Source organism: Gordonia sp. CPCC 205515 (assembly GCF_048537925.1).
GTDB lineage: Bacteria > Actinomycetota > Actinomycetes > Mycobacteriales > Mycobacteriaceae > Gordonia.
Map to the genome: position 1 here is coordinate 1 of NZ_JBCLVJ010000013.1, position 215986 is coordinate 215986.

The window sequence follows — 215986 nt, forward strand, 5'->3', positions numbered from 1 at the left end:
CCCAGCCCTGCGGCGGCATGACCCCGGGGGCTGCGACCCCCATCTCGGCGGCGCCCGCTGGTGTGTTTGGCCGGCCGTTCTTGGTGGCTTAGGACTCTTCGGAGTCGGTTCCCGAGGAGGAGGTGCCGGAGCTGCTCGACGACTTGGTGGTGTTGCCCGTCGTCGCCCCGCTGCCGTCACCGGCGGTTCCCGTGGACCCGCTGGACGCTCCCCCGGAGTCTCCCGTCGTTCCTGCGGCGTCCTCCGTCGTCCCTGTGGGGTCGCCGGTCCCCGTGCCCTCGGCCGTCCCCGTGCCATCGGTCCCCGAGTCGTCGGTCGTCCCAGTGTCCCCGGTTGTTCCGCTGGTGTCGCCGGTTGACCCCGGCGAAGCAGTCTCCGGGCCCGTGGCAGTGCCTGTCGTGCTGCCCGGCGTGGCGGTCGCGGTGTCGCCGGTCCCCGACCCCTCGGTCGTCGCGCCGGCATAGTTGTCGGTGGACTCGGGCGTGACGGCGGCGGCGGTCGACGGTTCGACGCCGGAACCATCGCCGACCGACCCCGAATCCGATTCGGCGACAACGCTTTCCGCAGGTTCGTCAGCGATGGACGATTCGGCCGCGACCGCCGCCCGGGAGGCCGGGGCGGCCGGGGCGGCCGCGAGCGTTCCGGTCGACGCCTGCGGGTCGAGCGAGGAGAACCAGTCCTTGAGGGCTTCCCAGGACGGGCGGTACGCGGGTCCGGCGAAGGGGTTCGGGTCGACGCCGACCACGCGATAGAGCCAGTACCCACCAAAGTTGACCGGCATCAGCACAACGCTCTTGGCACTGGCTGCGAGCACGGTGACGCCGTTGCGGAAGAGTTCCGGATCCAAGGTCAGCACGCCACGCGCAACGTCCTCAAAGGCACGGAAATCAGGCAGCACGCCGCCATACCCGAGGTTCGGTAGCTGGGGGAACCATCCCATCGCCCAACTGATCGGCGGCTGGAAATCGGCCAGGGTGATGCCGAGGATGTCGGGCACGGTGAACCGGTACTGCATCAGATCGGGGACCGTCCAATTCAGACCGATTGCGTCGACGAACCGCTGGGTGAGGATCGCCGTCGACGACGGGGAATCCACGACACAGGTGGTGACGTTGCCCGCCGGAGTGCAGGTCAACGTGCGGTCGGCGCCGTACATGTTCCAGCTCTCCACCGATGACGACAGGTACATGTAGAAGGGGTAGAGCCCGTGCTTGACCCAGTAGCCGAGCAGTCCGTCGACCGCGCCGACCGGATCGTGCAGCAGGTCCGGCAGATCGCAGATCGGATCACCGGCAATGCAGTAGGTCGTGACCGGGATACCGCCGAAATCGGCGTCGGTCCGTGCGCCGGCCATCGTCAGGCCCGGGATGACGCCGACGAGAACGAGTTCGACGCCGCGCCCCCACAGGGTTCCGGCCTGGCGCGGATCGGAGTACAGCTCGCCGGAGACGTTGGTCGGGTCGATCCGGTATTCGCCGGTGGTGCCGTTACCGATGTCGGTCAGGGCGTCGCCGACGACACCTGCACCCTGCGAGTACCCGGCGATGACGACCTCCTTATCGGTGCCGCACGTCGACTGGTACGAGGAGACCGCCGCGAGGATGGCCTCGTCCCCCTGCGATTGGCTGTCATCGAAGCCGAAGGCGCCGAGCGGCCAGATCGACGCCGGGTAGTCGATGACCTCGGTGGTGTAGGCGCCTTCCGGGGGTGGACTGGCACCGGGCGGAAACGTCCCCTGGTACCGCTGACCGATCCCGACGACCGACGCGCCGGAGGTGTCCCAGGTCCCGCCGACCAAAAACACCCGGCCAGGCCCTTCGCATCCGGTTGGCAATGAATCATCGGCACGGGCCACGCCCGATCCGAAGGTCTGGCCCACGGCGAGCGCGACGGTCAGCACCGCGCCGCTCAGTAGCAGCATCACTGCCTGGGTTCGTCCGCGAAACCGGTGCGCCATCGTCCGTGCCTCCCACTCAGGGGTCGGGTGTGAGCCGCGTCTCGCACCCGTGGAACGCATCGAATACTAGCCCGAATTCAGGAAAGGCAATGCGAACTTGGGCACTTGCGATGTGCTTAGGATCGCTAAGCTATCCCTTATCGCGCAACACAATTGGAGGAGACAGTCCGATGAGTGAGGTCCTACTGGTCACCAACCACGACACCGTGGCGCTGGTGACGCTCAACCGTCCCGACGCGCGCAACTCGTTGAGCCCCGAGTTGATCACCGCGTTGAGCACCACGCTGCGATCCCTGGACGCCGACCCGCAGGTGCGCGCGATCGTGCTGACCGGTACCGACCCGGCGTTCTGCGCCGGCCTGGACCTGCGTGCGCTGGCCGCCGACGGTCCCGACTATCTGCAACTGTTCGCCGACGACGACTGCATTCGGCTGGTCGGTGAACTCGCGACGCCGGTGATCGGTGCGATCAATGGTCCGGCCATCACGGGCGGCCTCGAGATCGCACTCGGCTGCGACTTCCTGATCGCCGGGGACCGCGCGCTGTTCGGCGACACCCACGCCCGCGTCGGCGTGCTCCCCGGCGGCGGCCTGACCGCGCGGCTCCCCGATCGGGTGGGTACCGCGTGGGCGCGCCGGATGTCCTTCGCCAGTGAGATCGTCGACGCCGAGCTGGCCCTGCGGATCGGGCTGGTGACCGAGGTCGTCGAGCACGACCGGTTGATCCCGCACGCACTCGACCTCGCCGCACGGGTGTCCGATGCACCGGGAGACGTGACGGCCTCGCTCAAACACATGTACACCGCGGGGTGGGATACCGGCCCGGGCCGAATCCTCGATGTCGAGGCCCGGCTGTCCGCGGCCCGCCGGCCGGAGTGGGACAAGCTCGAAGCGAATCGGCAAAAGGTGATGGACCGCAACCGCTCTCAGTTGCGCTGACCGGCAGCGTCACGGGTTCGAATCAGTGCGCGCGAGACCATTCCCAGTCCGTTTCGAGCGTGTTATATCCTTGACGCCAGGTCATGAGCATCAGCGTGAAGCCCCGGCTTGCTGATCGGCAACCCTCCAACCGCGGTGGGGTGCTCCGGGTGATGACCGGGTTGAGAAACACTGTCGTGTTTCCCGGCAAGCGCGGGTCCGAAGGTCGGACCCCACCAGGGTCAATGCATCCTGCCGACCGTAGAAAGTGATCAACATAGTCATGTCCGACGCCACCGACGTCACCAATCCCGCCGACAGCTGGAGCTTCGAAACCAAGCAGATCCATGCGGGCCAGACCGCCGACGCCTCCACCAATGCGCGGGCCCTGCCGATCTACCAGACCACGTCGTACACCTTCAACGACACCCAGCACGCGGCCAACCTGTTCGGCCTCGCCGAGCCGGGCAACATCTACACCCGCATCATGAACCCGACCCAGGACGCGGTCGAGCAACGCCTCGCGGCTCTCGAGGGCGGCGTCGCCGCGCTGCTGGTCGCGTCCGGGCAGGCGGCCGAGACGTACGCGATCCTCAACATCGTCGAGGCCGGCGGGCATGTGGTGTCCAGCCCGCGCCTCTATGGCGGCACGTTCAACCTGTTCCACTACACGCTGCCCAAGCTCGGCGTCGAGGTCAGCTTCGTCGACGATCCGGAGGATCCGGCGTCGTGGCAGGCCGCCATCCGCGACAACACCCGCGCGCTCTACGGCGAGTCGATCTCCAACCCCAACAACGAGATCCTCGACATCCCCGGCATCGCCGAGGTCGCCCACCGCAACGGACTGCCGCTGATCGTCGACAACACCGTCGCCACGCCGTACCTGCTGAACCCGCTGGCCCACGGCGCCGACATCGTCGTGCACTCGGCGACCAAGTACATCGGCGGCCACGGCACTGCGATCGGTGGTGCGATCGTCGACGGCGGCACCTTCGACTGGCGTGGACAGCGCGACGGCAAGGATCTCTTCCCCGGTTTCACCACCCCGGACCCGAGCTATCACGGAGCTGTGTTCGCAGATCTCGGCGCGCCGGCATACGCACTCAAGGCCCGGGTGCAGTGGCTGCGCGACACCGGTGCCGCGATCTCTCCGTTCAACGCCTTCCTGCTGGCACAGGGTCTCGAGACGCTGAGCCTGCGGGTCGAACGACACGTCGCGAACGCACAGCGCGTCGCGGCGTACCTGAACGATCACGCCCAGGTGGAGTCGGTCGCCTACGCGGGACTGACCAGCTCGCCGTGGTATGACCGCGGACAGCAACTGCTGCCCAAGGGGCAGGGCGCGATCATCGGCTTCGAGATCGCGGGCGGCGTCGACGCCGGCAAGCGCTTCGTCGAGGGGCTCACCTTGCACAGCCACGTTGCCAACATCGGTGACGTGCGGTCGCTGGTGATCCACCCGGCGTCGACCACACACAGCCAGCTGACCCCCGAGGAGCAGGTCGCCGCCGGGGTCAGCCCGGGTCTGGTCCGCCTGGCCGTCGGAATCGAGGGCATCGACGACATTCTGGCCGACCTCGACCAGGGCTTCGCCGCGGCCCGATGACCAACGACGCAGAGTCCACGACAGTCCGGTAACCCCCAAGCACGGTGAATGAGGTGCATCGCAGAGTGAGTGAATTGTGTCAGTGAGTATCGAAACGAGGATCCAGACCGCTGATCGTCCCGACTGGGAGCAACTCCCGGATGGGGAGATGATGCGCGTCGACATCGGCTCGGTCTCACTCGACAACGGCGAGGTGATCGACGACGTGACGCTGGCGTTCCAACGCTGGGGCGCCTTGTCGCCGACGCGGGACAACGTCATGCTGACTCTGCATGCGCTCACCGGCGATTCCCACGTGACCGGCCCGGCCGGCGACGGCTATCCGTCGGCCGGGTGGTGGGACGGGCTGATCGGTCCCGGCTGCGCCATCGACACCGATGAGTGGTGTGTCATCTCGGCCAACGTGCTCGGCGGCTGCCGCGGCTCCACCGGGCCCGGTTCGCCCCACCCCGACGGCCGATCCTGGGGTTCACGATTCCCGCAGATCACCGTGCTCGATCAGGTGCGTGCCGAGCGCGCACTGATCGAGCGGCTCGGCATCGCCGAAGTGGCGGCCGTCCTCGGCGGTTCGATGGGTGGTGCCCGCGCCCTGGAATGGGCCATCGAGTATCCCGAAATGGTGCGCAGCTCACTGGTTCTCGCGGTCGGTGCACGCGCAACCGCGGATCAGATCGGCACGCAGACCACGCAGATCGCCGCGATCAAGGCCGACCCGGACTGGCAGGGCGGCGACTATTTCGGCACCGGACGGGTGCCGTCGACCGGCATGGGTGTCGCCCGACGCATTGCTCATCTGACCTACCGCGGTGAGGTCGAACTCGATCAGCGCTTCGCCAACGAGCCACAGGGCGAGGAGCAACCGCTGCGTGACGGCCGCTACGCCATCGACAGCTACCTACAGCACCAGGCCGACAAGCTGATCACCCGCTTCGACCCGGCGAGCTACGTCGTGCTCAGTGAGGTGCTCAATCATCACGACGTCGGTCGTGGCCGCGGCGGGGTGCGGGCCGCGTTGAATGCCTGCCAGGTGCCGACAGTCGTCGGCGGTATCGTGTCGGACCGGTTGTATCCGTTGCGGTTACAGATCGAACTCGCCGAACAGCTCGGCAATTGTGTGGGTGGTCTGCAGGTCATCCACTCCGACAACGGCCACGACGGCTTCCTCACCGAGTTCGATGCGATCGGTGATCTACTCAAGCGCACCGTCGAGATCGCCCGCGGCTGAAAGCCTTTCCCTCCACGACCCGGATAGCTCAGCCGGCCGCGTCGGGGGTCGGCGTCGTGGTGGTGGGCGCCGTGGGCCGCGGCGGCTGATTCGGCACTCCCCGCTGCTGCGGCGGCACCGGCAACGTCGTGGGCGGCGTGAAACCCGGCGGCAGGAGCTCCGGCGGAATGGTCGGAGTGGTGCCTTGCGGCCACGGCACCGACGGCAGCGGATACGGCGACAGCGTTCGCGTCGAGGTGGTCGGCTGCTGCGGCGTCGGCGGTAGTTCCGTTGTCGCCCAACCGGGTCCGTCATCCCACCGAGGCTGCAGGGTGGGTTGGGCCGGCTCGGTCGGCGCGACCGGTTCGGGCGCCACGGGCGGGAGCGGCACGACCGCGGTCGGCGAGTACGTGGTGGTGGCCCGGTCGGTCTGCGGTGTCGACGACGACGTCGTCGTAGAGTCCGCCACCGGCGAGGACACCGGCCGCACCTGCGATGGTGACGCCGGAGACGAATGCCCGGTCAGCGCCGAACTGACCGCATAGACGGCCATCAGCGTGGCCGCGAGAATGGCGGCGATGACCGCCAACGGCATGGCCGACAACCACTCTCGTTGTCGTCGACCGCCGATGAAGGCCAGCCGGGTCGTCGTCTCCGAGGTGGTCTTGGCCCGCGCGATCAGGGCGGCACCCACCGACGCGGCCAGTTCCGGGTTCGGCGGAACCACGGTCTCCACCGATTCGTCATCGACGATATGTTGTACCGCAGACAGATTCGCCAGCCCCCCGACGAAGGCCACCGCATCGGCGGGCTTGTCCCGCGCAGCATTCTCGGAAATGTAGCGCGCCAATACCTTTCGCGCTTCGTCAACCATCGGGGCGGCCGCCGAGGCGATCACCTCCGCGGTCAGCACGACGGTGCCACCACCACCCGACAAACCGACGGGAGACTCCCCCGCACCCGTAATCGCGGCGGTGACTTCCTCTTTGGCGGTTCGGCAGGCACTGAGCAGGGCACGACGGCCGGGCCGGCGGGCGACGGTGCCCGCGCCGTCGACGAGCGCGTCCACGATCGCCCGATCCAGCGCCCGTCCGGACAGTGCACGCGACCGTTGCGACGCGGTGATCTCCCGGGTGGATGGATCGACGGTGTAGAGCGACATCCCGGTATCGCCACAATCGACGACGACCACCGATCCGAATCTGCTGATCTCACCGGTCGCCGACAGGTACTCGACGACCGCCTCATCCTCGGCGACGAGTTGGATCTGACGGCGCGGTCCGGCGCCGCGCGAACCCAACTCGCGGCGTTGCTTGTCGGTGCGCGCAGCCACTCCGATCGGCCCGACGCGAACATCCGCGTCGCGGGCGGCGGTCAGCATCAGATCGATTCCGGCATTGACCCGGCCGGCGGCCTCGAGGCCGTCCTGCGGGTCGACGTCGATGACTCGGGAATCGATCACACTGCGCCCCACGTCGTCGCGCGTCAGCAGTACGTAGTGGATCATCCCCTCGCCTGCCGACACACCCAACGACGTGAAGTCGTCAGGAATTGCCGAATCGTCGGTGCCGAACGTCGAAGTGATGCGCAGTCCCCCAGGGTGTCGTAGCGGTCGGTTACGCGACGATTCGAGCCCGAAAGGTCACGCGTTGGTCTCTATTGTAATCAATCTGTGCCCAAAGGATCGATCGAGGTTGCCAACCACAGGATCAGAGCACCTACCGACGCCATCGCCGCGACGTCGAAGAACTTGCCTCTGACCTGCAATAACCCCGCTCTCGACGTGGGGATCAGGGCACGCAGGAGCGCACCCAGAATCAGCGCGGTGCCAAACACGAATGCGCCGCGCCGCCAGCGATCGAACAACACGAGGACGGCCGCGATCAGCAGGCCGAGCAGCACCAGGAAGTACGGGATCTGCACAGCGACGGTTCGGAAGCGCCGAACGCGATGCAGTTGCGCGGCCCGACCGGAGGTCGTCGCACGGCCCCGCGCGTCTCCCGAGGGTGGAGTCACCCCGCGGTTCCTGTCCCGGAGCGTGCCACGAGCTGGGCTTCGGCCCGTTCCACCACATTGACGAGCAGGAAGGCCCGGGTGAGTGGGCCGACCCCGCCGGGATTCGGTGACACATGCCCGGCGACGTCCCAGACGTCGGGGGCGACATCGCCGACGAGTCCGGCTTCGGTGCGGCTGACGCCGACGTCGATGACCGCCGCGCCCGGCTTGACCATGTCGGCGGTGATGAGGTGCGGCACGCCGGCGGCCCCGATGACGATGTCGGCCCGCGACACCTCGGCCGCGAGGTCGGCGGTGCCGGTGTGGCAGAGCGTCACGGTCGCGTTCTCGCTGCGCCGCGTCAGCAGCAGGCCGATGGGACGACCGATCGTGACGCCACGGCCGACGACCGTCACTCGGGCGCCGGCGATCGGGATGTCGTAGCGGCGGAGCAGATGGATGACGCCGCGCGGGGTGCACGGCAACGTCGACTCCTTGCCCAGCACGAGACGCCCGAGATTGATGGGATGCAGACCGTCGGCGTCCTTCTCGGGGTCGATCCGCTCCAGAGCCGCGTTCTCGTCGAGATGCTTGGGCAGCGGAAGCTGCACGATGTATCCGGTGCACTCCGGGTCGGCGTTGAGTTCGTCGATGGCGGCGTTGAGTTCCTCGGTGGTCGCGTCCGCCGGCAGATCCTTGCGGATCGACGCAACACCGATCCGCGCGCAATCGGCGTGCTTGCCCTTGACGTAGCTGTGCGAACCGGGGTCGTCGCCCACGAGAATCGTCCCGAGGCCGGGGAGGATGCCTTCGGCGCGAAGCTTGTCCACGCGCGTGGACAGATCGGCGAAGATCTCGTCGCGGGTCACCTTGCCGTCAAGTCGAATTGCGCTCACGGTGCACCATTGTTCCATGTTCCGCATCATGTTCTACCAACCGTGTATCCCGCCCAACACCGGCAACGCCATTCGCCTGGCCGCCAACACCGGATGCGAGTTGCACCTCATCGAGCCGCTCGGATTCTCCATGTCCGACGCCCAGGTCAAGCGCGCAGGTCTGGACTACCACGAAATGGCCACGGTCACAGTGCATCCCAATTTGGCGACCGCGTGGTCGACCGTGCAGCCCCAGCGGGTGTTCGCATTCACCGCGCACACCTCGCGCTATCACACCGACGTCGACTATCAGCCTGGCGACGTGCTGCTGTTCGGGCCGGAGCCGACGGGATTGCCGGCGGACGTGCTCGCCGATCCGCAGGTCACCGACCGCATCCGGATTCCCATGCTGGCCGGACGGCGCTCGCACAACCTCGCGAACGCGGCGAGCATCGTCGTCTACGAGGCGTGGCGACAGAACGGCTTCGACGGGGCGGTGTAGCTCAGGAATCCACCCGGAAACGCTTGGTGCGCGCGGTCGCCCCACCGACGAGGGCGACCTTCGACTTCGGTACCCCGAGATGCTTGGCCAGGATCTCGGCGACCGCCTTGTTGGCCCGGCCCTCGGCCGCCGGCTCGCGCACGTAGATCGTCACCGATCCGTCCGGACCGGTCTCCACGAGCGGCCCCTTGCGGCTGCTGGGTTTCACCGTCACCACGACTTGTTTCGGCATGCGCCGCTCCGCCTCCCTAGTGCCAATCCCGCGAACGTGTCCCGACCCGAAGATCCAAGCGCTGCAAACGCTCTGCCACCACGGTCACCGCCCCCTCGGCGTTCTGCACGGTGCCCCGGATCAGCAATGCCGATGCCGAGTGTGCCAGATTTCGGTAACGGTTCCACAACCCGACCGAACACACCACATTGACCATGCCGGTTTCATCCTCCAAGTTGACGAACGTCACACCAGACGCGGTCGCCGGACGCTGCCGATGGGTCACCGCCCCGGCCACCGTGACCCGCGAACCGTCGGCCACCGAGAGCAGTCCGTCGGCCGGTACCACCCCCATCGCGGTCAGTCGGGGTCGCAGGAATTCCGTCGGATACGACGTCGGGGTGATCCCGGTCGCCCAGGCGTCGGTGGCCGCCAACTCGATGTCGGACAGTCCGGGCAGCGTCGGGGTCGGCGCCGACGATCCCAGCGGCAACTGGTCGGCGCGGACGGTCGCGGCCGCACCGGCCTCCCAGAGTGCCTGCCGTCGGCTCACCCCGAACCCGTCGAAGGCGCCGGCACCGGCGAGTCCCTCGAGTTGCCGGGCGGTCAGCTCGGCCCGGCGCGACAGATCGGTCACATCGACGAAGTCGCCGTCGCGTTCGCGGCAGTCGACGATCCGCTCGGCGACGTCGTCCCCGACGCCGCGCACCCCACCGAGCCCCAACCGCACCTCGGTACCCGCGTTCTCCAGCGTGGCGTGCGGCAGGGAACGGTTGATGTCCGGCCGATGCACGACGACACCGTGCCGGCGCGCATCGGCCACCAACGACTGCGGCGAGTAGAAGCCCATCGGCTGCGCCCGCAGCAGCGCCGCACAGAACGCGGCCGGGTGATGCAGCTTGAACCACGACGAATAGAACACCAGGGACGCGAAACTCTGCGAATGGCTTTCCGGGAAACCGAAATTGGCGAACGCGGCCATCTTCTCGAAGATCCGGTCGGCGGCGTCGCCGGTGATGCCGTGCAGTCGTTGCATGCCGTCGTAGAAGCGACGACGCAACCGTTCCATCTTCTCCGTCGACCGTTTGGAACCCATGGCGCGACGCAATTGGTCGGCCTCGGACGCGTCGAAGCCGGCCACGTCGACCGCGAGTTGCATGAGTTGCTCCTGGAACAGCGGGATGCCGAGGGTGCGGTCGAGGGCCTTGCGCATCGACGGGTGTTCGACGGTGGGTTCTTCCACCCCGTTACGGCGCCGGATGTAGGGGTGCACCGAGCCACCCTGGATGGGTCCGGGCCGGATGAGTGCCACCTCCACCACCAGGTCGTAGAACGTCCGCGGTTTGAGCCGGGGCAGGGTCGCCATCTGGGCGCGGGACTCCACCTGGAAGACCCCGACCGAGTCGGCGCGGCACAGCATGTCGTAGACCGCGGGTTCGGTGAGATCCAGCATGGCCAGATCCACCTCGATCCCCTTGTGCTCGGCGACCAGATCGATGGCGTAGTGCAGCGCCGAGAGCATACCCAGCCCGAGCAGATCGAACTTGACGAGACCTATTGCCGCACAGTCATCTTTGTCCCACTGCAGCACACTACGGTTCGCCATCCGCGCCCATTCCGTCGGGCAGACGTCGGCGATGGGCCGGTCACAGATGACCATGCCGCCCGAATGGATACCGAGATGTCTTGGCATACCCAGGATTTCGCTCGCCAGGTCGGTGACGTCGACGGGCGCCTCGTCGGGCGTCTTGCTCCAGGCATCCTGTTGTCCGGTGGCATATCCCAACGCGCGCGCCATGTCCCGGATGGCGGATTTGCCGCGGTAGGTGATGACGTTGGCGACCTGGGCGCTGTAGTCACGACCATAGCGCTGGTAGACGTACTGGATCGCCTCCTCCCGGCGATCGGATTCGATGTCCACGTCGATGTCGGGTGGGCCGTCCCGTTCGGGCGCCAGAAACCGTTCGAACAGCAGCTTGTTGGCGACCGGGTCGACGTTGGTGATGCCCAGCGCGTAACAGACCGCGGAGTTGGCCGCACTCCCCCGGCCCTGGCACAGGATGTCGTTGGCTTTGCAGAAGTTCACGATGTCGGCGACCACGAGGAAGTAGCCGGGAAAGGTCAGCGTCTCGATGATGGCGAGTTCGTGCTCGATCTGTCGGTAGGCCTGCGGGTGCGCCCCCGGCGTTCCGTAACGCCGCAGGGCACCGGCCATCGTCTGTTCGCGCAGCCACGTGTTCTCGGTGTGGCCGTCGGGCACGTCGAACGGCGGCAGTTTCGGGGCTATCAGTCCGAGGGCGAACGCGCAGTCGGCGGCCAGCCCGACGGCATTGTCGATGGCCTCGGGATGACCCGGCAGCAGCCGGAGCATCTCGTCGCCGCTGCGCAGGTGCGCGCCGCCCACACCGGGGAGCCAGCCGTCGATGGTCTCGATGTCGGTGCGGGCACGGACCGCGGCGACCGCCTGAGCCAACCTCCGGCGCCGGGGCGCGGCGAAGTGCGCACCGGTGGTGGCCACCGTCGTCAGCCCGAACTCGCCGGCCAGGCCGGACAGGATCGCGTTGCGTTCGTCGTCGTCGGGTAAGCCCCCGGCGGTGAGTTCGACGGCGACGTCATTCGGGCCATACCGCTCGACCAGTCCGGTCAGGGCACCACGCGCAGCGCCCGGCCCGCCCCGATCGAGGGCTCGCCGCACCGCACCTTTGCGACAGCCGGTCAGGATCAGCCAGTGTCCGCAGGCGTCGTCGGGCAACCGATCCCGGTCATAGCGCAGCAGGCCTTTCTCCCCGGCGGCAATGTGCGCGTCGGCGATGGTCCGCGAAAGGCGCCGATAGCCCTCACTGTCGCGGGCGAGCACCAGCAGATGTTCGCCCGGCGGATCCGGCACCCCGGTGCGGGTGACGTCGGGTTCGAGCGACAACTCCGCCCCGAAGACGGTGGGCAGGCCGAACTCCTTCGCCGCCTCGGCAAATCGAACGATGCCGTAGAACCCGTCGTGGTCGGTCAGCGCGAGCGCCCGCAGATCGAGGCGATGCGCCTCGGTGACCATCTCCTCGGGCATCGACGCGCCGTCGAGAAAGCTGTAGGAGCTGTGGGCATGCAGCTCGGCGAACGGCACCGCCGAGGCTCGGCGCTCGACATCGTCGGCCTGGTAGGCGCCGCGCTTGCGCGACCAGGCGGGGCTGTCACCGCCGTCACCCGGTCCGAATGCCTCCCCCGGTCGGCCACCGTCCGACGGACGACCGGAGAGCACGCGCTCCATCTCCGACCACGTCGGTGGTCCCTGATCCCATCCCACCCCGACAGTCTATCGAACTAATGTTCGAGAAACGAGTGAGAGATCCCCCTGTAGTTGTTGCAGTCACCCGACGGAAATGACACGCTGTGACCAACAGCTTCTTACCGATCGGTAAGAAGCGCGGACGGCAGCACACGGCGGCGCGCCGAGGGAGAATCGACCCACCACCATGACCACATACTTCATCACCGGCGGCACCGGCTTCATCGGTAGTCGGGTCGTCGAACGTCTGCGCATCGTCGAGCCCGATGCGCAGATCTTCGTGCTGGTCCGACCGACATCGTCGGAGCGATTCGACGCCCTCTATCCGGACACCGAACGTCTCGGGATGATCGTTCCGGTCAGCGGCGATCTCACCACACCGGGACTCGGCATCCGCCCCGACGAACTGCCCCGCATCGACCACGTCATCCATCTCGGCGCGATCTACGACCTGACCGCCGACGCCGAAGCCCAGCAGGCAGCGAATGTGGAGGGCACGTCGCACGTCGCCGACTTCGCGCTCACCCGCGGTGCGATGCTGCATCATGTGTCGTCGATCGCGGTCGCCGGCGATCACCGGGGGACCTACACCGAGCACGATTTCGACACCGGACAGGGCTTTCCGACGCCGTATCACCGGACCAAGTTCGAAGCGGAGAAGGTGATCCGAGCGCGCATCGGTCTGCGCTGGCGTATCTACCGTCCGTCGGTGGTCGTCGGCGATTCGCGGACCGGTGAGATGGACAAGATCGACGGACCCTACTACTTCTTCGGCCATCTGCGACTGCTCGGCCATGTGCCGTCCGCCCTCCCGCTGCTGATGCCCGATCTCGGCACGGTCAACATCGTGCCGGTCGACTTCGTGGCGACCTCGCTCGTCGCGTTGCTGGCGGTCGACCCGGATCGGGGCGGACGGGTGTATCACCTGAGCGACCCGCGCCGACGCACTGTCACCGCGATGTACAACGCGATCGCCCCCGGATTCCGCGGACCACGCGGACATGACGTGGTGCCCAACGGCATCGTCGAACCGTTCCTGCGGCTCGCGGGTACCGGACCGTTGCGGGTGGGCCGCGATCTCGTTGCCGCCCAACAGGGTATCCCGCCGACGTTGCTCGACACACTGTCCCTGCCGGTCGACTTCCGATCCGACGACACCATCGCCGAACTCCACGAGCACGGGATCGCGTTGCCCGAACTCGAGGAGTACGGACCTCGTCTGTTCACCTACTGGGCCGATCACCTCGATCCGGATCGGCACCGGCGGCTCGACCCGCGGGGACCGCTGGTCGGCAAGAACATCCTGATCACTGGCGGGTCGAGCGGCATCGGGAAGGCCACCGCACGGATGTGTGTGGCCCGGGGTGCGACGGTGTTCATCGTCGCGCGCGACGCCGAGCGTCTCGATGCCGCGGTCGCCGAGTTGTCCGCCACCCCGAGCAAAGCGGGCATCCCGCCCGGCCGGGCCTATGCCTACCCGTGCGACATCGCCGACGAGAGCGAGGTCGCCACGTTGGTCAAAACCATTCTGGCCGAACATGATCACGTCGATGTACTGGTCAACAATGCCGGCCGGTCGATCCGGCGGGCGACGATCAACGCGACCGATCGCGCGCACGACTACCAGCGGGTGATGGCGGTGAACTACTTCGGGGCGGTCAATCTCGTGCTGGGGTTGCTGCCGCACATGGTGCGCCGGCAGTCCGGGCATATCGTCAACGTGACGTCCATGGCGGTGCAGTCCCGGGTGCCGCGGTTCGGTGCCTACACCGCGTCGAAGGCGGCGATCGAGGCGTTCAGCGATGTCGTGCGCACCGAAAGTCTGAGCGATCACGTGACATTCACCAACGTGCGGCTGCCGCTGGTGCGGACCCGGATGATCGCACCGACCGAGGCATACGACCACCAGACCGGTGTCTGGGACGTGGACAAGGCCGCAGCGCGCGTACTGCACGGCATCATCGACCGGCCGGAACGGGTCGGGTCACTGCTCGGTGATCTCACCGAGCTCGGGCACCGCATCGCCCCGCGGATCACCACGCGCATCCTGCACCAGGACTATCTGGTCTTCGGGGAATCCGCGGCGGCGCTGGGCAAATCATCGACGCCGGACGATTCCGAGTGAAGCTGCCCGACACCCCGTTCCTGGCCGTCGACACTGCGCGTCTCGACCGCAACCTGGCCACCGTCGCCGAGCGGGTGCGCGCAGCGGGGCTCGACCTGCGGCCGCATGCCAAGACGCACAAGTGCGCCGAGATCGCCGCACGTCAAATCGACTCCGGTGCCACGGGTTTGACGGTCGCGACGATCGGCGAGGCCGAGGCCTTCGCGGCCGCGAGTCCCGGGCGCGCCGACCTGTTCATCGCGTATCCGCTGTGGGTGACACCCGGCAAGGGTGCCCGGTTGCGTGCGCTGGCCGAGCGGGCAGCGCTCCGGGTGGCGGTGGACTCGGCGGCCGGTGCGCGACAGCTCGCCGCCGAACTGCACGACACCGGCGTGACAGTGCTCGTGGAGGTCGATTCCGGGCAGCACCGGACCGGTGTGGCGCCGGCGGCGGCCGGTGAGATCGCCGCTGCCGCTGCCGAACTGGGCCTCGAGGTGATCGGCGTTTTCACCTTCCCGGGCCACGGCTACGGCCTCGGCGACGCGCGGCGCACCGCCGCCGAGCAGGAGGTCACCGCACTGACGGAGGCAGCCGAATCGTTGCGGGACAACGGGATCGAGCCACGAGTGCGCAGCGGCGGGTCGACACCGACCATCGCGTTCGCCGAGGCCGGGGTGCTCACCGAGGTGCGGCCGGGAGTGTATCCGTTCAACGACGCCCAGCAGGTGGAACTCGGCTCGGGCGACTTCGCCGATGTCGCGCTGACCGCCGTGAGCACGGTGGTGCACCGCACCGGTTCCCGGGTGGTCGTCGACGCGGGCAGCAAGGTCATCGGCGCCGACCGTCCGGCCTGGGTGACGGGTTTCGGACGACTGCTCGACCATCCGCGGGCGCGGATAGTCGGGCTGTCGGAGCATCACGCGGTCATCGAGTTCGGCGATGATGCACCCGCCCAATCGATTCCCGATCCCGGATCGGTGCTGCGGGTGGTGCCCAATCATGTGTGCACCGCGGTCAACCTGGTCGATGACCTGATCGCCGAGTATCCGGACGGCTCGACGCAACGCTGGCCGGTGATCGCGCGCGGCGCCAACAGCTGAACGGCTCACTCGTACACCCCCTCCACCAACCACCCCTGCTCCTGATAACTCAGCAGCAGGGCGCGGGAATCGTCGAGCAGGACCTGGGCTCGCGCGGTGATGCCGTCGCCACGTTTGTCGAAGCCGGTCGGCCAGGGACCGGCCCACCACCGCAGTTCCCACGAGTCTCGTTGTCTGCCGGACTGTTCCATCCGGATGGTGGTCGGTTCGGCGGAGAAGGCGCCGCGACCGGTGACCGACACCGGCGTGCCGGCGAGATCCAGCATCCGCACCGGTGCACGCAGCAGCACCGTCGGCGCCGGACGCGGCAGTCGGCCCGGCCACGGGGCATCCGGGGAGCGCTCCGCGATGCGTTCGTCGCCGAAGGCGATCATCGTGATCCGCTCCCCCGGCCCGCGACCACCGCTGGGGACGGGTAGTTGTACCGCGTCGCCGCCGAGCAACCCCTGCACCCGCACCAGCGAGCGCCGGGCACGCTCCCCTACCTCCGGATTCTCGGGTAAACCATTGCCACTCAACGAGTACTGCAGCGATCCTGCCCGGACCACCTCGACCGGCTCGAGGCGCAGCCGACCGATCGGCGAGTCCGGCCGAGCCTCGGCGCCGGGCCGTCCGCCGGTCAGCCAGCCCTCGAGTTGCCAGCGGATCCGGTCGGCGGTGGCCTCCGGGGTCAGTGGGGTTGCGCAGCGCCAGGTACGGGAGTGTCGTTGGCCGCGTTCGGTGATCGCCTCCACGGTGAGCCGGGTGCACGCCACCGATGCGGCGGCCAATCGGTGCGCCAGCTCGTCGGCGAGGCGGCGGCCGAGGAAGGCCGCGGCGTCGACACGGTCGATCGGCGGATCACAGACATGCTCGATGACCAGATCCACCGGCAGCGGCGCACCGGCCGGCGGTCGGGCCGGGTGGGCGTTGGCCAGCCGATGTGCGACGACGGCATCGGTGGAGAACCGGGTGGCGACATCGGTGATCGAGAGCGCCGCGAACGCGCCGATGGTGGAAATGCCCAGCCGCCGTAGCAGTTCCACCAGCTCATCACGGCTCGGATCACTCAGGCTGGGTTCGACGGCGAGGTCGGCGACCGGCCGTCTCGACAGGTAGGCGGCGTCCCCGCCGGGCTCGACATGCGTCCCGTGTCGAGCCGCGAGTACCGCGGTGAATACTTCGTCGGCCACCCCCACCTGGCATTCCACCCCGATGGCGGCAACCGCGTCGATCAGTTTCTCGGCGACCGTCTCCTCCCCACCGAAATAGCGGGTGGCGTTGCCCGAAGGCACCACCAGTACTCCCGGGCGCAGCACCTCGACGACGGGCACCAGATCGGTCACCACCGTCACCACCGGTTCGAAGATCCGGCCGTCCCGGTTGTCGTCGGCGGTGAGCACCGTCATCTCCGGGCAGGTGGCCTGCGCCTGCCGCTTCCGCATCCCCCGACGCACTCCCGTCCGCCGGGCCGCCGCCGAACACGCGACGACCCGGTTGGCGTGGAGCACTGCGATCGGGTGCTGCGGCGGGAGATCGGCGTCGATCGCGGCTGCGGTGGCCGGCCAGTCCGGGCACCACAGGGCCAGCACACGTCCGGCACCCATCAGTTCGCCACCGCCCATCCCAGTTCCGGCCGAGGCGGCGCGGCAACCAGTTGCAGCCGCGTCCGGCCACCGAAATCGCCTGCCACCACATCTATGTCACCGGTGCGTCGGCGCTGCCCCCGGTCAATGGCGGTCACCTGCAACGACATTCCGCCGATCCGCCCGTACCCGGGCCGCGCAACCGCCAGATCGGCGTCGTCGGGTGCACCGGGCACATGCCGGTAGGACAGCACCTCGGCGTCGACCCGCAGTTGCGCGCCCGGCCAGCGCGCGTCGGTGAGCAGGGTCGAGCACTGCTTGCGCACCCGCCCCATCACCACCCGCGCGCGGGAAGGCGGCACGGTGATCCCGGCCATGCCGAGTACCACCAGATCCATCCCGTCGAGCAGAACCGTCGCCACCTCGATCGGGTCGACACCCGGTTCGGGCACGGTGGCGATCCGCGACAGATCCCCGCCCCACTCCACGATCGCCTCGAGATTGAGGTTGCCCATCCCCACGATGCCGACATGCGCGCCGGCGGAACTGACCGTCGCGATCATCGCCAGCAGCACCGACCGGGCGCCGGACACCGTGGTCACCCCACCGCGGGTGATCCCGCGTCGCGGCAACACATCGGCCAACGCCGACGGCACCGCCAGCACGTCCTCGGATCGATCCCGCACATCGACCGACCGGTGATCGGGCCGGCCCGACAGGACCGCGATCTGCCGCCGAAGCCGGTCCAGCTCATCTTGCTCCACTGCACCCACAACATCCTCCTGACCTGCGTGTATCCGCAATCAGCACGCCGGGAAGATGCAAGCTGTTCGAACGCTTATTCGACTCTTTTCGATAGTAGGACCACCCACCGACAACCGTCAATCGGCAGTGGCGACACGCGCCGCGACACGCTCAGAACAGGGTCAGCGCCTGCTGCAACTCAGGCCGTGCCACGGTGTCGACGGCCGCCGAGTCCACCGTCGCCGTCGACTCCGCCACTCGTGCCGACGACCCGGCCAGCCCGTGCCGCTCGACCAGTGGGCGCAGCCGATCGCGCAGCCACGACGAGTACTCCGGTGAGACATACGCGCCGCGTCCGTAGAGCCCGCGATAGCGACGCACCAGCGCCGGATGGGTCTGTGCCACCCATTCCAGGAACCACGGCTTCGTCGCGCCGCGCAGGTGCATCGGGAACGCGGTCACCCCGGACGCGCCCGCCGCGGCGAGGTCGGCCAACAACTCGTCGAGATGAGCGGTGGCATCGGTCAGATACGGGATCACCGGCGCGACCATCACATGCGGCGCGAAGCCCGCATCGGCGACCGCGCGGATCAGGTCCAACCGGGCCCGCGGCGACGGCGTACCCGGTTCGATCGCCTTCTGCAGTTCCGCATCGCCGATGGCCAACGAGATGGAGATGCTCACCGGCACCTGCCGCGCCGCCTGCCGTAGCAACGGCAGGTCCCGACGTAGCAACGTGCCCTTGGTGAGGATGGAGAACGGGGTGGCCGATTCCGTCAGCGCCGAGATCACCCCGGGCATCAGCCGATACCGCCCCTCGGCCCGCTGATACGGGTCGGTGTTGGTGCCCAGCGCAACCGTCTCCCGCGCCCACGATCGTCGGCGCAACTCCTTGCGCAGCACCGCCGCCACGTTGAGTTTCACCACCACCTGAGTGTCGAAGTCCTTGCCCGCATCCAGGTCCAGATACTCGTGCGTCGGTCGCGCAAAACAGTATCGGCACGCGTGCGTGCACCCACGAAAGGTGTTGACAGTGAAGCGGAATGGCAGCTGGGACGCCTCGGGCACCTCGTTGAGGGCACTCTTGGCGAGTACCTCGTGGAAGGTGATGCCCTCGAACTCGGGAGTCTGAACCGACCGCACCAGCCCGGCCTTCCCCAACCCGGGCAGTGCGCCGTCGTCGGCCTCGATACTCTGGTCGGACCACCGCATACCACGATTCGAACACGTGTGCGATAACTTGTCAACCGTGGGTGTCAGTCCGGTCCCGACTATCATGCTGCCTATGTCGCCCACCGTTCCCGAGGGAACTCCGCGCCGCGAGAGTTACCGGACACCAGGACCGCAGTACCTGGTCGCCGGCCGCTATCGTCTGCGCTCGCGGATCGGTGGCGGCGGCATGGGTACCGTCTGGCTGGCCCGCGATCAACTTCTCAGTCGTGATGTCGCCGTCAAACAGGTGGTGTCCACCGAAGGGCTGTCCGACGACTCCGCGGACAGTGTGCGCACGCGGGCGATGCGGGAGGGACGGATCGCCGCCAAGCTGGCCCACCGCCACGCGATCGCGATGCACGACGTCGCCCTCGACGGCAGTGAGCCGTGGCTGGTGATGGAGTACATGCCGTCCCGCAGTGTCGCCCAGATCCTGCACACCACAAGAACTCTCGACGTTGCACAGGCCGCGCAGATCGGCGCCCAGGTGGCCGACGCGATGGCGGCGGCACATGCCGCGGGGATCATCCACCGCGACATCAAGCCCGGCAACATCCTCGTCGCCACCACGCGCGAGAGCGCCGGTCTGGTCAAGATCACCGACTTCGGTATCTCCCGCGCCAAAGACGACGTCGTGGCGACCCAGACCGGTGTGATCACCGGCACCCCGGCCTACTTCGCACCCGAGGTGGCGCGGGGTGCCGAACCCACCGAGCTCTCCGACGTCTATTCCCTCGGCGCCACCGTCTACACCATCGTGGAGGGACAACCGCCCTTCGGCGTCGACGACGACTCCCTGGCCCTGCTGCACAAAGTCGCACGCGCACAGATCAATCCGATGACCAAGGCGGGCGATCTCAAGCCGGTGCTGCTGCGCATGCTCGAACCCCATCCGGCGCGCCGCCCCACCATGGCGCAGGCCCGTGATCTGCTCGCCGAGGTCGCGGCCGGCCCGCGACGCTCACCGCAGCAGGTACTCGCCACACCACTGACCCGCCCCGACGGCGGGGTGCCGATCTGGGCGCAGCGTTCGCCGCGACCACCCCGATCCCACCCGACCGGAACACATCTCGCCGTCGGCGTTCCGTCCGACTCGGCGTCGACATCCGCTACATCATCGGAACCCGTTGGTGCCGAGCCATTGTCGACCACCGTCGTGGCGGGCCGGGCGTCGGCACCGGTGGCCGCGCACATCGACCGCCGATCGGCAGCGCACTCCCCGAAACCACCGGTGACCGGCAAAGTCGCGGTGGCCGTTGCGGTTCTGCTGATCGCGCTGATCATCGTGATCGTGCTGGCGCTGTAGGCTCAGCCGATGTGCCGGGTGGCCGCCCAGCGGGTCAGCGCGTTGCGGTTTGACTGCTGGGTCTTGCGCAGCACATTGGATGCGTGGGTTTCCACCGTCTTGATCGAGATGAACAGTTCGTCGGCGATCTCCCGGTAGGTGTAGCCGCGGGCCAGCAGCCGCAGCACCTCGAGTTCCCGTTTGGTCAGTGAGTCGAGTTCGGGATCCAGCGGCGGTTCCGGGGCCGTCGATTTGCCGGTGAACGAGTCGAGGACGAATCCGGCGAGTCGTGGGCTGAAGACCGCATCCCCGTCGGCGACGCGCCGGACCGCGTCGGCGAGATCCTTGCCGTCGATGGTCTTGGTGACATACCCGCGGGCACCCGCCCGGATGGTGGCGATGACGTCTTCGGCCGCATCCGAGACCGACAGGGCCAGGAACACCGGTGCGCTCTCCCCCATCGCGTCGGACACGCCGCGCAGTACGGCCACCCCGCCGCCGGCGGGCATGTGGACGTCGAGGAGCACCACGTCGGGGCGCAGTGCCACGATGCCCTCGACAGCCTGGGCGACCGTGCCCGCCTCACCTACGACGGTGAGCCCGGATTCCCCGGAGAGTTCGGCGCGGACGCCGGAACGGAACACCGCGTGATCGTCGACGAGGAACAGTCGGCAGATGGCGGGTTCGGTCATCGATGACCTTCCTTTTGCTGGTTGTTGTCGCTCGGAAGCTCTTCTGCTGCAGCGTGTTCGACGTCGGATTCGGTGCGGGTGCCGGCGGCTCGCGGCATGATGAGCCGCACGTTGGTACCCCGTCCGGGCACCGAGTCGACGGTTGCCTCGCCGCCGGCGCGCTGCATCCGCGCCCGGATCGACCGGGCGATACCCTGCCGGTCGTCCTCGACGTCACCGGGATCGAATCCGACGCCGCGGTCGCGGACGAAGACCTCCACCTGCTCGTCGGTGACCTCCCCGTACACGTCGACCTTCCGTTCGCCGGAATGCTTGGCGGCGTTGACCAATGCCTCCCGGGTCGCGCCGACCAGCGCACTCCAGCGGCGACGCTGCGCGGCCGGTTCGTCGTCGGGTCGCAGATCGCCGACGGTGACCACCTCGACCTCGATGCCGTAATCGTCCTCCACCTCGGCACCCACCCCGGTGAGACCGGCCGACAACGATCCGGCGCGCTGCGCGGGGTCGCCGAACAACCAGCCGCGCAGTTCCCGCTCCTGGCTACGGGCAAGGCGCGCAACCACGTCCGGCTTACCGGCCTGTTTCTGGATCAGGGCGAGGGTCTGCAGCACCGAGTCGTGCAGATGCGAGGCGATCTCCTCGCGCTCGGCGTTACGGATGCGTGCGGCACGTTCTTCGTTGAGCGAGCGCCACATCCGCATCCACAGCGGCACGGTGAGCAGGACCACGCCGATCAGCGTCGCCGCCACCGCCAGCAGTGTCGTGGGCAGGCCGCCGAACTTCTGGTTCCCGGCGAGCACGATGACCACCAGCCCGCCGATCACCAGCAGCGCGCCGCCGATCAGCCGGGTCCAGGTCAGCAGCGGGGTGCGTGGTGAGGCACGCGACGTGTCGAACTCGCGCCACACCAGGCTGGCGCCGACGACGATGAACACGAACGGCACCAGGTACGCCGCCGGGGTGCCGGACGCGGCGAACCCGACCACCGACATCGCCACCAGCCCGACCAACGCCAGCCCGTACGCCTGCCGTCGTTCACCCGGACGGGGCGGCTCGGTATCGGTGCCGGGCGGGCAGAAGAACCAGAGCAACCCGTAGGCCAGGACACCTGCCCCGGCCAGCGCGGCGAGCACCATGAACACCACCCGCACCCGGAAGGCGTCGACACCGAGATGATCGGCGAGGCCACCGGCGACCCCCGCGATGACCCGGCCGCCATCCCGGCGGACCAACCGCGGGGCGGTCGCCACCGCGGGTCCGGCGACCTCCGGCCGTCCGGCGGCAGTGCCGGATACGGCGGCACGCGATCGGGATACCGGCACACCACTGCTCACCCTTCGATAGTGGCACGGTCTCGGGCTGCCGCACATCAGGGACAGTCTCAGGGTGATCCCCCGATGCGCTCGGCGCCCCTGCGGAGCCAGGATGTGAAACATGGACACCAAACAGCTCGAATCGATGTGGGCGACGCGGCCGATCCGGCCGACGGATGGGCGGATGGCCGCCGGCGTCTGCGCCGGGATCGGCGCGCGGTATCGGGTGGACCCGACGCTGGTTCGGGTGGCGTTCGTGGTCGCCACGCTGTTCGGTGGCAGCGGTGTGCTGCTGTACATCGCGGCGTGGCTCACCCTGCCGGCCGCCGACCACACCGATGAACTCGGGCAGATGTTCAACGGGGGTCCGGCCGGGCGGCCGCGCGGACATCGCGATCACATGCCGCACCGCAACGGAAAGTTCGTGCTCCTGGTCGTCCTGGCGATCATCCTGGTGACCTCGTTCGGACCGAACACCACTTGGAGCTCCGGGGGTCTCGTCGGCGCCGCCCTGATGCTGCTCGGCTGGTGGTTGCTCTATCAGCGCACCCCGGAACCACCGATCGGGACGAGTGCCGACCAGGTCCGGCGCACGTCGCCGGCCGTGACTCCCCGCGACACCGACCTGCAGCGGTGGACCCCGCGCAACATGACGTGGCCAGCACCCCCGGTGACGCCCCACCGGGCAGCTGCCACGACTACCGAACAGGCTGCACCACAGTACTTTTCCGCGAATCCGGCGCCTGCCGCGAGCGCCGCGCCGCAGGCTGCCGAGTCCGCGACCGACGAGCTGCACCGCACTCCCCCCGCCTGGGATCCGCTGGGGGCAGCGCAATTCGCGTGGGATCTCCCCGAACCGACGCCGACGGTCCCACCGGCCGAGCGGGAACGACGCTCACCGCTGACGCTGATCGTGCTGGGGGTGGCCGTGGTGGTGGCCGCCGCCGGGGCTGCGGCGCATCAGGCCGGCGTCGACTGGTTCACCCCGGCGCGCATCCTGTCCCTGGCGCTCGGCGTGGTCGCGGTCGGTCTGGTCCACGCGGGACTACGACGCCGGGCCACCGGCCGACACAGCGCGGGTCTGGTGCCGGTGGCACTGATCCTGGCCGCGGCGGTGGTCGCGACGACCCTGGCCGGACGCTTCGACGGCCCACCCGCCGGCGGTGCGGGTGAGCGGGTGTGGGCACCGGTGAGCGAGAACGACATCAAACCCGAGTACACGCTGACGATGGGCAAGATCACGCTTGATCTGCGCGAGGTCGACCTGACCGCCGATCGCACCGTCGAGGTGCGCAACGGACTCGGCGAGATCCACGTACTGGTTCCGGAGAACATGAATGTCCGCGCCCACTGCGAGACCAACGTCGGCGACTACACCTGCCCGGAGGGTCTGTCGGGCGGCAACGACGGCACCGAGGGGCCGGTCCTGACGATCAACGCCCACAGCAGTGTCGGCAATGTAGAGGTGACGCGATGAGCTCGAAGTCGACCACCGAACCGCGTCACCGGGCGCCCGGGTTGGTACTCCTCGGGGTTGCCGGACTACTGGTCGCCGGCTGGGGTCTGGCCGGCGGACCGGATCTACCCGACGCCGCCAACCTCGGCTGGATCGCCGTTGCGGCCGGATTGGTCGTCGGACTGATCCTCATCCTGACTGGCGCACGCTCGTCCCGCCGCTGACCCGGGGGGGGGTGGGGGTCACTCCCACTCGATGGTGCCCGGCGGCTTGCTCGTCACGTCGAGCACCACGCGGTTCACCTCGGGTACCTCGTTGGTGATGCGGGTGGAGATCACTTCGAGCACCTCGTAGGGCACGCGTGTCCAGTCGGCGGTCATCGCGTCCTCGCTGGACACCGGTCGCAGCACGATGGGATGTCCGTAGGTGCGGCCGTCGCCCTGCACCCCGACGCTGCGGACGTCGGCGAGCAGTACCACCGGGCACTGCCAGATCTGGTTGTCGAGTCCGGCGGCGGTCAGTTCCTCGCGGGCGATCAGGTCGGCCTTGCGCAGCAGTTCGAGGCGGTCCGCGGTGACCTCGCCGACGATCCGGATGGCCAGGCCCGGACCCGGGAACGGTTGGCGTCCAACGATTTCCTCGGGCAGACCGAGCTCACGCCCGACCGCGCGGACCTCGTCCTTGAACAGCAGCCGCAGTGGTTCGACGAGGGAGAACTCGAGGTCGTCGGGCAGCCCGCCGACGTTGTGGTGGCTCTTGATGTTGGCGGTGCCGCTGCCGCCGCCGGATTCCACGACGTCCGGGTACAGCGTGCCCTGCACCAGGAACTCGACCTTTTCTCCGTCGGTGGCGTGGTCGCCGAGGACATCGGTCACCGCTCCCTCGAAGGAGCGGATGAACTCGCGGCCGATGATCTTGCGTTTGGTCTCCGGGTCGCTGACCCCGGCCAGCTCGGAGAGGAAGGTGTCGGCGGCGTCGACGGTGACGAGTTTCGCGCCGGTGGCGGCGACGAAGTCGTGCTGCACCTGTTCGCGTTCACCGGCCCGCAGCAGACCGTGGTCGACGAACACGCACGTCAGCCGGTCGCCGATGGCCCGCTGGACCAGCGCGCCGGCCACCGCGGAGTCCACACCCCCGGACAGGCCGCAGATCGCCAGTCCGTCCCCGATCTGGTCGGCGACGGCGTCGATGAGTTGGTCGGCGATGTTCGCCGGGGTCCAGTCGGCCTCGAGCCCGGCGATTTCGTAGAGGAAGCGGGTGAGCACCTGCTGGCCGTGCGGGGTGTGCAGCACCTCGGGGTGATACTGCACGCCGGCCATCTGCCGATCGACGCACTCGAAGGCGGCCACCGGTGCGCCGGGCGTGGAGCCGGTCACGGTGAATCCCTCAGGGGCGCGCTGCACGGCGTCGTTGTGGCTCATCCACACCGGCTGGGTGTCGGTGAGTCCCGAGTGCAAGAGGCCGTCGCCGGTGACCGACAGGGTGGTGCGGCCGAACTCGCGCCCACCGGTGTTGGCCACCTCTCCGCCGAGCGCTCGAGCCATCGCCTGGAAGCCATAGCAGATGCCGAAGACCGGGACATCGAGGTCGAAGATGCCGGCGTCGAGGGCCGGGGCGTCGTCGGCGTAGACCGACGCCGGACCGCCGGACAGGATCAGCGCCACCGGGTTCTTCGCGCGGAACTCCGCGAGCGGTGCGTCGTGGGCGATGACCTCGGAGTAGATGCGGGCCTCACGCACTCGTCGGGCGATGAGCTGGGCGTACTGCGCACCGAAGTCGATCACCAGAACCGGACGCGGCGCACCTGCAGCAGAATCTGTCACTTGAGCGAGTCTAGGCCATACCGTCAGGTCAACCCGCCCCGCCGATCGGCACACATGCCCAGGCCAGACATAATGCCTTTCATGACCTCGAACACCGACACTCCCTCGTCGTCGCGGCGATTCTCGCTGTCGGTGACCGACCTGACCCAGGCCGCGGTGTTCGCGGCGCTCATCGCGGCGCTCGGTCTGCCCGGCACCATCACCATCGGCAGCTCGGGTGTCCCCATCACGTTGCAGACCCTCGGGGTGATGTTGGCCGGCTGCATCCTGGGTCCGCGGAAGGGCACCCTGGCGGTGATCATCTTCGCGGTCCTGGCGATCGCCGGACTGCCGATCCTGGCGGGTGGACGCAGCGGTCTGGTCGCTCTGGCCTCGCCGACCGCCGGATTCTTCGTCGGCTTCCTGCCCGCGGTCATCGTCATCGGGGCGCTGACCGCGCTGATGATGCCGAAGTACCGGATTCTGCCAGGTATCGGCATCAACATTCTCGGCGGCATGGTGGTGATCTACGCCTGCGGCATCATCGGGCTGCTGCTGCGCACCGACCTGTCGCTGTGGGCGGCGATCTCCACCAACGGCACCTACATCCCCGGCGATATCGCGAAGGCGGTCATCGCGGCGCTGGTCGCATCGCAGGTGCACCGTGCCTATCCCGGCCTGATCACCCCGATGCGCCTGGGCCGGGCCGCCTGACCCGACTCGACTCCCGCCGATGATCGAATTCCAGTCAGTCGGACATGCCTACGGTGAGCGCGTCGTGCTGCACGACGTCACCCTGGACCTGCCCGAACAGCGGATCGGCATCATCGGCGCCAACGGCAGCGGCAAATCGACGCTGGCGCGGATGATCAATGCGCTGGTCGTCCCCGACCGCGGCTCGGTGCGCGTGAACGGGATCGACGCGCGCCGCGAGAAACGCAAGGTCCGCCGCGACGTCGGATTCATCTTCAGCGATCCGGACCGGCAGATCATCATGCCGACGGTGGCCGAGGACATCGATCTCTCGTTGCGGCGCACGGTGTCCGACAAGGCCGATCGCGCCCGACAGGTGACCGCGGTGCTCGAACAGTTCGGCCTGGCAGGTCACGCCGACCATCCCGCGCATCGACTCTCCGGCGGGCAAAAGCAGTTGCTGGCGTTGGCGTCGGTACTGGTGACCGGCCCGCGGGTGCTGGTGGCCGACGAGCCGACGACGCTACTGGACCTGCGCAACGCCTCGATGCTGCGCGACGTGTTCGCCACCCTCCACGAGCAACTCGTGGTCCTCACCCACGACCTCGACATGGTGGCCGACTACGACCGCGTGCTGGTGCTCGACGAGGGACGGGTGGTCGCCGACGACTCCCCCGGCCCCGCCGTCGCCGCCTATCGGAAGCTGATGTCGTGACGACGCTGGGTGTTTACCGGCCGGGTTCCTCGCCGCTGCACCGTCTTCCGGCCGGTCTCAAGCTCGGCGCGCTGGCGGTGGCGATTCTGGTGATCGGTCTGTTCGTGCGGACTCCGCTGACGCTGGCCGCTACGATCGTCGGCGTTGTCGCGGTGTACGCGATCGCCCGGATCCGGCCGCGAGAGGCGTGGCAGCAGCTGCGGCCGATGCTGTGGGTGCTGGCGTTCATAGCCACGTTCCAGGTGATCTTCACCGACTGGCGCCGGGCGCTGGTGGTGTGCGGGGTGCTCGCCGCGTCGGTCGCGCTCGCGGCCGTCGTCTCCCTGACCACCCGCACCACCGACATGCTCGATGCTCTGGTCGGCGCGATGAAACCGTTGCAGCGCCGGGGTATTCGGGTCGACCGCATCGCCCTGACACTGGCGCTGGCGATCCGGTCGATCCCGCTGATGGTGGAGGTCGTCGGCCAGGTCGACGAGGCCCGCAAGGCGCGCGGATTACGGCCAGGCGCACGCATTCTGGTGGCCCCGGTGGTCATCGAGGCACTGCGGATGGCCGACGGATTCGCCGACACGATGATCGCGCGCGGGCTCGACTGAACCCGCGGGACTCACACCCGCAGTGACAGGCCGACCCGCTGGAACTCCTTGAGGTCGCTGTATCCGGCCTTGGCCATCGACCGACGCAGCGCACCAACGAGATTGAGTTCGCCGAACGGGTCCTGAGACGGGCCGTTCAGCACACACTCGAGGCTCGGCCGGTCTTCTTCCATGGCCACCTGCAGCAGCGCGCCGCGCGGTGTGTCGGGATGGGCGGCCGCCGACGGCCAGTACCAGCCGCGTCCGGGTGCCTCCGCCGACGCGGCCAGCGGCGTGCCGAGGACCGCGGCATCGGCACCGCACGCGATCGCCTTGGCGAGATCGCCGGAGCCGTGGATGTCGCCGTCGGCGATCACGTGCACGTAGCGGCCGCCGGTCTCGTCGAGGTAATCGCGTCGCGCGGCTGCGGCGTCGGCGATGGCGGTGGCCATCGGGACACCGATGCCGAGCACCTCGCCGGTGGTGGTGGCGCCGCTGGCCGAGCCGTAACCGACGATGACCCCGGCCGCCCCGGTGCGCATGAGGTGCAGTGCGGTGCGGTGGTCGTGCACACCGCCGGCGATCACCGGGATGTCCAGGTCGGCGATGAAGGTCTTGAGGTTCAACGGTTCCCGCGTGCCCCCGCCGGCGGGATCGGCTCGTTCCACGTGCTCGGCGGAGATGATGGTGCCGTGCACCACCAGGATCTCCACTCCTGCCTCGAGCAGCGCGGGTGTGAGTTCGAGCGCGTGCTGCGGGCTGACCCGGACCGCGGTGGTCACGCCGGCGTCGCGCACACTCGCCACCGCCTCGCGCAGCAGCCCGGTGTCCAGCGGCGCCGAATGCAGTTGCTGCAGATGACGAATCGGTGCCATCGGGTCGAGGCTCTCGGTCGCGATGGCGACGAGTTCGGCAATCTTGTCGTCGACGTCGCGGTGCCGCGCCCACAGGCCCTCACCGTTGATGACGCCGAGCGCCCCGAGCTTGCCCAGTTCGATGGCCATCGCCGGCGACACCAGCGCATCGGTCGGGTGGCTCAGGATCGGTGAGGTGAACCGATACGCGTCGATCTGCCAGTCCGTCGAGACGTCCTTGGACGACCGGGTCCGCCGAGAGGGGACGATACTGATGTCTTGGAGTTCGTAGGTCCGGCGGGCGATTCTGCCCATCCCGATTTCCACGTCGTCACGCACCGTTGCGCCTTTCTGCTACGCGAGCCGGTGCCGGACGGATACGTCCGGCACCGTTGAGTGTTCAGCGGGAATAGTAGTTGGGCGCTTCGGCGGTGAGGGTGATGTCGTGCGGATGCGATTCCTTGAGACCGGCCGCGGTGATCTGCACGAAGCGCGCGTCCTGCAGGTCCGCGATCGTCGACGACCCGGTGTAGCCCATCGCCGCGCGCAGTCCGCCGACGAGTTGATGGATCACCTGGTTGAGCGGACCGCGGAACGGCACGCGCCCCTCGATGCCCTCGGGCACCAGCTTCTCTTCCTTGAGGACGTCGTCCTGGAAGTAGCGGTCCTTGGAGTAGGACTTGGCCTGCCCGCGACCCTGCATCGCACCCAGCGACCCCATACCGCGGTAGCTCTTGAACTGCTTGCCGTTCACCAGGATCAGCTCACCGGGAGCCTCGGCGGTGCCGGCGAGCAGGGAGCCGAGCATCGCGGTCGACGCGCCCGCGGCCAGTGCCTTGGCGATGTCGCCGGAGTACTGGAGTCCGCCGTCGGCGATGACCGGTACGTCGTGCGCCTTGCACACGGCCACGGCCTCCATGATCGCGGTGATCTGCGGTGCGCCGACACCGGCGACGACCCGCGTCGTACAGATGGAACCCGGCCCGACACCGACCTTGACCGCGTCGGCACCCGCCTCCACCAGCGCCAGTGCCGCCTCACGGGTGGCGACGTTGCCGCCGACAACCTGAACTCGTTCGCCCACTTCGGCTTTCACCTTGGCGACCATGTCGAGCACGAGGCGATTGTGCGCGTGCGCGGTGTCGACGATGATCACGTCGGCGCCCGCGTCGGCCAGCGCCATGGCCCGATCCCATTGCGGGTCACCGGTACCCACAGCCGCACCGACCAACAAGCGGCCGTCGGCGTCCTTGGTGGCGAACGGATGCTGTTCGGTCTTGACGAAGTCCTTGACCGTGATCAGGCCGGTCAGCTTGCCGTTGCCGTCGACGATCGGCAGCTTCTCGATCTTGTTGCGCCGCAGCAGTCCGAGTGCGGCCTCTGCCGACACCCCTTCCTGGGCGGTGATCAGCGGGGCCTTGGTCATGACCTCCGACACCGGGCGGGACTGGTCGACCTCGAAGCGCATGTCGCGGTTGGTGATGATGCCGACGAGTTCCCCGCGGTCGTCGACGACGGGCAGACCCGAGATCCGGTAGCGGGCGCACATGGCGTCGACCTCGGCGAGGGTGGCGGTCGGCGAGCAGGTGACGGGATCGGTGACCATCCCCGCCTCGGACCGCTTGACCGTCTCCACCTGCCCGGCCTGATCCTCGATCGACAGATTGCGATGCAGGACACCCATGCCACCGGCCCGCGCCATGGCGATGGCCATGCGTGCCTCGGTGACGGTGTCCATCGCGGAACTGACGAGCGGGACCCGCAGGCTGATGTTCTTGGTGACCCGCGAAGACGTATCCGCGTCGCTCGGAATGACGTCGGAGGCCGACGGAAGCAACAGGACGTCGTCGAAAGTGAGGCCGAGCATTGCGACCTTGCCGGGGTCGTCTCCACCGGTGCGAACGTGCGTCATCAGTCCATGGTATCGGGACCACGTCAGTGGCGAGCCTCACCCTCCGTGCCGACGCGAGGGACGCTTCGCGCGGCGCCGAGTTGACTGTGACATCGACCACGACACCTGTGGAGAGGTCGGCGCATCGCGGTCGGAACATCGGTTACCGTGGACGTGTGCGTGACCACCTCCCACCCGGCCTGCCGCCCGACCCGTTCGCCGACGATCCCGGCGGCGACCCGGCGGCGGCGCTCGACTCGGTGGAACCCGGCATCCCGCTCGACGAGAACGAGCGGGTGGCCGTCGAAGAGGACCTTGCCGACCTCGCGGTCTACGAGGCACTGCTGGCCCACCGCGGTGTCCGTGGCCTCGTCGTCGTCTGCGACGACTGTCACGAAGACCATTACCACGACTGGGATATGTTGCGCGCCAACCTGCTTCAGCTACTGATCGACGGATCGGTGCGGCCGCACGAGCCCGCGGTGGATCCGCGGCCGGAAGCCTATGTCACGTGGGATTACTGCCGCGGGTACGCCGACGCCCACGCCCATCTCGACGACGAGCGCTGACGCGGGGGTAATCCGGCCGCGTCAGCGCCTTCGAAACGCCTTGCCGTAGTCGCGCCTCAAGGTTGGAAGCGCGGCCACGGAATCGGCGTCGTGGTCGTCGGAAGGTACGGATACTCATAAGTCGTCGGCGGCGCCTGGTACGTCGGCGTCGGCTGAACGACCGACGGCGCATCCTGCGTCGGCACCATGGTGGTCGCCGGCTGCGGCGTGGTCGTCACCGGCGGTTGGGGTTGCTGGGTCTGCGGCGGCGGCTCGGGGCTCTGCCGATCCACCGGCGGTGGAGGCGCCGGCCGGTCGGAACGACGATCGTTTCGGCGATCGTCCCCGCCACGCCCGGGTCCACTCGGCACCGTCACCGTCGTCGACCGGTCCTCACCGCGCGAACGCCGCAGATCCCGCGGCGGGGTGGTGGGTCCGGGGATGGCCGGGTTCGTCCGCTGGTCGGCGGTCGTCTTGTCCGACGTCGTGGTCGTGTTCTCGTCGGGGGTCGTCGACCCGCTCGCCGACGTCTTCGGCGGCGTGGTGCCGGCGTCGGCCTGCAGTCGGGTGATCCAGTCCTTCATCCGGTTCTTGGTGTCGGCGTCGCGCACCGGTGACAGGTCTTTCTGCGCCCGTGCGATCAGCTCTGCCGCCTCGGTGGTATTGCCCGCGGCGACGGCCGCTTCGGCCTTCTCCAGGTTCGACTGCACGTCGACCGATGCCTGCGTCTGCGTGGCCGCCTCGGCGAACACGACCTTCTTGACGCCCCACAGCGGGTCACCCGGGGAGGAACCCTGCGCGAGCACGGTGAGGCCGGCTCCGGCGACGATCACGACCGCTGCGGCGCCGGAGATGATCCGCAGATGCCGCACGACACTCTTGCCACGCTGCGCCCGCTCGGTGGCGGCGATCGCCGCTTCGATCTCGTCGATGCTGGGCAGTTCCGGTGCCGGTGTACCGACCACGTCGTGACGCCAGCCGGACAACAGTTCCGCCAGTTGGTACTCGGTGTCGTCAAGGGTGGGGACCGGACGATCGGCCGCGAGTGCGTCGAGGAACTGGTCGTCGGCATGGACCTGGGTCATGTCGATCGGCTGGGTGGTGTCCCAGTTCGTGGCGGCGGGATCACGCTCGTCGTTCATCGACCTCACCTGCCTTTCGCAGTTGGTCTTTCAGTTTCGCCAATGCCCGGTGCTGTGCCACCCGAACCGCACCCGCCGTACTGCCGATGGCATCGGCGGTCTCCTCGGCGGACAGTCCGACGACCAGTCGCAAGACCAGTACTTCACGTTGTTTCTCGGGGAGGATCGTCAGCAGCTGCTTCATCCGACGACTCGCGTCGGCGTCGAGCGCCATCTGTTCGGGTCCGCCGGTGACCACGGTGGTCTCGGGGAGGACCTCGACCGGGTCGGCTTTCACCCGCCCTGCCACGCGCATGGCGTCGGCGACCTTGTGAGCTGCGATGCCGTACACGAATGCCATGAACGGCTTGCCCTGGTCTTCGTACCGGGGCACAGCGGTCATCACCGCCATCAACACCTCCTGCGCAATGTCATCCGCGGAGAACAGATGTCGTTCTCCGATGCCGATCCGCCCTCGGCAGTAGCGCAGAATGGGATCCTGCACACTTTCGAGAACCGACGTGAGAGCATCGCGATCGCCCCGCCTTGCGGCTTGGACGGCCTCATCGAGCTCAGCACCCGTCAGTTTCATCGTCAGTTGAGATCCCTGTGTTACATGTGTGCGTACCGTTTCGATCGTGCTTACCCCCTTGGCCACCTTACTGATGGGTTACCCCACCCTGACGAACCGACCCGCGAGGTCACAGATCGGTGAACGGAACGCCGCGGCGGATGAGTTCGGTGCGCGTCCGCAACAACTGCCGACCCAGGTCCGGATCGTCCGGATCCAAGCCCTGACGTAGGGCGTACGACGCCCATTCCAGCGGCAACAGGCCCGCCGCTCTGGCGCGCGCCGTCACTTCGCCGGCCCGCGCGCGGGCTGAGCGGGGATCACCGGCGGTCGCGTCGGCGGCCGCCGCGATCAGCAGCGTCTTGACGCGATGACGTTCGGGCGTGCCCTCGCCACGACTCAGGTGCAGCGCGGCGTCACTGTGCTTCCTCGCGCCCGGCGCGTCACCGGAGTACATCGCCAGTTCCGCCGACACCCACTCGGTACGCAACCGGGGACGGCGGCCGCCGAACCAGTCGGCGTCGTCGGCGAGCTCGAGGTCGGCCAGGGTGCGGGCACGGTCGAGCAGTCGGCGGGCGGCATCGAACCGGTATCGGCCGAGATTGTCGGCGGCCAGCCCGACCACCGCGTCGAGGGTGGCCGCCCGGTGCCACTGCCCGGTCCGACCGATCCCGGCGAGCAACAGAGCCCGCCCGTCGAGGGTGGCCGCGGCCCGATGCCGGCCGGCCTGCCGCACCAGGGAGGCATGCGTGGAGAGCGCCAAAGAGTGCAGTGCGGCATCGTCGGCGGAGCGTGCCAGCCGAAGCACAACCTCCAATCGGGCGATGGCGGCGGCGGTGTGACCGACGCCTCCCTGTTCCACGGCCCGTTCCCAGAGCACCCGCCCAGCAACGCATATTCCCATTTCAGACCCTATTTCTGCGACCATTCTTGCGAGCTCGAAGCACGGTGACGGGTTCGCGTTAGCATGAATTTAACGTGCCGCCACAAAGGTTAATCAGCCCGGATGATCACCAATAAATAATCAAAACATTTCCAGCAGGTTACATACCGATCGCTCGCTCGCGAATCGGATTCTGCGTCGACTGACTTCCCAAAGCCACTGTCCACCAAGAGAATTACGAGGTCAACGCGATTGTCCGAACATAATCAGGGGCTGGATCAACCTGTCCGAAAGGACATGGTATGCCACCCCCGCCACACAACCCAAAGTTAACAACAGTGGAATTTTCACCATGCTTGAACGGCTATTTGACGGTATTGACGCCCTTTCTCGCGCTTGCCTACTGTGTGCTTGCACCGAAGAAAACGAGTGGTCCTGCAGACAAGGAGTTGCTGTCATGCCTCAGCCCAATCACCTTCCTGGCCCGAACGCCGATATCTGGGATTGGCAAATGGATGGCCTGTGCCGCGGAGTCGACTCGTCGATGTTCTTCCACCCGGACGGTGAACGTGGCCGCGCCCGCGCACAGCGTGAGCGACGGGCCAAGGAAATGTGCCATCAGTGCCCGGTGATCGCGCAGTGCCGTGAGCACGCTCTCGCGGTCGCCGAACCCTACGGCATCTGGGGTGGCCTCTCGGAGTCCGAGCGAAGCATGCTGATGAAGCGCGGCGTCGGACGACGCATGGCCGGCTGACGGGCCGTCGCCCGCAACCTTTGCGCTGCTTCTCTTCGCAGTCCACATACGCCATCGGGGGCATCGATCCGTTGCGGATCGATCCCCCCGATGTGCTGTCGCGGAGCTGTGACGCTACGTCAGTGCGCGTGCCCGTGGCCCGTGTCCACCGGCGGCCGGAGCCTCTTCCGGCTTGTCGGTCACGGCGGTTTCGGTGGTGAGCACCATGCGGGCCACCGATGCCGCGTTCACCACGGCCGACCGGGTCACCTTGACCGGGTCGATGATGCCGTCGGCGAGCAGATCGCCGTAGGTCAGCGTGGCGGCGTTGTAGCCGTGTCCCGACTTCGCCTCGGCGACCTTGTTCACCACGACCGCACCGTCGACGCCGGCGTTGGTGGCGATCCAGTAGAGCGGCGCGTTCATCGCGTCCCGCACCACGCGGACACCGAGTGCCTCGTCGTCGGTCAGCTCGGCGGCGAGCTTGTCGAGCACCTTCGCGGCCTGCACGATCGCTGATCCTCCGCCGGGGATGATGCCTTCCTCGACCGCGGCCTTGGCTGCGGCAACCGCGTCCTCGACGCGATGCTTGCGCTCCTTGAGCGCGGTCTCGGTGGCGGCGCCGACGCGGATGACAGCGACGCCACCGGCCAGCTTGGCCAGCCGCTCGGCGAGCTTTTCGCGGTCCCAATCGGAATCGCTCTGCTCGATCTCTCGACGCAACTGCTCGGCGCGGTCGGCCGTCGCTTCCTTGGTGCCGCCGCCCTCGACGAGGGTGGTGGCGTCCTTGCTGACGACGGCGCGGCGTACGGTGCCGAGCTGATCGAGCTCGACGGTGGCCAGCGACAGACCGATGTCGGAGGTGATGACGGTGCCGCCGGTGACCACGGCGAGGTCCTCGAGGAACGCCTTGCGGCGGTCACCGAAGAACGGCGCCTTGACCGCGACGGCCTTGAGTGTCTTGCGGATCGAGTTCACCACGATGGTCGAGAGCGGCTCACCCTCGACGTCTTCGGCGATGATGAGCAGCGACTTGCCGGCACCGGCAACCTTCTCCAGCAGCGGCAGGAAATCGGGCAGCGAGCTGATCTTGTCCCGGTAGAGCAGCACGAGCGCGTCGTCGAGGACGGCTTCCTGGCTGTCGGCGTCGGTGATGAAGTACGGCGACAGGTAGCCCTTGTCGAACTGCACGCCCTCGGTGATCTCGAGGTCGGTGCTCAGGCCGGAGCCTTCTTCGATGGTGACGACGCCGTCGGTGCCGACGGTGATCATCGCCTTGCCGACCATGGTGCCGACCTCTTCGTCGCGCGAGGAGACGGTCGCGACCTGCGCAATGGCCTTCTCACCATCGACCGGGGTCGCCACGCGCAGCAGTTCCTCGCTGATCGCGTCGGCGGCCTTGCCGATGCCGATACCCAGCGCGATCGGGTTGGCGCCGGCGGTCACGTTGCGCAGACCGGTGGTGACCATGGCCTGGGCCAGCACGGTGGCGGTGGTGGTGCCGTCGCCGGCCACATCGTTGGTCTTGGTGGCGACCGACTTGACCAGCTGGGCGCCGAGGTTCTCGGACGGGTCCTCGAGGTCGATGTCACGGGCGATGGTCACGCCGTCGTTGGTGACGTTGGGTCCGCCGAAGGACTTCGCCAGCACCACGTGCCGGCCGCGGGGGCCGAGGGTGACCTTGACGGTGTCGGCGAGTTTGTTGATGCCACGCTCGAGCGCGCGCCGCGCGACGTCGTCGTATTCAATGTTCTTGGGCATGGGTCTCTTTCACGCTGGTGGGAAAAAGCAACCGCCCCGGCGCCCACTGGGCTCCGGGGCGGCAACTGCGTAGAGTTTCGCGCTTACTTGCCGATAACGGCGAGCACGTCGCGGGCCGAGAGGATGAGGTACTCCTCGCCGGCGTACTTGATCTCGGTGCCGCCGTACTTGCTGTAGATGACGGTGTCACCTTCCTTGACGTCGACCGGGACGCGGTTGCCCTGCTCGGTCACGCGGCCCTCGCCAACGGCGATGACGGTGCCTTCCTGCGGCTTTTCCTTGGCGGTGTCCGGGATGACCAGACCAGAAGCGGTGGTGGTCTCTGCTTCGACAGCCTGCACCAGGATCTTGTCCTCAAGCGGCTTGATGTTCACGCTCGCCACGATGTGGGTCCTCAACTTTCGTACTGAGTAGTTGAACGGTGTGTCTATTTGCACGTTCGTGACGCTGGGCCAAGGTCTTGTCGTCGCGGGTGAACAAGCCCTCAGACAGTGTCACTAGCACTCTATACATGAGAGTGCCAGCACTCAAGGGCGGAGGCTGCAAAAGTTGCGGTTCGCTGATCGCTGCTGGCGAACACCGCTCACAACTGCGAGACCTGCACGCTCATCCCGGGATCGGTGGCGACCGTCAGCGGCGACGGTTCCGCTCCCCCACCGATGACGTGCGCGCCGAGCGTCGCGATCATCACCCCGTTGTCGGTGCACAGTCGTGGTTTGGGCACGCGCAGGGTGATCCCGGCGGCCGCGCAGCGTTCCTGCGCCAGCGACCGGATGCGGGAGTTGGCGGTCGCGCCGCCGCCGAGGACGAGGGTGTCCACGTCGAGGTCGGTGCAGGCGCGGATCGCCTTCATGGTCAGCACGTCGGCCGCCGCCTCCTGGAAGGAGGCGGCCACGTCCGGGATGGAGACCTCGACGCCGTCGCGGGTGCACTTCTCGACGTAGCGGGCGACGGCGGTCTTGAGTCCACTGAAGGAGAAGTCGTAGCGGGCGTCGCGGGGGCCGGTCATGCCGCGCGGGAACGCGATCGCCGTCGGATCGCCCTGCGCGGCCGCGCGATCGAGTGCCGGCCCACCGGGAAATCCCAGGTCGAGCAGGCGCGCGACCTTGTCGAAGGCTTCCCCCGCCGCGTCGTCGACGGTGGTGCCGAGTTCGACGATCGGGTCGGCGAGGTCGGTGACGTGCAGCAGATGGGTGTGCCCGCCGGAGACCAGCAAAGCGACGCATTCGGGCATCGGGCCATGTTCGAGGGTGTCGACCGCGACGTGGCCGCCGAGGTGATTCATCGCGTACAGCGGCACATCCCAGGCCAGCGCATAGGCTTTCGCCGCCGACACGCCGACCAGCAGCGCTCCGGCGAGGCCGGGTCCGATGGTCACGGCGATCGCGTCGGGCCGGTCGATGCCCGCGGTCTCCCGCGCGCGTTGCATCGTCGGCACGATCGCCTCGAGGTGGGCGCGCGAGGCGATCTCCGGGACGACACCGCCGAAGCGGGCGTGCTCGTCGACGCTGGAGGCGACCTCGTCGGCGAGCAGGGTGGCGGTGCCGCGACCGCCGTCGCCGATGCCCTCGGGTTCCCAGCGGACGATCCCGACTCCGGTTTCGTCGCAGGAACTCTCGATACCCATGACGATCATTGCGATTCCCCCGCTCCCTGCTCTCCCGACTGGTCGGCGACCGATTTCGCCGCGGGACGGATCATCGTGTACGCGTCGGCCCCTGACGGCTGATAATAGTTGTGCCGAATCCCGGCCTGTACGAAGCCGTTTCGCTCATAGAGGGCGATGGCGGTGTCGTTGTCGGTACGCACCTCGAGGAACACGGCGGCGCCGCAGGTGTCGGCGACCTCGATCAACGCGCTGAGTAACGCTCGGCCGTAACCCCGGCCGCGGTGTGATCGGGCGACCGCGATGGTGTGGATCTCACACTCGTAGGAGTCCGGTGAGCCCAGGATGGAGATCCCCGCATAGCCCATCACCTCGCCGCCCGGGTGTTCCCTGGCGGCGAAGTAGCGGTTGTAAGGTGCGTTGAGTTCGGCGCGGAAAGCCGATGCGGGCCACGGGGAATCCTCGGCGAACATCTCCTTCTCCAGCGCCGCGCACCGGCCGACGTCGGAGAGTTCGAGCGCATCGATCAGCAACCCCGAGGTGGTCATCGAACCACCCCGAGACGCTTGCGCTTGGCCGATTCGACCGCATCCGGGCGCCGCAGATAGAGCGGAACGAGGGGCCGTGGCGTTGCGCCGGAACGTAGGTCGTCGGCAGCACTGGCCACCAACCCGGCCACCGACGGCGTACTCGCGTCGCCGACGGCACGATCGAACATCGCGGCGTGGACCGGGGAACCGACGACGAGATCGATCGACTCCGCGGACATCTCGTCGACCACCTGGGCCGGCGCGGTCACCTGGGGTTCCCCGAGGCGGCGGCCGTCGACGTAACGGGCCCAATAGATCTCGCGTCGTCGCGCATCGGTGACCACCAGCACCGAACGCACCGTCGGACGCTCGGAAAATACCTGCCACGCAACGGCATCGAGCGAGCACACCCCGTACACCGGCAGTCCGAGCGCGTCCCCGAATGCCGCACCCGTGGCCATGCCGACGCGCAGACCGGTGAACGGACCCGGTCCGCAGCCGACGACCACCGCATCGAGATCGGCACGCGCCGTGCCGGATTCGGTCAGCACCTCGCCGATCAGCGTCGTCAGGATCTCGGCGTGCCGACGGCCGTCGGCGACCCTGCGCTCGGCACGGGTGTCGATCCCTGCGCCCTCCGCACCGAGGGTCGCCACCCCGGCGACCACCGCGTCGGTCGCCGTGTCGATGGCCAGTATCCGCTTCACAATTCCACCCATTCCCATTCGGCGCGACGCACTTCCGAGTCCTCGGCACGCCGCAGCCGCACGCGCAGATGCCGGTCGACGAGATGTTCGGCCACGCCTTCGCCCCACTCCACCACGACCACCGAGCCGTCGAGATCGCTGTCGAGGTCCAGTGCATCGAGTTCGTCGAGTCCCCCGAGTCGGTACGCGTCGACGTGCACCATGCCCGGACGGTCGGCGCTGCCGGGGCGGTGTTCGCGCGCGATGATGAACGTCGGCGACGACACTCGTCCGACGACGCCCAGACCCGCGGCGATGCCGCGCGCCATCGCCGTCTTGCCTGCGCCCAGCGGACCGTCGAGGATCACCAGGTCACCGGCAGTCAGGGTGCCGGCGAGTTCCCGACCGAGGGCTTCGGTGTCGGCCACCTCGGGCAGCGTGCGCGACCCGTTGTTGCGTGGTTCGGTCATGCGCGCACCCGCATCTTCTGCCACCACCGACGACGCGGTTGGGGCGCCGCCGCGCGAGCCCGTTCGACGAGATCGACGATCGCGTCGGTCACCATCTCGGGCTGCTCCATCTGCACCATGTGTCCGGCTCCGTCGACCACGACGAGCCGCGAATCGTCACCCAGTTCGGCATATATGCGAACGGATTTCGGCAGCGGGGTCAGCCGGTCGCGGTTACCGCACACCACCACCGACGGCACCTGCGCGAGCACCGGCAGCGCCGTGGACTCGTCGTGGTCCTCGAGGGCGTGCAGGAAGTTGACGATGGTCTGGATGGGCGTGTTCTGGATCATCTTCTCCACCGCCCGGCCGGCGGTCGGGCTGTGGAAGTCCGGGCCGAAACTCGCTGCGACGAGCACGGGTTCGAGGATCTGCCGAGTGATCCCGCGACCGGCCTGCACCAACGACGGCACGTGTCGGACCGACAACCGGAAGGCGTCGAGCACCGGGTTGGAGAGGCCTTCACCCAGGCCGGCCTCGGTCAGTCCGCGACTGGCCGTCGCCACCAATGCCACACCGGTGACCCGGCCGTCGGCGCCGAAGAGCGCTGGACGGCGTCGAGCCAGACCCATCAGCGCCATGCCACCCATCGAATGCCCCACCAGCACAAGCGGACCCGTCGGCGCCGCGGTCCGGATGACGGCGGCGATGTCGTCCGCGAGTTGGGTGATGGTGCAGGTGTCGTCGGGTGCGTGATCGCTGCGACCATGTCCGCGGTGATCGAAGAAGACCATCCGGATGCGTCGATCGGCCCACGCGTCGGCGAGGGCATACCGCTGGAAATGCCACGCCGCCATGCGAAGACTGAAACCGTGGATGAAGAGAATGGTCAGTTCGGGTTCGTTGACTTCGTCGTCGCCATCGGAGGTCCAGGTGTCGACCGTGCGCACCGCCAGCGACAACCCGTCGTCGGTCCGCGCGGTGGTGCCGGAGTCGTCGTAGATTGTCGTGAAGTCTTCGCCGGCAAAGGGATCGGCGTGTCCGTTGGTTCGGCGGCGGGTCACGTTGCGGGCGACGCCGCCGGCCGCGACCGCGCCGAGCGCGGCCACCCCGGTGATACCGGCGAGCCAGCCGGCGCGTTCAGAGGTCTCCATTGCCACCACCGGTGTACCGGCGGGTCGCACGGGACCCGATGCCGGAGACGATCTCGTAGTCGATGGTGCCGATCTGGTCGGCCCAGTCCCTGGCCGTCGGACCGCCGTCACGGCCGGTGCCGAACAGTTCCGCGATGTCGCCTTCACGCACCCCACCCCCGTCGGGACCGAGATCGATGACGAACTGGTCCATACAGATTCGGCCGACGCCCGGGAAGGTCTCCTCGCCGATGCGGGCGACGATCGCCCCGGACAGCAGCCTTGGTACCCCGTCGGCATAGCCGGCCGGGATCACCGCGATTGTGGTGTCCGACGACGACACCCACGTGTGACTGTAGGAAACACCTTGTCCGGCAGCGAGTTTCTTCACCAGGGACACCTCGGCGGTCAGAGTCATCGCCGGGATCAGCCCGAACTCGCCACGCTCGGGGATGGGTGTGCGGCCGTACAGCGCGATCCCGGGACGCACCAGATCCCGAGTGAGATCGGGACGGGTCAGCGCGGCAGGCGAATTCGCAATGTGCATCACCTCCGCCGGAGCACCGAGACGACGCAGATCGGCCGCGGCGGAGTCGAGCCGCTGCGCCTGCGCCGAGTTCAGCGGATGCTCGGGTTCGTCGCCGCGGGCGAGATGACACATGATGCCGCGCACCACCACCGCACCCGAGGCTCGGGCTTTGGCGAGATCGTCGGCGAAGTCGGCCCATTCGTCGACGGCGACGCCGCTGCGATTCAGTCCGGTGTCCACCTTGACGGTGATCGTGGCCGCCGTCCCGCGGGCGGTTGCGGCCGCGACCACCGACTCGAGTTGCCGCCTCGACGACAGTGCGATGTCGATGTCGTCGTCGATCGCGACACCGAAGTCCGCGCTCGGATGGTGCAGCCACGCGGTGATGTGTGCGTCGATGCCGGCCGCGCGCAACGCCGACGCCTCACCGATGTGGGCCACGCCGAGTTCGGCGGCACCTGCGGCGAGCAGCGCGCGGGCCACCGGTACGGCGCCGTGACCATAGGCGTCGGCCTTGACCACGGCGAGGACCTCGCCACCGGACGTCTCCCGCACCACGCCCAGGTTGTGCGCGATCGCGTCGAGGTCGACGGTTGCGGTCAGGGCTGAAGTGCTCATCACCGACGATTGTCCCAGATTCCCGCCGCCGACCCGGCATCCGTGTGCGCCGAGCGGCTCACATCACGACCTGGGTCGGTTCGCTGCGTCGCGCACACAGCACGCCGCCGATGACCAGCACCCCACCGACGATCTGCGTCCAGGTAGGGATTTGTCCGAGTAGCGCGGCCGCCCAGATGATCGCGGCGAGCACCTCGAGGAGTGCCACCAGCGAGGCGAGCCGCGCCCCGAGCCGCCGCGCCGCGGCAATTCCGGTGAGGTAGGCCAGGCCGCCGGTGATGAACGCCAGCGCCAGCAACGTCAGCCAGGCCGGGGCATCGAATCCGGCGAACCGCGCGGTGGCCGCACCGATCTGCACCGGGACCAGGCCCACCGCGGCCAGCAGCGACAGCAGCACGGTGGCGACGATCATGCCACCCGCGGCGAGCACCGATGCCGGTAACCCGTCGTGATGGGACGCGGAGACGACGAAATACGTGGCCAGGCCCAGCATCGCGCCCACGGCCCACAACACTCCGCCCAGGTTGACCGGCGCACCGAACACATCGAGCACCAGGATCAGACCGACCACGCAGAGCGCGATGCCGCCGTAGATCCAGCGGTTGGGACGCTGGCCGTGCACCGCCCACATCCACAGCACCACGACGATGACCCCGCCGTATTCGATGAGCAGGGCCGGGCCGACCGGGATGGTCCGCACGGCCGAGAAGTAGCAGAACTGCGCGACCGCCACTCCCATCACGCCGTAGACGACGATGGTGGTGGGATTCCGCAGGATCATCCGCCAGGCGCCGGTGCCGCGAAGTGCGGCCATGTCCCGGATCGCGAACGGCAGGAGTACCACGGCACCGACGCCGATGCGGATGATCACCACCGCACCCGGCGACCAGCCGGTGTCCATGAGCGGACGCGCCAACGGGCCGGAGAGTCCGAAGCTGATCGCCGACACGAGCGCGAACACCATTCCCGACGCTGCGGCGCGAGAAGCCTGCGGGACAGAGTCGCGGAACAGTGGGTCCGTGTCGGTCAAGACAGGAGTTCGCGGATCGTCGGCCGCACCGCGGCGAGCAGGTTCGACGCACCGATCGGGGCACCGCGACTGGCGAGTTCGGCAGCCTGCGCATGCACCCGGGCAGCGGCGGCGCCGGCGAGTTGCGGGGTGAGTCCGGCGGCCAGCAGTGCGCCGGCGATCCCGGACAGCACGTCGCCGGCGCCGGCCGTGGCCGCCCACGACGAGCCGGCATCGTTGCCCAGGACGCCGCCGTCCGGGTCGGCGATCAGCGTGATCCGCCCCTTGAGCAGCACGGTCACCCCCCACTGGGTCGCCAGTTCGCGGACCGCGGCGAGCCGGTCCGCGCCGACCTCGGCACCGGCCAGGCGCGCGAACTCCCCGGCGTGCGGTGTCAGTAGCGTCGGCGCACCGCGATCGGTCGCCAGGTCCGGATGTCGGGCGAGCAGGGTGAGTCCGTCGGCGTCGACGAGCACCGGGAGGTCGGTGGCCAGGATCTGCCGCAGTCGGTGGAGCGCGTCGTCGTCGACGCCCATCCCGGGGCCGACCACCCAGGCCTGCACGCGTCCCGCGTCCTCGATTGACGGGGCGGCGACCACCTCGGGCCACTGGCCGACCACATCGGCGGCGGCGGTGCCGACGTAGCGGGTCATGCCCGACGTCGCGGCGACCGCGGCACCGCTGGCCAGGATGGCCGCGCCGGGATACTTCGCCGAACCGGCGATGACCCCGACCACGCCCTGGGTGTATTTGTCGTCGTCCGGGCCCGGCAGCGGCCACAGCGATGCGACCTCGGTGTCGGTCAGCGCGAGCAGCGACGGGTCGACCTCGGGGGTGGCGATGCCGATGTCGATGAGTTCGACGCGGCCGCAGCGGGGCGCGGCCAGCAGGTGCGCGTGCCTGCGCACCCCGAAGGTGACGGTGATGTCGGCATGCACCGACGGCTCGTGCACCTCGCCGGTGTCGGCGTCGACGCCGGACGGCAGATCGACGGCCACGACCGTCGGCCCGCCCGCGTCCGACGGGACCAGTGCCCCGAACACCGCCGCCGCATTCGGCCGCAGCGGTCCGTGACCGCCGATGCCGACGACCCCATCGATCACCACATCGAGGTCGGACGGCAGTTCGGCGACCACACGTCCCCCGGACCGGCGGAAGGCCGCGAGGCCGCCCGCATGGGCCTTGTCCGGCGCGAGCAGCACCGCGCTGCAGGAGACACCGCGCCGCGCGAGGATCGCACCGGCGTAGAGGGCGTCGCCGCCGTTGTCGCCGGCGCCGATGACCAGTCCGACACGTCGGCCGTAGCAGCCGCCCGTGCGGGACAAGTGCACCGACACCGCGTGGGCGGCGCCCGCGGATGCCCGGGCCATCAGGGTGCCGTTGACCAGCAGGTCACCGGCGGCGTGTTCGGCGTCCCGGACGGCGTCGGCGCTGACGTAGTGGACCGGCATGGGTGAAGGGTGACTACTCGACGGTGACGGACTTGGCCAGGTTGCGGGGCTTGTCGACGTCGTAGCCGCGGGTCTGGGCGACGGTGGCCGCGAACACCTGCAGCGGCACGGTCGACACCATCGGCTGCAAGAGCGTCGGCACCTTCGGGATCGGGATGAAGTGGTCGGCAACCGATCGCGCGGAGAGGTCGTCCTCTTCGCAGATCACGATGGTGCGTGCGCCGCGGGCCTGGATCTCGCGGATGTTGCTGACCATCTTGGAGTGCAACACGGCACGGCCGTCGGCCGACGGCATGACGATGATGACCGGCAGGCCGTCTTCGATCAGGGCGATCGGCCCGTGCTTGAGCTCGCCGGCGGCGAAGCCCTCGGCGTGCATGTACGCGAGTTCCTTGAGCTTGAGGGCACCCTCGAGCGCGACCGGGTACCCCACGTGGCGGCCGATGAACAGGACGGTGTTGTGGTGGGCGAGGGACCGCGCGAGTTCACGAACCGGTTCCACGGTGCCCAGCACCTCGGTGACGGCCTGCGACATCAGTTCCATCGCCGCGAACTCGCGGGACACCTCGTCGGCGTACTTCGTGCCACGCGCCTGCGCCAGGGCGAGACCGACCAGGTAGGCGGCCGCGATCTGGGCCAGGAAACACTTCGTGGACGCGACCCCGATCTCGGGTCCGGCGTGGGTGTAGAGGACCGCGTCGGATTCGCGCGGGATCTGTGCCCCGTTGGTGTTGCAGATCGCCAGGACACGGGCCTTCTGATCCTTGGCGTGGCGCACGGCCTCCAGCGTGTCGGCGGTCTCGCCGGACTGCGAGATCGCCACCACCAGCGTCGACCGGTCCAGCACCGGGTCGCGGTAGCGGAACTCGCTGGCCAATTCGACCTCGACGGGCAGCCGGGTCCAGTGCTCGATGGCGTACTTCGCGAGGAGTCCGGCGTGATAGGCGGTGCCGCAGGCGACGACGAACACCTTGTCGACGTCGCGGAGGTCCTGATCGGTGAGGCGCTGCTCGTCGAGGACGATGCGGCCGTCCTGCAGGTGGCCGAGCAGGGTGTCGGCGATCGCCGCGGGCTGCTCGGCGATCTCCTTGAGCATGAAGAAGTCGTAGCCGCCCTTTTCGGCAGCCGCGAGATCCCAGTCGATGTGGAAGGGCTTGCCGGCGCGGGCTTCCCCGTCGAAGTCGGTGATCGTGTAGCTGTCGGCGGTGATCACCACCACCTCGTCCTGACCGAGTTCGACGGCGTCGCGGGTGTGTTCGATGAACGCGGTGACGTCCGAGCTGACGAACATCTCGCCGTCGCCGACTCCGACGACCAGCGGCGTCGAGCGGCGTGCGGCGACGATCGTGTCCGGGTGATCGGAGTGGGTGAACACCAGGGTGAAGGCGCCCTCGAGGCGACGCAGGGCCGCGTACGCGCTGGCCACGAAGTCACCGGCGGTCGGTCCGACGGTGTACTCCCGCTCGACGAGGTGCACCGCGGTTTCGGTGTCGGTGTCGGAGGTGAACTCGATGCCGGTCTCTTCGAGTTCGGTTCGCAGCGCCGCGTAGTTCTCGATGATGCCGTTGTGGACGACGGCGATCTTGCTGTCGGTGCTCACGTGCGGGTGTGCGTTGCGATCGGTCGGTTTACCGTGCGTCGCCCACCGGGTGTGTCCCATACCGGTGGTGCCGGTCAGTCGCTCGCGACCGACCGTGGCGATCTGCTTGTCCAGGTTCTCCAGGCGTCCGGCCTTCTTCTGGACAGCGGTGGTGCCGTGCCCGTCCAGGATGGCGACGCCCGCCGAGTCATACCCCCGGTACTCCATCCGCCGAAGTGCCTCGACCACGATGTCCAGAGCATCGCGCTGGCCCACATATCCGACGATTCCACACATAGGTAGTCAGGATACCGGTGAACTCACCCGGTCTTGGTGCGACGCTTCTTTGGTTTCGCCCCAAGCAGGCGGGAGATCGGGTCGATCTCGATGGCCGGCGGGTCGTCGAGATCGACGAGGTGCAGTTTCCCGATCTCCTCGGCCGGATCGGCGAAGCCCGCGAAGTCGGCTTCTCCGGCCACAGTGTGCAGCAGAAATCCGGTGCAGACTGCGCGGATCAGTCCGTGCAGCGCGCGATCCGAGCCATTGCGCCCCAGGAAGACCTTGGCCGTACGCCGTTCCAGCAGATCGCGGGCATTTCCCAGCGGGATCGTGCGCAACGCCACATCGCCGCCGTAGGCCTGGGCCAGCGCCAACGCGTTGGAATCGACGGTCTCGAACTCCCCCGCACCACACACGATCAGCCCGGGCGCCTCCACGAGTGCGGCGGCCGGCAGCAACACCGACGTCGTCGGCGCGGGTAGCAGTGCCGCCACTCCGGCGACGTCGGGTGCCAGGTGGCCGCCCAGTGACTGATCAGAGGCCGCGATCACGGCCGCCGATGCACCGAAGCCGTGGCCGACCAGACCGAGGCGGTCGGCGTCGACGGTCACCGCACCGAAGCCCAGCGGGATGTTGGTCACCACGTCGAGTGCGGCGCGCAGATCGATGGCGAGCCCGGTGTCCGACGCCATCAGTCCGCTGTTGGAATCGGGTGCGACCGTCACGAAGCCCCAGGACGCCAGGTGATAGAGCAGATCGCGGTAGCGGGAGCTATCGGCCAGCCAGGTGTGGGCGACGGCGACCGCGGGTAACTTGCGTCCCGTCGCGGGGGTGAAGATCTGTCCCGGCATGCCGACCACCCCGAGATCGCCGCGCATCACCGGGTATGGCCCGCGGCGGGCCAACTCGCCCATCAGTTTGTCGGGCGATCCGGACGGCAGCGGCGGAATGTCGGATTGCGCAGACTTCGCACGTCCTCGTTTGGTTCCCGGCACCTGGACAGCCTATTCGCCGATGCGCGTTTCGTGCGGACTGCCCTCGGCCATGTCGGCGGGCAGCAGGATCCGCGGGGTCACCGAATCCGCCCGGTCGGCCTCATCGTCGAGTCGGGAGCGGAGATCGTCGAGGTCGTCGGGCTGGTCGGCGGGGCGCTCGCCCGCCTGATGTTCGGCCAATTCCTGGGCCAGCCGACGCTGGGTGGTCGAGAACTCGTTGGAGGCGTCGACGACCTGGGTGGTCGCGGCTCGGGCGATCGCCTCGATCTGGTCGGCCAGGTTCATCGGGGCCTCATTCCTCGCCGGCCAGGGCCAGGTCACCGGCCGACGTCGCGGGCGCATCGGGCGCCGACGGCGCCGAGTTCCCCAGCCGCAGTGGGACATCGAGGTCACGGCCGACATCGGTGGGTGCATTGTCGACGGCGTCGGGTGTCGGGGTTGCGGTGGCCGCGCCGGCATCGGGGGTCGGCTCCGTGATCGCTCCGGCCGGAGCGATGTTCGGCGTCGTCGGCGCGGCATCGGCATCGAGGGGCCGTTCCGTCGGGGTCACCCGACCGGTCGCGGCCATCAGGTCGCTGTGCGGCGGGTCGGGGGGCTGGGGATTCGGGGGCTGCGGGTTCGGGGGCTGCGGGTTCGGGGGCTGCGGATCGTCCGGCGCCGCGGTCGCGCCGGGCCGGGGGCGCAGATCGGTCGGATAGGGTTCGACGTCCATACCGTCGGTGGCTCGGGTGAGCTGTTCGAGGATCTCGTCGATACCGTCGATGGTGGTTTTGGCCGAGGTGAAGTAGAGCCGCGTCCGGGCGGTGATGTCCTCCCCGACGATGCGCAGCGGTATCTGGCCGGTGGCGATCGCTTCCGGGACGGCCTCGATCGGCACACCGGCGACCAGCGGTGCGGTCAGCCGGACGACGGTGACGTACCAGGTACGCAGGAGCTGATCGATGCCCGACGACGCCGCCCCGGTCGCCTCGGACAACGTACGCAGCGTGTGCAGGTCGGATTCGGCGCGCCGCTGATGTTCGACGACGGCGCTGACCGCCTGTTCCCCGGTCGCGCCCGTCCAACCGCGGTCCAGACGGATCTGCTGTTCGGGGAGGCGATGCAGGTGCTCGGCGACCGCACGATAGGCCGCGGTGAGTCGGCGACTGTCGGCCGCGAAGCCGGTGGCGTCGAAGGCACCCACCTTGCGGAACGGTGGCTCGATGGCGGCCGGATCGGCGGTGGCAACCCCCAGTCGCGCTCCCAGATGCAGGATCGCGATCAGCTCATCGATCCCCGATGTGGCCTGATCACGCAGCGCCGCAAGCGAATTCGATCGCGCCGTCACTGCGCCGGTCCGTCCGCTGCGCGCTCTGACCGGATACGTAGCAGGTCGTCGCGCAGGTCCGCATCGCTCTCGGTGAGCGCGGTCAGTCCTTGTTCGAGCGCCATGGACAGGCGGTCGGCGGCCACGGACTGCTCCGCGAGCCGCGCCGCGATCACCCGGCCCATCTCCCGGTAGCGGTCACCGAGCTCACGGTATTGGTCATCGAGTGCCCAGTCCCCGAGGTCGCCCGCACCCAGGTCGGACGCCGCAGCCCCGACGACTTCGGCCGCGCAGCGGTAGAAGGAGACCACCTCGGTGACCTCGTCGACGTCGATGAACAGCCGCGATTCGGACATCGCTCCCCCTTCCGCACACGTCCCCTCGAAGTTTAGACGCGCACGGAGGCCGGGCGGTTCCGCAGGTTTTCGGATCGGCGGGCGAGCCGTCAGCCCGCGATCTCGACTCCGTGCGCCCGCACGGCGTCGAGCAGCGCGGTCGGCCGTTGATCGACCGCCACGTCGTGCACGAGTTCGAACGCGCAACCGAGTTGTCGCGCACCGCCGTCGGCGGTCTCGCTGTCCCCCACCATCAACGCATCCGCGGGGGCGACGCCGAGCGCGTCGAGGGCGGTACGGAAGATCTCCGGGCTGGGTTTGACCGCCCCGATCTCGTAGGACAGGGCGTAGGTGTCGACGAGATCCTGTACGCCGAACCGCGCGAGTACCGCACGCACGTCGAAGGCGATGTTGCTGACAACCCCCACCGGTATACCGGCGGCCCGCAGACCGCGCAGTACCGACTCGGTATCGGCGAAGATCTGCCAGGACAGCGGGTCGAGCACGCGGCCGTAGAGGCTCTCGGCTTGGCCGGGCGCGGTCAGACCGGATGCCCGCAACATCGCCAGATACGCGCGGCGGTGTAACGCGGGGTCGAGATCCCGGTCCTCCCATGCGGTTCGGTCATAGCCCTCGACCTGGGCGGGGATGCCGACGGGTTGGGTCATGCGGCGGATCAGTTCGGCCTGGTGGTCGAGGTGCAGCGCGTTACCCGCGTCGTCGTGCAGCCCGGCGAACCAGTCGTCGCGTGCCTCGAACCGGAACAGCGTCCCCGAGAAGTCGAACAGTACTGCCTTGACCGCGTTCACGATCCGACTCCTGCCACGACGTCGGCGATCCTTCGGGCCACCGATTGCGCGGCGTCGGCGGTGGGCGCCTCGACCATCACTCGCACCAACTGCTCGGTGCCCGACGGGCGCAGCAGCACCCGGCCGGTGTCGCCGAGTTCGGCCTCTGCCGCGGTGACCGACTGCTTGACCGAATCCGATTGCGCCACAGCATGCTTGTCCGCGACACGAACATTGATGAGTTCCTGCGGCAGTACCGTCATGATGCCGGCGAGCTCGGCGAGGCGGGTTCCGGTCGCTGCGATCTGCTCCATCAGCAGCAGACCGGTGAGAATGCCGTCGCCGGTGGTGCCGTAGTCGGGAACGACGATGTGACCGGACTGTTCGCCGCCGAGCGAATAGCCTCCGCGTCGGAGTTCTTCGAGGACATACCGGTCACCGACGGCTGCGGTGACCAGGTTGATGCCCGCGTCGCGCATCGCGATGTGCAACCCGAGGTTGCTCATGACGGTGGCGACGAGAACGTTGTCGTGCAGTGCCTTTCGCCGCGACATCGCGGTCGCGAGGATCGCCATGATGGCGTCGCCGTCGACGATCTGGCCGGTGGAATCCACGGCGAGGCACCGGTCGGCGTCACCGTCGTGGGCGAGTCCGAGATCGGCGCCGTGTTCAAGCACCGCGGCCTGCAGCTTGCCCATGTGAGTGGAGCCGCAGTCGTCGTTGATGTTCAGGCCGTCGGGCTCCGCGTGGATCGCGATGACCGTGGCACCCGCATCCGAATATGCCTGCGGCGCAAGGGTCGACGCGGCACCATGGGCGCAGTCGACCACCACGGTCAGCCCGTCGAGACGATGCTCGAGCGCGGTGGCCAGATGCGCGCGGTAACGCTCACCGGCATCCGGGGCGTCGAGCACACGACCGACGGCAGCACCGATCGGGCGCAGGAGATCGTCGGCCATCGCGGCCTCGATCCGATCCTCGACCGCGTCCTCGAGCTTGTGCCCACCACCGGAGAAGAATTTGATGCCGTTGTCCGGCATGGGATTATGCGACGCCGAGATCATCACGCCGAAGTCGGCGCCATAGTCTGCGGTCAGGAAGGCGACCGCGGGCGTGGGGACCACACCGACACGGATCGCGTCGACGCCGGTCGCGGCCAGTCCGGCGCACACCGCAGCTTCCAGCATCTCGCCGGACGCGCGGGGATCCCGACCGACCACGGCACGGGGCCGGGTGTGGTTCTGTGAATTTTGTTCGAATACGACCGCGGCGGCCGAGGCCAGGCGCAACGCGAGCTCGGGTGTGAGCTCGTCGTTGGCCAGGCCCCGGACGCCGTCGGTACCGAAAAGGCGTGCCAAGGTCAGCGCTTGGAGTACTGCGACGCCTTGCGGGCCTTCTTCAGGCCGTACTTCTTGCGCTCGACCGCACGCGGGTCACGGGTGAGGAATCCGGCCTTCTTGAGGGCGGGGCGATCCTCCGGGGTGACCTCGATGAGCGCGCGGGCGATGCCCAGGCGCAGCGCACCGGCCTGGCCCGAGGGGCCGCCGCCGACGAGCTTGGCGTGGATGTCGAACGACTCGGTGCGCTCGACGGTGACCAGCGGTGCCTTGATGAGCTGCTGGTGCACCTTGTTCGGGAAGTAGTCCTCGATGGTGCGACCGTTCAGGGTGAACTGGCCGGTGCCCGGGACGAGACGCACGCGGACGACGGCCTCCTTGCGGCGACCGACGGTCTGGATCGGGCGGTCGATGACGACCGGTCCACGATCGACGGCGACATCGGCCGCGACGGCCTCGGTGTCGTAGTCGTCGGCACCTTCGACGGCTTCCACAGCCTCGACGGCCTGCTCAACCGCGGTCTCGGCGGCTTCGGTGTCGTCACCGGCTGCGGCCTGGGCGGTAGCGGCGTCTTCCACGGCTGCCTCGACAGCCGCGTCGCTGATGTTCTCGTTGCTCACTGGGCCACCTGCTTGATCTCGAAGGACACGGGGCTCTGGGCGCCGTGGGGATGGTTCGGGCCTGCGTAGACCTTCAGCTTGGACGCCATCGCGCGACCCAGCTTGGTGTGGGGCAGCATGCCCTTGATGGCCTTCTCGACGACGCGCTCGGGGTGGCTCTCGAGGAGCTCGGCGGTGGTCTGGACCTTGAGCCCACCCGGATGCCCGGAGTGGCGGTAGTTCAGCTTGCGCTCGGCCTTGTTGCTGGTCAGCACAACCTTTTCGGCGTTGATGATGATGACGTAGTCACCACCGTCCATGTGGGGTGCATAGGTCGGCTTGTGCTTGCCGCGGAGCAGGTTCGCGCTCTGCACGGCGAGGCGGCCGAGCACCACGTCTTGGGCGTCGATGACGTACCACGCGTGCGTGATGTCACCGGCCTTCGGGGTGTAAGTGGGCACAGTTGTCCTCAGCTCTGTTCGTTTCGGGCACTGGTCAGGCGGCGTGACAGAGGCGAATCCGGCGACCAGCAGGGACCCGGGCCTCGGTGACCTCGACGCACGACAGTACGACGAGGTGACACGCACCAGCGATCCAGGTTACGCGACAGCCCAGGTCAGGGTCAAAACGCGGACGGAAGTCCATCGCCGACCTCACTTGCCGGGTACGATCCGGACCGATTCGACGGCCGTCGCGCACTCGGCGTCGACGGACTCCCCCTCGTCGCCGTTCTGACAGCCGATGGAGACCTGCAGACCGTCCTCGACGAGCACGTACCAGCGGATCGCGCTGCCGGAGGCCGGCGCTTCCCGATAGCTGATCACGTCTCGACCCATGAATCTCGTTGATGGCGAGAACTCGGTGACGACGTCGTCGCCACGCTGCCTGATCCGATTGTTCAAGCTGGTGGCGACGCTGGCCAGCGACGAGTCGGCGCGCACCTGGCTCTGCACCACCAGGATGCGCCGACCGGTGGCCGGGTCGGCGAACACGGTGCGCGACGACGCCGACGACGCTTGCCCGGAGCCGAGTTCACTGCGCCGCCAGTCGGCCGGCACCTCCAGGCTTGTCCGGCCGACCGCAACGCGCTGCGTGTGCTCGGCCGGGTCGTCGTCGCGTTGCAGGAATCCCACCACCCCCGCGACGACCGCGATGAGCACCGCGATCGCACCGGCGGCCGGAATCCAGTAGCGGGCGAAGCGGCGTGGCGGCGCCGGTGGTGCGGCCACCGGAGGCGGCGCACCGTGGTCGTCGGAGCCCTCGGGACGTCCGGTCCGCCATCCGTAGCGCCGCACGATGGCCCGGTCGACCGGCAGGACCCGCCCGGCCAGTGCGTGGGTCGTCAGCACGTCGACTGCGTGCGTGTTCTGCGCGGGATCGGTTCCATCGACGAGCACCATCTCCACCGAGTCCGCGATGACCTCTTCGACGCGGTCACCGAGGTCGGTCGCATCGGGTTCGAGGATGTCGGAGTCCTCGACCTCCCATCCGGCCGACGTGCGGCGCAGGCGGGTCACATCCCACCAGGTCTGCGGCGGACGGGCCGGATCGCTCGGGGGTTCGGGCCGGTGAGTGGTCTCGACGACGGCGCAGCGCTGCACCGCGAGGTCGGTGTGGCTGCGCGCGATCAGCAGTGCGCGCGGCACCACTGTGGTCGGTACCCCCAGATCAGCAGTGGAGCGGGCCAGCACCGCGGTCCGGGGCCGTCCCCACGTGCTGGGGTGACCGATGATCACCGGATGCGGACCGTGTTCGTCGGTCTCGGGCAGCCCGAGGTCGCGCCACACGTCCCGCCACGCATGATCGGTGTGTCGAACGACGCCGTCGAGCTGGACCGTCGTCGCATCGGCGGCGTTGAGCAGATCGGTGACGTCGACCGCTGCGCCGTCGCGATCCATCCGTCCGTAGGCGAGGTCGATCACCGTCGGGCGGGTGATCATGGCGCCATCCTTACATCTCCGCTTCGGAGTAACCCACCTGGATCAACTCCTGTGGACGGTTCCGCGAGACCAGTTCGCCGCGACCGGGGACGCGTTGCGACATCCGGGTCCGTCCGGTGATGTAGCCCTCGTCGCGGTCGCCGCTCATCAGCAGCAGGTCGCACGACAGGTCTTTGAGGTGACCGATGAGCGGGTCGAACATGGCGCGCCCGACACCACCCGACCGGCGGGCGAGGATCAGGTGCAGACCGATGTCACGGGCGTGGGCGGCCAGCTCGACCAACGGCAGCAGCGGGTTGCCCGACGCCGCGGCCACCATGTCATAGTCGTCGACGATCACGTAGACATCCGGACCGGTCCACCACGACCGATCCCGAAGTTGTTGCGCAGTGACACTTTCCGTCGGGAGTCGGCCGGCGAAGTACTGAGCGAGTTCGATCATCATCGGCGCAGCGGTCACCGCCGAGCTCGCGTATCCGGCAAGATGCTCACCCTCGATCACGCCGAGCAGTGTGCGCCGATAGTCCACCAGCACGATCTTGATCTCGTCCGGAGTCCGGACGGTCAGACCGCGAATGATGGTGCGCAGCAAGGTGGTCTTGCCGTGTTCCGGGTCGGCGAAGGCCATCAGGTGCGGTTGCGCGCCGAAGTCCAGTACCACCGGCTCCAATGCGAGTTCACCGATGCCGATCGCGACCTGGTTGCGCGCCAGTGCGATTCCGGTGTCGACGATCAGTTCGTCGATCTGCGACTGCGGAATCAGCGGAGCCAACGTGCGGACGGCCATGGCGTGACGGTCGGGGTAGGCCCGCGTGAGCACATCGATCGCGTGGGCCGCTCCGGCCGGTAGCGACTCCACCGACGACACCCCGTCGAGGCGCGGCAGGGCGGTGAGCATGTGCAGACCGTCCGGGGAGAGTCCGCGTCCGGGGCGGTTGTGCGGTACCAAGGCCGCGGTGCGGCGCCCCGATTCGGAGTCCATGGCGTCGCCGAGCTTGAGTTCGATCCGGCTGCCCAGCAGATCCTTGATCGCCGGCCGGATCTCGGCCCACCGCGACGCCGACACGATGACATGTACACCGTAGGACAGGCCCTGCGCGACGATCGTGTGGATCTGTTCTTCGAGGAACTCCAGTTCCTGGCCCAGCGCGGCGATACCATCGAGGACCAGGCAGACATCACCGTGCCGGTCCTGCTCCAGCGGATCATCTTGGGTCACAACACCGGTGGCGAACCACCGAGTCCGCCGTGCGCGGAAGTCCCGCATCGACTCGATTCCGAGGCGCGCGAAGAGTCGTTCCCGGTCGCGGATCAGCGCGGTGAGTTCGGCGATGGTCCGCCGCACGGTATCCAGGTCGCCGCGCGCGGCGACCGAACCGACATGCGGCAGTCCGGCGACCGCACTCAGCGAGCCGCCGCCGAAATCCAGGCAGTAGAACTGCAGTTGCTCGGGTGTGTGGGTCGCCGCCGCCGACAGGATGATGGTGCGCAGCGCGGTCGACTTGCCCGACTGCGGCCCACCGACGACCGCGACGTTGCCGGCCGCTCCGCCCAGATCGATCCGGTAGAGGTCGCGGCGTTGGTCGTAGGGACGGTCGATGAGACCGATCGCCGGGCGCAGGTCACCTGGAGCGGCGGTCACGACGGCGTCAGGGCCGCCAACCAATCCGTCGACGGTCGGTGAATCATCCAGCGGCGCAAGCCACACTTCGTGTGCGGGCGGGCCGTAACCGGTCATTCTGCCGACCAGCACGTCGAGCAGGCTCGGTGCCGAGGCCGCGATCGGGTCATCGTCGGTGGGCGGCACGTCGGGCAGCGGATATGGCGCGGTTGCCTGCTCGTCGACGGGGGTCGGCAGGGCGGTGAACATCACCATCCGCCCGTGCGGCCCGACCGGGATCGGCTCACCCGCCACACTCTGCGGCGATGCCACCGGCCGGTACGGACCGGACACATACGAGGTGTGGAAGCGAACGGGGTCCGACGACGCATGCTTGAGGAACGCCGAGCCGGGCGAGCTGGGCAGGTGGTACGCGTCGGGCACCCCGAGTACCGATCGGGATTCGTTGGCCGAGAATGTCTTCAAGCCGATTCGGTAGGACAGGTGGCTGTCCAGTCCACGCAGTTTCCCTTCCTCGAGACGCTGCGAGGCGAGCAACAAGTGAATGTGCAGTGAGCGGCCGAGTCGTCCGATCGCCACGAACAGCTCGGCGAAATCGGGCTTCTGCGCCAGCAATTCAGAGAATTCGTCGACGACGATGAACAGCGCGGGTAACGGCTGCAGACGTGCGCCCGAGGTCCGCGCCCGTTCGTAGTCGGTGACGTTCGCGAAGTTGCCTGCGGCCCGGAGCAATTCCTGCCGGCGATTCATCTCGCCGGCCAGCGCGTCGCGCATGCGGTCTACCATCGCGAGCTCTTGTTCGAGGTTGGTGATCACCGCGGCCACATGCGGTGCCGACTCCAGACCGAGAAAGGTTGCGCCACCCTTGAAATCGACGAGGACGACGTTGAGCTCGGTCGGCGAGTGCGTGGCCAGCAGCGCCAGTACCAGTGTCCGAAGGAATTCCGATTTGCCGGATCCGGTGGCACCGATGCAGAGACCATGCGGTCCCATGCCGCCGTGGGCGGCCTCCTTGATGTCGAGATCGACCGGGGCACCGGTCGGGGTCTGCCCGATCGGCACCCGCAAGCGCTCACGTCCCACCCGACCACGCCAGCCCACGACCGGATCGAATCGGGTCGCATCACCGATACCGAGCAGCGCCGGCAGCCCCCGGTCGACCGGCTGATCCTCGGACTCCACGTCCACCAGGGTCGCCGCGGTGGCCAACCGGTAGCGGGCCAGCCGCCGCGCCAAACTCTCGCACTCCGGGATACTCAGCGAGTCCATATCGGCGAACTCCTCGACGCCAACCGCGCTGCGGGCAGCCACTTTTCGATCCCGAACCACCAGATGCAGGCCACGCCGGGCGGCGAGACCGTCGGCGGGCGCGTTGAGGTCGATCAGCGTCACACCTTCGGTACCGGCGTCGTCGAGCAGTCGCTCATCGCCACGGACGTATCCGTCGTCGACGATCACCACGAGGTGCGTGCGGCCGGGAGCCGTTGGCGCCGAACGGCTGAACCGGGCACGCTCGGCGAGTTCGGCGGTCAACGATCCCTCACAGTCGGCCAGCGTCGGGTACACCATCCGGGTCGGACCAAGACCGTCGCCGTGCGTCGGATGACCCACGTGCGGCAACCATTTCACCCAGTCCCAGGCCTCGCCGGCCGGATCACCGGTGACGACGGCAACCCGCAGGTGATCCGGCCCGTGGCAGGCGCACAGCCCGACGAGCATGGCCCGCAGCAGTTCCCGCGTCTCCTGCCGCGCTCCTTCGACGGTGATCGCCGGGAACCCGCGCAGCGAGATCGCGGTCGGCAGTCGGTGCACCACCGAATGCGTTCGCACGAAGCGACGCAACGCGACCATGGACACCGGCTCGATGTCCTCGAGCGGTGCGGTTTCCGGCGGCATCAGTCGGGTCGCGAGTCGCTGCGATCCCACCCCGACCCGCACGTGCGCAAAATCGGCGTCGGCGGGCCGCCTTTCCCACATCCGGCGGGTCCCGATGATGTCGAGCAGCGCCGCCGGGTCGGGATGACTCCACGTCAACGCGGTCCGCTGGGCGGCCACCGTGTCGAGCACCTGCAGCCGCGTCTGGCCGAGATAGCGGAAATAGTCCTTGCGTTCCTCGTTGAGTTCGGCCGCGCGTTTGCCGCCGCCGTTGCGACCACCGGCCGCGAACATGCCGACCATCGACATCAGCATCATCACCGGAAACATCATGAACAGCGGGTTGGAGAGCATGTTGCGCCCGCCGGTGACCACCATCATCGCGATCATGCCGACGACGGCAACGACCATGACCACCGGCAGCAGTTTGAGCAGGATGTTGCCCGGTACCACCCGCGGCACGTCCGGCGGCGGCTGGATGGTCAGCTCACCGCCCGGCGCCCGCGGCGGCGTGATCCGCGGACGCCGAACGAAGCCCTCGGTGGTCGTGACCACGTGATGTCCCCCGAAACGTCGGTGCCGACGGTGAGCCGAACTCCCCGAAGGCACTGGTACCGATGTGTCCGATTCGCTATGTTAACCGCCAAACGGGGCGGGGAGGTCCATGCAGATGAGCATTGTGGATACACGAATGACACCGGCGGAAACGGGGTTGTCCGCGCCGCCGCGACCGCGTAGCGACACCTCGCTCGAACCGCATCTCGTGCGGGTGTCGGTGCTCGGCGGGAACACCCAACTGGACGTGGGTTTACCTGCGGCATCACCGATTGCGGCAGTGATGCCTGACCTGGTCGCACAGATCCAATCGCGCACTCCACCGCGGCGCGACCCGGACGACGCCGACCCCGCAGAACCCACGAGGTACCCGCGTGCCCAGCGCTGGACGCTGGGCCTTGTTGGCCAGGAACAGATCTCGCCCAACAGGTCGTTGGCCGAGGCTGGTATCCGCGACGGCGATCTGCTGATTCTGCGTGCGGTGTGCACCGATGAGGCCCCGCCACTGTTCGACGACGTGGTCGATGCCGTCGCGCGTTTGAATGAATCTCGCTTCCCGAATTGGTCGCCGCGTGCCGCGCGGACCGTGGGTCAGGTCGTCGCAGTCGTGGCCGCAGGTGCCGCTGCCGTCGGCCTCGGCGCCACACGCACCGCCGGGGCCGGCGCCTGGGTGGCCGGGCTCGGCGCGCTCGCGGTGATCGGCCTGCTCACCGCGGCGACCATCACCGCCCGGCACGTCCGCGACGACGCCACCGCGACCGTGCTCTGTGGGGCGACGCTGCCCTTGGCGTTGGTCACCGGGATGCTGTTGGTGCCGAAGGGGTTCGGCGCGGCTCACCTGACGCTCGGGTGCGCCCTGACCCTGGTCACGGTGACCATCTCCTATCGGTTGACCGCGGCCGGCCCGGTGACCCACAGCGCGGCGAGCACCGCCGCGTTACTCGGCGGACTCGGGGCCGGAGCCGCAACCCTGTTCGGTGCGGCGGCGCCGTCGGTGGCCGCGGTACTGGCGGCGGTCGGCGTCCTGGTGATCACGCTCGCCCCGCGAGCCACCATCGTGCTCGCGAAACTGCCTCTGCCCCCGGTACCCACCGCCGGTACGACCTTCGGACCCGAGGACACCGATCCGCTCCCCGCGATCGACGGTATCGGTGCGATCAGCGCCATCGCGCTCCCCAAAGCCGAAGCACTGCAGCGTCGTTCATTTCTCTCGAACTCGTATCTGACCGGCATCGTCGGGGGCGCCGCGGTTCTCACCGCCGCCTGCGCGGTCGGTGCCGCGCCACTCACCGAGTCGTCGCCGATCGCCCTCGCCTACGGTGCGGTGGTCTGCGCAGTGCTCTGCCTGCGCGGCCGATCGCACAGCGACCGGGCGCAGGCCATCGTACTGATCGGCTCCGGATCGCTGGGCATCCTCGCGTTGATCACCGGACTCGCGGTCGGTTCCGCGGGCTGGCCGCTGGCGACCTTCGGCCTGGGGATCGTCATGGTCGCTGCCGCACTGGTTTTCGGCGTACTCGCGCCGACTGTCGAGTTCTCGCCGGTGATGCGCCGGGCGGCGGAGATCGGCGAGTATCTGCTGATCGCGGTGATCGTACCGCTGCTGGTGTGGCTGCTCGATCTCTATCGCATGGTCCGGGAGATCTGACATGCGTTCGGGTCCGGCAGGTCGCCGGATCAGAGCGCTGGGTGCTGTGGCCGCCACGATCTGCCTCGGCGTTTTCTCCGGGGTCACACCGGCATCCGCGGTGAGCCCACCGCGCGTCGAGTCCGCTGTCCCGGTCCGCTCGTCGCCCGTGGGTCCTCCCGAACCGACCGAACAACGCACCTATTGCGCCACCCCGTCCGCGGCGGAACACCGCGATCGGACGAAACCCTCGGCAGCACAATCGATGATGAACCTTCCCGAGGCGTGGCGCTTCAGTCGCGGGGCGGGGCAAACCGTCGCGGTGATCGACACCGGCGTCACGCCGCATCCCCGACTACTGCGGCTCCGTGCCGGCGGCGACTATGTGTCCACCGGTGACGGACTGCGCGACTGCGACGCCCACGGCACCCTGGTCGCGGGCATCATCGCCGCCCAACCGGGTCCACGGGATGCGTTCGCGGGTATCGCACCGGACGCCGGACTCATCTCCATCCGACAATCCAGTAGCGCGTATTCGGCCAAGAACCACGCCGATTCGGCGGATACCGCGACGGCGGTCGGCTCCGGATACGGTTCCGTGCGCACTCTCGCGTCGGCGGTGGTGCGCGCGGTGGAACTCGGTGCGACGGTGATCAACATCTCCGAAGTCGCCTGCGCCCCAGCCGGTTCGCGGCCCGACGACAGAGCGCTCGGCGCTGCGGTCCGCTACGCCTATGAGCGAGACGTCGTCGTGGTGGTCGCGGCAGGCAACCTGACGCAGAACTCGGGGTGCCGCAACCAGAATCCCACGCCACCACCGGACGACGTCGATGGCTGGAACGCGGTGACCACCGTCGCGAGTCCGGCCTGGTTCGTGCCGTATGTACTGACCGTCGGATCGGTGAATGCCGATGCGGGAACACCGAGTTCGTTCAGTCTGCACGGGCCGTGGGTGTCGGTGGCCGCACCCGGCACCGCCATCGTGAGCCTCGATGCCACGCCGGGATCGTCGAAACTCAGTGACGCACAACCAGGTCCCCATGGTCCGGTACCGATCGCGGGCACCAGTTTCGCGACACCGTATGTGTCCGGGACCGTCGCCCTGGTGCGCGCCCGCTTCCCCACACTGAGCGCCGGCGAGGTGATGGAACGCGTCACCAGGACGGCCCATGCACCGGGTACCGGACGCGACACCGAGATCGGGTACGGCGTCATTGATCCGGTCGCCGCACTCACCCACGAGATCCCGGTCGAGCCCACGGAACCCTATGCGACACAACGCATCGCCGCTCCGGCACCACCTGCGTCACCCGATCACGCTGCCCGCAACGTGGCGATTGTCGGGGTCGTGGTGTGCATCGCGGTGCTGGCCGCGACGGTCGGCGTCGCACTGCCCCACCGTCGGATGCGGCGGCTCGATCCCGACGAGTACTGATCAGCCCCGAGCCGGGACTACTTGGCGGTGCGTGCCGGACGGAGCTCGCGCGGGAGCGCGAAGGTCAGCGTCTCCTCGGCGGTGGTAACCGTTTCCACGGTGTCGAAGTCGTAGTCGGCGAGGAAATCGATCACCCCGCGCACCAGCACCTCGGGCACCGACGCACCGGAGGTCACGCCCACCGTGGTGACGCCCTCGAGCCAAGCGGGATCGATCTCGCGCGCGTAGTCGACGAGGTAGGACGCCGCGGCACCGTTCTGCAACGCCACCTCGACCAGCCGTACCGAGTTCGACGAATTCTGTGATCCCACGACGATGACCAGGTCGCACTGCGGAGCCATCGCCTTCACCGCCACCTGTCGGTTCTGGGTGGCGTAGCAGATGTCATCGCTCGGCGGATCGGACAGCTGTGGGAAGCGTTCCCGCAACCGTCGGACCGTCTCCATCGTCTCGTCCACCGACAGCGTGGTCTGCGAGAGCCAGATCACCTTGGATTCGTCGCGCACTTCGACGTCGCCCACGTGGTCGGGGCCGTCGACCAGCTGAATGTGTTCGGGCGCCTCACCGGCGGTGCCCTCCACCTCTTCGTGGCCCTCATGACCGATGAGCAGGATGTCGTAGTCGTCCCGGGCGAACCGCTTGGCCTCCTGGTGCACCTTGGTGACCAGGGGGCAGGTGGCGTCGATGGTCTTCAGGCTGCGTTGCGCGGCGGTCCGATGCACCTCCGGCGACACCCCATGCGCGGAGAACACCACCAGCGCACCTTCCGGCACCTCGTCGGTCTCGCCGACAAAGATCGCGCCGCGCTCGGTCAACGTGTCGACCACGTGCCGGTTGTGCACGATCTCCTTGCGCACGTAAACAGGCGCACCATGCTTGTCCAGAGCCCGCTCGACGGTCTCGACGGCACGATCCACCCCGGCGCAGTAGCCGCGGGGTTCGGCCAGCAGGACTCGCTTGCGTTCAACCATGGTGTCCAGGGTACGGAAAACCGGCGAATGTCTGGAATCGTCGGAGTCAGCTCACACCGTCGACACTTCTCGACGCCTCGCTACCACACTGTCGGTAGGGAATGGCAAAGTGTTGGCATGGTTCGCGCACCTTATCCCGCCCGCATCGCGGCCGGCCTCGTCGTCACCGCGATCGAGGAGACCAAGAAGATCCCTGCGCTGGTGATCACCTTCCCGATGACGGCGGTCAGTCAGACGCTGCAGGCCGGCATGCGGATGCAGCAGAGCATCGCGGAACTGGCCATCAAGGGTGATGCCGCGCTCGGGGCCCTGTTCGACAAGCCCACCGAGCAACCCGAATGGGCACGATTCGACGAGGACGACGACACCCTCGACGCCGAGGCCGACCGCACCCCGATCGAGAGCCGCCCCACGCCGGTGCGGCCGCCTGCCGCGAAGGCGCCCGCACCCGCGAAGAAGGCGCCGGCCAAGAAGGCTGCGCCGAAGAAGTCTTCGCCGGCCGAGCACTCGGTGACCAAACACACAGACTCCGCTGCGGCGCCCGACGCATCGGCCGGGCGATTCGCGCTCTACAGCACACCGCCCGAGGCGCTGGTGGGCAGCGAGGGATCGACCGACAAGCCGGCCGCCCCGGTCAACGGGTCGGTGCCGGAGATCGTCGAGTACCTCGAATACGACAACCTCACCCTGGCTCAGCTGCGTGCCAAGCTGCGCACCGTGAGTCTGCCCGAGCTGGAAGACCTCGCCGGCTACGAGAAGGCCACCAAGGCGCGAGCCCCGTTCGTCACGATGATCGACAACCGCATCGCCTCACACACCAAGCGCCCGTCGTCCACGTGACGCCCGCGGCTCCCTCCACCCCGCAACCCCAGGCGAACTCCGCCGAGCAACCGTGGCCGGTGCGCTCGGTCAACCAGAAGATCCAGAATTGGATCAGCCGGCTGGGCCAGATCTGGGTCGAAGGGCAGCTCACCCAGATCAATCCGCGGTACGGCACCCGCGTCGCGTTCTTGACGCTGCGCGATCCCGCCGCTGACATGTCGATCTCGGTGACCTGCAACCCGGATCTACTGCAACGCAGCGAGGTCCCACTCACCGAGGGCAGTCGTGTCGTCGTCCTCGGGCGGCCCGAGTTCTATCCGGGTCGCGGCACGATCTCGTTGCGCGTCACCGAGATTCGACCCGTCGGTATCGGCGAGCTGTTGCTACGCATCGAGCGGCTACGCCAACTGCTCGCTGCCGAGGGTCTCTTCGATGCGCGACGCAAGGCACAAATTCCGTTCCTACCCAGGTCGATCGGCCTCATCAGCGGACGGGCGAGCGCCGCCGCCCGCGATGTCGTTGCCGTGGCGCAGAACCGATGGTCGGCGGTGCGGTTCGAGATCCGCGACGCACCCGTCCAGGGTCCCACTGCGGTCCCGCGCATCCTGGCACACCTGGGCGAACTCGACGCACACCCCGAGGTGGAGGTCATCATCATCGCCCGCGGCGGCGGCAGCGTCGAGGATCTGCTGCCATTTTCTGACGAGGCGCTGCTGCGTGCGGTGTCCGCGTGCCGCACGCCGGTCGTGAGCGCCATCGGCCACGAGCCCGACACTCCGCTACTCGACCTGGTCGCCGACCTGCGTGCGGCGACCCCGACCGATGCCGCCAAGCAGACGGTGCCCGACGTCGACGCCGAACGGGCCGGCATCGCCGCGCTCCGTCACCGCAACGCGCAAGCGCTGCGCAACTGGGTTCAGCGCGAAGAGCACCGCCTCGACGGCATCCGGCATCGCCCGGTGCTGGCCAACCCGATGTCGATGATCGACGCGCGCGCGGACGGCGTCGCCCGCATGCGCGCCGACATCCGCCGCGATGTCACCCGTCTGATCGATGGGGAACAACGACGACACGACCACCTGGCGGCCCGCCTCGACACCCTCGGCCCCGCCCAGACACTCGCCCGCGGATACGCAGTCGTGCAGCGTCTGGACGGTGATCGGCACGTGGTGTCGGCCACCGACGACATGCCCACAGGGACGCAGGTACGGATCAGGGTGTCCGACGGCGCGGTACGCGCCACGGTGACCGAAGGAGAGAACACGTGAACACCGACGACCTGACACCGGTGGCCGATCTGGGTTACGAACAGGCCCGCGATGAACTGGTGAACGTGGTGTCCACCCTCGAGCGAGGCGGACTGGACCTCGACCACTCGTTGGCCCTGTGGGAGCGCGGCGAAGCACTGGCCGCTCGGTGCGAAGAACACCTCGACGGTGCCCGCGCACGCATCGAGGCGGTCATCTCCGAGCACGATCCGGACGCCGACGAACTCGACGACGAGGACGACTCCGACGCGGAGTGATCAGGTGCGACTGGGTAACGGTTGCTGGGCCAACACCGCGTTGGCAAGTTCTTCCATGTCGTCGTCGGGACCCCGGGAGAGAACCGCGATCCGCACGTCGCCGAGGTCGGTGATCCAGAACTTCTTGTCCTCGGGTGTGGTGTACATGACCCACTCACGCCCGCCGACCTGACGAGTTCCCGCACCGAGCGCATCCGTGCCACCGAGCGCGACGACCAGGTCGTCTTCCTTGGCGTCGGTCTGGCTGAGCTGAATGTATGCCCCGACGTCGGTGATCCACCCGACGTTGCTGACCCGCGTGCCGCCGACGGGTTCGGTTGATCCCGAGTTGGGTTTCCAGCTCTCCGGGACGACGGGTCGGCGGATCGGGAACGGGAGGTCGCGGGCGTCCGCGGCGAGCGCGGCCTGCACGTTGAAGGGCGGCGTCCGGTCGTCGGAGGCCTGGCCGGTGAGGCCGACCGAACAGTTACCCGAAGCGATGGCCACCACCGCGCAAATGATCAGCAACGGCACCAGGGACCAGATCATGTCCTTGCTGCTGTGCAGAATCCGTGGTTTACCCGCCATGGCCGACAGTATTCCAGTCCGGGTTGCCGCCGGATCGATCGGTGTGACATGCAAGGATGGACAGCGACGCAGGCCACACGGCCACCTTTGTCACCGCTGCCACGCCGAGGAGTCGCATATGTCCCCAACCCAGCAGGCCCCCGATCGCAACCTCGCGATGGAACTCGTGCGAGTCACCGAGGCCGCAGCACTCGCGGCCGGGCGCTGGGTCGGACGCGGCGACAAGAAGGGCGGTGACGGCGCCGCGGTGGACGCGATGCGCGAACTGCTCTCCACCGTGTCCATGCGCGGCGTGGTGGTGATCGGCGAGGGCGAGAAGGACGAAGCCCCCATGCTGTTCAACGGCGAAGAAGTCGGCGACGGCACCGGACCGGAGTGCGACGTCGCGGTCGACCCGATCGACGGCACCACCCTGATGGCCGAGGGCCGACCCAACTCGATCGCGGTCATCGCCGTCTCCGAACGCGGCACCATGTACGACCCATCCGCCGTGTTCTACATGGACAAGATCGCCGTGGGCCCAGAGGCCAAGGGCGCGATCAACATCGACGAGTCGGTGGCGTGGAACGTCAACTCGGTCGCCAAGGCCAAGGGCATCGACATCGCCGACCTGACCGTCGTGGTCCTCGACCGTCCCCGGCACGCCGACCTGATCGGCGAGATCCGCGAGGCAGGCGCCAAGATCCGCCTCATCTCCGACGGCGACGTCGCCGGGTCGATCGCCGCGGCCGGCGAATACAGCTCCGTCGACATGCTGATGGGCGTCGGCGGCACCCCCGAGGGCATCATCACCGCGGTCGCGATGAAATGCATGGGCGGCGAGATCCAGGGCAAGTTGTGGCCCCGCAACGACGAAGAGCGGAAGAAGGCCCTCGACGCCGGCCACGACCTCAACCGCGTGCTGAGCACCGAGGACCTCGTCGCCGGTGAGAACTCTTTCTTCTGCGCGACCGGCGTCACCAACGGCGACATGCTCCGCGGTGTCACCTACCGACCGAACGGCGCCACCACCCGGTCGCTGGTCATGCGCTCCAAGTCGGGCACCATCCGCCGTATCGAGGCGGTACACCAGACCACCAAGCTCCGCGAGTACGCGCGCCTCGACCTCTGAGCGAGTCGCTGGCAGTCGAACCGTCTGCGCCGTAGATCCGAGTCGCTATCTGACTCGGATCCACGGCGCAGAACTCGTTGCTGACTACCGTGGCCCATATCACGCGGCGGCAGGTGGGCGATACAACACACTGACCGGCCACGATACGATCCATCGGTGAGCGAAACAGCCCCCGCTCCGGAGTTCCGCTATGCCGATTTGCTGCCCTCCGGCGCCGATGAGACCCCGTACCGACTGATCACCACCGAGGGTGTGTCGACCTTTGAGGTCGACGGCCAGACCTTCCTGAAGGTCGCACCCGAGGCGCTGCAGAAACTGACCGCGGAGGCGATGCACGACATCAGCCACTATCTGCGGCCCGCGCACCTGCGGCAGCTGCGCAAGATCATCGACGACCCCGAGTCGTCGGGCAACGACCGCTTCGTCGCGCTCGACCTGCTCAAGAACGTCAACATCTCCGCCGGTGGCGTACTGCCGATGTGCCAGGACACCGGCACAGCGATCATCATGGGCAAGAAGTCCGAAGGCGTCCTCACCGGCACCGACGACGGCGAGTGGATCTCCCGCGGTGTCTACGACGCGTACACCAAGCTGAACCTGCGGTACTCGCAGCTGGCTCCGCTGACGACCTACGACGAGAAGAACACGGGCACCAATCTGCCTGCGCAGGTGGAGATCTACGCAACCGAGCAGGGACCGAAGGGGCCGGAGTACAAGTTCCTGTTCATGGCCAAGGGCGGCGGTTCGGCCAACAAGTCGTTCCTCTTCCAGGAGACCAAGGCGATCCTGAATCCCAAGCGGCTCTTGGAGTTTCTCGATGAGAAGATCCGTTCACTGGGCACCGCCGCCTGCCCGCCATATCACCTGGCGGTGGTCATCGGTGGCACGTCGGCCGAATTCGCTTTGAAGACAGCCAAATACGCGTCGGCGCACTATCTCGACACGCTGCCCACCGAGGGGTCGATGGCCGCGCACGGCTTCCGGGACACCGAGCTCGAGGACGAGGTCTTCAAGCTGACCCAGTCCTTCGGCATCGGGGCACAGTTCGGCGGCAAGTACTTCTGCCACGACGTCCGCGTCGTCCGCCTCCCCCGCCACGGTGCATCGTGCCCGGTCGCCATTGCGGTCTCGTGTTCGGCCGACCGGCAGGCGCTCGGCAAGATCACCGCCGACGGCGTCTTTCTCGAGCAACTGGAAACCGATCCGGCGCAGTACATGCCGGATGCCGGTGTCGCCGAGGACATCGAGGGCGGTGCGGTCGTCGACATCGACCTCAACCGGCCCATGTCGGAGATCCTCGCCGAACTGTCCAAGCACCCGGTCAAGACCAGGCTGTCGCTCACCGGTCCGCTGGTCGTGGCGCGGGACATCGCGCACGCCAAGATCCAGGAACGTCTCGACGCCGGCGAACCGATGCCCGACTACCTGCGCGATCACCCGGTCTACTACGCCGGACCCGCCAAAACCCCCGAGGGCATGGCGTCCGGCTCCTTCGGGCCGACCACCGCGGGCCGGATGGACAGCTACGTCGAACAGTTCCAGGCGGCCGGCGGATCGATGGTCATGCTCGCCAAAGGCAACCGGTCCAAGCAGGTCACCACCGCCTGCGACGCGCACGGCGGCTTCTACCTCGGCTCCATCGGTGGTCCGGCCGCGCGCCTGGCGCTCGACTGCATCAAGAGCCAAGAGGTCATCGAATACCCCGAGCTCGGGATGGAAGCGGTCTGGAAGATCGAGGTGGAGAACTTCCCCGCGTTCATCGTCGTCGACGACAAGGGCAACGACTTCTTCACCGATCCCGGAGGCGCCGTCACGGTTCCGCTGGGTGGCGTCCGGATCCGGTCGAAGGAACGCTGACCGCCACGTCCCTACTCGGGTAACCGCCAGGTGAGGCGCTCGAACCGCGCAAAGTCGCGGTCGAGCGTCACCCAGGTCGCCCCATGCTCGATCGCGGTCGCCGCGTGGTGCGCGTCGGCGACGAGATCGCCGCGCGCATCGGACTCCCGGCACAGCGCGGAGAAGATCGCCCAGTGCCGGCGGCCGGGCGCGACATCGAGCACCGACGCATTCTCCCGCAGGACATCGATGTGCCCCAACGCCGTGGGTACGGGGGTCGGGTCGGCGAAGATACGCGGATTCGTCACCACGCGAACGTATCCGGACACCACCGCCGGGGTCAGCGCGAGCGGTTCGTCGGCACCGAGCACCGACTCGAGCCACGAATACAGCTGCGGATGGCGCGGATCCTCACCCCGGAACGCCCCCACCAGGATGTTCACATCCGGCATCAACACGTCAGCGACGCTTCTCGATCGGCAAACCGTCCTCCATCGCCGCCAAGATGGCTTGACCGTGGGCGATATCGAGGTCGGCGCGGATCCCGCTCCGGCCGGTGTACGGCGGCGGCAGCGTCGCTGCCGGCTGGTCACGACGAACATCGGCTCGCCGATCGAGTTCTCTGCGCAACGCATCCTCCAAGAGCGATGTCACAGTCTGATCGGCTTCCCTCGCCGAGCGCTTGACCTGCTCATAGAGCTCGTCGGGCAGGATCACCGTAGTACGCATATGGTGAAGCATATTCACTGCTATGTGTGTATGCAATGCCCTGACAATCGGCATGCATGCGGACGCCGGTACGGTGAAGTAAGGATTACCTATCTCCATCGACGGAGCCGGAGGCGCAGCGCACATGACCGAACAGCAGTACCGCATCGAGCACGACACCATGGGCGAGGTCAAAGTCCCCGTCGACGCACTCTGGCGGGCCCAGACCCAGCGCGCGGTGGAGAACTTCCCGATCTCCCACCGCCCGCTCGAACGCACCCAGATCCGCGCGATGGGGCTGTTGAAAGCCGCCTGCGCGCAGGTGAACTCCGATCTCGGGCTCCTCGACGCCGACAAGGCCGACGCGATCATCGTCGCCGCCAAGGAGATCGCCGACGGCAAGCATGACGATCAGTTCCCGATCGACGTGTTCCAGACCGGGTCGGGCACCAGCTCCAACATGAACGCCAACGAGGTCATCGCGTCGATCGCCAAGGCCAACGGCGTCGACGTCCACCCCAACGATCACGTCAACATGTCGCAGTCGTCGAACGACACCTTCCCCACCGCGACGCACGTCGCGGCCACCGAGGCCGTCGTGACCGACCTGGTGCCGGCCCTCGACCACCTGCGACTTGCCCTGCTGGACAAGGCAACACAGTGGCGCGAGGTGGTCAAGAGCGGCCGCACCCACTTGATGGACGCGGTGCCGGTGACACTGGGCCAGGAGTTCGGCGGTTACGCCCGACAGGTCCAGGCCGGCATCGAGCGGGTCACCGCCACGCTGCCTCGCGTCGGCGAACTGCCGATCGGTGGCACCGCCGTCGGCACCGGACTCAACGCACCCGATCATTTCGGCACCAAGGTCGTCGCCGAACTCGTGAAGCTGACCGACGTCGACGCGTTGACGTTGGCGGAGAACAACTTCGAGGCGCAGGCCGCACGCGACGGACTCGTCGAACTGTCCGGGCAGTTGAAGACCATCGCGGTCTCGCTGACCAAGATCGCCAACGACGTGCGCTGGATGGGATCGGGCCCGCTCACCGGACTCGGCGAACTGCACCTGCCCGATCTGCAGCCGGGTAGCTCCATCATGCCGGGCAAAGTGAATCCTGTTCTGCCCGAGGCGGTCACGCAGGTCGCGGCGCAGGTCATCGGCAACGACGCCGCGGTCACCTGGGGTGGCGGCAACGGCGCGTTCGAGCTCAACGTGTACATCCCGATGATGGCGCGCAACGTCCTCGAGTCCCTCAAGCTGCTGGCCAACGTGTCCCGACTGTTCGCCGACCGCTGCATTTCGGGACTCATCGCGAACGAGGACCGGCTGCGCACCCTGGCCGAGAGTTCCCCGTCGATCGTCACGCCGCTCAACAGCGCGATCGGCTACGAGGAGGCCGCGGCGGTCGCCAAGCAGGCACTCAAGGAGGGCAAGACGATTCGGCAGACGGTCATCGACCGCGGACTCATCGGCGACAAGCTGTCCGAGGCCGAACTCGACAAACGCCTCGACGTGCTGAAGATGGCCAACCTGGATCATCAGCGGTAGAGACCCGTGCGCACGTAGGGTCACCCTATGAGCGACCTCACACCCTTTCCCACCGACTGGCAGACCGCACTCGCGCTCGTCGCCCATCCCGACGATCCGGAGTACGGCATGGCCGCCGCCGTCGCCCGCTGGACCGGCGAGGGTAAACGCGTCGTGTATGCCCTCGCATCCAGTGGCGAGGCGGGTATCGAGGGCATGGAACCCGCGGAGGCCGGGCCGCTGCGCGAGGCCGAGCAGCGGGCGTCGGCGAAGATCGTCGGGGTCGACGACGTCGAGTTCTGGGGCTTCCCGGACAGCGACATCCGCAACACCCCGCAGTTGCGGGAGCGGATCGTCGAAGCGATCAACCGCGTTGCGCCGCAGGTGATCCTATCGCTCTACGGTGGTCCGGAGTGGGCGCCGGGATTCCCCAATCAGCGCGACCACATGGAGTTCGCGGCCGCCGTGCTCGAGGCGTACGACACCCTCGAGCCCGCGGCCCGCCCCCGATGGTTGTTCGAGAACGGGCCGGCCGCGACGCACGCCGTGGACGTCACCGACGAGATCGAGTCGGCGGTGCGCTCATTGGCCGCGCACGAGCGCTACCTCGCCGTACTCGATCCCCAGACCCCGGTCGTCGACCAGGCCCGTGCGCAGGTGGATCGGATGACTGCGCCACGCGACGACTTCGGTGGTGTGCGTGCGGCGTGCTTCGAACTCAAACGAACCACTTAGTCTCAGCGTGCTGCGCCGAACAGCAGAAACGGGGACCGGCGCAATCGCACGATCCCCGTTCCTTTCGGTGAAGGTCAGCTACCGTTGCCGGCCCCGAACAGCGCCGGCACCAGGCCCACCAGCTGCGACAGCAGCTGCGTCAGTGAGTCCGCGCCCGGAAGGCTCGAGAGGCCAGACCCGCCCGGTGTGGTCGAGGTCGGCGGGGTGCCCGATGGCGGCGTCGAGGTTCCCGGGGTCGTTGTGCCCGGCTTGGACGGCGTCGGGCTCGATGGCGTCGTGCCGGACTGTGGCGTAGACGCGGGCGCAGCCTGGTTGACGCCGATCGTGATCTTGGGGTGCTTGGCCGGATCGAGCCAGACGAGCACCTTGCGCATCGACTCCTTGTCGATCGCCACGCAGCCCAGGGTCGGCTGGTTGTTGGTCACGTGCAGGAACATCGCCGATGCCTTGCCCGGCGTCCGCTGCGGGTTGTGCGCGATGTTGACCGCGTAGTCGTAGACCGGACCCGAGTCGTACAGGTTCTCGCTGTCGCCACCGGGACTCTTGGGCTGCCGCACCATCGTGTTGTAGGTGGGCGACTTCATGTTCGAGTCCCACCAGTCCTGCCGGTCCACCTTGGTGTACGGCATCTTGGTACCCGGATTGGCCAGGCGCCCGAACGCCTTGTCGAGCGCGAAGGTGCCCTGCGGCGTGCGCGGGACATTGTCCTTCGGCTCCCCCATCCCCTGCGACCCCAGGAACGCCTTGGTCGGACCGATGACCGGCTTCCACGTCCCATCGGCACCACGCTCGAACGCGGTCAGCGTCGCCGTTGTGTCGCTCGCCTTGGGCGCGGTCACCACGATCATCTGGCTGGTGTCACCGCCGGTCGAACCCGACGACCCGCCGGGCGAGTTTCCCGCCAACGTGTTCAGCAGGTTGTCGACCAGCGGAATACCGGTTCCCGTCGAGGTCGCACCCGGTTTTGTGGTCGGCGACGATGGGGTGGTCGGGGTCGTTGTTCCGGGAGCGGCAAGCGCCGTCCCGGCACCACCGGCGAACGCGGCCAACACCGCAATCACCAGTAGTCCCAATAACCTCATTCGCCTCATCAGTAACTTCAGCACCACACCAGTGTGCCAAAGGGCAAGAGCGCATGAATCACAGGGTGATCACGGACCGGTCAGGATCGAGTCACCAACGCCCGAAACTCGCGTCAGTAGGCGCTCGGCGCGAACTCCTCGAGCATGTCGGTCACCAGCGCCGCGATCGGGCTTCGCTCGCTGCGGGTGAGGGTCACGTGCGCGAAGAGCGGATGCCCCTTGAGCTTCTCGATGACAGCGGCCACGCCGTCGTGCCGTCCGACCCGCAGGTTGTCGCGCTGCGCGACGTCGTGGGTGAGGACCACCCGCGATCCGGAGCCGAGGCGGGACAGCACCGTCAGCAGCACGTTGCGTTCCAGCGACTGCGCCTCGTCGACGATCACGAAGGAGTCGTGCAGCGAGCGACCGCGAATGTGCGTGAGCGGCAACACTTCCAGCATTCCGCGACTGAGCACCTCTTCGATCACCTCAGGTGACGCGAGTCCTTCGAGGGTGTCGAAGACGGCCTGGGCCCACGGGCCCATCTTGTCGGCCTCACTGCCCGGGAGGTAGCCGAGTTGTTGTCCGCCAACGGCATACAGCGGGCGAAACACGACAACCTTACGCTGCGTGCGTCGTTCGAGTACCGCCTCGAGACCCGCGCACAGGGCCAGCGCCGACTTACCGGTGCCTGCCTTGCCGCCGAGGGAAACGATGCCGACTGTGTCGTCGAGCAGAAGATCAAGTGCCACACGCTGTTCCGCGGAGCGGCCATGTAGACCGAAGGCCTCGCGGTCGCCACGGACCAACTGGACGCGTTTGTCCTCGTTGACCCGGCCCAGCGCACTGGACCCGTGACCGAGCAACCGAATACCGGTGTGGCACGGCAGTTCTCGCGCTGAATCGAGATCGACGACACCTTCGGCGAACAGCTTGTCGATGGCCGCGGATTCGACGTCGAGTTCGGTCATGCCCGACCAACCGGAGACGACGACATCCTGGGCGTGGTACTCGTCGGCGGCTAATCCGACCGCGCCCGCCTTCACTCGCAACGGCGTGTCCTTGGACACGAGTGTCACGTCGAGGCCCTCGGCGCGAAGATTCAACGCGCAGGCGAGGATTCGTGAATCGTTGGTGTCGGTACGGAAGCCTGCGGGCAGTACCGCCGGGTCCGTGTGGTTCAACTCGACCTGCAGGGTACCGCCCTCGTCACCGATGGGCAGCGGTACATCGAGTCGGCCGTGCTCGAGGCGCAGATCGTCGAGCATCCGCAACGCCTCACGCGCGAACCAACCGAGTTCATGGTGATGGCGTTTGCCCTCGAGTTCACTGATGACCACCAGCGGTAAGACCACATGATGCTCAGCGAAACGTGTGGCCGCCCAAGGATCAGACAGCAGCACGGAGGTGTCGAGGACGTAGGTGCGTGTGGTCACGTAGGGCTCCTACGTTTGTGCGGCGCCCGCACAAACCAGTTGGACGACCGGCGGGTTCTTGCTCGTCTCGGCGATCAGCCGAGATGAACGAGGACCGGGGCCGGTCCCCTCGCGTTGCTGGTACACACCACGATTTGAACCTCCCGGACGAACCGCTTCCCCGCGGCCCGTCACTGGTCAAAGTACGCCGACACACCCCTCCCGGCGCGTCGGAAAGGGGTGTGTCGGCGTGAATTATGCGTTAACGCAGGTTGCCGGGAGGTATGCGGCTCAGCGACCGGCGGCGGCCAGTATCCGCAGGCGCGCTGCCTCGGCGTCGTCACCGAGCCCCTGCACGGTGTCGAGTTTCAGCTGGTCGGCGAGCGTCGCGGCGATACCGGCGCGGGTCTCGTCGTTCTCGTACCCCGCGATCAGCGCCCGTTCGGGGTCGAAGTCGGCGACATCGAAACCGAATTCTTCTGTGGCCAGTCGCACAAGCGCGCGATCGACCGCGAGCACGGTTCCCTCGGGATCTGCGACGAGGCCGGCGTTGAGGAATGCCGCGAACGTGGTGGCCTGCAGCGCGTCGTCGGCGGAGATCTTGGCCAGGATCTGACTGAACACGTCGTCGGTGACCGCGCCACGCAATTTCTCGATGAATCCCACGCACTGGTTCTCGTGGACGGCCATCAGCGCCAGTACGTCGAGCGGCCCGAGTTCGGCGACCGCGGCCTCGTGCTGCCGGTATCCGGCGGTCACGTGGATGCGACGACGCTCTTCGGCGTCCACCGGGTCGATGGCACGGGTGACCACGAGGTAGTCACGCAGCACGATGGCATGTCGGTTGTCCTCGGCCGTCCACACGCCGACCAGCTGCCGCCAGTCGGAGAACGCCGGGAAGTGTTTGGCCAGCACCCGGTGATACGACGGCAGATTGTCCTTGGTGAGCAGCAGCACCAGCAGCCCGGCGCGCACCTCGTCGGAGAGCGTCTGCTGCGAGGAATCCCAGTCCTGGCCACCGAGGAAGGCGAAGTTGCGACCCAGATCCCACGGCACCCAGTCATGTGGATTCCAGGCGAGCGCCGCGGCCTGGTGGTCCTCGGCGATCTCCGGCAGCGCCTTCTCCAGCGCGATGATCAGCTCGTCCTCGGTCAATGCGTTCATCGGAAAGAGGATAGAGAACGAGGCAAGGGTGTGGGAAATCCGGGTCGTCAGGCCCGGCTCATCAGTCCCCACTGCTCGAGACCCTCGTACAGCGGGAAGTCCAGGGCCAGTGCCGACACCCGTCCGCGCAGTGCGGATACGTCGGCGTCGGCGCCGGCCGCCAGCGCGGTACCGATGATGTCGGCGACCTCGGTGAACTGCTCGTCGCCGAAACCGCGGGTGGCCAGCGCCGGGGTGCCGATCCGCAGACCGGAGGTGACCATCGGCGGGCGCGGGTCGAACGGCACGGCGTTGCGGTTGACGGTGATGCCGATCTGATGCAGCAGGTCTTCGGCCTGCTGCCCGTCGAGCTTGCTGTTGCGCAGGTCGACGAGCACCAGGTGTACGTCGGTGCCGCCGGTGAGCACCGAGACACCGGCCTTCTCCACGTCGGCGCCGGTGAGGCGGTCCGCGAGGAGCTTGGCGCCCGAGAGGGTGCGGCGCTGTCGGTCGGCGAATTCGTCGGTGCCGGCGATCTTGAGGGCGACGGCCTTGCCGGCGATGGCGTGCATGAGCGGTCCGCCCTGCTGGCCGGGGAAGACAGCCGAGTTGAGCTTCTTGGCCCATTCCTGCTTGGCCAGGATGAGGCCCGAACGCGGTCCGCCCAGCGTCTTGTGCACGGTGGTGGAGACGACGTCGGAGTGCGGCACCGGCGACGGGTGCAGGTCGGCGGCGACCAGGCCGGCGAAGTGCGCCATGTCGGTCCACAGGTAGGCGCCGACCTCGTCGGCGATGGAGCGGAACGCCTCGAAGTCAAGGGTGCGGGGGTAGGCCGACCAGCCGGCGCAGATCACCTTCGGCTTGGCCGCAAGCGCGATCTTGCGCACCTCGTCCATGTCGACGCGGAAGTCCTCTTTGCTGACCCCGTAGGACTCGATCTCGTAGAGCTTGCCGGAGAAGTTGAGCCGCATGCCGTGGGTGAGGTGACCACCGTGCGCGAGGTCCAGGCCGAGCAACTTCTCGCCCGGGTTCATCAGCGCCATCAGCACCGCGGCGTTGGCCTGCGCACCCGAGTGCGGCTGCACGTTGGCGAAGTCGGCACCGAAGAGCGCCTTGGCCCGGTCACGGGCGATGTCCTCGACGACGTCGACGTATTCGCAGCCGCCGTAGTACCGGCGCCCGGGATAGCCCTCGGCGTACTTGTTGGTCAGGACGCTGCCCTGGGCCTGCAGCACGGCGCGCGGCACGAAGTTCTCCGACGCGATCATCTCGAGGGTGTCGCGCTGCCGACTCAGCTCACCGTTCATCGCCGCGGCGACATCCGGGTCGAGGTCAGCAAGGGACATCGAGTTGACGGACTCCGAATTCTGGCTCATGGGTGCACAGTCTAAGAGGAGCGTCAGACAGCGGCGATCTCGGCTCTCAACTGGGCCGGAGTGAGTGGCTCGTCGAGCAATCGGCCGAACCGGGCGAGCCGCTCATGGCCCGGAGTCAGGTCGAGCCATTCCCCCAGCAACCGGTACCCCTCGACGTAGGTGGAGATGTAGGCCCGCCACAGCGGCGAGGTGAGGAAGCGCAGCATCTGCCGTGCCCGCTCCGGTGGTGCCAGCAGCCAGCGCTGCAAGAACTGCGCCACCGAATCCTGGTCTGCCCCACGGTCGTGCAGCAACAGCGCCGCGTCCTGCCGCACGCCGAGCAGCCCGGCCGACGCCCGCGACATCCGCTGCGCCCGCTCCCCGTCGAACCGCAGGCCGAGGTCGGCGTAGATCTCCTGCGCCCACCGCCCCCAGTCGTCCCCCATCGCCGCGACCAGCGCATGATCGGCGAGGCCCTCGGCCATCAGGCACTGCGGGGTGTTGACCAGGAAGATGGTCTGCTCGGCCTGACCACCACCGACCAGGATCTGCTCCTTGCGGCAGTGCTCGGTGTGGTGCCCGGGGTAGGCCTCGTGGGCGATCAGATGCGGCAGTGACGACATGTACTGCGTCAGATCGGTATTGATCGCCACCTTCGAGCGGTACCCGCCGAGGTAGTAGTTGAAGCCCGACCACGGTTTGTCGCCGACGACCTCGAACTCGACGATCTCGTTGTCCGGCAACGGATACGTGTCACGCACCCGGTCGCGCAACGCGCTGCTGAACGCGCGGACGCAGTCGTCGACGCGGTCGGCGGGGATCTCGTCGGCCCGTTTGTGCGCGGCATACGCGTCGGCCAATGCGTCACCGGTGGCACCGGGGACCCCGAGTTCGACGGCCATCGCCGCATGCGCTTCCCGATACGACTGCTCGTCGCTCATGGCGATGTCGACGTCGAAGTAGGCCTGCACTTCGTCGACGAAACCGATCTGCTCCCCGGCGAACTTCCGCGCCGAGCATTCGAGCGCGGCCAGATGCGAGTCGATGAACGCCGCCCGCGGGGACGGAAGGTCGGCGGGCAGTTCACCGCGCAGACCGCGGGCCCGGTCGGCGAGCGCCGCCGGTTCCGGCGTCGGGCCGTTGACCACTTCGGCGTGCAACTGCGGATCGCCGGTGAAGGCGTCGACAAAACCCTCCTCGAGGCGATCAAACGCCAGCCCCAGGCGGAGGTACTCGGTGACGACGGGAGACGTTCGAGGCGCGCTCATGCCTGTGCACGCTACCCACCGGTGACCGATCGTGCGTGGGGCGATGCTTAAGCTGTAGGCCATGGCACGCGACACGACCGGGCGCGACCCCAGTCTGTACCTGGAACTCGACCGGCGACAGTGGCGTGATCTGCGTGAATCCATGCCAATGGTGCTCAACGAGAGCGAACTCGATCAGCTCGTGGGTCTCGGCGAGCAGGTCGACCTCGACGAGGTCGCCGACGTCTATCTCCCCCTGTCGCGTCTGATTCATCTGCAAGTCGCTGCGCGGCAACGGCTGTTCGCGGCGACCTCGACCTTCCTCGGTGAGCGACAGACGAATCGGCAGGTGCCGTTCGTCATCGGTATCGCCGGCAGCGTCGCCGTCGGCAAATCCACGACGGCCCGCGTGCTCGCCGCGCTGCTCGCGCGCTGGGATTCCCACCCCAAGGTCGACCTGGTCACCACCGACGGCTTCCTGCTGCCGACACGTGAACTGGAACGTCGAGGCATCATGCACCGCAAGGGGTTTCCGGAGTCGTATGATCGTCGGGCCCTGCTCCGGTTCGTCACCGAGGTGAAGTCGGGGGCGCGGGAGGTCACCGCACCGGTCTATTCGCACATCGCCTACGACATCGTGCCCGACGTCAAACACTATGTGCGCCAGCCCGACATCTTGATCCTCGAGGGACTCAACGTGCTGCAGACCGGGCGCACCCTGATGGTGTCGGACCTGTTCGACTTCTCGATCTACGTCGACGGTAAGACCGCCGATATCGAGCAGTGGTACATCTCCCGGTTCCTGAAGATGCGGACCACGTCGTTCGCCAACCCGGATTCCCACTTCCACTACTACTCGACGCTCACCGACGAGCAGGCCACGATCGCCGCTCGCGATCTGTGGACGTCGATCAACCTGCCCAACCTGAACGAGAACATCCTGCCGACCCGGCCGCGCGCCACCCTGGTGTTGCGCAAGGACCCGGATCACTCCATCAACCGGGTTCGCTTGCGCAAGCTGTGATCTCCGGTCGTCTCACGAACGCAGCTGCCGTTCGTCGAGGCCGGCCGGATAGCTACCGGCGATCGCGATCCGGTTCCACGCGTTGATCATCACGATCGACGCCAGCACCCGACCGAGCTCCGCCTCGTCGAACTGCGTTCGCGCTCGGGCGAACACGTCGTCGGGGACGCCCCGCTCGCCGAGCCGGGTGACGTGGTCGGTGAGTTCGAGGGCCGCGCATTGTCGCTCGGTGAACAGGTGCGTCGCCTCGCGCCACACCGCGACCATCGAGAGCAGCAGCGGGTCCACGCCCAGCGCTACCGCGTCGGAGACGTGCATGTGCAGGCAGTACGCGCAGTGATTGAGTTGCGAGGCACGGATCTTGATGAGCTCACCGAGTTCGGGCTCCACGTCCTCCGACGACGCGCGCTGCAGCGCGACGAGGGCCTTGTAGACGCCAGGATTGGTACGCGGCAGCCACATTCGCCGCGTGTCGGGCAGTCCGTCGGGCAATTCGGGGCGATCTGTCGTCGTTGTGCTCATGCCGGGTACACCTTCTCGATCCATTCGGCCAGGGTGGTGGGTGCGATCACGTCCGGACGTTCCGGCACCAGTCCGCCGTTGCGGATGGCAGCACCGCCGAAGTTGACGCCGAAAACCTTTCGCGGAGAACCGGTGCGCGCGGCGATGGCCCGCGCCACCTCGGTCAGGTCGCAGACCTCGGGTCCCGCCACGGCGATATCGCCGGCCGGGGGCGAGGTGACCGCGTCGGCCAGCGCGGTCGCCGCGTCCGCCACCGACAGCGGTTGACACCGCATGTGCGGCACCACCGCGACCGGACCGAGGCGCATCATGCCCATCATCTGCTGTGCGAGTTCGTACCATTGTGCGGACCGCACGAGGGTGAGCCGGTCCCCGATCGCGTCCTGATAGACGCGTTCGGCTGCCGCTTTGCCTTGGTAGTACCCGAATTTGGCATTCACCGCGGGATTCGCGGCGTTGATGATGGACAAGCAGATCACCCGGTCGACCTTCGCGTCGGCCGCTGCCCCGGCGATATTGCCCGCGACTGTTCCGAAGAAGTCGATGGCCGTCTTGGCCCGCTGCGTCGTCACGTTGACGCAATCCACCACGACGTCCGCACCACTGAGCGCATCGGCCAGGCCGTCGCCGGTGTAGGCGTCGACGCCCGCGGCCCGGTGCGCCGCGACCACGTCGACCGCACGCTCTCTCAGTCGGGCCGCCACGTCGCCGCCGATCTGGCCACTGGCGCCGACAATCGCCACTCTCATCTCGTTCCCCCTTCGATTCAGCAGGTTCAGGTTCCACCGTAGAGACAAATTGCATCAAGAAACTGGTTCAATCGAGACGTGATCAAGCAGGCCAATTCCGATCCGTGGGCGCAGGTCGCCCGACGACTCGGCACCGACCTGTTCCTCGACCTGCAGCCGGACCCCACCGAGAGCGCCCGGGGCCGCGGCGCCCGCCGACGCCACACCCTCGCCGAGGCGCTGCGCACCGCCATCGCCGACGGACGGCTGACACCCGGCACCACCTTGCCGCCGTACCGGTCCCTCGCCGCTGACGTGGGGCTCGCTCGCGGCACGGTCGCCGCGGTCTACCAGGAACTGATCGCCGAGGGCTGGCTCGTCGCGAGGCAGGGATCGGGGACGACCGTCGCCGACATCGGGCACACACCGGATCCCGCACCTGCCGGCCCCCGGACCGAGACCAGTCCTCCAACACTCCGTCCGACGCACGACTTCTCACTGGGCCAACCCAATTCGTCACTGTTTCCCCGCCGCGACTGGATCACCGCGACCCGCCGGGCGCTCACCCACGCACCCGACGACGTGTTCGGACCGGGCGACCCGCAGGGCAGTATGCAACTGCGACAATCCTTGTCGGGTTATCTCGCCCGGGTACGCGGGGTCCGTGTCGATCCCGAGCGGATCGTGCTGACGACCTCGGTCATGTTCGCGCTGGAACTGTTGTCGCGCACCGTGTTCGGCGGCACCCTCGCCGTCGAGAGCCATGGGTTGGGCTTCCACCGGGACGTGATCGAGCGAGGCGGCACCGCCACGACGCCGATCCCGATCGACGGCGGCGGTGCCGATATCGATACGCTCCCCGACCACGTCGACGGCGTCCTGCTGACACCGAGCCATCAGTACCCGACGGGCGTGCCACTGTTGCCCGCGCGACGATGGGCGGTCGTCGAGTGGGCGCGGACGACCGGCAGCCTGATCGTCGAGGACGACTACGACGGCGAACTCCGCTACGACCGCGAACCGGTCGGCGCCCTGCAGTCGCTCGGCCCCGATGCGGTGATCTATGCCGGGTCGGTGAGTAAGACACTGTCTCCGGCGGTGCGGATCGCCTGGCTGGTGCTGCCTCCCCAGTTGGTCGGTACCGTGGTGGCGGCCAAGGGGATTCGAGAACCCAACGCCAGCGTGCTGGACCAGCTGGTGCTTGCCGACATGATCGACTCGGGCGCCTACGACCGGCACATCCGCCGGAGCCGGCAGTACTACCGACGACGCCGTGATCTGCTGGCCGGGCGGCTGGCCGAGGTGGGCATCGAGGTGCCCGGGGTGGCGGCCGGCCTGCATGCGCTCATTCCGGTGGACCCGGAGGTGGAGACGCAGATCCTGATCGAAGCGGGGCGGCGCGGATTCTCGATTGCCGGGTTGTCCTGGTTTCGGCACCCGGATGCTCGCGATGCGCCGCGCGGCGGGATCGTCGTCGGATTCGGCACGCCCCGGGCGTCGGCCTTCTCCGCGGACGTCGACGCGCTGGTGGAACTGTTCGCGGACTACTTGCCGAAACGCCGGCTGCGGGCACCGTAGTCGCGCAGCGCGCGCAAGAAGTCGACGCGCCGGAACTCCGGCCAGTAGGCGTCGGTGAACCAGATCTCCGAGTAGGCGCTCTGCCACAGCAGGAAGCCGGACAGCCGTTGTTCACCGGAGGTCCGGATGACCAGATCGGGGTCGGGTTGCCCCTGGGTGTAGAGGTTGCGGTCGATCGCCTCGACGGTCACCGCGTCGATCATCTGCTCCGGCGTATCACCGGCAGCCAGACGTTCGACCAACAGCGACTGCACCGCCTCGACTATTTCCTGGCGGCCGCCGTAGCCGACCGCCACGTTGACGTTCATGCCCGACCGCCCGGCAGTGCGCTCCGAGGCCAGCCGCAGCCGCTTGGCGGCCACGTCGGGCAGGGGGTCGAGGTTGCCCACGATGCGGACCCGCCAGTCGCCGATGCTCGAGATCTCGTCGACGATGTCGGGCACGATTTCCATCAGGGCATCAAGCTCGTCGGATGCCCGCTGGAGGTTCTCGGTCGACAGCAGATAGATGGTGACCGTCGAGATCCCCAGCTCCGCGCACCACGTGAGCATGTCGGCAACGCGCTGGGCCCCCACCCGATGCCCGTGGCTGATGTCCTCGAATCCGGCCTCCCGCGCCCATCGACGATTGCCGTCGCAGATGATGGCAACGTGGCGCGGCAGTTGCGCAGGTTCGAGGGTTGCGACGATGCGACGCTCGTACACGCTGAGCATCGGACGCCGGAGCCGATCGGGAAGAAGTTTCATCGGTGCTCGATCCTATCGCCGCGCGGCCCCGCTTTCCGGCGGGCTCGGCCAAGTTCGGACCGCCGAGTTCGACTCGCGCGTAACTTACGCTACCGTAGGTTCCGTGAGCATCCTGACCGACGCCCTGCCGGTTCCTTTGCGCCCGCGCCTACGCGGTGTCATCCACCACTACTCCGCCATGGTGGCGACCCTCGCCGGGGTCGCGGTCGTCGTCGGCGCCGCGATCCTCGACGGAACCGGCGCGGCACTGGCGTGCGCCATCTACGCGGTGACCGTCGTCGGCCTGTTCACGGTGAGCGCCACCTATCATCGCATCGCCTGGAAGACACCCCGCGCCTACGTGCGGATGAAACGGGCCGATCACTCGATGATCTTCGTGTTCATCGCGGGCTCCTACACGCCGTTCTGCGTGCTCGCCCTGCCGGTGCCGGAACGGTGGTGGGTCCTCGGCATCGTGTGGGCGGGCGCGGCGGCCGGTGTGGCACTGAAACTCATGTGGCCGGCCGGACCGCGCTGGCTCAGCGTGGCGCTCTACGTCACGCTCGGATGGGTGATCGTCGTCGTCGCGCCGACCCTGGTCGCCCACTCCGGCCTCGACGTGGCGATCCTGCTGGCGCTCGGCGGACTTTTCTACAGCATCGGCGCGATCGCCTACGCGCTGCGCTGGCCCAACCCCTGGCCGACGACCTTCGGCCACCACGAGATCTTCCACGCGTGCACGGTGATCGCCGCGCTCCTGCACTACATCGCGGTGTGGCTGGTCGTTGTCGGCTGAGCCGTCAGTGTGACCGTCGGCTGAGCAGTCAGTGTGACCGTCGGCTGAGCAGTCAACTCCGTGCCAGCGCCTCCAGTACCGCAGCACTGGTGTCCCAGCCCATGCACTTGTCGGTGACCGACTGTCCGTAGACCAGCGGCCGGGCATCGGTCGACTGCGCACCGGGCTCGAGGAAGCTCTCCAGCATCACGCCGGAGATCGTTGCTGCACCACCGGCTTTCCGGGTCGCGCGGATGGTCGCGGCGATCTCCTCGGCGACCGCGGCCTGCCGCACGTGGTCCTTGCCCGAGTTGGCGTGACTGCAATCGATCATGACCCGCTGCGGCAGCGTTGCCTTCGCCAGAGCAGTGACCGCCGTGGCGATCGAGTCGGCGTCGTAGTTGGGGCCGGCGGTGCCGCCCCGCAGGATCACGTGGCAATCCGCATTGCCGGCGGTCTCCACCACAGCACCGTGCCCGAAGTCATCGACCCCGAAGAACACATGTTGCGCCGCAGCCGCATTCACACCGTCGATGGCGACCTGGATGTTGCCGTCGGTGCCGTTCTTGAACCCGATCGGCATCGACAGCCCCGACGCCAGCTGACGATGCACCTGGGACTCGGTGGTGCGGGCACCGATGGCACCCCACGCGACCGCGTCGGCAATGTACTGCGGGCTGGTCGGCTCGAGGAACTCACACCCGACCGGCAGGCCGAGATCGATGATGTCGAGCAGCAGGGAGCGTGCCGTGCGGAGTCCGCGCTCGACGTCGAAGGTGCCGTCCATGCCGGGATCGTTGATGAGTCCCTTCCACCCGACCGTGGTGCGCGGCTTCTCGAAGTAGACCCGCATGACGATCTTGAGACGGTCGGCGTGCTGCGTCGCCAGCGGCGCGAGACGGCGTGCGTAGTCGATGGCCGCGATCGGGTCGTGCACCGAGCACGGTCCGACGACGACGAGCAGCCGGTCGTCGCGGCCGGCGAGGATCTCGGCGATCTCGTCACGATCGGCCTGGACGGCCAGGGCGCGACGTGCGGTGAGCGGGAGTTCGGCGCGGATGGTGTCCGGCGACGGAATCGAGCGGAAGGACTTGATCCGGCGATCCGAGGTGGATGCGGCGGCGATCAGGTCTGGCGTGGTGGTCACTGGGAGTGCCTTTCGGGGTCTGGCCCTGTCGTATCCGGGGGCGCCCCTGGTTGCTACGCGGAAACCGGCGCCCTTGAAATGACAAGAGCAGCGACCTTCTTGGTCGCTGCTCGGGGCTCCGGGTGGTGTACGCGCGCGTCTGTTAACGCTTCATCGCAGGCTCGCCCGGAGCCTCGATAAAGCGCCAATAGGCGCGTGCGGTCTTGATCACGTCCGACAGGCTAGCACAGGCCTCACGGGTGCCCACGATCGATGAGCTGGCTGAGCACGATGATCGACTCCGAGTGGTCGACGGGACCGGCGCGGCGAATCCGTTCGAGCGCCTGCTCGAGGTGCCGGACGTCGCGGGCGCGCACCCGCAGGATGGCGTCGGCCTGACCGGTGATGGTTGCCGCACTGACCACCTCGGGAATCGGCTCCCAGGCTGCCTTGAGTGCCTCCGGCGAGATGTTGCCGCGGCACGACACCTGCACATAGGCCTCGGTATTCCACTCCATCGCACGCGGATCGACGACGGCGGTGAAACCGGTGATCACCCCGTCGTCGAGCAGTCTGTCGACCCGTCGCTTGACCGCGGGCGCGGACAACCCGACCTCGTCGCCGATCTGCGCGTAGGTCGCACGGGCATCACGTGTCAGGCACGCGAGCACCTTTTCGTCCAGATCGTCGAAGCCGCGCAACCGATCCCCACCAATCCTTCAACTGCACCCGATTCATTGCGCATATGAGCAATGAACGACGATTGTTTGCGTCCCAATCCGAGAATAGCCTCGATCTATGACGATCACGAGTCCTTCCGTGTCCGCACGCCCTGCGCCTCGTGTCGCCCGCACCCGGACTTATGCGATGACGCCACCCACCCACTTCACCGTCGAGTACGCGATCAATCCGTGGATGGATCCGTCGACTCCGGTCGACACGACGCGGGCGGTCGACCAGTGGCGCACGCTGCGCGACCTCTATGAGTCCCTCGGGCATGCGGTGCACGTCGTCGACCCGCAACCGGGTCTGCCGGACATGGTGTACGCCGCAAACGGAGGACTGAGTGCGGCCGGGGCCACCATCGCTGCACGCTTCGCCTTCCCCGAACGCGCCGCCGAGGGCGACCACTACGCGGACTGGTTCGCCGGCCACGGCCACGGACCCGTTCACCGCACCCGCGGAATCCAAGAGGGCGAGGGCGATTTCCTCATCGTCGGCGGACGCATCCTCGCCGGCACCGGATTCCGCACCGACCGCGCCGCCCATGCCGAAATCGCCACCCTCACCGGACTTCCGGTGATCACCCTGGAACTGGTCGACCCACGCTACTATCACCTCGACACCGCGCTCGGCGTCCTCGACGACGAGAACATCGCCTACTACCCGCCTGCGTTTTCCCCTGCGTCGCAAGCCGTTCTCGCCGAACTGTTTCCGCATGCGATCATCGCCACCGACGACGACGCGGCCGTTCTCGGACTCAACCTCGTCTCCGACGGCAGGCACATCGTGATGACCGACGCCGCACCCCGTCTGGCCTCGGCGCTGCGCGACGCCGGTTACGAGCCGATCGGGATCAACTTGTCCGAGCTCCTCAAGGGTGGCGGTGGAGTCAAGTGCTGCACCCTAGAATTGAGGACAGTGCACGACGACCCCGACGATGTGGCCGTCGGAACGGAGTCCACCATGCCGACGACCGCAGAACCACATGTGACACACAACTATTCACCCCTGCCGGTCACGGCCGCGAGCGCCGAGGGCGCGTGGATCACCGATGTGGACGGGCGCCGCTACCTCGACTGCCTGGGCGCCTATTCGGCGGTGAACTTCGGGCACCGCAATCCGCGGATCGTCGCGGCCGCGCTCGACCAGCTCACCCGGGTCACCTTGACCAGCCGCGCATTTCGCTCCGATCGCCTCGAACCCTTTTGTGCCGCACTGGCCGCACTGTGCGGCAAGGACATGGTGCTCCCGATGAACACCGGGGCCGAAGCGGTCGAGTCCGCCATCAAGGTGGCCCGCAAATGGGGGTACGACGTCAAGGGCGTGCCCGACGGGCAAGCGAGGGTGATCGTCGCGGGCGGCAACTTCCACGGCCGCACCATCAGCATCGTCAGCTTCAGCGACGATCCCGACGCCCGCAACGGATTCGGGCCGTTCACGCCGGGATTCGTCACCGTACCGTACGGGGATGCCGACGCCATCGCCGACGTGATTGACGCGAACACGGTGGCTGTGCTCGTCGAACCCATCCAGGGCGAGGCCGGGATCATCGTGCCGCCCGACGACTACCTCCCGCGGGTGCGGGCACTGTGTACCGATCACAACGTGTTGATGATCGCCGACGAGATCCAGTCCGGACTCGGGCGGACCGGAAAGACCTTCGCCGTACAACATTGGGACGTGCAGCCCGATGTGTACACACTCGGCAAGGCGCTCGGCGGCGGCATCCTGCCGGTGTCGGCGGTGGTCGCCAACAGCGACATCCTCGGCGTCCTGCATCCGGGTGAACACGGCTCCACGTTCGGCGGTAACCCGTTGGCCGCCGCGGTGGGCCACACCGTGGTCGACATGCTCGCCGAAGGCACCTGGCAGGCTCGTGCCGCCGCGCTCGGCGACCGCATGCACGCGCGCCTGCGCGAACTCATCGGGCACGGCGTGATGACCGTGCGTGGGTTGGGGTTGTGGGCGGGCATCGACGTCGATCCCGCGCTGGGTACCGGGAAGGAGGTCTGCCTCCGACTGGCCGAGCGCGGCGTCCTCGCGAAGGACACACACGGCTCCACCCTGCGACTGGCGCCGCCGCTGGTGATCACCGAGGATGAGATCGATTGGGCGGTGGCGCAACTCGCGCTGACGCTCACCACCTGAGCTACGTCCGCAGCTCCGCGACCCGGCGTTGCAGATGGCGCCGTTCAGCCGGATTACGCACGCGGGCAAGTGCCTCACCGAACGCCGCACGCGCGTCGGCATCGCGGCCCAGGCGCACGAGCATCTCGGCGCGGGCCGCGTGCCAGAGATGCTGGCCGGTCAATCCCTCGATGCCATCGAGATCGTCGAGACCTCGCTGCGGACCGTGCGCCATCCCGACCGCGATCGCACGATTGAGCTGCACCACCGGACTCGAGCTCATGCGTTCGAGAATGACGTACAGCTCCACAATGGTCTGCCAGTCGGTGGCATCCGAACTCGGTGCGCGAGCATGAATTCCGGCGATCAACGCCTGAATCCGGTACGGCCCCACACCAGGTCGCGCTACGGCCGAGGACAGCGCGTCCTGGGCGCGGGCGACCAGAGCTGCGTCCCAACGGGTACGGTCTTGCTGGTCGAGTGTCACCAGCTCGCCGGACGGATCGACGCGCGCGGCGAAGCGCGAGCGGTGGAACAACTCCAGAGCGAGCAGCCCGAAGGTTTCCCCGGTGTCCACCAGCGAGCTGAGCAGGTCGGTGAGCCGGATCGCCTCCTCGGCCAGGTCGACGCGCATCAGGTCGGCAGCGTCGGGATCGCTGGCGAGATACCCCTCGTTGAAGATCAGGTACAGCACTGAGTGCAAGGCATCGAGACGTGAGTCGAGGTCGTCGGGAACCGCGAGTGGGATTCGGGCCTCCCGGATCTTCCGTTTGGCCCGCACGATCCGTTGCGCCAGAGTCTTTTCGGGTATCAGGAAGCCGGCGGCGATCTCCGTCGTCGTCAGCCCACCGACCAACCGCAGCGTGAGCGCGGTCTGCGCGGTGACGTCGAGTGCGGGATGACAGCACAGCAGCATCAACCGCAGGCGTTCATCGCCCACCTCCCCCTCGCCCTGGATCATCGACTCTCCCGCATCGGACTCCGACACCTCGTCGGCGGCCAGATCTCGCGCAGCAGAAGCCAATCGGCGGCGGGCGGTGTCGCGTCGTCGTAGCTGATCGACGATCCGGTTGCGCGACACCGTATAGAGCCAGCCCGCCCGGTTCGCCGGAATCCCCTGGGCACGCCAGGTTTCCATGGCCTGCAGCAAGGCGTCCTGGACGCAGTCGTCGGCGAGGTCGAGATCGTCGTAGCGGGCGGCGAGGAGAGCGAGCACACGCCCGCTCTCCTCGCGCGCCAACGCCGCGACGGCGTCGTCGACGTCGTCACCCATGGGCACAGGGTTCAGGGATTCGCCCGATCAGGATTCGCGACGGTCGGCGTGCCGTCGGACGCCGCGAACAGCCGCACGGGACGCACCTCGACGACCCCGAACGGCAGCGGGATCTTGCCCGCCCACGCGAGCGCCGCATCGAGATCGTCCACCTCGATCCGGTAGTAGCCGGCCAGCTGTTCCTTCGCTTCGACATAGGGTCCATCGGTGATGGTCGGCGAGGTGCCGAGCGCGATCCGCATCGTCGTCGCCGAGGAACTCGGGGTCAGACTTGCCCCGTCGATGAGCACGCCGGCCGCGGCCAGCGCGCGGCCATAGGTCGCCCACGCCTCGCGTCCCTCGTCGAAACCGGGATCACCCGGCGCCGGTGCGGGAACGGACTCGTCGACGGTGATTGCCAACAGGTACTGCATGATCAGATCCTTTCGGTCGGCGGAACCACGGGGTTCATGGGTCCGATGATGACAGCCCGGGTGACCATTCCTGATCGCTTCGCTCGGGCCGGTGCCGCCATCACCGCTATGACGCAGCGCCCGCCTCCGATCGACACCCGACTTCTGGGCATATTCTCGAGAGGTGTCCGAACCTCGCACCCATCACCGCGTCCTGCTCATCCGCCACGGTCAGACGGAGTGGTCGCTGTCGGATCGGCACACCGGCCGGACCGACATCGGACTCACCGCCCGCGGTGAACGTGATGCGCAGAATCTGCACGGCATCGCCGAGCGACTGCAGATCCGCGACCCATATGTGTTCGCCTCCCCGCGGCACCGGGCGCAGCGCACCGCCGAGCTCGCCGGCCTGACCGTCGACGAGATCGACGACCGGTTCGCGGAGTGGGACTACGGCGACTACGAGGGCCTGACCCGCCCACAGATCCACGCCGACCACGACCCGGACTGGGCGATCTGGACCAAGGGCGCACCGAACGGCGAATCGGTGGAACAGATGACGCAACGCGTGGACGGCGCGGTCGCCGTCGTCGAACAACGCCTGGAGATCTCCGATGTGATCGTGGTGTCACACGGCCACTTCTCCCGCTCGTTCGTGTGCCGATTCCTCGGGTGGCCGATAGCCCAGGGCGCCAACATCGACCTGCGTCCGGCCGGCGCCGCACTACTCATCGAGGTCGGCGACGACCGCCGATTGTCCGGGCTCGTCGGACCCGAAGGCGCGGCGGCGACGCGCTACGCACTCTGAGCGCGAGAGCTATCGCGGACCGAGCGGCACCCGCATCCCCGCGTCCGACCGGTGATCCTTGAGTTCGACGAACAGCGCGTGCGTCGGTGTGGCACCGATGTTCTCACCGCGGTGATGCTGCGCGTCGAGCCATCGCACCGCCAGCGGTTCGAGAGTCACCTCAGCGTGCCGGTCGTCGACGGTGAGGCGTCTGGTGAAGTGCGCGAGCGGGATCATCACGCTATCCGGATGGTGATGAGTGTGGGTGGCGTCGCCGGGTTTGTCACGGTATTCGAGGACGCGCACGTGCTCATTCTCGAGCACCACACGGTACAAGTCGGGATCGGTGACGATCGGATCGTCCGCGAGCGTGTCAGGGCCGGACATCGCAGTCCTCCTTTTATGGGATCGGAGTCCCATCACGGGATAATGGTACCGTAATGCCGTGGTCACGTCGAGAGGCCTGGCGGCCGGAAGGCCGGTCCCCTACGAGGCCGGTGGTCGGGCACGGCAGAAACAACGCACGCGGGAAGCGTTGGTCGCGGCGTTGCACGAACTCATGGAAACGACGCCGTCGCCGACGGTCGACGAGGTCGCCCACCTGGCGGGAATCTCCCGCACCACCGCGTATCGATATTTCCCGGACCAGAACTCGCTCATCGCCGCCGGCTATCCGGAGGTCGCCGAGAAGCCCGAGTTCATCGGCGACCGCGCCGAGGATGTGGCGGCGCGGGTGCGTGTCGTCGTGGATCTGCAACTCGATCTGATCGCGAAGTGGGAGCCGCAGCTACGCGCTGCGCTGCGGAACGCACTCGACGATCACGACCGGACTCCGCTGCGCGGCGGTCGGGCCATCGGCTGGTTTGCCGATGCACTGACGGTGCTGAGTCCACCGTGGTCGCGCGATCGGGTGCAGCGCACCGCGATCCGGTTGCGGGCAACGGCGGGTATCGAGGCGTGGATCTGGCTGCTCGACGTCGCCGGCGTCTCCACCGGCGTGGCCCGCAGCATCATCCGCGACAACGCCGACGCCGTGCTGCAATCGGCACTCGACACTAATCGCTGAGCACCAACCCCATCTCCACCACGTCCCACAGGTCGCCGTTGCGTCGGCGATAGTGCTTGGGCCGCAGACCTTCCCGGACGAATCCGTGGGCGGTGTAGAGCGCGATGGCCGCCTCGTTGTGCGGCCACACCTCGAGGATCACCTTGTGCGCACCGCGATCCCGGCTCCACGCCAACACGGCCGACACCAGCGCCGACCCGACACCGCGTCGTCGCTGCTCCCGCACGACCCACATGCCGAACGTCGTCACCCCCGGCAGCACGGTGAACATCGAGATCGATCCGATCACCGATCCCGAATCATCCACCGCGACAACGGTGTGCGACGACTCATCGGCGAGCACCTCCAAGTATGCCTGCATCGACCGATCGATGTCGACCGGCGGCTCGGTCCCGAGCCACCGACCTTCGGCAGCGACGTCGGAGCGCACTTCACTCACGGCGCGGGCATCGTCGGCGACGCCGTCGCGAATCGTGAACTGTCCCCGCCCGGTCATCCGACCAGCGAGGCGTCAAGCGCTTCGGTGTCGACGACGGGCAACCCGCAGACGGTTCCCCGGCACACATACGCGGCATCGACCCCGTTCACCGTGCCTCGACCGTCCAGAAGTGGGACCGAATTCCGCTCCCCCGCAATGAGAATGGTGCCGCCCGGCGCCACAGCCCAGGCGTGAGCGGCCAACTCGCCTACACTGTCCGGGGTCTGTGCCACCGCAATCTGCAGCGGCCCGGACACCCGCGCCTGCGCGACGGCGAGCCAATGTCCCGCCGAGCGTGGCAGTTTCGCCAGCAGCACGGCGGATCGCGCGAGCGTCCGATCGAGTAACTCGGCGTAGCGGGTGGCCGGCCCGAGCGGCGCGAGCGCCGAGGCGATCAGGAGCGCTTCTGCGACGAGGGATGCACCCGCGGGGGTCGCGCCGTCGACGGGATCGCGCGGTCGGGTGATCAGCCCGTCGCCGACCGCGTCGAACCACGCGCCCGGCTCATCCTGGTCGGCGAAGTGGGCGATGGTGGTGTCGAGCAATGCCAATCCCTGCGCACACCAGGATTGCTCACCGGTGACCTGATGCAGCGTGAGCAGTGCGGTGACGAGAGCGGCGTGGTCGTCGAGGGCGGCCGCCGGCTGTCCGACCTTTCCGCCCAGCGATGATCGCCGCAACGCTCCGTCGACGAGGTGGGTATCCAGCAGACGAGTTGCACACCAGGCGGCCAGCTCGATCCAGTCCGACCGGCCAAGTCCCGCACCGGCTTCGGCCAAGGCGGTCACGGTCATCGCGTTCCAGCCGGTCACGACCTTGTCGTCGCGGGCGGGTTGTGGACGCGTTGCGCGTGCGGTCAACAGGCGTTCCCGGACCGACTCGAATCGCCGTGTGTCGTCGGGGTCGGCGCGGAGTTGCAGTGTGGAACTGCCGTGCTCAAAGGTGCCGGCATCGGTGACCGTGAACAGCGTTGCAGCCCAGTGCCCGTCGTCCTCGCCGAGAACCTCGACCAGCGACGCCGGCGTCCACACGTAGGTCGAGCCCTCGACGCCCGCGGCATCGGCATCGAGCGACGAGGCGAATCCGCCGTCCACGCGGAGATCCCGGTCCAGAAAAGCGATGGTCTCCTCGGTGATGCGTCGGGCCAGCGGGTCCCCCGTGCGGCGCGCGAGGTGGGCGTAGGCCCGCAGTAGTTGCACGTTGTCGTACAGCATCTTCTCGAAATGCGGTACCACCGAGTCGTTGTCGACGGTGTAGCGGGCGAAGCCGCCGGCAAGTTGGTCGTAGAGACCGCCGCGCGCCATGACCTCACAGGTGCGTTGCGCGGCCTCCATCCCGGCCGGATCGCCGGTTCGTTCGGTCGCTCGGATGAGTCCTTCGACGAGCGCCGACGGCGGGAACTTCGGTGCCCCGCCGAAACCACCCGCGGTGCGGTCCTCATCCTCCAAGACGGCCGTCACCGCAAAGGAGAGCAGCCGGTCGTCGAGGGCGAGGTCGGTCACCGGGAGCGCGGCGGCGTTGGCCTGCAACTGTTCCCGCACTTTGGCGCCCATGGCGTCGATCTGATCGCGACGCTGGGTCCATGCCTCGGTGACCGCGGCCATCAACTGCGCAAACGTCGGCATCTGACCCCGCGGCGTCGACGGAAAGTAGGTGCCGCAGTAGAACGGATCGCCGTCGGGGGTGAGGAAGCAGGTCATCGGCCAACCGCCCTGGCCGGTCATGGCGACGGTGGCGTTCATGTAGATGGCGTCGATGTCCGGACGTTCTTCGCGATCGACCTTGATACACACGAAGTCTCGGTTCATCATCGCGGCAGTGGCGGCATCCTCGAAGGACTCATGTGCCATGACGTGACACCAGTGGCACGCGGCGTAGCCGATCGAGAGCAGGACCGGGACGTCCCGGCGACGGGCCTGCGCCAGCGCCTCGTCGGTCCACTCCTGCCAGTGGACCGGATTGTCCGCGTGCTGCCGCAGATAGGGACTGGTCGCGTCCCCTAAAGCGTTGCGTGACAACCGGTCAGGTTCCGGCTGACTTTCGCTCATCGGCCTGCACCTCGCTGTTCGGGTTCGACCCCGCATCGCCATCGGACGCCGCACCCGATTCGGCGCCAAACGAATCGGTGCCCTCGTCGAAGGCCTGGTCGGCTTCGGGGTGCTCGGTGTCGAAGGTCTTCGGCAGCTTCTTGAGTTGCGTGTTCATCGACCGGATCAGCAACGCGGTGGCCACCAGCAGGACGAGGATGATCAACAGGCCGAAGGGTGAGGCCTTGCCGAACTCCGGGCCCTCCGGTTCTTGCGCGGCGAGCACGGTGACGATCGTCATCGGATTCATGGTTCCTCGATTCCGGCGAACAGATCGGTCTCCGGGATCGACGTCTTCACCCGGGTCTTGGCGAGTTCGAACTCTTCGGTGGGCCAGAGACGTTGCTGCCATTCCGACGGCACCGCGAAAAATACTCCGTTGGGGTCGATCTGGGTGGCGTGCGCGCGCAGCGCCTCGTCACGCTGTGGGAAGTACTTTCCGCACTCGATCTGGGTGGTGACCCGGCCCATCAGGTCTCCGCGGCTGGGATCGCGCTCCCAACGTTCGAGCCACTCCTTGAACGGACTTTCCTGGCCGTGCTTCTCGAATTCGTCGGAGAACAGCACCATGCGGTCCTTGATGAACCCGTGCGTGTAGTAGAGCTTTGAGACCGTCCACGGTTCACCGGTGCCCGGGTACGCGTCGGGATCGCCGGCCCGCTCGAAGGCGGCCACCGAGACCTCGTGATCGCGGATGTGGTCGGGGTGCGGATAGCCACCGTGCTCGTCGTAGGTGATCATCACGTGCGGACGGAACTCGCGGACCACCTTGACCAGGGCCTCGATGGGTTCCTCGATGTCGATCGCGGCGAAGGAGCCCTCGGGCACCGGCGGTAATGGGTCACCCTCGGGCAGCCCCGAGTCGACGAAACCCAGCCACATCTGCTGCACGCCGAGCGCCTCGGCGGCCTTGGCCATCTCTTCCTTGCGGATCTCGCTCATCCGGTCTTTGACGCCGGGCCGATCCATCGCCGGGTTGAGGATGTCGCCGCGTTCGCCGCCGGTGAGAGTGACCACGAGGACGTCGTGGCCTTCGGCCGCGTATTTGGCCATCGTCCCGGCGCCCTTGCTCGACTCGTCGTCGGGGTGGGCATGGACCGCCATCAGACGCAGACCGGCGTGGGGTCCTCCAGCACGGGTTTCGGTCACGCTTCCTCACCTTCGGATCGGTACTCCTCCCATGGTAGGTATTGACGCGTGAACAGTTCAGACGGGGGGACCGCGACACCCGCCGCCTCGGGCGCCCCGCGCAGCGGTCCGCGCGCGTCCTACCCCGCGGAACAGTCGGCGGGCAGCCGGCGGCGCTGGTTCGTCGGGCTGTCGGTCCTCGTCGTGGTGGTCGGAGTGGCGCTCGCCTGGCTGGGCTACACCAAGTTCGCCACCCCCGACGTCGCAGGTGAGGCGACCGCGTACGAGATCCTCAATCCGTCGACGGTATCGGTGCAGCTCACGGTGACCCGCAAGGATCCGTCGGAGCCTGCGGTATGCGTGGTCCGCGGGCGATCCAAGGACGGTGACGAGACGGGCCGCCGGGAGATCCTGATCCCGGGCGGTACCCAGACCCAGATCGGCATGCGGACCGAGGTGACCACGTCGAAACCGCCGGTGATCGGTGAGGTGTTCGGCTGCACCATGAACGTTCCGCCGTATCTGACCCAACCCGCGACGTGACACTCCCCACGCGTCCCCGGGCGGTCTTCGCGAGAGTGACCAGTCCGTATTACGCGTACCTGATGGCGCTGTTCGTCGGGGTGATGCTGATCAGCAACATCACCGGCACCAAGGGTGTCCTGTTGTTCGACGACTGGCTACACCTTTCCCTCGGGCCCATTCAGCTGAATGGCCTGGTCACTGACGGTGCCTTTTATTTGTTTCCACTGGCCTATGTGCTCGGTGACGTGATCAGCGAGGTGTACGGATTTCGGGCGATGCGCCGCGCCATCCTCGCCGGATTCGCAATCCTGCTCTTGGCGTCGATCTGTTTCTGGCTGACAATCGAGTTGCCGGCCGCCCCGTTCTACGAGAATCAGGACGCGTTCAAGGCCGTCGCCGGGGTGGTTCCGCAGTTCCTCCTCGCCGGTCTCGCCGGCTACGTCGTCGGCGAGTTCCTGAACTCGTTTGTGCTGGTCAAGATGAAGGAACGGGCCGGTGAGAAGCGTCTGTGGGCGCGTTTGATCGGGTCCACTGTCGTCGGCGAGTTCGGCGACACCGTGGTGTTCTGCGCGATCGCCGCCTCTGCCCTCGGCATTTCGACCTGGGGCGATTTCCTCAACTACACCATCGTCGGTTTCCTCTGGAAAACCTTGGTGGAAATCGTCATCATGCCGATCACCTATGTGGTGTGCGGATGGCTGAAGAAACGTGAACCCAGCTACCAGGAAGCACTCGCCGCAGCAGGTGCCGACAATGCGGATGTGCCATAGCTCTCACAGACTGGTATCCTGTATTGATACACGGCTCCGCGAGGGGTCGTGTTGCTGCATTTAGAGCAGTCCATATGCCCAGGTGAAAAAGAGGCCTGGGCGCGGACACCACAAAGGAGTGACCAATGACCGACACACAGGTGACTTGGCTGACCCCAGAGTCGCACGAGCGCCTCAAGGGTGAACTCGATGCGCTGATCGCCAACCGGCCGGTCATTGCTGCGGAGATCAACGAGCGTCGCGAAGAAGGCGACCTCAAGGAGAACGGCGGCTACCACGCGGCCCGTGAAGAGCAGGGCCAGCAGGAAGCCCGCATCCGTCAGCTGCAGGAGCTGCTGAACAATGCGAAGGTCGGCGAAGCCCCCACCCAGTCGGGTGTCGCGCTGCCGGGTTCGGTGGTCAAGGTCTACTACGACGGTGACGAAAGCGACACCGAGACCTTCCTCATCGCCACCCGCGAGGAGAGCGCCAAGGACGGGTCCATCGAGACCTATTCGCCCAGCTCCCCGCTCGGCGCCGCACTGATCGACGCCAAGGTCGGCGAGACCCGCGAGTACAGCGTCCCGTCGGGCGCCCTCGTCAAGGTGACGCTGGTCAGCGCGGAGCCGTACCACAGCTGAGCTGAAACGCTTCTTCCCCCGCTTTCGTGAAGATCCCCCGGTTGCACGGCGTGCGACCGGGGGATCTTCACATTTCAGGGGGAAGAACCGAATCGATGGTGCCGAGGCGGGTTGCGTCGGTCAGATCCGTACGCCGCGTCGCTTCAGCCCTGCAGCGAGAGGTTGTTACCGTCCGGGTCCAGGAACCAGGCGATCCGGGCACCGCTGGGTGCGGTCCAGATGCCCCGGTCGTCCTGATCCATGCCGTCATACCGGTTGAACGAGACGCCCGCCGCGGTCAGCCGGTCGACCTCGCGGTCGAGGTCGTCGACCACCCAACCGAGTACGGTGTACGGCGCGGCACGGACCTCCTCGACGGCAGTGATCCGCAACTGCGTGGTCGGGGTCTCGTGGACAAGCGCGAACGGTCGCACGTCCTGCAGCACCAAACCCAGCGTGCCGCCGTAGAACCGCTCCGCCTCGTCCAGACTGCGCACGCCGACGAAACTCGCCTGCTTCAGATACTCGACCATGACATCTCCCTACCACTGCATCGACGTTCTTCCCCGGAAATGCCAAGATTCCCGCTGGTTGGTCTGTCACCTTGCCTGGAATGTGATCTGTGTTATATCTCGATGGTGAAACTGAACACATCGGTCCGCAGATTTGTGACCGCGGTTCTGGCCGCGGGAGCCGTCGCCGCCACATCGGCCGCTGTCGCATCCGCGGCACCGCCCGCCACCGCCGTCGAGTACGTCAACCTCGGTGACAGCTACTCCGCCGGATCGGGAGTTCAGCCCGCCGCACCCGGTAGTTACTCGCAGTGCGCGCAGTCGAACGTCAACTACGCGCACCTGATCGCCCGCCGATCCGGCATGCGACTCACCGACGTCAGTTGCGGCGGCGCCAAGACCGATGACTTCTATCGCGCCCAATACCCCGGGCTGCGACCACAACTCGACGCGTTGTCGCCGCGGACCGGGCTGGTGACCTTCATGATCGGCGGCAACGACGGCGACATCTTCGGCACCACTGTCGCCAAATGTGTTGCGGCAGCGATTACTTCACCAGGAGCGTACGCGCCATGCCAGCAGCGGTACGGCACCTCGACCAGCCACCAGGTCCAGACCCAGACCTACCCGAGACTCATGCGCGCGTTCGCCGCCGTCCGTCAGCACGCTCCGCGCGCCCGCGTGGCGGTGGTCAACTACCCGTGGATCGCCCCGACCACCCCGCAACCGTGCCCGGGCTTCCCCGTGGCGCCCGGTGACCTCCCCTACACCCACGGCATCCAGGCCACGCTCAACGACGCACTCCGTCGCGCCGCCGCCCAGACCGGCGTGACCTACGTCGATGTCGCGGCCGCCTCCGTCGGGCACGACAGTTGCCGCCCGAAGGGCGTGCGCTGGGTCGAGCCGTTGATCAGTGACGTGCAAACGGTGACCGTGCACCCGAATGCGCTCGGCGAACGGGAGATGGCCGACGTCACTATGCGGACACTGGCGGCGCGCTGACGTGTCAGTCGGCGCCGAGGTCGCGCACCAACCGCTCGAGTTCGGCCTCGACCTGAGACAGCGATCTGTTCGTTGCCTGTTCGGGTGATTGGCGCTGCACACGCCTGTTCAGATCCGGCAGGAGAAGCGAGGGCGGCACATCGAGCGCGCGGGCGAGGCGGTAGATCGTCGAGAGCTTCGGATCGGCGATATACGGATCCCGGTTACTGGTATTGCGTTCCAGATTGGAGATCTGGTTGTGGTGCATCTCGCACCGCACCGCCAGCTCCTGCTGCGACAAGTGGCGCAACCGCCGAATCTTGGCCAGCCTGTGCCCAAACGAGTCTCCGTAGGTCCCCCAGTCCAGGGATCCTCGTTCACGCGCTGGCACGTCCCCAATCTGTCCGACACACAACGTATTGTCTGCACAACAAGATGTGTATGAGTGGACGGTGGATGACCTGTGGAAATGACCGACCTCACGGCAGGAACGAGGCTGCGGGGACGATGGCCGGCGCCGGTCACGGTCGTCTCGGTCACACCGGTCGGCAACGCCGCGGCATCGCTCGTCCTGCGCCACGGTGACGGCACCTTTTCCGAGGAAATGCTCTACACCGACGACTTGGCGAGCGTGACTGTCGTCGACGATTCCGCAGTCGGTTGGACGTTCGACGCGGATCCTGCCGCGCTCAAACTGGCCACCGAAGCACTGCGCATTCGCATGGCCGGCGCCCACGACCCGATGGTCGCGGTGGCCACCAGCGACATCTCGCCACTTCCCCACCAGATCCGGGCGGTGTACGGAGAGTTGTTGCCGCGCAGTCCGTTACGGTTCCTGTTGGCCGACGATCCGGGCGCAGGCAAAACTGTGATGGCCGGCCTGTACGCCAAGGAGTTGATCCTGCGCGGCGACCTGACCCGGATGCTGATCGTCGCGCCCGGCGGCCTCGTCGACCAATGGCAGGAGGAGCTCGATGCCAAGTTCGGTATCACGGCAACGATTCTCACGCGCGAGTTGATCAACGCTAGTCTCGACGGCGACCCGTTCACCGCACATCCATTCTTGATTGCCCGCATGGACCAACTCGCCCGCGACGACGAACTCACCAGCGCATTGGCGGCCAGCGAATGGGACCTGGTGGTGGTCGATGAGGCCCACCGGATGTCGGCGAATTGGTGGGGTGGCGAACTGCGCAAGACCAAACGATTTGTCCTGGGGCAACTGCTGGGCACGATCAGTCGACATCTGTTGTTGATGACGGCGACCCCACATTCGGGCAGCGAGGAGAACTTCCAGGCCTTTCTCGCACTCTTGGACCCCGACCGATTCGAGGGCCAATACCGGGGTGGCGCCCACAGCACCGATACGACGGGTCTGATGCGGCGAATGGTCAAGGAGGAACTCCTCACCTTCGACGGCAAGCCACTGTTTCCGGAACGGATCGCCGAAACGGTGCCCTACCGTTTGTCCGACGGTGAGCACAAACTCTACGAGGCCGTCACCCACTACGTTCGCGAAGAGATGAATCGAGCTGACCAGCAATCAGATTCACCGCAACGCCGAACCGTTGGGTTCGCCCTCACCGTCCTGCAGCGCCGGCTCGCGTCGAGCACCCATGCCATCCTCCGCAGTCTGGAGCGACGCCGGCAACGACTCGCCAAAAAACGTACGGACATGGCCGCGGGACGCTTTTCGCCCGTCGAAGAACGACTCCGCCTACCGAGTTCCGATGACTTCGACGATCCAGACGAATACAGCGCGGAGGAATACGAACGTCTCGAGGAAGAGGTGGTTGACGCCGCAACCGCGGCTCGCACGGTTGCCGAACTCGACGTCGAAATCGCACTGCTCGACGACCTCGTCACACTCGCCCGGACTGTGCGCGACAGCGGCGACGACCGCAAATGGGGTGAACTCCGCACTCTTCTCACTGACCGAAACCTGCTGCGTGACAACAATGGCTCTCCCCGCAAGCTGATCATCTTCACCGAGCACCGCGACACCCTGGACTATCTGGTCCGTCAGATCCGCAACATCCTCGGCGACGACGACGCGGTGCTCACCATTCACGGCGGCACTCGACGAACCGACCGCACTGCGGTGCGCGAGATGTTCACCCACGAGCCGCGCCGGCAGGTTCTCGTCGCCACCGATGCCGCCGGCGAAGGCCTGAACCTGCAGGCCGCACATCTGATGATCAACTACGACCTGCCGTGGAATCCGAATCGTCTCGAGCAACGGTTCGGTCGGATACACCGGATCGGCCAGCAGAACGTGTGTCGGCTGTGGAACATCGTCGCCGACGAGACCCGCGAGGGTCAGGTCTACATCCGGTTGCTGGAGAAGATGGAGCAGCAGCGAAAGGCTTACGGCGGCAAGCTGTTCGATGTTCTCGGGGATGCGTTCGCGGAAAAGCCGCTACGCACATTGTTGATAGATGCCATCCGCTATGGCGACGATCCGGCACGGATCGAGGAGATCGAGCGGGTCGTCGATGCCCAGGTTGCCGACGGATGTGCGGATCTGGTGCAAGGCCGGGCACTGGCCAAAGAGACACTGGGACCGTTGGAGCTCGATCGACTGCGCCGCGAGATGGATGAAGCCACTGCGAGACGTCTGCAGCCGCACTACATCGAGAAGTTCTTTGCGGACGCTTTCGACGCGTTCGGCGGACGTCTGAGTCGTCGCGAAAAGGACCGATACCAGATCACGAATGTTCCTGCAGCGCTACGACTTCGACCGACCCACCATGGGCACGGCAGCAGACCTGTGGTGTCAGCCTACGAACGGGTGACCTTTGAGCCAGATGCCGTGACCGGTCAGGACGGCAAACGCGCTGAGCTCCTCGCGCCCGGACATCCGCTGCTCGACGCGACGCTGGACGTGACTATCGAGCAGAACCAAGCTGCGTTGGCCTCCGGCACGGTGCTGTTTGATCACCTGGACCCAGGCGATCAACCGTATGTGCTGCTTGCGATGACCGGTGAGGTCGTTGACGGGCACCGACGGGTGGTGAGCAAGCGCTTCAGCTTCGTGGAACTGCGTGCCGACGGTTCGGTCATCGATGCCGGACCGGCACCGCATCTCGATCTCTCGACCGCACCTCCGCAGGCGGTGGATGCCGTAGAACGCGCTATGGCGCAGCCGTGGATTGTCGGCGCTCTCACCGATCGCGCGATGACGTGGGCCGCCGGTGTTGCCCAACCGGAGCACCTCGCAGAGGTTCGAGAGCGACTGTTGCCCACCATCGAGAAGACCAAGACGGCGGTGCGGGCGCGGCTGGTGAGTCAGGTCAACTATCTCGACGGTGAGGCCGCGCGGCTGCGCGAGGTCCAGGCGGCGGGACACACAAGAGCGCGGCGGAACCGACAATCGCCAGAGCGCCTGGCGAGCCGGGCCCGGGAGCTCGAGCATCGGTTGACGATCCGGTCCGATGAACTTGCGCGCGATGCGATGCTGACCGCACGACCGCCGACACTCACCGCAGCAATGCTGGTGATTCCGGCCGGCATGGTGGGCGGGACGGTCGCGGATTTCGCCCGCGATACGACAGTCACCGACCGACGCGCAGTCGACGCCGTACTCGCCGCGGAAATCGGGCTCGGCCGCGAGCCGGAAGAGATGCCGCACAACAACAAGGGCTACGACATTCGGTCGGTGCCGTGCCCGGACACCAAGGGAGTCCGCGGTCCGACGATCTTCATTGAAGTCAAAGGCCGCATCGAGGGCGCCGAGCACTTCTTCGTCACCTTCAACGAGGTGCTGCACGCGCGGAACACCGGATCTCACCACCGCCTTGCGCTCGTGAAGGTCAGCGACCGTGGCCCCCAGTATGACGAGGTCCGCTATCTCACCGACTATTTTCACCGGTTCGAGATGGGTGGCACCGATGTGGCCGGCGTACAGATGGCGTGGGACAAGGTGTGGGCGAAAGGAAAGCCTCCGCACTGACGCGCGCCGCGTGTCAGCCGATCGCGCGTGAATCGTTCTCCGCGCGCACGCGGTCGACGAGGGCGCCAAACCGCGGCAGTTCAATCACGATGCGGTTCGCCAGGCCGTCTGGCACGTACCGTTCGAGGTCACCAGCGATGGAGATCAGCACCCATAGCGCTTCTTCAGGATCGGCAGCCCGCATGACACCGGGCCACACGTCCTCGTCTGGGATGTCCACGGCCGACGCCACAGCATCGTAGAGCGCACCGATCCGCGCTTGCCGGGATATCACGTCGGAAGACACGCGCCTCATGCTACTCCGACCCTTTGGTGAATCGGCGGCGCTGACGGTCCGTGATCAGGCCCACTGGTGTCGGCCCCGCGTCGCCGTTCCGGATGACCCCCGCACCACACAGCGGAAACGCTTTGGAGAATTGCTCCACTTCGCCGTCGATGAACGCGGTGGTCTCGACCACGACTTCGTCGACAATGCGGACTCGATAACGACGTCCGCCGTATGTCACATCGAATGCTGGGTCGAGCACCGTCAGGGCGATCGCGTTCATGATCCGATCGTCGCTCCAGCCGTCCGGGAACTCCGACTTGCCCGGTCGACCGGCGCCCGGGCGATGTCCACCCGAACCGTCGACCTCTCCGTCGAGAATATGACGTCTGGTCGATTCATCCCTCCATGTCGCCGGCAACCGTGAATCCGCAGACCAATCGATGAATTGATCGCCAGGTTCGACGTCTGACACCGATCCCCCTCTGACGCTTCGACGGAACCCCCCGGTCGTCGGTGTGCTCCGCCGAGCACCTGCCTCGTTTCCTTCGTGATGGCCACGAACCGAGATGATGCCCGAGAGGTCCGACAATTCCGGCGCATTAGCCCGGCTCCGCTCGGTCACACACCATGTTGTGCAATATGGTGAACTGCTACGCGCGTTTCGAGAGGATGAACATGTCCAGCGGTACACAACACGTTGGTAAGCGAAAGTTGATCGAGGTCAGCCTGCCGCTCGAGGTCATCAACAAGGAGTCGGCTCGCGAGAAGTCGATTCGGCATGGGCATCCGTCGACGCTGCATCTGTGGTGGGCGCGCCGCCCGCTGGCGGCCGCCCGTGCCGTCCTGTTCGCGCAGTTGGTCGATGATCCGTCCGCACGCCCAGACCTCTATCCCACCGAAGAGGATCAGACGCTCGCGCGCAAGAAGCTCCACGAGTTGATCGAGCGACTCGTCGTGTGGGAGAACTCCAACGACGAGGATCTGCTGCGCGAAGCGCACCAGAAGATCCTCGAGTCCACCGACGGCAATCCGCCAGCCATCCTCGACCCCTTTGCCGGCGGCGGCACCATCCCACTCGAAGCGCAGCGGCTCGGTCTCGAGGCGCACGCATCGGACTTGAATCCCGTTGCGGTGCTGATCAACAAGGCACTCATCGAGATACCGCCCAAGTTCGCCGGACAGCCCCCGGTGTTTCCCGGCGCCGCGGACGAGACGATCCAGAATTGGCCACGCGCGACGGGCCTCGCCGAAGATGTGCGACGGTACGGGCAATGGATGCGCGACGAAGCGGAGAAGCGGATCGGCCACCTGTATCCGAAGGCCACGTTGCCCAATGGCACGAAAGCCACCGTGATCGCCTGGATCTGGGCACGAACCGTGACTTGCCCCAATCCCGCCTGCGGAATTCAGATGCCACTCGTGCGGTCGTGGTGGCTGGGCAAGAAGAAGGGTAAGGAGGCCTACGTCGTTCCGGTGATCGATGGGAAGAGCGTGCATTTCGAGATCGGACACGACGTAAAGGACGCGCCGACTGCGGAAACCGATGGGACCGTTGGGCGTACGGGGGCGACGTGTGTGCGGTGTGGAGCTGCGGTTGAGCTCAAATTTATCCGCGCCGAAGGCCGCGCCGGGCGGATGGGAGCTCAGCTCATGGCGACGGTTGCCGAGGGTGATCGGCGAAGAATATATCTCGCCGCGACAGACGAGCACGTGAGTGCAGCCAACGTAACGCGTCCGATAAATGCTCCTCACGGAGTCTTGCCCGCGAATCCAAGAGACTTCAAGACCCCGAACTACGGAATGACCACCTTCGCATCGCTCTTCACGCCACGCCAGCTCACGGCGCTGACGACGTTCAGCGATCTTGTCAGCGAAGCCCGAGAACTGGTTGTGCGCGATGCGCTCGCGGCCGGACTGTCGCGCGATGCCCGTCTCGACGATGGCGGAGTCGGCGCCGAAGCGTATGCCGATGCGGTGGCGACATACTTGGGTTTGATTGTCAGTCGCTACAGCAACTACCTCAATGCGCTGTGCCAGTGGCGCCCCGATGCCGGCAAGGAGCAAGTCGGTCATCTGTTTGCGCGGCAAGCAATTCCGATGGTTTGGGACTTTGCTGAAGCCAATATATCAAGCGCATCGGCGGGCGGTTGGACGCCCACTCTTCGCTTTGTTCCGAAAGCTATTGACAATCTGTCCGCCACAACAATTGGCGCAGTTCGTCAGGAATCGGCACGTCAGACGGAGCCGATGGGTCTCATCTCCACCGACCCGCCCTACTACGACAACATCGGCTACTCCGACCTGTCCGACTTCTTCTACGTCTGGCTCCGTCGATCACTCCGCGACGTCCACCCCAGCATCCTCTCCACCATGCTCGTACCGAAAGACGAAGAGCTCGTGGCCAATCCGTATCGGCACAACGGAAAGGAAGGCGCGCAGAGGTTCTTCGAGGACGGCTTCCGCGAGGTCTTCCGCCGCGCCCGCGAGACCGCGCTACCCGACTTTCCGATCACCGTCTACTACGCCTTCAAGCAGCAGGAGACGGCGCTCGGAGGCGAATCGTCGACAGGTTGGGAAACATTGCTGGAGGGTATGATTCGCTCCGGCTGGTCCATCACCGGAACGTGGCCGTTGCGATCGGAACTAGGCAATCGCATGCTGGCCAAGGGCACCAACGCGCTCGCATCCTCCATCGTCCTGGCGTGTCGTCCGCGCCCCGAAAACGCTCCCCGCACCGACCGTCGAGGTTTCCTCGCCGCACTCAAATCCGAGCTTCCAACCAAACTCCGTGAACTGCAACAGGGTTCGATCGCACCGGTCGATCTGCCGCAGGCCGCGATCGGCCCCGGCATGGCGGTGTTCTCGCGCTACAGCGCGGTGCTCGAGGACGATGGATCGAAAATGACTGTCCGATCAGCACTTCAGCGGATCAACGCTATCCTCGATGAGGTCCTCACCGAGTTGGAAAACGACTTCGACAGCGAGACACGATTCGCCTTGGCATGGTTCCGTCAGAATGGATTCGACACCGGAAAGTTCGGGGACGCTGAATCCATTGCCACCGCACGCGGAGCATCGCTGGATCACCTCGCCCGTGCCGGCATCCTCACCAAAGGAGGTGGCAAGGCGGCACTGATCGCTCCGTCGGACATGCCGGCCGATTACGACCCGTCCGACGACACCGACATCAGTCAGTGGGAGGTCGTCATGCACCTCACTCGTGTGCTCGCCGACGACGGTGTTCCCGCGGCGGCCGCGCTGCTCGGGCGCGTTCCGCGGAACGTCGACTGGGATCTTTGCAAGGAACTCGCACACCTGCTGTTCAAGTTGTCCGAGGACAAGAAGAAGACCAAGCTCGCCGTCGACTTCAACGGGCTCGGGGCCGCCTGGAACGACATCGCCCGTCAGGCACCCGAGGCGTCCTGGCAGCCAACGCTGCTGGAGTGATCAATTGTCGTGGTTATGGCCGGCGGCATCGATGTCAGAATCGTCAATCCCCCTTTCCACAACCCGAAACTCGGTAGCGAATAGAGTCGTACACAACAAGTTGTGTACATCAACGACGCGGAGAGGCAGGCGATGGCGCTCAGCAACCGGGACCGGATCAACAGGGCAATGGAGCTTCTCGGGCCGGCGCTCAATCGATTCATCAGTTCGGTCATCGACGCCGATCTCCCCAACGGCACCTGGCTCGACCTGCTCCGTGCCAAAGACCAAGGCAAAGGTGCGTCGTCGAACAAGACCTACAATCCCGACGACCCGGCCAATGGTCTGCGGATGGTCACCGAGAATGTCACTGGATCAATCCGCAAGGGCTGGTATCCAATCGGCGACAAGCTCTCGCGTGTGCACCAGAGCTACGCCTCCGAGCTACGCGAAGCCCGCAACCGACTCGCACACATGGATTCGTTCGACAACGACGACGCACAGCGCACCCTCGACACCTGCGAGCGATTCCTCAAGGCGATCAACGCGCCGACCGAAGCCGAACAGGTGCGGGCCATGCGAGTCGACCTACGCCGGGTCGCCGCCGACCGAGAAGATACCCAAGCCGCTCGGAAACTCGACCTCGCCTCCGTCGGTGGCGAGAATCTGCCGCCGTGGCGAGAGATCCTCAGCCCGCATCCCGACGTGGCGAGCGACAACTTCAACGCCGCCGAGTTCGCCGCCGACCTGTACACGGTGGCCGAGGGCAAGGACGCCGGCGAATACTCCGATCCGGTCCAGTTCTTCGAACGCACCTACCTCACCCAAGGTCTACGAGATCTCGTCGATCGCAACGTGCGGCGAATGACCGGGGACATGAACGCATCACCGGTGGTCAACCTGCAGACCAATTTCGGCGGCGGCAAAACACACTCGATGCTGGCTCTCTGGCACCTCGCTTCCGGCCGTCCCAGCACGTCGTACACCGATGAGGTCGCCGCCATCGCCAGGTCGCTCGACGATCTGCCGGCCAGCGTTCGGCGAGTAGCGCTCGTCGGCAACCAGATGGAACCGTCAAAGGTCAGTACGGTCGGCGGACGTCCGGGGATCCGGACGATATGGGGAGAGCTCGCGTGGCAACTCGGCGGCCAGGAGGCCTACGAGATCGTCGCCGACGCCGACCGCACCTCCACCAATCCTGGTGCGTCACTACGCGAACTATTCGAACTCTATGCGCCGGCAGTCATTCTGATCGACGAATGGGTCGCGTACGCACGACAACTCGTCAACGTGTCCGGACTCCCGGCCGGCGATTTCGACACCCAGTTCACCTTCGCCCAGACGCTGACCGAGGCAGCCAAGGCCACCAAGGGGATTCAGGTGGTCATCTCGATCCCGGCATCGTATGACAACCGGCCCGACCAGGACGAGATCAACGACGAAGAGGTCGGCGGCGAAAACGGCCGCGCGGCATTGGCGCGCCTCAAGTCGATTGTCGGACGGACAGCCGATCACTGGCTACCGGCGAACCCCCAGGAGAGCTTCGAGATCGTTCGTCGCCGTATCTTCGTCGCACCCGACGGTACAACACTGGCCAAGATCAGCTCGATCGCCAAGACACTCGTCGAGTACTACCGCAAGCATGGCGCCGAGTTCCCCAGCGAAGCACTCGAACCCGCGTACATCGACCGGATCAAACAGTCCTATCCGATTCATCCAGAGCTCTTCGATCGACTCTATGAGGACTGGTCGACGCTCGACCGGTTCCAGCGAACCCGTGGCGTGCTGCGGATGATGAATCAGATCGTCGGAACCCTGTGGCGCAGTGACGACGCCGGCCCGTTGATCCTGCCGTCGTCGGTGCCCCTGGACAAAGATTCGGTCATCACCGAGATCAGCCAGTACCTCGATGACAACTGGCGGCCTATCCTCAACACCGATGTCGCGGGCGCCGATTCGGTCCCCTACGCCATCGACAAGGACCACGATCTATTCGGTAAACGGCGGGTCACCCAGCGGCTCGCTCGCGCGGTGTTCATGGGTGCAACGCCCACCTTGCACACCGCACACAAGGGCGTCGACAAACCACGGATCTTTCTGGGCACCGCCGTCCCGGGTGATGTCCCGGGCAATTTCCACTCAGCACTCGATCACCTCGCCAACCGCGCGACCTACCTGTACACCGACGCGGCCCGCTATTGGTATGACAGTCAGGCGAATACGACTCGCGCCGCCCGCGATCACGCCGCAGGGCTCCCCAAAGCCGATGTCTGGGCAGAGGTCGAACACCGGCTCGACGAAGTGCGCCGCGCATCACACGACGCGAGCTTCGTCGGCGTGCATGTGTGCCCCGGCAGTTCCGCCGACGTGCCCGACGAGGCCGCAACCCGACTCGTCGTCGTCCCGATGGAACACACGCATGCCGCGCGAACCGCGAACTCGGCGGCCATGGCGTGGTCGAGAGATGTTCTCGAGCACCGCGGCACGAGTCATCGCGGGTTCAAGAACTCGCTGGTCTTCCTGGCAGCCGACGAGAAGCGCGCCCGTGAACTCGACGAGGCGGTGCGGGAGTTCCTGGCATGGCGTTACGTACATCAGAATGCGGACCCGCTCGGCCTCGGTGGACAGCAGACCAAACAGGCCGAGTCGCGAATGGTCAAGGCCGACAATGTGGTCGCCGACCGTCTCGTCGACACGTTCATCTGGACGATCATGCCGGTCCAAGCCTCCGATGCCGCGACATACTCGTTGGACACGCTGAACACCGGCGGCACGACCGATGACATCATCGAACGTACCGGCAAGAAGCTCCGGGACAACAGCCTGCTGGCGACCACGCGATCGTCTGCACTGATCAACATGGACCTGACGGGTCCGCTTGCTTCGGCATGGATGTCGGGCCGGATCAGTGTCGGCGATTTGTACGGCCTGTACGCGACCTATCCGTACCTGACCCGGCTCCGCGATCGAGATGCGCTCATCGACGGATTGCTGTCGGTGTTCAACGACACCACGTGGACCACCAACGGCTTCGCCTTCGCCGACGCATGGGACGCGGACAAGGAACGCTACGTCGGGTTGGTCCTGCCCGGAGACGACGGGAACCCGCGCCTGGCCGACTCCGCCCTGATCGTCAAATCCGATGTGGCCCAGGAGCAGCGCGCGGCGGAGATCGCTGACATCAATCCACCGGAACCCCAACCACCGACTCCCGGTCCGACGCTCGTCCCAACTCTGACTCCCGGACCGACGCCGAGCCCGGACCGGCGTGCAACTCGTTACTGGGGATCCACGACTCTCGACACCGACTTCCCCGCCCGCGACTTCGCGACCATCCAGCAGGAGATCCTGCAGTACTTGTCGGTGGCCGCCGGTACAACTGTCGAGGTGCGGATCGAGATCACCGCGACGACGCCGGACGGGTTCGACGAGTCGACGCAACGAACGGTGCGGGAGAACGCGAACACGCTCGGCTTCGATGAGTCGGGCTTCGAGGTGGAGTGAGTATGCCAGCGACAATCACCTATACGCCGGATCGAGACGGAATGGTCTGTGATCTGCGCTCACCGATGGGCTTGCAGCTCAATCTCACCGGCACACTCGAGACGATCGAGCCGACAGTTCAGGGCGACGACGCCATGATGAGCAACCCGGCGCTTGTCCACAACGCTTGGGCCTTCGCAAAGCACGAGAAGCAATTCCGGAAGTACAAACTGCCGGAGAAGAAGAAAAGTCATCGCAAGCAGGCGGATGCGCACGCGAAAACCGCCAAAGCAATTGCCGAGCTGATCGATTCGCTCACCACCGAGGAGCGCAACGGCTGGTGCTCTGGCTGCTACACCCGATGTCGGCACCGACGGGTGCGCGGCCGCACCACGGCTCTGACGTACCTGTGCGAAACCTGCGGGACACCGACGACACCCTGCGCTGCGCCCCGATGCGCGCATATGGCGACCCGCAAGTTCGGTGCGGTACGCGCACCGCGATTCTGCGCCGAGCACCGCCATGACATACCCAGCTTCAAGCGAGCATCCGACAAGGTCAACGACCTCGAGGACTATCAGCAACTGCAGATCTTCGAGCGAACCAACTTCGCGCGAGCTTCCAAGATCGCCATGGTCGGCGCCGCGGCCGCGGGTGTTGTTGCCACGGGTGGATTCATGGCCGCCCCGGCGATCGGTGGCGCCATCGGTTCCCTCGCCGGCTACAGCGGCGCAGCCGCGGCGAGTTACGGACTCGCGTTTCTGGGCGGCGGCGCTGTCGCTGCCGGCGGCTTCGGCATGGTCGGCGGCACCTACGTCGTCGCCGCAGTCGGCGCTGCACTCGGATCCGCGCTCGGCGCCAGCGTCACAAACGCATACGTCAGCGAGGACAAGTCCTTCCACATCAACAAATTTCGCAGCGGTACCGGCACGCCCGTCGTGGTCGCCCGCGGATTCATGACCCAGAAAGACATGAACTGGGGTTCCGCCATGGCAGCTGTCGCCAAGCGGTACCCCGATTCGCCGATCTACCAACTCCATTGGGGAAGCAAAGAATTGTCGGCACTCTCAACATTGTTGGTGAAGAACGTCGGCGTCAAACAAGCTGCGGGAATGGCTGCGGGCGCGGCAGCACGGGCCAGTAAGTCCGCAGCGAAGAAACTCGGTCCCATTGCACCGGCCATGTTGGCAGCTGACTTGGCCAAGAATCCTTGGCACACAGCAATGGTCCGGGCCGACAGAACCGGTGTCGCCCTGGCCGGCATCATCGCCCACACGCAAGCCGAGAAGTTCATCCTCGTGGGCCACAGCCTGGGTGGTCGTGCGATGATCACCGCCGCCGAAACCCTGGCGACCAGCAAATCGGCGCCGTCCATTGAATCCGTCCACCTACTCGGCGCAGCCGAGGGACGCAAAGGAGATTGGCGACCGCTCAACGACTCTGTGATCGATGCCGTGCACAACTACCACTCGGCCAATGATCCGGTCCTGAAATACGCGTTCGCGGCAGCTCAGGCCGGCAGCGTTGCCGTCGGGCTGCGTGGGTTTGGTTCGAAGTTCCCGAACATCAAGGACCACGATGTCAGCGCCAAGGTCAACGGGCACTCCGAGTACTTCGACAACGTCCGGTTCGCCTGACATGCTGGCGCCGGAGCACGCCGAACCGCTGGATCCCTGACTCATGCCATCGCTCACTGTTCCCTTCAGCGACGACGAATACCGACAGATCCTGGGAGCGGCACTCCGTCGGAACATCCCGGTGGAACAGTTTGTACTGGAGGCCGCGCTGACTGCCGCTGGCGACTCTCGCGGTGTAGTCTCCGACCTCGCGGACCGGATAGCGAAGAAATCGGCCGAACTGAACAAGCGTCTCAAGTAGCCGAGCTCACTGACAGATTTCGACGTAAGACACCGAGACCTTTGTGCTTGATGTGTCGCAAGGGAAACTTGATGACTGGCGTGACATCAGCACCGGGCTGCAGACATTCGCCGAACCGCAGCGCTCGGAGCGCCCTGCCGAAAGTTGACGGACCCCCTCGCTATGGTGGCGCCATGCAGTACGACGAGATCGTCTCCGTGCGCGCCACCAGCGCCGCCTGGCGGTTGCTGCGCGCCGACAACGCTCCCCTCGTGCTGGCGTTTCTGGGGCGGGTCTTTGTCGAGGAGAACGTCCGCGAGATCGCCGCTCCCGCGCTCATCGACCTGCTCGACGACGAGCTCTACGCCCTCAACCAGCGCCTCGGCGAGGGGACGTATCCCAAGTCGGCAAAGGCCTACCTCGACGACTGGTCGGCCGCCGACACCGGCTGGCTGCGCAAGTACTACGTCGCCGACAGCGACGACCCGCACTATGACGCGACACCCGCCGTCGAACGCGCCGTCGCCTGGGTGGCCGCGCTGCGGGAACGCGGATTCGTCGGCACCGAATCCCGGCTGAACACCGTCTTCGACCTGCTGCGGCAGATCGTCTATGGCACCGAGACCGACCCGGAGATCCGACTTGCCGAACTGCGGCGACGTCGCGCAGAGATCGACGCCGAGATCGCCGCGGTCGAACGCGGGGACATCCACGTCCTCGACGCGACCGGCCGCAGCGACCGCTACCAACAGTTCGCCGATACCGCTCGCGCATTGCTCTCGGACTTCCGGGAGGTCGAGGCCAACTTCCGGGCACTCGACCGGGAGATGCGGGAACGGATCGCGACGTGGAACGGCACCAAGGGCGAGTTGCTCGACGAGATCGTCGGCAGCCGCAACCTGATCAGTGACTCCGATCAGGGCCGCAGTTTCCGCGCGTTCTACGACCTGCTGCTCTCGGCCGACCGCCTCGACGAACTGACCGAACTCATCCGGAGCGTGCAGTCGCTCGACGAACTGTCGGGCGTCGACCCACGCCTCGGCCGGGTGCATCACGACTGGCTCGACGCCGGCGGCCGCGCGCAGGCCACCGTGCGCCAACTCTCCGAACAGCTACGCCGGTTCCTCGACGACCAGGTGTGGTTGGAGAACCGACGCGTGATGGATCTGCTGCGCAGTATCGAGTCCACCGCAATCCGGGTGCGGGATCAGCGAACCGACGCGTTCAGCCATCTGATGGACGCCGCCACCCCTGCGGTCAGTCTCCCGATGGAGCGGCCGTTGTACCGCAAGCCGGCGTCGGCGGCGGTCGACTCCTCCGGCGTCGAGGCCGGCCACGCGGACGGCTCCGCGGACGCGCTGTACGAGCAGATCCACGTCGATCCGCTGCCGCTGATCGATGGTGTCCGAAAGGTCTTGCGCCGCAAGCCGCAGATCACCCTGTCCGAGGTGGTGGCCGAAGCCCCGCTGAGCCAGGGATTGGCCGAACTCGTCACCTACCTGTCACTCACCGACGAGACCTTCGCCAAGACCTTCGACGAGAACACCACCGACACCGTCTCCTGGATCGACGACGAGGGCACCGAACGCACCGCACGTATCCCCCGCGTGATCTACACCCGTGCCAGCATTGGAGCCCAATCCCGATGAGCCGACCCATCGCCCGCGACGACCTCAACCTCCCACTCGCCGTCACCACACTGATGAAAGGCGTGGTCTACCGCGACACCCACGAGGCGGTGTGGCAGCACATCATCGGTCTCTCCGCCCAGGTCAGCGACTACGTCGCCACCCTCGGACTGACAGTGATGATCGACGAGGCCGAGGGGTATGCGTTCCTGCGGTCCCGCTCCGACGACGACCTCGCCGAGCGCGGCATCCCCAGACTTGTTCCGCGCCATCAACTCTCGCTGCACACCAGCCTGCTGATCGCGCTGCTGCGTAAACGCCTCGCCGAGTTCGACAGCACCGATGCCGGCGCCAAACTGATCCTGACCGACGCCCAGATCGTCGAGATGATGTCGCCATTCCTGCCGCAGACCACCAACGAGGCCCGCGCGGCGGACCAGGTCGAGACCGCGTTGCGCCGCGCCATCGACCTCGGCTTCGTCCGCCGAATCCCGAAGCAGGAAGGCCATTTCGAGGTGCGAAGGGTGATCAAGGCCTTCGTCGATGCGCAGTGGCTCGCCGAACTCGACAAACACCTCGCCGAGTACGCCGACACCCTCGCGGAGGCCTGAGCGATGACCGGACTCTTCTCCCCCACCGAGCTCCAAGGCGCACCGTCGCAGTCGGGATTCCGCCTGCAGACCTTCCAAGTCCTCAACTGGGGCACCTTCGACGGCCGGGTGTGGACGCTCACGCTCGACGGCCGCAACGGTCTGCTCACCGGCGACATCGGTTCGGGTAAATCCACGTTGGTCGACGCACTGACCACCCTGCTGTTGCCGGCCAATCGCGTCGCCTACAACAAGGCCGCCGGCGCCGACACCCGCGAACGCGATCTGCGGTCGTATGTGTTGGGCCACTACAAGTCCGAACGTAACGAGGTGACCGGCAGCTCGCGTCCGGTCGCGCTGCGCGGCACGTCGAGCTACTCGGTGATCCTCGGTGTGTTCCGCAACGACGGGTTCGACGAGGAAGTGACGCTGGCGCAGGTCTTTTCGATGCGCCACGACAACGGGCAGCCGGAGCGGTTCTTCACCGTCACCGACCGCGCCCTCGACATCGCCGCCGATTTCACCGAGTTCGGCACCGACCTCAAGACCCTCCGGAAGCGGTTACGGCAGAGCGGCACCCGCATCCACGACCACTTCCCCGACTACGGTCGCGACTACCGTCGCAGCCTGGCGATCAAGTCCGAACAGGCGATGGAGTTGTTCCATCAGACGGTGTCGATGAAGGCGGTCGGCAACCTCAACGACTTCGTCCGCGACCATATGCTCGAGCCCTTCGATTCGAGCACTTGGGTGGACACGCTGGTCAGCCACTTCCACGACCTGACCGCTGCGCACGACGCTGTGGTCCTCGCCCGCACCCAGCTCGCCGAACTCGAACCAATGCTCGACGATTACGGCCGCTACGCCGAGCACACCCGGCAGGCCGAGGATCTCCGTGCTCGGCGCGACGCACTCCGTTTCTATTTCGCCAGGCGTCGCAGTGAGCTCTTCGCAGTGGAGATCGATGCGCGCACCGACGATCTCACCTCGACCCGATCGCAGTTGGATGCCGTCGACCAGCAGTTGACGGATCTGCGGATCCGGTTGCGCGAGCTGGAGATCGAGCAGGCCGGTCATGGCGGTACCGAGATCGCCACGCTCGAGCAACGCATCACCGAGGCACAACGCCAGCACGCCGAGCGCAGCGAGCAGCACCGGCGGTTCGTCGAGCTCCTCGACGACGCACAGCTGCCGGCGGTCGAGGACCGTACCCAATTCGATCGCCGCCTGCACGACGTGACCGCCACCATCGAGCAGCTCGACGACGAGATCGCCGAACGCCGCAACACCATCACCGAACTCGGCGTGGACCGTCGGCAACTCGACGCCGATGGTCGCCGCGTCGGCGACGAGATCGCCAGCCTCCGCGGTCGCACCAGCAACATCCCCGACCGCAACCTCCGCATTCGCGAATTGATCTGCGACGGCACCGGACTCGACGCCGAAGAGTTGCCGTTCGTCGGCGAGCTCATCGGGGTGCGCGACGACGAAACCCGCTGGGAGGGCGCCGCCGAACGTGTCCTGCGCGGCTTCGGTCTGTCGCTGCTGGTGGCGGCCGACGACTACGACGATGTGTCGAGTTGGGTCAACGACAATCACCTCGGCGGGCGCGTCGTCTACTTCAAGGTGCCGCCACGCACGTCGCTGCAGGGTGTCACCACCCCGCCGTCGAATGCGTTGGCGCACAAGCTCGACATCAAGGACGGCCCGTTCTACACCTGGCTGGAACGCAAACTGTTCGAGCGGGCACGTCACGTGTGCGCCGAGACGATGGCCGAGTTCCGCACCGAGGAGTACGCGGTGACCGTCGCCGGTCAGGTGCGTTCCGGCGGTGGCCGGCACGAGAAGGACGATTCGCATCGGGTCGACGACCGACGGAACTATGTACTCGGTTGGCGCAATGAGCAGAAGATCGCCGCGCTGCTCGACGAGGGACAGCGTATCCAGGCCGAGCTGAATCGGATCGATGCCGAGATCGGTGAGCAGACAATGCGTCTGGCCGCCATCGACCATCGTCGGACCGCGCTGGGCAAGCTGACGGTGTTCACCTCGTTCGACACGATCGACTGGATGTCGGTGGCCGCGCGAATCGCGACGCTGGAGGAACGCAAGGCCGAGCTGGAGCAGTCGTCGCACGAGCTGGCCCGCATCACTGCCGCGATCACCGCCACCAGCGCGGAGATTGCCGACACCGACCTTCAGCGAGACACCCTGCGCGACAGTCTATCCCGATTGGAGATCGCACTCGAGCAAGCCACCACCGGGCGCGACACGGCCGAGACGATCCTCGCCGAGGACGGATTCACTTCGGCTGTCGACCATTTCCCGGCCATCACAACGGCTCTCGGTGAGAACGCGCTCACTCTGGCGAACTGCGATGAGACCGAGGGCTCGATGGCGTCGCGGCTGACCACCGACGCCGAAGGACATACTTCGCGTGCAGGCGCATTGGCCACGCGCGTGGTCAACAAGATGTCGGAGTTCAAGCGCAATCATCCGGTGCTGACCACCGAGATGGACGCGGACATCGCCGCCGCCGGCGAGTTCATCGATCTGCAGCGCAGGTTGTCCGAGGACGATCTGCCCCGCTTCGAAGCGGAGTTCAAGAACTACCTGAACACCAACGCAATTCGCGACATCGCAATCTTCTCGGCGCAGCTGAACAAGGAGGTCGATCAGATCCGCACCAAGATCGACACCATCAACGAATCGCTGTCCGGCATCGAGTACAACACCGGCCGCTACATCCGACTCGAGGTCAACCCCTCACCCAACGGCGAGGTCCGCGAGTTCCGGGATCAGTTGCGGCGCTGCAGCGACGGATCGTTCGACGCGGACGCCGACGATCACTACGCCGAGGAGAAGTTCCTGCTGGTGAAGTCGCTCGTCGAGCGCTTCCGCGGCCGCGAAGGGTTCACCGATGTGGACCTCAAATGGACCAGATACGTGACCGACGTGCGCAATTGGGTGACGTTCGCCGCGTCGGAACGCTATTCCGAGACTGACGCCGAGTTCGAGAACTACACCGACTCCGACGGCAAGTCCGGTGGACAGAAGGAGAAGCTGGCCTACACGATTCTCGCCGCGTCGCTGGCCTATCAGTTCGATCTGAAGTGGGGTGTGACCACCTCGCGCGACTTCCGGTTCGTCGTCATCGACGAGGCGTTCGGGCGTGGGTCCGACGAGTCGGCGCGCTATGCCCTGTCATTGTTTGAGCGTCTCGGACTGCAGCTGCTGATCGTCACACCGCTCACCAAGATCTACACGATCGAGCCGTTCGTCTCCGCCGTCGGCTATGTGGAGAACCGGTCCGGCAGCAACTCGCAACTACAGTGCCTCACCATCGAGGAGTATCGCGAGCAGCGTCGGCTGCGCGAGATGGTCTCCATGGTCGGCGAGGGTTCGCGCACCGGATGATCGGCGAGTGGACGTCCCCGCCCGACGTGATCACGACACTGCGTCGACGTTGGGATCGCGGGGTGTACCTGACCGCGCGGGCACGCGGTGAAGAGTTCGCCGTCGTCGACGTACCGATCCGCGGGCCGAAGGCCGGCGAGTTGGGCGAACGGTTCGACGAGGTGCGGGCGTGGGTTGCGAAGTGGCACAACGCCGCCGAATCACTGCCGTGGACGGTGACGCGAAAGACCGTCGGTGGCCGCAGTTTCGGTGCCAACACGCTGCCGGCTCGCGTCCAGGTCACCGGCATCGACGACCTGGCACGAATCCTGGGCACCACCAAGCAGATCCGCGCTTTCGACACGGTACTCGACGCTGCCCAAGAGTTTCCGCCGATCGCGGAGTGGGTGACCGCGAAACCGATGCGGGCGCTGGCACATCAGGACGAGTTCTCCGGGCTGATGCGCGCCGTGGGCTGGATCTCGGACAACGCCGGTTCCGGTCGCCGCCTCCGGGAGATCGACGCGCCCGGCCTCGACACCAAGTTCGTCGAGCAGCACCACCGCATCCTGCTCGAACTCACCGAGATGGTCGTCGACCCGGATCTCGTTCGGCCCCAGGAGAAATCGATCGCCGTCCGCTTCGGCTTCGCCACCGACTCCACCCGCGTCCGCTTCCGCCTTCTCGACCCCGACTGCGCCTCCCCCGCACCCGGATTCGACGACATCGAAGTACGCACCATGGACCTTGCCGCAACACCGCTGGCCGTCGACCGGGTGTTCATCATCGAGAACCTGGCCACGTACCTGTCGTTTCCGCCCACCTTGCGTGCCGCAGCGATCTTCGGTGGCGGCTACGCGGCCACGGTCATCGGCGCGTTACGGTGGCTGCGCGACCGCCAGGTCTACTACTGGGGCGACATCGACACTCACGGCTTCGCCATCCTCGACCGCGTCCGGGTCACCATCCCCCAAACCCGCTCGATGCTGATGGACATGGCAACCTTGCTCGCCCACCGCGAACTGTGGGGTACCGAACCATCCCAGGTCGACCGGCCATTGCACCACCTCACTGCCGACGAGGCGACCATCTACCGACACCTCCTCGACGACACCCACGGCCCCCGAGTCCGCTTGGAGCAAGAGCGAATCCCCTTGCGTCTGATAGCAACCGCCCCCGCTGACCTCGCCCCCTGAGCACCCCTGACGCAACACAACGCAGGCTCGCCCCGCCAGAAGCCGCCATGCCTTCACCCAATCAACGGCACCCACGACGTCGCGGCGTATCTCAGTCAGGAAATCATCCGCTCGTTCCCGATCCACCCGCAGTGTCGTTGCGGCTTCCAAGCATTGCTCGATTCCGATGGAGTCGTATCGATATTCTCTGCCGATCCGCATGGCCGAATAGATTGCGGCGCCACCGGTCCGGTACGGCGCGTAGGTGGCCAGGTCGTACAGCGGCGCGAGGCGCACTCTTGGGCCGTCCAACATCACCGAGTAGTTCTTGATATGGGCGTCGGTCCCCTGTGTGACGACGTTGAACATCAGGCCTTGAAAGAAGGCCCAGGCCGCATCAGACCGATCCACCGGACGGCTCAGTCCGCGGAAGAGTCGGGCGACGTCACCAACGCCCGGCCCGCCCTCGAGGCGCTGGTACTTCTTCGCGGGATTCACTGATAACGACTGCCCGAGATCTTCCTGGTGAAGACGCCGCCATTGCCCTTGACGCAGTTCTCTGTCGTACCGTGTCGCGACGAAAGTGCGTACTCCGCCGTAAGACTGGAGCTCACTGAGGGCGACATTCAGCCCGGTAAATGAGGCCGCTCGCATCGTCATGTGTTCGACGATGTCGATGCGACGATAGTCCCCTGTGACCGGTTTGAGGATATGCGTTGTCGGCGTCGCACCCAAGCGGCTCAGCCCAGGCACCGTCGGGCGTCCGCAGCAGGGCGAACGCATTGTTAGGACTGACCCCGTATCGCCGGGCCACGGCGTCGCATCTTGTGACGCCCGATAACCCTCGCCGTAAACGAACCGTAGGTCGCCGGAGTCGCTCTGGCGGATGGTTCCGCAACGGATGCCATCGAGGTGACGAGTAGCGAGTCGGCCATCTCACTCGACCTCGTCCAACCGGTCGTCGACGATGTCGAAGGCGAAGCCAAGGGTGGCGAAGACATCCATGACCATCGACATGTCGACCGATGGCTTACCGTTCTCGAAGTTGACCAGCCACCGCTTCGACACACCGGCTTGCTCGGCGAGCGTGGCCTGCGTCAGGCCCGCGTTCTCTCGCAGGTGGCGTAGCACAATGCCGGCCTCTCGCGGTGAGCGAAACATCGACCCTCCTCGACCTTGTGGTGCACGTTCATTCACCATAGCGGATGTGCACGTTCGTGCGCTATCGCTTTTGATGCACGACCGTGCATGCGACTGATCGCCGCAAGCGACGGACCCCGCCCTCCGCCAAGTTCACTGCGGACAACAAGGGACCCATGGAGGGGATCACCCTCCGCGAGGCCGAGCTCGGCGCGAAGATCCGCAGCCAGACAGACATATCGCGTTCAGCGGAACGCACCAACCCCAAGCGCGTTCCGCTGAACGTCGTCCCCGTTACTTCAGCGCGACGTCCGCGCCACCCGAGAACATCGAGTCGTGCAGCTCGATCTTCGTCGGCTGCGCATCCGCAGGCATGTCGTAGACCAGCTTCACCTGCACCGTGTTGCCGGGATTGATGTTGTCCCACACGGCGATATCGGTTTCGTCCAACGCAATCTGGGCGGAGGTATCCGTCTCGAAGCTGCGGCCCTGGTCGTCGAAGAGTTTCTGGCTGGTCGGGCTGAAACCCTGCGGCTTGTCGCCGATGTTCTTGACGGTCATCGAGACGATCACGAACTGTCCCTGTGCCTTTTCGGTGAGGTACGGGTTGTCGCCGACGGTGTCCAGGCCGGGCTGCACTCCGGTGACCACGAACTCGAACTTGCCGTCGCGGACCGGAGTGTTGAGACCTGCCGGCGCGGCGTCGTCGGCGGGTGCCGCCGGGGCATTCGCTGCGGTCGCAGTGTCCCCACCGCTACTCGAAGAAGCGTTGTCGCTCTTGTCGTCTGAACCACCACCCGAGAGTGCACTGATGATGATCAGCAGCACCACGATCCCTCCGACAATCCATGGCCACTTACGCTTCTTCTTCGCCGGCGGAGCAGGAGGGGCCGGCGGCATCTGGCCGTACGGCTGCTGGGCGTAGGGCCCAGTCGGATACGGCGCCGGAGGGTACGGCTGCTGACCGTACGGAGCGGCCCCCTGGGGAGCGGTGGGGTACTGCGGCGCGGCCGGATCGACCGGCCCGGTTTCATGTGTGTTCGTCATGGTTCGAGATGGTGCACCATGGGTCTGACAAAACCGGCGCGCGCGCCGTTCCGCGGAACGTCAGCGCTGGTCAGCGACCACCATGACAACCGATTCCAACGGCGGTACGTCCGGCCATCCCCGTTTATCGTAGATCTGCTTCGACTTGGGTAACGCCTCGTGCTGCATGGTGACGTCCGAGTCCGGCGTCGACACCGACATGCCCAGCCGGAGCACCAGTTCCACACCCGGCGGAAGCACGGGCACCTCCACATCATCCGATCGGAATGCGACGGTCTCGACATCGGCGACGACCGGTAGCCGCCAGCCGTCCATCAGGTGGTTCCTGTTGTCGGGCATGCGGGACAGAACGTGGAACCACACTGCGGTGGCTGGATCATCGTCGTCATCTTCGTCATCGAACTCGGTGTGGAACCAGAAGATCCCATCGACGTCGACGATCAATGAATCACTACCGTCGACCTCGTCGGTGTCGGCGTCGCCCGCGATCTCAAGGCGCCCGACCGGCGACTCGAACACGACGATGCCCGATTCCTGCAACGCCAGAACGCTTGTCACGTCATTTGCGACGTCGCTCTCCTCGCGCAATGTCGCCAGGGCGGAGTCGGCGACCCAGTACACCGGGCTCGTCGCCGCGACCTTGGCCGCGATGAGCGAGAGGGACTCGCTCATCTCGAGTTCACCGACGAGCTCTGTGGTCTCGTCGATCCCGTCCTCGAGTTCCTGCGCCTCTTCGGGACTGACCGAGAGAATGCCTGCCTCAACGTCATCGAGTTCCGCCGACAATGAATCAATGACATTGTCGAGTTCGGTACCGAGTGTCGTCCAATGCCGATAATCCTCGTGGTGCCCGTACACGAGTCCCGCTCGAATCCTGGCCGCGCTCTGCGGACTCCACACCGGCTCCGGTTTACGGTTGCGACGACCCATGGGGCAACCGTACCCAAGTCCCGACGCCGACCTCCGCCCAGAATCGGCGAATCGCCGCGCCGGTCGCCGTCGGCTGCTCGAGTGCGGGTATCAACCGAGCACCCGAGATCTCGACGACGCGGGCGTCGGCCATGCACTCGGCGACCGGCCGAGCCTGTTCGGCGGTCCACTCGCCGCGATCGTCGGTCGTGACGAAGAGAACTGGGCAGGTCAATTGGCGAGCGGCCCACTCCAAATCCGTGCGGCGGAGAATAGCCGTGACGATGGCCGGCACCATCGCGCGGCCGGAAAGCCGCAGCGAACTCTCGGCGATGGCCACCGCCGACGGATCGTGGGCGCGCGTGGCGTCGGTGAACAGCGCGGTCACGACTGCCGACCGAACGGGCCCACGTGGACCGATGAGTCGATAGATCGGCAGCAAGGTGTTGATCTGTCGTCGTATCGCGTCGTCGATCGGGAAGGTCGGCGCGCTGATCGCCACCAGGGTCGAGAGCAGATCCGTTCTGCGGGCGGCCAACTCCAGACCGACATGCCCGCCCCAGGCATTGCCGACCCAGTCCACCCGGTCGACGCCGGTGCGCCGGCAGATCTCCTCGACGACGGTCACCGCGGCCCGCGCACAGGCACTGATGTCGGCCGGAGTGCGCATACGATCACTGCGACCCGCCGACGGGCCGTCGATCAGGAACAGTGACCGCCCGGCGAGTTCCGGGATCAACCGATCCCAGCTATGCGAGTCGACGAACATGCTGTGCCACAGCACAACCGGTGGTCCATCGCCAATTGCGCGAACGGCCAGCCGCCCCAACTCCGTGTGGACATAGAACTCCGCCATCAGATCTCCTTTGCTCGAATCAGTAATTGACATTACACAGGGTAATTCCAATTATGTCTAGACTCACTCTCGTGACCCGGGCGTACTCCTCAGCGCTGCGCAGCGAACGCGCAGCGGCCAATCGTCGAGCCGTCATCGATACGGCGACCGAGATGTTTTGCGAAATCGGTTGGGTGGCAACGACAATGGCGGGTGTCGCCAAGGCCGCCGGCCTTACTCGGCAAACCGTATATCAGCAGTTCGACGCCAAATTGACGCTGCTCGACGCGTGCATCGACAACGCACTCACCCACGGCGACGGGGGTGCCGTGCGCGGGATGCCGACTTACCGCGCGATGGGCGTCGGCACCTTCGACGAACGCCTCACCGCGGGCGCCGCGTGGCTGCGGGCCGCCCATGAACGTTCCGCTCGCATCCAGAATGTGCTCGATCAGGCCGCGGTCACCGATGCGGAAGCCGCGGATCGCCTGCACGTCCGCGAGCAACAGCGGTGGGACGAGGTTGCCCACGCGCTGTCGCTGATCCTCGGCGACACCACCGTGTCGCCGGCTCGGAACGATTCGATCGTGGACTCGGTCTGGCTCCTCGCCTCTCGCCGAACCTGGCTCATGCTCGTCGAAGGCCGCGGTTGGTCACCGCAACAGTGGGAGGACTGGTTCAGGGCTCAGGTGGCGGCGACGCTGCGCCGCCAATAGGTCGCCACACACGCAACGCCACGTGACGCGCCGCGACGTGGAAGTCCTGGTCGGTCGTGAGAAGAGTGTGGCCGCCGACGATCGCGAGCTGGGCAATCAGACAGTCGACGGACCCCAACTGCACGCCCGCACGTCGACAAGTGTTTCCAATCGCGGCGGCATCGACATAATCGGCACGGCTCGGCTCGATGAACTCGATCGCGTCAAACGCGGAGCGGATCGTATCCTGCGAGTGGTCGGGAACGAACCCGCGCAAGAGCTCCAGCATGATCATTCCGGTGGTCAGCACCAAATCACCGCCGGTCAGAGCATGGCGCAGCGCGGCGACCTCTGGGACATCGGGAGGCGAGTCACGTCGATATGCCAGCGACCACACACTGGTATCGACCAGAATGGCCATGGGTCAGAACGCCCCGGTCTTGCGATCTCTCGCTCGACGATCGTCCTTGTGATCGTATGATTCGTCCCATTCGAGGGTCCCGAACGACTCAGCGATCCGGGCCTGCGCTCGCCGGGCGATGAACTCACGTAGAGCGAGAGTCACCGCTTCCTTCTTGGTTCGAGCACCGCTGACCTCGAGTACCTCGTTCAGCAACTCCGGATCGATGTCAAGATTGGTCGCCATTGTGCACCACCTCGCACATGATCCTACACAGGCATCTGTGCGACGGCCCGGAGTTCCAGCCACCCAACAAGTTTCCCTACTACGCCGCACGAATCACCGCCACCGAATCGAGCCCATCCCCTCCTCGGCGCTGCTTGCCCGGCGGCAGACTCCGTCGACCGATATGCACCGCGTGGGTGCTCACCGCCGTGCCGAATTGCGCCAGGAACTCCGCCGCGGGCACGAGATCCTGTGATTCGCGCGGGATTTCGGCATCCACATCCAGCGGTACGACAATTGTGGACACGTCCTTCAAGATCGACTTCGCCTGGGCGCTGCCCTTCATGAACGACGGCATCACGTCGCTTCTCGTCAGGATGTGCACCACGACCGCATCCGGCAGGAGCCGCTCATCGTCGTCGCCGGCCGACGGGTCTTCATCATCGTCGCCGTCGTGATCGCCGGCAATCGACCACCACAGCATCGAGTCGACGGTCACCTCAGACGGCAGGACGAGCCGGTGCGAGTCCCAGAGCGCGTCAACCTGCGTCACCGGCTCTTCGAACAACACCCATCCGGTGTTCGCGAATCCGACCAGATCTGTTGCGTCGCAGGGTTCCACCGTCGCGGCACGGGTAGCGGGAATCGCCGATGCCGGAACCCAGGTCGGTGTGACTCGGGACAGCACCCTGGCGGCAATTCGGAGATATGCCTGTTCGGCCACCAGGTCGATGATGTCCTCGACAGCCTCCTCACGCTCCCCGTCGAGCTCGTCGTGCATGTCCGGGCGTATGTCCATCAAGATCTGCGAGTCCAGCACCGAGGACAGATCGCCGAGCACCCGACGCTGACGAGTGATGCGCCGCGTCCATTGGGCATCGATTTCTTGGTAGGCGTGATCGAGCTCAGCGCGAATCTGCGCGATAGCACTCGGACCCCAAACGGACTTCGGTGTGTGGTTTCTTCTCCCCATGCCCGACAACCTAAGCCCGATCCGGCCCACCTCCGCAGAATCCATCCACAGGCCACCCGCCGGTGACCCCAGACACACAGTTAATCCACAGGCTCAACCCAGACCGTCGGTAACCTGCGGGTTCATCGTGGAGATATGAGAAAGCACACCCACACCCCAGACGTCGCACTGGTCGTCCTCGACGACGACCCCTCCGTTCTCGATTACGCGCGCACCCTCGTCGCCCACGACGTGCCCGTCAGTGTCGTCAGCAGTTCCTACTCGATGGTGGTTCCGTTCATGCTGGGCAACAACGGCCACACGGTCGCGTTGGTCGCCGATGTCGACGACACCGATCAGCTCGCCGGCGCGATCGTCGCCACCGAACGTCGGCTCGGCCATGTCGACCGGGTCATCCGCTACTCGGCGGACCTGCCCGACGCCAGCGCCCCGACACCGCACACCACCGCCTCGGCCGCCTGAACGTCGCCTGCGTTTTACCAGGTCACCAGCCTCGTGACAGCGCTGGGACCACTCCTGTCATCGCCATGTAAGCCCGTGTAAGGCGAACGACAGCGTCGTCAAGCATTCTTGACGCATGACAACATCCACCTCCACCAGCCTGGCGATCGACGCCCACGGGCTGGTCAAGCACTTCGGATCGACTCGCGCCGTCAATGGCGTGGATCTGGCCGTCCCCACCGGATCGGTGTACGGCGTGCTCGGCCCGAACGGGGCCGGGAAGACCACCACAGTGAGCATGCTCGCCACCCTGCTGCGCCCGGACGCGGGGTCGGCGACCGTCTTCGGCTACGACGTCATTTCCGACGCCGTCGCCGTGCGCTCACTCGTCGGCGTCACCGGCCAGTACGCCTCGGTCGACGAAGACCTCACCGCCACGCAGAACCTCATCCTGTTCGCTCGGCTGCTCGGCTTCAGCCGCCCGGCGGCACGCGCTCGCGCCGAGGAACTGCTCGAGGAGTTCTCCCTCACCGAGGCCGCCAATCGGCCGCTGAAGAACTTCTCCGGCGGCATGCGACGACGCCTCGACCTGGCGGCGAGCCTCATCGACACTCCCCCGCTGCTATTCCTCGACGAGCCTACGACCGGCCTCGACCCGCGCACCCGCGCCCAGATGTGGGAGACCATCCGCAACCTGGTGCGGCAGGGTTCCACGGTGCTGCTCACGACTCAGTACCTCGATGAAGCCGACCAACTCGCCGACCGCATCGCGGTCATCGATCACGGCGTCGTGATCGCCGACGGCACCGCCGACGAACTCAAGCAGTCGGTTGGATCGAGCACCTTGCAGCTGGTGCCGGTGCACCGCACCGACGCCGCGGCCGCCGCTGCGATCATCGAGCGCATCCTCGGTGAGACAGCCACGCTGAGCCCGGAAGCGGCCCGTATCTCCGTCGGTCTGCACAAGCCCGACCTGGTTCCCGATGTACTGATCGCGTTGCGCGAGAACGACATCGCCATCGACGAGATCAACGTGCAGAAGCCGAGCCTGGACGAGGTGTTCCTCACCATCACCGGCAAGCCCGCCACTGACAACGACGACGACGCCACCGCAAAGGAGGTGGCCTGATGACCACCACATCCATTGAACCCACCCGATCGTCCGCGATCACCACCAAAGACGCACGCACCCAAGCAAAGACCTCGATCAGTCTGGCCGAGACCGTCCGCCAGTCGTTCTCGCTCGCCTACCGCGGCGTCCTGAAGATCCGGCACAACCCGGAACAGCTCTTCGACGTCACGCTGCAGCCGATCATCTTCACGCTGATGTTCACCTACATTTTCGGTGGTGCCATCAGTGGCAACGTGCAGTCCTACCTGCCAGTGATCATCCCGGGAATCATGGTGCAGACCGTGATCATGACGTCGATCGTCACCGGCACCCAACTCCGGGAGGATATGGACAAGGGCGTCTTTGATCGATTCCGGTCCCTGCCGATCGCTCGGATCAGCCCACTGGCCGGCGCCCTGCTGGCTGACATGATCCGCTATCTGATCGCATCCACGCTCACCATCCTGATGGGCATCATCATGGGTTGGCGGCCCGACGTATTGGGCGTCATCGCCGCGGCCGCGCTGGTCATCGTGTGCAGTTTCGCGATCTCCTGGATCTTCGCGCTCATGGGCTGCCTGTTGAGCAAGGCATCTGCGGTGCAGGGTATCTCGATGCTGATCATGTTCCCGCTGACCTTCATGTCCAACGCATTCGTGCCCGTGGAGACGTTGCCGGGTTGGATGCAGGCCTTCGTCAAGGTCAACCCGATCAGTCACATCGTGACCGCCGTCCGTGAACTCACCTCCACCGGACACGCCGGCATGCATGTGGTCTGGGCGTTGACCGGCGCCGCGGTGATCACCGCAATCTTCGCCCCGCTCGCGGTGCGCGCCTACATGCGTAACACGTGATCTGACAGGCCTTTCGCACTCTGTCGCGGCGCCAGGATCGTTCGGACCTCGTCCAACGCCTGGCGTCGCGACATTTTCTGTGTGTCGTCGCGTACCTCGGCCCAATCCTCCGCAGTCAGCCCGGACACCTCTTCGATGTGGGTGTGCACGTACTGCAGGCCCGGATAGTCATGTCGCGCACCGAGAATCAACGACAAGGCCAGCAGCCGAGGGCCATCCGGGGAGTCGGGTTCCACACCGGAGAGCACATACCCCGACGCCATCGCCAGCGAACCAGCTTGCGGCATGTCGAACCAGCCGACCGGGCCGAGCATCGAATGCAGCCCATCGGCCAGCAGCGCAACATATTCCGCGGCCCGGGTGCCGTTGCCGGTCCGCATCATGCCGATGATCGCCGCCCCGACCAGGATGACCATCCCCGGATCCTGTGCGCCGAAAGGGTGTTCCCGATCGATCAACCCTGCCGCCCTCAGGAAAACCTGCTGGGCCGAGTCCCGATTGCCCCGCGCATACTCGAGTTCGCCCGTGCTGACCATCATGCCGCCGATGACCTCCGGGTTCCCTTGCGGGTCCGGATCGTCCGGAGTCCAGCCGCCGGACACCACGTCGAGTTCGGCGGCCGCGTCGTCATAACGCCCCAAGGCCACCAGGCTGGCTGCGAGGAACGACCGCGCCTGCATCTCGTCGTCGCGTGCCCCGAGTCGCGCCAGCGACTCGATTGCCTCACGGTAGAACGGGATTCCGGCCGACCACTGCCCGCGCTGCGCGTGGATACCACCGATCGACGTCTGCGTCATCGCCAACATCCAGGTGTTGCGCTGCCCCTTGGCCACCTCGCGCAACGCGAGTCCGTCGGCGAGGGCCCGATCGAGGTCACCGAAGTTCTCTCGTACGTTCATCCGCGCCGACAGCGCCGCGATCCGCACCCGTTCGGTCGGCGACGACGTTCCCCGCACCACATACCGCATTGCCGCCGACACATTGGGACTCAGGACAATTGCCGACATGAGTTCGGTCGGCTCGTCGTAGACATGCTCCGGTCGATGCAGGCGGCGCAGATAATACCGGCCGGTGGCCACTCCACGCAGATCACGTTGCATCAACAGATGCGCCATCGAAGCGAGGATGGTGCCCTGCCACCGGCGACGCGCCTCGTCGTCGGGATCGGTTGGCGGCGTGGGCAAGACCTTCATGATGCGCCCACCCCACGCCATCACCTCACCGTGCAGCCCGCGGGCCATCCAGAATCCGCCGAGCACCGGGAACACGGTGACCATGGTGTCGATCGCCTCCGCCACCCGGCCCGCATCCGAATCCTGCGTCACCCCAGTGCATCCGCGCAGGACCCACACGAGGTTCTCGACATCGGCGGCAATCCGGTCGAACAATTGCTCGTCGACGCGTTCGCCGTAGAGGGTTTCGGCGTCGGTCGCGAACTGTCGGGCCCATTGCCACATCGCTCGGTCGACGGTGTCGGATTCGCCGGTCTCGGCGGCAAGCTTCTCCTCACCGAACTCGCGCACCATCTCCAGCATCCGGTAGCGGATGTGGCCGTCGGATTCGACGACGGTGAGCAGCGATTGATTGACCACCGCCTCGAGCGTGTCGACCAGTCCGAAGCCATTCTGCCCGAGGACTGTTGATGCAGCGTCGACGGTGAATCCGGCCGGGAACCGGCACAGCCGGCGCATCGCGGTCTGCGCATCGGGTTCGAGCAGATCCCAACTCCACTCGATGACCGCGTACAGCGTGCGGTGCCGGTCGGGTGCGGTGCGGTCGGTGCCGCGCAGGAGGGCGAATCGTTCGACGAGGCGCGCGGAGATCTCCGCGACGGTCATGGTGCGGATGCGGGCGGCCGCGAGTTCGATGGCGAGCGGCAATCCGTCGAGATGCCGGCACAATTCGGCGACCTCGGGCGCCGACAGTCGCGCAGCCGGCCGGATCGCCCGGGCGCGCCGCTCGAACAGTTCCACCGCCGACCCACGCTCTCCCACGTCGAGCACCGGCAGCAGGTAGATGCGTTCGGCGGCCAGCATCAGCGGCGATCGGCTGGTGGTCAGGATCGATAATTGCGGCTCGGCGGCAAGGAGATCCGCGGCAACGCGGGCGCAGCGTTCGACGACCTGTTCACAGTTGTCGAAGATGAGCACCGCACGTTGACCGCGGACCGCGTCGACGAGACGATCGGCAAGGTCACCGATCGCCAGCTTCGGCCGGCCACCGCCGCCGAGGTCGGTCTCGCCGACACCGAGCGTTGCGGCGATCGCGCCCACCACGTCGTCGTCATTGCGGATCGGGGCGAGCGGTACGTAGAAGACGGGTCGTCCCTTGTCCGCCATAAGGCTGCCGACTCGTTGCGCCACACGCGTTTTGCCGACCCCGCCGGGACCCTGGACGGTGACCAGCCGATGCCGGTCGAAGAGACCCAGAATGGTGGCGATGTCGTCGCCTCGGCCGATCAGCTCGGAGGTCTCACCGATCAGTCCGACGGTGCGGGCGCGCGCGGGAATGGTGGTCGGGGCCACGGCGCGGTGTCGATCTTCCCCCTCTGCGGCAACGAGTTCGGCATTGAGTGCGACCGCTTGCGGCCCGGGATCGACGCCGAGCTGCTGCGACAGTGTCCGCCGCAGCCGGGCGAAGACCGCGAGCGCGTCGGCGGTCCGCCCTTCTCCGGCGAGCGCGCGCATCAGATCGACATGGGCCGATTCATCCAACGGGTCTGCCGCGCAACGCTTGTCGGCGAGGAGACGCGCCGCACCGAAATCCCCTGTCGCCAAAGCGATACCGAGGCGCCGCTCATCGACGGCATCCTGAAGTCGATCGGCACGACGACGCAACTCGGTGACGAGGTCCGCACCGTCGCCGAGGTCGTCGCCCGGGGTGCCACGCCACCACCTCATCGCAGCGTCGACGTCGGCCGGCTCCGGTGATCGAACAAGGTCCGCGACGATGTCGAGGTCGGTCTGACAGTCCACCAGTCGGTAGCCGTTGCCCACGCCCTCGAGTCGCCCACCACCCAGCAGCGGTCGCAGCCGCGAGATCTGCGTGTGCAACGCGGAGACCGGTGAGCGGGGCGGTTCGCCCGCCCAGATGTCCTCGATCAGCCGTTCCGCCGAACGCGTGCGCCCATCGGCCAATGCCAGCGAGACCAACAACCGTCGTGCACGAATCCCGGGTACCGGCACCAAGTCGTCGGGCCCGGCGTCCTCTGCCCCCACGGCAACCGGTCCCAGCAGGCCGATCACGGTTCGGGTGGCGGTCGCGGACACCCCGCAAGGTTAGCGCCATCGTGGTCCGCACTGCGCCGGTGGCGTGTATGAATAGAGCCATGGCGCGCAGCTACCAACTCGACCCCATCGCCGATGTCGCATTCTTCGACTCGGCACCGATCACCCACGTCATTGACGTGAAACTGCCGGTCACCCCGGCACGTGCGTGGGCCGAGTTCACCCGGCAGAACACCTTGGACTGGTGTCGCGCAATCAAATCCATCCAGTTCACCTCGCCGCCGCCCTATGGCGTCAACACCAGCCGCGGGGCATCGCTGGGCGTTGTCAATCTGGCGGAACACTTCTTCGTGTGGGACGAGGATACGGCGACCGGCAACTACCGCAACGCTTTCTACGCGACCTCGGCGTCCGTGCCCGGCCTCAAGCGGTTCGGCGAGATGACCGAGATCCGGCCGGCCGTCGTCGGCTGCCGCCTCATCTGGAAGTTCGCCCTCGAGCTACAGACGTCGGCGAAGGCCGTCACCTCGTTCTCCAAGCCGACCGCGGCGCAGGCGTTCAAGACGGTCGAGACAGATACCCTGCGGCACTTCGCGAAGCTGCCGACGCAGAGCTGAGCCGAACGATCAGTCCCGCAGGAAGCCCGCCTCCGCCAACGCCTCCCGCACCGCACGCTGATGGTCCTGTCCGCGGGTCTCCACACTGACCGTCACCTGGACCTCACCGAGGTAGAGATCGTCGGCGACGCGCGAATGCACGACGTCGACAACGCTCGCGCCGAGATCACGCAGGAGTTCCAGCAGCGCGACGAGTCCGCCCGGCGCATCCGATACCGTCGCCGTGACGGTGAGGAATCGGCCGGCCGCACTGAGCCCGTGGGTGGTGACGTGGCTGAGCAGCAGCGGATCGATGTTGCCACCGGACACCACCGCACATACCGTGCCGGACAGGTCCAGTCCGCCTTTCATCACCGCGGCGACCGCGGCCGCCCCCGCCGGTTCGACGACGAGCTTGGCGCGTTCGAGCATGAGGAGCAGGGCCGTGCTGAGGTCTTCTTCGCTGACCGTCACGATGTCGTCGCAGAGTTCGCTGATGTGCTCGAACGGCACGACGCCCGGTCGGGCCACCGCGATGCCGTCGGCCATGGTGTTCATCGAGGTCAGCGGGACCGGGTGGCCGTCGGCCAAGGACTGCGGCCAGGCCGCCGCATGCGCCGCCTGCACCCCGATCACCCGGACCTCCGGGCGCGCGAGCTTCACGGCCACCGCCACACCCGCGGTCAGTCCACCACCGCCGAGCGGCACCAGGATCGTGGTGACGTCCGGCAACTGTTCGAGGATCTCCACCCCGACGGTCGCCTGTCCGGCGACGATGTCGGGATGATCGAACGGATGGATGAGTACCGCGCCGGTCTCGTCGGCGTAGCGACCGGCGGCCACCAGCGCCTCGTCGACCGTGGTCCCTTCCAGGACCACTTCGGCGCCATAGGCTTTCGTGGCCGCGATCTTGGGCAGCGCGGCGCCTGTCGGCATGTAGACGCGCGAGGTGATCCCGAGTTCGGTGGCCGACCAGGCAACGCCCTGCGCATGGTTGCCGGCGCTGGCCGCCACCACCCCGCGGGCACGTTCCTCCGCGGACAGCCGGGAGATACGCAGGTAGGCACCCCGCGGCTTGAACGACCCTGTGCGCTGCAGGTTCTCGCACTTGAGCCAGACGTCGTGGCCGGCGCGCTCGGAGAGCACCCGCGACGCCTGCATCGGGGTCCGGCGCATGACGCCGGCCAGTGCCAGCGCCGCCTTGTCGATGTCTCCCTGCGTCAGCAACACGGGCGAATCTCTCTCAGCCGAGCGCGTTTTCGAGGTCGCCCAGGATGTCGGCGATGTCCTCGATACCCACGGACAGTCGGACGAGGTCGGCGGGGACCTCGAGCAGCGAACCAGCCGTCGACGCGTGGGTCATGGCACCCGGATGCTCGATCAGCGACTCGATGCCGCCGAGCGACTCGGCGAGGGTGAACACCTCGGTACGGCCGCAAAACTCCTGCGCCGCAGCCTGTCCGCCCTTGACCCGCACCGACACCATGCCGCCGTAACGGCGCATCTGCTTGCCCGCGACCGCGTGTCCGGGATGCTCGTCGAGCCCGGGATAGAGCACCGAGTCGATCTTCGCGTGACCCGACAGGTACTCGACGACCTTTTCGGCGTTGTCACAGTGGCGATCCATCCGCACCGCGAGGGTCTTGATGCCGCGCATGGTGAGGTAGGCGTCGAACGGTCCGGGCACCCCACCGGCACCGTTCTGCAGGAACGCGACGGCCTCGTCGAGTTCCTCGGAGTTGGTCACCAGCGCACCGCCGACGACGTCGGAGTGTCCGCCGAGGTACTTCGTCGTCGAATGCAGCACGACGTCGGCGCCCAGCGTCAACGGCTGCTGCAGATAGGGCGAGGCAAAGGTGTTGTCCACCACCAGCTTCGCGTTCCCCTCGTGGGCGACGGCGGCGATCGCCTCGATGTCGCCGACGTTGAGCAACGGGTTGGTGGGGCTCTCGATCCACACCAGCTTGGTGGTGTCGGTGATGGCGCCGCGTACCGCGTCGACGTCGGAGACGGGCACCGCGGTGTAGCTGATGCCCCACTGCGAGAACACCTTGTCGATCAGCCGGAAGGTGCCGCCGTAGGCGTCGTTGGGGATGACGAGGTGATCGCCGGGCCGCAGGGTGGCCCGCAGCAGCGCATCGGTTGCGGCCATGCCCGAGGAGAACGCCCGGCCGTGCGAACCCTTCTCCAGCGCAGCAATATTCGCCTCGAGCACCCGACGCGTCGGATTTCCGGTACGGGCGTACTCGAATCCGTCGCGCAGCCCGCCGACGCCGTCCTGGGCGAAGGTGGAGCTCGCGTAGATGGGTACGTTCACCGCACCGGTGCGCGGGTCGGGCTCGTATCCGGCATGGATGGCCTGGGTCGAGAAACCTTGCCAGCGATCCGAATCCGCCTGGCTTCGCTGTTCACTCACGAGACTGATACTCCTATCCGACGATCGGGTGCTTGCTGACATAGGCCAGCAGGTCGTGACGGGTGATGACGCCGATGGGTTTGCCGTCCTCGACGACCATGAGCGCATCGGACTCCGAGAGGACCTTGGTGGCCGCTGACACCGGCTCTCCGGAACCGATGAGCGGGAACGGATCTCCCATATGGGCCGAGACCGGGTCGGCGAGGCTGGCGCGGCCCTCGAACACCGCTGAGAGCAGGTCGCGCTCGGTGACCGCACCGGCCACCTCGCCGGCCATCACCGGCGGCTCGGCGCCGACGACCGGCATCTGCGAGACCCCGTATTCGCGGAGGATCTCGATGGCGTCGCGCAGGGTCTCCGACGGGTGGGTGTGCACCAGGTCCGGCAGCGCGCCGGTCTTGCCGCGCAGCACGTCGCCGACGAGGGCCTCCTTGGCCTTGCCGTCGAGCGGGGTGCGCAGGAATCCGTAGCTGCTCATCCATTCGTCGTTGAAGATCTTCGCCATGTAGCCGCGGCCACCGTCGGGCAGCAGTACGACGACGAGCGCATCGGGTCCCTCGCGTTCGGCGACCTGCAGGGCGGCGACGACGGCCATGCCGCACGAGCCGCCGACCAGCAGCCCTTCCTCACGGGCGAGGCGACGGGTCATGTCGAAGGAGTCGGCGTCGGAGACGGCGATGATCTCGTCGGGGATCGCCGGGTCGTAGGCATCGGGCCAGAAGTCCTCGCCGACACCTTCGACCAGATAGGGGCGGCCGGTACCGCCGGAGTACACCGACCCCTCCGGGTCGACGCCGACGACCTTGACCTTGCCGTCGGACACCTCCTTGAGGTAGCGGCCGGTGCCGGTGATGGTGCCGCCGGTGCCGACACCCGCGACGAAGTGGGTGATCTTGCCGTCGGTGTCGTTCCAGATCTCCGGTCCGGTGGTCTCGTAGTGGCTCTGTGGGCCGGCCGGGTTGGCGTACTGGTTGGGCTTCCAGGCGCCGTCGACCTCGCGGACGAGGCGGTCCGAGACGCTGTAGTAGCTGTCGGGATGCTCCGGCGGAACCGCGGTCGGGCACACCACGACCTCCGCGCCGTACGCGCGCAGCACGTTGCGCTTGTCCTCGCCGACCTTGTCCGGGCACACGAAGATGCACTTGTAGCCGCGCTGCTGGGCCACGAGGGCGAGCCCGACACCGGTGTTGCCGGAGGTCGGCTCGACGATGGTGCCGCCGGGCTGGAGCTCGCCGGATTTCTCGGCGGCGTCGATCATGCGGACCGCGATGCGGTCCTTGCTGCTGCCGCCCGGATTGAGGTATTCGACCTTGGCCGCAACCAGTCCCGAACCGGGTTTGGTCACCGAGTTGAGCTTGACCAGCGGGGTGTTGCCCACCAGGTCCACGACGTGATCAGCGATGCGCATGTGTCCATCGTCCCAGAGCGCCGCGAGCGGGCCGAACCGGGACCGACTCGGACTAAGCTGGCACCGTGTCCGGAACGAATCGCAAGGTCGCGCTGGACAACCGGATCCTGCGGGATGTCGGCGCGACGGTGGCGGCGACAGCGGCGAGTGCCGGTGCGTCGTGGGCCGCCTACAACTACCTGAACTCGCAGGCCGCCGAGGCGCGCACGGTGATCCCGCATCGCACCGACAACGCCCCCAACGGCGACGGCGTCTACCTCCCGGACGGCACCGGACCCCATCGGTTCACCCGTGACAGCGCCATCGACCTGTATCTGGTCGCGTTCGGTGACTCCACCGCTGCCGGCCTGGGCGCCGACACCGCCGACGAGACCCCGGGCGTGCAACTCGCCCGGCGGGTGGCCGCCGAGACCGGCAAGGTGATCCGGTACGGCAACAAGGCCATCGTGGGGGCCACGTCGAAGGGACTCGCGGCGCAGATCGACGCGATGCTCGTCGCCCGCGAACGCCCCGACGTCGCGATCATCCTCATCGGCGCCAACGACGTGACCGCCCGCAACGGCATCCGCACCTCGGCGCGCCGACTCGGGGACGCGGTGACCTTGCTCGTCGACAACGGCGCCAAGGTGGTCGTCGGCACCTGCCCGGACTTCGGCGTGATCACCGCGATCCCACAACCGTTGCGAACAGTGTTGCGACGCTGGGGCTTACAACTGGCATCGGCGCAGCGGAGCGCGGTGCGATCGGCCGGTGGACGCGCCGTGCCGATGGCCGACCTGATGACCCAGGAGTTCCTCGCCAAACCCGACCACATGTTCTCGCCCGACCGCTTCCACCCGTCGGCCGCCGGCTACGCCCTCGCCGCCGACATCCTCATCCCCGAGGTGCTCGCCGCGATCGGCGAATGGGGGCCGGCGCCGCTACCCGAACCGCCCGAGGTGTCCGAGTTCGTCGAACGCGACCGCATGGTGAACCGGATCCGCCGAGCCGTGCCAGGCCTCTCCCGCTGACCGGTCGCAACCTGATCGAGGGTTCGGTTGGTGCAGTAACGTGATCGGCATGCCTGAAGCAGTGATCGTTGCCCATGCCCGCTCCCCGATCGGCCGCGCCGGTAAGGGGTCCCTCAAGGATGTCCGCCCCGACGAACTGTCGCGGCAGATGGTCGCCGCCGCACTCGCCAAGGTGCCCGGACTCGACCCGAAAGACATCGAGGACATCCACTGGGGCATCGGCCAGCCCGGTGGACAGGGTGGCTACAACATCGCCCGCGTCATCGCCGTCGAACTCGGCTACGACCACATCCCCGGCGTCACCGTGAACCGGTACTGCTCGTCGTCGTTGCAGACCACCCGCATGGCGCTGCACGCCATCAAGGCCGGCGAGGCCGACGTGCTGATCTCCGGCGGCGTGGAGAGCGTCTCCAGCTTCGGGATCTCCGGCGGCGCCGACGGTGCCCCCAACTCCAAGAACGCGCTCTTCGACGACGCGATGGCGCGCACCGCCAAGGCCGCTGAGGGCGGCGCGGGCGCGTGGCACGACCCGCGCACCGACGGCGTGATCCCCGATGTCTACATCGCGATGGGCGAGACCGCCGAAAACGTCGCGAGCTACACCGGCATCTCCCGCGAGGACCAGGATCGCTGGGGCGTGCGGAGCCAGAACCTCGCCGAAGAGGCCATCAAGGCGGGCTTCTTCGAACGCGAGATCGATCCGGTCACGCTGCCTGACGGCACCACCGTCACCACCGACGACGGCCCGCGCGCCGGCACCACCTACGAAAAGATCAGCCAGCTCAAGCCGGTGTTCCGCCCCGACGGCACCGTCACCGCGGGCAACGCCTGCCCGCTCAACGACGGCGCGGCCGCCCTGGTCATCATGAGCGACACCAAGGCCAAGGAACTGGGTCTGACCCCGCTGGCCCGCGTCGTCGCGACCGCCGCCACCGGACTCTCCCCGGAGATCATGGGGCTCGGCCCGATCGAGGCGATTCGGAAGGTGCTGCGCATCGCGGGCATGTCGCTCTCGGATATCGACCTCGTCGAGATCAACGAGGCGTTCGCCGTGCAGGTCCTCGGATCGGCCAACGAGCTCGGCATCGACCACGACAAGCTCAACGTCTCCGGCGGCGCCATCGCCCTCGGCCACCCGTTCGGCATGACCGGCGCCCGCATCACCACCACCCTGCTGAACAACCTGCAGACCCACGACAAGACCTTCGGCATCGAGTCGATGTGCGTCGGCGGCGGCCAGGGCATGGCGATGGTGCTCGAGCGCCTGAGCTGAGCCTTCGCCGACAGCAACCACTTTTCCACCGACAGCAACCACTTTCACGACGACAGCAACCCCGCCGATTCACGGCGGGGTTGCTGTCGTTGAAAAAGTGGTTGCTGTCGGCGCGTTGGGACTAGTCCGAGTTGAAGTAACTCAGCAGACGCAGGATCTCGACGTAGAGCCAGACCAGGGTGACGGTCAGGCCGAGGGCGACACCCCAGGCGGCGCGCTCGGGAGCGCCGGCGCGGATGAGACGGTCGGCAGCGTCGAAGTCCAGCAGGAAGCTGAAGGCGGCCAGGGCGATGCAGACCAGCGAGAAGATAATCGCCAGCGGTCCACCGTTGCGGAGGCCGAAGCCTTCACCACCGTTGAACAGGCCGATCACCAGGTTGCCCAGCATCAGCACGATCACGCCGATCATGCCGGCGAACAGCATGCGCGTGAAACGCGGGGTGACGCGGATCGCGCCGACCTTGTACACCAGCAGCATGCCGAAGAAGACGCCGAACGTACCGAGGACGGCCTGACCGATCAGTGCGCCGGCCGACACGTCGCCGGAGACGACCCAGTTCGCGAAGACGAACGAGATCGAGCCGACGAACAGTCCTTCCAGCAGTGCGTAGCCCAGCACGATGGCGGGGTTGTCCTGCTTGCGGCCGAACGAGGCGACAAGCACCAGGATCAGGCCACCGATGGCGCCGACCAGCATCAACGGGGATGCCAGCGCTTCGTTGGAATGGACCAGGAAGTAGGTGGCGATCGCCGAGATGGTGAGAACACCCAGCGTGATCGCGGTCTTGGTGACGACGTCGTCGATGGTCAGCTGACGACTGACCGACGGTGCCTGCTGGGCGTACGGGTCGACGTACTGTCCCTGCTGATTCCACATGGCACCCTGGCCGGCGGCGGCTGCACCGGCACCGAACCCGGCGTAGCCGGTCGGCGCCTGGTTATCGCGGACCACGCCGCGCATAACCGGATTGCTGCTCTCTCGCACCTATGTGCTCCTTAGTAGTTGGTATTCCTGTCGACATAACGGACACGAGTGCTGTCGAGTTCCGACTTTACCTTCTCTTGAACATTGTGTCGTGTGCCGCGTCGCAGCGGCAGCCGAAATCAGCCGTGCGCACCCTGTTGGCGGCCCAGCCAGGCACGGACGTCCTCGGGACCACTGTCCTCGCCGAGTGTCCCGGCGGCGGCGCGTCCCAGACATACCGAACGCAACAGACTCTCCGCGACGGCGAGGTCATCGCCCCAGGGCAACGTGGATTTCGCGAGCATCAGCGACGCGACGCCGTGCGCGGCCGCCCAGAACTCCAGCACCACCGCCGAGACGTCGGCGGCGGGAAAGAACCCTTCGTCGACGAGGTCGGTGACCGTCGCGGAGATCCGGGCGAATGCCGAGGCGGCGAGCACCTCGTCGACCTTCATCTGCCGGTCGGGCGGCACCTGGCGGAAGGCCATGCGGTAGAGCACCGGCGTGGACAGTGCGAAGCGGACGTAGGCCAGTCCCTCCTGCAGCGCCCGCTCGAGCGGGTCGTCGATGCCGGCCGATGCGTCGGCAAGGACCCCGTCGAGTTGCTCGAAGTAGCGGGCGCAGACGGCGTCGAGCAGGGTGTCCTTGTCGGCGAAGTGCAGGTAGATCGATGGCGGCGTGACACCCACCCGGTCGGCGACGGCGCGGATGGAGACGGCGGTGACGTCGCCGTGTTCGAGGAGCAGCGCGGTGGCCGCGTCCATGATCTCGTCAGCGAGCAGCTCACCCGACCCGCGTGGGGACTTCCGGCGTCGCAGAGTCATGAACGCCTCCTTCCGACAACCCGATCCGATTGTGGAGCCGGCGCAACGGCGCGGGCGCCCACCAGTTGGCCCGCCCGGCCAACCGCATGAACGCCGGCACCAGCAGCATCCGGATCACCGTGGCATCCATCAGCACGGCCAGCGTCAACCCCACCCCGAACATACGCATGAACGACACCTCGGAGGCGGCGATCCCGGCGAACACGATGCTCATCAGCAACGCGGCGGCGGTCACCACCCGCCCTGTCCGGGCGAGTCCGACGGCGACCGCATGATCGCTGTCGGCGCGTGAGCCGCCGGAGGCGAGCCACTCCTCGCGGATGCGGCCGAGGAGAAAGACCTCGTAGTCCATCGACAGGCCGAAGGCGATGCAGAACATCAGAACCGGGATGGTCGCGACAAGGAAGCCGGTGGGCGTGGTGCCCAGCCCGTCGAGGTGACCGTCCTGGAAGAACCACACCATCGCGCCGAAGGTCGCCGACAGCGATAACACATTGAGCACCAACGCCTTCAACGGCAGCACGACACTTCCGGTGAACAGGAACAGCAGCACGAAGGTGGCCAGCGCGACGATCCCGAGCGCCCACGGCAGATGACCGTAGATCGCATCGACGGTGTCGACGTTGGTGGCCGCCAACCCGCCGAATACCGCGGTCGCGCCGTCGGGTTTCGGCACTGCCTGCAGTGCCTCGAGTTGGTCGCGTCCGGCGTCGCTCATCGGTTCCAGGTTGGTCGACACCGTGATCAGCGACGTTGTGCCCTTCGAGTCGCCGGGGTCACCCGGCGACACTGCGCGACCGTCGACAAATGTGCCGGACGACGACGTCGCCGAGTTGGCGTCGTCGACCCGCGACAGGTCGGCGGTGTAGCGCGTGAGGTCGTCGCCGGCGGGTAGGCCGGAGACGACGGCGGTCGCCGACGACGAGAGGTTCTGCGCGAAGTCGTCGCGGATCTCCTGTTGGATGGCATGCGAACTCGCGGTCGGAGGCAGTACCCGGTCGTCGGGAAATCCGAAGCGGATGCCGAGGAACGGCGCACCGAGGATGAGCAGCGCCACGGTGGTGACGATCGCGATCGGCGCAGCGTGCCGCAGGACGAACTGGACGAAGCGGTACCAGGCAGACTCCTCGATCGGGCGCGCCACCGGTTCGGGTCGCCGGAAGAGTCGTCGCAGCGGACGGCGGACGTCGAGCGCATCGATGCGCGGGCCGAGCACCATGAGGATGGCCGGCGTCAGCACCAGCGCGGCGACCACCGCGACGAGCACCACACCGATCCCGGCGTAGGCGAAGGACCGCAGGAAGTACATCGGGAAGATCACCAACGCCGCCAACGAGAGTGCGACGGTGACCGCGGAGAAGGCCACGGTGCGACCGGCTGTCGCCATGGTGGTCAGGATCGCGGTGCGGCGGTCGTCGCCGCGGGCGACTTCCTCGCGGTAGCGCGTCACGATGAGCAGGGTGTAGTCGATGGCCAGCGCCAACCCGAGGGCGGTGGTGAGGTTCAACGCGAAGATGGAGACGTCGGTGAACATCGCGATCAGTCGAAGCAGCGCAAAGGTTCCGATGATCGCCACGATCCCGATGACCACGGGCAACGCGGCGGCGACCAGCCCGCCGAAGACGACGATGAGGACCAGGAAACTGATCGGGATCGCGATCCCCTCGGCGACCGCGAGATCGCGCGTGGTCTGTTCGTTGACCTGACCGAACACCAGCCCCTGGCCGCCCACCCGGACCGAAATACCCTGGCGTTCACCGACAAACCGCTCCTCGATGGTGGCGGCGTGAGCCGGCGCCGCACCCTCCCCACCGGAGAGCGTCGCGATGATCAACGTCGACGAGCCATCACGACTCACCAGCGCTGACGACAGGGACGGGTGCTGCCAGATCGACAGGATCGGACGCTGCACGTAGTCGAGGCCCTCGAGGTCGGAGACGAGCGAGGTGCCGACGGCCCGCGCGGTGGGGTCGGTCGCCATGTTCATGCCGGCGGGCCCATCGAGTTTGACCACCACCTGCAATCCCCCGCGACCAAAGGTGTCGTTCAGGACCGCCTCGGCGCGCGCGGAGTCCGAGTTGGGGTCGCTGTACCCGCCGGCCAACAGGTGCTGCGCGGCGCTCGCCCCGAACAACCCGGCGGCGACGAGCAGCAGTGCCGCGACGGCCAGCACGGCTCGGGGCCGCCCGATGATGAATCCGGTCATTCTCGCCGGCATGGATGCTCCACGGGTCGGTGACTTAACACCGGTAACTTATCAGCGTTATGTCGGCGGGGTCAACGGATATGAGCATCACGCGCGGTGGAACGTGTTCTAATTCGTAGGTCTTGTCAGCCTGAAACGTCATTGGATGTCTTTATGCCGGAGAGCAATTCGTCGGACCCGAATGAGGTCGCTCGTCCCAGTTCGTCGCGCCGCGATCCCGAGTGGTTGCGCGCCCGCCTCGCCGAGTGGCTACCGACGGTGGCCCCGTCGCCCACCATCACCCGATTGGAGATCCCATCGGCGAATGGGATGTCGAGCGAGACGATCGTGATGGATGCCGAATGGGAGGGCACCACCCATCCGTTGGTGGTGCGGGTGGCCCCGACGGCCGACAGCGACCCGGTGTTCCCCACCTACGACCTCGACCGGCAGTTCCGGATCATCGATCATGTGGCGCGCTCGACCGGCGTTGCGCTGCCCAGACTGTATTGGTCGGAACCCGACGACGGCCCCCTCGGCGCCCCATTCTTCGTCATGGGTCGCGTCGACGGCGACGTACCGCCGGACGTCATGCCGTACACCTTCGGTTCCTGGGTGAGCGAGGCAACCGAGGAGCAGCGCACCCGCCTGGTGGAATCGACGGTGCAGACGATCGCTGCCATCCACGGCGCACCGGTGCCGAAGGAGTTGCTGGATCTGCCGGGTCCGGGCGAGACCCCGTTGCGGGCGCATGTGCGACGACTGCGCGAGTTCTACACCTGGGCCTCCGCCGGTCGTCGCGGTTCACCGCTGATCGAGCGCGGATTCGATTGGGTGGCAGACAATTTCCCCGAGGAAGGCGATCCGGTGCTGACGTGGGGTGACGCGCGGGTCGGCAACGTCATCTACACGGACTTCCGTCCGGCGGCAGTACTCGACTGGGAGATGGCCGCCTACGGCCCTCGCGAGCTCGACGTCGCGTGGCTGATCTTCCTGCACCGGTTCTTTCAGGATCTCGCCGAACTGATGGAGATGCCGGGACTACCCGACATGCTGCGCCGCGAGGACGTCGTCGCACTGTATGCCCGCGCCAGCGGTCACGAACTGACCGATCTGGACTTCTACCTCACCTACGCGTCCTTGATCCACGCGGTGGTGATGTACCGGATACAGTCTCGCGCCATCCATTTCGGCCAGGCCGAGGAGCCCGAGGACACCGACGACATGATCATGCATCGCAGCACCGTCGAGGCGATGATGGCCGGCACGTACTGGGAGCGGGTGCGCTGATGCTCTCGCCCATGGACGATTACCCCATCCATCAGGTCGCCGAGGTCATCCGGCACACCCAGACCTCCGACCGCAACTTCTACGACCGCTACTACTTCAATTGCCATGGTCCCGAGGCGGATTCGCCGTGGCTGATCGTCGGCCTGGGCGTCTACCCGAACCTCGGGGTCACCGACGTCTTCGCCGTCGTCCGCCACCGCGACGAACACATCGTCGTGCGGGCATCCAAGGCACTCGGCGCCGATCGCACCGATATGCGGGTCGGGCCGTTCACCCTCGAGATCGTGGACGGGTTGCAGCAGCTGCGGATCGCGCTCGATGACGGGCACGGTGACCTGTCGTTCGACCTGACGTTCACCGCGACGAGCCCGGCGGTGTTGGAGCCCCGGCATTTTCAGCGGCAGATCGAACGCGTCTTCTTCGACACCATGCGCTTCGTCCAAACCGGCGACTGGTCGGGCGATCTGGTCGTCGACGGCGAGAAGTTCGACGTCAACGGCCCCGGGTGGCGCGGAAATCGGGACCGCTCGTGGGGTGTCCGGCCGGTCGGTGAGGCCGAACCCGCGGGCCGTAAGGCCGACGCGGGTGTGTCCGGGACCTTCTTCTGGATCTACTCGGTGATGCGGTTCGACGACTTCACGATTGTCGTCGTGGTGCAGGAGACCGAGACCGGGGAACGTGTCATGCACGATGCGCGCCGGGTGTGGGATGACCCCGACCGGGAACCGGAGTGGCTCGGACATGTCACACACGACATTTCGTTCATTCCCGGCACCCGCGAGGTCGCCGAGGCCGGCTTGCGGTTCACCCGGCCGTCCGGTGCAACGATGACCGTCACCTGCCATCCCGAGCTGGCCAACTACCTCGCCTTCGGCACCGGGTACGGGCTGGAAGCCGATTGGCGGCACGGCATGTGGCAGGGCGAGTTGAAGGTGGAGGGCCTGCATCTGAAGGTGCCCGAACTCGATCCGACGATGAAGATGTTCTGCGTAACCGATCACCGTGCCCGATTTGTCCTGTCCGACGACGACAGTTCAGCCGACGGTGACGGACTGTTCGAGTTCGCGGCGATCGGACCACACGAACAGTACGGATTCAGCGAGTACACTGACCCCGCCTGAAGCCCACTTGCGCGAGGAGTTGCCTTGTCGAACACGCCCTTTGCCGGTCTGTCCCGCCGCGAATTCCTGACCAGGGTCGGGGCGGTGGGCGGCGGTGCGCTCCTCGCGTCCTGGGCCGGACCGATCATCGATCGGGCGTACGCGTCGGCCGACCCCGCCGGTACCGGATCACTCAAGGACATCGAGCACATCGTGCTCTTCATGCAGGAGAACCGCTCGTTCGACCACTACTTCGGAACCTATTCCGGGGTGCGGGGTTTCGGTGAGAAGTCACCGCTGTGGAAGCAGCACGGATGGGCGCCCGGTGTCGGTCCGACCCGCAGCGGATACACGATGCCCTTCCGCCTCGACACCAAGATCGACGCGAACCTCGACGGCCAGTGCATCAACGATCCGGACCATTCGTGGGCCGGCATGCATCAGGCGTGGAACCGCGGCCGCAACGACGGCTGGCTGCCGATGTCGGTCGGATCGGTCGGGCCGGCGAACGCACCTGCGCTGATGGGTTACTACGAACGGGAGGACATCCCCGTCCACCGGTCGCTGGCCGAGGCGTTCACGCTGTGCGACAACTACCATTGCTCGGTGCTCGGCCCCACCGACCCCAATCGTCTGTACTGGATGAGCGGCACCCTCGACCCGGACGGCCGCCACGGCGGACCACTCCTCGAAACCCCCACGCTGATACCGAAATTCGCCTACAGCTGGCGCACCATGCCGGAGAACCTGCGCGACGCAGGCGTGAGCTGGAAGATCTACAACAACAAGGATCTCGGTCCGGTCTCCAGCGTGGTGCTCGACGGCATGATGGGCTGCTTCAAGCAGGCACAGAACCCGAACTCCGAGCTCGCCCGCCGCGGCATCAATCCCACCTATCCCAACGATTTCCGCGCCGATGTGGCCGCCAACCGCCTCCCCAAGGTGTCGTGGGTGGTGCCGCCGGCGATGGAGTGCGAGCATCCGGCCCTGCCCGCCGCACTCGGGGCCGTCGGCATCGTCGATCTGCTCAACATCCTCACGTCGAATCCCGCGGTGTGGGAGAAGACGGCTCTGATCATCAGCTACGACGAAAACGGCGGCTTCTTCGATCACGTCACTCCCCCGACCCCGCCGCCGGGTACCAAGGGTGAGTACGTGAGTGTCCCCGACATCAACAAGGTGTCGTCGTCGAAGGGTATTCGCGGACCGATCGGCCTCGGCTATCGCGTGCCGTGTTTTGTCATCTCGCCCTACAGCCGCGGCGGTCTCGTCGCGTCGGAAACCTTCGATCACACTTCGCAATTGCGGCTGATCGAGAAGCGGTTCGGCGTCGAGGTGCCGAACCTGACGAAGTGGCGGCGCGGGGTGGTCGGCGACATGACGTCGACCTTCGACTTCGCCCACCGGCCCAACGCCGCCCGTCCGCGTTTCGGGGATCCGGTACCGGCTGCCCAGAACGCGCTGGTGGCGTGCGGTCCCAATATCGCCGCCGGCACCCTGGGCAATGGTCGTCCCTACCCGGTGCCGCCCAATCGGATGCCGCGGCAGCAACCCGGCACTCGTCGGGCACCGAGCGGGATCGTCTGACCTCTCACGCGGTTCCCGATGCCGCGGCCCAGCGCGTGCACAGCGCGTCGGCGGTGCCGGCATCGTCCGCCAGGACGGTGAGTTCCACACTGCCGTCAGCGGTGTAGCGGAATCGGGCGACGACGGCGTAGTCGGCCTCGATCCCTTCCCGATGCCCTCGCCGGGCCACTTCGCCGAAGCTCTCGGTGAGATAGACCTGGCCAGGCACCAGTGGTTTGAGCGTCTTGCGTCCGCGTCGGTGACCGTGGCGTAGCACCGTAAACCAGGCGCGGTCGAGATCATTGTCGGCGCCCGCGATGCGGTCTCCGGTCGCCGTGGTCCACGGACACGGCACGATGAACGAGCCGACGGCTGCCGGGTCCGTGTCGTTCAGCAGGGCGCGCTGGTCGCCATCGATGTCGATCGGGAGTTTCTCGCAGGCCGCCGCGAATCCGCGGCGGATGTCGTCTCGTCGCGCGGCCGGGACGGTTGCACGGGCCATCGCGGTCGCCGTTTCGGTGGCGTGTCGGGGCCGACGCAGGTCGCCGGGCGGGCCGAGCCGCTCGAGCAACTCGGTGAGCCGGTTGTCTGCGGTGGCGCTGCGGGTGAGGTCGTCGAGCGCCGTGGCGGTATCGATGACCGACGACGACCCGCCGACGTGGTGTCCGGTGAGTTGCTCGGCGATCGTATGCAGCGCACGACGATCCAGCGCCGCCTGGTGTCCGGCGAGTACGACGGTGATCTCGTCGTCGGTGTGGACCACCGTGACGGCCAGCGGCCGGCCATCGATGATCCGCACCCTGCCGACGGCGTCGTCGATCGCCACCGCGAGCACATCAGGACCCTCCAGGGACTCGGCCTGTTGGTGCGTGACAACCGCTCCGGGGTCGCCGATCGGCAGGACCTCGGTGACCCACACGAGCCGATTCTTCGGCACCACCCGCAGCCGGAGCGCATCGTGCTGGGTGCTGAGTGCTGCCACTGCTGACTCGATGTCGGCGGCCGGCGTCGGGATTCGGCGTACCTCGGTGAGGACGTGGTCGCCGATGTCGCGGCGTGTGCCGCGCAGCACGTGTCCCACCACTGTCGGTGGTACCGCCGTCGGCTCTTCATCATCGCAGGGGTTTTCGGCGGTGAGAGCAGCGAGTGCGGCCACGGTACGTCGCTCGAGCATCGATCGAGACGTCAGCGGTAGACCTGCGCGCACGGCGGCGGCCACCACACGCAGCGATGCGATGCTGTCGCCGCCGAGTTCGAAGAAGTCGTCGTCGATGCCGACGGTCTCGATGTCGGTTCCGGTGATCCCGAGGACATCGGCAAAGATGCTGCGTAACAGTCTCTCTCGATCATTCGACGGTGGGCGACACGGTGTTCTCGGCCCCTCGGTGTGCGGCAGGGCCGCACGGTCCACCTTTCCGTTCGGCGTTCGCGGGAAGCTGTCGAGCACCACCACCGAGGTGGGGATCATCGGGTCGGGCAATCGGCCGATCAACCTGGACCGGAGATCGGCGTCGGGCCCGGTTTCCCTGCTCGGTCGGGTTGTCACATATGCGGTCAGCGCTGTCGCGCCGGTGATCGGCGAGAGCCGGGGCACCACAACGGCTTCGATGACGTCGTCGAGTCGTTCGAGATGGCTGGTGATCTCTCCGAGTTCCATCCGGATGCCGCGGACGGTGATCTGGTCGTCACTGCGGCCCACCAGCTGGAGAATGCCGGTGCGGTCCCAGCGAGCGAGGTCGCCGGTCCGGTACAGGCGATCGCCGGGAGCCGCGGCGAATGGGTTGGCGACGAACCGTTCTGCGCTCTGCGCCGGACGACCGTGGTACCCGTCGGCGAGATGCCGTCCGCCCACATACACTTCGCCGAGGACGCCCGGTGGTACCGGTCGCAGCCACGGATCGAGGACGTAGGTGTCGCAGCCGCGCAGGGGTCGACCGATGGGTACCGGACCGTCGGTACCGGAGGCATCGACGTCGTGCGCCGCCACATCGCCGGTGACCTCGGTGCAGCCGTACAGGTTGACCAGCTGCGCATGCGGCGCGGCGGTCGAAATCAACTGCGCGACAGCCCCGGTCAACGGCTCACCCGAGCACACCCAGCGTCGGGGACTCGTCAGGTCACCGGCGTGGTCGGCCACCACGGATTGCGCGATCGATGGCACGGTGACCACGTCGGTGACCCGTTCGGCGGCAATGAGGTTCGTCAATGCTGCCGGATCCGTCGCGGTGTCGTCGTCGGCGAGCACCACTGCCCCACCAGCACACAGCATGCCGAACATCTCGGTGATCGCGTCCACGAAACCGGTCGCCGACTTCGCGACCCCGATCGACGAGGGTCCCGCTCCGAAGTCTTTGGCGGCCAGCATCAGTCGGTGTGCGAGCGCCGCGTGGGAAAGGAGTACTCCTTTTGGTGTGCCGGTCGATCCGGAGGTGTACAGCAGTAGCGCTGTCGATTCTGGTGTCACGGCCGGCAATTCGGCGGATACATCGGTGGTTTGGCGTGTCGTCGGCTCATCGAGCCGGAGTAGCGTCCGGCCGGCCAGGACTGCGGCCGACCGGGTTTCGACGGCGGTGTCGGTGATCACCGCACGCACTCCTGCGTCGGCGAGGATGAACTCGATCCGTTCGTCCGGGTAGCCCGGGTCCACCGGGACACACACGGCGCCGGCCCGGAACACCGCGGCGATCGCGATCGGCAGCCTCGCACCGCGGCCGGTCAGCACGGCGACGAAATCACCGCGTCGGATACCCGATCGCTGCAGGCGCACCGCGGTCTCCGTGATGGCGGCGTCGAATGCGTGGTGGTCGAGGGTTGTGTCGGCGCAGCGCAGTGCGACGTGGGTTGGCGTGGCGTGCGTCGCCGTGTGCAGCAGGCCGTCGACGGTGGTGCGCGGCAGGGTGTCGACAGGGCCTCGCGACCAGTCTCCGAGTATCGTGCGGCGGGCCTCGTCGTCGTGGATGTCCATGTCGGACAACCGGATATGTGGTTCGGTGGCGACCAGCGTCAGCGCGGATCGTAGGTCCGAACCGAGCTGTTCGATGGTGGTGCGGTCGAACAGGCTGGTGGCGTAGTCGAGGCGCACGTCGATCAGCCCGGAGTCGGCGTGCCCGGTGACATCGACGGTCAGGTCGTACATCGACGTGCCCGGCTCGATGGGGGTCACTGCCGTCGCGAGATCCCCGAACGCCGGAATACCCCACGCCGCACGGTATTGCACCAGCACCCCGAACAGGGGGTGGGCACCGGGGATGCGTGGGGGTGCAAGGCGCTCGACCACCGTGTCGAACGGGATGTCCGACCAGCTCAAGGCGTCGAGATCAGCATCGCGGACCCGGGCGACGATGTCGGTGACCGTGGGGTTTCCCGTCAGGTCGGTACGTAGCGCGGCGAGGTTGACGAAGCAACCGATCAACGCCTGCAGCGCCCGATCGTCACGCCCGGATACCGGTGTGCCGACCACGATGTCGTGTCCCGCGCCCTGGTGGGCGAGGACGATGGCCACGGCGCTGTGCACGAGCATGAACATCGAGACGCGGTGTTGTTCGGCGGCGCCTCGCAAGTGGATGGCGAGGTGATCGTCGATCGGAAAGGACACTCGTCCACCGTGGTGATCGGCGACCGCGGGGCGTGCGTGGTCGTAGGGTAGGCGGAGTTCGGCGGGGGCGTCGGACAGGGTGGAGCGCCAATACTCGAGTCCCGCAACGAATCGCGGATGATCATGCAGGTGATGCTGCCAGGTGCCGTAGTCGGCGTAGGTGATCGGTAGGTGGTCGAAATCGGCCGCGACTCCACGGCGTCGGGCGAGGTAGGCCCGGGACAGTTCGTCGACCAGGATCGGCGAGGACCATTCGTCTCCGGCGATGTGGTGCAGGAGGATCAGCAGGGTGCACGGCCTGTCTGCACGCCCCGTGTGGAGCAGGTGCACGCGGATCGGGATCTCCGCACCGAGATCGAACGCATCTGTTGCGCAGCGGTATACCGCGTTGTCGAGGCAGCCTTCGGTGGTTTCGAGAACGTGGACCTGCGGGGCGGCGTGTGCGGGCGGAAGTACGCGTGCGACGGGATGCCCGTGCTCATCCTCGACGATCAGGGTGCGGAGCGTCTCGTGTCGTTCGACGACGTCGCGCACCGCGGCACCGAGCACGATCGGGTCGGGTGACTCGTTGAGCCGCAGGACGATCGGGATGTGGTAGGCGGCGGTGGCGTCGTCGAGGCGGAACTGGAACCACAGACGTCGTTGCGCGGCAGACAGTTCCGTTTCCGTCGGGCCGGTGTTCGGGGTGATGGGTGGGAGGTCGTGGATCGATGGGACGTGTCCGGTGTCGATGGTGGCGGCGAGATCGCCGACGGTGGGGTGGTCGAACACGTCGCGTAGCTGTGGTCGGAAACGAAGTCGGGGGGTCAGGCGGTTGAGCAGTCGGGTGACGAGCAGCGAGTGTCCCCCCAGCGCGAAGAAGTCGTCGTGGACGGACTCCCCTCCCCGACCCAGGATCTCCCGAAATCCCTGTGCAACCAGGATTTCGGTGTCGGTGGTGGGTGGCTGCGACGAGCCGGCTGCCCACTGTGGGTCGGGCAGCGCCCGCCGGTCCACCTTGCCGTGCGCGGACACCGGCAGTTCCGCGAGTGGGATGAGCGTGGCGGGCACCAGGTGCGCGGGTAGCCGGGTGCCGAGCGCTGCTCGGATGCGGGCCACGTCGACGGTATCCGGGTCGACGCCGCCAGCCGGGACGAGATAGCCGATGAGTACCGGGTCTGAGTCGGGGCCGATGGGTCGGGTGTCGACGACGGCTGCGGCGACCTCGGGGAGATCGGTGAGCGTCTGCTCGATCTCGGTTGGCTCGATCCGCACGCCGCGGATCTTGAGCTGCCGGTCGGTGCGTCCGTGCAGGCGCAAGCGTCCGTCGTGGTCGCGGGTGGCGAGATCGCCGGTGCGGAAGAGTCGATGTCCGGGCCGGGTCGGGTGCGCGATGAACCTCGTCGCGGTCAGGTCGGGACGGTCGAGGTAGCCGCGGGCGAGTTGGACACCGGCGACGTGGATTTCGCCGATCTCCCCGTCGGGTACCGGTTGGAGCCACGAGTCGAGCAGCACGATGTGGGTGTCGGGGACGGCGGTGCCGATGGTCACGTCCCGATCGTCGTCGCCGATGGTGCAGTAGGTGGCGTCGCCGGTGACCTCGGTGGAGCCGTAGGAGTTGATGATCCGGGCGGCCGGCGCACTCCTCCGAGCCGCGCGGGCTATCGGTGTTGCGAGCGGTTCCCCGCTGGATACCCAGACGTCGAGATCCGGCCAGCTGTACCGGTCCCCGTCGGTCCGCGCCACCTCGGTCAGCGCCCGGATCAGCGATGGCACCGCGGTCAGCTTGGCGACCCGTTCCCGTCGGAGGAGTTCGGCGAGGGCATCTGGGTCGCGTCCCGTGTCGTCGTCGGCGACGACGATCCGCTCGCCGCGCAGTAACGCGCCGAGGATCTCGGTGATCCCGTCGATGAATCCGATCGAGCTCTTCCAGATGGTGGTGCGGGTGTCCCCATCACCGCGGCCGTACCAGTCGCGGGTGGCCCAGCGTAGTCGGTGCGCGAGTGCGGCGTGGGTGATCATCACGCCCTTGGGTGCTCCCGTCGACCCTGAGGTGTAGGCGATGCACGCGAGGTGGGCCGGCCGCACCGCCGCGCGTCGTTCGTCGGGTACGAGTGGAGTGTCCGGCAGGCGGTTCAGACGAGTCCGCGACTCTCGTGCGGCGGTGTCGATGGTCCGGATGTCCTGGTTCGGGAGCGTCGATTCCCCGTGGGTCAGCAGGATTCGTGGTTGTGCATCGTCGAGGAGATGTCTGATCCGGTCGCGGGGGTGCGTGGGATCCAGCGGCAGCAGGACCCCGCCGGCGAGCGGCACAGCGAGCATCGCGATCGCCGCCGGGATGCCGCGCGGTAGCAGGAGAGCGACTCGGTCGTCGGCACCGATCCCCTCGTCGATCAACAGCCGCGCGAGTCGATGTGCCGCGCTGAACAATTCCGGCGCATCCAGTGCGCTGCCCCTTGACACGATGCACGGACCGGTCGACCGGTTGTCGCAGGTTTCGGCGAGCAGGTCCCCCAGGTTGCAGCCACCGATGTTGACGGCTTCCCGATCGGGGTCGAGTCTCGGTGTGCTGCGAGCGGCAACAGGCGTGTGCCAGTCGTCGCGTCCGGCGGCGTCGCAAAGTGCGTCGGCCAGATCCGCGGCGAGACGCTCGATCCGATTGCGATCGAAGACTCCACCGTCGGCGTCGAGTTGGAGTTCGATCTCCCCGGACCTGCTGCGACGCACGGTGATGCTGAGTTCCTCCACCGGACCGCGGGCCACCGAAGCCACCGTGACGTCGACCTCGCCCAACCGAAGATGGTCGTCGAAGGCCTTGATGTTGAGCCAGATCCGTGGTCGCTCCGATCCGGCGAGGCGCGCGATGTCCGCACCCCGATAGCGTGCGTGCGGGCGGATCTCGCCGACTGCCTGCCGTGCAGCGGTGACCGTGTCGAGAATCGAGGTCCACGGCGACAGCGGGATTCGCACCGGAACCACATTGACCACCATCGTGGGTACGGTGACCGCCGGTGTGCCGATGCGATTCATCATCGGGTAACCGAGCACGACGGTGTCGGTTCCGGTGCGCCGCGACAGCGTGGCGGCCAGCAGCCCGGTGACGGCGTCCCCCCAGGAACCGCCGGACTCCGCGCCGAGTCGCGCGAGACGGTGTGCGGTCGTCTCGTCGACGGTCACCGCATGCGATACGACGTGCGGGACATCGCCCTGCGGTCTGACGGATGCCAGCGAGGTCATCGTGTCGCCGGACGACGACCGTTCGAGCCAGAACTCGTGGTCCCGCGCGGCATCGTCGGAGTCTCGGTAGCGCGCTTCATGATCGAGGACATCGGACACCGCGCCGAACCACGTCGGGCGTGCGGCCGGTCCACCGCGGCCTGCGGCATACAACTCCGCAACACGCCGGCCGACGAGACCGAGCGCGTAGACATCCGCGACGATGTGATGGGCGCGCAGGAATACGATCGCTCGAGACATCTCGGCGGAATCCGGCGCCGCGAGTTGCAGCACCGATATCTCGAAGCAAGGGTCCGTCTCGGGGTGGATCGGACGCTCGGCACGGCGCCGCATCCAGTGGGTGGCGGCTGCCCGCGGATCGGGCTGGGCCGACATGTCGTGCACCACAGTCGGTTCGATCGTGTGGGCGCCGGGCCATTGCACCACTTCCCCGTCGACCGTGCCGAATGCCGACCGTAACGCCGGAGCCTCGGCGAGCGTGCCGGTGAGCGCGTCGAGCAGCGTCCGAAGATGCACCGGCCCATGGGTTTCCCATGCCTGGGCCACGACGAACACGGATGCGGATCCGGCTCCGGAGAGTTGCCGGCGGTACCAGATCCCGGTCTGTGCCCCGGTCAAGGGCTGGGCGGTGATGGTCGCTCGGGTCATGGGGCTCCTCTTCGCAGCGGGATGACCAGTGGTGTCTGCGATTCCGGGTCGTCGATGATCCGGCAGCGCAGGCCGAACACCTCCTCGATGAGGGCGGCGTCGACGATGTCGCCGGGTGCACCTTGCGCGACGATGCGGCCATCTTTCATGGCGACGAGATGGTCGGCGTAGCGGAAAGCTTGATTGAGGTCGTGCAGCACCGCGACCAAGGTCCGATCCCGGTGCCGGTTCAGATCGCTGCACAGATCGAGAAGTTCTATCTGGTGGGCGATGTCGAGAAAGGTGGTCGGTTCGTCGAGCAGCACCAGCGGTGTTTCCTGCGCCAACACCATGGCCACCCAGACACGTTGACGCTGCCCGCCGGACAGTTCATCCACCAGTCGCGCGGACAGGTCGATGACTCCGGTCGCGGTCATCGCCTCGAGGACCGCGGCTTCGTCGGCGGCGGTCCACTGGCGGAACATCGACTGGCGGGGAAACCGTCCTCGCGCCACGAGTTCGGCCACCCGGATACCGTCCGGGGCGACCGAGGTCTGGGGCAGCAACCCGAGGCGGCGGGCCACCTCCTTGGCCGGATACGAGTGGATGGACCGGCCGTCGAGAACGACATTGCCGGACTTCGGTGTCAGCAGCCGCGACAATGCCCGCAGCAGTGTCGATTTGCCGCAGGCGTTGGGTCCGACGATGACGGTGAATGCGCCGTCGGGGATGGTCAGCGACAGCGACTCGCTGATGATCCGGTCGTCGTAACCGATGGTGATGTCCTCGGCCCGTAACCGCCCCGGCCCGGGCACCTCGCACCCTGTTGTCCTTGCTGTCGATGGGATCATCGTCGGGCCTCCTGAGCCAGTAACCACACCAGGTAGACACCACCGACCGACGCGGTGACCACGCCGACCGGCAGCTGGGTCGGCGCGAACGCGTGCTGGGCGAGATAGTCGCAACCGACGAGCAGCAGTGCGCCCATGGCGCCGGCGGGGGCCAGCGCGACTCCCACGCCGTGGGTGAGGCGACGCGCGAGTTGCGGTGCCGCCAGGGCGACGAACGCGATCGGACCGGCAACGGCGGTGGCGATGGCGGTCAGTGCCACACCGAGCACGATGACGTATAGCCGGACCGGCTCGACCCGCACCCCGAGGGCCCGGGCGGTGTCGTCGCCGAGTTCCATCATGGGCCCCAGATAGGCAGCAACCCCGACGAGCGGCACCAGCAGCACTGTGATGATCAGCGCCGGAGCCACATCCGCCCAGCTGAGGCCGTTGAGGGTGCCAGCACCCCAGGTGGCCGCCGACATCGCATCGTCGAGATCGGCTTTCATGATGAGCCAGGTGTTCGCCGACGCCAGCATGGCGCTGATGCCGATCCCGACGACGATCAGCCGAAAACCTTGTACGCCGCGTTTGAAGGCGACCAGATAGACCGCGAGTGCCGTGACAACGCCACCGGCCAGCGCGCCGATCGCGGTGCTGTACCGATGGTCGGCGCCGACGACGAGGATGACCACCAGGGCCCCGGTGTAAGCGCCGGTGTTGAAGCCGATGATGTCGGGACTGCCCAGGGGATTTCGGGTCAGCGATTGGAAGATGGCGCCGCTGATCCCAAGAGCGGCGCCGAGCACCACGGCGGCGCACACGCGCGGCATCCGCCACTGGGTCACCACCAGCCGTTCGAATCGGTTGCCGCCGCCGACGAGGGTGTCCAGCACCCGCATCGGGGGTACGTGGTAGTCGCCGGTGCCCAGAGCGATCACTGCGATGGCCGCGGTCAGGACCAGCAGCACTGCGACGACCACCACCGATCGCACCCCGACGCGCACTGACGGTCGTCCTGAGGGCGCGCGCACGACGAGTGCGGGGCGCCCGAAATCGATGGCGCTCATAGGCTGCTCGCCTGTGCGCGGCGTACCAGCAGGATCAGCACGGGCGCCCCGAGGAATGCCGTCACCACACCGACCTGCATCTCTCCGGGACGGATGATGACGCGTCCGACGACGTCGGCGGCCACGACCAGGATCGCCCCACCGAGCACACTGTAGGCGACGATCCATCGTTGGTCGGGACCCACGATCCACCTGGCGATGTGCGGAATCATCAGTCCGACAAAGGCGATCGGCCCGGCGGCGGCGGTCGCCGCGCCGCAGAGAAGTGTCACCGCGATGACGCCGAGCGCTCGGGTGCGGGTGACGTCGGCGCCCAACGAGCGGGCGGTGTCATCACCGAGGGCGACCGCGTTCAGTGAGCGCGCGACCACCACGGCGAGGATCAGTCCGGCGAGAATGAACGGGGTGATCGCGGCCGCCACCGACAGATCCCGGCCCGCGATCGATCCGGCCCGCCAGTAACGCATCTCGTCGAAGGCGTCCGCATCCAGCAGAGTCAATCCCATGGTGACGCCGGACAACAACGCGCTCAGCGCGACGCCGGCGAGGGTGAGCCGGATCGGCGACGGTGCGGCCCGGCCCATCGAGCCGAGCAGATACACCAGCACCGCGATGACTGCGGCGCCGGCGAACGCGAACCATACGTAGGACCAGATGCTGGTCAGTCCCAGCACACCGACCGCGACCGCCACTGCGAAGGCCGCTCCCGCGTTGACGCCGAGCAGTCCCGGGTCGGCGAGCGGATTTCGGGTCATGCCCTGGATGAGCGCACCGCCCACCCCCAGCGCCATGCCCACCAGCAGCCCCAGCATCGTTCGGGGCACCCGCAGGTCGCGCACGATGATCTGGTCGCCGGCATTGTCATAGTGCACCAACGAATCCCACACCGTATGCAGGGGAATCGTCTTGACGCCCACCGCGACGCTGAAGGCGCACACCACGACCAAGAGAACGAGTCCGGCCACCGCACCGCACGCGCGACGCGCGTGGGTGCGGGAGATGGACGGAACCGCGGTGATGGTCAACGACATTCAGTCCTCGTCGCCGCCGGGATCGTGATGATCGAGGTTGATCGTCCCGGCCCGCCAGTAGCCGTCGACCTTCATCCGATCCTTCGGCAGCCCGACCTCGCGCCGCAGGTAGCGGCGGATGGGGGTGAGAGTCGTGGCCTCGCCGGCGATCCAGGCAAAGAAATCGCCGGGCGGGAAGGCGTATTCGCGGATGGCCCGTTCGAGGAGGTCGCTGCCGCCGGGTGGCGTGTCGCCGCGGTGCACGTAGCGGATCGCGGTACCCGCCCGATCGGCGAGAGCGAGTTCGGCTGCGGCATCGGCCACTTCGATGAACGCTGCCACCCGCTTGCCCGCGGGCAACTCGTCGAGCCACCGCGACAATGCGGGCAGCGCGGTCTCGTCGGCGGCCAGCAGATACCAGTCGTAGCCGGTCGGGTAGACGTGCGAGCCACGCGGGCCGAGCATGCCCAATCGGTCACCCGGTTGCGCCGCCGCCGCCCAGGAGCCACCGACACCGTGCGTGTGCAGCACGAAATCGATGTCGATGAGCGCGTGATCGGCGTCGAAGGCACGCACGGTGTAGTCGCGGTGAATCGGGCGGGGTCCGTCGGTCGGCGCGACGATTCCGCGCGGCCCGAGTTCGGGCATCCGGATCTCCCCGGTATCGGGTTGGGGGAAGAAGAGTTTCACGTGTTCGTCGGGGGCCATCGGGACGAAGTGGAAGCTCTCGGGATCGGTGCACCGGAAGCGCACCCGCCGTAGGTTGGGCGTCAGGTCGGTGGTGCCGACCACCTCGGCGGTGCGCGGGTGCAGATCGTAGGTGACGAGGGTGACCTCGGTGTCGTGCGGGTGGAGCCGGGCTGAGCTCATCGCATCTCCTGTTCGTCGTGATCGGGGTGACCGGTGCCGGCCAGCGAAACCGGTGTCTGTTCGCGCCAGAAGCGCGCGTAACGGGCGCTGCGTGCCATCAGTTCGTCATGCGTGCCGACCGCGCCGACGCCGCCCTCCTCGAGGAAGACGATCTGGTCGGCGGTGCGCACGGTTTGCAGCCGATGCGCGATGACGAAGCGAGTGCGGCCCTCGCCGAGGTGGCGCAGGGCATCTCGGATGGCGAGTTCGTTCTGCGGGTCGAGTGCCGACGTGGCCTCGTCGAGCAGCACGATCGGCGCATCCTTCACCAGTGCGCGGGCGATCGACACGCGTTGGCGTTCCCCACCGGATAGCGCCGCACCACGGTCCCCGACCGGCGTGTCCCAGCCGCGCGGCAAACGGTCGAGGACCTCGTCGAGTCGCGCGATCTCGGCGACCCGGGCCAGGTCGCTCGCGCCTGCGTCGGGGCATCCGAGGAGCACGTTCTCCCGGATGGTGCCGTCGACGAGGTAGACATCCTGGAACACGATCGTGAGGTGCCGCATCAGATCGGCAGTGCGCAGGTTGCGGAGATCGGCACCGCCGATGCGGATCTCGCCGCCATCGACGTCCCAGAACCGAGCGGCCAGTCGCACCAGGGTGGTCTTGCCCGAGCCGGATGGCCCCACCACCGCGCATGTACTGCCGGCCGGAATATGCACGGACACAGCGTCGATCACCCGCTCTGCACCGTAACCGAAGGAGACATCCCGGAATTCGATGTCGGGTGTGGCGATGGGCGCGGACACCGCCGGTTCTCGCAGCGGTGCCACGCTCAGCACGTCGCCGAGTTCGCGCAGCGTCTGCTCGGCCGCCCAGATCACGCTGCCGGTGCGACCCAGCGGCGCGAGCGCATCGATCAGGAGTGCAGCAAGCACCACCAGGACCACTCCGGTGGCGATCACGATGTCACCGTCGTCGATCCGCGAGAAGGCAACCCACAGCACACCCGACAGCACCACGGCGGTGCCGATCGTGAAGGCGGTGACCCCGAGGATCGCACCGCGGAAATAGGTGGCCGCGCCCCGGTACCCGTCCTCCAGGGCAGTGTTCAGCTCGCGGTTCGCGGTACCCAGGTGACCGTGGGCACGCAGGACGGGTTGGTGCTGGGCGAACTCCACCATCCGAGCGCCGATCTCCTGCTCGGCGTCGACACGTGTGGTATTCGCCTGCCGCAGAATGCGCGTGGCGAGTCGGTACAGGAGCGTCAGCAGCGTCAGGCCGGCCGCTGCCACGGCTGCGGTGGGCAGGTCCACCCAGGCCAGCACCACCCAGAGCGTGCCGGCGGTGGCGACCGCCCGGACGTTGAGTGCAACGATCCCGTTGAGCAACATGGCCAGTGAGCGGGTCGCGTCGGTGAGCAGCCGGTTCAGCGCGTCGGTGTGCTCGGGCGTGAACCAGCCCAATGGCAAGGTAGTGACGTGCGCGCCGACGCGGTGGTGCAGCGAGGCGACCACCTCGGTGGTGATCGTCCGCTGCGATCGCAGCGCTCGGCGTTCGAACGTCACCGCGATTGCGCAGCCCAGCACGAAAGACGCTGCCCACCACCATGCCCGGGGGAAGCGGTCGGCGAACAGATCGGTCAGCAATCCGACGAGCAGCGCCAGGCAGCCGACCTCGACGATCGCGGCGATGGCCACGACCGACAGTGCGGACCGCATGCGCCGGGTGGGTTCGGCACCGACGACCGGTGCCAGAGCCCGCATCATCGCAAGGCCATTCGGTCGGCGTGCCACATCTGCGCGAAGCGACCCTCGGCGGCGAGCAGATCGTCACGGTGTCCGTTCTCCACGACCTGCCCGTCCTCGAGAACCACGATTTCATCGGAGGCGGCAATCGAGGCGAGGCGATGCGCGACGACGAGGACCGTGCGACCCGACATCAACCGGGACAGTGCGTGAGTCACTGCGGCTTCCGACTCGGGATCGGCGGCCGACGTCGGTTCGTCGAGCACCACGACGGGCGTGTCGGCAACGATCGCCCGCGCGATACAAATCCGTTGTGCCTCACCGCCGGAGAAGGTCACGTCGTCGCCGACGATGGAATCGTAGCCGGCGGGCAAGCGTCGGATGCGGTCGTCGATCCGGGCCGCAACGGCCGCAGCGCGCACCACCTCCGGCCCGGCGTCGGGGCGTGCGAGTCGGATGTTGTCGGCCACCGACATCCGCAACAGTTCGGCGTCCTGGAAGACGAAGGACACCAACCGGTATAGGACGTCCGGCGCGATGTCGCGAATATCGGTGTCGTTGAGGGTGATCGACCCGCGCTCGACGTTCCAGAATCGCGGGATGAGCCGCGCTACGGTCGATTTGCCGGAGCCCGACGACCCGACGAGCACGGTGGTCGAGTTCGGCCGCATCGTGAGGTCAATTCCCCGCAGCACGGGAACCCCCGGGGTGTAACCGAACTCGACGGCGTCGAACTGCACGGTCACCGGCCCCACGGGGGCCGCTGCGGGCCGCGCGGAGGCCGGGAGCGCGGGTGCGGTCAGTAGCGCGTCGACGCCGCGCAGTACGGCCGCGGCGCGGCGCCACGTCACCAAGGCCGTCGGTACCGCCCACACGCCGCGGGATACGAGCCAGGACAGCAGGATGAAGGCGGCGACGTCGACCGGTGTGACGAGATCGGCGGCGACAAAGGCGGTTCCGGTGATCACCACCAGGCCCAGCACCGACATCCAGGAGGCCAGGATCGCGGTGCGCCGCCCCCGCCGGAGTTGGTCCTCCTCGCGTCGGATGTAGCTGTCGGCGTACGTATCTGCCGCCGCGTGGAAACGGTCATCGGTGCTGCCGGTGGTGCCGTATACCTTGGCGACCTCGATACCCTGCGTCAACTCGAGGGTGCGCGCCGACAACTCTGCCGCTGCCTCCTCATACTGACGGTCGGCGTCGGAGGCCGTGCCCATCCGACGCCATTCCCCCACGGATGCTGCGATCACGGGCACCGCGACGATCACCGCCATCGGCAGCGACACCGTACACAGATAGCCGAAGGCCGCCACGGTCACCGTCGTATAGCGGGCCAGGTTCGGCAGCCCCTCGGCGACGAGTCCGGACACCGCCCCGACGTCGGTGGTCACGGTCTTGCGAAGCCGAGTGATGGCGGCGCCATCGGTGAACCATCCCAATGGGATTCGTGACATGTGCGCGATGATCTGATCTCGCAGGCGCTGTTCGACGCGTCGGCTCGCGGAGAAGCTGAGCGCGTAGGAGGCCGCGTGCACCACCGGCACCGAGAGCAGCGTGATCGTGGCGACGGCGATCGGGAACCAGGCGGTGTGCCCGGTCTGGACCGATCGTCGGATGCCGTCGATGATCGCGACATAGGTGGCGACCACCAGCAGCGCACAACCGACCTGCAAGAGCATGGCGGTGGTCAACCGGGCGCGGACCGGCGCGATGACCGGCCGCAGGGGTGCGGGAAGGAGAACGAGCAACGGTGGGTCAGCTTCCCGCCGTGTCCGACGTCGACAACTTGTCCAACCCTTGCGCCACCGACTGCAGGCATCTCATTGCTCCCGCGTAGGTTTCCGCGGCGGTGAAGGCGACCGGCAGTGCGTGTCCGGCCCGGACGGCGGGTAGGTTCTGCCAAGCGGCCGAATCGAAGAGCGCCTGGGTGCGTGGGTGTCGCAGCGAGCCGTCCGGATTCACCTGATACAGAATCACATCCGCGTCGGCGAGATCGGAAAGCCGTTCGACGGAGACGATCTCCTGGGTTTTGCGCGGCGTGCCGCCGGGAAAGGTGATGCCGAGGTCGTTGGCGATGTTGGTGGTGAACGAATCGTCGTATTCGCGCTGGAACGAGTTGGCCTGAATGGAGTTGAAGACCGACACCGCAGCGAACTTCTTACCCGCGATCGTCGACGCGTACTTCTGCTTCAGTTCTGCGGCGAGCTTCTCGTATTCGGCCTTCTGCTGGTCGAAGACGTCCCCCTTGCCGGCCGCGTCGGCGGCCTTGCGTCCCACCTCCCGCCATTCGGTCGGTGTCGCCGGACCGAGGCTCAGCGTGGGTGCGATCGCCTGCAGTTGCTCATCGCTGATCGCCGACTTGTAGGCCTTCTGTGGGAAGCCGGAGATGATGAGATCGGGCTTGAGTGCAGCGATCTGCTCGTACGAGAGTTGGGTTCCACCACCGGCGTTCGTCTTGGCCGTTCCCGTGGTGAGAGTGTCCACCTCGTGGTAGCGGTTGATCGCGTCCTGGTCGACAATGGTGCTGGTGTCGTAGCCCGTGGTCGCACCGATCACCGGGGCGCCGGCGATGAGCAGCGGTGGGACCGCGCGGGACATCGCGACGATCCGCTTGGGGTGCACGGGAATCTGGAAGGTGCCGTTGGCGGCGGTGAAGGTTCGGGTCTCGCCGGATGCCGCGACACCTCCGGACTCGGAGTCGTCGGCCGAGCAACCGGAGGCCACCAGCGCGGTCACCGCCAGCGCACTGGCCACCGCATATCGGAGTCGTCGCATGTGTTGATGTCACTTTCTTCTCGGTGTGGGGTGCAGTCAGGCGGCGGGGGTTCAGGTGCGCCAGAGTTGTTGGGCGGCATGGACCCATTGTCGGACCGACGCGGGGTCGAGGAGCTGGGCGTGGCCGATGGCGTGGTGCTCGACGACCTGGATGTCGCCGAGGTGTGGTCGCCATGCCTCCGCGATCCGCGGTAGATGGTCGGGTCGTGCGGTTGTCGACCCGATGAGGGTGACCGGAACGTCGTCGAGGGTCACGTCGGTCCCCGGCGAGAGCATCTGTTCACACCGCGCGTAGGCGTCGAACATGTCGGACAACTCGGCGTCGTCACCGCCGATGGTGGCGTCGCCGAGCATCTGCCGCACCAGTTCGGCGTGGTCGGCGTCGGGACCGGCTCCGGTGGCCGCCCGGAGACCGGTCTCGGTCGCTGCGACGGCGGCGTCGTAGGTCATCGGCCCGTTGGGATGCGGCACATACGGATAGGCGTCGACGACGGTGAGCGAGGCGACTCGGTGACCGCGGTCGAGCAGTTCCCGCGCGAGCGCGCACGCCAGGTGTCCACCATAGGACCAGCCGAGGAGATCGACGGCGTCGCCGAGCCGGCCGCACGCTGCGAGGAGGTCCGCATGCTGCGCGACGAGTCCCTCGATGTCGGTGTAGGGGTCCGCGCCGTCGACCTGCGCCGGATCGCGTAGCCCGATCAGACCCCAGCCGTCCGGGAGGTGCGGGCGCAGGGCCGCGTACGGGATGAGCAGACCGAAGCCCTCGGGCAGGCAGACCAGGGTGCGGCCGTCACGCGATTCGGCGAACTCGACCAGCATCGGGTGCCTGCTCCCGTCGGTGGTGTGGCCCACGGTGTCAATCCGGGCGGCGATGTCGCGAATGGTCGCGCCGGACAACAGGTCACGGACCGTCACCGCTCCCCCACCGGAGAGATCGGCGAGCCGGGATACCAGACGCATCACCACCAGCGAATTGCCGCCGGCATCGCGCACCGACGCCGCCACCGAGACCGTGTCGACGCCGACGAGGTCGGCGACCATCGCGCACACCTGCTGCTCGGTATCGGTGGCCGGCGGTTCGTGGGTCTGGACCGCGACGTCGCGGTGCGGCAACGCGCGTACGTCCACCTTTCCGTTGACGGTCAGCGGCACCGCCGCAATCTCATCGATCGCCGCGGGAATCATGTAGTCGGGCAACGTGCCACGCAGATGATCGCGCAGCGCTGTGGGGTCAGCAGCACCCGGGCATGTCGGCACCACGAAGGCATGCAGGTAGCGCTGTCCGGTGGCCCCACTGCGGGCGACGACCACCGCGCGGGAGACCGACGCATGGGTGGCGAGCGCGTCGGCGATCTCCCCTGGTTCGATGCGATAGCCACGGATCTTCACCTGGTCGTCACCGCGCCCGAGGTAGTCGAGTGTCCCCTCGGGGCTCCACCGCACGAGATCGCCGGTCCGATACATCTGTTCACCGGCTGCGCCCCACGGACAGGCCACAAACCGTTCGGCGGTCTTGCCGGGCTGACCGAGGTAGCCGCGTGCCATCCCGGCACCCGCCAGGTACAGCTCCCCCACCACCCCGGGCGGCACCGGACACAGCCCAGCGTCCAGCACGTAAGCACGGGTATTGGCAATCGGCTGACCGAGCGACGGGTGCGGACTGTCGGCAAGGTCGGCGCCGAGCGCGTTGATGGTGTACTCGGTCGGCCCGTACAGGTTGTAGGACTCGACACCGGGCGCCTCACGGAGTCTGCGCCACAATGCATCCGGGACGACCTCACCGCCCAGGGACACGAACACCACACCTTGCCCGTCGGCGGCGGTGGACCGGCCGGCCGGGCGATCCCGATCGAGCAGTCCATCCTCCACGAGGACATCGATGTAGGAGGGTGTGGCGTCGAAGCCGTCGACGGAGGTCCGGTCGTACTCGGCGAGCAGCGCAGGCGGATCCTTGCGGAGGTGTTCGTCGATGATGTGTACGCGGTGACCGGTCAGCAACCAGAAGAGTTGTTCCCAGGACGCGTCGAAGGAGAAGGATGTGGTGTGCGCGATGGCCAGGCGTCGTCCGTGCTGGTGGGCGACGACCCGGTCGAAGATCTTCTCCTGGTGATTGACGTACATGTTGGTCAGTCCGCGATAGCCCACCGCAACGCCTTTCGGGCGTCCGGTGGACCCGGAGGTGAAGATGACGTAGGCCAGGTTGTCCGGTCGCACCACGCCGGTGTCGTCGGGGCCGAGTGCGGTGGTCTCGTTGGCGGCCAGTTCATCCCGCATGTCGTCGGTGTCGAGATCCAGCACCGGGATGTCGAGGTCTGGGATTTCGGAGACGAGCGCGGTGGTGGTCACGATCGCCGTCGGCCGTGCCACCTCCAGCATGTAGGCGATCCGGTCGCCGGGGTGATCGGGGTCGATCGGCACATAGGCTGCGCCGCAGGCGAAGACCGCGAACATGGCGATCACCATGCGTTCGTCGCGTGGCAGCAACAACGCGACGCGGTGTTCGACCCGCACGCCTCGCCACAGAAGGCTACGTGCCATGCGGTTGATCTCGGCGTGCAACTCGGCGAAGTCGAGGCGGCGGTCACCGGCCACGACCGCAGTGGCCTGGGGTGTCCGAAGTGCCTGTGCTCGAAAGAGGTCGGCGACAGTGTCGTCGGGGACTTCCCGACCGGTGTCGTTCCAGGTGTCCAGCACCAGTGCTGCTTCATCGCCCGTGATGACGTCGATACCACCCACCGATCGGGCGTCGTCGGCGGTCATCATGTCCAGTACCGCCACGTAGCGGTCGGTCAGCCTCTCGATCTGCCCGTCCTCGAACAGATCTCCTCGATACGCACAGCGCAGATGAATACGCGGGCCGGGATGGGCGGCGAAGGACACCGGATAGTGCGTCGAATCGTCGAGGGTCGTATCGGTGACGGTGACGGCACCGTCGGGACCGTAACGCCGCCGGGTGTCCGAGGCCGGATGGTTCTGCGTGATGAACAGGGAGTCGAACAACTGCGGCAGGCCGGTACTGCCGGTGATGTCGACGAGGTTCAGGTAGGGGGCGTCGATGACCTCGGCCTGGCGGCGGTGTTGTCGGCCAAGCAGTTCCGACACCGACTCCCACGGGTTCAGCTGCACCCGCACCGGCACGGTATTGAACAGCAGTCCGACGATCCGTTCCACCCCCGGCAACTCCGGTGGTCGACCCGACACCGTGGTACCGAAGACGACGTCGGAGGATCCGGTCATCCGCGCCAGGGTGATTCCCCACGCCGCCTGAAGCACGGTGGCGACCGTGGTGCCGGTACGGCGCGCCAACTCCCGCACCCGATCGGTGAGTTCCGTTGACAGATCGCGGTGGTGGTCGCGCGCGGCCGACGGGTCGGCGGCGCGGTCGACTGCCGCCGGGCACAGTAGCGACGGTTCGGTCACCCCGGACAGGTAACGCGCCCACGCGGTTTCGGCAGCCGACAGATCTTGCTCGATGAGCCACTCGGCGTAGTCGCGGTACGGCACCGGCGCTGCGAGTGTCCCGCCGGACGGGTCGTCGTAGAGGTCGAGGAGTTCGCCGAGGACCAGCTGGTAGGACCAACCGTCGATCAGTATGTGCTCGAAGGTGATACCGAGGATCGAGGTGTCGCCCGGCAGGTCGACGAGCAGGAATCGGATCAGCGGCGGAACCTCGGGGTGAAATGGCCGGGCGCGCTCGACGGCGAGCATCTCGTCGACCGCGGCGGTGTCGGCTGCGATGGCGGTGCGCACCGGAACCTCCGACGATGCCGGGATCACCTGCAGGCTGCGGTCGGTGTGGGTCAGGAACCCGGCTCGCAGGTTGGGGTGCCGATGGAGGAGTGTGCCGATGGCCGATCGCAGACGTTCCGGATCGAGCCGACCTCGCAGCGTCATTCGCGCCTGTGATGCGTACAGGTCTGCGACGCCGTCTTCGGTGGCTCGCCGGAGGTGGAACAGCAGCCCCTCCTGTAGCGGTGTCACCGGCAGCAGGTCGTCGATGCGACCGAAACGATCGGCCACGATGCGGGTTTCGGCTGGGGTGGCGGTCACCATGGCGGTGGTGGTGGCCGAGTGGCGAGTCGCCTCGACCGCACCGTCCACGAGTCCTCGCAGTCCGTCGTCGGGTCCGACGCCCAACGCGGCGATCACCTCGGTCATCGCCGACAGGTCGAGCGCTCGGACGCCTGCCCGGGAGACCGCGGTCATCATCACCTGCCGCACGTCGTCGCGACTGCGGCCGAGGTGCACGGTGATCACGGCTCGGTACTCGCCGAGTTGGTCGGGGGCGGAGACGATGTCGGTGTCGGTGTCGAAGACGCGTAGCAAGATGTCGGCGTCGGGAACGTCGGTGAACATCTCGCGGGTGTGCACCACGTCGTGCCGGAGTGCCTGGTAGGTGTCGGCGTGCTCGTCGTCGACATGCAGGCCGACGACGCTGCGATAGCAGGAGCCGGGGTCGGTGAACGGGAGGTCGGCCGGGATCGCCATCGGATGGCGGCGGACCACACGTCCCGGGGTCGCGGCGATGTCGGCGTGTCGGGCACATGTCTCGAGGTCAAGCATGATCGTGTCGACGTCGTCGAGGTCGGTCGACGCGGCGACCGACGTGGCGAGTGCGGTGATGATCACGGCGACGCTGTCGCAGCCGCCGACCGGCACCGACATGTCGGCCCGTTGACGGGTCGGGGATGTCGAATCATCACCGACCGCAAGGCGTACCGGTTCCGCGTCGGCCACGGTCTCGGCAAACTCCACCCAGAAGTCGTCGTCGAGAAGGTCGTCGCCTGCGGGGTCGGCGCCGATCGGCTGGTCGGTATCGGCAACGGGTAGTGCGGGTGGCCGGCTCGTCGGATCGGGTTGTGCGGCCAGGTCTTCGGCGATGGAGATGAGCAGGTGCGCGATCGTGTCCATCAGGATGGGATCCCCGTAGGGCATGGAAAGCCGTGCCGCGGTGACCTGTTCGCCGGCGTCGATCCGGTAGCCCACCCCGATACCGAGACGGTGCGATACCGTCGCCGGATCATCGGTGGCGACGAATCCGTCCGCCAGCGCGAGCATCCGACGGGCGGGCGCGGGGGTGAGCGGATCGTCGGGTTCGGTGTCGATGAGTCCGGCGGCGATCACCGGCCCGCAGCCGAAATAGGCGCGGCGCATTGCCGACAGCGGGATCGGCGTGCTGATGGGGAGGTCGAAGGTTCCGGAGTGTCCGGACAGTTCCGCGCCGGCTTCTTGATCCGCTTTGCGGACGGTGTCGATCGGCGCGGGCGGCGAGGTGGGCGAGGCGAACGACCCGAGTTCGGCGATCGTGAGCGTCGGGGTGGCGGACACGGCCGGGGCGATGGTCGCGAGGGTCGATATGATGGCGTCAATGGTTGCGGCGTCGAACAATTCGCGCGCATAGTCGACCCCGATGATCCACTCGCCGTCCGAGGTCTCCTCGATGCCGAAGACCAGTTCGAACTTGGCGGTCTCGGCATCCACGGACATGCCGAGTTGTCGTCGGGTGTCGGCGCGGTCCACCCGTTGCAGGACGCCGGACCCGAGATCGTAGTCGGTGGGCGCCGAGCCGTCGCGGTAGGCGATCATCACCTGGAACAGGGGCGACCGTGCACCTGTGGGGTTGACGTGTGTCTCTCGGACCGTGTCGACGACGAGTTGGAACGGTGCATCGCGATGCGTGATCGCGGCAAGATTGTTGTCTCGCACGCGGTCGAGCACTGCTGCGACGTCGACGTCGCCGGAGAGGTCCACCGCGAACACCACTGTATTGACGAAGTATCCGACGACACCGGCCAGATTCTCGTTGTCCCGCAGGGTCACCGGACTACCGAGCGGAATATGGTCCCCTGCACCATGGACATTCAGTGCGACGGCGATCAGCACCTCGGACACCATCAGTGCGCTGGCTCGGTGCTCGGCACCCCAGGATCGGAGTTGTCCGGCGATCGCGGCAGGGAGACGGATCCGGCGGCTGTCGACGGTGTAGGTCTGTCCGGGCTGAGGCGCCACCGTGTGCGGCAGTGGCAATTCCGCCGGTAGTGGGGCCAGCGCCGGCGCCCAGAAATCGAGATCGGCGGTGAGCTGCGGCCGCGGATCGACACTGCTGCCCAATCGTTCTCGTTGTCGGAGGGCGAACTCCGCGTAGGTGGTCGGCAACGATGTCCACTGCGGCGTCCGACCGGCCGCCCGCGCCCGGTAGGCATCTGCCAAGCCCGAGAGGATCTGCGGAATCGAACCCTCGTCGGTGGCGATGTGATGCCCGGAGATCAGCAGACGCTGGGACGACGGCGTGCGGAGTAGCAGCATCCGGAGCGGGAGGTCCCGCTCGAGGCTGATGGGCCGGGACAGGAATTCTTCGGCGGCCGAGCCCATCTGTGCGTCATCGATGGTCCGCGCCGACACGAGATCATGCGCGGCGGCCGCGTCGGCAGCGAGAATCCGCTGGTGGACGTCTGCACCATCCCAGTGGTAGACGGTGCGCAGGGTGGGATGGCGCTCGAGGACGTCTGCCATCGCGGCCCGCAGGGTCGGCACGTCGATCTCGCCGACGACCTCGAACAGGGCACCGACCCGATAGGCCGAACGTTCGACGTTCAGTTGCTCGGTCAGCCACAATGACTGTTGCCCAAAGGATGCCGGCGCGACATCGGTGTCCTGTGTCGCTTCGGACGCGTTCGCGGTGGGTGCGGTGCTCGGGCAGGCATCGAGCACTGCGGCGAGGGAACGCGGGTCCGGGTGGTCGAAGACCTGCGTGATGGTGGCCGTCAGACCGTGCGCGGCCAGGCGTGCGACGAGTCGGTTGGCGGTGAGTGAGTGCCCGCCCAGGGCAAAGAAGCTGTCGTCGGCACCGACGTTCCCGACACCGAGCAGGTCGGCGAACTCGGCACACACCAGGCGTTCCCGTTCGGTGGCCGGGACCGAGCCGGAGCCCGTCGTCGCCGGGGTCGGCAGCGCGGCTCGATCCAGTTTCCCGTTGTGCGACAGCGGGAATTGGTCGAGCGTGACCAGCGTGGCCGGCACCAGGTGTCGAGGCAATTGCTCCGATAAGTGAGCGCGGATCGCGGCGTCGTCCGGCGACGACGCCGCCGATGCCGGGGTCACGTAGCCGACGAGCACGGGCTGTCCCGTCACGAGTTCCCGCACGGCGACGGCGGCACCGCCGACCCTCGGGCTCGCGAGGAGGGCGGCTTCGATCTCTCCGGGATCGATGCGCAGACCACGCATCGAGATCTGATGATCGACTCGCCCGAGATGGATCAATTGCCCGTTCTCCCGGCGCACACGGTCGCCGGTCCGGTAGAGCCGGCCACCCGGTGTGCCCGACCACGGATCCGCGACGAATCGGGCGGCGGTGTCCGCAGTGGCCCCGGAGTGGCCGATATAGCCGCGGGCCACCTGGACGCCGGAGATGTACAGTTCGCCCGTGGTGCCGTCCGGTACCGGACGTAGCCACGAATCGAGCACGTGGACAGCGGTATTGGCCACCGGAGTGCCGATGGTCACCGGGAGATCGGAGTCGGCGAGTTCGGCGGTTGTGGCATCACCGGTGACCTCGGTCGATCCGTACGAGTTGATGATCGATTCGGGTGCCGTCCGGCGTAGACGATCGAGAAGCCGATCCGGGAGTGCCTCGCCGCTGAGTGTCCATCGTCGGAGTCCGTCGAGCGCTGCCGTCGCAGCGGGGTCGTCGAGCATCTCCGCGGCGACCGAGGGTACTGCCGTCAGTCTGGTCGTCCCCGTGGTCGACGCCAGTGCCCGCAGCCTCGTGGGGTCGGTCGCGGTTGTCTCATCGGCGATGACGATCTGCGCGCCGGCCACCACCGCGTCGAGTAGTTCGGTGATGCCGTCGATGAATCCGATGGCGGACTTGGCAAGTCGTATGTCAGGGCCGGTCGACGATGAGGTCGCGGCTCGCGCCCACGTCAGTCGGTTGACGAGGGCGGCCTGGCTGAGGGCGACCAGTTTCGGGTGACCGGTGGAGCCGGAGGTGAAGATGGCGACGGCGGCGTGCTCGGCACGGACGCCGGCGTGTCGCTCCCGGTCGGTGACGGCGTCGGGGCTCTGGGCGGCACGTCCCTCGAGGGTGTGCGGGTCGTCCATCGCGACGATCGGACCCGGGCCGGCCGGTGCGATGCTTGCGGCCGTGGCCAGATCGGTGAGAATCATTCGAGGAGAGGCGACTTCGAGGAGCGCAGCGATTCGCTGACGTGGCTGTGCCGGATCGATGGGGACGCACACACCACCCGCGGCCAGGACACCGAGGACGGCGACGACGAGATCGGTGGTGCGGGGTACGAGCACCGCGACGTGATCCTCGGGACCGATACCGCGGCCGATGAGGAGCCGGGCCAGTCGATGGACATCGGCCTGCAGGTCGTCAGGTGTCAGGTGCCGGGTCGTCGACTGCACCGATGCCCGCACAGGAGCGGCAAGGACGACGTCGGCGACGCCGGGGCCACCGATCTCCCGTCGTTCCCCCACCGCATCCGGGTCCGACGACGGCACCCCGCAAATCTGCGCGAGTGGCCGGTCCGCGTTCCCCGGCCGGCCCATCCGGGTGGCCACGTCGGACAGGTGCTCGGCGACCTCCGCGAGCCGCGCATCGTCGTACCGCTCGGCGTCGGCGTCGAGTTGGATTTCGAGCGCACCCGACGCGACGACGCGCCGCGCGGTGATGGTGAGTTCGGCGACGGGGCCGCGGGCGAGCGAGTGCACGGTGGCCGTAGTGTCGGCGAAGCCCAGTTCGTCGGCAAATGGTTTGAGGTTGAGCCAGATTCCCGGCCGCTGCGCACCGTCGATCCGGGCGACGTCGGCGCCGGGCATGCGCGTGTGATCGCGAAGATCGGCGACTGCCCGTGTGGTCTCGGCGAGCGCCTGCCGAGGTGTCGTACCGGCGCCGACGCGCAACGTCAGGGGCACCACGTTGACCCGCGTCATCGGCACCGTGATCGCGGCCGACCCGAATCGATTCATCACCGGAAAACCCACGGTCAGCGGCCGATCCTCGACAGTCGCGCCCAGTGACGCGATCCCCGCGGCGAGTACCGCGACGAGTGCGTCGCCGGAGGTCACGGATTGCTCTGCGGCACACCAGGCCAGCGCCTCGGCCACCTCGGAACCGATTGTCACCGAATGGGATCGGACGGCTGCTGCGACCGGCGACTGGGCGGCCGGGTGGCTGGTGAGGGACAGACAGTCGTGCGGGGCGAGGCCCTGCTCGTGCCAGAAGGCCGTGTCGGCGCGACGTCGATCGGAGTCACGGTAGTCGGCCTCTTCGGCGAGCACCGTATCGATCGTGCCGAACCACCGCGGCGGTACGTCCTGGCCAGTCATTGCCGCCGAATAGATTTCGGCGGTGCGGCGCCCGATCAGGGTCAGCGCGTAGGCGTCTGCAACGATGTGGTGGGCGCGGAGGTAGACGAACCACAGCCGCCGGCCGACGTCGATGATCGTAGCCGCACAGCATGGCCCGTGTGCGACATCGATCGGTCGCCGACTCTGCGCGGCCATCCACGCGGTAGCCGCGGCACGATCCTCGAGCGTGACGACGTCGACCTGCGGCTCAAAGCGTTCCGCGGCCATCCGTACATACAGGTCGCCGTCATCCTCGATACCGAAGGTCGCCCCGAGAGCATCGGCCTCGCCGAGCGTCATCGACAGTGCCCGTCGCAGATGGTCGAGCTCCGTGACCCCCGGCAACTCCCAGGCCTGCGCGACCACGAACGGCGTTGAATCGCCCAGCAATTGCTGGGCGAACCACAACGCGGACTGGGCGTCGCCGGCGGGCAGGAGCCGATCGACGGGCAGCGTCTCCGATGACATCGGCGACCTCAGCGACTGGAGAGCTGGTCGGTCGAGCCCGGGACCGGCTGCGCCGGATCGTTGCCGAGCGCCACGATCCGGTTGTCGCTGTCGACGTGTACCACCTTGGGTTCATGAACGATCAACTCGGCTTCGTCGAGGTGCAGGAAGGACATGATGATGACCAGGTCGTCGGGTTCGACGAGATGCGCTGCGGCACCGTTGATGCAGATCACGCCACTGTCCGCCGGTCCGGTGATCACGTAGGTCTCGAGTCGAGCACCGTTGGTCACGTCCACCACCTGGACCTGCTCCCCCTCGATGAGGTCGGCTGCGCGCATCAGCGTGGCGTCGATCGTGATGGATCCGACGTAGTGCAGGTCGGCCTGGGTGACCGTGGCGCGATGGATCTTGCCGTTGACAACGGTGCGCTGCATGCGAATCCTCCTCATTCCCTCGGCGTCGGCGAGAACCGACGATAAAAAAGCCTATATCAACTAGACCACTATTGGTAGCTTCGATTCCTCCCTGACGCAACCCTTCACGTCACACAGACTCGCCGGGGCGGCGATAGGCTATTCTGGCTTTCGGGTCCGACAGCACAGGCGGCTGCCGGATCGATCCACACATCGACAGTCAGGGAAGCCACAGATGTCACGGTCGTCCTCCGAGGCCATCGCGGCCACCGAGGCCGTGGTGCCCGACGAACGGGAGATCGCCGAACGGCTCAGCGGCGCGGAACTCTCCGCCAGACCGTGGATCAACCAATTGCCCTGGCTGGCCGAGTATCAGCACGGGCCGCCACTGTTGGCCGACGACGAGATCGTCGTGAATGCCTGGATACGCAGTACGCCTGCCGAAACCCTGACCGATGTCAATTTGCAGCGCTTCTGCCACCGGATCGCCGAGCGGTACGTGGCCGACCGGTGCGCCCGTCGCCTCGCCGACGATTTCCCGCATGTGGGACCGGGCGACGAACCGCTGCCCCTCCCCCGACCAGCGCTCGGCACCCTGCGATCCAACGGCGTGACGACGGTCGCGGACCTGCTGGCACTGTCGGTGATCGACCTGCTGGGGTTCCCCGGCATCGGACCGATCACCGTGATCAACCTCGTCGCCCGACTGGTCGCCAGAAGTGGTGTCATCCAGTCGGATTCCCCGTCGAACGAGCCACCCACCGACGACCATGCGGATGCCGGCGTCTTCGACGACCTGGCCGCGTCGCTCTCGGAACGCGAACACCTGATCCTGACCGACCGCATTCTCGCCGCGCGTCCCCGCACCCAATCGGAACTGGCGTCGATGCTCGGGACGTCCCGCGAACGGGTGACCCAGATCGACCGGAATCTCCGACGGCGCCTGGCCGAGATCGTGGACGCCACACCCGACATGCGGGGGATCGCCGAGCAGTTGCGTCGCCGCGCGAATCCGGTCCTCGACGCGGATACGCTGATCACCGAATTTCCCCACCTGGGCCGGGTCATCGACACGCTCGGCGTACCCGCCTGGCGACTGTTGGTCGCGGGTGAACCCACGCTGACCGCCGTCGACGACTGGATCATCCACGGCAAGTCGTCGGACGCGATCGCGATCACGCGAGGCATCGTCGAATCGGTGGCCACACCCGAGGAGGTCGCGCCACTCGCGCCGATCGCCGCCGGCCTGGATCTGCCGTCGGACGCCACACGAAACTGGCTGCGCCGCAGCGGTTACTCCTTTCTCAGCGAGCACGTCATCGCCTCGACGGCATCGACGGGCGATCTCGTCGCAGCGGTGTTGTCGATCGCCGGCAGCCCACAGACCTTCGCCGAGATCGTCGGTGCGCTCGGCGACTTCGGGCGCGCACCATCGTCGGTGCGCAACGCCCTGGTGACCGACGAGCGCATCGTCAAGACCGATCGGCAGAACTACGGGCTCCGACGATGGGGTGGACGGCAGTACGTGCCGGTGCACCGTCAGATCGACGAGATCCTGGGTGCCGCAGCGGGTCCGGTCCCCTTGGCCACCGTGATCGAGACCATCACCGGTACCTTCGACGTCAGCGAGGCGAGCGTCCGGGCCTACGCCGGCTCGGGTGACTTCGTCATTCGCGACGACATGGTGATGCGCCGCGATCGTCCGCGGACACCACGCAAGTCGCCCACACGCACTCGCGGCCTGTATCGCGAGGGATCGACGACGCACTGGGCAACCACCGTGACCGCCGCCCATCTGCGCGGGTCGGCTTTCAACCTGCCGTCGGCGCTTGCGGGCATCGTCGGGATCGCTCCCGGCCATCCCGTCGAGCTGGCCACCCCCCTCGGACCGCAATCGTTCATGTGGGTCTCGGTGCAGGCGAGGTCCGGCACGATCAAGCGGTTTGCCACCGAACTCGGCCTCACCGAAGGGGATCCGATCTTTCTCGACTTCACCCCGGAGTCGTTCGATGTGCGTCGTGTCGAGATCGACGACCAGGCACCGTCCGTCGCCGGCATCCTCACCCTGATCGGTCGGCCACCGCGCAACCGGCTGTCCCATTCGGCGCTGCTGGCGGCGCTTCGGGAGTCCCTCTGGTTGCCCGACGACGCCGATCCCGCCGCGGTCGTCGCGGCGTTGCGCCACCGCAAGGAGATCGACCTCGCCACCAGAGTGAGCGACGTCTTACTCTGATCGACAAGGCTTTTCGCGGTGACGATCACGAGGCCGACGTCGCCTCCAGGCACGCACATGCGCCGCGGGCCGCACACGCGATGATCAGTAACAGCGCCGGGCGGGTGTTCAGCGCACCCTGAAGGTGAACCCGCGCCCCCGGCCACAGGTCGAGGCGACCACCCACCCGATCTGCCTCGGCCAGCAGTCGTGGTGTGCGTTCCACACAACCCGTGCGCGGATCGGCGACCAGACCGCCGCCGCCCACCCGTACGTTGCTCAGCGGGTTGATCTCGACCAGCGCGAACTCGTCGGCGACGCGGTACACGGGTGTTGCCGCAATAGGGTCGGCCAAGACGGTGATGACGTCTTCGAGAGCGTCATCGAGAGCCTCATGGGTGAGCACGAAATCGACATCGAGGGAGCCCGACTCCCGCAGCGCCTCGACATCGCAGAGATCGAGTGGAATGACGATCGCGTCGACGGCCACCAGCGCATGCCAGGCCAGCACCAGCGCCCAACCGCCTTGCACGCCAAGCCCCACCCGTGCCCCGGTGTCGACGCCCAACGACCGCAGATCCGCGGCCAGCCATTCCACACACTCGGTGAATCGTTCGAAATCGATCTCGTCTCCGTCAACGGTCACCGCAGGTAGAACGCCATAACTGTCCTGCGCGTCACTCAGTAGCGAGTGTGTCAGCGCCACGGGCATCGCATCCTCCCCAATCGTGTCCGCGTCGGTCGAGATGACGTCGCGGTTTCGTTGCCAGGTGCCGGCACATCCCCCATCCGGCATTTCGTTATAAGGCTATCTTTACCTAACCTCACGAACCGGCCGCAACCCCCAAGTGCCCCATTTCGGCCTTCGCAGCGAATGATAACGATCACATTAGACTTTCATCAATCTTCCATATACGGTACTGATGCTCACAGCGCGGCTCTCCGGAGCGACTTTCCGCAATTCGCGCCCGGATTTGGTCGGGGCCCTCGCCGCCGCATCGTCCGCCCCTACAGGAGGAAGTGAATGATCAACAGATACAGCGCTTTTCGCGCTACCGGATGGGGTGCGGTCACGGTCGGCGCCGCAACCGTGGCGCTGCTCGCGGGCAGCGGATCCGCCGGCGCGGATACCTTTGTCCGACTGCCGGGTGGCACCACCCATGGTGACGGTGTGGTGCTGACCCGGTCGGGTGAGTCCGCACAGATCTCGCCGTCAATGGCATCGATCCCCACCTCGCGAACCGCGTGGGTGAGCGGCAAGGTCACACTGAAGGCGCCCAAGCTCAAGCCGAGCAAGGCCGGTCCGAGCCTCGGCCCCGCGGGCGAAGAGGACATGCCCGGCACCAACGGCGTCATGACCAACGGCGCTGCCGCAACCCTGTCCACGGGTTACATCGTTGGCTGCCAGGTGAATCTGAAGGGCCTCGAAGGCGGCCTCTCCGGGACCATCTCGGCGTCGCCGTCGGCCACCGCCAATCTGACGGTGCCTGTCGCCGCGGGCCAGGTGGTGTTCGTTCAGGTCTCACGCAAGGACATCGAGAAGCCGGGGACCTACACCATCGGCTATGACCGTGCCCAGCTGACGATTCAGAACTGCGGTGGCTACGCCCAGGCGCGCGCCTTCAGCACCGTCGAGACGACGGGCAAGTTGCACCAGAAGGTGAATCTGTACGGCAAGCCGTTCTCCATCGGATGATCGAGGTCCTCATGAAAACATCTGTCCCCCAGAACTTCTCCCGCCGCGCCCGACGGCTCGCGATCGTCGTCGCCGGCGTGGCTACCATCGCCCCGATCGTCGGACACGGTGTGGCGCAAGCCGATACCCAGGTCCGTCTGCCCGGGCAGACCGTCAGCAAGAAGCTTGCCGACGGCACAACGCTGACGATCACCCGCAGCCGCGAGTCCGCACGCATCAATCCGTCGCTCGGTGGCACGCCGCTGCACCGTAATGCCTGGGTGTCCGGCCGGTACGACGTCACCAGTTCGGACAAGAAGGCCCGCTTCGGCATCGGGTCGGGCTACATCGTCGGATGTCAGCTCACGCTCGGCGGCAAGAGCACCTCGCAGGGCAACGCCACGCCCAACATGACCGAGGGCACCGTGACGGCGACCGCCCAGACCGGCGGCAGCGTCACGATCGGCCCCGGCCAGGCAGCGACCTTCTTCGTCAACGACCGCGAGTACCAGGACCCGTTCGGCGGACGCGCACACGACCAGTCGATCAAGTTCAGCGGCGGCGAAGGCGCCGTCTCTTACACGAACGCGACGATGATGATCAACGGCTGTGCGGGATACGCACAGGCCCGCTCCTTCGCCAAGGTGCAGATCATGACCGAGCACACCACGCAGGTGGTGTGGATGTACGGCAAGCCGTTCAGCCTGGGCTGACCCCGCCACGACCCTCTCACGGGAACGGGGCCCCGCGCGCATGCGCTGGGGCCCCGATGCGTTTCCGGGGCGCCTCGGCCATCCCGCTATGCTCACACCGACGGGAACGCCCCTATAGCCCAATTGGCAGAGGCAGCGGACTTAAAATCCGCCAAGTGTCGGTTCGAGTCCGACTGGGGGCACCACCGAATCCGTCAGAAAACGACGCAATTCCCGAACACATCCAACCCGTTGCCGACGGTGAACTTCTTGATCGGCGGTGCCTGGCGCATCGACTGCCGCGCCTGGGCCTGATACGCGCTGACGAAGTAGGTGCCGGGAACCTTCGGCGTCCAGTAGGCGGTGACGGTGCCGCGCGTCGCGCGCTTGTTGGCGACGAGGAACTGGGTCACCGCCTGATTCGGGCCGATCTGCCGAGCCGCGACGACGGTGACAGGACCATTGCCGGTGACGGTGGCGGTGACCGCGTAGGTACACGACGTTCCGATGGCGACATCCGACGAACTGTAGGTCGGGGTGGTGGGGGTGACCCTCACCGAGGTGATCGCGGCGTCGGCCGGAGCTGCACCGAGAACCAGGGCAGCTGCGCCGACGGCCGCCCCCGTCGCGGCGAGAGCACTGCGGCGAAACTTTGCATTGCGAGACATGACAACAACTCCTCGGCCGATCGAAATCGTTAGCAATCCACCATAAACACACTCACCTCGACCACATCGACGAACGGCGAACTCGCCCGTGGCGGTGAGTCATACGCTTCGGGTGGTGTCCTCCGGCGCGTCGCGAGGAAAACTGGTTATCCATGAACCACCGTGGGCGACACTGATCACGCACCACGGCGGCAACCCGCAGCCAACACGACATTCGAGGAGAACCGGTGACCGAGAACCTACCGGACAGCAGCCGTCCGCTCGACGCGGACGAGCGCGCCGAGCTCGAGCGATTGAGGGCAGAGGTCGCTGAGCTGGAGGCAGCGCGACCCGAGCCGCAGCCGCACAAGACGAGTTCCGGACTGGTCTGGCGTCGGATCGGCGCCGGTTTCCTGGTGTTCCTGTGCGCGCTGCTCGCGCTGCTGTCGGTGACCACCCGCTTCGTGCGCAGCGAACTCCTCGACACCGACCACTACGTGAACACGGTCTCGTCGTTGGCGTCGAATCCGGCGGTTCAGGCGCAGGTGGTCAATTCGGTCACCGATCAGATCAACGAACAGGTCGACATCGAGGCGGCGACCAAGTCCGCGCTCCAGCAGATCGTCGACCTGACACCGGCGGAACGTCCTCGCCTGGACAACCGGGTGGTCGGTCTCGCTCCGGTCATCGCAGCACAGGCCGAGTCGTACATCCGCAAGGCGGTGACCGAGTTCGTCCAATCCCCCCAGTTCGCGGATCTGTGGGTGGCGGCCAACCGTTCCGCGCACGAGGGGGTGGTCGCCACGGTCACCGGCGACACCAAACGCGGCGCTGTCGAGATCGACCCGAACGGCACCATCAGCATTCAGCTCGGCCCCATCGTCACCCAGGTCAAAGACCGCCTCGAGCAACGTGGCTTCTCCTTCGCGGACAACATCCCGAACGTCAACAAGGAGTTCGTCATCTTCCAGTCCCCCGAATTGGCCAAGATCAATCGGTGGGTGAACGCGCTGGACAAGATCGCGACCATACTTCCCTGGCTCGCCATCGCCGCCGCGCTGGGCGCGATCGCTCTGATCGGCCGGGGCCGGCGGCTGCGGATGACCGCGATCGTCGGCGTCTCGATCGTGCTCAGCATGCTGATTCTGGCGATCGGAATCCTGGTGGGGCGGGCGATCTATCTCAACGAGGTGCCCGCGAACGTCCTGGCCCCAGATGCCGCCAAGGCCATCTTCGACACGGTCATCGCACCGTTGCGGACCGCACTACGAGCCGTGGCGGTGCTGGCACTCATCGTGGCGATCGCCGCCTTCTTCGCCGGCGGTTCACGCTCGGCCACCGCGACTCGGCACGCATTCAGCCGGGGCATCGGTGCGGTCGACTCGCACCGTGCCCAGCGACCGCCGAACTCGTTTGAGCGGGCGCTGTGGCAGGCGCGGATCCCGTTGCGGATCGCGGTCGTCGCGATCGCCGCGCTGATCCTGATGTTCTGGTCGTATCCGACGGGGCTGGTGGTCATCTGGACCGTCGTGATCGCGGTGCTGGTGCTGATCGTGCTCGAGTTGCTGATGCGTCCCGCGCGCCGCACCCCCGGTGACCCGCAAGTGACTGTGGCAGAGGACGACACGCCAACCGAGAAACTCACCGACACGCCCGCCTGAGCTGTCGACGACGCCCCGCCCTCACACGGCGGGGCGTCGCGCTGTCCGCGGCATGATGTACTCATGACATGACCCGACCTTCGACGACCATCCTCGCCGACGGCGAAGGCGCCGCCGCATTGCTGACCATCGGCATCGCCGTCTACGCCGCCGTGATCCTGGTGGCAATCGGACTGGGAATCAACGCAATTCAGCACGGACGCAAGAACCGAGCGATTGCCATGGCCGTCGTTGTGGGCGTACTGACGGTGGCGGGAGTGGTGGTTGCGGTGATCAGTGCGGTTGCGTAGTGCCGAAGGCGGCACGCAACGCCGCCGACTGCATCCGGAAGAACTCCTTGGAGACCGGCGCGGACGGGTTGACCATGTCGAAGCCGTGGAAGGCGCCGGGGATGACCTCGACGTCGCAGTGGATGCCGGCCGCGCGTAGTCGATCGGCGTACAGCATGTCCTCGTCGTGGAACAGATCGAAGTTGCCGACGCCGATCCACGCGGGTGCGAGCCCGCTGAGGTCCTCACGTCGCGCGGGGGCGACGAGCTCGGGATCGGCGCCACCGAGGTAGCTGGCCCAGCCGTAGCGGTTCGACTTGGCGTGCCACATCCGCAGATTCTCCTCGTCGACGACGTCGGCCTGCCCGGTCCGGTCGTCGAGCATGGGATAGACGAGGAGTTGCAAGATCGGGGTCGGCTCGCCGCGGTCGCGGATGCGCACCGCCAGTTGGGCAGCGAGTCCACCACCGGCGCTCGCCCCACCGATGGCGATCCGCGAGGTGTCCACTCCGTCGAGCTCGCGCAGCAGTGACAACGCCTCGTGGCAGTCGTCGAGTGGTGCCGGGAACGGGTTGTCGGGAGCCAGCCGGTAATCCACCGACACCACGACGGCACCGAGCGCGGCCGCGAACCGGCGGCACAACGCGTCGTCCTGCTGCGCTTTCCCGATGACGTATCCCCCACCGTGGATCCACAGCAGACCCGGCGCGGCACCGGTGACCTCGGCCGGTCGGATGATCCGCGCGCTACCGCCCGACGGGAGTGCACGCACGTCGACATCGGTGTCACCACGCTGCACCCGCGACATGCCGTCCTGGAGGGTGCGGATGACGCGCGCGGTGCGCGGCCCGATGAATCCCCGGGGCAGAAACCGTGCCGTGCGCGCGAGGTCGGGATGAAAGTCCTGGTCGGTCAGCGTCATCGAGATCTCTGTCCTTTCTCTGCCGGACCGGGTGCGGTCGGCTCACTCTATAACCGGCAGAATCGGATTCGATGAGTTCCCGACAATCCACGCCGCCGCTCCCCCACACCGGACGCTTCGCACTGCCCGCCGTCCTGACGGTGCTGTTCGTCACCGGCTGGGGTGCCAATCATTTCGCGTCGATGATCCCGGTGCTGAAATCGACGGAGGGATTGTCGTCGACGGTGCTCGACGGCGCGTTCGGTATCTACGCGATCGGCCTGCTACCCGGGTTGTTCGGTGGCGGTTCGCTGTCCGACCGGGTCGGCCGACGACCCGTCGTCCTGACCGGCGCGGTCCTCGCCGGGATCGGCAACCTCATGATGGTCGGCTGGCACGACGCGACGGGCGTGCTCGTCGGACGGTTGGTCGTCGGGCTTGGCGCGGGCCTGACCATCGGCGCGGGCACCGCGTGGGCCGCCGACCTTCGCGGCAAATCCGGCGCCACTCTCGCCGGTGCGCTGTTGACCACCGGCTTCGCCATGGGTCCGGTCATCACCGGGCTGCTGGCCGAACTCGCACCGCGCCCCCTGGCCGTGCCGTTCTTGGTGAGCGGGATCGTGTCGCTGCTGGTCGCGGCGGTGGCGACTGTGCTCACGCCGGCGACGCCGGGCCATCACGGGCCGCACCGCACCGACGTGGACGAGGACACGAGGAGGTCGGTCGGCCGCGCGCTGTCGTGGTCGGTGCCGATGGCGCTGTGGGTGTTCGCGTCGGTGACCGTCGCGGTGGTCGTGCTGGCCGCACGGATCAGCGATCGCTACAGCGGCGCGTGGGTGCCGGGCGTGGCGGCGGCGGTGGCCCTCGGCACCGGTGTGCTCATCCAGTTCGCGGTCCGTCGGGCGCACGTGGGGCAGACGGCCGGGGTGGTCGGCGCGGCGCTGGCCGCCGTCGGTTTCACTCTCACCGCGCTGGCCGGCGCGCATCCGTCGATGCCGGTGTTCCTGGTGACCTCGATCGTGCTGGGTCTGGCCTACGGTCTGTGCCTGCGTGATGGCCTGATGGACGTCGAGGCTTGTGCCCCGGTGCGCAGTCGCGGTGCGGTCACCGGAATCTTCTACGTCGCGTGCTATCTCGGCTTCGGGTTGCCGGTGTTGCTGACGACGATCACCCCGTGGACCGGTATCACCGCACCAATGGTGGTCCTGGCCGTCGCCGCCGCGATCGCGTCGGCGCAGCGCGCAATCCGGTTGCGCCGCATCGGGTGACATCGTTCGATCCGGTCAGCTGACCCCCTGATCGTTCGGACAGTCCCGGGTGAGGACAGTTCGTCAATCGTTGTGATCCAGCACACTTCGCCGTTACGTTGGCGGTCGACATCACTTCCGCATGTCGCTCCCCGCCCGAAGGATTCCTCATGACCGACGTTGCAACGGTGACCGAAACCCGTGCCGTGGATACGGCAGACCTGCCGGTGCTCGAATCCGCCGCATCGCCACCGGCCAATCCCGCCACCATCGGTGTGCCCACGTTCATCGTCGGGTCCGTCGCCCTCGGGCTCGTGCTGATCGGCGTGGTGCCGGCCTCGGCGGTGGGTGCGTCGATCCCGATCATCTTGGCGGCCACCGGCATCGGGCAGCTGGTCGCCGCGGTGTGGGCGGCCTCGCTCGGCCAGAACGCGGTGGCGGCGATCTTCGGCATCTTCAGCGGTTTCTGGCTGAGTTATGCCGCGCTGGTAGTGGGCCTGACGCACAACTGGTTTGGCATCGACAGCGCCGCCGTGATCAGCACCCAGGAGGTGTTTCTGACGTCGTGGCTGGTGGTCATCGTGATGTTGACGCTGGCGACCTTGCGGTTACCACTCGCCTTCACCATCCTGTTCGTGCTCATCGATGTCGCACTCGCCCTCGTTCTCCTGGCAACCGCGAAGGGCAGCACCGGAATTCAGGATGCGGCCGGAGTCACCGTGTTCGCCTTCGCCGCGGTCGGCGCGTATCTGTTCTTCGACGCGATGTCGACGTCGACGGGCGGTCGTGCACTGCCGATGGGTCGTCCGGTCATCGCCTGATTGACCGCTCGATGCACCATGGCACCGGAGTCCGCGGATTCCGGTGCCATGTCGGCTGTTTCATGCGGGGAGGAAGATCCGTCCGGAGAACACGCCGCGTGCGGTGCGGGTGGCGACGACGGCCCAGGCGACGACCAGCACGACGTACAGCACGTCGGCAGCACCGTGAATGACGCTGGCATTCAACGCCACCCCGAGCGCGGCCAGTCCGGTCACGCAGGTGCCGATCGGGAAGGTGAAGCTCCACCAGGTCAGGGCGAACGGCAGTCCGCGGCGGAACGCCCGGACGGTGAGGCAGGTCGCGAGGGTGAACATCGCGCAGCCGAAACCACCCATGGCCAGTCCGTAGACGATGCCGAACACCTTCAGTCCCAACGCAATCGCGGTCTCATCTCCGGTGAACACGGAACCCGCATGCGCGGCAAGCAGATTGACCGCAGTGATCGACTGACCGATCATGCCCAGGGTGATCCAGATGGTGGGGGCCGCTGCGCCGGTCGGCACACCGCCGCGTACCAGGCGGGCGTAGATCAGGGTCATCGTGGTCATGCCCAGGATCAGACTGAGGCCGAACAGGGCGTAGCAGAATGCGAGCATCAACAGCCGCGCCTGGCCGGCCGGCACTGCGTCGATCAGTGCGGCGCCGGTGGCCGCCGACACCATCGGCGGGACGATCGGCATCAGCCACGCGGGCAGCGCCATCGACTCATGTCGGTGCGGCTGGGTGATCATCGCGTAGGGCACCCACACGGTGGTGAACAGCCCGATCGCGGTACCGAGTCCCCAGAGGGCGAAACCGATGGCGGTCGCGACGCCGGAACCGAGGAAGGTGGGGCCGAACCGCACGGTGCCCGCCCCGACGGTGAGGATCGCCATCGGCAGCGCGCCGTAGAAGTGCGACATGACCGGATGCGCCGCATAGCTGCGTGCAGTGTCTGGATGCCGCACCCAGTGAGTGGCGAAGCCGACGGAGATGACCAGCAGCAGCGCCGTCGCCGCCAGCCACACGACGGTGGCGAATCCCATCACGACCGGCGATTGCGATGCGACGGCCGCGGCCGCGTTGGCCACGATGCCGGTCCCCATCACCGCGGCGAACCAGTTCGGCGTGAGGTGCTCGACAACCTGCCCACGAGAGTCGAGGTCAGCGAGGAAACGCCGAGACGATCGAGGGCTCTGCACGGGTGCGCGGTCAAGTGTTGCGGTCATGAGTCCACGGTGCCCGCTCCCGCTTCACCCCGGTAGACGTCCCGACGTTGTGCCCCCACAAGCCCGGCTTGTGGGGGCCCACAATCACCCTATGAGACCTCGAACTCCCCGAGCTTGGACCAGTCGTCCTGGTCGATCTGGAAGTTGATGATGTCGGGGGTTCGCACGATGTACTGCGTGAGTTCGGCCTGCGCCTTCTTGAAGTGGTCTCCGGTGACGTGCGCTTCGGCGGCGTCGTCGTCGAACGCCTCGACGAGGACGTAGGTGTTGGGGTCGTCGAGGCTGCGCGACCAGTCGAACCACTTATTGCCCGGTTCGGCCCGGGTGGCCTCGGTGAACTCCCTGGTGAGCTCGGGCCACTGCTCGGCGTATTCGGGTTTGACCGGCCATTTCACGACGATGAGGATCATGCCTCCACCCTAGTTTTGGATCGTCGGGCACCGGGAGATGTTCTTCGTCTCAATTCGAGAATCAATCTGACAACGCACGTTTCCCATCCCCGATGCGCGGTGTCGGCAGGCAGGCATAGTGTGGTGGAGACGACACCACCCGGTGTGTGTTTTCGAAACCCCTCGGAGGATGCGCATGCGCGAGATCACCAAGTTCTACATCGACGGCCAGTGGGTCGAGCCGGCCGAACTCAACCTCATCGACGTCATCAATCCCGCCACCGAGAAGGCTGCCGGTCAGGTGGCCATCGGCACCGCCGCCGACGTGGACGCCGCCGTGGACGCCGCCCGCAAGGCGTTCGTCACCTGGAGCCAGACCACCGTCGAGGAGCGCGTCGGTGTCCTCAACGCGGTGATCGCCGAGTACCAGAAGCGTATGGGTGACCTGGCCGCCGCGGTCACCGAGGAGATGGGTGCGCCCAACGGCCTGGCCAACAACGTGCAGGTGCCGATCGGCCTCGCCCACCTGATGACCGCCGCCCAGCAGCTCCCCGACTACAAGTTCTACGAAGACCGCGGCACCTCCCGCGTCGTCAAGGAGCCGATCGGGGTGTGCGGTTTCATCACCCCGTGGAACTGGCCGCTGAATCAGGTCATGGTCAAGGTGGCACCGGCGCTGGCGACCGGCTGCACCATGGTGCTCAAGCCGTCGGAGGTCGCGCCGTTCAGTGCGGCGATCGTCGCCGAGATCTTCGACGCCGCCGGTGTACCTGCGGGCGTGTTCAACCTGGTCAACGGTGACGGCCCCGGTGTGGGTTCGGCCATCTCCTCGCACCCGGGCATCGACATGGTCTCCTTCACCGGTAGCACGCGGGCCGGTATCGAGGTCGCCAAGAATGCCGCCCCGACCGTCAAGCGCGTCGCGCAGGAACTCGGCGGCAAGAGCCCCAACGTGATCCTCGACGACGACGAGTTCGCCAAGAACGTCGCCGGTGGCGTCAACCAGATGATGGTCAACTCGGGCCAGTCCTGTAATGCCCCGTCGCGCATGCTCGTGCCGGCCGCGCGCATGGCCGAGGCGGCCGAGGCCGCGAAGTCGGCGTTGGAGAAGGTCACCGTCGGCGACCCGAGCACCGATGTCCGGCTGGGCCCGGTGGTCTCCGAGGCACAGTTCGACAAGATCCAGGGTCTGCTCGAGCGAGCCGTCTCCGACGGCGCGACTGTCGTCGACGGCGGACCGGGTCGTCCCGACGGACTGCCCACCGGCTACTACGTCAAGCCGACCGTGTTCTCCGACGTCACCAACGACATGGAGATCGCCCGCACCGAGGTCTTCGGCCCGGTGCTGGTGATGATCGGCTACGACTCGGTCGACAACGCCGTCGAGATCGCCAACGACACCGATTACGGTCTCGCCGGCTATGTTTCGGGCAAGGATGTCGACGAGGTCCGCAAGGTCGGGTCGCGCATCCGCGCCGGGTCGATCTCGCTGAACGGCGCTCAGCTCGATCCGACGGCCCCGTTCGGCGGCTACAAGCAGTCCGGTAACGGTCGCGAGTGGTCCGACTACGCATTCGACGAGTTCCTCGAGGTCAAGTCGATGCTGGGCTACGGCGCCTGAGCTGATTCACTGACGCAAACCGCCCCCGGGACAGTGTTCCCGGGGGCGGTTTCGTGTGACCGATCGGTCAGCAGCCCGTGGCCGGGCGTCCGGCGAACCGGGCGGTGAGGAACAGCGCGGCATCGCGCTGGAACGGCAGGAATGCGGTTCCGTGTGAATCACCCTGATAGACATGCAGATTCGTGGGTACGCCGCGACGGCAGTAGGTGCGGGCCAGGCCGGCGACATCCGCAGTGACCATCACCCCGTCGCCGATCTTGTCCTTGTGTCCGACACCCAGCATCATCGGCATCCGCGGCGTGCCGACCGTGCCCATCACATTGCGGGCGATCGCGGCTCGGACCGACGGCACCTGCAGGAGACTCCGATACGGCGCGCGCAGCATCTGCTGATCGGTGAGCCCGGGGTAGTCGGCCGCGAAGTCCGCGATGCACTGGTTACGAACCGTATTGACCAGGCGAAGCCCGTACGGCGACAGGAACGACGGCAGATCCAGATCGTAGGCCCGGTCGTAGGCGACGATCAGCGCGGGCATCACCCCGGCCCAGTCCTTGCTGCCACTGACATAGGGCAGGTTGTGGGCGAGATTCACCGGCAGACCACCCGCCGCGGCACCGACCAGGCGCAACTCCGGGGCGTAGGTCGCGGCGAGTTCGGCACCGAAATCGGTGGGCACCGAGCCGCCCGAGTACCCGATCATGGCGACCGGCGTCGACCGCGGCATCCGCAACACCGATTCGGCCGCCCGGATGCCGTCGAGGGCGAGATGTCCGGACTGTCGCCCGATCGTCCATTCCTGCTGTGGTCCCTCATAATCCGGCACGACGACGGTGTAGCCGGAGGCAAGGTAACCGTTGATCGCGACCTGTTCGAACCGCGCCGCCGTGCTCGGATGGTGACCCTGCAGGGTGTACGACGGCGCACACTGGGCACCCAGTCCGTCGTAGGCCATGTGGAAGGAAATGATGCGGCCGTTGGCATTCGGCGGGCGCAGCAGGGTCGTCACACCGGTGATCGGTCGGCCGAAGTCGTCGCCACTGCGATAGTGCACCTGGGTCGCCGACACCGGTACCACCACACCTTGGGACACGAATTGCACCGGGCGCGTGCGCAATACGGTGCCGGGACCCGGGTCGGCAGAGGCCGGCGCCGGATGCGTGAGCAGTCCGAGCAGTAAGGTCAGGATCGATACCGTGAGGAGTGCCCACCGCTTGGTCATATGCGCAACGCTTTCTGCCGTCGGCACCCATCCGACGAGTGCCCCGCAGCGAACATGCCATAGAACAACGCGCGCCGCACCCAGAAAGCGCACAACCAGAGAGGCAGGGTCCATGTCCGTGGCCGGAGAACTCGCCGACCTGCTCGAACCGTACGTCGGTGGGGAACTGCCGATCCACCTCACGGCGTGGGACGGGTCGGTCGCCGGACCCGACACCGCCCCGCACGTCACCCTCTACCGTCCGGAGGCGCTGCGTCGCATCCTGTGGCATCCGGGGGAACTCGGTGCGGCACAGGCGTATGTGACCGGCGACCTCGACGTCGACGGCGATCTGGATGACGCGTTGACCCACGTGTGGTCGGTGGCCGCGGCCCGCGGCTTGCGCGGAGTACGGCCGACCCCGCGACTGCTGTGGGATCTGGTGCGCCTCGGACGGAGGTTCGGCCTGTTCACACCTCCCCCGCCGGCACCGACGAGCCAGGCGCGGGTACGCGGGCGACTGCATTCCCGCCTGCGGGATCGCGCGGTCATCAGTCACCACTACGACCTGTCGAACGATTTCTACCAACTCATCCTCGACGACCACATGGCGTATTCGAGCGCGCTGTGGACCTCCGACGATCCCGGCTTCACGTTGGCCGACGCGCAGGCCGACAAACTGGATGCGGTGTGCCGCAAGGTCGGACTGGACCGCGCCGAGGATCTCCGTTTCCTCGACATCGGCTGCGGCTGGGGATCGTTGAGTCTGTATGCGGCACAGCGCTTCGGCGCGCGAGTGGTCGGGGTGACGTTGTCGGCCGAGCAGAAATCCTTCATCGACGCCCGGATCGCCGAACGCGGCCTCACCGACCGGGTGACCATCCGGGTGCAGGACTACCGCGACATCGACGACCCACCGTTCGACGCGGTCGCCTCGATCGAGATGGGCGAACACGTCGGACAGCGCAACTACCCCACCTACGCGCAGGTCCTGCACGACCGTCTCACTCCCGGCGGGCGCGTCTGCATCCAGCAGATGTCCCGCCCGCACGGCCGCCACCCCGGCGGTGGTCCGTTCATCGAGGCATTCATCGCCCCGGACATGTACATGCGGCCCGTCGGGGATACGACCGGCCTCCTCGAGGCCGCCGGACTCGAGATCGTCGGGGTCGAGGGCATGCGCGAGGACTACGTCCGCACCGTCGATGTCTGGTACGAGAACTTCGAGAAGAACTGGGCGCAAATCGTCGATCTCGTCGGCGACGAGGTGGCCCGCGTGTGGCGCCTGTATCTGGTCGGCGGACGGATGGCGTTCCGCGACGGCCGGATGGGCGTCGACCAGATCACCGCGCGACGCCGGTGAACCTCACAGCCGGAACGCTGTAACGCCGCGCACGACGGCGACGACACACCTGACAACTACGGTGCGCCAGATTCCTTCGGCGCATCGCAAGCACTCAGGAGTCCCATGTCATCACCGCACGAATCCCTGGAACCCACGCTCATCTCCGACGGCTGGACCGTCGCCGACGGTGACGACGCCGCACCCGAGACACCCGCGAAGCCGTCGCGACGTCGTCGCCGACTCACCGGGGTGGCCATCGTCGCGGTGCTGAGCCTGGTGCTCTTCGGCATCTCAACCCTGCTCTCCGGCGGCAACAAGGCGTCGGCACTCGCGGGTCACCCCGAGGTGCTGCGGCAAGGGTGCACGTGGGACAAGTCGGGCAACTACGTCCAGAACTGCAAGGTCTGGTCGAAGTCGATGAACAAGTTCGTGACCGTGCAGATCCGCGCGTCGAACGGCAGCGACAAGGGTGTCTACCTGCTCGACGGCATGCGTGCCAGCGAGGACCGCTCGGCCTGGACCACCGACGTGCAGGCCGCCAAGGTCTACGACGGCAAGTCCGACACCACGCTGGTCATGCCGGTCGGTGGCGCGTCGTCGTTCTACACCGACTGGAACGGCGGGGCCGGCGACAAGGGCACCGTCATCAAGCAGGAGACCTTCCTGACCTCGGAGCTGCCCGAGTACCTGGCCGGCAACTTCGGAGTCAGCCGCAACAACAACGCAATCGTCGGACTGTCCATGTCGGGCGGTCCGGCGGTGACGCTGGCCGAGCGTCATCCCGACCAGTTCAAGGTCGTGCAGGCGATGTCGGGCTACTACCAGACCGCCAACCCGATCGGCGCCGCAGGCGTGTTCGCCAGCCAGACCATGGTGTCCAACTACACCAACGGCATCCTCAACATGTGGGGTGCGCCGGGCAGCCAGCAGTGGAAGGACAACGATCCGTCCCGGAACGTGAACAAGCTCAAGGAGAACGGCCAGGTGCTGATCATCTCCTCGGGCAACGGTTTCCTCACCCCGTCGGAGCTGGCCAAGCTCAAGCCGGAGGATCAGGTCTCGGCGATCGCCCTGGAGATCCTGTCGGCGGTGTCGACGGTGCTCATGCAGCTGCAGGCCGGCCAGAGCGGTGCGTCGGTCATCTCGCTGCCCAACTTCGGTGGACACACCTGGGAGAACTGGGGACGCGGCCTGGCCGACGGCAAGGAGCATGTGCTCGACGCGCTGAAATCCAACCCGCCGGTGACCGCCAAGACCCAGGTCGTCAACGCGTCCGGCGCCAAGGACCCGGAAGGGTCGACCAAGGCCACCCAGGCCGCCGTGCTGGCCGCCAAGGCCTCGCCGGTGCTGCCGCAGTCGGCATCGGAATCCGCAGCGGCATCGTCGTCGGAGACCACCGAGGAGTCCGCAGCCGCCGACTCCACCGATCCGTCGGGTGATCCGTGGGCGCCGGGTGCGGAGACCGACGGACGTCGCGATCACCGGACCGACGTCGACGCACCGGTGCCGACGCCGCCGAGCGAAGAGCAGGCGCCGACCGAATCGGCACCCGCCGAGACCACGCCGTCGACCCAGAGTGCGGCACCGACGACCGCGGAGTCCACGCCGGCCGAGGAGGCGCCGCGCTGGCGTCACCATCACGACGAGGACTACCTGTACCCGTCGGAGTATCCGACCACGACGACGACCCCGGCACCCGGGGCCTGAGAAACCTCCCCGGTCGTACCGGGGGTGAGGGGTCTCGTCCGCGACTTTCCCCGGAGTCGCGGACGAGGCCTTTTCAGTTCGACTCTGAGTTGGACGATCCGGCGGTGTGCGCGGTCAGCCAGTCGACGACGTCGCCGATCACCTGGTCCTGTTCCGGCTCGTTGAAGATCTCGTGGTAGAGGCCGTCGTAGATGGTCAGGGTCTTGTCAGTCGACCCCGCCCGCTCGTCGACCATCGTGCTGCCCGCCGGATCGGTGAGCGCGTCCTTCCCGCCGTGCAGCACCAGCAGCGGCAGATGCAGCGACGGCAACCGAGCCGGGAACGACTTCATGGTCCCCAGCATCGCCGCTCCGAGACCGGCCGGGATCTTGCCCGTGGTGACCAGCGGGTCGTCGTGATAGTCGGCGATGACCTGCGGATCCCGGGACAGGTTGGCGGTGTCGAGGGCGGTCGTCGGCAGCCACGGCGCGACGCGGCCCAGCAGCGGCGCGAGCCGGATCGCGACGGGCGACAGATCGGCGCCGGGGACCACCGCGGCGCCGGAGAGCACGAGGCCGTCGAGCTTGTCCTGGTGATCCAGTGCGTAGTCGAGCGCGATGCATCCGCCCATGCTGTGTCCGAGCAGGAAGGTGGGCAGGTCGTCGGACGCGACCTCGTCGATGACCCGGTCGAGATCGGCGGTGAAGTCGGAAAAGTCTTGTACCCGTAGCCTTTTCCCGCCCGATCGGCCATGCCCGAGATGATCGGGGACAGCTACCGTGTAGCCGGTGCCGACCAGCCGGTCGACGACGTGCCCATACCGGCGCCCGTGTTCACCGAGTCCGTGCGCGATCACCACGACACCGCGCGGCTCCCCGTCCGGTGCGGTCACGTCGTAGGTGATGGTCTCGCCGTGCTTCCCGCGGAAAGAGTGTTCTGTGACAGTCATGCCGGTCATTGTCGGCGATCGGTCACTGTTTACATCAGTTTCCGCGCAAAACCGCAACCGAGGATTCGCCTCAGACGTGCAGACCCAAGCGGGCGGCGACGCTGCGACCGGCCGATTCCAGCGCACCGAGCGGCCGCAGCGCGGCCTCCCCGATGCCAACCAGTGCTTCCACCCGACTGACGACGCGTTCGAGGCGGTCGACGACCTCACCCATCGCGCCGACCGTGGCGTCCACCTGGTCGAGGGTGCCCGACATCCGGGCCAGGGTGCCGTTGAGATTGTCGATGCCGCCGTCGAGGCCGGTGATCGTCTTGTCCATGTCCTCGAGCACGCCGCCGAGATCGACCAGGATGCCCTGCACCTGATCAACCGTCACATCCGCGTTGAGTGCCGCCTGAGCGAGCTTCTTGAAGCGCTGACGTTCGCCGGGGGCGTTACCGGTATCGCGCGACCCAATTCCTCTGTCGGCCATGTCTGCAGATTATTCACGCCGATCGTCTCAGCCGGGCCGGTACGCGCGGGTTACCGGGAATACTCCCGGCAATCCCGGAGTTGATCCCACCAGATAGCTCAATTTTGAGCTAATCTGGACTCGACCGAGAGAGGATGACACCATGCCTGCCGTCACCGCCGATACCGTCACCCTGCCCCACCTGCCTGCACCTGCACTCGGCGATACCGAGCGCACCGTCAAGTCCGTCACCCGCGGACCCCGCGGTTACGAGGGCGAAGGATTCCCGGTGGTGCGGGCCTTCGCCGGCGCTTCGGTCGCCGACCTCGATCCGTTCATCCACATGGACCAGATGGGTGAGGTCGACTACGAGCCCGGCGAGCCGAAGGGCACGTCGTGGCACCCGCACCGCGGCTTCGAGACGGTCACCTACATGATCGACGGCCGCTTCCAGCACCAGGACTCCACCGGTGGCGGCGGATTGATCGAGAACGGCGCCACCCAGTGGATGACCGCCGGGTCGGGCATCCTGCACATCGAGACGCCACCGGCCGAGCTCGTCGAGTCCGGCGGCCTGTTCCATGGCATCCAACTCTGGGTGAACCTGCCGGCGAAGGACAAGTTCCTGGCGCCGAAGTACCAGAATCTGGAATCCGGTGAGGTACAGCTCATCACCTCTGCCGACGGCGGCTCGCTCGTCCGCATCATCGCCGGTGAGATCGAGGGCCACGCCGGACCCGGCGCCACCCATACCCCGATCACGGTGGCGCACGTGACCGTGGAACCGGGTGCATCGGTGTCGCTGCCGTGGCGTTCGGACTTCAACGCCTTGGCATACGTGTTGTCCGGCCGCGGCACCGTCGGCGCCGAGGCTCGGCCGATCGAGCAGGGCGAACTGGCGGTCTTCGGATCGGGTCGTGATGCCAGTCGGATCACCGTGTCCGCCAACGCCTCCCAGGATTCGAACCGACCCGCACTCGAGGTACTCCTGCTGGGTGGGCAGCCGATCCGCGAACCCGTCGCGCAGTACGGACCGTTCGTCATGAACACCCGTGCGGAATTGATGGAGGCGATCGACGACTTCAACGCCGGCCGCCTCGGTGTGATCCCGCCGAATGCGTTGATGCCGCACACGGTTCGCTGATGGCCGACGATCCCCGCGCCGTTGCTTGGCGACCGTTCGTGGAGACCACGGCACGACTGCATGCCATGCTCGACGACGACCTCAAATCGTCGTCGGGCATGTCCATGTCGGACTACAGCATTCTGTTGTTGCTGCACGAGGCTCCCGGCGGCCGGTTGCGGATGCGCGAGATCGCCGATGCCATGGTGTTTTCCACCTCGCGGCTCTCCTATCAGATCGACACCATGTGCCGGAACGGCTGGCTACGCCGGGAACGTGCCAGCGAGGATCGCCGTGGCAGCTACGCCGTGCTCACCGATGACGGACGCGCCGCCTTCGAGAAGGCTGCGATTCAGCACGCCGACTGTGTGCGCCGGATCTACTTCGAGGCGCTGGCACCCGAGGATGGAATAGCGTTGCAGCGCATCATGAGTCGACTCGCACACCGATTGGCGGACCGGTGACCGCCGGGACCGTCGCCCAGGTCCGGCTGATCCGGGCCGCCGACCGATTTCACTGGCACAACGAGTGGCTCGAGTCGTGGCAATCGTTTCCGGCCACCGGCAATTTCGACCTCGCGGCAAACGCGCACGGAATGCTATTGGTGCACAACGATGACCGTGTCGATGCCGGCGAAGGACTCGACACCCACCAGCATCAGGACATCGAGATCATCACCTGGGTGGTGGACGGCGCATTGCGCCATCGCGATTCCCGCGGACACGAAGGCGTGCTGCACCCCGGTGTGGCACAACGGATGACCGCGGGTACCGGCATCCGTCACTCAGAGGGCAACGCCTCCTCCCGTCGCGACGGCGACCCGCTGCGAGTGGTGCAGATGTGGGTCCCACCCGAGCACGCTGGTCTCGAACCCGGTTATGCCGAAGCCGATTTCACCGATGGGCTGCGCGACGGTCAACTCGTTGTGGTGGCCTCTGGTCGGCGCGAGCACGCCGACTCCTCGGCAATCTCGATCGCGAATCCGTTTGTCGCACTGTACGCGGCACGGCCGAGATGCGACGGCAGGCTGACGCTCCCTGCTGCGCAGTTCGGACACCTCTTCATTGTCGGCGGGTCGGTCGACGTCGACGGCGTCGGCGCGCTGGATGCCGGAGATGCGTTGCGGCTCACCGACCACGGCCCTCTCGACCTGACCGCCACCGACGACGCCGAGATCCTCTACTGGGAGATGCACGGCGGGGTTCGTGGCTGATCGACGCCGAGATCAGAGCTGCGGCGCAACCTCTTTCGCGACGAGATCGAGGTGGTCGAGGTCGGTGAGATCCAGGGTCTGCAGGTAGATCCGGGAGACGCCGATCTCCCGGTACTCCGCGATCTTCGCGACGACCTCGTCGGGAGTGCCCGCGAGTCCGTTCGCCCTCAGCTCGTCGACGTCGCGTCCGATGGCCTCGGCGCGGCGGGCGATTTCGGCGTCGGTCCGGCCGCAGCACACTACCTGGGCGGCGGAGAAGATCATCGTCTCCGGGCGTCGGCCGGCCTTCGCGACTGCGGCGCGCACACGACCGATCTGTTCGGCAGACGCGTCGACCGGGGAGAACGCGAGGTTGAACTCGTCGGCGAAGCGGGCGGCCAGCGCGGGGGTGCGCTTCTTGCCGCCACCGCCGACGATGATCGGTGGTCGCGGCGACTGCACCGGCTTGGGCAGCGCGGGCGAATCCCGGATCGTGTAGTGCTCCCCCTGGAAATCGAAGTGCCGGCCCGCCGGGGTGCCCCACAGTCCGGTGATGATCTCAAAAGATTCCTCGAGTCGGTCGAAGCGCTCCTTGAGTCCGGGGAACGGGATTCCGTAGGCGGCGTGCTCGGCGTCGAACCAGCCCGCGCCCAGCCCCAATTCGACACGCCCACCGCTCATCTCATCGACCTGAGCGACCTGGATCGCCAGCGTGCCGGGGAAGCGGAAGGTCGCCGAGGTGACCAGGGTGCCCAGCCGGATCGTCGACGTCTCGCGCGCCAGACCGCCCAGGGTCACCCAGGAGTCGGTGGGTCCGGGCAGTCCCTCGGCATTCATCGCGAGGAAGTGGTCGGAGCGGAAGAACGCGTCGAATCGCAGGTCTTCGGCCGCCTTCGCCATCCGGAGCTGATCGTCGTAGGTCGCGCCCTGCTGAGGTTCGATGAAGATTCGGAGGTCCACACCCCCAAGCTACCGAACCGTCGTCAGAGCGACAGTGACGGTTCGTCCTTGGTGGACAGGGTCAACACCGCTTCGACGATGTTGTCGTTGCGTTCGATCTCGGCTTCCAGCCCGCGCAGTCGCTCGGCGAGATCGTGTTCGGCGAGATCGCCGACGATGTCGACGGCGGCGACGAGGTAGAACCGACTCGGCCCGACGTACTCGGCGTGCAGGTAGGTGACGCGGTCGATGTCGGGATGTTCGAGCAGCCCGCGCAGGATCGCCGTGCGCATGGGGGCCATCGCCGTCTGACCCACCAGGAACTGACTGTTGCGTTTGATCAGGAAGATGGCGATCACGCCGAGGAGCACACCGACCAGGATCGAGCCGGCGGCGTCGTAGACGGCCGAGCCGGTGATCTCGTGCAGGGCCATGCCGACCGCGGCGATCGCCAAACCGATCAATGCCGCCGCATCCTCGAAGAACACAGCCCGCAGCGTGGTGTTGGAGGTACGGCTCACGAACCGTAGCGGGTGCATCGAGAACCGTTCACCGCCGGCGTTCGCCTGCCGGATGGACTGCGCGAAGGACACACTCTCCAGGCATGCCGAGATCGCGAGCACGATATAGCCGATCAGGTAGTCGGTGTCGGGTTCGGGATTCTGCAATGCGGAGATACCGTGCATCACCGACACCACCGCACCCACGGTGAACAGACCGAAGGCCGCGAACATCGACCAGATGTAGGTCTCGCGCCCATAGCCGAAGGGATGTCGTCGATCACGCCCGCGGGCACCCCGGCGCTCGGCGATCAGCAGGAAGATCTCGTTGCCGGCATCGGCCCAGGAGTGTGCGGACTCGGCCACCATCGATGCCGAGCCGGTGAGCACCGCGGCCACCGATTTGGCGATGGCGACAAGCACATTCATCGCGAACGCGATGATCACGGTGACCATCGACTCACTGGCAGGTGCCGACGAGTCGTCGGTGGGTGCAGACGAGGGCGCGGTCACGACTCCGATCGTCTCACGGCGCCAAGCGCATTACGCTGTTCCGGTGCAGAAGACCGCGCCACCGTCGCCGCTGCGACGCTGGTTCCTCGCCGACATCACGCCGGAGCCCGCAGGCCTCATGGGGCCACACGCCCGACCGGCGCACGGCACCAAGACGCATCGGTGGTGGCAGGTCATGTGCCTCACCGGCGTCGACTACTTCTCCACTCTCGGCTACCAGCCCGGTATCGCTGCGCTCGCCGCCGGCACGCTCGCTCCCCTGGCGACCATCGTGCTGGTGGCGCTGACGCTGTTCGGTGCGCTCCCGGTCTATCGGTACGTGGCTCGCAAATCGCCCAATGGCGAAGGCTCGATCGCGATGCTCGAACATCTGCTGCCGCGGTGGGGCGGCAAGATCTTCGTGCTGGTACTGCTCGGTTTCGCGGCCACCGACTTCCTGATCACCATGACGCTCTCGGCCGCCGATGCGACCGCCCACTTCGTCGAGAATCCGCTGATCCCGGATTCCTTTGGTGGCCATCGCATCCTGATCACGCTGATCCTGCTCGGTCTGCTGGCCGGGGTGTTCCTCCGTGGATTCACCGAGGCGATCACCATCGCGGTCGGTCTCGTCGCCGTCTACCTGTCGCTCAACCTGGTCGTCGTCGTCGACGGCCTGTGGCACATCGCCACCGCCTCGCACGTCATCGTCGACTGGCGGCACGCGATGGTCACCGAGCACGGCAGTCCGTGGATGATGATCGCCATCGCGTTGATCGTGTTCCCGAAGCTCGCCCTGGGGCTCTCCGGCTTCGAGACCGGCGTGGCGGTGATGCCGCAGATCAACGGCTCGCCCGAGGACACCCCCGACTATCCGCGTGCTCGCATCGCCGGTGCCCGCCGACTCCTCACGACCTCCGCGCTGATCATGAGCGGTTTCCTCATCGCCAGCTCACTGATCTGCACCATTCTCATCCCGGAACGCGACTTCCTGCCTGGTGGACCCGCGAACGGTCGTGCGCTCGCCTATCTCGCCCACGAGTACCTCGGCTCGGCGTTCGGCACCATCTACGACCTGTCGACGATCCTGATCCTCTGGTTCGCCGGCGCATCGGCGATGGCCGGCCTGCTCAACCTGGTGCCCCGCTATCTCCCCCGCTACGGCATGGCCCCCGATTGGGCGCGCGCCACCCGGCCGCTGGTGGTGGTGTTCGCGGTCATCGGGGCAGTGGTGACGCTCTACTTCCGGGCCAGCGTCGACGCGCAGGGCGCCGCCTACGCGACCGGTGTGCTGGTGCTGATGACCTCGGCGTCGATAGCGGTGTCGCTGTCAGTGCGCAAACGCGGCATGCTCGCCCGCACGATTGCCTACGTGGTGGTCGCGGCGATCTTCCTCTACACCACCATCGCCAACGTCTTCGAACGCCCCGAGGGTGTGCAGGTGGCGGCGTTCTTCATCGTCGCGATCCTTGTCGTCTCCTTCGCCTCCCGCATCAACCGCGCCTTCGAATTGCGCAGCAGTTCAATCACCTTCGACGAGACAGCCCAGCAGATCATCGACGAGGCGGTCGCCGGCGGCGAGGTGCAGATCGTCACCCACGACCCGGATGTCCGGTCTCTGTACGAGTATCACGACAAGGAACTCGCCCAGCGCGCCGAAAGCCACATCCCCACCGCCGATCGCATCGTCTTCCTCGAGGTCAACGTGATCGACTCCTCGGAGTTCTCCTCCGACCTGCGGGTGCACGGTCGCATCCACGAGGGCGGGTATCGGATTCTGTGGGTGGATTCGGCAGCGGTGCCCAATTCCATTGCCGCACTGCTGTTGGCGATCCGCGATCAGACCGGCGTGATCCCGAACGTGTATTTCGAGTGGAATGAGGGCAATCCGATCGCGAATCTGTTGAAGTTCTTGTTCATCGGCGAGGGCGAGGTGGCGCCGGTGACCCGAGAGGTGTTGCGGCGAGCCGAACCCGACCTCGCGTTGCGCCCGCACGTGCACGTCGGCTGACGTCGACGTCCGGTGGCGACCCATCTGCCGCCAGATCGGCTCCGAATGGCTGATGTCCAAAGATCGCAGCCCATCTGCAGGAGCACCACCATGCGCACCATCACCCGCGCCACTCTCGGACTCGTCATCGCGACTGCCGGCGCCGCCGGCATCTCCCTCGCCGCGGCACCGGCCGCCCAAGCGGCTCCGCAGGTCTGTCCGGCATTACCCGGGCAGATGTCGAAAATGTCCGATTGCCAAGCGATGTCGGGTCCGATGGGCCTGGCGCTGGCGATCTCGAACGACGGCGGCAAGGCAAGTTCCACCGCGGACAACAATGCTGCCCCGGCCGCGATCGCCTGGGGTCCGGGTTCGTCGGTCACCATGACCGGCATCCGGCCGGGACTCGCGATCGGTATCGCCGGACCCGGCGCCACCGTCATCGTCGACGGGAAGAACGGCCCAACGTGCAAGGGCGGCATGGCTTTTGCCGGTGACTTCCAGACGATGCAGGGCTGTCGATCGTAGTTCCACCCGCTCGTCACCAGCAGGTTTCGACCAGCGTCGGCCTCGCTTCGCTCGCCCTTCGCGCTCAACCAGCGGTGGAAAGCCCCCGAAGGTAGGCCGCCTGGCCGACGTGCTGTGCATCGTCGTCGAGGATGCTGATGATCCGAACGCCCAGTGTGACAGGCGGATTCCAGTTCTTGTCGACGACGCGATCAAGATCGTCGTCGGAGAGATCGGCGAGGTAACCGGCCGTGACGCGGTGTGTCGCATCATAGTAATCCGCCAGCAGCGACGGGTCGGTCACCACCACCTGCCCGACCTCGGTCGGCGTCTGCCCGTAGCCCGACGCCGACGTGTCGAACGGTAACGCGAATCGGTCATAGAAGCCGGAGGCGGTCCACACCTCGTCGGTGCCGGCGACGTCGGCGATCTGCGCGTCCTGGACACGGGTGAGATGCCAGATCAGCCACGCAATGGTGTTGGCGTCCGGGGTTGGTCGATGAGCGAGTTGTTCGGGTGTGATGCCGTCAAGCACGGCGTGCACGTTCTCGGCCACTCTGCTGAATCCGTCGGTGAGCACATCGGTTGATCGCATGACTCCACTTCTACTCTGCCCGCGCCGCGATGGTCGGTGACACCGGGTAGCCGCACACAACCTGTCGGGGTCATCTCGCGGGATAGGGTGTCGTCGTGACGCAACCTCCAGGCGAGCACGACGGCATCGCATCGCCCCGCAACCACGGGCATGTCGGCCATTCGCATCATCTCCGCGACATCCCCGCCGTGCTCTCGCCGATCGCCCGCTGGATCGTGATCGGTAGCCTCTCGGTCATCGGTCTCGCGGTGGTGGCGGGCGCCATCGTGCTGTGGCCGTCGGAGCACGACCATGCGATCCCGATGCAGTTCCGATCGGCCGACGGTGGGCCGATCACCACCGTCGACGGTGTGGTCGTGGCGCAGATACGCGGCGCGTGCCTGAATCCGTTGGCGGGCACGGTGTCGCTCGAGGAGCAGTTCCAGATCGAGGGCGTGGCACCGAATGCGCCGTGTATCCAGAACACCGTGCGGTTGGAGAGCGGCGCCGACGAAGGCCGCTACACGCTCCTCGAGGTTCCTACCAACCGGGCGCAGTCCGGCACCGAACCGGGTGCGGTGGCACCTCCCGCCGACCAGCTCGACGCGCCGCAGGCGGGCCAGCCGTCCTTGAAGGTGGGCGACAAGATCCGGCTCAGCTCGCTGCCCGGCCCCGACGGGAGCTCGCGGTACACGTTCTTCGACTATCGCCGCGGCATCCCGACGCTGGTGTGGGGCCTGCTGTTCGTCGGTGCGGTGGTGCTGGTGGCCGCCTGGCGCGGACTGCGCTCGATCATCGGGCTCGCGTTCGCGTTCCTGGTGCTGGGCGTGTTCACGCTGCCGGCCATCCTCAACGGCGAATCCCCGGTTGCGGTTGCCGTGGTGTCTGCGGCGGCGATCCTGTTCGTCGTCCTCTACCTCGCGCACGGGGTGAGCCTGCGGACGAGTTCGGCTCTCTTGGGAACACTGACCTCATTGATTCTCGCCGGCGTGTTGAGCTGGCTGTGTATCGAGACCATGCACCTGACCGGATTGTCGGGCGATCAGACCACCAATCTCCAGGTGTACCAAGGCAGCATTTCGATCGACGGCCTGCTGCTGGCCGGGTTCATCATCGGCACCCTCGGCGTACTCAATGACGTCACGATCACCCAGGCGTCGGCCGCGTTCGAGCTCTCTGCGGCCGGCGGACCGACTCGGGTCGCCACCTTCCCTGCCGCCCTGCGCGGCGGCCGGGGCCACATCCCGAGCACCGTCTACACCCTCGTGTTCGCCTACGCCGGCAGCGCGCTCCCACTGCTGCTGTTGTTCTCGGTGGCACAGCAGCCGTTCGCGTCGTTGCTGACCACCGACGCGGTGGCCGTCGAACTCGCGCGGTCGTTTGTCGGCGGTATCGCGATCGCCCTCTCGGTCCCGTTGACGACGGTGATCGCTGCGGCGCTGACACGACCCGCAGGCGCCCCGGCTGTCACCGCCGCGTCGGCGGCACCCCCGGCACCGACGGCACCCGCCCCGTCGACGCCTGCCCCACCTGTCGTCGACGCCCCAACCACACGCCCGGCGACCGGCCGGCATTCACTGCCCGAGGAGTGAGTCGGGTCAGCAGCGTCCCATCGGGAGCGTCGCGAGTTCCCGGCCCAGCCAGGCGCCCAGCCGGTTGAGCATCTTCGTGCCGTCCTCGAAGCGGCCGCTGCGTGGCACCGCCGCCATCGAGACCGCAACCTGTCCCCGATTGGTGGTGATGATCGCCAACTGGCGCACCAGATAGCCCGGCGATTTGTCGGTCGCCGGACCCCAGCCGCCCTTGACTGCGGTGACCGCTTCCGGATGGCCCAGCTTGGTGGCACCCCAATTCTGGTTCGGTGCAACCGAACTCATGAGCCGGATCACCGTTTCGCTCCCCGCCATGCACGGCAGGTGCGCCCCGAAGCGCGCTTGATCGGTGAGCGCCCACTGGGTGTAACCCGGGTACGACGCGGGACGGTCGGCCTCCGACGACACATGGGTGCGCGTGTCGTGGCCCTCCCGGAGCACCTTCGTCACCGCGTCGACCGACACCCGTCCGCCACCCAGCGATCCCCACAGCGCGCCGGCGGCGTCGTTGTCGGACAGGGTCAGCGCCTTGTTCTCGCGTTCGGCCACCGCCGGGCCGTACTTGCGTTGCGCGGCCAGCGAGACGGGCACTTTCAGGGTCGACCAGGCCCGACCGGTGCGCAGGCTGCCCAGAGAGATGGCCCGGTCGGAGTTGACCGGCACCACCGCGACGCCCACCTGGCCCGGCAACGATCGGCGCAGGGATTTCTGCAGCACCGCGAAGTCGCCGGCGAGTTTCTTGCTCGGCGGGACCGGCGGGGTCAGAAGCTTCGCGATCGGTTCCGGGAGCGGCGGCATCCCGGGTAGGCCGGGAATCCCCGGGGCAGCGGCCGCGGTGGCCGTGCCGAACACGGCGCTACAGACGATGGCGCCGGCCGACACCAGCACGCCCAATTTCACACGAGTCACTTCAGTCTCCCCAGTCACTTTTGTCACTGGAACTCTAGAGGGATTTTTCCGCCCTCACCAGCCACGTTGCCGATCTGTGCCGATACCGACACCGGATGTCGGATTTGTCGGCTTTATCCGCAGCGGCCCCGGGGAAGGCGCATGATGTGGCGGTCGAGCCACCGGGCGAGCGCGTTGAGCGCGGCGATCCCGCCGTCCATCGACCCGCCGAAAGCACTCATCGTGACCGCCGTCGACTGGCCGTCGCGGTATCGGATCAGACCGATCTGTCGCACCAGGTAGCCGCCGCTGTCACCGGGTCCCCAGCCGCCCTTCACCGCGGTCGACGCCGGCGTCCGCATGACCTCGACGCCCCACTGCTGGTTGCCGGCGACCTGACCCATCAGCTGCACCACGTGGGCCGACCCGGGAAGACAGGGCAGGTGTGCGGTGAACGTCGCGGCGTCGGGTAATGCCCACTGCGTCTGACCGAAGATGGTGAAGCCGGCACGGAGTTGTTGGGCGGGCACCACGGTCTGCTGATCGCCGCCTTCCCGCAGGACCGCGGTGACCGCGGCCGCCGCCTCCGTCGGGGTCCCCAACGACGCCCAGAGTTGTTCGGCGGAGGCGTTGTCGGAGTTCACGATCGCTGCGGTCTCCGCGGCCGACGGACCGTTGACCCGTTCGGCGGCCAGAGCGAGCGGGACCTTGATCGTCGACCACGCGACGCGGACCGTCTGATCGCCCAGCGACAGGGCAGGCACGGCATTGCCACCGACCGGGGCGATGGCCACGCCGACGGGCATGCCGATGGTGGCCGCGGTGCGCCGGAAGTCGGCCGCGAGTGCAGTGGTGGCGCCGCGCCGCGGAACGGCCGGTGCGACCGCCGACGACGACGGACTCGGCCAGGCGGTGACGGTCTTGGTGACCGGGGAGATCGGCGCCGGCGGTTGCGTCGAGGCGCAGGCGACGGGCAGCACCGCCAGGCACAGCAGGAGTGCGATCCGGAGCCGAGGTCGCTTCATCGCGTGGGCAGGCATCTCAGTAGACGTACACGAGCGCGTCGTTGCCGCCGCGACAGGCCACCACCGAGCCCTCCGGTGTGCAGGCCATCGAGTACGAGCTGCCGGTCACCGGGCTGTAGGCGACGATGGTCCGCGCCTGCCCGGTCGGTCCGGTCCGTAGGTATTCGTCCCGGACCGCCTGAGCGAATGGACAACTCGTGATGGAGGTGCCGATCGCGACGCCCGGCGCGCATTCGGTCGCGCCCGGTGGCGGGCCGGCCTGTGTCGTCGCGGTCGGCGTGGACTGCGGTGCCGCGTCGCCCGGGGTGATGGTCTGGGTGACCGTGGGCGTCGTCGGGCCGGCGGTCGAGTCCCCGCCGGAGGACCCGGAGAGCAGCCAGTAGGCACCGAGGCCGACCAGTGCCAGCAGCACGACGGCGATGGCCGCGCCCAGCACCACCGGCAACGCGCCGCGACCGCCGCGCCGGGGCGGTTCGGGCGGGATCGTCGGATAGGGCGCATAGTACTGTGGCGCCGGCTGCCGGGTGGGCGAAAAGTACTGCGGTGCGGCATATTCCGCGGGCGGATCGGCGGCGCCGGGCACAATCGTCGGCGGCGCCAGCATGGTGGTCGGCACGTCCGGCCGGGCGATCACGGTCGTCGCATCGGCGTCGGCGACCTCATCGCGCAGAGCCAGCCGGGCGGCTTCGGCCAGCGCCGTCGTCGAGGGATACCGCTGTGCGGGTTCGGTGGCCAGTCCGCGTCGGATCACGACGTCGAAGGCCTGCGGCACCTCCCCGTTGATCGCGCTCGGATTCGGGGCGTCGTTGAGGACCGCGGCCTTGACGGCCGCGCTGATCGTGGTGGCGGGATGCGGGACCCGTCCGGTGAGGCATTCGAACAGGACACAGGTGAGGGCATAGATGTCGGTGGCCGGCGACACCGTGTCGGAGTCGAAGAGTTCCGGCGCCATGTAGGCCACCGATCCGATCGCGGTGCCCACCTGGGTGAGTTGCGTGTCGGTCTCGGCGTGCGCGATGCCGAAATCGACGAGGTAGGCAAAGTCGTTGGCCCCCAGGAGAATGTTCTCCGGCTTGATGTCGCGGTGGACGAGTCCGTCGTGATGGGCCGCCTCGAGTGCCGCCGCCACCTGCTCGATGATCGCGACCGCCCGCGTCGGTGCCAGACTTCCGTCGCGGCGCAGTACTGCTCGAAGGTTCTCTCCGTCGACGAACCGCATGTCGATGAACAGCACCCCGTCGATCTCGCCCCAGTCGTGGATCGGGACGACGTGTGGCTCGCCGAGGCGCGCCGCGGCCCGCGATTCGCGGCGGAACCGCTCCTGATAGGTCGGATCGTTCGCGAGGTCGGCGTTGAGCAGCTTCAGCGCGACGACCCGATCCCGCTCGGTGTCGAACGCCCGGTAGACCACGCCCATACCGCCGCGCCCCAGGACATCGTCGATCCGATACGGGCCGAATTGGCTACCGACCCGGTCTGTTTCGGCCATGCACCAGAGCATAGATGGGCACCCCGACATTTCGGGCTGACGGTGAGCAAATGTCAGTGCGCGCGGGGACGCCACTGCCCCATGCCGAGGAACACCATGACGAGCTGTCGTTCCGTGCGTTCGACGATCTCGCGTTCGGCGCCGCGACCGCGGTAGTCGTTGTCGAGGATGTCGGCGACCGCGGTCAGCATGATCGAGACGATCAGCTCGGCGGCGAGTTCGAGATCCTCCGGCGACCATTCGGCGAGATCAGGCAGCCGCGACAGGTCGATCGCGAGTTCCTTGGAGAAGAGTCGCAGCTCGGTGTCGATGGCCCGACGGATCTCGGCGACACCGCCGTGCTGCTCGCGCACCAGGAAGCGGAATTGGGACTCGTTCTCGTCGACGTGGCGCAGCAGGATGGCCAATGAGGTCTGCGCGGTCGGCAGCGCCTGCCGGGCGGCCAGATCGCGACGGCCCTCGCGCAATGTGCGCCGCAGGACGCGCATCGAATCCTCGACGAGGGTGACGCCGAGATCCTCCATCGACGCGAAGTGCCGGTAGAAGGCGGTCGGCACGATGCCCGCTCCGCGGGCGACCTCACGCAGGCTGATGCTGGAGAAGCTGCGGTCGGCGACGAGCTCCATCGTCGCGTCGAGCAGTGCCTGCCGGGTGCGACTCTTCTTCTCGGCCCGACTCTCCGACTCGGCACCCGAACTGCGCGAAGAACGCGCGCGGGTGGTGTTGCGAGTCCGGGTCACGCCCCGAGTGTATGCGGCGACACGCCCGACTCAACGCACCCGACGGTTCCCGGTGATTGCGCTCACACCGATTCACGCTTGACGAACCGCCCCCGACACGTGGCACACTTTTGTGTGTACAGATGTTCACTGAACATCACGAACCGATCCACGGAGCCAGCCCATGAGCATCCGCATTCCCGATGTCGTCGGCTCGATCGTCGAAGCCGCCCTCTCCCCGCATCCCGTCGACCGCTATCTCGAGTTGATCGACCCGATGCTGACCTGGCGCGACCTGCGTGCCAAGGTCGTCGACGTACATCGCCCCACCGACCGCACCGTTCGCCTCACCCTGCGCCCGACACGTCAGTGGCAGGGACACAGCGCCGGACAGTACGTGCAGCTCAGCACGGTGATCAACGGAGTACGCCACACCCGCTGCTTCTCCCCGGCGAACGCCGCGACCAGCGCCGACGGCGACCTCGAACTCACCATCACCGCGCACGACGACGGCTTTGTGTCCCGACACCTGCGCGACACCGCACGTCCGGGCATGGTGCTCGGACTCGGCCAGGCCGCCGGCGAGTTCACCCTGCCCGACACGCGACCCCGGGCAGCCGTGTTCATCAGTGGCGGCAGCGGCGTTACACCCGTACTCTCAATGATGCGTACGCTCGTCGCCGAGGGCTATCCGGGAGCCATCACCTTTGTCCACTACGCCCGGGACCCGGAGGACGTCGCCTACCGCACCGAATTGGCCGCACTGGCCGACCGGTACCCGACCATCGACCTCCGACTGCACTACACCCGTGGCGACACCCCGGATCACTTCGCGCCGGCGCACCTCGCCGACATCCCCGGGTTCGACGACGCCGAGTTGTTCGTCTGCGGTCCACCCGCGCTGATGCGGGCGGTCGAGCAGTATTACGACGAGCACGACCTGCACCAACCGTTCCACAGCGAGGCATTCACCCTCGCCGCACCGATCGCCATCGATCCCGATGCCCCGATCGACGGTGAGCTGGTGTTCTCGCGGTCCGGCAGGTCCGCAGCCAACGACGGCCGCACCATCCTCGATCAGGCCGAATCGGCCGGTCTGCGCCCGGAGTCCGGGTGCCGGATGGGGATCTGCTTCTCCTGCACCGCCATCAAGAAATCCGGCTGCACACGCAACGTGCTCACCGGAGAAACCGACACCGAATCCGACACGCAGATACAGCTCTGTATCAACGCCCCTGTCGGCGATGTGGAAATCGAGGTATAGCCATGACACTCGTCAGCACCGACACCGCACCCGAAACCACCCCTCTGACCGGGGTCGTCGTCGAGAAGGACTTCGTCGACGACATCCCGGACACCAACCCCAACCACATCAGCCTGAGCTACGAGCAGGTCGAGGCCTTGGGCCGCGATCTCGACGAACTGCGCGCGCGGATCGTCGCCGATCTGGGTGAGAAGGATCGCGAGTACCTCTACTCGATCATCCGGGCCCAGCGCGGGTTCGAGATCGCCGGGCGCGGCCTGATGTATCTGGGCTTCTTCCCACCCGCCTGGATCGCCGCCGTGGGCGCACTCTCCGTGTCGAAGATCCTCGACAACATGGAGATCGGCCACAACGTGATGCACGGCCAGTACGACTGGATGCGGGAGGACACCTACAACTCGCGCGAATTCGAATGGGACACAGTCTGTCCCGCTGAGCAGTGGAAGCACAGCCACAACTACCTGCATCACACCTTCACCAACATCCTCGGCGAGGACCGCGACATCGGCTACGGCATCCTGCGGATGGCCCGCGACCAGAAGTGGCATCCGTACTATCTCGGAAACCTGGCCTACGCAACGGGTTTGATGCTGCTCTTCGAATGGGGCGTGATGCTGCACGACCTCGAGGCGGAGAACGTGATCGCCGGCAAGCGCAAGTGGTCCGACATCAAGGGCCTGGTGAAGGGCATGTGGCGCAAGGCAGGTCGCCAGGTCCTCAAGGACTACATCGTGTTCCCGGCGCTGACCGGTCCGCTGTTCATCCCGACCCTGCTCGGCAACGCGACCGCGAACCTCGTTCGCAACGTGTGGACGTACTCGATCATCTTCTGCGGCCACTTCCCCACCGGTGCACAGACATTCAGCGCCGAGGAATGCGCAGACGAGACCCGTGGACAGTGGTACCTGCGGCAGATGCTGGGCTCGGCGAACATCACCGGTAGCCCGCTGTTCCACATCATGAGCGGCAACCTGTCGCATCAGATCGAGCATCACCTGTTCCCTGACCTTCCGGCCAGCCGCTACCCGGAGATGGCCGGCGAGGTCCGCGAGATCTGCGAACGCTACGGGCTCCCGTACAACACCGGATCGCTCTCGCAGCAACTCGGTTCCACGTGGAAGAAGATCGCCAAGCTCTCGCTGCCGAACTTCATGACCCGCGACGACGACGATCTCGTGGTCACCGTGGAACGGCAGAAGAGCACGTCCGCCGCCTGACCGACGGACCGAGCCGGTGGTGTGCCCTGCGGGTATCCTCAGGGCACACCACCGAGGGGGATCACCATGGTCGACCGTATGGAACGCAACAAGGATCTGGTTCAGGAACTGGTCGAATCGACGGCCACCCATGTCGGCCGCATCGCCACCATCATCACCGGGGCCGTCGCCGACGTCGCCCGTGAGATCGGCGACCTCGTCACCGACGGGTTCGAGATGCGCGACGCCGCCCGCAAGGCGCGGCTCGACGACCTGCGCCACGAGGACGACGAGCAGCTGATTATCGACGCGGAGATCGACGACGAACTCGGCAGCGACCCGCTCGACGACAGCGACGCGCTGGCCTCGACCGACGACCTGGCCCGTCCGGCCGTCACTTCACCTGGCCCAGCACTCGAGTCGCAGCCCGAGTCGTGAACTATCCGATGCCGGGCCGTCCGCAGGTGCGGCGGCCCCGATCACTCATGTTCTCAGCCGTCGCCACTGGATTGCTCGCGGCAGTTGCGTTGCTGTACGCCGGGGTCACCTGGGTGATGATTATCGTCGGCGGTTCCTGGACGTGGGACGATATGTGGCGGGCGCTGACCACCTCGTACGGTTCCGGTCTGCAGAGAGCCATCATCACGTGCTGGTTGCTGTCGCCGCCGGTGTTCACGCTGCTTCTCATTGCAGCGATGGTGTCAGCGGTCAGCCTCGTGGCACGAGCACTGCCATTGTTGCTCCTCGTACCCACGCTGGCAATTCTCACGACGTACTTCCTCGTGTACGTCATCGGTGGCCACGACTGGTTCGATTCCTCGTCGCCGACCTGGTTGTACGTCCTGGCCTGGGCGTTCCCGCTCGCTTTGGCGATCTGCTGTGTTCTTGTCTTTGCCACGTACTTCTTCGGGTGGGGCTTCTTCGCCGAGCGTAAACGGGCTCGAGGCCTATCGAATCCAACTCCGCCGCGTCCCTCGCCGTTCTATCCCGAACCCGCGCAACATCCGAGTTATCCACCGCCGCCCTACCCGTACCCGAATGTGGGACAGCCACGGCAGTAACCTCGTGGCCATGGCCGAGACCTCGCATCCCGACATGTGGCAGGTACTCCGCTCGACCTTCGGCTACGAATCGTTCCGGGGCGACCAGGAACAGATTGTCGCTCAGGTGATCGGTGGTGGCGACGCGGTTGTGCTGATGCCGACGGGCGGCGGCAAGAGCCTGTGCTATCAGGTGCCCGCGCTGGTGCGGGACGGCTGCGGGGTCGTCGTCTCGCCGCTCATCGCGCTGATGGCCGATCAGGTCGCCGCGCTGCGCGACAACGGGGTGCGCGCGGCCTACCTCAACTCGACGCAGATGCCGGACGAGCGGGCCGAGGTGGAGGCCGCCTACCGGACAGGTGAACTCGACCTCCTCTACGTCGCTCCCGAGCGTCTCAACACCGCTGCGACACGAAATCTGTTGCAGCAGGGAAAGATCGCCCTGTTCGCGATCGACGAGGCGCACTGCGTGTCGCAGTGGGGCCACGACTTCCGGCCGGACTATCTCGGGCTCGGCGAGCTCGCCGAACTCTGGCCCGACGTACCGCGGATCGCACTCACCGCAACCGCCACCAAACGTACCCACGAAGAGATCACCGAGCGCCTGCACCTGCAGCACGCCCGGCACTTCGTCGCCGACTTCGACCGGCCCAACATCACCTACCGCATCGTGACCAAGGCCGAGCCGCGTCGGCAGCTCCTCGACTTCATCCGCACCGAGGGCGTCGTCGATGGGCAACCGGCGACCGGCATCGTTTACGCCCTCAGCCGCGCCTCGGTCGAGAAGACCGCGGAGTTCCTGTCCGACAACGGCATTGATGCGATGCCCTATCACGCCGGACTGGACCGTCGAGTGCGGCAGGCCACGCTGGAACGGTTCCTGCGCGCCGACGGGGTGGTTGTGGTGGCGACCATCGCATTCGGCATGGGTATCGACAAGCCCGACGTCCGGTTCGTCGCGCACATCGACCTACCCAAGAGCGTCGAGGGCTACTACCAGGAGACCGGCCGCGCCGGCCGCGACGGACTGCCGTCGGTGGCGTGGATGACCTACGGCCTCGCCGACGTCATGCAGCAGCAGCGGCTGATCGATCTGTCCGAGGGCGACGACAACCACAAACGTGCTCAGCGGCAACACCTCGACGCGATGCTGGCTCTGTGCGAGACGGTGGACTGTCGTCGGGTGCAGCTGCTGCGCTACTTCGGGCAGGATGCGCAGCCGTGCGGCAACTGCGACACCTGCCTGAATCCGCCGCAGACCTGGGACGGCACCATTCCGGCGCAGAAGCTGCTGTCGACGATCGTGCGGCTGCAGCGCGAGTTCGGTCAGTCCTACGGTGCGGGGTACCTCATCGACATCTTGCTCGGTGACAAGCCGGACAAGCTGCGTAACCCGGGCCACCGCAGCCTCAGCACCTTCGGCATCGGCACCGAACTCGACCGCAAGGCGTGGAGCAGCGTGATCCGGCAACTCATCGCGACACGCATCGTCGAACCCCAGGGCGACTATGGCGTGCTCAACGAGGGCGAGAACGCGGGCCCCGTGCTTCGTGGCGAGACACAGGTGATGTTGCGCACTGATCCGGTCAAGTCCGGCGGCCGCAGCCGGGCCGCCAAGTCGTCGGCGGACACCCTGCCCGAAGCCGATCGCGGGTTGTTCGAGCATCTGCGGACCTGGCGTACCGGCGAGGCGTCTCGGCAGGGCAAGCCGCCATATGTGGTGTTCAGCGACGCGACGCTGCGGGAACTCGCCGCTCGACGACCATCGACTGCCGCCGAGATGCGCAGTGTGTCAGGTGTCGGTGACACCAAACTCGAGCGCTACGGCGAGGACGTGCTGGCTGCGATCGCCGAGTTCGAGTTGAACCCAGCGTGAACCCAACTGTTGGCGCCTCGCGCGTCGATGCCTACCCTGGGGTGCTGTCTTTCAGGAGGTTCCCGTGTCCCGTTCGCTGCCCTCGGCACTGACGTTCCCCAATCCGGTCAACGAGTACGCCGCGCGCGCCACCGCCGGCCTCGTGGTGGTGTTGGCGGTCGTCGCGGTCATCGTCAACTCGCCGATCGTGTACGGGCTGCTCGCGCTCGGCTTCGTGCTGCGGGTCATGGCCGGACCACGCTTCTCGCCGTTCGGTCGTCTCTCGGTGCATGTGATCGTGCCGAAGATCTGGCGCAAGACGAAACTGGTTCCGGGTCCGCCGAAGCGGTTCGCGCAGACAATCGGCCTGGTGTTCAGCGGCACGGCGTTCGTGCTGTCGCTGCTCGGGTTCGGACTGGCCGCACAGATCGTCGTCGGTCTGCTGATCGTCGCGGCCTCGCTCGAGGCGTTTGTCGGTGTCTGCCTCGGCTGCGTCGCCTTCGGCTTCCTGCAGCGTCAGGGCATCATCCCGGAGACCGTGTGCGAGGCGTGCAACAACCTGTCGTTGCGTCAGCCGGCGAGCTGACCCCGCTCAGTCCAGTAGTCCGAGCGCAATCCCGTCGAGGATGTCGTGCTCGCTGACGACGAGTTCGGTGATCGGAGCCCGCTCAGCAAGTACGCGCGCGAGTTCGAGAGTGACCAGTGCGCCACCGCCGATCACATCCACGCGACCGGGGTGCATCGGCCCGAGGGCGGCGCGCTCGGCGCGGGTCATGTGGATCAGTCGCCGGCAGACCTCGTCGAGGTCCGTCAGCGAGATGCGGGAGAGGTGGATGACGTCCGGGTCGTAGTCGGTGAGGCCGGCGCCGACGGCCGACAGGGTGGTCATGGTGCCCGCCACCCCAACCCAGGTGCGGGCCTGCTCGACCTGCACCGCGGCGAAGGCCTCCGACAAGCGTTGTCGCGCAAAGTCTTGCGCTGCCTCGATCTCGTCGTCGGTCGGCGGATCCGAATGCAGGGCACGTTCGGTCAGCCGCACGCACCCGATGTTGGCCGAATAAGCGGCGTGCACACCATTTTCGTCACCGAGAACGACTTCGGTGGAGCCGCCACCGAGATCGGTGACGACGAAAGGTCCTGCGGCCGGGTCGAGTTCGCCGACGGCACCGCGAAAAGAGAGCCGCGCCTCCTCGTCGCCGGTGATCACCTCGGCGGTCGCGCCGGGCACAACCCGGCCCAGCAACTCGGCGGTCATGGCGAAGAAGTCGTCGCGGTTGGCGGCGTCGCGGGTCGCCGACGTCGCGACCATCCGCACTCGCTGCACACCGGCCTCGATCATCAGATCGACATAGTCGCCCAACGCTTTCCGGGTGCGTTCGAGCGCCACCGGGGAGAACTGACCGGTCGCGTCGACGCCTTCGCCGAGGCGCACGACGCGCATTTCGCGGTGGATGTCGGTGAGCTGGGTGGCAGCAGGGCGCGCAATGAGCAGGCGGATGGAGTTGGTGCCGCAGTCGACGGCACCGACGATCGGCGCGGTCACTGCTCGTCGTCCCCAGCGGGCGCCGAGGGCCAGTCTGCGGGCACCGCGATACCACGAAAACCGTTGTCGGCGGCCAACGCAACAGCCTCGTCGCCGAGCGGATTGATGCCCGGCCCCTTGGCCAGCGAGTGCGCGATCAGCACGTGTAGGCACTTCACCCGGTCGGGCATGCCGCCTCCGGTGAAGTCGGTGCCCAGCGCTTCGATGGCGTCCCGCTCGGCGAGATAGGACTCGTGGGCACGCCGGTAGGCAGCGGCCAACCTGGGATCCTCGGCCAGCCGGGCGGTCATGTCCTTCATCACGCCTGCCGACTCCAGCCGACTCGCCTCGGCGGTGAGCCGCGGGTCGGTCAGGTAGTAGAGCGTCGGAAAGGGCGTGCCGTCAGGCAGTTTCGGTGCCGTCTTGATCACTGCGGGCGCACCGTCGGGTGTGTAGTAGCTGACCTCGAGCACACCGCGGGGTTCGCGACCCAACTGCGCGGCGATGGTGGCGAGATCCGCGTCGGATACTCCCGCGTGGTCGTCGGAGGTGCTCACTTCGTACCGGGCGGGGTCGACACCGAATCCCAGAGATTTGAGAACCACGGATTGCGGGCGCGCGCCTCGGCGCGTTTCTCCGCCGCGATCCGGGCGTCGTCACCCGGGTACATCATCACCACGGCCTTCTCCCCCGGCCGGACGAACTGCAGACGCTCCCGCGCCTTGGCCTCGATGTAGGCCGGGTCGCCCTGCTCGTTGACCTTCTGCTGATAGTCGGCGACCTCCGTCTGGAGTCGGTCGTTGCCGACGGCGAGCTGTTCGAACTCGGTGCGCTGCGAAAAGTAGGTGCGCACCGGCATCGCCAGGGTCAGCGCGACGACGCTGACCACCAGCGCCAGGACGATCGCCCGCTTGGCATCCAACCGCTCCCACCGGGCCGCCAGCGAGGACGCGCCGGTCCGCCGCACTCGACGCGGAAGCCGTGTAGGCGTGGGACTTTCGTCATCCGTATCGTCGTCGACCAGGAGTTCCTGCTCGCCGGTCTCGGTCACCGACAGATCGTCGTCGACCAGCTCGTCCGGCTCCGACGTTTCCATGCCGACGCCCGACGGCCGGGGACGGGCATGGACCCGCGTGGTCGAACCACGGCGAGTTGCCCGTGCCCCGTGACGTCGTACGTCTCGGGCCCCACGACCGGTCTGGGCACGCTCGCTACGCTCTCGGCGCCCGCCTGATGTCATGGGGTCCAGCTAATCACGAACCGAACGAGAATCGTGGGAAGGCAAGGTCGCCCGCGAACCGTGCCGCATCGCCCAGACCCTCCTCGATACGCAGCAGCTGGTTGTACTTGGCGACACGCTCGGAGCGGGCCGGCGCACCGGTCTTGATCTGGCCCGATGCGCACGCGACCGACAGATCGGCGATGGTGGTGTCCTCGGTCTCACCCGACCGATGGCTCATCATCGTCTTGTATCCGTTGTTGTGCGCCAAGGCGACGGCGTCGAGCGTCTCGGTCAGCGAGCCGATCTGGTTCACCTTCACCAACAGTGCGTTCGCCACGCCCTCGGTGATGCCGCGTTCGAGGCGTTCGGGGTTGGTGACGAACAGGTCGTCGCCGACGAGCTGGACCTTGTCGCCGACCGCCTCGGTCAGCTTCGCCCACGCCGCCCAGTCGTCCTCGGCCAGGCCGTCCTCGATCGAGACGATCGGGAAGTCGGCGACCAGCTTCTCGTAGAACGGGATCATGTCGTCGGACGAGTAGTCCTTGCCCTCGAGCTTGTAGACGCCGTTCGAGTAGAACTCGGTGGCCGCCGCGTCGAGGGCGATGACGATGTCCTTGCCGAAGTCGTAGCCGGCCTTGGCGACCGCTTCACCGATCACGGTGATGGCGGCGTCGGTGTGCGGCAGGTCCGGCGCGAAGCCGCCCTCGTCGCCGAGTGCGGTGTTCAAGCCTTGCTTGCCCAAGACCGACTTCAGTGCGTGGTAGACCTCGGCACCGGCGCGCAGGGCCTCCTTGAATGACGGCGCGCCGACCGGACACACCATGAACTCTTGGAAGTCGATGCCGTTGTCGGCATGCTCACCACCGTTGATGATGTTCATGCAGGGCACCGGCAGGATGTGCGCGTTCGGGCCGCCGATGTAGCGGAACAGCGGCAGACCGGCCGACTCCGCGGCACCCTTGGCGACGGCCAGCGACACGCCGAGGATGGCGTTCGCGCCGACGCGTCCCTTGTCGGGGGTGCCGTCGCAGTCGAGCAGTGCCTGGTCGACGATGCGCTGATCCTCGGCCTCGAGGCCGATCACCGCAGGCGCGAGCTCGCTGAGCACACCTTCGACAGCTTTCTGAACACCCTTGCCGCCGTAGCGGTCTCCGCCGTCGCGCAACTCGACGGCCTCGTGTTCGCCGGTCGATGCGCCCGATGGGACGGCCGCGCGGGTGAATGTACCGTCGTCGAGGACGACCTCGACCTCGACGGTCGGGTTGCCTCGCGAATCAAGAATCTCGCGTGCCCCAACCTGCTCGATCATTGCCACAGCCATTGCCCCTTTGTGTCGACGGTTCGGCGCCATCTGGACGCCGATGAGGTACGGGCAAAGCCTAGTCGCTGACTCGGCGCGATACGTGGCAAGGGACGAATGCGCGTCCCCAGACCGGCCGATCAGTACCGCACGTTCACCGAATAGGCATTTGCGCGGTCCCGAACATCCAGGACGTACTTCATCGAGTTGTTGTAGACCTTGACGGCCTTCTCCCAGCCTTCGGGCGTGGTCATGTCCCCGCCCGACGAGACGCAGAGGTAGCGCGCGGCCGACAGTGCTGCGTCGTCGATGTTGTCCGGGTCGGCCTTCCCGTCGCCGTTGGCGTCGACGCCGTAGCGGTGCCAGGTCTCCGGGATGAACTGGAACGGGCCCATCGCGCGGTCGTGGGTGGGGTCGCCGTCAAGGGCACCGTGGTCGGTGTCGCGGATCGTCATGTTGCCCTTGGTGCCGTCGAGGGCCACGCCGCGGATCGGCGGCGAGGTGTCCCCGTTGGCGGCGATCCGGGTCCCGTGATGGGTGCCGTGCTTGCTCTCGACCGCCGCGACACCGGCCAGTGTCGTCCACGCGAGGCCACATTCGGGATGTTGCTGTCGCTGGATCTCCGCGGCGTTGCCATACGCCTCCATCGCGATCAGCGGGATGCCGGTCGCGTCGGAAATCGGCGTCGCCCAGTCCCGCATCAACTCGGCGGTGCGTCCGGGCGCGTTGATGTTGATGTACGGCGTGGGTACGCCCGGGCCGGGTGGGATGCCGTCGGGGATGTCCGGGCGATGCAGCGACGGCAGGTTCAGGCACGCCGTGGCGGTGAGCGCGACGACGGCGAGCAGCGGGATACCGAGCACTTTGCCGGCACCGGTTCGAGCGTGGATTCTCATGTCGGCATCCATGATGCCTGGGGACCCCGACCAAACCGGAATCGACGGCCCTCACCTGCGGATCTACGCAAAACGGACGAGTCGGATCCGAGGACAATAGGCCCTGTGCGTGACAGAGTGGACAGCGTAGCCTTACCTCGTCAATCGACGGTCCGCCGTCCTCCGCCGACCACTGGAGCCCTATGTTCGCGACCTTCATCATCGGTCTGCGCGAGGGGCTGGAAGCGGCGCTCATCGTCGGCATCATCGCGGCGTTCCTGAACAAGCAGGGTCAGACGCGCGCGCTGAAGTGGATGTGGTTCGGCGTCGTCATCGCGATCGCCATCTGTGTCGCGGTCGGGGTCGGGCTCGAGGTGCTGGCCCGGGACCTCCCGCAGAAACAGCAGGAGGGTCTCGAGACAGTCATCGGCGTCATCGCGGTGGTGATGGTCACCTACATGATCGTCTGGATGCGCCAGCACTCGCGCGACCTCAAGGGTGAGTTGGAGCAGGCCGCGTCCGGCGCCGTGGCCAGCGGCTCGGCCATCGCGTTCGTGTCCATGGCCTTCCTCGCCGTCCTCCGCGAAGGTCTCGAGACCTCGGTGTTCCTGAACGCGGCGTTCAACGCCAGCCACAACACGCTGCCCGCAGTCCTCGGCGCGCTGCTGGGCATCGGGGTGTCGGTCCTGCTCGGCTACGGCATCTACCGCGGCGGAGTGCACATCAACCTCGCCCGGTTCTTCAAGGTGACCGGAATGCTGCTGGTGTTCGTGGCCGCCGGCCTGGTGATGACCGCACTGCACACCGCGCACGAGGCCGGGTGGCTCGACGCCGGGCAACAGCAGGTCGCCGACCTCACCTGGCTGGTCCAGCCGGGCACGCTGCGGTCGTCGTTGCTGACCGGCGTACTCGGGCTGCAACCCAAGCCGGTGCTCATCGAGGTCGTCGGCTGGGTGCTGTACGTGGTGATCGTCGGCAGCATCGTGCTGTGGCCCGCGGGCAAGCCATTCCCGCGCCGCGCGGTCGGCGCGCTGGCCGGCGGGTTCGCTGCGGCATCGCTGGTCGCTGCGGCACTGGTGTTCTTCACCGCTCCGGCCGCGCCGAGCGCTCCCCCGGCCACGGTGTCGGCCACCCCCGGTCCCTCGTCGACGAGCGGCATCCTGTCGGGGCTGACGCCGGTCACCCCACGCGACGTGACTGTCACCATCGCATCGGTCACCGACAGCACGGCCACCGGCACCCTGCGGACCATCGTCGGCGACGCCCCCGCCGTCGACACCAACCTGCCAAAACTGCAGCACGTCGATTCCGATGACGCGGCACCGGTTGCGCGGTATCAGCAACTGGCGAGCCCCGATATCCCCGGTTCGGCGCTGGTACCGGGCGCGCCCGAACGGGTGACCGTCGCCCAGATCGTCGCCGGCAACCGCGGTCGGCTGCCGGTGGGGCTCAACACCCAGACCTTCGGTGCGAGCGCACCGGTGATCTACGCGGTGACCACCACAGTCACTCCGAGTATCGACACCACCTTCGGCCGGCCGATCGCCGCGACCGTGAATTACGTGATGACCGCGACAGTGACGCCCGACCGCGGGACCGCGGTGGTGCTGGGCAAGGTCGCCACCTTCGCCACCGGGGCCGAACCGACCGCCGCCGAACTCACCGCAGCCACCGACCGGGCGACCGCCGCTGATCGCCATCACCGCAACGGTGTGGTGTGGCCATCGGTCTTGCTGGTGCTCGGCATTGTGCTGGCCGCCGTCGCCGCGGCGATGCTGCTCGGTCGTCGACGCCCGGACGATGACGGGCGCGCCGACGACAGCCCGAAGAAAACGTCCGGGGAATCGGTCCCCGGAGCCGAATCGGGGAATCCTCGTGACGAGGCCCCGCAGAAGAAGGAGAGCACCCGCCCATGAAACCTGGGGTTTTTCTCGCCATCGGCGCGGCGGCCGTGACGGTCGTCGGACTCGCGGGCTGCTCCAGCAGCGACGACAGCGCCTCATCGTCGTCCGCGGCCGGGACGCCGAAAACGGTCAAGGTCACCATGACCAACGACGGGTGCAAGGTGGACCCGGAGACCGTCGAGGCCGGTCCGGTCACCTTCGAGATCACCAACACCGATGCCGCCGCGGTCAGCGAGGTCGAGCTGATCAGCGACAACCGTATTCTCGCCGAACGGGAGAACATCGCCCCCGGCATGGCTTCGGTGTCCTTCTCCCACAAGCTCGATGGCGGCACCTACGAGATCTACTGTCCCGGCGCCACCAACGAGAAGACCACCTTCACGGTGACCGGCCAGGCCGCCGAGGCGACCGGCACCGTCGCCGACATGCTCAAGCAGGCGTCGACCGACTACCGCCAGTACATCATCACCCAGGTGAACAGCCTGGTGACCAACACCCAGCCGCTCGTCGACGCGGTGAACGCCGGTGACATCGCGGCGGCCAAAGAGGCCTACGCCCAGGCTCGCCCCTACTACGAACGCATCGAGCCGGTCGCCGGCGCGTTCTGCACCGACGGGTCCACCGACTGCTCGGAGAACACCGCGGTGAGCCTCGACTTCGCCATCGACGCGCGCCCCGCGGCGTTGAGCCCGGGTGACAAGTGGGAAGGCTTCCACGTCCTGGAGAAGGCGATCTTCGAGACCAACAACCTCAACGGCATGCAGCCGGTCGCGGCCGAGTTGATGACCAACATCAAGCAGCTGCAGACCGTGGTGAACAAGCCGGAGTTCGTGATCGCGCCCGCCGACATCGTCAATGGTGCCGGCGACCTGCTCGACGAGGTGTCCACCACCAAGCTGACCGGCGAGGAAGAGGCGTACTCGCACATCGACATCCTCGACATGCAGGCCAACGTCGAGGGTTCCGAGCAGGCGTTCGCGATGGTCAAGCCCGCTCTCAAGGAGATCGATCCGGAACTGACACAACAGATCACCGACGCCTTCGCCAAGGTGGACACCCTGATGGACAGCTTCCGCGACCCGAACCAGCCCGGCGGATTCAAGTTGTTCACCCAGGTGACCGAGGAGCAGAAGCGCGAGATGGCCGCGGCCATCATCGCGGTGAAGGAACCGCTGTCGGAGGCCGGCGGCAAGATCGCGGCGGCGAGCTGATTTCATGACCGACGACGACACCGACCCCACCACCGCACCGACTCCCGAACCGGAGTCGGCCGACACCCGCGGCCCCCGGATGGGCCGACGCGGGTTCCTGGGCGCGGTGGGCTTGGCCGGTGTCGTCGTCGGCGGTGCCGCCGGCGGCGCGATCGGATATGCCGCGGCGCCGACACCCACCGACAGCGCGGACGAACAGATCCCGTTCTTCGGTAAGCATCAAGCCGGAGTGGTGACGACCCAACAGAATTCGCTGGTGTTCGCGGCTTTCGACATCGCCGACACCGCGACCGTGCAGAGCCTGCAAACGACCTTGGCGCGGTGGGCGGCCGCCGGCAGCCTCATGGCACAGGGCAAGCCGGTGGGTCCGGTGGAGACCCGGGCCGGGGCTCCACCCGCCGATACCGGAGAGGCCTTCGACCTCGGGCCCAACCGGTTGACCATCACCGTCGGCTTCGGTCCGACGCTGTTCGACGACCGATTCGGGCTGGCCGACAAGATGCCCGCCGCACTGAAACCGTTGGGCCAGTTGGCCACCGACACGTTGATCGATCCGTCGATCAGCGGTGGCGATCTCTGCATCCAGGCGTGTTCGGAGGATCCGCAGGTGGCGTTCCACGCGGTACGCAACCTTGCGCGTATCGGCCGCGGTGTGGTGGAGCTGCGTTGGCTACAAGAGGGCTTCGGTCGCGCGTCGGCGACCTCCACCTCACAGGTGACGCCACGAAACCTGATGGGCTTCAAGGACGGAACGGCCAACATCAAGGCCGAGGACCCGAAGGTCGCCGACGAGCAGGTGTGGGTGGGCGACGAAACCGATCAGCCATGGATGAAGGGCGGCAGCTACCTCGTCACCCGCAAGATCCGCATGCACATCGAGGCCTGGGACTCCGACGACATCACCGACCAGGAGTTGATCTTCGGGCGCCAGAAGTCCTCCGGCGCACCGCTCTCGGGATCGCAGGAGTTCGACACCCTCGACTTCAACATGCGAAACCCGAACGGCAAGTACACGATCGACCGATTCGCCCACGTACGCCTGGCCCATCCGGACAACAACGGCGGCGTCCAGATCCTGCGTCGTGGCTACAACTACACCGACGGCATCGACACCCGCACCGGCACTCTCGCCGCCGGCCTGTTCTTCATCGCGTTCCAGAAGAATGCCCACGAACAGTTCGTCCGCATCCAGAACAGCCTCGCCCAGGACGGCCTCAACGAGTACATCTCCCCGATCTCCAGCTCTCTCTTCGCCATTCCGCCCGGCCTGGCGAAGATCGGTGACTGGTACGGCAAGGAGATGTTCGAGTACAAGTCGTGACCCGGCCCTGAGGCGCGCAGCGAGTTAACCCTCGCGGTCCGCTGGGGGCGTCCCCACCCACTCCCTGAGGTGCGTCCCCACCCGATCCCTGAGGCGCGAGCCGCCCACCCGCTCCCTGAGGAGCCCGCGAGGAACGAGCGAGCGTCACGAAGGGTCGCCGTCACCGAGAATCAAGCGGCAACCCAGACTTCGAGCCCCGCGTCGCGAGAAACCGCAGTAACTCGATGTCCCCGTTGATGAGTGCGATCTTCTTCCGTCGCGACCAGCCGTGAATTCGCCGTTCAATAGCGTACGCATCGGCCACGTTGTCGAACTCCGCGCTCCACACGAGTTTCACCGGGCGCCGCCTGGAAGTGAATCCGATCTTCGCCGACTGGTGTTGGCCAAGCCGGTACTCGAGGTCTCTGGCGCTGCCGACGTAGAACTTGCCGTCAGCGCATTTGAGGAGGTAAACCCATGCCATGCCGTCATCGTGCATTGGTTCGGGATCGTCGACGACCGCGATGTCGGATCTGTGGATAACTGCGGGCCATCACCGTGGATGTGGAGTGATCCTTCGTGTCACGAGGCCCTTCGTGGCTCGCCTAGTACTACAGCCGTAGATTGGGTTCATTGAGGTTTTGACCTGCGGTTTTGATGGCAGAGTCGGGCTCGTTGTTGGTGGCGTCGCCGCCA

Annotated in this window: 183 protein-coding genes, 1 tRNA gene, 2 pseudogenes and 1 riboswitch; of the genes and pseudogenes, 77 read left to right on the plus strand and 109 right to left on the minus strand. The window is 67.1% G+C overall.

Annotated elements, in window-relative coordinates; translation table 11 throughout:
- Positions 1-88 precede the first annotated feature (88 nt).
- On the minus strand, positions 89-1921 hold the full coding sequence (locus tag AAFP30_RS19945; RefSeq protein ID WP_419231745.1) for a PE-PPE domain-containing protein: 1833 nt from the start codon (positions 1919-1921) through the stop codon (positions 89-91).
- Between the two features lie 206 nt (positions 1922-2127).
- On the opposite strand from AAFP30_RS19945, the gene AAFP30_RS19950 reads away from it, so the two are divergent.
- From AAFP30_RS19950 to metX, 3 genes are all read left to right on the plus strand, one after another.
- Positions 2128-2895 (plus strand): enoyl-CoA hydratase, encoded by a 768-nt coding sequence (locus AAFP30_RS19950; protein WP_419231746.1) that lies wholly within the window; start codon positions 2128-2130, stop codon positions 2893-2895.
- Between the two features lie 79 nt (positions 2896-2974).
- Positions 2975-3094, plus strand: a riboswitch (SAM riboswitch).
- Between the two features lie 63 nt (positions 3095-3157).
- Positions 3158-4480 (plus strand): bifunctional o-acetylhomoserine/o-acetylserine sulfhydrylase, encoded by a 1323-nt coding sequence (locus AAFP30_RS19955; protein ID WP_419231747.1) that lies wholly within the window; start codon positions 3158-3160, stop codon positions 4478-4480.
- Positions 4481-4556: 76 nt separating this feature from the next.
- Positions 4557-5705 (plus strand): homoserine O-acetyltransferase MetX, encoded by a 1149-nt coding sequence (metX, locus tag AAFP30_RS19960; protein WP_419231748.1) that lies wholly within the window; start codon positions 4557-4559, stop codon positions 5703-5705.
- A 28-nt stretch (positions 5706-5733) separates the two neighbouring features.
- Here metX and AAFP30_RS19965 read toward each other — a convergent pair whose 3' ends face one another.
- The 3 genes from AAFP30_RS19965 to AAFP30_RS19975 all read right to left on the minus strand — a co-directional run bounded on the left by AAFP30_RS19965 (position 5734) and on the right by AAFP30_RS19975 (position 8575).
- The gene (locus AAFP30_RS19965; protein WP_419231749.1) at positions 5734-7191 is read right to left on the minus strand and encodes a hypothetical protein; all 1458 of its coding nucleotides are present in this window, start codon (positions 7189-7191) and stop codon (positions 5734-5736) included.
- A gap of 158 nt (positions 7192-7349) precedes the next feature.
- Positions 7350-7640 (minus strand): DUF3017 domain-containing protein, encoded by a 291-nt coding sequence (locus AAFP30_RS19970; RefSeq protein ID WP_419231921.1) that lies wholly within the window; start codon positions 7638-7640, stop codon positions 7350-7352.
- Between the two features lie 56 nt (positions 7641-7696).
- On the minus strand, positions 7697-8575 hold the full coding sequence (locus AAFP30_RS19975; RefSeq protein WP_419231750.1) for a bifunctional methylenetetrahydrofolate dehydrogenase/methenyltetrahydrofolate cyclohydrolase: 879 nt from the start codon (positions 8573-8575) through the stop codon (positions 7697-7699).
- Positions 8576-8591: 16 nt separating this feature from the next.
- On the opposite strand from AAFP30_RS19975, the gene AAFP30_RS19980 reads away from it, so the two are divergent.
- Positions 8592-9056 (plus strand): tRNA (cytidine(34)-2'-O)-methyltransferase, encoded by a 465-nt coding sequence (locus tag AAFP30_RS19980; RefSeq protein WP_419231752.1) that lies wholly within the window; start codon positions 8592-8594, stop codon positions 9054-9056.
- Between the two features lies 1 nt (position 9057).
- Here AAFP30_RS19980 and AAFP30_RS19985 read toward each other — a convergent pair whose 3' ends face one another.
- Positions 9058-9288: a DUF167 domain-containing protein gene (locus AAFP30_RS19985; protein ID WP_419231753.1), complete on the minus strand. Its 231-nt coding sequence runs from the start codon at positions 9286-9288 to the stop codon at positions 9058-9060.
- Between the two features lie 16 nt (positions 9289-9304).
- Positions 9305-12565, minus strand: a complete 3261-nt coding sequence (locus tag AAFP30_RS19990) for an error-prone DNA polymerase (protein ID WP_419231754.1) — start codon at positions 12563-12565, stop codon at positions 9305-9307.
- Positions 12566-12734: 169 nt separating this feature from the next.
- Between AAFP30_RS19990 and AAFP30_RS19995 the strand changes: the two genes are divergently transcribed.
- Both AAFP30_RS19995 and AAFP30_RS20000 read left to right on the plus strand, forming a co-directional pair.
- Positions 12735-14672, plus strand: coding sequence for an SDR family oxidoreductase (locus AAFP30_RS19995; RefSeq protein WP_419231755.1), 1938 nt, complete (start codon positions 12735-12737; stop codon positions 14670-14672).
- Between the two features lie 2 nt (positions 14673-14674).
- On the plus strand, positions 14675-15751 hold the full coding sequence (locus AAFP30_RS20000; protein ID WP_419231922.1) for an alanine racemase: 1077 nt from the start codon (positions 14675-14677) through the stop codon (positions 15749-15751).
- A gap of 5 nt (positions 15752-15756) precedes the next feature.
- Here the strand turns inward: AAFP30_RS20000 and AAFP30_RS20005 are convergent, their stop codons facing one another.
- From AAFP30_RS20005 to AAFP30_RS20015, 3 genes are all read right to left on the minus strand, one after another.
- Complete coding sequence (locus tag AAFP30_RS20005) at positions 15757-17337, minus strand: DNA polymerase Y family protein (protein WP_419231756.1); 1581 nt, start codon at positions 17335-17337, stop codon at positions 15757-15759.
- On the minus strand, positions 17337-18089 hold the full coding sequence (locus AAFP30_RS20010; RefSeq protein WP_419231757.1) for a hypothetical protein: 753 nt from the start codon (positions 18087-18089) through the stop codon (positions 17337-17339). The genes AAFP30_RS20005 and AAFP30_RS20010 overlap by 1 nt, the downstream gene beginning before the upstream one ends.
- A gap of 142 nt (positions 18090-18231) precedes the next feature.
- Positions 18232-19272 (minus strand): Rv2578c family radical SAM protein, encoded by a 1041-nt coding sequence (locus AAFP30_RS20015; RefSeq protein WP_419231758.1) that lies wholly within the window; start codon positions 19270-19272, stop codon positions 18232-18234.
- Between the two features lie 73 nt (positions 19273-19345).
- On the opposite strand from AAFP30_RS20015, the gene AAFP30_RS20020 reads away from it, so the two are divergent.
- Positions 19346-20578 carry a serine/threonine-protein kinase gene (locus tag AAFP30_RS20020; protein WP_419231759.1) on the plus strand — a complete coding sequence of 411 codons (1233 nt, stop codon included), beginning with the start codon at positions 19346-19348 and terminating at the stop codon, positions 20576-20578.
- A 2-nt stretch (positions 20579-20580) separates the two neighbouring features.
- On the opposite strand, the gene AAFP30_RS20025 is transcribed toward AAFP30_RS20020, so the two are convergent.
- Complete coding sequence (locus AAFP30_RS20025; RefSeq protein ID WP_419231760.1) at positions 20581-21249, minus strand: response regulator; 669 nt, start codon at positions 21247-21249, stop codon at positions 20581-20583.
- The gene (locus AAFP30_RS20030) at positions 21246-22499 is read right to left on the minus strand and encodes a PspC domain-containing protein (RefSeq protein ID WP_419231923.1); all 1254 of its coding nucleotides are present in this window, start codon (positions 22497-22499) and stop codon (positions 21246-21248) included. Before AAFP30_RS20030 ends, AAFP30_RS20025 begins: the two co-directional genes overlap by 4 nt.
- A gap of 184 nt (positions 22500-22683) precedes the next feature.
- On the opposite strand from AAFP30_RS20030, the gene AAFP30_RS20035 reads away from it, so the two are divergent.
- Together AAFP30_RS20035 and AAFP30_RS20040 are read left to right on the plus strand one after the other, a co-directional pair.
- Positions 22684-24039 carry a PspC domain-containing protein gene (locus tag AAFP30_RS20035; protein ID WP_419231762.1) on the plus strand — a complete coding sequence of 452 codons (1356 nt, stop codon included), beginning with the start codon at positions 22684-22686 and terminating at the stop codon, positions 24037-24039.
- Positions 24036-24242, plus strand: a complete 207-nt coding sequence (locus AAFP30_RS20040) for a hypothetical protein (protein ID WP_419231763.1) — start codon at positions 24036-24038, stop codon at positions 24240-24242. Before AAFP30_RS20035 ends, AAFP30_RS20040 begins: the two co-directional genes overlap by 4 nt.
- 18 nt (positions 24243-24260) lie before the next feature.
- Here the strand turns inward: AAFP30_RS20040 and guaA are convergent, their stop codons facing one another.
- Entirely contained in the window at positions 24261-25841 is a 1581-nt protein-coding gene (gene guaA / locus AAFP30_RS20045; protein WP_419231764.1) for a glutamine-hydrolyzing GMP synthase, read from the minus strand.
- Positions 25842-25922: 81 nt separating this feature from the next.
- On the opposite strand from guaA, the gene AAFP30_RS20050 reads away from it, so the two are divergent.
- From AAFP30_RS20050 to AAFP30_RS20060, 3 genes are read left to right on the plus strand one after another with little or no spacing between them, the layout of a single operon-like run.
- A complete protein-coding gene (locus tag AAFP30_RS20050) occupies positions 25923-26534 on the plus strand; it encodes a biotin transporter BioY (protein WP_419231765.1) in 612 nt (203 codons plus the stop codon).
- 19 nt (positions 26535-26553) lie between these two features.
- Positions 26554-27228, plus strand: coding sequence for an energy-coupling factor ABC transporter ATP-binding protein (locus tag AAFP30_RS20055; protein ID WP_419231766.1), 675 nt, complete (start codon positions 26554-26556; stop codon positions 27226-27228).
- Positions 27225-27827, plus strand: coding sequence for an energy-coupling factor transporter transmembrane component T family protein (locus AAFP30_RS20060; protein ID WP_419231767.1), 603 nt, complete (start codon positions 27225-27227; stop codon positions 27825-27827). The genes AAFP30_RS20055 and AAFP30_RS20060 overlap by 4 nt, the downstream gene beginning before the upstream one ends.
- An 11-nt stretch (positions 27828-27838) precedes the next feature.
- Here AAFP30_RS20060 and AAFP30_RS20065 read toward each other — a convergent pair whose 3' ends face one another.
- Both AAFP30_RS20065 and guaB read right to left on the minus strand, forming a co-directional pair.
- A complete protein-coding gene (locus tag AAFP30_RS20065) occupies positions 27839-28999 on the minus strand; it encodes a GuaB3 family IMP dehydrogenase-related protein (RefSeq protein WP_419231768.1) in 1161 nt (386 codons plus the stop codon).
- 61 nt (positions 29000-29060) lie between these two features.
- A complete protein-coding gene (gene guaB / locus AAFP30_RS20070) occupies positions 29061-30572 on the minus strand; it encodes an IMP dehydrogenase (RefSeq protein WP_419231769.1) in 1512 nt (503 codons plus the stop codon).
- A 155-nt stretch (positions 30573-30727) separates the two neighbouring features.
- Between guaB and AAFP30_RS20075 the strand changes: the two genes are divergently transcribed.
- Positions 30728-31120 carry a DUF5319 domain-containing protein gene (locus tag AAFP30_RS20075; protein ID WP_419231770.1) on the plus strand — a complete coding sequence of 131 codons (393 nt, stop codon included), beginning with the start codon at positions 30728-30730 and terminating at the stop codon, positions 31118-31120.
- A gap of 56 nt (positions 31121-31176) precedes the next feature.
- On the opposite strand, the gene AAFP30_RS20080 is transcribed toward AAFP30_RS20075, so the two are convergent.
- From AAFP30_RS20080 to AAFP30_RS20090, 3 genes are all read right to left on the minus strand, one after another.
- On the minus strand, positions 31177-32241 hold the full coding sequence (locus AAFP30_RS20080; protein WP_419231771.1) for an anti-sigma-D factor RsdA: 1065 nt from the start codon (positions 32239-32241) through the stop codon (positions 31177-31179).
- Complete coding sequence (shbA, locus tag AAFP30_RS20085) at positions 32225-32812, minus strand: RNA polymerase sigma factor ShbA (protein ID WP_419231772.1); 588 nt, start codon at positions 32810-32812, stop codon at positions 32225-32227. Before shbA ends, AAFP30_RS20080 begins: the two co-directional genes overlap by 17 nt.
- Before the next feature lie 109 nt (positions 32813-32921).
- Positions 32922-33653, minus strand: a complete 732-nt coding sequence (locus AAFP30_RS20090; protein WP_419231773.1) for a hypothetical protein — start codon at positions 33651-33653, stop codon at positions 32922-32924.
- Between the two features lie 478 nt (positions 33654-34131).
- On the opposite strand from AAFP30_RS20090, the gene AAFP30_RS20095 reads away from it, so the two are divergent.
- Positions 34132-34428, plus strand: a complete 297-nt coding sequence (locus tag AAFP30_RS20095; RefSeq protein WP_419231774.1) for a WhiB family transcriptional regulator — start codon at positions 34132-34134, stop codon at positions 34426-34428.
- A gap of 119 nt (positions 34429-34547) precedes the next feature.
- Here the strand turns inward: AAFP30_RS20095 and groL are convergent.
- The 21 genes and pseudogenes from groL to eccCa form a co-directional block, all read right to left on the minus strand.
- Positions 34548-36168, minus strand: a pseudogene (groL, locus tag AAFP30_RS20100) (chaperonin GroEL).
- Between the two features lie 83 nt (positions 36169-36251).
- Entirely contained in the window at positions 36252-36551 is a 300-nt protein-coding gene (gene groES / locus AAFP30_RS20105) for a co-chaperone GroES (protein WP_006334733.1), read from the minus strand.
- Positions 36552-36751: 200 nt separating this feature from the next.
- Positions 36752-37804 carry a tRNA (adenosine(37)-N6)-threonylcarbamoyltransferase complex transferase subunit TsaD gene (gene tsaD, locus AAFP30_RS20110; protein ID WP_419231775.1) on the minus strand — a complete coding sequence of 351 codons (1053 nt, stop codon included), beginning with the start codon at positions 37802-37804 and terminating at the stop codon, positions 36752-36754.
- The gene (gene rimI / locus AAFP30_RS20115; protein ID WP_419231776.1) at positions 37801-38322 is read right to left on the minus strand and encodes a ribosomal protein S18-alanine N-acetyltransferase; all 522 of its coding nucleotides are present in this window, start codon (positions 38320-38322) and stop codon (positions 37801-37803) included. Before rimI ends, tsaD begins: the two co-directional genes overlap by 4 nt.
- Entirely contained in the window at positions 38319-39023 is a 705-nt protein-coding gene (gene tsaB / locus AAFP30_RS20120) for a tRNA (adenosine(37)-N6)-threonylcarbamoyltransferase complex dimerization subunit type 1 TsaB (protein ID WP_419231777.1), read from the minus strand. Before tsaB ends, rimI begins: the two co-directional genes overlap by 4 nt.
- Positions 39008-39460, minus strand: a complete 453-nt coding sequence (gene tsaE / locus AAFP30_RS20125; protein ID WP_419231778.1) for a tRNA (adenosine(37)-N6)-threonylcarbamoyltransferase complex ATPase subunit type 1 TsaE — start codon at positions 39458-39460, stop codon at positions 39008-39010. Before tsaE ends, tsaB begins: the two co-directional genes overlap by 16 nt.
- Positions 39457-40593 carry an alpha/beta fold hydrolase gene (locus tag AAFP30_RS20130; protein ID WP_419231779.1) on the minus strand — a complete coding sequence of 379 codons (1137 nt, stop codon included), beginning with the start codon at positions 40591-40593 and terminating at the stop codon, positions 39457-39459. The genes tsaE and AAFP30_RS20130 overlap by 4 nt, the downstream gene beginning before the upstream one ends.
- On the minus strand, positions 40580-41719 hold the full coding sequence (gene alr, locus AAFP30_RS20135) for an alanine racemase (RefSeq protein WP_419231780.1): 1140 nt from the start codon (positions 41717-41719) through the stop codon (positions 40580-40582). The genes AAFP30_RS20130 and alr overlap by 14 nt, the downstream gene beginning before the upstream one ends.
- A gap of 58 nt (positions 41720-41777) precedes the next feature.
- Positions 41778-42749, minus strand: a complete 972-nt coding sequence (locus AAFP30_RS20140; RefSeq protein WP_419231781.1) for an EamA family transporter — start codon at positions 42747-42749, stop codon at positions 41778-41780.
- Positions 42746-44179, minus strand: coding sequence for an NAD(P)H-hydrate dehydratase (locus AAFP30_RS20145; protein ID WP_419231782.1), 1434 nt, complete (start codon positions 44177-44179; stop codon positions 42746-42748). Before AAFP30_RS20145 ends, AAFP30_RS20140 begins: the two co-directional genes overlap by 4 nt.
- 13 nt (positions 44180-44192) lie before the next feature.
- Positions 44193-46055, minus strand: coding sequence for a glutamine--fructose-6-phosphate transaminase (isomerizing) (gene glmS, locus AAFP30_RS20150; protein ID WP_419231783.1), 1863 nt, complete (start codon positions 46053-46055; stop codon positions 44193-44195).
- Positions 46056-46078: 23 nt separating this feature from the next.
- Positions 46079-47032 (minus strand): dienelactone hydrolase family protein, encoded by a 954-nt coding sequence (locus AAFP30_RS20155; RefSeq protein ID WP_419231784.1) that lies wholly within the window; start codon positions 47030-47032, stop codon positions 46079-46081.
- A 9-nt stretch (positions 47033-47041) separates the two neighbouring features.
- Positions 47042-47317: a hypothetical protein gene (locus AAFP30_RS20160; RefSeq protein WP_419231785.1), complete on the minus strand. Its 276-nt coding sequence runs from the start codon at positions 47315-47317 to the stop codon at positions 47042-47044.
- A 7-nt stretch (positions 47318-47324) separates the two neighbouring features.
- On the minus strand, positions 47325-48359 hold the full coding sequence (locus tag AAFP30_RS20165) for a hypothetical protein (protein WP_419231786.1): 1035 nt from the start codon (positions 48357-48359) through the stop codon (positions 47325-47327).
- Entirely contained in the window at positions 48356-48694 is a 339-nt protein-coding gene (locus tag AAFP30_RS20170) for a hypothetical protein (RefSeq protein WP_419231787.1), read from the minus strand. The genes AAFP30_RS20165 and AAFP30_RS20170 overlap by 4 nt, the downstream gene beginning before the upstream one ends.
- A gap of 89 nt (positions 48695-48783) precedes the next feature.
- Positions 48784-49482: an HAD family hydrolase gene (locus AAFP30_RS20175; protein WP_419231788.1), complete on the minus strand. Its 699-nt coding sequence runs from the start codon at positions 49480-49482 to the stop codon at positions 48784-48786.
- Entirely contained in the window at positions 49479-50819 is a 1341-nt protein-coding gene (glmM, locus tag AAFP30_RS20180) for a phosphoglucosamine mutase (protein ID WP_419231789.1), read from the minus strand. Before glmM ends, AAFP30_RS20175 begins: the two co-directional genes overlap by 4 nt.
- A 2-nt stretch (positions 50820-50821) precedes the next feature.
- The gene (gene rpsI, locus AAFP30_RS20185; RefSeq protein ID WP_419231790.1) at positions 50822-51418 is read right to left on the minus strand and encodes a 30S ribosomal protein S9; all 597 of its coding nucleotides are present in this window, start codon (positions 51416-51418) and stop codon (positions 50822-50824) included.
- On the minus strand, positions 51415-51858 hold the full coding sequence (gene rplM, locus AAFP30_RS20190; RefSeq protein ID WP_419231791.1) for a 50S ribosomal protein L13: 444 nt from the start codon (positions 51856-51858) through the stop codon (positions 51415-51417). Before rplM ends, rpsI begins: the two co-directional genes overlap by 4 nt.
- Positions 51859-52050: 192 nt before the next feature.
- Positions 52051-53337: a type VII secretion-associated protein gene (locus tag AAFP30_RS20195; RefSeq protein WP_419231792.1), complete on the minus strand. Its 1287-nt coding sequence runs from the start codon at positions 53335-53337 to the stop codon at positions 52051-52053.
- Positions 53338-53347: 10 nt separating this feature from the next.
- Complete coding sequence (gene eccCa, locus AAFP30_RS20200) at positions 53348-57388, minus strand: type VII secretion protein EccCa (RefSeq protein WP_419231793.1); 4041 nt, start codon at positions 57386-57388, stop codon at positions 53348-53350.
- 115 nt (positions 57389-57503) lie between these two features.
- Here eccCa and eccD point away from each other — a divergent pair, with 115 nt between their 5' ends.
- Positions 57504-59036: a type VII secretion integral membrane protein EccD gene (eccD, locus tag AAFP30_RS20205; protein ID WP_419231794.1), complete on the plus strand. Its 1533-nt coding sequence runs from the start codon at positions 57504-57506 to the stop codon at positions 59034-59036.
- Position 59037: 1 nt separating this feature from the next.
- On the plus strand, positions 59038-60450 hold the full coding sequence (gene mycP, locus AAFP30_RS20210; protein ID WP_419231795.1) for a type VII secretion-associated serine protease mycosin: 1413 nt from the start codon (positions 59038-59040) through the stop codon (positions 60448-60450).
- A gap of 17 nt (positions 60451-60467) precedes the next feature.
- On the opposite strand, the gene AAFP30_RS20215 is transcribed toward mycP, so the two are convergent.
- The gene (locus AAFP30_RS20215; RefSeq protein ID WP_419231796.1) at positions 60468-61421 is read right to left on the minus strand and encodes a 4-hydroxy-3-methylbut-2-enyl diphosphate reductase; all 954 of its coding nucleotides are present in this window, start codon (positions 61419-61421) and stop codon (positions 60468-60470) included.
- Between the two features lie 117 nt (positions 61422-61538).
- Here AAFP30_RS20215 and AAFP30_RS20220 point away from each other — a divergent pair, with 117 nt between their 5' ends.
- The 3 genes from AAFP30_RS20220 to AAFP30_RS20230 are packed head-to-tail and all read left to right on the plus strand — an operon-like array spanning position 61539 to position 63768.
- Positions 61539-62261 carry a lipid droplet-associated protein gene (locus tag AAFP30_RS20220; RefSeq protein ID WP_419231797.1) on the plus strand — a complete coding sequence of 241 codons (723 nt, stop codon included), beginning with the start codon at positions 61539-61541 and terminating at the stop codon, positions 62259-62261.
- On the plus strand, positions 62258-63511 hold the full coding sequence (xseA, locus tag AAFP30_RS20225) for an exodeoxyribonuclease VII large subunit (RefSeq protein ID WP_419231798.1): 1254 nt from the start codon (positions 62258-62260) through the stop codon (positions 63509-63511). The genes AAFP30_RS20220 and xseA overlap by 4 nt, the downstream gene beginning before the upstream one ends.
- Positions 63508-63768, plus strand: coding sequence for an exodeoxyribonuclease VII small subunit (locus AAFP30_RS20230; RefSeq protein ID WP_419231799.1), 261 nt, complete (start codon positions 63508-63510; stop codon positions 63766-63768). The genes xseA and AAFP30_RS20230 overlap by 4 nt, the downstream gene beginning before the upstream one ends.
- Here AAFP30_RS20230 and AAFP30_RS20235 read toward each other — a convergent pair whose 3' ends face one another.
- Entirely contained in the window at positions 63769-64335 is a 567-nt protein-coding gene (locus tag AAFP30_RS20235; RefSeq protein WP_419231800.1) for a DUF4245 domain-containing protein, read from the minus strand.
- A gap of 118 nt (positions 64336-64453) precedes the next feature.
- Here AAFP30_RS20235 and glpX point away from each other — a divergent pair, with 118 nt between their 5' ends.
- Positions 64454-65446: a class II fructose-bisphosphatase gene (glpX, locus tag AAFP30_RS20240; RefSeq protein ID WP_419231801.1), complete on the plus strand. Its 993-nt coding sequence runs from the start codon at positions 64454-64456 to the stop codon at positions 65444-65446.
- A 156-nt stretch (positions 65447-65602) separates the two neighbouring features.
- Positions 65603-67303, plus strand: a complete 1701-nt coding sequence (locus AAFP30_RS20245; protein ID WP_419231802.1) for a fumarate hydratase — start codon at positions 65603-65605, stop codon at positions 67301-67303.
- Positions 67304-67314: 11 nt separating this feature from the next.
- Here the strand turns inward: AAFP30_RS20245 and AAFP30_RS20250 are convergent, their stop codons facing one another.
- Entirely contained in the window at positions 67315-67734 is a 420-nt protein-coding gene (locus AAFP30_RS20250) for a type II toxin-antitoxin system VapC family toxin (RefSeq protein WP_419231924.1), read from the minus strand.
- A gap of 7 nt (positions 67735-67741) precedes the next feature.
- A complete protein-coding gene (locus AAFP30_RS20255; RefSeq protein WP_419231803.1) occupies positions 67742-68011 on the minus strand; it encodes a ribbon-helix-helix protein, CopG family in 270 nt (89 codons plus the stop codon).
- Between the two features lie 124 nt (positions 68012-68135).
- On the opposite strand from AAFP30_RS20255, the gene AAFP30_RS20260 reads away from it, so the two are divergent.
- Both AAFP30_RS20260 and AAFP30_RS20265 read left to right on the plus strand, forming a co-directional pair.
- A complete protein-coding gene (locus AAFP30_RS20260; RefSeq protein ID WP_419231804.1) occupies positions 68136-69536 on the plus strand; it encodes a class II fumarate hydratase in 1401 nt (466 codons plus the stop codon).
- A 27-nt stretch (positions 69537-69563) separates the two neighbouring features.
- On the plus strand, positions 69564-70250 hold the full coding sequence (locus AAFP30_RS20265; RefSeq protein ID WP_419231806.1) for a PIG-L deacetylase family protein: 687 nt from the start codon (positions 69564-69566) through the stop codon (positions 70248-70250).
- 74 nt (positions 70251-70324) lie between these two features.
- On the opposite strand, the gene AAFP30_RS20270 is transcribed toward AAFP30_RS20265, so the two are convergent.
- The 5 genes from AAFP30_RS20270 to AAFP30_RS20290 all read right to left on the minus strand — a co-directional run bounded on the left by AAFP30_RS20270 (position 70325) and on the right by AAFP30_RS20290 (position 76492).
- A complete protein-coding gene (locus AAFP30_RS20270; RefSeq protein ID WP_419231808.1) occupies positions 70325-71332 on the minus strand; it encodes a L,D-transpeptidase family protein in 1008 nt (335 codons plus the stop codon).
- Positions 71333-71445: 113 nt separating this feature from the next.
- Positions 71446-72747 (minus strand): PhoH family protein, encoded by a 1302-nt coding sequence (locus AAFP30_RS20275; RefSeq protein WP_419231809.1) that lies wholly within the window; start codon positions 72745-72747, stop codon positions 71446-71448.
- Positions 72748-73017: 270 nt separating this feature from the next.
- Entirely contained in the window at positions 73018-73890 is an 873-nt protein-coding gene (locus AAFP30_RS20280; RefSeq protein ID WP_419231811.1) for an acyl-ACP desaturase, read from the minus strand.
- A 47-nt stretch (positions 73891-73937) separates the two neighbouring features.
- Positions 73938-75245 carry a serine hydroxymethyltransferase gene (gene glyA / locus AAFP30_RS20285; protein WP_419231812.1) on the minus strand — a complete coding sequence of 436 codons (1308 nt, stop codon included), beginning with the start codon at positions 75243-75245 and terminating at the stop codon, positions 73938-73940.
- 23 nt (positions 75246-75268) lie between these two features.
- Complete coding sequence (locus AAFP30_RS20290) at positions 75269-76492, minus strand: DUF885 domain-containing protein (RefSeq protein ID WP_419231813.1); 1224 nt, start codon at positions 76490-76492, stop codon at positions 75269-75271.
- A gap of 61 nt (positions 76493-76553) precedes the next feature.
- On the opposite strand from AAFP30_RS20290, the gene coaA reads away from it, so the two are divergent.
- Entirely contained in the window at positions 76554-77495 is a 942-nt protein-coding gene (gene coaA / locus AAFP30_RS20295) for a type I pantothenate kinase (RefSeq protein WP_419231814.1), read from the plus strand.
- 12 nt (positions 77496-77507) lie between these two features.
- On the opposite strand, the gene AAFP30_RS20300 is transcribed toward coaA, so the two are convergent.
- Positions 77508-78017: a carboxymuconolactone decarboxylase family protein gene (locus AAFP30_RS20300; protein WP_419231816.1), complete on the minus strand. Its 510-nt coding sequence runs from the start codon at positions 78015-78017 to the stop codon at positions 77508-77510.
- Positions 78014-78766: an SDR family oxidoreductase gene (locus AAFP30_RS20305; RefSeq protein WP_419231817.1), complete on the minus strand. Its 753-nt coding sequence runs from the start codon at positions 78764-78766 to the stop codon at positions 78014-78016. The genes AAFP30_RS20300 and AAFP30_RS20305 overlap by 4 nt, the downstream gene beginning before the upstream one ends.
- Before the next feature lie 78 nt (positions 78767-78844).
- On the opposite strand from AAFP30_RS20305, the gene AAFP30_RS20310 reads away from it, so the two are divergent.
- On the plus strand, positions 78845-80323 hold the full coding sequence (locus AAFP30_RS20310; RefSeq protein ID WP_419231818.1) for a PLP-dependent aminotransferase family protein: 1479 nt from the start codon (positions 78845-78847) through the stop codon (positions 80321-80323).
- Here AAFP30_RS20310 and AAFP30_RS20315 read toward each other — a convergent pair.
- On the minus strand, positions 80290-81069 hold the full coding sequence (locus tag AAFP30_RS20315) for an isoprenyl transferase (RefSeq protein ID WP_419231819.1): 780 nt from the start codon (positions 81067-81069) through the stop codon (positions 80290-80292). The two genes, AAFP30_RS20310 and AAFP30_RS20315, sit on opposite strands and share 34 nt — an antisense overlap.
- 103 nt (positions 81070-81172) lie before the next feature.
- Between AAFP30_RS20315 and trhA the strand changes: the two genes are divergently transcribed.
- Positions 81173-81844, plus strand: coding sequence for a PAQR family membrane homeostasis protein TrhA (gene trhA, locus AAFP30_RS20320; RefSeq protein WP_419231820.1), 672 nt, complete (start codon positions 81173-81175; stop codon positions 81842-81844).
- Between the two features lie 52 nt (positions 81845-81896).
- Here the strand turns inward: trhA and AAFP30_RS20325 are convergent, their stop codons facing one another.
- A complete protein-coding gene (locus AAFP30_RS20325; RefSeq protein WP_419231821.1) occupies positions 81897-82970 on the minus strand; it encodes a 3-deoxy-7-phosphoheptulonate synthase in 1074 nt (357 codons plus the stop codon).
- 233 nt (positions 82971-83203) lie between these two features.
- Entirely contained in the window at positions 83204-83650 is a 447-nt protein-coding gene (locus AAFP30_RS20330) for an Lrp/AsnC family transcriptional regulator (protein WP_419231823.1), read from the minus strand.
- Between the two features lie 97 nt (positions 83651-83747).
- On the opposite strand from AAFP30_RS20330, the gene rocD reads away from it, so the two are divergent.
- Positions 83748-85820 (plus strand): ornithine--oxo-acid transaminase, encoded by a 2073-nt coding sequence (gene rocD, locus AAFP30_RS20335; RefSeq protein ID WP_419231824.1) that lies wholly within the window; start codon positions 83748-83750, stop codon positions 85818-85820.
- A 1-nt stretch (position 85821) separates the two neighbouring features.
- Here rocD and AAFP30_RS20340 read toward each other — a convergent pair whose 3' ends face one another.
- Together AAFP30_RS20340 and AAFP30_RS20345 are read right to left on the minus strand one after the other, a co-directional pair.
- Positions 85822-87072: an RNA polymerase sigma factor gene (locus tag AAFP30_RS20340; protein WP_419231825.1), complete on the minus strand. Its 1251-nt coding sequence runs from the start codon at positions 87070-87072 to the stop codon at positions 85822-85824.
- Positions 87073-87083: 11 nt separating this feature from the next.
- Positions 87084-87485: a YciI family protein gene (locus tag AAFP30_RS20345; RefSeq protein ID WP_419231826.1), complete on the minus strand. Its 402-nt coding sequence runs from the start codon at positions 87483-87485 to the stop codon at positions 87084-87086.
- Between the two features lie 163 nt (positions 87486-87648).
- On the opposite strand from AAFP30_RS20345, the gene AAFP30_RS20350 reads away from it, so the two are divergent.
- Positions 87649-88272 (plus strand): histidine phosphatase family protein, encoded by a 624-nt coding sequence (locus AAFP30_RS20350; protein ID WP_419231827.1) that lies wholly within the window; start codon positions 87649-87651, stop codon positions 88270-88272.
- A 9-nt stretch (positions 88273-88281) separates the two neighbouring features.
- On the opposite strand, the gene AAFP30_RS20355 is transcribed toward AAFP30_RS20350, so the two are convergent.
- The gene (locus AAFP30_RS20355; protein ID WP_419231828.1) at positions 88282-88638 is read right to left on the minus strand and encodes a cytoplasmic protein; all 357 of its coding nucleotides are present in this window, start codon (positions 88636-88638) and stop codon (positions 88282-88284) included.
- A gap of 58 nt (positions 88639-88696) precedes the next feature.
- On the opposite strand from AAFP30_RS20355, the gene AAFP30_RS20360 reads away from it, so the two are divergent.
- Entirely contained in the window at positions 88697-89317 is a 621-nt protein-coding gene (locus AAFP30_RS20360; RefSeq protein WP_419231829.1) for a TetR/AcrR family transcriptional regulator, read from the plus strand.
- Here the strand turns inward: AAFP30_RS20360 and AAFP30_RS20365 are convergent.
- Genes AAFP30_RS20365 through mca form a run of 4 tightly spaced genes read right to left on the minus strand, consistent with a single transcriptional unit; the run spans position 89307 to position 92986 of the window.
- Complete coding sequence (locus tag AAFP30_RS20365; RefSeq protein WP_419231830.1) at positions 89307-89813, minus strand: N-acetyltransferase family protein; 507 nt, start codon at positions 89811-89813, stop codon at positions 89307-89309. The two genes, AAFP30_RS20360 and AAFP30_RS20365, sit on opposite strands and share 11 nt — an antisense overlap.
- Complete coding sequence (locus tag AAFP30_RS20370) at positions 89810-91843, minus strand: thioredoxin domain-containing protein (RefSeq protein WP_419231831.1); 2034 nt, start codon at positions 91841-91843, stop codon at positions 89810-89812. Before AAFP30_RS20370 ends, AAFP30_RS20365 begins: the two co-directional genes overlap by 4 nt.
- On the minus strand, positions 91818-92132 hold the full coding sequence (locus AAFP30_RS20375) for a hypothetical protein (RefSeq protein WP_419231832.1): 315 nt from the start codon (positions 92130-92132) through the stop codon (positions 91818-91820). The genes AAFP30_RS20370 and AAFP30_RS20375 overlap by 26 nt, the downstream gene beginning before the upstream one ends.
- A complete protein-coding gene (gene mca, locus AAFP30_RS20380) occupies positions 92129-92986 on the minus strand; it encodes a mycothiol conjugate amidase Mca (protein ID WP_419231925.1) in 858 nt (285 codons plus the stop codon). The genes AAFP30_RS20375 and mca overlap by 4 nt, the downstream gene beginning before the upstream one ends.
- A 93-nt stretch (positions 92987-93079) precedes the next feature.
- On the opposite strand from mca, the gene AAFP30_RS20385 reads away from it, so the two are divergent.
- The 3 genes from AAFP30_RS20385 (at position 93080) to greA (ending at position 94925) form a co-directional block, all read left to right on the plus strand.
- Positions 93080-93553 carry a DUF4307 domain-containing protein gene (locus AAFP30_RS20385; protein WP_419231833.1) on the plus strand — a complete coding sequence of 158 codons (474 nt, stop codon included), beginning with the start codon at positions 93080-93082 and terminating at the stop codon, positions 93551-93553.
- 62 nt (positions 93554-93615) lie between these two features.
- Complete coding sequence (locus AAFP30_RS20390) at positions 93616-94305, plus strand: queuosine precursor transporter (protein WP_419231926.1); 690 nt, start codon at positions 93616-93618, stop codon at positions 94303-94305.
- Positions 94306-94430: 125 nt separating this feature from the next.
- The gene (gene greA / locus AAFP30_RS20395; protein ID WP_419231834.1) at positions 94431-94925 is read left to right on the plus strand and encodes a transcription elongation factor GreA; all 495 of its coding nucleotides are present in this window, start codon (positions 94431-94433) and stop codon (positions 94923-94925) included.
- 143 nt (positions 94926-95068) lie between these two features.
- Here greA and AAFP30_RS20400 read toward each other — a convergent pair whose 3' ends face one another.
- Positions 95069-95437: a VOC family protein gene (locus AAFP30_RS20400; RefSeq protein ID WP_419231835.1), complete on the minus strand. Its 369-nt coding sequence runs from the start codon at positions 95435-95437 to the stop codon at positions 95069-95071.
- Between the two features lie 102 nt (positions 95438-95539).
- Here AAFP30_RS20400 and AAFP30_RS20405 point away from each other — a divergent pair, with 102 nt between their 5' ends.
- A complete protein-coding gene (locus AAFP30_RS20405; RefSeq protein ID WP_419231836.1) occupies positions 95540-96418 on the plus strand; it encodes an SGNH/GDSL hydrolase family protein in 879 nt (292 codons plus the stop codon).
- A gap of 4 nt (positions 96419-96422) precedes the next feature.
- Here AAFP30_RS20405 and AAFP30_RS20410 read toward each other — a convergent pair whose 3' ends face one another.
- Entirely contained in the window at positions 96423-96788 is a 366-nt protein-coding gene (locus AAFP30_RS20410) for a helix-turn-helix domain-containing protein (RefSeq protein ID WP_419231837.1), read from the minus strand.
- A gap of 78 nt (positions 96789-96866) precedes the next feature.
- Between AAFP30_RS20410 and AAFP30_RS20415 the strand changes: the two genes are divergently transcribed.
- Positions 96867-100349, plus strand: coding sequence for a helicase-related protein (locus tag AAFP30_RS20415; RefSeq protein WP_419231838.1), 3483 nt, complete (start codon positions 96867-96869; stop codon positions 100347-100349).
- Positions 100350-100362: 13 nt separating this feature from the next.
- Here the strand turns inward: AAFP30_RS20415 and AAFP30_RS20420 are convergent, their stop codons facing one another.
- Together AAFP30_RS20420 and AAFP30_RS20425 are read right to left on the minus strand one after the other, a co-directional pair.
- Positions 100363-100635, minus strand: a complete 273-nt coding sequence (locus AAFP30_RS20420) for a hypothetical protein (RefSeq protein WP_419231839.1) — start codon at positions 100633-100635, stop codon at positions 100363-100365.
- 10 nt (positions 100636-100645) lie between these two features.
- Positions 100646-100897 carry a hypothetical protein gene (locus tag AAFP30_RS20425; protein WP_419231840.1) on the minus strand — a complete coding sequence of 84 codons (252 nt, stop codon included), beginning with the start codon at positions 100895-100897 and terminating at the stop codon, positions 100646-100648.
- Positions 100898-101292: 395 nt separating this feature from the next.
- Here AAFP30_RS20425 and AAFP30_RS20430 point away from each other — a divergent pair, with 395 nt between their 5' ends.
- From AAFP30_RS20430 to AAFP30_RS20460, 7 genes are all read left to right on the plus strand, one after another.
- A complete protein-coding gene (locus AAFP30_RS20430; RefSeq protein ID WP_419231927.1) occupies positions 101293-104064 on the plus strand; it encodes a DUF1156 domain-containing protein in 2772 nt (923 codons plus the stop codon).
- A gap of 132 nt (positions 104065-104196) precedes the next feature.
- Positions 104197-107547 (plus strand): Swt1 family HEPN domain-containing protein, encoded by a 3351-nt coding sequence (locus AAFP30_RS20435; protein ID WP_419231928.1) that lies wholly within the window; start codon positions 104197-104199, stop codon positions 107545-107547.
- A gap of 2 nt (positions 107548-107549) precedes the next feature.
- Positions 107550-109163: a DUF726 domain-containing protein gene (locus AAFP30_RS20440; RefSeq protein WP_419231841.1), complete on the plus strand. Its 1614-nt coding sequence runs from the start codon at positions 107550-107552 to the stop codon at positions 109161-109163.
- Positions 109164-109577: 414 nt separating this feature from the next.
- Positions 109578-111032: a DUF3375 domain-containing protein gene (locus AAFP30_RS20445; RefSeq protein WP_419231842.1), complete on the plus strand. Its 1455-nt coding sequence runs from the start codon at positions 109578-109580 to the stop codon at positions 111030-111032.
- Complete coding sequence (locus AAFP30_RS20450; RefSeq protein ID WP_419231843.1) at positions 111029-111622, plus strand: DUF4194 domain-containing protein; 594 nt, start codon at positions 111029-111031, stop codon at positions 111620-111622. Before AAFP30_RS20445 ends, AAFP30_RS20450 begins: the two co-directional genes overlap by 4 nt.
- A 3-nt stretch (positions 111623-111625) precedes the next feature.
- Complete coding sequence (locus tag AAFP30_RS20455; RefSeq protein ID WP_419231844.1) at positions 111626-115018, plus strand: ATP-binding protein; 3393 nt, start codon at positions 111626-111628, stop codon at positions 115016-115018.
- Positions 115015-116193, plus strand: coding sequence for a Wadjet anti-phage system protein JetD domain-containing protein (locus AAFP30_RS20460; RefSeq protein ID WP_419231845.1), 1179 nt, complete (start codon positions 115015-115017; stop codon positions 116191-116193). Before AAFP30_RS20455 ends, AAFP30_RS20460 begins: the two co-directional genes overlap by 4 nt.
- 84 nt (positions 116194-116277) lie before the next feature.
- On the opposite strand, the pseudogene AAFP30_RS20465 reads toward AAFP30_RS20460, so the two are convergent.
- From AAFP30_RS20465 to AAFP30_RS20485, 5 genes and pseudogenes are all read right to left on the minus strand, one after another.
- Positions 116278-116955 (minus strand): annotated as a pseudogene (locus AAFP30_RS20465) (HipA domain-containing protein); the annotation flags it as partial.
- Positions 116956-117108: 153 nt separating this feature from the next.
- Positions 117109-117333: a helix-turn-helix domain-containing protein gene (locus AAFP30_RS20470; protein WP_419231846.1), complete on the minus strand. Its 225-nt coding sequence runs from the start codon at positions 117331-117333 to the stop codon at positions 117109-117111.
- Positions 117334-117606: 273 nt separating this feature from the next.
- Complete coding sequence (locus AAFP30_RS20475) at positions 117607-118359, minus strand: DUF4352 domain-containing protein (protein ID WP_419231847.1); 753 nt, start codon at positions 118357-118359, stop codon at positions 117607-117609.
- A gap of 60 nt (positions 118360-118419) precedes the next feature.
- Positions 118420-119289 carry a hypothetical protein gene (locus AAFP30_RS20480; RefSeq protein ID WP_419231848.1) on the minus strand — a complete coding sequence of 290 codons (870 nt, stop codon included), beginning with the start codon at positions 119287-119289 and terminating at the stop codon, positions 118420-118422.
- Positions 119270-120124 carry an alpha/beta fold hydrolase gene (locus AAFP30_RS20485; RefSeq protein ID WP_419231849.1) on the minus strand — a complete coding sequence of 285 codons (855 nt, stop codon included), beginning with the start codon at positions 120122-120124 and terminating at the stop codon, positions 119270-119272. Before AAFP30_RS20485 ends, AAFP30_RS20480 begins: the two co-directional genes overlap by 20 nt.
- Before the next feature lie 71 nt (positions 120125-120195).
- Here AAFP30_RS20485 and AAFP30_RS20490 point away from each other — a divergent pair, with 71 nt between their 5' ends.
- Positions 120196-120819 carry a TetR/AcrR family transcriptional regulator gene (locus AAFP30_RS20490; protein WP_419231850.1) on the plus strand — a complete coding sequence of 208 codons (624 nt, stop codon included), beginning with the start codon at positions 120196-120198 and terminating at the stop codon, positions 120817-120819.
- Here the strand turns inward: AAFP30_RS20490 and AAFP30_RS20495 are convergent.
- The 3 genes from AAFP30_RS20495 to AAFP30_RS20505 all read right to left on the minus strand — a co-directional run bounded on the left by AAFP30_RS20495 (position 120782) and on the right by AAFP30_RS20505 (position 122396).
- Positions 120782-121219, minus strand: coding sequence for a PIN domain-containing protein (locus AAFP30_RS20495; protein ID WP_419231851.1), 438 nt, complete (start codon positions 121217-121219; stop codon positions 120782-120784). The genes AAFP30_RS20490 and AAFP30_RS20495 overlap by 38 nt on opposite strands.
- A 3-nt stretch (positions 121220-121222) precedes the next feature.
- Positions 121223-121444: a type II toxin-antitoxin system VapB family antitoxin gene (locus AAFP30_RS20500; RefSeq protein ID WP_419231852.1), complete on the minus strand. Its 222-nt coding sequence runs from the start codon at positions 121442-121444 to the stop codon at positions 121223-121225.
- Positions 121445-121523: 79 nt separating this feature from the next.
- Positions 121524-122396 carry a hypothetical protein gene (locus AAFP30_RS20505; RefSeq protein ID WP_419231853.1) on the minus strand — a complete coding sequence of 291 codons (873 nt, stop codon included), beginning with the start codon at positions 122394-122396 and terminating at the stop codon, positions 121524-121526.
- 135 nt (positions 122397-122531) lie between these two features.
- Between AAFP30_RS20505 and AAFP30_RS20510 the strand changes: the two genes are divergently transcribed.
- The 3 genes from AAFP30_RS20510 to AAFP30_RS20520 all read left to right on the plus strand — a co-directional run bounded on the left by AAFP30_RS20510 (position 122532) and on the right by AAFP30_RS20520 (position 124802).
- Positions 122532-122858, plus strand: coding sequence for a hypothetical protein (locus AAFP30_RS20510; RefSeq protein WP_419231854.1), 327 nt, complete (start codon positions 122532-122534; stop codon positions 122856-122858).
- 115 nt (positions 122859-122973) lie between these two features.
- Complete coding sequence (locus AAFP30_RS20515; protein WP_419231855.1) at positions 122974-123966, plus strand: ATP-binding cassette domain-containing protein; 993 nt, start codon at positions 122974-122976, stop codon at positions 123964-123966.
- Positions 123966-124802: an ABC transporter permease gene (locus tag AAFP30_RS20520; RefSeq protein ID WP_419231856.1), complete on the plus strand. Its 837-nt coding sequence runs from the start codon at positions 123966-123968 to the stop codon at positions 124800-124802. Before AAFP30_RS20515 ends, AAFP30_RS20520 begins: the two co-directional genes overlap by 1 nt.
- Here the strand turns inward: AAFP30_RS20520 and AAFP30_RS20525 are convergent.
- Positions 124784-128071: a BTAD domain-containing putative transcriptional regulator gene (locus AAFP30_RS20525; RefSeq protein ID WP_419231857.1), complete on the minus strand. Its 3288-nt coding sequence runs from the start codon at positions 128069-128071 to the stop codon at positions 124784-124786. The two genes, AAFP30_RS20520 and AAFP30_RS20525, sit on opposite strands and share 19 nt — an antisense overlap.
- Positions 128072-128130: 59 nt before the next feature.
- Here AAFP30_RS20525 and AAFP30_RS20530 point away from each other — a divergent pair, with 59 nt between their 5' ends.
- Positions 128131-128646 (plus strand): SRPBCC family protein, encoded by a 516-nt coding sequence (locus AAFP30_RS20530; RefSeq protein WP_419231858.1) that lies wholly within the window; start codon positions 128131-128133, stop codon positions 128644-128646.
- A gap of 9 nt (positions 128647-128655) precedes the next feature.
- On the opposite strand, the gene ilvA is transcribed toward AAFP30_RS20530, so the two are convergent.
- From ilvA to AAFP30_RS20545, 3 genes are read right to left on the minus strand one after another with little or no spacing between them, the layout of a single operon-like run.
- Positions 128656-129855 carry a threonine ammonia-lyase gene (gene ilvA / locus AAFP30_RS20535; protein ID WP_419231859.1) on the minus strand — a complete coding sequence of 400 codons (1200 nt, stop codon included), beginning with the start codon at positions 129853-129855 and terminating at the stop codon, positions 128656-128658.
- 13 nt (positions 129856-129868) lie between these two features.
- Positions 129869-131041 carry a cystathionine gamma-synthase gene (locus tag AAFP30_RS20540; RefSeq protein ID WP_419231860.1) on the minus strand — a complete coding sequence of 391 codons (1173 nt, stop codon included), beginning with the start codon at positions 131039-131041 and terminating at the stop codon, positions 129869-129871.
- 13 nt (positions 131042-131054) lie between these two features.
- The gene (locus tag AAFP30_RS20545; RefSeq protein ID WP_419231861.1) at positions 131055-132449 is read right to left on the minus strand and encodes a cystathionine beta-synthase; all 1395 of its coding nucleotides are present in this window, start codon (positions 132447-132449) and stop codon (positions 131055-131057) included.
- A gap of 65 nt (positions 132450-132514) precedes the next feature.
- Between AAFP30_RS20545 and AAFP30_RS20550 the strand changes: the two genes are divergently transcribed.
- Positions 132515-133459 (plus strand): SGNH/GDSL hydrolase family protein, encoded by a 945-nt coding sequence (locus AAFP30_RS20550; protein WP_419231862.1) that lies wholly within the window; start codon positions 132515-132517, stop codon positions 133457-133459.
- A gap of 49 nt (positions 133460-133508) precedes the next feature.
- The gene (locus AAFP30_RS20555; protein WP_419231863.1) at positions 133509-134732 is read left to right on the plus strand and encodes an acetyl-CoA C-acetyltransferase; all 1224 of its coding nucleotides are present in this window, start codon (positions 133509-133511) and stop codon (positions 134730-134732) included.
- Positions 134733-134853: 121 nt separating this feature from the next.
- Here the strand turns inward: AAFP30_RS20555 and AAFP30_RS20560 are convergent, their stop codons facing one another.
- From AAFP30_RS20560 to AAFP30_RS20570, 3 genes are all read right to left on the minus strand, one after another.
- On the minus strand, positions 134854-135717 hold the full coding sequence (locus tag AAFP30_RS20560) for a Bax inhibitor-1/YccA family membrane protein (RefSeq protein ID WP_419231864.1): 864 nt from the start codon (positions 135715-135717) through the stop codon (positions 134854-134856).
- Positions 135718-135836: 119 nt separating this feature from the next.
- Positions 135837-136520, minus strand: coding sequence for a TetR/AcrR family transcriptional regulator (locus AAFP30_RS20565; protein WP_419231865.1), 684 nt, complete (start codon positions 136518-136520; stop codon positions 135837-135839).
- Positions 136480-138738, minus strand: coding sequence for an MMPL family transporter (locus AAFP30_RS20570; RefSeq protein WP_419231866.1), 2259 nt, complete (start codon positions 138736-138738; stop codon positions 136480-136482). Before AAFP30_RS20570 ends, AAFP30_RS20565 begins: the two co-directional genes overlap by 41 nt.
- 141 nt (positions 138739-138879) lie before the next feature.
- On the opposite strand from AAFP30_RS20570, the gene AAFP30_RS20575 reads away from it, so the two are divergent.
- Genes AAFP30_RS20575 through AAFP30_RS20585 form a run of 3 tightly spaced genes read left to right on the plus strand, consistent with a single transcriptional unit; the run spans position 138880 to position 142682 of the window.
- Complete coding sequence (locus AAFP30_RS20575; RefSeq protein ID WP_419231867.1) at positions 138880-139995, plus strand: phosphotransferase family protein; 1116 nt, start codon at positions 138880-138882, stop codon at positions 139993-139995.
- The gene (locus tag AAFP30_RS20580) at positions 139995-141116 is read left to right on the plus strand and encodes a hypothetical protein (RefSeq protein WP_419231868.1); all 1122 of its coding nucleotides are present in this window, start codon (positions 139995-139997) and stop codon (positions 141114-141116) included. Before AAFP30_RS20575 ends, AAFP30_RS20580 begins: the two co-directional genes overlap by 1 nt.
- Before the next feature lie 24 nt (positions 141117-141140).
- Positions 141141-142682, plus strand: coding sequence for an alkaline phosphatase family protein (locus AAFP30_RS20585; protein ID WP_419231869.1), 1542 nt, complete (start codon positions 141141-141143; stop codon positions 142680-142682).
- Between the two features lie 4 nt (positions 142683-142686).
- On the opposite strand, the gene AAFP30_RS20590 is transcribed toward AAFP30_RS20585, so the two are convergent.
- From AAFP30_RS20590 to panD, 10 genes are read right to left on the minus strand one after another with little or no spacing between them, the layout of a single operon-like run.
- Positions 142687-150120, minus strand: a complete 7434-nt coding sequence (locus AAFP30_RS20590; RefSeq protein ID WP_419231870.1) for an amino acid adenylation domain-containing protein — start codon at positions 150118-150120, stop codon at positions 142687-142689.
- Complete coding sequence (locus AAFP30_RS20595) at positions 150117-150950, minus strand: ABC transporter ATP-binding protein (RefSeq protein WP_419231871.1); 834 nt, start codon at positions 150948-150950, stop codon at positions 150117-150119. Before AAFP30_RS20595 ends, AAFP30_RS20590 begins: the two co-directional genes overlap by 4 nt.
- The gene (locus AAFP30_RS20600; RefSeq protein WP_419231872.1) at positions 150947-151999 is read right to left on the minus strand and encodes a FecCD family ABC transporter permease; all 1053 of its coding nucleotides are present in this window, start codon (positions 151997-151999) and stop codon (positions 150947-150949) included. Before AAFP30_RS20600 ends, AAFP30_RS20595 begins: the two co-directional genes overlap by 4 nt.
- A complete protein-coding gene (locus AAFP30_RS20605) occupies positions 151996-153030 on the minus strand; it encodes a FecCD family ABC transporter permease (protein ID WP_419231873.1) in 1035 nt (344 codons plus the stop codon). Before AAFP30_RS20605 ends, AAFP30_RS20600 begins: the two co-directional genes overlap by 4 nt.
- A complete protein-coding gene (locus AAFP30_RS20610; RefSeq protein WP_419231874.1) occupies positions 153031-153879 on the minus strand; it encodes a siderophore-interacting protein in 849 nt (282 codons plus the stop codon).
- A complete protein-coding gene (locus AAFP30_RS20615; protein ID WP_419231875.1) occupies positions 153876-155627 on the minus strand; it encodes an ABC transporter ATP-binding protein in 1752 nt (583 codons plus the stop codon). Before AAFP30_RS20615 ends, AAFP30_RS20610 begins: the two co-directional genes overlap by 4 nt.
- Complete coding sequence (locus AAFP30_RS20620; protein ID WP_419231876.1) at positions 155624-157354, minus strand: ABC transporter ATP-binding protein; 1731 nt, start codon at positions 157352-157354, stop codon at positions 155624-155626. The genes AAFP30_RS20615 and AAFP30_RS20620 overlap by 4 nt, the downstream gene beginning before the upstream one ends.
- A 7-nt stretch (positions 157355-157361) precedes the next feature.
- Positions 157362-158381, minus strand: coding sequence for an ABC transporter substrate-binding protein (locus AAFP30_RS20625; RefSeq protein WP_419231877.1), 1020 nt, complete (start codon positions 158379-158381; stop codon positions 157362-157364).
- 51 nt (positions 158382-158432) lie between these two features.
- Positions 158433-168203 carry an amino acid adenylation domain-containing protein gene (locus tag AAFP30_RS20630; RefSeq protein ID WP_419231878.1) on the minus strand — a complete coding sequence of 3257 codons (9771 nt, stop codon included), beginning with the start codon at positions 168201-168203 and terminating at the stop codon, positions 158433-158435.
- A gap of 8 nt (positions 168204-168211) precedes the next feature.
- Complete coding sequence (panD, locus tag AAFP30_RS20635; RefSeq protein ID WP_419231879.1) at positions 168212-168619, minus strand: aspartate 1-decarboxylase; 408 nt, start codon at positions 168617-168619, stop codon at positions 168212-168214.
- 214 nt (positions 168620-168833) lie between these two features.
- Between panD and AAFP30_RS20640 the strand changes: the two genes are divergently transcribed.
- Positions 168834-170831, plus strand: a complete 1998-nt coding sequence (locus AAFP30_RS20640) for a sigma factor-like helix-turn-helix DNA-binding protein (protein WP_419231880.1) — start codon at positions 168834-168836, stop codon at positions 170829-170831.
- Between the two features lie 25 nt (positions 170832-170856).
- Here the strand turns inward: AAFP30_RS20640 and AAFP30_RS20645 are convergent, their stop codons facing one another.
- Complete coding sequence (locus AAFP30_RS20645; protein ID WP_419231881.1) at positions 170857-171606, minus strand: hypothetical protein; 750 nt, start codon at positions 171604-171606, stop codon at positions 170857-170859.
- A 228-nt stretch (positions 171607-171834) separates the two neighbouring features.
- Between AAFP30_RS20645 and AAFP30_RS20650 the strand changes: the two genes are divergently transcribed.
- From AAFP30_RS20650 to AAFP30_RS20660, 3 genes are all read left to right on the plus strand, one after another.
- Positions 171835-172506: an MspA family porin gene (locus AAFP30_RS20650; protein WP_419231882.1), complete on the plus strand. Its 672-nt coding sequence runs from the start codon at positions 171835-171837 to the stop codon at positions 172504-172506.
- Between the two features lie 11 nt (positions 172507-172517).
- The gene (locus AAFP30_RS20655) at positions 172518-173198 is read left to right on the plus strand and encodes an MspA family porin (protein WP_419231883.1); all 681 of its coding nucleotides are present in this window, start codon (positions 172518-172520) and stop codon (positions 173196-173198) included.
- A gap of 108 nt (positions 173199-173306) precedes the next feature.
- Positions 173307-173383, plus strand: a tRNA-Leu gene (locus tag AAFP30_RS20660).
- Between the two features lie 9 nt (positions 173384-173392).
- Here AAFP30_RS20660 and AAFP30_RS20665 read toward each other — a convergent pair.
- Positions 173393-173845, minus strand: a complete 453-nt coding sequence (locus tag AAFP30_RS20665) for a hypothetical protein (protein ID WP_419231884.1) — start codon at positions 173843-173845, stop codon at positions 173393-173395.
- 227 nt (positions 173846-174072) lie between these two features.
- Here AAFP30_RS20665 and AAFP30_RS20670 point away from each other — a divergent pair, with 227 nt between their 5' ends.
- Positions 174073-175485 carry a hypothetical protein gene (locus AAFP30_RS20670; RefSeq protein ID WP_419231885.1) on the plus strand — a complete coding sequence of 471 codons (1413 nt, stop codon included), beginning with the start codon at positions 174073-174075 and terminating at the stop codon, positions 175483-175485.
- A 68-nt stretch (positions 175486-175553) separates the two neighbouring features.
- Complete coding sequence (locus tag AAFP30_RS20675) at positions 175554-175775, plus strand: hypothetical protein (protein ID WP_419231886.1); 222 nt, start codon at positions 175554-175556, stop codon at positions 175773-175775.
- Here AAFP30_RS20675 and AAFP30_RS20680 read toward each other — a convergent pair.
- On the minus strand, positions 175759-176670 hold the full coding sequence (locus AAFP30_RS20680) for an alpha/beta hydrolase (RefSeq protein ID WP_419231930.1): 912 nt from the start codon (positions 176668-176670) through the stop codon (positions 175759-175761). The genes AAFP30_RS20675 and AAFP30_RS20680 overlap by 17 nt on opposite strands.
- A 77-nt stretch (positions 176671-176747) precedes the next feature.
- Between AAFP30_RS20680 and AAFP30_RS20685 the strand changes: the two genes are divergently transcribed.
- Both AAFP30_RS20685 and AAFP30_RS20690 read left to right on the plus strand, forming a co-directional pair.
- Positions 176748-177923: an MFS transporter gene (locus AAFP30_RS20685; protein WP_419231887.1), complete on the plus strand. Its 1176-nt coding sequence runs from the start codon at positions 176748-176750 to the stop codon at positions 177921-177923.
- Between the two features lie 149 nt (positions 177924-178072).
- On the plus strand, positions 178073-178723 hold the full coding sequence (locus AAFP30_RS20690) for a GPR1/FUN34/YaaH family transporter (RefSeq protein ID WP_419231888.1): 651 nt from the start codon (positions 178073-178075) through the stop codon (positions 178721-178723).
- Between the two features lie 60 nt (positions 178724-178783).
- Here AAFP30_RS20690 and AAFP30_RS20695 read toward each other — a convergent pair whose 3' ends face one another.
- Both AAFP30_RS20695 and AAFP30_RS20700 read right to left on the minus strand, forming a co-directional pair.
- The gene (locus AAFP30_RS20695; RefSeq protein ID WP_419231889.1) at positions 178784-179932 is read right to left on the minus strand and encodes a TDT family transporter; all 1149 of its coding nucleotides are present in this window, start codon (positions 179930-179932) and stop codon (positions 178784-178786) included.
- Between the two features lie 89 nt (positions 179933-180021).
- Positions 180022-180342 (minus strand): putative quinol monooxygenase, encoded by a 321-nt coding sequence (locus tag AAFP30_RS20700; protein ID WP_419231890.1) that lies wholly within the window; start codon positions 180340-180342, stop codon positions 180022-180024.
- A 175-nt stretch (positions 180343-180517) separates the two neighbouring features.
- Here AAFP30_RS20700 and AAFP30_RS20705 point away from each other — a divergent pair, with 175 nt between their 5' ends.
- A complete protein-coding gene (locus tag AAFP30_RS20705; RefSeq protein WP_419231891.1) occupies positions 180518-181942 on the plus strand; it encodes an aldehyde dehydrogenase family protein in 1425 nt (474 codons plus the stop codon).
- Positions 181943-182009: 67 nt separating this feature from the next.
- On the opposite strand, the gene AAFP30_RS20710 is transcribed toward AAFP30_RS20705, so the two are convergent.
- On the minus strand, positions 182010-183161 hold the full coding sequence (locus AAFP30_RS20710; RefSeq protein WP_419231892.1) for a lipase family protein: 1152 nt from the start codon (positions 183159-183161) through the stop codon (positions 182010-182012).
- Between the two features lie 112 nt (positions 183162-183273).
- Here AAFP30_RS20710 and AAFP30_RS20715 point away from each other — a divergent pair, with 112 nt between their 5' ends.
- Both AAFP30_RS20715 and AAFP30_RS20720 read left to right on the plus strand, forming a co-directional pair.
- Positions 183274-184503 (plus strand): class I SAM-dependent methyltransferase, encoded by a 1230-nt coding sequence (locus AAFP30_RS20715; protein ID WP_419231893.1) that lies wholly within the window; start codon positions 183274-183276, stop codon positions 184501-184503.
- A gap of 105 nt (positions 184504-184608) precedes the next feature.
- Positions 184609-186192, plus strand: coding sequence for an alpha/beta hydrolase-fold protein (locus tag AAFP30_RS20720; RefSeq protein ID WP_419231894.1), 1584 nt, complete (start codon positions 184609-184611; stop codon positions 186190-186192).
- A gap of 73 nt (positions 186193-186265) precedes the next feature.
- Here AAFP30_RS20720 and AAFP30_RS20725 read toward each other — a convergent pair whose 3' ends face one another.
- Together AAFP30_RS20725 and AAFP30_RS20730 are read right to left on the minus strand one after the other, a co-directional pair.
- On the minus strand, positions 186266-187120 hold the full coding sequence (locus AAFP30_RS20725) for an alpha/beta hydrolase (RefSeq protein WP_419231895.1): 855 nt from the start codon (positions 187118-187120) through the stop codon (positions 186266-186268).
- 70 nt (positions 187121-187190) lie between these two features.
- On the minus strand, positions 187191-187592 hold the full coding sequence (locus AAFP30_RS20730; RefSeq protein ID WP_419231896.1) for a hypothetical protein: 402 nt from the start codon (positions 187590-187592) through the stop codon (positions 187191-187193).
- Positions 187593-187734: 142 nt separating this feature from the next.
- Between AAFP30_RS20730 and AAFP30_RS20735 the strand changes: the two genes are divergently transcribed.
- The 3 genes from AAFP30_RS20735 to AAFP30_RS20745 are packed head-to-tail and all read left to right on the plus strand — an operon-like array spanning position 187735 to position 189907.
- A complete protein-coding gene (locus AAFP30_RS20735) occupies positions 187735-188715 on the plus strand; it encodes a pirin family protein (protein ID WP_419231897.1) in 981 nt (326 codons plus the stop codon).
- On the plus strand, positions 188715-189158 hold the full coding sequence (locus AAFP30_RS20740) for a MarR family winged helix-turn-helix transcriptional regulator (protein WP_419231898.1): 444 nt from the start codon (positions 188715-188717) through the stop codon (positions 189156-189158). The genes AAFP30_RS20735 and AAFP30_RS20740 overlap by 1 nt, the downstream gene beginning before the upstream one ends.
- Positions 189155-189907, plus strand: a complete 753-nt coding sequence (locus AAFP30_RS20745; protein ID WP_419231899.1) for a pirin family protein — start codon at positions 189155-189157, stop codon at positions 189905-189907. Before AAFP30_RS20740 ends, AAFP30_RS20745 begins: the two co-directional genes overlap by 4 nt.
- Positions 189908-189919: 12 nt before the next feature.
- Here AAFP30_RS20745 and AAFP30_RS20750 read toward each other — a convergent pair whose 3' ends face one another.
- Positions 189920-190846: an LLM class F420-dependent oxidoreductase gene (locus AAFP30_RS20750; protein ID WP_419231900.1), complete on the minus strand. Its 927-nt coding sequence runs from the start codon at positions 190844-190846 to the stop codon at positions 189920-189922.
- A 23-nt stretch (positions 190847-190869) separates the two neighbouring features.
- Positions 190870-191781: a cation diffusion facilitator family transporter gene (locus AAFP30_RS20755; protein WP_419231931.1), complete on the minus strand. Its 912-nt coding sequence runs from the start codon at positions 191779-191781 to the stop codon at positions 190870-190872.
- Between the two features lie 175 nt (positions 191782-191956).
- Here AAFP30_RS20755 and AAFP30_RS20760 point away from each other — a divergent pair, with 175 nt between their 5' ends.
- Both AAFP30_RS20760 and AAFP30_RS20765 read left to right on the plus strand, forming a co-directional pair.
- Positions 191957-193828, plus strand: a complete 1872-nt coding sequence (locus AAFP30_RS20760) for an amino acid transporter (RefSeq protein ID WP_419231932.1) — start codon at positions 191957-191959, stop codon at positions 193826-193828.
- A 90-nt stretch (positions 193829-193918) separates the two neighbouring features.
- Positions 193919-194335 (plus strand): DUF6764 family protein, encoded by a 417-nt coding sequence (locus AAFP30_RS20765; RefSeq protein ID WP_419231901.1) that lies wholly within the window; start codon positions 193919-193921, stop codon positions 194333-194335.
- A 64-nt stretch (positions 194336-194399) separates the two neighbouring features.
- Here the strand turns inward: AAFP30_RS20765 and AAFP30_RS20770 are convergent, their stop codons facing one another.
- Positions 194400-194909 carry a mycothiol transferase gene (locus tag AAFP30_RS20770; protein WP_419231902.1) on the minus strand — a complete coding sequence of 170 codons (510 nt, stop codon included), beginning with the start codon at positions 194907-194909 and terminating at the stop codon, positions 194400-194402.
- A gap of 95 nt (positions 194910-195004) precedes the next feature.
- Here AAFP30_RS20770 and AAFP30_RS20775 point away from each other — a divergent pair, with 95 nt between their 5' ends.
- Positions 195005-196480, plus strand: coding sequence for a YibE/F family protein (locus AAFP30_RS20775; RefSeq protein WP_419231903.1), 1476 nt, complete (start codon positions 195005-195007; stop codon positions 196478-196480).
- A 6-nt stretch (positions 196481-196486) separates the two neighbouring features.
- On the opposite strand, the gene AAFP30_RS20780 is transcribed toward AAFP30_RS20775, so the two are convergent.
- The 4 genes from AAFP30_RS20780 to AAFP30_RS20795 form a co-directional block, all read right to left on the minus strand.
- Entirely contained in the window at positions 196487-197278 is a 792-nt protein-coding gene (locus AAFP30_RS20780; RefSeq protein ID WP_419231933.1) for a hypothetical protein, read from the minus strand.
- Positions 197279-197502: 224 nt separating this feature from the next.
- Positions 197503-198408: a hypothetical protein gene (locus AAFP30_RS20785; protein WP_419231904.1), complete on the minus strand. Its 906-nt coding sequence runs from the start codon at positions 198406-198408 to the stop codon at positions 197503-197505.
- A gap of 1 nt (position 198409) precedes the next feature.
- Positions 198410-199882, minus strand: coding sequence for a serine/threonine-protein kinase (locus AAFP30_RS20790; RefSeq protein WP_419231905.1), 1473 nt, complete (start codon positions 199880-199882; stop codon positions 198410-198412).
- Positions 199883-199935: 53 nt separating this feature from the next.
- A complete protein-coding gene (locus tag AAFP30_RS20795) occupies positions 199936-200622 on the minus strand; it encodes a TetR family transcriptional regulator (protein WP_419231906.1) in 687 nt (228 codons plus the stop codon).
- A 163-nt stretch (positions 200623-200785) separates the two neighbouring features.
- Between AAFP30_RS20795 and AAFP30_RS20800 the strand changes: the two genes are divergently transcribed.
- The 6 genes from AAFP30_RS20800 to AAFP30_RS20825 all read left to right on the plus strand — a co-directional run bounded on the left by AAFP30_RS20800 (position 200786) and on the right by AAFP30_RS20825 (position 206542).
- Positions 200786-201865, plus strand: a complete 1080-nt coding sequence (locus AAFP30_RS20800) for a ferredoxin reductase (RefSeq protein ID WP_419231907.1) — start codon at positions 200786-200788, stop codon at positions 201863-201865.
- 2 nt (positions 201866-201867) lie between these two features.
- The gene (locus tag AAFP30_RS20805) at positions 201868-203082 is read left to right on the plus strand and encodes a fatty acid desaturase family protein (protein ID WP_419231908.1); all 1215 of its coding nucleotides are present in this window, start codon (positions 201868-201870) and stop codon (positions 203080-203082) included.
- Between the two features lie 78 nt (positions 203083-203160).
- Positions 203161-203499: a hypothetical protein gene (locus tag AAFP30_RS20810; protein ID WP_419231909.1), complete on the plus strand. Its 339-nt coding sequence runs from the start codon at positions 203161-203163 to the stop codon at positions 203497-203499.
- A 47-nt stretch (positions 203500-203546) separates the two neighbouring features.
- Positions 203547-204122, plus strand: a complete 576-nt coding sequence (locus AAFP30_RS20815; protein WP_419231910.1) for a hypothetical protein — start codon at positions 203547-203549, stop codon at positions 204120-204122.
- Between the two features lie 10 nt (positions 204123-204132).
- Positions 204133-205977, plus strand: coding sequence for a DNA helicase RecQ (gene recQ, locus AAFP30_RS20820; protein WP_419231911.1), 1845 nt, complete (start codon positions 204133-204135; stop codon positions 205975-205977).
- 64 nt (positions 205978-206041) lie between these two features.
- Positions 206042-206542, plus strand: a complete 501-nt coding sequence (locus AAFP30_RS20825) for a DUF4395 domain-containing protein (RefSeq protein WP_419231912.1) — start codon at positions 206042-206044, stop codon at positions 206540-206542.
- Between the two features lie 6 nt (positions 206543-206548).
- On the opposite strand, the gene AAFP30_RS20830 is transcribed toward AAFP30_RS20825, so the two are convergent.
- The 5 genes from AAFP30_RS20830 to AAFP30_RS20850 form a co-directional block, all read right to left on the minus strand.
- Complete coding sequence (locus AAFP30_RS20830) at positions 206549-207499, minus strand: exopolyphosphatase (RefSeq protein WP_419231913.1); 951 nt, start codon at positions 207497-207499, stop codon at positions 206549-206551.
- Entirely contained in the window at positions 207496-208035 is a 540-nt protein-coding gene (locus AAFP30_RS20835) for a DUF501 domain-containing protein (RefSeq protein WP_419231914.1), read from the minus strand. The genes AAFP30_RS20830 and AAFP30_RS20835 overlap by 4 nt, the downstream gene beginning before the upstream one ends.
- Complete coding sequence (locus tag AAFP30_RS20840) at positions 208032-208574, minus strand: FtsB family cell division protein (RefSeq protein ID WP_419231915.1); 543 nt, start codon at positions 208572-208574, stop codon at positions 208032-208034. Before AAFP30_RS20840 ends, AAFP30_RS20835 begins: the two co-directional genes overlap by 4 nt.
- A 157-nt stretch (positions 208575-208731) precedes the next feature.
- Positions 208732-210015, minus strand: coding sequence for a phosphopyruvate hydratase (gene eno, locus AAFP30_RS20845; RefSeq protein ID WP_419231934.1), 1284 nt, complete (start codon positions 210013-210015; stop codon positions 208732-208734).
- A 125-nt stretch (positions 210016-210140) separates the two neighbouring features.
- Positions 210141-210896 (minus strand): lytic transglycosylase domain-containing protein, encoded by a 756-nt coding sequence (locus AAFP30_RS20850; RefSeq protein WP_419231916.1) that lies wholly within the window; start codon positions 210894-210896, stop codon positions 210141-210143.
- Between the two features lie 182 nt (positions 210897-211078).
- On the opposite strand from AAFP30_RS20850, the gene efeU reads away from it, so the two are divergent.
- The 3 genes from efeU to efeB are packed head-to-tail and all read left to right on the plus strand — an operon-like array spanning position 211079 to position 215311.
- Positions 211079-212791, plus strand: a complete 1713-nt coding sequence (gene efeU, locus AAFP30_RS20855; RefSeq protein ID WP_419231917.1) for an iron uptake transporter permease EfeU — start codon at positions 211079-211081, stop codon at positions 212789-212791.
- On the plus strand, positions 212788-213990 hold the full coding sequence (gene efeO / locus AAFP30_RS20860; protein WP_419231918.1) for an iron uptake system protein EfeO: 1203 nt from the start codon (positions 212788-212790) through the stop codon (positions 213988-213990). Before efeU ends, efeO begins: the two co-directional genes overlap by 4 nt.
- Before the next feature lie 4 nt (positions 213991-213994).
- Positions 213995-215311: an iron uptake transporter deferrochelatase/peroxidase subunit gene (gene efeB / locus AAFP30_RS20865; RefSeq protein WP_419231919.1), complete on the plus strand. Its 1317-nt coding sequence runs from the start codon at positions 213995-213997 to the stop codon at positions 215309-215311.
- 160 nt (positions 215312-215471) lie between these two features.
- On the opposite strand, the gene AAFP30_RS20870 is transcribed toward efeB, so the two are convergent.
- Complete coding sequence (locus AAFP30_RS20870) at positions 215472-215789, minus strand: GIY-YIG nuclease family protein (RefSeq protein WP_419231920.1); 318 nt, start codon at positions 215787-215789, stop codon at positions 215472-215474.
- Positions 215790-215986 lie beyond the last annotated feature (197 nt).

Excerpts from the sequence above, each read along its gene's own strand:
- AAFP30_RS20740 (WP_419231898.1), top strand. The coding sequence starts at position 188,715 with ATGGCCGACGATCCCCGCGCCGTTGCTTGGCGACCGTTCGTGGAGACC.
- AAFP30_RS20650 (WP_419231882.1), top strand. The coding sequence starts at position 171,835 with ATGATCAACAGATACAGCGCTTTTCGCGCTACCGGATGGGGTGCGGTC.
- glpX (WP_419231801.1), top strand. The coding sequence starts at position 64,454 with ATGTCCCCAACCCAGCAGGCCCCCGATCGCAACCTCGCGATGGAACTC.
- AAFP30_RS20020 (WP_419231759.1), top strand. The coding sequence starts at position 19,346 with ATGTCGCCCACCGTTCCCGAGGGAACTCCGCGCCGCGAGAGTTACCGG.
- panD (WP_419231879.1), bottom strand. The coding sequence starts at position 168,619 with ATGCAGCGCACCGTTGTCAACGGCAAGATCCATCGCGCCACGGTCACC.
- AAFP30_RS20640 (WP_419231880.1), top strand. The coding sequence starts at position 168,834 with ATGTCACGGTCGTCCTCCGAGGCCATCGCGGCCACCGAGGCCGTGGTG.
- AAFP30_RS20305 (WP_419231817.1), bottom strand. The coding sequence starts at position 78,766 with ATGAGAGTGGCGATTGTCGGCGCCAGTGGCCAGATCGGCGGCGACGTG.
- AAFP30_RS20220 (WP_419231797.1), top strand. The coding sequence starts at position 61,539 with ATGGTTCGCGCACCTTATCCCGCCCGCATCGCGGCCGGCCTCGTCGTC.
- AAFP30_RS20545 (WP_419231861.1), bottom strand. The coding sequence starts at position 132,449 with ATGCGCATCGCTGATCACGTCGTGGACCTGGTGGGCAACACCCCGCTG.
- AAFP30_RS20250 (WP_419231924.1), bottom strand. The coding sequence starts at position 67,734 with ATGCCGGATGTGAACATCCTGGTGGGGGCGTTCCGGGGTGAGGATCCG.
- AAFP30_RS20605 (WP_419231873.1), bottom strand. The coding sequence starts at position 153,030 with ATGTCGTTGACCATCACCGCGGTTCCGTCCATCTCCCGCACCCACGCG.
- AAFP30_RS20840 (WP_419231915.1), bottom strand. The coding sequence starts at position 208,574 with ATGGAAACGTCGGAGCCGGACGAGCTGGTCGACGACGATCTGTCGGTG.
- AAFP30_RS20810 (WP_419231909.1), top strand. The coding sequence starts at position 203,161 with ATGGAACGCAACAAGGATCTGGTTCAGGAACTGGTCGAATCGACGGCC.
- AAFP30_RS20715 (WP_419231893.1), top strand. The coding sequence starts at position 183,274 with ATGTCCGTGGCCGGAGAACTCGCCGACCTGCTCGAACCGTACGTCGGT.
- AAFP30_RS20645 (WP_419231881.1), bottom strand. The coding sequence starts at position 171,606 with ATGCCGGATGGGGGATGTGCCGGCACCTGGCAACGAAACCGCGACGTC.
- glyA (WP_419231812.1), bottom strand. The coding sequence starts at position 75,245 with ATGAGCCAGAATTCGGAGTCCGTCAACTCGATGTCCCTTGCTGACCTC.
- AAFP30_RS20570 (WP_419231866.1), bottom strand. The coding sequence starts at position 138,738 with ATGCCGGCGAGAATGACCGGATTCATCATCGGGCGGCCCCGAGCCGTG.
- AAFP30_RS20025 (WP_419231760.1), bottom strand. The coding sequence starts at position 21,249 with ATGACCGAACCCGCCATCTGCCGACTGTTCCTCGTCGACGATCACGCG.
- AAFP30_RS20760 (WP_419231932.1), top strand. The coding sequence starts at position 191,957 with ATGGGGCCACACGCCCGACCGGCGCACGGCACCAAGACGCATCGGTGG.
- AAFP30_RS20675 (WP_419231886.1), top strand. The coding sequence starts at position 175,554 with ATGACCCGACCTTCGACGACCATCCTCGCCGACGGCGAAGGCGCCGCC.
- AAFP30_RS20145 (WP_419231782.1), bottom strand. The coding sequence starts at position 44,179 with ATGCCGGTCCACTACGTCAGCGCCGACGCCGTCCGGGACGCCGAACAC.
- AAFP30_RS19945 (WP_419231745.1), bottom strand. The coding sequence starts at position 1,921 with ATGCTGCTACTGAGCGGCGCGGTGCTGACCGTCGCGCTCGCCGTGGGC.
- AAFP30_RS20290 (WP_419231813.1), bottom strand. The coding sequence starts at position 76,492 with ATGAGCGCGCCTCGAACGTCTCCCGTCGTCACCGAGTACCTCCGCCTG.
- AAFP30_RS19985 (WP_419231753.1), bottom strand. The coding sequence starts at position 9,288 with ATGCCGAAACAAGTCGTGGTGACGGTGAAACCCAGCAGCCGCAAGGGG.
- AAFP30_RS20260 (WP_419231804.1), top strand. The coding sequence starts at position 68,136 with ATGACCGAACAGCAGTACCGCATCGAGCACGACACCATGGGCGAGGTC.
- AAFP30_RS20785 (WP_419231904.1), bottom strand. The coding sequence starts at position 198,408 with ATGCCTGCCCACGCGATGAAGCGACCTCGGCTCCGGATCGCACTCCTG.
- rocD (WP_419231824.1), top strand. The coding sequence starts at position 83,748 with ATGACGATCACGAGTCCTTCCGTGTCCGCACGCCCTGCGCCTCGTGTC.
- AAFP30_RS20035 (WP_419231762.1), top strand. The coding sequence starts at position 22,684 with ATGGACACCAAACAGCTCGAATCGATGTGGGCGACGCGGCCGATCCGG.
- AAFP30_RS20780 (WP_419231933.1), bottom strand. The coding sequence starts at position 197,278 with ATGCCGCCGCTCCCGGAACCGATCGCGAAGCTTCTGACCCCGCCGGTC.
- AAFP30_RS20195 (WP_419231792.1), bottom strand. The coding sequence starts at position 53,337 with ATGATCACCCGCCCGACGGTGATCGACCTCGCCTACGGACGGATGGAT.
- AAFP30_RS20300 (WP_419231816.1), bottom strand. The coding sequence starts at position 78,017 with ATGAGCACAACGACGACAGATCGCCCCGAATTGCCCGACGGACTGCCC.
- AAFP30_RS20345 (WP_419231826.1), bottom strand. The coding sequence starts at position 87,485 with ATGCAGTACCTGTTGGCAATCACCGTCGACGAGTCCGTTCCCGCACCG.
- guaB (WP_419231769.1), bottom strand. The coding sequence starts at position 30,572 with ATGACGCACGTTCGCACCGGTGGAGACGACCCCGGCAAGGTCGCAATG.
- efeO (WP_419231918.1), top strand. The coding sequence starts at position 212,788 with ATGAAACCTGGGGTTTTTCTCGCCATCGGCGCGGCGGCCGTGACGGTC.
- AAFP30_RS20590 (WP_419231870.1), bottom strand. The coding sequence starts at position 150,120 with ATGACCCGAGCGACCATCACCGCCCAGCCCTTGACCGGGGCACAGACC.
- AAFP30_RS20170 (WP_419231787.1), bottom strand. The coding sequence starts at position 48,694 with ATGTCCGAATCGCGGCTGTTCATCGACGTCGACGAGGTCACCGAGGTG.
- AAFP30_RS20475 (WP_419231847.1), bottom strand. The coding sequence starts at position 118,359 with ATGACGAACACACATGAAACCGGGCCGGTCGATCCGGCCGCGCCGCAG.
- AAFP30_RS20575 (WP_419231867.1), top strand. The coding sequence starts at position 138,880 with ATGCCGGAGAGCAATTCGTCGGACCCGAATGAGGTCGCTCGTCCCAGT.
- tsaB (WP_419231777.1), bottom strand. The coding sequence starts at position 39,023 with ATGGGTGGAATTGTGAAGCGGATACTGGCCATCGACACGGCGACCGAC.
- AAFP30_RS19950 (WP_419231746.1), top strand. The coding sequence starts at position 2,128 with ATGAGTGAGGTCCTACTGGTCACCAACCACGACACCGTGGCGCTGGTG.
- AAFP30_RS20710 (WP_419231892.1), bottom strand. The coding sequence starts at position 183,161 with ATGACCAAGCGGTGGGCACTCCTCACGGTATCGATCCTGACCTTACTG.
- AAFP30_RS20595 (WP_419231871.1), bottom strand. The coding sequence starts at position 150,950 with ATGATCCCATCGACAGCAAGGACAACAGGGTGCGAGGTGCCCGGGCCG.
- AAFP30_RS20610 (WP_419231874.1), bottom strand. The coding sequence starts at position 153,879 with ATGAGCTCAGCCCGGCTCCACCCGCACGACACCGAGGTCACCCTCGTC.
- AAFP30_RS20435 (WP_419231928.1), top strand. The coding sequence starts at position 104,197 with ATGGCGCTCAGCAACCGGGACCGGATCAACAGGGCAATGGAGCTTCTC.
- AAFP30_RS20160 (WP_419231785.1), bottom strand. The coding sequence starts at position 47,317 with ATGAACCTGGCCGACCAGATCGAGGCGATCGCCCGAGCCGCGACCACC.
- AAFP30_RS20405 (WP_419231836.1), top strand. The coding sequence starts at position 95,540 with ATGGTGAAACTGAACACATCGGTCCGCAGATTTGTGACCGCGGTTCTG.
- AAFP30_RS20665 (WP_419231884.1), bottom strand. The coding sequence starts at position 173,845 with ATGTCTCGCAATGCAAAGTTTCGCCGCAGTGCTCTCGCCGCGACGGGG.
- AAFP30_RS20770 (WP_419231902.1), bottom strand. The coding sequence starts at position 194,909 with ATGCGATCAACCGATGTGCTCACCGACGGATTCAGCAGAGTGGCCGAG.
- AAFP30_RS20440 (WP_419231841.1), top strand. The coding sequence starts at position 107,550 with ATGCCAGCGACAATCACCTATACGCCGGATCGAGACGGAATGGTCTGT.
- glmS (WP_419231783.1), bottom strand. The coding sequence starts at position 46,055 with ATGTGTGGAATCGTCGGATATGTGGGCCAGCGCGATGCTCTGGACATC.
- AAFP30_RS20255 (WP_419231803.1), bottom strand. The coding sequence starts at position 68,011 with ATGCGTACTACGGTGATCCTGCCCGACGAGCTCTATGAGCAGGTCAAG.
- AAFP30_RS20685 (WP_419231887.1), top strand. The coding sequence starts at position 176,748 with ATGAGTTCCCGACAATCCACGCCGCCGCTCCCCCACACCGGACGCTTC.
- AAFP30_RS20755 (WP_419231931.1), bottom strand. The coding sequence starts at position 191,781 with ATGGTCACCGTGATCATCGCGTTCGCGATGAATGTGCTTGTCGCCATC.
- AAFP30_RS20050 (WP_419231765.1), top strand. The coding sequence starts at position 25,923 with ATGACCTCGAACACCGACACTCCCTCGTCGTCGCGGCGATTCTCGCTG.
- AAFP30_RS20235 (WP_419231800.1), bottom strand. The coding sequence starts at position 64,335 with ATGGCGGGTAAACCACGGATTCTGCACAGCAGCAAGGACATGATCTGG.
- AAFP30_RS19965 (WP_419231749.1), bottom strand. The coding sequence starts at position 7,191 with ATGATCCACTACGTACTGCTGACGCGCGACGACGTGGGGCGCAGTGTG.
- AAFP30_RS20415 (WP_419231838.1), top strand. The coding sequence starts at position 96,867 with ATGACCGACCTCACGGCAGGAACGAGGCTGCGGGGACGATGGCCGGCG.
- shbA (WP_419231772.1), bottom strand. The coding sequence starts at position 32,812 with ATGAAACTGACGGGTGCTGAGCTCGATGAGGCCGTCCAAGCCGCAAGG.
- AAFP30_RS20705 (WP_419231891.1), top strand. The coding sequence starts at position 180,518 with ATGCGCGAGATCACCAAGTTCTACATCGACGGCCAGTGGGTCGAGCCG.
- AAFP30_RS20280 (WP_419231811.1), bottom strand. The coding sequence starts at position 73,890 with ATGAACGCATTGACCGAGGACGAGCTGATCATCGCGCTGGAGAAGGCG.
- AAFP30_RS20315 (WP_419231819.1), bottom strand. The coding sequence starts at position 81,069 with ATGAAACTTCTTCCCGATCGGCTCCGGCGTCCGATGCTCAGCGTGTAC.
- AAFP30_RS20805 (WP_419231908.1), top strand. The coding sequence starts at position 201,868 with ATGACACTCGTCAGCACCGACACCGCACCCGAAACCACCCCTCTGACC.
- tsaD (WP_419231775.1), bottom strand. The coding sequence starts at position 37,804 with ATGATCGTCATGGGTATCGAGAGTTCCTGCGACGAAACCGGAGTCGGG.
- AAFP30_RS20040 (WP_419231763.1), top strand. The coding sequence starts at position 24,036 with ATGAGCTCGAAGTCGACCACCGAACCGCGTCACCGGGCGCCCGGGTTG.
- AAFP30_RS20370 (WP_419231831.1), bottom strand. The coding sequence starts at position 91,843 with ATGAGCGAAAGTCAGCCGGAACCTGACCGGTTGTCACGCAACGCTTTA.
- AAFP30_RS20555 (WP_419231863.1), top strand. The coding sequence starts at position 133,509 with ATGCCTGAAGCAGTGATCGTTGCCCATGCCCGCTCCCCGATCGGCCGC.
- AAFP30_RS20600 (WP_419231872.1), bottom strand. The coding sequence starts at position 151,999 with ATGAGCGCCATCGATTTCGGGCGCCCCGCACTCGTCGTGCGCGCGCCC.
- AAFP30_RS20015 (WP_419231758.1), bottom strand. The coding sequence starts at position 19,272 with ATGCGGTGGTCCGACCAGAGTATCGAGGCCGACGACGGCGCACTGCCC.
- AAFP30_RS20800 (WP_419231907.1), top strand. The coding sequence starts at position 200,786 with ATGAGCATCCGCATTCCCGATGTCGTCGGCTCGATCGTCGAAGCCGCC.
- tsaE (WP_419231778.1), bottom strand. The coding sequence starts at position 39,460 with ATGACCGAACCACGCAACAACGGGTCGCGCACGCTGCCCGAGGTGGCC.
- AAFP30_RS20850 (WP_419231916.1), bottom strand. The coding sequence starts at position 210,896 with ATGAGAATCCACGCTCGAACCGGTGCCGGCAAAGTGCTCGGTATCCCG.
- AAFP30_RS20765 (WP_419231901.1), top strand. The coding sequence starts at position 193,919 with ATGCGCACCATCACCCGCGCCACTCTCGGACTCGTCATCGCGACTGCC.
- efeU (WP_419231917.1), top strand. The coding sequence starts at position 211,079 with ATGTTCGCGACCTTCATCATCGGTCTGCGCGAGGGGCTGGAAGCGGCG.
- eccD (WP_419231794.1), top strand. The coding sequence starts at position 57,504 with ATGAGCATTGTGGATACACGAATGACACCGGCGGAAACGGGGTTGTCC.
- AAFP30_RS20565 (WP_419231865.1), bottom strand. The coding sequence starts at position 136,520 with ATGACTCTGCGACGCCGGAAGTCCCCACGCGGGTCGGGTGAGCTGCTC.
- AAFP30_RS20470 (WP_419231846.1), bottom strand. The coding sequence starts at position 117,333 with ATGTTTCGCTCACCGCGAGAGGCCGGCATTGTGCTACGCCACCTGCGA.
- AAFP30_RS20625 (WP_419231877.1), bottom strand. The coding sequence starts at position 158,381 with ATGCGACGACTCCGATATGCGGTGGCCAGTGCGCTGGCGGTGACCGCG.
- AAFP30_RS20450 (WP_419231843.1), top strand. The coding sequence starts at position 111,029 with ATGAGCCGACCCATCGCCCGCGACGACCTCAACCTCCCACTCGCCGTC.
- AAFP30_RS20080 (WP_419231771.1), bottom strand. The coding sequence starts at position 32,241 with ATGAACGACGAGCGTGATCCCGCCGCCACGAACTGGGACACCACCCAG.
- AAFP30_RS20495 (WP_419231851.1), bottom strand. The coding sequence starts at position 121,219 with ATGGCCATTCTGGTCGATACCAGTGTGTGGTCGCTGGCATATCGACGT.
- alr (WP_419231780.1), bottom strand. The coding sequence starts at position 41,719 with ATGAGCACTTCAGCCCTGACCGCAACCGTCGACCTCGACGCGATCGCG.
- AAFP30_RS20430 (WP_419231927.1), top strand. The coding sequence starts at position 101,293 with ATGTCCAGCGGTACACAACACGTTGGTAAGCGAAAGTTGATCGAGGTC.
- AAFP30_RS20365 (WP_419231830.1), bottom strand. The coding sequence starts at position 89,813 with ATGACCGGGCGGGGACAGTTCACGATTCGCGACGGCGTCGCCGACGAT.
- AAFP30_RS20215 (WP_419231796.1), bottom strand. The coding sequence starts at position 61,421 with ATGGTTGAACGCAAGCGAGTCCTGCTGGCCGAACCCCGCGGCTACTGC.
- mca (WP_419231925.1), bottom strand. The coding sequence starts at position 92,986 with ATGGCGGTCCATGCCCACCCCGACGACGAGTCGAGCAAGGGCGCCGGG.
- AAFP30_RS20580 (WP_419231868.1), top strand. The coding sequence starts at position 139,995 with ATGCTCTCGCCCATGGACGATTACCCCATCCATCAGGTCGCCGAGGTC.
- AAFP30_RS20055 (WP_419231766.1), top strand. The coding sequence starts at position 26,554 with ATGATCGAATTCCAGTCAGTCGGACATGCCTACGGTGAGCGCGTCGTG.
- AAFP30_RS20265 (WP_419231806.1), top strand. The coding sequence starts at position 69,564 with ATGAGCGACCTCACACCCTTTCCCACCGACTGGCAGACCGCACTCGCG.
- AAFP30_RS20095 (WP_419231774.1), top strand. The coding sequence starts at position 34,132 with ATGCCTCAGCCCAATCACCTTCCTGGCCCGAACGCCGATATCTGGGAT.
- AAFP30_RS20455 (WP_419231844.1), top strand. The coding sequence starts at position 111,626 with ATGACCGGACTCTTCTCCCCCACCGAGCTCCAAGGCGCACCGTCGCAG.
- recQ (WP_419231911.1), top strand. The coding sequence starts at position 204,133 with ATGGCCGAGACCTCGCATCCCGACATGTGGCAGGTACTCCGCTCGACC.
- mycP (WP_419231795.1), top strand. The coding sequence starts at position 59,038 with ATGCGTTCGGGTCCGGCAGGTCGCCGGATCAGAGCGCTGGGTGCTGTG.
- AAFP30_RS20725 (WP_419231895.1), bottom strand. The coding sequence starts at position 187,120 with ATGACTGTCACAGAACACTCTTTCCGCGGGAAGCACGGCGAGACCATC.
- AAFP30_RS20510 (WP_419231854.1), top strand. The coding sequence starts at position 122,532 with ATGAGAAAGCACACCCACACCCCAGACGTCGCACTGGTCGTCCTCGAC.
- AAFP30_RS20655 (WP_419231883.1), top strand. The coding sequence starts at position 172,518 with ATGAAAACATCTGTCCCCCAGAACTTCTCCCGCCGCGCCCGACGGCTC.
- AAFP30_RS20735 (WP_419231897.1), top strand. The coding sequence starts at position 187,735 with ATGCCTGCCGTCACCGCCGATACCGTCACCCTGCCCCACCTGCCTGCA.
- AAFP30_RS20340 (WP_419231825.1), bottom strand. The coding sequence starts at position 87,072 with ATGGGTGACGACGTCGACGACGCCGTCGCGGCGTTGGCGCGCGAGGAG.
- AAFP30_RS20375 (WP_419231832.1), bottom strand. The coding sequence starts at position 92,132 with ATGAATCCGATGACGATCGTCACCGTGCTCGCCGCGCAAGAACCGGAG.
- AAFP30_RS20460 (WP_419231845.1), top strand. The coding sequence starts at position 115,015 with ATGATCGGCGAGTGGACGTCCCCGCCCGACGTGATCACGACACTGCGT.
- AAFP30_RS20530 (WP_419231858.1), top strand. The coding sequence starts at position 128,131 with ATGGCGCGCAGCTACCAACTCGACCCCATCGCCGATGTCGCATTCTTC.
- AAFP30_RS20630 (WP_419231878.1), bottom strand. The coding sequence starts at position 168,203 with ATGTCATCGGAGACGCTGCCCGTCGATCGGCTCCTGCCCGCCGGCGAC.
- AAFP30_RS20005 (WP_419231756.1), bottom strand. The coding sequence starts at position 17,337 with ATGGGTGCCGGACGTGTGCTGGCCCTGTGGTGCCCGGACTGGCCGGCC.
- AAFP30_RS19980 (WP_419231752.1), top strand. The coding sequence starts at position 8,592 with ATGTTCCGCATCATGTTCTACCAACCGTGTATCCCGCCCAACACCGGC.
- AAFP30_RS20445 (WP_419231842.1), top strand. The coding sequence starts at position 109,578 with ATGCAGTACGACGAGATCGTCTCCGTGCGCGCCACCAGCGCCGCCTGG.
- AAFP30_RS20700 (WP_419231890.1), bottom strand. The coding sequence starts at position 180,342 with ATGATCCTCATCGTCGTGAAATGGCCGGTCAAACCCGAATACGCCGAG.
- AAFP30_RS20400 (WP_419231835.1), bottom strand. The coding sequence starts at position 95,437 with ATGGTCGAGTATCTGAAGCAGGCGAGTTTCGTCGGCGTGCGCAGTCTG.
- AAFP30_RS20270 (WP_419231808.1), bottom strand. The coding sequence starts at position 71,332 with ATGAGGTTATTGGGACTACTGGTGATTGCGGTGTTGGCCGCGTTCGCC.
- AAFP30_RS20130 (WP_419231779.1), bottom strand. The coding sequence starts at position 40,593 with ATGGAGACCTCTGAACGCGCCGGCTGGCTCGCCGGTATCACCGGGGTG.
- AAFP30_RS20720 (WP_419231894.1), top strand. The coding sequence starts at position 184,609 with ATGTCATCACCGCACGAATCCCTGGAACCCACGCTCATCTCCGACGGC.
- AAFP30_RS20730 (WP_419231896.1), bottom strand. The coding sequence starts at position 187,592 with ATGGCCGACAGAGGAATTGGGTCGCGCGATACCGGTAACGCCCCCGGC.
- AAFP30_RS20355 (WP_419231828.1), bottom strand. The coding sequence starts at position 88,638 with ATGTCCGGCCCTGACACGCTCGCGGACGATCCGATCGTCACCGATCCC.
- AAFP30_RS19955 (WP_419231747.1), top strand. The coding sequence starts at position 3,158 with ATGTCCGACGCCACCGACGTCACCAATCCCGCCGACAGCTGGAGCTTC.
- greA (WP_419231834.1), top strand. The coding sequence starts at position 94,431 with ATGACCGACACACAGGTGACTTGGCTGACCCCAGAGTCGCACGAGCGC.
- AAFP30_RS20870 (WP_419231920.1), bottom strand. The coding sequence starts at position 215,789 with ATGCACGATGACGGCATGGCATGGGTTTACCTCCTCAAATGCGCTGAC.
- AAFP30_RS20500 (WP_419231852.1), bottom strand. The coding sequence starts at position 121,444 with ATGGCGACCAATCTTGACATCGATCCGGAGTTGCTGAACGAGGTACTC.
- AAFP30_RS20615 (WP_419231875.1), bottom strand. The coding sequence starts at position 155,627 with ATGATGCGGGCTCTGGCACCGGTCGTCGGTGCCGAACCCACCCGGCGC.
- AAFP30_RS20790 (WP_419231905.1), bottom strand. The coding sequence starts at position 199,882 with ATGGCCGAAACAGACCGGGTCGGTAGCCAATTCGGCCCGTATCGGATC.
- AAFP30_RS20480 (WP_419231848.1), bottom strand. The coding sequence starts at position 119,289 with ATGGGTCGTCGCAACCGTAAACCGGAGCCGGTGTGGAGTCCGCAGAGC.
- rimI (WP_419231776.1), bottom strand. The coding sequence starts at position 38,322 with ATGACCACCTCGGGGTTGCTGATCGATGCGCTCGAACTCTCCGACGTC.
- AAFP30_RS20520 (WP_419231856.1), top strand. The coding sequence starts at position 123,966 with ATGACCACCACATCCATTGAACCCACCCGATCGTCCGCGATCACCACC.
- AAFP30_RS20515 (WP_419231855.1), top strand. The coding sequence starts at position 122,974 with ATGACAACATCCACCTCCACCAGCCTGGCGATCGACGCCCACGGGCTG.
- AAFP30_RS20815 (WP_419231910.1), top strand. The coding sequence starts at position 203,547 with ATGTTCTCAGCCGTCGCCACTGGATTGCTCGCGGCAGTTGCGTTGCTG.
- AAFP30_RS20695 (WP_419231889.1), bottom strand. The coding sequence starts at position 179,932 with ATGACCGCAACACTTGACCGCGCACCCGTGCAGAGCCCTCGATCGTCT.
- AAFP30_RS19995 (WP_419231755.1), top strand. The coding sequence starts at position 12,735 with ATGACCACATACTTCATCACCGGCGGCACCGGCTTCATCGGTAGTCGG.
- AAFP30_RS20425 (WP_419231840.1), bottom strand. The coding sequence starts at position 100,897 with ATGAACGCGATCGCCCTGACGGTGCTCGACCCAGCATTCGATGTGACA.
- coaA (WP_419231814.1), top strand. The coding sequence starts at position 76,554 with ATGGCACGCGACACGACCGGGCGCGACCCCAGTCTGTACCTGGAACTC.
- AAFP30_RS20690 (WP_419231888.1), top strand. The coding sequence starts at position 178,073 with ATGACCGACGTTGCAACGGTGACCGAAACCCGTGCCGTGGATACGGCA.
- AAFP30_RS20485 (WP_419231849.1), bottom strand. The coding sequence starts at position 120,124 with ATGGCGGAGTTCTATGTCCACACGGAGTTGGGGCGGCTGGCCGTTCGC.
- efeB (WP_419231919.1), top strand. The coding sequence starts at position 213,995 with ATGACCGACGACGACACCGACCCCACCACCGCACCGACTCCCGAACCG.
- AAFP30_RS20505 (WP_419231853.1), bottom strand. The coding sequence starts at position 122,396 with ATGGGGAGAAGAAACCACACACCGAAGTCCGTTTGGGGTCCGAGTGCT.
- AAFP30_RS20390 (WP_419231926.1), top strand. The coding sequence starts at position 93,616 with ATGGCGCTGTTCGTCGGGGTGATGCTGATCAGCAACATCACCGGCACC.